Annotated in this window: 205 protein-coding genes and 1 riboswitch (1 of these 206 only partly in view); of the genes, 121 read left to right on the top strand and 84 right to left on the bottom strand. The window is 72.2% G+C overall.

The annotated features are described in order from the left end of the window. Positions 1-111: the end of an alpha/beta fold hydrolase gene (locus ACIPN7_RS07465; protein ID WP_400539588.1), read on the top strand. The gene continues 687 nt to the left of window position 1, outside the view; only the last 111 of its 798 coding nucleotides appear in the window; its start codon lies off the left edge, out of view; it ends in the stop codon at positions 109-111. 42 nt (positions 112-153) lie between these two features. Here ACIPN7_RS07465 and ACIPN7_RS07460 read toward each other — a convergent pair whose 3' ends face one another. From ACIPN7_RS07460 to ACIPN7_RS07425, 8 genes are all read right to left on the bottom strand, one after another. Beyond that, positions 154-675, bottom strand: a complete 522-nt coding sequence (locus tag ACIPN7_RS07460; RefSeq protein WP_400539585.1) for an alpha/beta fold hydrolase — start codon at positions 673-675, stop codon at positions 154-156. Next, on the bottom strand, positions 675-1,697 hold the full coding sequence (locus tag ACIPN7_RS07455) for a GNAT family N-acetyltransferase (protein WP_400539582.1): 1,023 nt from the start codon (positions 1,695-1,697) through the stop codon (positions 675-677). Before ACIPN7_RS07455 ends, ACIPN7_RS07460 begins: the two co-directional genes overlap by 1 nt. Before the next feature lie 106 nt (positions 1,698-1,803). Continuing rightward, entirely contained in the window at positions 1,804-2,292 is a 489-nt protein-coding gene (locus ACIPN7_RS07450; RefSeq protein WP_400539579.1) for a GNAT family N-acetyltransferase, read from the bottom strand. 19 nt (positions 2,293-2,311) lie between these two features. Continuing rightward, complete coding sequence (locus ACIPN7_RS07445; protein ID WP_400539577.1) at positions 2,312-2,794, bottom strand: GNAT family N-acetyltransferase; 483 nt, start codon at positions 2,792-2,794, stop codon at positions 2,312-2,314. A 91-nt stretch (positions 2,795-2,885) separates the two neighbouring features. Next, positions 2,886-3,281 (bottom strand): nitroreductase family deazaflavin-dependent oxidoreductase, encoded by a 396-nt coding sequence (locus ACIPN7_RS07440; RefSeq protein ID WP_400539575.1) that lies wholly within the window; start codon positions 3,279-3,281, stop codon positions 2,886-2,888. A gap of 58 nt (positions 3,282-3,339) precedes the next feature. Then, positions 3,340-4,110, bottom strand: coding sequence for an ATP-binding cassette domain-containing protein (locus tag ACIPN7_RS07435; RefSeq protein ID WP_400540410.1), 771 nt, complete (start codon positions 4,108-4,110; stop codon positions 3,340-3,342). A gap of 80 nt (positions 4,111-4,190) precedes the next feature. Continuing rightward, positions 4,191-5,252 (bottom strand): putative F420-0 ABC transporter permease subunit, encoded by a 1,062-nt coding sequence (locus tag ACIPN7_RS07430; RefSeq protein WP_400539573.1) that lies wholly within the window; start codon positions 5,250-5,252, stop codon positions 4,191-4,193. Further along, complete coding sequence (locus ACIPN7_RS07425; protein ID WP_400539570.1) at positions 5,249-6,304, bottom strand: putative F420-0 ABC transporter substrate-binding protein; 1,056 nt, start codon at positions 6,302-6,304, stop codon at positions 5,249-5,251. Before ACIPN7_RS07425 ends, ACIPN7_RS07430 begins: the two co-directional genes overlap by 4 nt. A gap of 238 nt (positions 6,305-6,542) precedes the next feature. On the opposite strand from ACIPN7_RS07425, the gene ACIPN7_RS07420 reads away from it, so the two are divergent. Together ACIPN7_RS07420 and ACIPN7_RS07415 are read left to right on the top strand one after the other, a co-directional pair. Further along, a complete protein-coding gene (locus ACIPN7_RS07420; RefSeq protein ID WP_400539567.1) occupies positions 6,543-7,346 on the top strand; it encodes an SDR family oxidoreductase in 804 nt (267 codons plus the stop codon). Positions 7,347-7,450: 104 nt separating this feature from the next. Next, positions 7,451-9,052, top strand: a complete 1,602-nt coding sequence (locus ACIPN7_RS07415) for a molybdopterin-dependent oxidoreductase (RefSeq protein WP_400539565.1) — start codon at positions 7,451-7,453, stop codon at positions 9,050-9,052. Between the two features lie 15 nt (positions 9,053-9,067). Here ACIPN7_RS07415 and ACIPN7_RS07410 read toward each other — a convergent pair whose 3' ends face one another. Further along, on the bottom strand, positions 9,068-9,520 hold the full coding sequence (locus ACIPN7_RS07410; RefSeq protein WP_400539562.1) for a MarR family winged helix-turn-helix transcriptional regulator: 453 nt from the start codon (positions 9,518-9,520) through the stop codon (positions 9,068-9,070). 85 nt (positions 9,521-9,605) lie between these two features. After that, on the bottom strand, positions 9,606-10,253 hold the full coding sequence (locus ACIPN7_RS07405; protein WP_400539559.1) for an FMN-dependent NADH-azoreductase: 648 nt from the start codon (positions 10,251-10,253) through the stop codon (positions 9,606-9,608). 225 nt (positions 10,254-10,478) lie between these two features. Here ACIPN7_RS07405 and ACIPN7_RS07400 point away from each other — a divergent pair, with 225 nt between their 5' ends. Continuing rightward, positions 10,479-11,921, top strand: coding sequence for an MFS transporter (locus ACIPN7_RS07400; protein WP_400539556.1), 1,443 nt, complete (start codon positions 10,479-10,481; stop codon positions 11,919-11,921). On the opposite strand, the gene ACIPN7_RS07395 is transcribed toward ACIPN7_RS07400, so the two are convergent. The 3 genes from ACIPN7_RS07395 to ACIPN7_RS07385 form a co-directional block, all read right to left on the bottom strand. Further along, on the bottom strand, positions 11,918-12,979 hold the full coding sequence (locus ACIPN7_RS07395; RefSeq protein WP_400539553.1) for a type IV toxin-antitoxin system AbiEi family antitoxin domain-containing protein: 1,062 nt from the start codon (positions 12,977-12,979) through the stop codon (positions 11,918-11,920). The two genes, ACIPN7_RS07400 and ACIPN7_RS07395, sit on opposite strands and share 4 nt — an antisense overlap. A 132-nt stretch (positions 12,980-13,111) precedes the next feature. Then, positions 13,112-13,876 (bottom strand): hypothetical protein, encoded by a 765-nt coding sequence (locus tag ACIPN7_RS07390; RefSeq protein WP_400539552.1) that lies wholly within the window; start codon positions 13,874-13,876, stop codon positions 13,112-13,114. Next, positions 13,873-14,496, bottom strand: coding sequence for a SigE family RNA polymerase sigma factor (locus ACIPN7_RS07385; protein WP_400539551.1), 624 nt, complete (start codon positions 14,494-14,496; stop codon positions 13,873-13,875). Before ACIPN7_RS07385 ends, ACIPN7_RS07390 begins: the two co-directional genes overlap by 4 nt. A gap of 327 nt (positions 14,497-14,823) precedes the next feature. Between ACIPN7_RS07385 and ileS the strand changes: the two genes are divergently transcribed. Next, complete coding sequence (ileS, locus tag ACIPN7_RS07380) at positions 14,824-18,135, top strand: isoleucine--tRNA ligase (protein ID WP_400539549.1); 3,312 nt, start codon at positions 14,824-14,826, stop codon at positions 18,133-18,135. A 54-nt stretch (positions 18,136-18,189) separates the two neighbouring features. Here ileS and ACIPN7_RS07375 read toward each other — a convergent pair whose 3' ends face one another. From ACIPN7_RS07375 to ACIPN7_RS07365, 3 genes are all read right to left on the bottom strand, one after another. Further along, positions 18,190-19,461: a hypothetical protein gene (locus tag ACIPN7_RS07375; protein WP_400539547.1), complete on the bottom strand. Its 1,272-nt coding sequence runs from the start codon at positions 19,459-19,461 to the stop codon at positions 18,190-18,192. Positions 19,462-19,583: 122 nt separating this feature from the next. Then, complete coding sequence (locus ACIPN7_RS07370; RefSeq protein WP_400539545.1) at positions 19,584-20,858, bottom strand: hypothetical protein; 1,275 nt, start codon at positions 20,856-20,858, stop codon at positions 19,584-19,586. Between the two features lie 4 nt (positions 20,859-20,862). Then, positions 20,863-22,770: a hypothetical protein gene (locus tag ACIPN7_RS07365; protein ID WP_400539543.1), complete on the bottom strand. Its 1,908-nt coding sequence runs from the start codon at positions 22,768-22,770 to the stop codon at positions 20,863-20,865. Between the two features lie 57 nt (positions 22,771-22,827). Here ACIPN7_RS07365 and ACIPN7_RS07360 point away from each other — a divergent pair, with 57 nt between their 5' ends. From ACIPN7_RS07360 to ACIPN7_RS07315, 10 genes are all read left to right on the top strand, one after another. Then, positions 22,828-24,171 carry a bifunctional folylpolyglutamate synthase/dihydrofolate synthase gene (locus ACIPN7_RS07360; protein WP_400539541.1) on the top strand — a complete coding sequence of 448 codons (1,344 nt, stop codon included), beginning with the start codon at positions 22,828-22,830 and terminating at the stop codon, positions 24,169-24,171. 195 nt (positions 24,172-24,366) lie between these two features. After that, complete coding sequence (gene dhaK, locus ACIPN7_RS07355) at positions 24,367-25,362, top strand: dihydroxyacetone kinase subunit DhaK (protein WP_400539538.1); 996 nt, start codon at positions 24,367-24,369, stop codon at positions 25,360-25,362. A gap of 20 nt (positions 25,363-25,382) precedes the next feature. Then, complete coding sequence (dhaL, locus tag ACIPN7_RS07350; RefSeq protein WP_400539535.1) at positions 25,383-26,066, top strand: dihydroxyacetone kinase subunit DhaL; 684 nt, start codon at positions 25,383-25,385, stop codon at positions 26,064-26,066. After that, positions 26,063-26,800 (top strand): HPr family phosphocarrier protein, encoded by a 738-nt coding sequence (locus ACIPN7_RS07345; RefSeq protein ID WP_400539532.1) that lies wholly within the window; start codon positions 26,063-26,065, stop codon positions 26,798-26,800. Before dhaL ends, ACIPN7_RS07345 begins: the two co-directional genes overlap by 4 nt. 58 nt (positions 26,801-26,858) lie before the next feature. Next, positions 26,859-27,557, top strand: coding sequence for a TetR/AcrR family transcriptional regulator (locus tag ACIPN7_RS07340; RefSeq protein WP_400539530.1), 699 nt, complete (start codon positions 26,859-26,861; stop codon positions 27,555-27,557). A gap of 68 nt (positions 27,558-27,625) precedes the next feature. Then, a complete protein-coding gene (locus ACIPN7_RS07335; protein ID WP_400539528.1) occupies positions 27,626-29,323 on the top strand; it encodes an MDR family MFS transporter in 1,698 nt (565 codons plus the stop codon). Next, on the top strand, positions 29,320-29,760 hold the full coding sequence (locus tag ACIPN7_RS07330; RefSeq protein ID WP_400539525.1) for a DUF4233 domain-containing protein: 441 nt from the start codon (positions 29,320-29,322) through the stop codon (positions 29,758-29,760). Before ACIPN7_RS07335 ends, ACIPN7_RS07330 begins: the two co-directional genes overlap by 4 nt. A gap of 87 nt (positions 29,761-29,847) precedes the next feature. Further along, the gene (gene ndk, locus ACIPN7_RS07325) at positions 29,848-30,321 is read left to right on the top strand and encodes a nucleoside-diphosphate kinase (RefSeq protein ID WP_285105149.1); all 474 of its coding nucleotides are present in this window, start codon (positions 29,848-29,850) and stop codon (positions 30,319-30,321) included. Between the two features lie 118 nt (positions 30,322-30,439). Continuing rightward, positions 30,440-34,273: a chromosome segregation protein SMC gene (gene smc / locus ACIPN7_RS07320; RefSeq protein ID WP_400539522.1), complete on the top strand. Its 3,834-nt coding sequence runs from the start codon at positions 30,440-30,442 to the stop codon at positions 34,271-34,273. Positions 34,274-34,479: 206 nt separating this feature from the next. Beyond that, entirely contained in the window at positions 34,480-34,944 is a 465-nt protein-coding gene (locus tag ACIPN7_RS07315; RefSeq protein ID WP_357484270.1) for a hypothetical protein, read from the top strand. A 26-nt stretch (positions 34,945-34,970) separates the two neighbouring features. Here the strand turns inward: ACIPN7_RS07315 and ACIPN7_RS07310 are convergent, their stop codons facing one another. From ACIPN7_RS07310 to ACIPN7_RS07295, 4 genes are read right to left on the bottom strand one after another with little or no spacing between them, the layout of a single operon-like run. Further along, positions 34,971-35,780, bottom strand: a complete 810-nt coding sequence (locus tag ACIPN7_RS07310; protein WP_400539519.1) for an ABC transporter ATP-binding protein — start codon at positions 35,778-35,780, stop codon at positions 34,971-34,973. Beyond that, a complete protein-coding gene (locus ACIPN7_RS07305) occupies positions 35,780-36,844 on the bottom strand; it encodes a FecCD family ABC transporter permease (protein ID WP_400539517.1) in 1,065 nt (354 codons plus the stop codon). Before ACIPN7_RS07305 ends, ACIPN7_RS07310 begins: the two co-directional genes overlap by 1 nt. Next, positions 36,841-37,860 carry a FecCD family ABC transporter permease gene (locus ACIPN7_RS07300; protein WP_400539515.1) on the bottom strand — a complete coding sequence of 340 codons (1,020 nt, stop codon included), beginning with the start codon at positions 37,858-37,860 and terminating at the stop codon, positions 36,841-36,843. Before ACIPN7_RS07300 ends, ACIPN7_RS07305 begins: the two co-directional genes overlap by 4 nt. Beyond that, positions 37,857-38,906 (bottom strand): ABC transporter substrate-binding protein, encoded by a 1,050-nt coding sequence (locus ACIPN7_RS07295; protein WP_400539513.1) that lies wholly within the window; start codon positions 38,904-38,906, stop codon positions 37,857-37,859. The genes ACIPN7_RS07300 and ACIPN7_RS07295 overlap by 4 nt, the downstream gene beginning before the upstream one ends. Positions 38,907-39,099: 193 nt before the next feature. On the opposite strand from ACIPN7_RS07295, the gene ftsY reads away from it, so the two are divergent. The 17 genes from ftsY to dprA all read left to right on the top strand — a co-directional run bounded on the left by ftsY (position 39,100) and on the right by dprA (position 55,220). Further along, a complete protein-coding gene (gene ftsY / locus ACIPN7_RS07290; RefSeq protein ID WP_400539510.1) occupies positions 39,100-40,287 on the top strand; it encodes a signal recognition particle-docking protein FtsY in 1,188 nt (395 codons plus the stop codon). Positions 40,288-40,576: 289 nt separating this feature from the next. Next, a complete protein-coding gene (locus tag ACIPN7_RS07285) occupies positions 40,577-41,875 on the top strand; it encodes an ammonium transporter (RefSeq protein ID WP_400539507.1) in 1,299 nt (432 codons plus the stop codon). Positions 41,876-41,917: 42 nt separating this feature from the next. Continuing rightward, positions 41,918-42,256, top strand: a complete 339-nt coding sequence (locus tag ACIPN7_RS07280; protein WP_357484250.1) for a P-II family nitrogen regulator — start codon at positions 41,918-41,920, stop codon at positions 42,254-42,256. Positions 42,257-42,277: 21 nt separating this feature from the next. After that, positions 42,278-44,083, top strand: a complete 1,806-nt coding sequence (locus tag ACIPN7_RS07275) for an HD domain-containing protein (protein ID WP_400539504.1) — start codon at positions 42,278-42,280, stop codon at positions 44,081-44,083. Between the two features lie 34 nt (positions 44,084-44,117). Beyond that, the gene (gene ffh / locus ACIPN7_RS07270) at positions 44,118-45,758 is read left to right on the top strand and encodes a signal recognition particle protein (protein WP_400539501.1); all 1,641 of its coding nucleotides are present in this window, start codon (positions 44,118-44,120) and stop codon (positions 45,756-45,758) included. A 50-nt stretch (positions 45,759-45,808) separates the two neighbouring features. Further along, a complete protein-coding gene (locus tag ACIPN7_RS07265; RefSeq protein WP_400539499.1) occupies positions 45,809-46,930 on the top strand; it encodes an amidohydrolase family protein in 1,122 nt (373 codons plus the stop codon). 178 nt (positions 46,931-47,108) lie between these two features. Further along, a complete protein-coding gene (rpsP, locus tag ACIPN7_RS07260) occupies positions 47,109-47,534 on the top strand; it encodes a 30S ribosomal protein S16 (protein WP_377231863.1) in 426 nt (141 codons plus the stop codon). Then, positions 47,534-47,773: an RNA-binding protein gene (locus ACIPN7_RS07255; protein WP_020016864.1), complete on the top strand. Its 240-nt coding sequence runs from the start codon at positions 47,534-47,536 to the stop codon at positions 47,771-47,773. The genes rpsP and ACIPN7_RS07255 overlap by 1 nt, the downstream gene beginning before the upstream one ends. A 95-nt stretch (positions 47,774-47,868) precedes the next feature. Then, complete coding sequence (gene rimM / locus ACIPN7_RS07250) at positions 47,869-48,438, top strand: ribosome maturation factor RimM (protein ID WP_400539495.1); 570 nt, start codon at positions 47,869-47,871, stop codon at positions 48,436-48,438. Position 48,439: 1 nt separating this feature from the next. Next, positions 48,440-49,225 carry a tRNA (guanosine(37)-N1)-methyltransferase TrmD gene (gene trmD, locus ACIPN7_RS07245; protein WP_400539492.1) on the top strand — a complete coding sequence of 262 codons (786 nt, stop codon included), beginning with the start codon at positions 48,440-48,442 and terminating at the stop codon, positions 49,223-49,225. 236 nt (positions 49,226-49,461) lie between these two features. Next, complete coding sequence (rplS, locus tag ACIPN7_RS07240; protein ID WP_397393247.1) at positions 49,462-49,809, top strand: 50S ribosomal protein L19; 348 nt, start codon at positions 49,462-49,464, stop codon at positions 49,807-49,809. A 317-nt stretch (positions 49,810-50,126) separates the two neighbouring features. Beyond that, positions 50,127-50,795 carry a signal peptidase I gene (gene lepB / locus ACIPN7_RS07235; protein ID WP_400539490.1) on the top strand — a complete coding sequence of 223 codons (669 nt, stop codon included), beginning with the start codon at positions 50,127-50,129 and terminating at the stop codon, positions 50,793-50,795. A 3-nt stretch (positions 50,796-50,798) separates the two neighbouring features. Next, the gene (locus ACIPN7_RS07230) at positions 50,799-51,488 is read left to right on the top strand and encodes a ribonuclease HII (protein WP_377230671.1); all 690 of its coding nucleotides are present in this window, start codon (positions 50,799-50,801) and stop codon (positions 51,486-51,488) included. A gap of 7 nt (positions 51,489-51,495) precedes the next feature. After that, positions 51,496-51,795, top strand: a complete 300-nt coding sequence (locus ACIPN7_RS07225; RefSeq protein ID WP_020016858.1) for a DUF2469 domain-containing protein — start codon at positions 51,496-51,498, stop codon at positions 51,793-51,795. Between the two features lie 167 nt (positions 51,796-51,962). Then, complete coding sequence (locus ACIPN7_RS07220; protein WP_400539486.1) at positions 51,963-52,394, top strand: YraN family protein; 432 nt, start codon at positions 51,963-51,965, stop codon at positions 52,392-52,394. Next, complete coding sequence (locus tag ACIPN7_RS07215) at positions 52,394-53,941, top strand: YifB family Mg chelatase-like AAA ATPase (RefSeq protein WP_400539484.1); 1,548 nt, start codon at positions 52,394-52,396, stop codon at positions 53,939-53,941. Before ACIPN7_RS07220 ends, ACIPN7_RS07215 begins: the two co-directional genes overlap by 1 nt. Continuing rightward, positions 53,934-55,220, top strand: coding sequence for a DNA-processing protein DprA (gene dprA, locus ACIPN7_RS07210; protein WP_400539481.1), 1,287 nt, complete (start codon positions 53,934-53,936; stop codon positions 55,218-55,220). Before ACIPN7_RS07215 ends, dprA begins: the two co-directional genes overlap by 8 nt. An 87-nt stretch (positions 55,221-55,307) precedes the next feature. Here the strand turns inward: dprA and ACIPN7_RS07205 are convergent, their stop codons facing one another. Beyond that, positions 55,308-56,267 carry a zinc-binding alcohol dehydrogenase family protein gene (locus ACIPN7_RS07205; RefSeq protein WP_400539479.1) on the bottom strand — a complete coding sequence of 320 codons (960 nt, stop codon included), beginning with the start codon at positions 56,265-56,267 and terminating at the stop codon, positions 55,308-55,310. 178 nt (positions 56,268-56,445) lie between these two features. Between ACIPN7_RS07205 and ACIPN7_RS07200 the strand changes: the two genes are divergently transcribed. Continuing rightward, positions 56,446-57,399 (top strand): tyrosine recombinase XerC, encoded by a 954-nt coding sequence (locus ACIPN7_RS07200; RefSeq protein WP_400539476.1) that lies wholly within the window; start codon positions 56,446-56,448, stop codon positions 57,397-57,399. A 269-nt stretch (positions 57,400-57,668) separates the two neighbouring features. On the opposite strand, the gene ACIPN7_RS07195 is transcribed toward ACIPN7_RS07200, so the two are convergent. Continuing rightward, a complete protein-coding gene (locus tag ACIPN7_RS07195; protein ID WP_400539473.1) occupies positions 57,669-58,919 on the bottom strand; it encodes an MFS transporter in 1,251 nt (416 codons plus the stop codon). Positions 58,920-59,087: 168 nt separating this feature from the next. Here ACIPN7_RS07195 and ACIPN7_RS07190 point away from each other — a divergent pair, with 168 nt between their 5' ends. Further along, complete coding sequence (locus ACIPN7_RS07190) at positions 59,088-59,990, top strand: LysR family transcriptional regulator (RefSeq protein ID WP_400539471.1); 903 nt, start codon at positions 59,088-59,090, stop codon at positions 59,988-59,990. A gap of 359 nt (positions 59,991-60,349) precedes the next feature. Next, a complete protein-coding gene (locus tag ACIPN7_RS07185) occupies positions 60,350-61,276 on the top strand; it encodes an aldo/keto reductase (RefSeq protein ID WP_400539468.1) in 927 nt (308 codons plus the stop codon). 156 nt (positions 61,277-61,432) lie between these two features. Here ACIPN7_RS07185 and ACIPN7_RS07180 read toward each other — a convergent pair whose 3' ends face one another. Continuing rightward, positions 61,433-62,080 (bottom strand): M23 family metallopeptidase, encoded by a 648-nt coding sequence (locus tag ACIPN7_RS07180; protein WP_400539466.1) that lies wholly within the window; start codon positions 62,078-62,080, stop codon positions 61,433-61,435. A 586-nt stretch (positions 62,081-62,666) separates the two neighbouring features. Between ACIPN7_RS07180 and rpsB the strand changes: the two genes are divergently transcribed. The 8 genes from rpsB (at position 62,667) to ACIPN7_RS07140 (ending at position 69,952) form a co-directional block, all read left to right on the top strand. Further along, complete coding sequence (gene rpsB, locus ACIPN7_RS07175; RefSeq protein WP_400539463.1) at positions 62,667-63,614, top strand: 30S ribosomal protein S2; 948 nt, start codon at positions 62,667-62,669, stop codon at positions 63,612-63,614. Between the two features lie 105 nt (positions 63,615-63,719). Further along, a complete protein-coding gene (tsf, locus tag ACIPN7_RS07170) occupies positions 63,720-64,559 on the top strand; it encodes a translation elongation factor Ts (protein WP_400539460.1) in 840 nt (279 codons plus the stop codon). Between the two features lie 289 nt (positions 64,560-64,848). Further along, positions 64,849-65,604 (top strand): UMP kinase, encoded by a 756-nt coding sequence (gene pyrH / locus ACIPN7_RS07165; RefSeq protein ID WP_400539457.1) that lies wholly within the window; start codon positions 64,849-64,851, stop codon positions 65,602-65,604. A gap of 107 nt (positions 65,605-65,711) precedes the next feature. After that, on the top strand, positions 65,712-66,269 hold the full coding sequence (gene frr, locus ACIPN7_RS07160; protein WP_285105098.1) for a ribosome recycling factor: 558 nt from the start codon (positions 65,712-65,714) through the stop codon (positions 66,267-66,269). A gap of 50 nt (positions 66,270-66,319) precedes the next feature. Further along, positions 66,320-67,156, top strand: coding sequence for a phosphatidate cytidylyltransferase (locus ACIPN7_RS07155; RefSeq protein ID WP_397393259.1), 837 nt, complete (start codon positions 66,320-66,322; stop codon positions 67,154-67,156). A 65-nt stretch (positions 67,157-67,221) separates the two neighbouring features. Next, the gene (rlmN, locus tag ACIPN7_RS07150; protein WP_397393845.1) at positions 67,222-68,316 is read left to right on the top strand and encodes a 23S rRNA (adenine(2503)-C(2))-methyltransferase RlmN; all 1,095 of its coding nucleotides are present in this window, start codon (positions 67,222-67,224) and stop codon (positions 68,314-68,316) included. A 5-nt stretch (positions 68,317-68,321) separates the two neighbouring features. Then, positions 68,322-68,864: a DivIVA domain-containing protein gene (locus tag ACIPN7_RS07145; RefSeq protein WP_285105094.1), complete on the top strand. Its 543-nt coding sequence runs from the start codon at positions 68,322-68,324 to the stop codon at positions 68,862-68,864. A 233-nt stretch (positions 68,865-69,097) separates the two neighbouring features. Next, a complete protein-coding gene (locus ACIPN7_RS07140; RefSeq protein WP_400539453.1) occupies positions 69,098-69,952 on the top strand; it encodes a class I SAM-dependent methyltransferase in 855 nt (284 codons plus the stop codon). A gap of 9 nt (positions 69,953-69,961) precedes the next feature. On the opposite strand, the gene ACIPN7_RS07135 is transcribed toward ACIPN7_RS07140, so the two are convergent. After that, positions 69,962-70,753, bottom strand: coding sequence for a hypothetical protein (locus ACIPN7_RS07135; protein ID WP_400539450.1), 792 nt, complete (start codon positions 70,751-70,753; stop codon positions 69,962-69,964). A gap of 140 nt (positions 70,754-70,893) precedes the next feature. Then, positions 70,894-71,292 (bottom strand): MerR family transcriptional regulator, encoded by a 399-nt coding sequence (locus ACIPN7_RS07130; protein ID WP_400539448.1) that lies wholly within the window; start codon positions 71,290-71,292, stop codon positions 70,894-70,896. Positions 71,293-71,352: 60 nt separating this feature from the next. On the opposite strand from ACIPN7_RS07130, the gene ACIPN7_RS07125 reads away from it, so the two are divergent. Further along, a complete protein-coding gene (locus tag ACIPN7_RS07125; protein WP_400539445.1) occupies positions 71,353-72,606 on the top strand; it encodes an MFS transporter in 1,254 nt (417 codons plus the stop codon). A gap of 19 nt (positions 72,607-72,625) precedes the next feature. On the opposite strand, the gene ACIPN7_RS07120 is transcribed toward ACIPN7_RS07125, so the two are convergent. Beyond that, entirely contained in the window at positions 72,626-73,936 is a 1,311-nt protein-coding gene (locus tag ACIPN7_RS07120) for a hypothetical protein (protein ID WP_400539442.1), read from the bottom strand. A 198-nt stretch (positions 73,937-74,134) separates the two neighbouring features. On the opposite strand from ACIPN7_RS07120, the gene ACIPN7_RS07115 reads away from it, so the two are divergent. Further along, the gene (locus ACIPN7_RS07115) at positions 74,135-74,407 is read left to right on the top strand and encodes a hypothetical protein (RefSeq protein ID WP_400539439.1); all 273 of its coding nucleotides are present in this window, start codon (positions 74,135-74,137) and stop codon (positions 74,405-74,407) included. Positions 74,408-74,437: 30 nt separating this feature from the next. On the opposite strand, the gene ACIPN7_RS07110 is transcribed toward ACIPN7_RS07115, so the two are convergent. Together ACIPN7_RS07110 and ACIPN7_RS07105 are read right to left on the bottom strand one after the other, a co-directional pair. Beyond that, on the bottom strand, positions 74,438-75,721 hold the full coding sequence (locus tag ACIPN7_RS07110) for a DUF418 domain-containing protein (protein ID WP_400539436.1): 1,284 nt from the start codon (positions 75,719-75,721) through the stop codon (positions 74,438-74,440). A gap of 43 nt (positions 75,722-75,764) precedes the next feature. After that, the gene (locus tag ACIPN7_RS07105; RefSeq protein WP_400539433.1) at positions 75,765-77,930 is read right to left on the bottom strand and encodes a DEAD/DEAH box helicase; all 2,166 of its coding nucleotides are present in this window, start codon (positions 77,928-77,930) and stop codon (positions 75,765-75,767) included. A 127-nt stretch (positions 77,931-78,057) separates the two neighbouring features. On the opposite strand from ACIPN7_RS07105, the gene ACIPN7_RS07100 reads away from it, so the two are divergent. Then, a complete protein-coding gene (locus tag ACIPN7_RS07100; protein ID WP_400539430.1) occupies positions 78,058-78,837 on the top strand; it encodes a hypothetical protein in 780 nt (259 codons plus the stop codon). A gap of 90 nt (positions 78,838-78,927) precedes the next feature. Here ACIPN7_RS07100 and ACIPN7_RS07095 read toward each other — a convergent pair whose 3' ends face one another. Then, entirely contained in the window at positions 78,928-81,960 is a 3,033-nt protein-coding gene (locus tag ACIPN7_RS07095) for a hypothetical protein (RefSeq protein WP_400539428.1), read from the bottom strand. Positions 81,961-82,114: 154 nt separating this feature from the next. Between ACIPN7_RS07095 and ACIPN7_RS07090 the strand changes: the two genes are divergently transcribed. Together ACIPN7_RS07090 and dxr are read left to right on the top strand one after the other, a co-directional pair. Further along, positions 82,115-83,911, top strand: coding sequence for a RyR domain-containing protein (locus ACIPN7_RS07090; protein ID WP_400539425.1), 1,797 nt, complete (start codon positions 82,115-82,117; stop codon positions 83,909-83,911). 37 nt (positions 83,912-83,948) lie between these two features. Next, on the top strand, positions 83,949-85,118 hold the full coding sequence (gene dxr / locus ACIPN7_RS07085) for a 1-deoxy-D-xylulose-5-phosphate reductoisomerase (protein WP_400539423.1): 1,170 nt from the start codon (positions 83,949-83,951) through the stop codon (positions 85,116-85,118). An 87-nt stretch (positions 85,119-85,205) separates the two neighbouring features. Here the strand turns inward: dxr and thiD are convergent, their stop codons facing one another. The 4 genes from thiD to ACIPN7_RS07065 all read right to left on the bottom strand — a co-directional run bounded on the left by thiD (position 85,206) and on the right by ACIPN7_RS07065 (position 88,413). Continuing rightward, positions 85,206-86,069, bottom strand: coding sequence for a bifunctional hydroxymethylpyrimidine kinase/phosphomethylpyrimidine kinase (gene thiD, locus ACIPN7_RS07080; RefSeq protein ID WP_400540408.1), 864 nt, complete (start codon positions 86,067-86,069; stop codon positions 85,206-85,208). Between the two features lie 89 nt (positions 86,070-86,158). Then, positions 86,159-86,863 (bottom strand): thiamine phosphate synthase, encoded by a 705-nt coding sequence (gene thiE, locus ACIPN7_RS07075; RefSeq protein ID WP_400539422.1) that lies wholly within the window; start codon positions 86,861-86,863, stop codon positions 86,159-86,161. After that, positions 86,860-87,693, bottom strand: coding sequence for a hydroxyethylthiazole kinase (gene thiM, locus ACIPN7_RS07070; RefSeq protein ID WP_400539419.1), 834 nt, complete (start codon positions 87,691-87,693; stop codon positions 86,860-86,862). The genes thiE and thiM overlap by 4 nt, the downstream gene beginning before the upstream one ends. Beyond that, positions 87,683-87,780: riboswitch (TPP riboswitch) on the bottom strand. (Overlaps the previous gene by 11 nt.) A 60-nt stretch (positions 87,781-87,840) precedes the next feature. Continuing rightward, positions 87,841-88,413: a TetR/AcrR family transcriptional regulator gene (locus tag ACIPN7_RS07065; RefSeq protein WP_400539417.1), complete on the bottom strand. Its 573-nt coding sequence runs from the start codon at positions 88,411-88,413 to the stop codon at positions 87,841-87,843. Positions 88,414-88,536: 123 nt separating this feature from the next. Between ACIPN7_RS07065 and ACIPN7_RS07060 the strand changes: the two genes are divergently transcribed. Then, positions 88,537-89,568, top strand: coding sequence for an aldo/keto reductase (locus ACIPN7_RS07060; protein WP_400539414.1), 1,032 nt, complete (start codon positions 88,537-88,539; stop codon positions 89,566-89,568). A gap of 215 nt (positions 89,569-89,783) precedes the next feature. Here ACIPN7_RS07060 and ACIPN7_RS07055 read toward each other — a convergent pair whose 3' ends face one another. Together ACIPN7_RS07055 and ACIPN7_RS07050 are read right to left on the bottom strand one after the other, a co-directional pair. Beyond that, the gene (locus ACIPN7_RS07055) at positions 89,784-91,193 is read right to left on the bottom strand and encodes an aspartate aminotransferase family protein (protein WP_400539411.1); all 1,410 of its coding nucleotides are present in this window, start codon (positions 91,191-91,193) and stop codon (positions 89,784-89,786) included. 108 nt (positions 91,194-91,301) lie between these two features. Continuing rightward, positions 91,302-93,608 carry a hypothetical protein gene (locus tag ACIPN7_RS07050; RefSeq protein ID WP_400539408.1) on the bottom strand — a complete coding sequence of 769 codons (2,307 nt, stop codon included), beginning with the start codon at positions 93,606-93,608 and terminating at the stop codon, positions 91,302-91,304. A gap of 139 nt (positions 93,609-93,747) precedes the next feature. Between ACIPN7_RS07050 and ACIPN7_RS07045 the strand changes: the two genes are divergently transcribed. The 3 genes from ACIPN7_RS07045 (at position 93,748) to ACIPN7_RS07035 (ending at position 97,302) form a co-directional block, all read left to right on the top strand. Beyond that, on the top strand, positions 93,748-95,070 hold the full coding sequence (locus ACIPN7_RS07045) for a M50 family metallopeptidase (protein ID WP_400539406.1): 1,323 nt from the start codon (positions 93,748-93,750) through the stop codon (positions 95,068-95,070). Between the two features lie 72 nt (positions 95,071-95,142). Then, positions 95,143-96,285, top strand: a complete 1,143-nt coding sequence (gene ispG, locus ACIPN7_RS07040) for a flavodoxin-dependent (E)-4-hydroxy-3-methylbut-2-enyl-diphosphate synthase (RefSeq protein WP_400540406.1) — start codon at positions 95,143-95,145, stop codon at positions 96,283-96,285. A gap of 54 nt (positions 96,286-96,339) precedes the next feature. Continuing rightward, positions 96,340-97,302 (top strand): GNAT family N-acetyltransferase, encoded by a 963-nt coding sequence (locus tag ACIPN7_RS07035; protein ID WP_400539403.1) that lies wholly within the window; start codon positions 96,340-96,342, stop codon positions 97,300-97,302. A 15-nt stretch (positions 97,303-97,317) separates the two neighbouring features. On the opposite strand, the gene ACIPN7_RS07030 is transcribed toward ACIPN7_RS07035, so the two are convergent. Both ACIPN7_RS07030 and ACIPN7_RS07025 read right to left on the bottom strand, forming a co-directional pair. Next, on the bottom strand, positions 97,318-97,647 hold the full coding sequence (locus tag ACIPN7_RS07030) for a helix-turn-helix domain-containing protein (protein ID WP_400540404.1): 330 nt from the start codon (positions 97,645-97,647) through the stop codon (positions 97,318-97,320). Between the two features lie 226 nt (positions 97,648-97,873). After that, positions 97,874-98,788, bottom strand: coding sequence for an Fpg/Nei family DNA glycosylase (locus ACIPN7_RS07025; RefSeq protein WP_400539400.1), 915 nt, complete (start codon positions 98,786-98,788; stop codon positions 97,874-97,876). Between the two features lie 93 nt (positions 98,789-98,881). Here ACIPN7_RS07025 and ACIPN7_RS07020 point away from each other — a divergent pair, with 93 nt between their 5' ends. Further along, positions 98,882-100,708, top strand: coding sequence for a proline--tRNA ligase (locus tag ACIPN7_RS07020; protein ID WP_400539398.1), 1,827 nt, complete (start codon positions 98,882-98,884; stop codon positions 100,706-100,708). Between the two features lie 15 nt (positions 100,709-100,723). Here the strand turns inward: ACIPN7_RS07020 and ACIPN7_RS07015 are convergent, their stop codons facing one another. After that, positions 100,724-101,785: a DUF4439 domain-containing protein gene (locus ACIPN7_RS07015; protein WP_400539395.1), complete on the bottom strand. Its 1,062-nt coding sequence runs from the start codon at positions 101,783-101,785 to the stop codon at positions 100,724-100,726. 195 nt (positions 101,786-101,980) lie between these two features. Here ACIPN7_RS07015 and rimP point away from each other — a divergent pair, with 195 nt between their 5' ends. The 17 genes from rimP (at position 101,981) to ACIPN7_RS06930 (ending at position 121,910) form a co-directional block, all read left to right on the top strand. Then, complete coding sequence (gene rimP, locus ACIPN7_RS07010) at positions 101,981-102,574, top strand: ribosome maturation factor RimP (RefSeq protein ID WP_400539393.1); 594 nt, start codon at positions 101,981-101,983, stop codon at positions 102,572-102,574. A gap of 1 nt (position 102,575) precedes the next feature. Next, a complete protein-coding gene (gene nusA / locus ACIPN7_RS07005; protein WP_400539391.1) occupies positions 102,576-103,625 on the top strand; it encodes a transcription termination factor NusA in 1,050 nt (349 codons plus the stop codon). A 78-nt stretch (positions 103,626-103,703) separates the two neighbouring features. Next, a complete protein-coding gene (locus tag ACIPN7_RS07000; RefSeq protein WP_182614532.1) occupies positions 103,704-103,979 on the top strand; it encodes a YlxR family protein in 276 nt (91 codons plus the stop codon). A gap of 176 nt (positions 103,980-104,155) precedes the next feature. Next, a complete protein-coding gene (gene infB / locus ACIPN7_RS06995; RefSeq protein ID WP_400539387.1) occupies positions 104,156-107,137 on the top strand; it encodes a translation initiation factor IF-2 in 2,982 nt (993 codons plus the stop codon). 102 nt (positions 107,138-107,239) lie between these two features. Next, complete coding sequence (rbfA, locus tag ACIPN7_RS06990; RefSeq protein ID WP_400539384.1) at positions 107,240-107,680, top strand: 30S ribosome-binding factor RbfA; 441 nt, start codon at positions 107,240-107,242, stop codon at positions 107,678-107,680. Then, positions 107,677-108,225: an orotate phosphoribosyltransferase gene (gene pyrE, locus ACIPN7_RS06985; RefSeq protein ID WP_400539381.1), complete on the top strand. Its 549-nt coding sequence runs from the start codon at positions 107,677-107,679 to the stop codon at positions 108,223-108,225. Before rbfA ends, pyrE begins: the two co-directional genes overlap by 4 nt. Positions 108,226-108,230: 5 nt before the next feature. Beyond that, positions 108,231-109,262, top strand: coding sequence for a tRNA pseudouridine(55) synthase TruB (gene truB, locus ACIPN7_RS06980; protein WP_400539378.1), 1,032 nt, complete (start codon positions 108,231-108,233; stop codon positions 109,260-109,262). 114 nt (positions 109,263-109,376) lie between these two features. Further along, entirely contained in the window at positions 109,377-110,396 is a 1,020-nt protein-coding gene (locus tag ACIPN7_RS06975) for a bifunctional riboflavin kinase/FAD synthetase (protein WP_285105025.1), read from the top strand. Positions 110,397-110,465: 69 nt separating this feature from the next. Next, positions 110,466-111,899, top strand: coding sequence for an ATP-binding protein (locus tag ACIPN7_RS06970; protein WP_400539374.1), 1,434 nt, complete (start codon positions 110,466-110,468; stop codon positions 111,897-111,899). A 44-nt stretch (positions 111,900-111,943) separates the two neighbouring features. Further along, positions 111,944-112,624 carry an ATP-binding cassette domain-containing protein gene (locus ACIPN7_RS06965; RefSeq protein ID WP_400539372.1) on the top strand — a complete coding sequence of 227 codons (681 nt, stop codon included), beginning with the start codon at positions 111,944-111,946 and terminating at the stop codon, positions 112,622-112,624. Further along, complete coding sequence (locus ACIPN7_RS06960; protein ID WP_400539369.1) at positions 112,621-114,171, top strand: DUF6297 family protein; 1,551 nt, start codon at positions 112,621-112,623, stop codon at positions 114,169-114,171. The genes ACIPN7_RS06965 and ACIPN7_RS06960 overlap by 4 nt, the downstream gene beginning before the upstream one ends. Positions 114,172-114,307: 136 nt before the next feature. Further along, a complete protein-coding gene (locus tag ACIPN7_RS06955; RefSeq protein WP_400539366.1) occupies positions 114,308-116,212 on the top strand; it encodes a heme peroxidase family protein in 1,905 nt (634 codons plus the stop codon). A 205-nt stretch (positions 116,213-116,417) separates the two neighbouring features. Then, entirely contained in the window at positions 116,418-116,687 is a 270-nt protein-coding gene (rpsO, locus tag ACIPN7_RS06950; RefSeq protein WP_020016810.1) for a 30S ribosomal protein S15, read from the top strand. 223 nt (positions 116,688-116,910) lie between these two features. Beyond that, on the top strand, positions 116,911-119,157 hold the full coding sequence (locus ACIPN7_RS06945) for a polyribonucleotide nucleotidyltransferase (RefSeq protein WP_400539363.1): 2,247 nt from the start codon (positions 116,911-116,913) through the stop codon (positions 119,155-119,157). 1 nt (position 119,158) lies between these two features. Beyond that, on the top strand, positions 119,159-120,487 hold the full coding sequence (locus tag ACIPN7_RS06940; protein ID WP_400539361.1) for a M16 family metallopeptidase: 1,329 nt from the start codon (positions 119,159-119,161) through the stop codon (positions 120,485-120,487). Positions 120,488-120,576: 89 nt separating this feature from the next. Next, positions 120,577-121,350, top strand: a complete 774-nt coding sequence (dapB, locus tag ACIPN7_RS06935) for a 4-hydroxy-tetrahydrodipicolinate reductase (protein WP_400539359.1) — start codon at positions 120,577-120,579, stop codon at positions 121,348-121,350. A gap of 116 nt (positions 121,351-121,466) precedes the next feature. Then, positions 121,467-121,910 (top strand): hypothetical protein, encoded by a 444-nt coding sequence (locus ACIPN7_RS06930; protein WP_400540402.1) that lies wholly within the window; start codon positions 121,467-121,469, stop codon positions 121,908-121,910. A 9-nt stretch (positions 121,911-121,919) separates the two neighbouring features. On the opposite strand, the gene ACIPN7_RS06925 is transcribed toward ACIPN7_RS06930, so the two are convergent. The 7 genes from ACIPN7_RS06925 to ACIPN7_RS06895 all read right to left on the bottom strand — a co-directional run bounded on the left by ACIPN7_RS06925 (position 121,920) and on the right by ACIPN7_RS06895 (position 127,700). Further along, the gene (locus ACIPN7_RS06925; RefSeq protein ID WP_400539357.1) at positions 121,920-123,218 is read right to left on the bottom strand and encodes an MFS transporter; all 1,299 of its coding nucleotides are present in this window, start codon (positions 123,216-123,218) and stop codon (positions 121,920-121,922) included. Further along, positions 123,215-123,760 (bottom strand): GNAT family N-acetyltransferase, encoded by a 546-nt coding sequence (locus ACIPN7_RS06920; protein ID WP_400539354.1) that lies wholly within the window; start codon positions 123,758-123,760, stop codon positions 123,215-123,217. Before ACIPN7_RS06920 ends, ACIPN7_RS06925 begins: the two co-directional genes overlap by 4 nt. A gap of 34 nt (positions 123,761-123,794) precedes the next feature. Then, positions 123,795-124,262: a hypothetical protein gene (locus tag ACIPN7_RS06915; RefSeq protein ID WP_400539352.1), complete on the bottom strand. Its 468-nt coding sequence runs from the start codon at positions 124,260-124,262 to the stop codon at positions 123,795-123,797. 103 nt (positions 124,263-124,365) lie between these two features. Beyond that, on the bottom strand, positions 124,366-124,869 hold the full coding sequence (locus tag ACIPN7_RS06910; RefSeq protein ID WP_400539349.1) for a GNAT family N-acetyltransferase: 504 nt from the start codon (positions 124,867-124,869) through the stop codon (positions 124,366-124,368). Positions 124,870-125,012: 143 nt separating this feature from the next. Beyond that, positions 125,013-125,333 carry an AzlD domain-containing protein gene (locus ACIPN7_RS06905; RefSeq protein ID WP_400539346.1) on the bottom strand — a complete coding sequence of 107 codons (321 nt, stop codon included), beginning with the start codon at positions 125,331-125,333 and terminating at the stop codon, positions 125,013-125,015. After that, positions 125,330-126,145, bottom strand: coding sequence for an AzlC family ABC transporter permease (locus ACIPN7_RS06900; protein ID WP_400539344.1), 816 nt, complete (start codon positions 126,143-126,145; stop codon positions 125,330-125,332). The genes ACIPN7_RS06905 and ACIPN7_RS06900 overlap by 4 nt, the downstream gene beginning before the upstream one ends. 82 nt (positions 126,146-126,227) lie before the next feature. Beyond that, positions 126,228-127,700, bottom strand: coding sequence for an NAD-dependent succinate-semialdehyde dehydrogenase (locus ACIPN7_RS06895; protein WP_400539343.1), 1,473 nt, complete (start codon positions 127,698-127,700; stop codon positions 126,228-126,230). 81 nt (positions 127,701-127,781) lie between these two features. Here ACIPN7_RS06895 and ACIPN7_RS06890 point away from each other — a divergent pair, with 81 nt between their 5' ends. The 5 genes from ACIPN7_RS06890 to ACIPN7_RS06870 all read left to right on the top strand — a co-directional run bounded on the left by ACIPN7_RS06890 (position 127,782) and on the right by ACIPN7_RS06870 (position 132,411). Beyond that, a complete protein-coding gene (locus ACIPN7_RS06890) occupies positions 127,782-128,303 on the top strand; it encodes an AAA family ATPase (RefSeq protein ID WP_400539340.1) in 522 nt (173 codons plus the stop codon). Between the two features lie 84 nt (positions 128,304-128,387). Then, positions 128,388-129,356: a 4-hydroxy-tetrahydrodipicolinate synthase gene (gene dapA / locus ACIPN7_RS06885; protein ID WP_400539338.1), complete on the top strand. Its 969-nt coding sequence runs from the start codon at positions 128,388-128,390 to the stop codon at positions 129,354-129,356. Between the two features lie 33 nt (positions 129,357-129,389). Further along, positions 129,390-131,075, top strand: coding sequence for a ribonuclease J (locus ACIPN7_RS06880; protein WP_400539335.1), 1,686 nt, complete (start codon positions 129,390-129,392; stop codon positions 131,073-131,075). 298 nt (positions 131,076-131,373) lie between these two features. Further along, positions 131,374-132,087 (top strand): DUF4328 domain-containing protein, encoded by a 714-nt coding sequence (locus ACIPN7_RS06875; protein WP_400539332.1) that lies wholly within the window; start codon positions 131,374-131,376, stop codon positions 132,085-132,087. Positions 132,088-132,219: 132 nt separating this feature from the next. Next, positions 132,220-132,411: a hypothetical protein gene (locus tag ACIPN7_RS06870; protein ID WP_400539330.1), complete on the top strand. Its 192-nt coding sequence runs from the start codon at positions 132,220-132,222 to the stop codon at positions 132,409-132,411. Between the two features lie 139 nt (positions 132,412-132,550). Here the strand turns inward: ACIPN7_RS06870 and ACIPN7_RS06865 are convergent, their stop codons facing one another. The 3 genes from ACIPN7_RS06865 to ACIPN7_RS06855 all read right to left on the bottom strand — a co-directional run bounded on the left by ACIPN7_RS06865 (position 132,551) and on the right by ACIPN7_RS06855 (position 137,434). Beyond that, positions 132,551-134,902: a hypothetical protein gene (locus ACIPN7_RS06865; RefSeq protein ID WP_400539327.1), complete on the bottom strand. Its 2,352-nt coding sequence runs from the start codon at positions 134,900-134,902 to the stop codon at positions 132,551-132,553. Beyond that, the gene (locus ACIPN7_RS06860; RefSeq protein ID WP_400539325.1) at positions 134,899-136,758 is read right to left on the bottom strand and encodes an HSP90 family protein; all 1,860 of its coding nucleotides are present in this window, start codon (positions 136,756-136,758) and stop codon (positions 134,899-134,901) included. The genes ACIPN7_RS06865 and ACIPN7_RS06860 overlap by 4 nt, the downstream gene beginning before the upstream one ends. Before the next feature lie 88 nt (positions 136,759-136,846). Then, entirely contained in the window at positions 136,847-137,434 is a 588-nt protein-coding gene (locus tag ACIPN7_RS06855; RefSeq protein WP_400539322.1) for a TetR/AcrR family transcriptional regulator, read from the bottom strand. Positions 137,435-137,522: 88 nt separating this feature from the next. On the opposite strand from ACIPN7_RS06855, the gene ACIPN7_RS06850 reads away from it, so the two are divergent. Continuing rightward, the gene (locus tag ACIPN7_RS06850; protein ID WP_400539320.1) at positions 137,523-137,933 is read left to right on the top strand and encodes a hypothetical protein; all 411 of its coding nucleotides are present in this window, start codon (positions 137,523-137,525) and stop codon (positions 137,931-137,933) included. A 286-nt stretch (positions 137,934-138,219) separates the two neighbouring features. Beyond that, positions 138,220-140,832, top strand: a complete 2,613-nt coding sequence (locus ACIPN7_RS06845) for a DNA translocase FtsK (RefSeq protein WP_400539317.1) — start codon at positions 138,220-138,222, stop codon at positions 140,830-140,832. Between the two features lie 4 nt (positions 140,833-140,836). Here the strand turns inward: ACIPN7_RS06845 and ACIPN7_RS06840 are convergent, their stop codons facing one another. After that, positions 140,837-142,120 (bottom strand): CapA family protein, encoded by a 1,284-nt coding sequence (locus ACIPN7_RS06840; RefSeq protein WP_400539315.1) that lies wholly within the window; start codon positions 142,118-142,120, stop codon positions 140,837-140,839. A 92-nt stretch (positions 142,121-142,212) separates the two neighbouring features. On the opposite strand from ACIPN7_RS06840, the gene pgsA reads away from it, so the two are divergent. The 3 genes from pgsA to ACIPN7_RS06825 all read left to right on the top strand — a co-directional run bounded on the left by pgsA (position 142,213) and on the right by ACIPN7_RS06825 (position 143,922). After that, entirely contained in the window at positions 142,213-142,803 is a 591-nt protein-coding gene (pgsA, locus tag ACIPN7_RS06835) for a CDP-diacylglycerol--glycerol-3-phosphate 3-phosphatidyltransferase (protein ID WP_400539313.1), read from the top strand. Further along, positions 142,800-143,321, top strand: a complete 522-nt coding sequence (locus ACIPN7_RS06830) for a CinA family protein (protein WP_400539311.1) — start codon at positions 142,800-142,802, stop codon at positions 143,319-143,321. Before pgsA ends, ACIPN7_RS06830 begins: the two co-directional genes overlap by 4 nt. 247 nt (positions 143,322-143,568) lie before the next feature. After that, positions 143,569-143,922 (top strand): helix-turn-helix domain-containing protein, encoded by a 354-nt coding sequence (locus ACIPN7_RS06825; RefSeq protein ID WP_400539309.1) that lies wholly within the window; start codon positions 143,569-143,571, stop codon positions 143,920-143,922. A gap of 88 nt (positions 143,923-144,010) precedes the next feature. On the opposite strand, the gene ACIPN7_RS06820 is transcribed toward ACIPN7_RS06825, so the two are convergent. After that, on the bottom strand, positions 144,011-144,808 hold the full coding sequence (locus ACIPN7_RS06820) for a DNA-formamidopyrimidine glycosylase family protein (protein WP_400539307.1): 798 nt from the start codon (positions 144,806-144,808) through the stop codon (positions 144,011-144,013). A gap of 212 nt (positions 144,809-145,020) precedes the next feature. On the opposite strand from ACIPN7_RS06820, the gene ACIPN7_RS06815 reads away from it, so the two are divergent. Beyond that, positions 145,021-145,797, top strand: a complete 777-nt coding sequence (locus tag ACIPN7_RS06815; RefSeq protein WP_400539305.1) for a DUF998 domain-containing protein — start codon at positions 145,021-145,023, stop codon at positions 145,795-145,797. On the opposite strand, the gene ACIPN7_RS06810 is transcribed toward ACIPN7_RS06815, so the two are convergent. Beyond that, entirely contained in the window at positions 145,763-150,853 is a 5,091-nt protein-coding gene (locus tag ACIPN7_RS06810; RefSeq protein ID WP_400539303.1) for a DEAD/DEAH box helicase, read from the bottom strand. The two genes, ACIPN7_RS06815 and ACIPN7_RS06810, sit on opposite strands and share 35 nt — an antisense overlap. A gap of 58 nt (positions 150,854-150,911) precedes the next feature. Between ACIPN7_RS06810 and ACIPN7_RS06805 the strand changes: the two genes are divergently transcribed. From ACIPN7_RS06805 to ACIPN7_RS06795, 3 genes are all read left to right on the top strand, one after another. Beyond that, positions 150,912-151,148: a DUF3046 domain-containing protein gene (locus tag ACIPN7_RS06805; protein WP_400539301.1), complete on the top strand. Its 237-nt coding sequence runs from the start codon at positions 150,912-150,914 to the stop codon at positions 151,146-151,148. A 261-nt stretch (positions 151,149-151,409) separates the two neighbouring features. Then, the gene (gene recA, locus ACIPN7_RS06800; RefSeq protein WP_400539299.1) at positions 151,410-152,630 is read left to right on the top strand and encodes a recombinase RecA; all 1,221 of its coding nucleotides are present in this window, start codon (positions 151,410-151,412) and stop codon (positions 152,628-152,630) included. Between the two features lie 34 nt (positions 152,631-152,664). Continuing rightward, positions 152,665-153,318, top strand: coding sequence for a regulatory protein RecX (locus ACIPN7_RS06795; RefSeq protein ID WP_400539297.1), 654 nt, complete (start codon positions 152,665-152,667; stop codon positions 153,316-153,318). Positions 153,319-153,398: 80 nt separating this feature from the next. Here ACIPN7_RS06795 and ACIPN7_RS06790 read toward each other — a convergent pair whose 3' ends face one another. The 4 genes from ACIPN7_RS06790 to ACIPN7_RS06775 form a co-directional block, all read right to left on the bottom strand. Next, positions 153,399-154,298, bottom strand: coding sequence for an amino acid ABC transporter permease (locus ACIPN7_RS06790; protein ID WP_400539295.1), 900 nt, complete (start codon positions 154,296-154,298; stop codon positions 153,399-153,401). Further along, positions 154,295-154,984 carry an amino acid ABC transporter permease gene (locus ACIPN7_RS06785; protein ID WP_400540400.1) on the bottom strand — a complete coding sequence of 230 codons (690 nt, stop codon included), beginning with the start codon at positions 154,982-154,984 and terminating at the stop codon, positions 154,295-154,297. The genes ACIPN7_RS06790 and ACIPN7_RS06785 overlap by 4 nt, the downstream gene beginning before the upstream one ends. A 141-nt stretch (positions 154,985-155,125) precedes the next feature. Further along, positions 155,126-155,977 carry a glutamate ABC transporter substrate-binding protein gene (locus ACIPN7_RS06780; protein ID WP_400539293.1) on the bottom strand — a complete coding sequence of 284 codons (852 nt, stop codon included), beginning with the start codon at positions 155,975-155,977 and terminating at the stop codon, positions 155,126-155,128. A gap of 64 nt (positions 155,978-156,041) precedes the next feature. After that, the gene (locus ACIPN7_RS06775) at positions 156,042-156,857 is read right to left on the bottom strand and encodes an amino acid ABC transporter ATP-binding protein (protein ID WP_400539291.1); all 816 of its coding nucleotides are present in this window, start codon (positions 156,855-156,857) and stop codon (positions 156,042-156,044) included. A 137-nt stretch (positions 156,858-156,994) separates the two neighbouring features. Here ACIPN7_RS06775 and miaB point away from each other — a divergent pair, with 137 nt between their 5' ends. Then, positions 156,995-158,656, top strand: coding sequence for a tRNA (N6-isopentenyl adenosine(37)-C2)-methylthiotransferase MiaB (gene miaB, locus ACIPN7_RS06770; RefSeq protein WP_400539289.1), 1,662 nt, complete (start codon positions 156,995-156,997; stop codon positions 158,654-158,656). Positions 158,657-158,709: 53 nt separating this feature from the next. On the opposite strand, the gene ACIPN7_RS06765 is transcribed toward miaB, so the two are convergent. The 5 genes from ACIPN7_RS06765 to ACIPN7_RS06745 form a co-directional block, all read right to left on the bottom strand. Beyond that, a complete protein-coding gene (locus ACIPN7_RS06765) occupies positions 158,710-159,006 on the bottom strand; it encodes a hypothetical protein (protein WP_400539287.1) in 297 nt (98 codons plus the stop codon). Then, positions 159,003-159,653: a hypothetical protein gene (locus ACIPN7_RS06760; RefSeq protein WP_400539283.1), complete on the bottom strand. Its 651-nt coding sequence runs from the start codon at positions 159,651-159,653 to the stop codon at positions 159,003-159,005. The genes ACIPN7_RS06765 and ACIPN7_RS06760 overlap by 4 nt, the downstream gene beginning before the upstream one ends. A gap of 73 nt (positions 159,654-159,726) precedes the next feature. Next, on the bottom strand, positions 159,727-160,680 hold the full coding sequence (locus tag ACIPN7_RS06755) for a WXG100 family type VII secretion target (protein ID WP_400539281.1): 954 nt from the start codon (positions 160,678-160,680) through the stop codon (positions 159,727-159,729). A gap of 119 nt (positions 160,681-160,799) precedes the next feature. After that, positions 160,800-161,390 (bottom strand): YbjN domain-containing protein, encoded by a 591-nt coding sequence (locus ACIPN7_RS06750; protein WP_400539279.1) that lies wholly within the window; start codon positions 161,388-161,390, stop codon positions 160,800-160,802. Then, complete coding sequence (locus ACIPN7_RS06745) at positions 161,387-161,986, bottom strand: YbjN domain-containing protein (RefSeq protein ID WP_285104952.1); 600 nt, start codon at positions 161,984-161,986, stop codon at positions 161,387-161,389. The genes ACIPN7_RS06750 and ACIPN7_RS06745 overlap by 4 nt, the downstream gene beginning before the upstream one ends. 94 nt (positions 161,987-162,080) lie before the next feature. On the opposite strand from ACIPN7_RS06745, the gene ACIPN7_RS06740 reads away from it, so the two are divergent. From ACIPN7_RS06740 to dapF, 3 genes are read left to right on the top strand one after another with little or no spacing between them, the layout of a single operon-like run. Next, a complete protein-coding gene (locus ACIPN7_RS06740; RefSeq protein ID WP_400539277.1) occupies positions 162,081-162,716 on the top strand; it encodes a hypothetical protein in 636 nt (211 codons plus the stop codon). 3 nt (positions 162,717-162,719) lie between these two features. After that, the gene (miaA, locus tag ACIPN7_RS06735) at positions 162,720-163,727 is read left to right on the top strand and encodes a tRNA (adenosine(37)-N6)-dimethylallyltransferase MiaA (protein ID WP_400540398.1); all 1,008 of its coding nucleotides are present in this window, start codon (positions 162,720-162,722) and stop codon (positions 163,725-163,727) included. Next, positions 163,724-164,689: a diaminopimelate epimerase gene (dapF, locus tag ACIPN7_RS06730; protein ID WP_400539275.1), complete on the top strand. Its 966-nt coding sequence runs from the start codon at positions 163,724-163,726 to the stop codon at positions 164,687-164,689. Before miaA ends, dapF begins: the two co-directional genes overlap by 4 nt. 63 nt (positions 164,690-164,752) lie before the next feature. Here dapF and ACIPN7_RS06725 read toward each other — a convergent pair whose 3' ends face one another. Next, positions 164,753-165,352, bottom strand: coding sequence for a class I SAM-dependent methyltransferase (locus tag ACIPN7_RS06725; protein WP_400539274.1), 600 nt, complete (start codon positions 165,350-165,352; stop codon positions 164,753-164,755). Positions 165,353-165,404: 52 nt separating this feature from the next. Between ACIPN7_RS06725 and ACIPN7_RS06720 the strand changes: the two genes are divergently transcribed. Beyond that, positions 165,405-165,989, top strand: a complete 585-nt coding sequence (locus ACIPN7_RS06720) for a GNAT family N-acetyltransferase (RefSeq protein ID WP_400539272.1) — start codon at positions 165,405-165,407, stop codon at positions 165,987-165,989. 22 nt (positions 165,990-166,011) lie between these two features. Here ACIPN7_RS06720 and ACIPN7_RS06715 read toward each other — a convergent pair whose 3' ends face one another. Next, positions 166,012-166,596 carry a hypothetical protein gene (locus ACIPN7_RS06715; protein ID WP_400539270.1) on the bottom strand — a complete coding sequence of 195 codons (585 nt, stop codon included), beginning with the start codon at positions 166,594-166,596 and terminating at the stop codon, positions 166,012-166,014. 186 nt (positions 166,597-166,782) lie between these two features. On the opposite strand from ACIPN7_RS06715, the gene hflX reads away from it, so the two are divergent. From hflX to ACIPN7_RS06675, 8 genes are all read left to right on the top strand, one after another. Next, positions 166,783-168,324, top strand: a complete 1,542-nt coding sequence (hflX, locus tag ACIPN7_RS06710) for a GTPase HflX (protein ID WP_377232169.1) — start codon at positions 166,783-166,785, stop codon at positions 168,322-168,324. Between the two features lie 163 nt (positions 168,325-168,487). Continuing rightward, positions 168,488-169,507, top strand: a complete 1,020-nt coding sequence (locus tag ACIPN7_RS06705; RefSeq protein WP_400539267.1) for a LacI family DNA-binding transcriptional regulator — start codon at positions 168,488-168,490, stop codon at positions 169,505-169,507. 53 nt (positions 169,508-169,560) lie between these two features. After that, a complete protein-coding gene (locus tag ACIPN7_RS06700) occupies positions 169,561-171,219 on the top strand; it encodes a glycoside hydrolase family 13 protein (protein WP_400539265.1) in 1,659 nt (552 codons plus the stop codon). A 72-nt stretch (positions 171,220-171,291) separates the two neighbouring features. Further along, positions 171,292-172,665, top strand: coding sequence for an ABC transporter substrate-binding protein (locus tag ACIPN7_RS06695; protein WP_400539263.1), 1,374 nt, complete (start codon positions 171,292-171,294; stop codon positions 172,663-172,665). Positions 172,666-172,672: 7 nt separating this feature from the next. Then, on the top strand, positions 172,673-173,641 hold the full coding sequence (locus ACIPN7_RS06690) for a carbohydrate ABC transporter permease (RefSeq protein ID WP_400539261.1): 969 nt from the start codon (positions 172,673-172,675) through the stop codon (positions 173,639-173,641). Continuing rightward, positions 173,641-174,552 carry a carbohydrate ABC transporter permease gene (locus tag ACIPN7_RS06685; RefSeq protein WP_400539259.1) on the top strand — a complete coding sequence of 304 codons (912 nt, stop codon included), beginning with the start codon at positions 173,641-173,643 and terminating at the stop codon, positions 174,550-174,552. Before ACIPN7_RS06690 ends, ACIPN7_RS06685 begins: the two co-directional genes overlap by 1 nt. 95 nt (positions 174,553-174,647) lie before the next feature. Next, positions 174,648-176,753, top strand: a complete 2,106-nt coding sequence (locus ACIPN7_RS06680) for an ATP-dependent DNA helicase (RefSeq protein WP_400539257.1) — start codon at positions 174,648-174,650, stop codon at positions 176,751-176,753. A 9-nt stretch (positions 176,754-176,762) separates the two neighbouring features. After that, entirely contained in the window at positions 176,763-177,752 is a 990-nt protein-coding gene (locus ACIPN7_RS06675) for an L-lactate dehydrogenase (RefSeq protein WP_377232290.1), read from the top strand. Between the two features lie 73 nt (positions 177,753-177,825). On the opposite strand, the gene lexA is transcribed toward ACIPN7_RS06675, so the two are convergent. Further along, positions 177,826-178,641, bottom strand: a complete 816-nt coding sequence (gene lexA, locus ACIPN7_RS06670; RefSeq protein WP_400539255.1) for a transcriptional repressor LexA — start codon at positions 178,639-178,641, stop codon at positions 177,826-177,828. A 191-nt stretch (positions 178,642-178,832) separates the two neighbouring features. On the opposite strand from lexA, the gene ACIPN7_RS06665 reads away from it, so the two are divergent. From ACIPN7_RS06665 to ACIPN7_RS06645, 5 genes are all read left to right on the top strand, one after another. Continuing rightward, a complete protein-coding gene (locus tag ACIPN7_RS06665; protein ID WP_400539253.1) occupies positions 178,833-179,327 on the top strand; it encodes a LysM peptidoglycan-binding domain-containing protein in 495 nt (164 codons plus the stop codon). A gap of 162 nt (positions 179,328-179,489) precedes the next feature. After that, positions 179,490-179,972: a transcriptional regulator NrdR gene (gene nrdR / locus ACIPN7_RS06660; RefSeq protein ID WP_285104929.1), complete on the top strand. Its 483-nt coding sequence runs from the start codon at positions 179,490-179,492 to the stop codon at positions 179,970-179,972. A gap of 124 nt (positions 179,973-180,096) precedes the next feature. Further along, complete coding sequence (locus tag ACIPN7_RS06655; protein WP_350224579.1) at positions 180,097-180,324, top strand: DUF5302 domain-containing protein; 228 nt, start codon at positions 180,097-180,099, stop codon at positions 180,322-180,324. A 94-nt stretch (positions 180,325-180,418) separates the two neighbouring features. Then, entirely contained in the window at positions 180,419-180,730 is a 312-nt protein-coding gene (locus tag ACIPN7_RS06650) for a helix-turn-helix transcriptional regulator (RefSeq protein ID WP_400539250.1), read from the top strand. 340 nt (positions 180,731-181,070) lie between these two features. After that, positions 181,071-181,298 carry an N-terminal phage integrase SAM-like domain-containing protein gene (locus ACIPN7_RS06645; protein ID WP_400539248.1) on the top strand — a complete coding sequence of 76 codons (228 nt, stop codon included), beginning with the start codon at positions 181,071-181,073 and terminating at the stop codon, positions 181,296-181,298. On the opposite strand, the gene ACIPN7_RS06640 is transcribed toward ACIPN7_RS06645, so the two are convergent. Next, positions 181,286-181,573 carry a hypothetical protein gene (locus ACIPN7_RS06640; protein ID WP_400539246.1) on the bottom strand — a complete coding sequence of 96 codons (288 nt, stop codon included), beginning with the start codon at positions 181,571-181,573 and terminating at the stop codon, positions 181,286-181,288. The two genes, ACIPN7_RS06645 and ACIPN7_RS06640, sit on opposite strands and share 13 nt — an antisense overlap. Before the next feature lie 175 nt (positions 181,574-181,748). Between ACIPN7_RS06640 and ACIPN7_RS06635 the strand changes: the two genes are divergently transcribed. Beyond that, positions 181,749-186,431, top strand: a complete 4,683-nt coding sequence (locus ACIPN7_RS06635; RefSeq protein ID WP_400539245.1) for a S8 family serine peptidase — start codon at positions 181,749-181,751, stop codon at positions 186,429-186,431. Positions 186,432-186,533: 102 nt separating this feature from the next. Here the strand turns inward: ACIPN7_RS06635 and ACIPN7_RS06630 are convergent, their stop codons facing one another. Continuing rightward, positions 186,534-187,307, bottom strand: coding sequence for an SDR family NAD(P)-dependent oxidoreductase (locus ACIPN7_RS06630; RefSeq protein WP_400539243.1), 774 nt, complete (start codon positions 187,305-187,307; stop codon positions 186,534-186,536). Between the two features lie 67 nt (positions 187,308-187,374). Continuing rightward, complete coding sequence (locus ACIPN7_RS06625; RefSeq protein ID WP_400539241.1) at positions 187,375-187,605, bottom strand: hypothetical protein; 231 nt, start codon at positions 187,603-187,605, stop codon at positions 187,375-187,377. A gap of 691 nt (positions 187,606-188,296) precedes the next feature. On the opposite strand from ACIPN7_RS06625, the gene ACIPN7_RS06620 reads away from it, so the two are divergent. Both ACIPN7_RS06620 and ACIPN7_RS06615 read left to right on the top strand, forming a co-directional pair. Continuing rightward, positions 188,297-189,127, top strand: a complete 831-nt coding sequence (locus tag ACIPN7_RS06620) for an alpha/beta fold hydrolase (RefSeq protein ID WP_400539239.1) — start codon at positions 188,297-188,299, stop codon at positions 189,125-189,127. Between the two features lie 39 nt (positions 189,128-189,166). Continuing rightward, entirely contained in the window at positions 189,167-190,828 is a 1,662-nt protein-coding gene (locus ACIPN7_RS06615) for an FAD-dependent oxidoreductase (RefSeq protein ID WP_400539237.1), read from the top strand. A gap of 15 nt (positions 190,829-190,843) precedes the next feature. Here ACIPN7_RS06615 and ACIPN7_RS06610 read toward each other — a convergent pair whose 3' ends face one another. The 3 genes from ACIPN7_RS06610 to ACIPN7_RS06600 form a co-directional block, all read right to left on the bottom strand. Beyond that, positions 190,844-191,200, bottom strand: coding sequence for a UBP-type zinc finger domain-containing protein (locus ACIPN7_RS06610; RefSeq protein ID WP_400539235.1), 357 nt, complete (start codon positions 191,198-191,200; stop codon positions 190,844-190,846). Positions 191,201-191,249: 49 nt separating this feature from the next. Further along, a complete protein-coding gene (locus ACIPN7_RS06605) occupies positions 191,250-192,680 on the bottom strand; it encodes an amidase (RefSeq protein WP_400539233.1) in 1,431 nt (476 codons plus the stop codon). A gap of 378 nt (positions 192,681-193,058) precedes the next feature. Beyond that, entirely contained in the window at positions 193,059-193,676 is a 618-nt protein-coding gene (locus tag ACIPN7_RS06600; RefSeq protein ID WP_400539231.1) for a TetR/AcrR family transcriptional regulator, read from the bottom strand. A 266-nt stretch (positions 193,677-193,942) separates the two neighbouring features. Here ACIPN7_RS06600 and ACIPN7_RS06595 point away from each other — a divergent pair, with 266 nt between their 5' ends. The 4 genes from ACIPN7_RS06595 (at position 193,943) to ACIPN7_RS06580 (ending at position 200,008) form a co-directional block, all read left to right on the top strand. Next, entirely contained in the window at positions 193,943-197,200 is a 3,258-nt protein-coding gene (locus tag ACIPN7_RS06595) for an ATP-binding protein (RefSeq protein WP_400539229.1), read from the top strand. A 90-nt stretch (positions 197,201-197,290) separates the two neighbouring features. Further along, the gene (locus ACIPN7_RS06590) at positions 197,291-198,082 is read left to right on the top strand and encodes an alpha/beta hydrolase (RefSeq protein WP_400539227.1); all 792 of its coding nucleotides are present in this window, start codon (positions 197,291-197,293) and stop codon (positions 198,080-198,082) included. Between the two features lie 171 nt (positions 198,083-198,253). Then, positions 198,254-199,078 carry an alpha/beta fold hydrolase gene (locus ACIPN7_RS06585; RefSeq protein WP_400539225.1) on the top strand — a complete coding sequence of 275 codons (825 nt, stop codon included), beginning with the start codon at positions 198,254-198,256 and terminating at the stop codon, positions 199,076-199,078. A 69-nt stretch (positions 199,079-199,147) separates the two neighbouring features. Beyond that, positions 199,148-200,008, top strand: coding sequence for an alpha/beta fold hydrolase (locus tag ACIPN7_RS06580; protein ID WP_400539223.1), 861 nt, complete (start codon positions 199,148-199,150; stop codon positions 200,006-200,008). Positions 200,009-200,085: 77 nt separating this feature from the next. Here the strand turns inward: ACIPN7_RS06580 and ACIPN7_RS06575 are convergent, their stop codons facing one another. The 7 genes from ACIPN7_RS06575 to ACIPN7_RS06545 form a co-directional block, all read right to left on the bottom strand. Further along, positions 200,086-200,763: an FMN reductase gene (locus ACIPN7_RS06575; protein WP_400539221.1), complete on the bottom strand. Its 678-nt coding sequence runs from the start codon at positions 200,761-200,763 to the stop codon at positions 200,086-200,088. Continuing rightward, positions 200,763-201,917, bottom strand: coding sequence for an LLM class flavin-dependent oxidoreductase (locus tag ACIPN7_RS06570; protein WP_400539219.1), 1,155 nt, complete (start codon positions 201,915-201,917; stop codon positions 200,763-200,765). Before ACIPN7_RS06570 ends, ACIPN7_RS06575 begins: the two co-directional genes overlap by 1 nt. A 145-nt stretch (positions 201,918-202,062) precedes the next feature. Then, complete coding sequence (locus ACIPN7_RS06565; RefSeq protein WP_400539217.1) at positions 202,063-202,545, bottom strand: MarR family winged helix-turn-helix transcriptional regulator; 483 nt, start codon at positions 202,543-202,545, stop codon at positions 202,063-202,065. Positions 202,546-202,688: 143 nt separating this feature from the next. Further along, on the bottom strand, positions 202,689-203,885 hold the full coding sequence (locus ACIPN7_RS06560; protein WP_400539215.1) for an MFS transporter: 1,197 nt from the start codon (positions 203,883-203,885) through the stop codon (positions 202,689-202,691). A 1-nt stretch (position 203,886) separates the two neighbouring features. Beyond that, positions 203,887-204,396: a DoxX family protein gene (locus tag ACIPN7_RS06555; RefSeq protein WP_400539213.1), complete on the bottom strand. Its 510-nt coding sequence runs from the start codon at positions 204,394-204,396 to the stop codon at positions 203,887-203,889. Positions 204,397-204,434: 38 nt separating this feature from the next. Continuing rightward, positions 204,435-205,103, bottom strand: a complete 669-nt coding sequence (locus tag ACIPN7_RS06550; protein ID WP_400539211.1) for a hydrolase — start codon at positions 205,101-205,103, stop codon at positions 204,435-204,437. 113 nt (positions 205,104-205,216) lie between these two features. Next, on the bottom strand, positions 205,217-207,106 hold the full coding sequence (locus ACIPN7_RS06545) for an amidohydrolase (RefSeq protein WP_400539209.1): 1,890 nt from the start codon (positions 207,104-207,106) through the stop codon (positions 205,217-205,219). A 289-nt stretch (positions 207,107-207,395) separates the two neighbouring features. Here ACIPN7_RS06545 and ACIPN7_RS06540 point away from each other — a divergent pair, with 289 nt between their 5' ends. The 5 genes from ACIPN7_RS06540 (at position 207,396) to ACIPN7_RS06520 (ending at position 212,265) form a co-directional block, all read left to right on the top strand. Beyond that, positions 207,396-208,415 carry an alcohol dehydrogenase catalytic domain-containing protein gene (locus tag ACIPN7_RS06540; protein WP_400539207.1) on the top strand — a complete coding sequence of 340 codons (1,020 nt, stop codon included), beginning with the start codon at positions 207,396-207,398 and terminating at the stop codon, positions 208,413-208,415. Between the two features lie 47 nt (positions 208,416-208,462). Then, a complete protein-coding gene (locus tag ACIPN7_RS06535; protein WP_400539205.1) occupies positions 208,463-209,164 on the top strand; it encodes a type 1 glutamine amidotransferase domain-containing protein in 702 nt (233 codons plus the stop codon). 110 nt (positions 209,165-209,274) lie between these two features. Continuing rightward, positions 209,275-210,348, top strand: a complete 1,074-nt coding sequence (locus tag ACIPN7_RS06530; RefSeq protein WP_400539203.1) for a zinc-binding dehydrogenase — start codon at positions 209,275-209,277, stop codon at positions 210,346-210,348. Positions 210,349-210,358: 10 nt separating this feature from the next. Continuing rightward, entirely contained in the window at positions 210,359-211,735 is a 1,377-nt protein-coding gene (locus ACIPN7_RS06525; RefSeq protein ID WP_400539201.1) for an NADP-dependent succinic semialdehyde dehydrogenase, read from the top strand. Positions 211,736-211,737: 2 nt separating this feature from the next. Beyond that, positions 211,738-212,265, top strand: coding sequence for a YbhB/YbcL family Raf kinase inhibitor-like protein (locus ACIPN7_RS06520; protein WP_400539199.1), 528 nt, complete (start codon positions 211,738-211,740; stop codon positions 212,263-212,265). A gap of 269 nt (positions 212,266-212,534) precedes the next feature. Here ACIPN7_RS06520 and ACIPN7_RS06515 read toward each other — a convergent pair whose 3' ends face one another. From ACIPN7_RS06515 to ACIPN7_RS06495, 5 genes are all read right to left on the bottom strand, one after another. Next, positions 212,535-212,957 carry a hypothetical protein gene (locus ACIPN7_RS06515; protein ID WP_400539197.1) on the bottom strand — a complete coding sequence of 141 codons (423 nt, stop codon included), beginning with the start codon at positions 212,955-212,957 and terminating at the stop codon, positions 212,535-212,537. 136 nt (positions 212,958-213,093) lie between these two features. Continuing rightward, on the bottom strand, positions 213,094-213,966 hold the full coding sequence (locus ACIPN7_RS06510) for a hypothetical protein (protein ID WP_400539195.1): 873 nt from the start codon (positions 213,964-213,966) through the stop codon (positions 213,094-213,096). A 755-nt stretch (positions 213,967-214,721) separates the two neighbouring features. Next, the gene (locus ACIPN7_RS06505; RefSeq protein ID WP_400539193.1) at positions 214,722-216,194 is read right to left on the bottom strand and encodes a hypothetical protein; all 1,473 of its coding nucleotides are present in this window, start codon (positions 216,192-216,194) and stop codon (positions 214,722-214,724) included. 1,468 nt (positions 216,195-217,662) lie between these two features. After that, positions 217,663-218,121 (bottom strand): VOC family protein, encoded by a 459-nt coding sequence (locus tag ACIPN7_RS06500; RefSeq protein WP_400539191.1) that lies wholly within the window; start codon positions 218,119-218,121, stop codon positions 217,663-217,665. A gap of 43 nt (positions 218,122-218,164) precedes the next feature. Next, positions 218,165-218,902, bottom strand: a complete 738-nt coding sequence (locus ACIPN7_RS06495; RefSeq protein ID WP_400539189.1) for an SDR family oxidoreductase — start codon at positions 218,900-218,902, stop codon at positions 218,165-218,167. 100 nt (positions 218,903-219,002) lie between these two features. Between ACIPN7_RS06495 and ACIPN7_RS06490 the strand changes: the two genes are divergently transcribed. After that, the gene (locus ACIPN7_RS06490; RefSeq protein ID WP_400539187.1) at positions 219,003-219,845 is read left to right on the top strand and encodes a helix-turn-helix transcriptional regulator; all 843 of its coding nucleotides are present in this window, start codon (positions 219,003-219,005) and stop codon (positions 219,843-219,845) included. A gap of 84 nt (positions 219,846-219,929) precedes the next feature. Next, positions 219,930-220,232 (top strand): hypothetical protein, encoded by a 303-nt coding sequence (locus ACIPN7_RS06485; protein ID WP_400539185.1) that lies wholly within the window; start codon positions 219,930-219,932, stop codon positions 220,230-220,232. Between the two features lie 16 nt (positions 220,233-220,248). Here ACIPN7_RS06485 and ACIPN7_RS06480 read toward each other — a convergent pair whose 3' ends face one another. After that, entirely contained in the window at positions 220,249-220,656 is a 408-nt protein-coding gene (locus tag ACIPN7_RS06480; RefSeq protein ID WP_400539183.1) for a winged helix-turn-helix transcriptional regulator, read from the bottom strand. A gap of 91 nt (positions 220,657-220,747) precedes the next feature. Here ACIPN7_RS06480 and ACIPN7_RS06475 point away from each other — a divergent pair, with 91 nt between their 5' ends. From ACIPN7_RS06475 to ACIPN7_RS06455, 5 genes are all read left to right on the top strand, one after another. Beyond that, complete coding sequence (locus tag ACIPN7_RS06475; protein WP_400539181.1) at positions 220,748-221,842, top strand: LLM class flavin-dependent oxidoreductase; 1,095 nt, start codon at positions 220,748-220,750, stop codon at positions 221,840-221,842. Beyond that, positions 221,839-222,930, top strand: a complete 1,092-nt coding sequence (locus ACIPN7_RS06470) for an LLM class flavin-dependent oxidoreductase (protein ID WP_400539179.1) — start codon at positions 221,839-221,841, stop codon at positions 222,928-222,930. Before ACIPN7_RS06475 ends, ACIPN7_RS06470 begins: the two co-directional genes overlap by 4 nt. Beyond that, entirely contained in the window at positions 222,923-223,576 is a 654-nt protein-coding gene (locus ACIPN7_RS06465) for an NADPH-dependent F420 reductase (RefSeq protein ID WP_400539177.1), read from the top strand. The genes ACIPN7_RS06470 and ACIPN7_RS06465 overlap by 8 nt, the downstream gene beginning before the upstream one ends. 356 nt (positions 223,577-223,932) lie before the next feature. Next, entirely contained in the window at positions 223,933-225,138 is a 1,206-nt protein-coding gene (locus tag ACIPN7_RS06460; protein WP_400539175.1) for an adenosylhomocysteinase, read from the top strand. Between the two features lie 421 nt (positions 225,139-225,559). Continuing rightward, a complete protein-coding gene (locus ACIPN7_RS06455) occupies positions 225,560-226,408 on the top strand; it encodes an alpha/beta fold hydrolase (protein ID WP_400539173.1) in 849 nt (282 codons plus the stop codon). A 22-nt stretch (positions 226,409-226,430) separates the two neighbouring features. Here ACIPN7_RS06455 and ACIPN7_RS06450 read toward each other — a convergent pair whose 3' ends face one another. Both ACIPN7_RS06450 and ACIPN7_RS06445 read right to left on the bottom strand, forming a co-directional pair. Further along, entirely contained in the window at positions 226,431-226,772 is a 342-nt protein-coding gene (locus ACIPN7_RS06450; protein ID WP_400539171.1) for a LuxR C-terminal-related transcriptional regulator, read from the bottom strand. Positions 226,773-227,019: 247 nt separating this feature from the next. Continuing rightward, positions 227,020-227,916 (bottom strand): SDR family oxidoreductase (locus tag ACIPN7_RS06445; RefSeq protein ID WP_400539169.1); only part of this gene is annotated, 897 nt, incomplete at its 5' end.

The following is a 227,916-nucleotide window of genomic DNA, read 5'->3' as shown; positions in this document are numbered from 1 at the left end:
CAGCTCGCGCCCCGCGGGCGGGCAGCGGTCATCGCGCGGGACGGCCACGCCGCGAACATCGAGCAGCCCGCGGCCTTCGACCGCGGCCTGCTGGGGTTCCTGGCCGGGTAGCCGCTCTGGTCGGTGTCAGGCGCCGCCGGGCCGGTCGCCGCGTCAGGGGATCAGCCGGTCCGCGATCTCCAGGGTGTCCGCGGTGAAGTGCCCGTCGTCGCGCACCACGAGCGTGCCGCCGAGCCGGTCGAACATCGCCCGGCCCTGCTCGGCGTCGCAGCCGAACTCGTCGGTCACGGAGTTGAGGAACACCAGGTCCCGGACGTGCGCGCGAATCGCGTCCCAGTCGTAGGACTCCTGCAGCACCGGCTCGGGGCCGGGGTTCGGGTTGGTCGAGTAGCCGCCCACCAGCACCGCCTGCGCCACCGTCACGTCGAGGTGCTCCAGGAGCGCGAGCAGCAGGGCGGCCCCGCCGGAGTGCCCCACGAGCACGGTGTTCTCGTCGAACGTGTGCGCGGCCAGCACCGTGGGCAGGAACGTCGCCACCGGCTCGACGTTGGTCCCCGGGTGGTGGGGCGTCTCGACGTCGTACCCGCGCTGCCGCAGCTTGTCCGCGAGCCACGGGTACCAGATCCACGCCGGGTCGGCGTTGGTCCCGTGGAAGATGATCGCCCTGCGTCCCATCAGCTCTCCTTCGTCGCGGGAACGGACGGCGGCGTCCGTTCCGGGGCGGTCTCTGGCGTGGTGTCCGGCGTGGCCCCCGGCGCGGACGCTACCGCCTGGCCCGGCCGCACGACCTGGTCGACGGCCAGGTTGACCTGGTCGAGCACCGGCTCGAACCCGATCGCCGCGTACACGCGGTTCGACACCGGGTTGCCCCGGTCGGTGTAGAGACAGACCCGGTCGCCGTCGTCGAGCACGCGCTGCGCGACGTCGGCCACGAGCGCCCGGGCGTAGCCGCGCCCGCGGTGCTCGCGCGGGGTGTAGACGGGGCCGATCCGCACCACGCCGAACGACGGCGGCCGGGCGCCGGTCAGTTGTACCACCTCGCCGTCGACGTCCCAGAGCCAGACGTCGCCGTCCTCGATCCGCTCCCGGGCGCCGCCGATCCGCAGCGGCTCCGCGTCCTCGTCGGGCGCGCGGCCCGCCTGGGCGTCGGCCTCCGTGTGGAACACGTCGAACCACGCGGTGACCACGTCCAGGTCGGCGAGCGTGGCGAGCCGGGCGTGGCCCGACGGCGGCGGGTCGGGCCGCACGATCCGCGTCGCCTCCCACAGCCGCTCCGGCCGGTCCTCGCGCACGGTGCCGCCGGTGGTCCGCAGCACCTCGTCAGTGAACGCGCGGACGGCGGCCACGGGGCCGTTCGCCGAGGTCAGCGGGGCGTCGCCCGCGCGGGCCGTCCGGTCCAGGGCGGCCCGGGCGAGCAGCCGCGCGGCCTCCTCCGGCAGGTCGGGCACCCAGACGGTGTGAGGCGCGTGCGGCATCGTCCGCATCGACACGGCGACTGCGACACCCCGCTCCCGCACGACGGCCCACCACATCGGGTGCTCCGGGCGCGGCCCGCCGGGGGTGAACGACCGGGCGGCCTGGCGCGTCACCGACGCGACGACGCTCCAGACCACGGGCTGGGCGGCCAGCAGGTCGCCCGCGACGTCCAGGACGGCCGCCGGATCATCGAACAGCTCGACGCTGTAGGCGCTGGTCATCCGGGAATCCTGGCACGCGCCCCGCCCCGGATCGACCTCATTCCCGGGCTGGCCCCCGTGCCGACCACCCGCGAACTGCCGACCAGTCCCGGCCGCGGGTCAGCGCTCAGCGGACGAGGCGGACCTCCAGCAGGTCCGTGTCCGGGTCCGTCGCGGTGACGCCGTCGGGCAGGAAGCCGGCCCGCTGCAGGAACTTGCGTGCCCGCGGGTTGGACGCGAACGTCCAGACCTGGGCCGACGTGCCGGGCGGGAGGATGTTCTCCAGCAGCGCGTGGCCCACGTTGGTGCCGTGGAAGGCCGGGTCGACGTACAGCTCGTGCAGCTCGATCGGCTTGGCCGGGGGCTGCCCGAGGTGCGGGCCGGACGGGTTCTTCATCGCGAAGCCGACGATCTTGTCGCCCACCTCGGCGACGAGCGCCTTGTTGCCGGCGGCCAGGATCCGCATCCAGCCCTCGGTGCGGGTGCCGAGGGTCTCGGTGTTCCAGTGCTCGGGCGGCAGGAGGTCCTCGAACATGGCGCGCCGGGTGGTCCAGTGCACGGCGGCGATGCCGACGGCGTCGTCGGGGGTCGAGGCGCGGACGTGGAAGTCTGACATGAGGGGAACGGTAACCCGACTACCTGACCATCCTGACCTCGGCCAGGTCAGCGGTGCTGGTGTCGACCACCCGCGCGCCCTCCAGGACGAAGCCGTTGCGCTCGTAGAAGCGCCGCGCCCGCGGGTTGTCCTCGGCGACCCAGAGCTGGGCCGGGGTACCGGGCGGCACCACGGCGTCCAGCAGCGCCTGCCCGACGCCGGTCCCGTGGTAGGCCGCCAGCACGTAGAGCAGGTAGAGCTGCCGGGCGCGCACGGGCAGCACGTCCTCCTGCTCGACGGCGTCGCCGGCCATCGCGATGCCGACCACCTCGCCGTCGGCGTCGGCGACCACGGGCGCCGCGCCGTTCGACAGCCACCGCTCCCACGTCGTGATGCGGCGCTCGAGCGTGGCCGTGGCCCAGAACTCGGGCGGGAGGATCGCCCCGTAGGTCGTGACCCAGGTGGTGTGGTGCACCTGGGCGACCGCGGCGGCGTCGGACAGCGTGGCTGTGCGCAAGATCACGACGCGAAACATACTCCCGCGCCGGGGTGCCCGGTGACACGCGGCCACCACCCGGCCGCTGTCCGGCCGGAAACCTGGCCTGACCTGGGCGTCAGCCCTTGTGCAGGGTCCCCACCAGGCACTCCTCGATGCCGACCGCCGACAGGAGCCGCGACGGCACCGCCCCGAGCCAGCCGACGGCCTCGTACGCGGGCACGAGCCGCACGTCCTTGACCACGAAGTCGGCCCCGCCGCGCGTCAGGCGCACGGTTCCGGCGCTCATCGTGTTGCGGGCCCAGTCGGTGCCCGAGCCCCACGGCAGCGGCAGCACCGCCAGGACTTCCTCCCCGGGCCGGGCCGCGAACGCGACCAGGGGAGTGCGGTACTCCACCCCGGAGCGGCGGCCCACGTGGTGCAGCACCACCCACGGCGGGATGCGTCCGGCGACGCGGAGCACCCACGGGTTGAGAACCTTGCCTGCCTGGACGACGAACTCTGGTGCGGCCATGGCTCCCATCATGGAACAGGTCCGCGCATCCGTCAGCCCCAGGACGCGGCCGGATGCGTCAGCCGCGCTCGAAGGAGAGCACCGGCCGGCCCGTCCGCGGGTGGCGCAGCACGTCCACCCGGACGCCGTAGACCGGCTCCAGCACCTCCGGGACCAGCACCTCGGCGACGGGGCCCGCCGCGACCACCCGGCCGTGGTCGAGCAGCACCAGGTGGTCGCAGGTCGAGGCGGCGAGGTTGAGGTCGTGCAGGGCGGCGACGACGGTCACGCCGTCCGCCGCGAGGTCGCGCAGCACCCGCATCGCGTCCAGCTGGGCCGAGATGTCCAGGTGGTTGGTCGGCTCGTCGAGCAGCAGCAGGCGGGGCTGCTGCGCCAGGGCCCGGGCCATGTGCACGCGCTGGCGCTCGCCGCCCGACAGCGTGCCGACCTCGCGGTCCGCGAGCTCCTTGGCGCCCGCGGCGTCGAGGGCCGCCCGCGCGGCCGCCCGGTCCGCGTCGGAGTCGCCCGCCAGCAGCGAGCGGTGGGGGATGCGGCCGAGCAGCACGGCGTCGAGCACGGTCAGCGGCAGGTCGGTCGTGGCGTCCTGCTCCACGAGGGCGAGCACACGGGCGCGCTCGCGCCGGGGCAGCGCGGCCAGGTCAGCGCCGTCGAACGTGGTGGCCGGCCCGGCGGACGACGGCGTGCGCCCCGCCTGCTGTACCCCGGCCAGCACGCGCAGCAGGGTCGACTTGCCGGACCCGTTCGGGCCGAGCAGCCCGGTGACGGCGCCGGCCGGGGCGACCACCCCGACGTCGTCCAGGATCGCCCGCGACGAGATCTCCCAGAACACCCCCTCGGCTGCCAGCCCCACCCGTTGGGTGCGGGCCGGCTGCGGGGTCAGGGGGTCCGTGCCCGACAGATACCCAGCACTCACCGCTGGTTTCCCTTCCACAGGAGGAACGCGAAGACCGGGGCGCCGATCGCCGCGGTGACGATGCCGACCGGCAGCTCGCGCGGCTCGAACACCGTGCGGGCCAGCGTGTCGGCCCAGACCAGGAACGACGCGCCGGCCAGCGCGGACAGCGGCAGCAGCAGGCGGTGCCGCGCCCCCGTGAACAGCCGCACCGCGTGCGGCAGGATCAGCCCGACGAACCCGATGGACCCGCTCTGCGACACGAGCGCGCCGGTCAGCAGCGCCACGCCGATCAGCAGGATCCACCGGGCCCGGTTCACGGGCACGCCCAGGGCGGCGGCCGCGGTGTCGCCGAACGTGAACGCGTCCAGCACGGACCCGGTCAGCGCGAGCAGCGTGCCGAGCACCAGGACGGCGCCGCCGGCGATCGCGACCGACGTCCAGGTCGCGGACGCGACCGACCCCATCAGCCACGACAGCACCTCACGGAACGCGTCGCCTTTGGCCGACCAGAAGATCACGAACGACACGGCCGCCGCGCAGAGCTGGCTGATCGCCAGTCCTGCCAGCACGGTGCGCGTGGGCGTGATCGTGCCGAGCGCCCCGGCCAGGGTGAGCGCCAGGGCGAGCGCGCCGACCGCGCCGGCGAACGCCGCGACCGGCAGCAGCAGCGGGACGCCCGCCAGCAGCACCAGGACGGCGCCCAGCGACGCGCCCGAGGACAGCCCCAGCAGGTACGGGTCGGCGAGCGGGTTGCGGGTCAGTGACTGCATCACCGCGCCGCAGACCGCCAGGCCCGCGCCGACGGCCGCAGCCGTCAGGATGCGGGGCATCCGGAGCTGCCACACCATGCCGTCGCGCAGCGCGGACAGCGGCTCCAGCCCGAGCGGCCCGCCGAGCCCGAGATGCGTCGCGAGCGACCGGCCGACCTCGGACAGGGCCAGGTCCGCCGGGCCGATCGTCACCGCCACGCCGACGCTCAGCACGAGGACGAGCGCCGCGGCGGGCAGGGCGAGCCAGCCACCCGGCCGCGGGGACACGACGGGTCGGCTCGGCCCGTCCGGCACGGGACCGCTCACCGGTCGAGGTCCGCCAGCTGGTCCACCACCGAGGCCACGGCGTCGACGTTCCGCACGCCGGCCTCGGTCGCCGGGAAGGGCAGCACGACGTACCGCCCGTCCTTGACCGCGGACATCTCGCGGGTGGCCGGGTTGGACCCCAGCGCCTCGATCTTCGCGTCCGCCGGGTTCCACGCGGCGTCGACCAGGACGATCACGTCGGGGTCGGCCTCGACCACGTTCTCCCAGCCGAGCGACGTCCAGGTGTCGTGGACGTCGGCCGCGACGTTGGTCAGCCCAGCCGCCTCCATGATCATCTGGGGCGCGCCGATGCCCGCGCCGACGTACGGGGTGTCGTCGCCCGAGGACCACCACAGCGCCGTCAGGCCGCGGTCGTCGGGCTCGATCGCGTCCAGGGTCGCCCGCTGCTCCTCGACGAGGGCGGCCGCGGCGTCGTCGGCGTCGAACAGGGAGCCGACCTCCTCGATCTCCGCGAACACCGTGTCGAAGGTGAGCGGGTCCGGCATGTACCCGTCCTCCTTGCAGGCGGCGGGGGAGACGTACGTGGCGACGCCGAGCTTGGCGAGGGTCTCGCGGTCGCCCGCGGTCTCCGCCGTCAGGTTGGACTCCCAGCCGGCGTAGACCAGGTCGGGCTCGAGCTCGAGCGTGGCCTCGGAGCCGGGCGCCTCGTCGGCGAACGGCTCCTCCACGGCGGGGACGGTCTCCAGGGAGTCCGGCACCGGCCCGTCGAGGAACGCCGAGCCGACGATCCGGTCGCCGAGGCCGAGCGCCAGCAGCATCTCCGTGGTGGACGACTTGATGGTCACCACCCGTTCCGGCGGCGCGGTGACCTCGGTCTCGAACCCGCAGTTGTCCAGGGTGACGGGGAATCCGGCCGACGCCGGGGACGCGCCCCCGGCGTCCACCGCAGCGGGCGCGGTGGCCGAGCAGGCGGCGAGGGCGAGGGCCGCCGCGGCGACGACGGCGGGCAGGACGACGGTCCGTGCGGACGGGCGATGCGAACGGGACGCACGGGACGTACGGGACGCACGGGCGGCAGGGCGGGGGTTCACGCGATGGCTCCAAGGGTCGACGAACAGCCCATGGCTGGGGTGCCATGGGTGCACAGCGACGCGCCATCTCGCGTCCGGGCGGGGAAGCGGCTCACGACGAGAGCCGCATCGGCGGGCCAAAGCGTGGCCCGCGACCCGGCCGCCACATTACACCGGCCGACCTGCGCGTTCCGGGCGCTTTCGCTCTCGGCGTCGGACCCGGCCGACGGCGAGCGGCCGCCGACGTTAGGGTGCGGCCATGAGCGACAGCACCGCCCCGCAGACCGGTTCCGAGACCACGCCGACCCGACGCGCCCTGGTGACCGGTGCGTCGTCGGGCATCGGTGCCGCGACCGCCCGCCGGCTGCGCGCCGACGGCTGGGACGTCGTGGCCGCGGCCCGGCGAGTGGACCGCCTGGAGGCGCTCGCGGCCGAGACGGGCTGCGAGGTCTACGCCGTCGACGTGACCGACGACGCAGCCGTCGCCGCGCTCGCGGAGCACCTCGCCGCGACCGGCGGGCTCGACGCCGTGGTGAACAACGCGGGCGGCGCGCTCGGGCTGGACCGCGTGGAGGCCGCCGACGTCGACGGCTGGCGGCAGATGTACGAGATCAACGTGCTCGGCACGCTGCGCGTGACCAAGGCCGTGCTCCCGCTGCTGCGGGCGGCGGGCGCCGCCAAGGGCGTGGCCGACGTGGTGAACGTGACCTCGACGGCCGCCCAGGGCGCCTACGAGGGCGGTGCCGGGTACACGGGTGCCAAGCACGCCGAGCACATGCTGTCCCAGACGCTGCGCTGGGAGATCGCGGGCGAGCCGGTGCGCGTCATCGAGGTGGCCCCCGGCGCGGTGGCGACCGAGGAGTTCTCGCTGGTCCGGTTCGGCGGCGACGCCGCGAAGGCCGCCGCCGTCTACGAGGGCTACACGCCACTGGTGGCCGACGACATCGCCGACACCATCGCCTGGACCCTGTCCCGCCCCGACCACGTCAACATCGACCTCGTCACCGTGCGGCCGCGGGCGCAGGCGCACAACTCGAAGATCGTGCGCGGCACCGGGGTCTGATCGCCGCCCGCACGTCCCAGGGCCGGTCCGGGCGAGTTCTTACAAGATCGTCATGATCCGCGTCCGGGCTCGGTCCGCACAGCAACCCGTGCCAGGCTGAGCTCATGACTCAGGCAACCGAGAGCCCGGTGGCCCCGCAGGCCAACCGCACCCCGGGCGACACGGGCTGGGCCGCGCTGGCGGGCGTGCTCGCCGGAGGCGCGGGCCTCGCCGTCGCGGAGCTCGTCGCCGCCGTCGTCGCACCCGGCGCGAGCACGCTCTTCGCGGGCGGCGCCGCCGTGGTCGACGCGGTGCCCGGCTGGCTCAAGGACTTCGCAGTGCAATGGTTCGGCACCAACGACAAGGCCGTCCTGCTCGGGACGATGGGCGTGGTGCTCGCCCTGGGCGCGGCGCTCGCCGGTTGGCTGGAGCTGCGCCGGCCGCCGTTCGGCGCGCTGCTGATGGGCGCCGTCGGCGTGGTCGGGGCCATGGTCGCGGTGCTGCGCCCGGACGCGACGCCGCTGTGGGCGCTGCCCAGCATCGTCGGGCTGGGCGCCGGGGTGCTCCTGCTGCGGGCGGCCGTGGCGCGGCTGCGCCCGGTACCGGCCCGGCGCACGGCGTCGGGCAGCGGGGGCGCCGGCGGTGCGGCGTCGGGCGGCGAGGTGGACCGCCGCGGGTTCCTGACCGTCTCCGGCATCGCCGTGGGCGTGGCCGCGCTGGCGCTGGTGGGCTCGCGCGTGCTTTCGGCGGGTTCGACGGCGGTGAGCGCCGTGCGGGAGAAGCTCCGCCTGCCCACCGCACGTACGACGGCGCCCGCGGTGCCCGCGGGCGCCGACCTGAAGCTCGACGGCCTCACCCCGTACGTCACGCCGAACCCGGACTTCTACCGCATCGACACCGCGCTGATCGTGCCGCAGGTCGACCCGAAGGACTGGTCGCTGCAGGTCCACGGCCTCGTGGAGGAGCCGTTCACGATCACCTGGGACGAGCTCCTCGCGCTCCCGCTGGAGGAGCACCACGTGACGCTGGCCTGCGTGAGCAACACCGTGGGCGGCGACCTCATCGGCAACGCGCTGTGGCTCGGCTACCCGATCCGCGCGCTGCTGGAGCGCGCCAAGCCGCGCGCCGGCGCCGACATGGTGCTCTCCCGGAGCGACGACGGCTTCACCGCCGGCACGCCGCTGGAGGTGCTGCAGGACCCCGACCGCGACAGCCTGCTCGCGATCGGCATGAACGGCGAGCCGCTGCCCGTGGAGCACGGCTTCCCCGCGCGGCTCGTGGTGCCCGGGCTGTACGGGTACGTGTCGGCCACCAAGTGGGTCACGTCGCTGGAGGTCACCACCTTCGACGCCGACCAGGGCTACTGGACGCCGCGCGGCTGGTCCGCGCTGGGACCGATCAAGATCGAGTCGCGCATCGACGTGCCGCGCGGCTCCGCGCCGGCCGGCGCGGTGACCGTGGCCGGCGTCGCCTGGGCGCAGCACACGGGCATCGGCAAGGTGGAGGTCCGGGCCGACGACGGCGACTGGGTCACCGCCGAGCTCGCCGAGACGGTCGGTCCCGACACGTGGCGCCAGTGGCACACCTCGATCGACCTGGCCGCGGGCAACCACACGCTGGCGGTGCGCGCCACGGACGCCGACGGCCTGGTCCAGACCGAGGCCGAGGCGCCGCCCGCCCCCGACGGCGCGACGGGCTGGCACACCGTGACGGTCTCGGTGGGCTGAGCCCGGCCCGGGCGCTCAGCAGAACGGCGCGGACGCCGACGACGTCGCCGCCACGAGCAGCTCGTGGAGCTGACCGCGCTGCTCGGGCCGCAGGGTCTCGAAGACCTCGTCCTCGACGGCGGCGAGCGCGGCCTCCGCCTGACAGAGCAGCGTGACGCCGTCGTCGGTCAGGGAGACCACGTGCCGGCGCCGGTCCTGCGGTGACCGCCGCCGCTCGACGAGGTGCTTGCCCTCCAGCTCGTTGAGCAGCCCCACGATGTTGGTGCTGTCCAGCACGAGCGCGGCGGCCAGGTCCCGCTGCGTGATGTCCGCCCGGTCGCGGAGCACGGTGAGGGCCACGAGGTGCCGGGTGCGCAGGCCGAGCGGCGCCAGCGCCGACTCGCTGCGCCGGCGCAGGTGGCGGGCCAGGTAGTCGATGAGCGCGCCCGATCGGCGTGCCGACTGCTCCAGCACCGGCGGCTCCTCCACGGTGTCTCCTTCGTCGTCGCGACCCCGTTGCAACCCTACGGGAGCACGGGGTCGCGACGTGCGGAATTCCGCCGTGAGCGGCTGCTCAGGCGGTGGCGACCGCGGGCGCCCACAGGTCGTCGATGGCGGCCTCGGCCTGCCGGCGGCTCTCCTCGGCCAGCGGCACCAGCCCGGCCATCGCGGGGTTGGTCCCCGCGAGCGTCAGCTCGGTGGTGATGAAGCGCGGCTCCAGGCCCACCATCGCCACGCCGTGCGGCAGCCACGCCGTCGCGTGGTCCCAGCCGTGCCGCGGCGCGCCCTCGCCGTACCCGCCGCCGCGGGAGACGACCACCACGAAGTCGCGGCCGCCCAGCAGGCCCTTCCCGGTCTCGGGGTCGATGGACAGCCCGGGCGCCATCAGGTGGTCCACCCAGGACTTCACCGTGCTCGGCGCCCCGTAGTTGTAGATCGGCAGGCCGAGCAGCACCGTGTCGGCGGCCGCGACCTCGCCCACGAGCTCCGAGATCCGGGCCCACGACTCGGCCTGCTCGGGGGTGTGCTGGTCGGTCGGCAGGCCACGGCTGAGGTTCGCCGCCGTGTCGAAGTGCGGCACCGGGTGGGCGCCGAGGTCGCGGTAGGTCACCGTGCCGCCCGGGTGCGCGGCGTGCCAGGCGCTCGCGGCCCGTGCGGTGAGCTGCCTGCTGACCGAGTTGTCGCCCTGGATGCTCGCGTCGATGTGCAGCAGTGTTGCCATGGTCGGGTTCCTCCTGGAGGTGTCGTGTCCGGCCGATGCGGCCTCCAGGGTCAATCATTCGTGAACCACAGAGTATTTCCTCAGACCATGTGATCTGGATCACTCATCGACGTCTCGGGCGCCCCCGCCGATGACTTCCGGTGGCCCGCGCCGTCGACCAGGAGAACGATGAGGTGCGAGCGCAGGCCTTGACCTCAATCCACGTTGAGGTACTGGAGTTGTCCCATGAGCCACGAACCGCAGTCCGCCGACGTCGCCCCGCGCCTTCGCCTGGCCGACCCGACCGTGCGGACCTTCGCCCAGCTGCTGGTGAACGTGCTGCTCGTGGGCGTCATCAACTACACGGTGTGGTTCGCCGTCACGTTCTTCGTGTTCCTGCAGACCCGGTCGGTCTTCGCGACGGGCGTCATCGCCGGCCTGTTCCTGGTCGCGATGGTCGGCACCGGCGTGTGGTTCGGCAGCCTGGTGGACCACCACCGCAAGAAGCTGGTGATGCAGGCCTCGGCCCTGGTGTCGTTCGCGTTCTACGCGGTCTGCCTGGTCATGTACCTGCTCACGCCGGCTGAGGAGTGGACCGACCCGGGCAGCGTCCGCCTCTGGGTGCTGATCGTGCTCCTCATGTGCGGGGTGATCGCGGGCAACCTGCGCTCCATCGCGCTCCCGACCGTGGTCACGGCCCTCTTCGACGACACCCTCCGGGACCGTGCGAACGGCCTGGTCGGCACGGTCCTGGGCATCTCGTTCCTCGTGACGTCGGTGATCAGCGGCCTGCTCGTGGCCTTCGACGGGATGCGGACGTGCCTCGTCCTCGCCCTCGGCGTCCTCCTGGTCGCGCTGGTGCACCTGCACTTCGTCAAGGTCCCCGAGTCGCTGTCGCATGCCGCCGCTGAGGGAGAGCCCCGCAAGGTCGACCTGCGGGGCACCATGCGAGTGGTCGGCAGCATCCCCGGGATGTGGGCGCTCATCGCGTTCACCGCACTGAACAACCTGCTGGGCGGTGCGTTCATGGCGCTCATGGACCCGTACGGGCTGTCGATGATGTCCGTGCAGGCGTGGGGTCTGGTCTGGGGCGGGCTCAGCGCCCTGATGATCGTGGCCGGCCTGCTCATCGCCCGCACAGGCCTCGGGTCCAACCCGGTGCGCACCATCCTGCTGGTCAACCTGGGCCTGTGGGCGGTCACCGTCGTCTTCCCGATGCAGGCCTCGGTGGTGTGGCTCGTGGCCGGGCTCGCCGTCTACATGATGGCGATGCCGTACGTCGAGGCCTCCGAGCAGACAGTGCTGCAGAAGGTCGTGCCCTACGAGCGTCAGGGGCGGGTGTTCGGGTTCGCGCAGTCGGTGGAGCAGGCCGCCTCGCCGCTCACGGCCTTCCTGATCAGCCCGCTCACGCAGTTCTTCTTCATCCCGTTCATGCGCGACGGCGGCACCGGCGCCCGCTGGATCGGCGACTGGTTCGGCACGGGTGACGCCCGGGGCATCGCGCTCGTGTTCGTGCTCGTGGCCGTGCTCGGCCTCGCGCTGACGGGCTACGCGCTGTCGAGCAGGTACTACCGCCTCCTGAGCCGCCGCTACCGCGAGGCTCCGGACCCGGCCGCCGCGGATGCCGCGCCGTCGGCTGACCCCGCCGCCGACGTCGCCACCGATCCAGCCACCCCGCGCGCCATCTAGCCGTTGACCACAGCAGTTCCTGCCAGGTCGTCGACCACAGCAGTTGCTGCCAAGAATGGCGCCGGACCGGCAGGAACTGCTGTGGTCAACGGAGGTGGGAGGGGCCGCCGGGGGCGCCACTTCTCGCGGGTCAGGATCTTGGCGACCCGGTCGACGATGTCGCCCGTGGTCAGATGGGTCGGGAAGAAGCGCAGGATGATGTTCCGGCCCTCGCCGAGAAGCCCGTTCTGGCGCACCGCGTCATGCTCCACCTGCCTGTCCGTGCCGTGGAACTCCTGCGAGTCGATCTCGACGATCAGCCAGCGGCCGCCACCCAGGTGCCAGACCATGTCGGCCCTGCCGAGAAACCGGCCCGCGGAGTCGAAGAAGTCCCGCTGCAGGTCGTCAGGCGCGATCCCGGCGTCGTGCAGCCGCAGGCGGGCGTGGCTCTCGGGCGGTGACTCGGCGCGGCCGTCCACGAGGGCGAGCCAGGGGATCACCTTGAGCGAGTCCCGTCGGCGTCGCAGCCGACGGCGGATCGTCACCAGCTGCGTCGGCTCGATCAGGCCCTGGTGCAGGGCGCTGTCGAGGCTCGCCACGGCGTCGTCCCTGCTCAGTGTCGGCAGCGCCTGGACCAGGGCGAGCTCTGCCTCGACCACCTCGCGACCGTGGATCCGGACCGTCTCGGCCCGGGTCACGTACTGCCGCAGCGTGGCCCCGTCGCGTGCTCGTCCCGCCGCACCGCGCGGAAGAGCCGACTCGGGGTCGAGGCGCCGGGGCAGCCCGCGGACGCCATGCAGCATCAGGGCGCACGTCCCGACGGCGATCGCGCGCCGGTTGGCCAGGAGCGTCGACCAGACCGCGCGCAACCGCGCGGCGTCGTGAGGGTGCACGTCGGCAGGTGTGGCGCCCGTGTCGAAGACTCCGCGGGTCACCCGGTGCCATGCGCCCCGGGCGACGAGATTGCGTCGCCGCGACGGCCCGACGCCGAGGGCCTCGCACTGCTCGGCGGACACGAGCCCACCCTGTCTCTGTGCGAGCCCGAGGAGCTGCGGCGGTACGACTTCCCTGGAGGACACCCCACGATTACACCCGATGATGCCGATTGCCCATCGTTGCTAGCCACAGGCGCTGGCGTTGACCACAGCAGTTGCTGCCAGATCTGGCGTCCCTCTGGCAGCAACCGCTGTGGTCAACACGGGGTGGTTGGGTCAGCCGAGCGACAGGGTTGCCTCGAAGGAGGTGACGAACTGCTCGGCCGATTCGTGGGGCAGGTTGAGGGTGATGAAGTACGCGCCCGGGCCGGTGGCCGGCTCGATGACCAGCATCGTCGGGCCCTTCTGGTCGTCAGGGACCTCGCTGCCGGCGGGCAGCCCGTAGACCTCGGCGGCGACGTCGAACTCGAGGGCGCTCTCGGCCCCCGGCAGGTCGAACGGTTCGCCGCCGGTCCGCTCGGCGATGCCCGGCCAGGCCTCGCCCTCGGAGCCCTCGTCGTAGTACGCCATCCGGAGGAACGGCGGGGCGTCGGGGTCCGTCTCGCTGTGCCACATGTCCGACGTGATTCCGGGCTCGTCCTCGACCGGTCCGCTGGTCACGATGTCGGGCGGCAGCGAGTACGTGAGGCCCGCCAGCTCGTGCGTGTGCCACCCTGCGGGGACCTCCGTGGCGACCGGATCCGCGGCGACCGGATCGGCGGAGGCGGAGGCCGAGGCCGAAGACACCGCCGTCCCCGGGAGCAGCTCCCCGGACGCCGTCGGGCCGCCGAGGGCGAACGCGGCGCCCGCGAAGGCAGCCACCGCCGTCACCCCGCCGCCGGCCACGAGGGCCGCGCGGCGGGTGCGCGTGCGGCGCACCGCGACGCTCGCCAGCGCGTGGGCGTCGGCAGGGGTCGGCGGCACCACGCCGTCGCCCACGTCGCGCAGGTGGGCCACCCAGCCGTCGTCGAGCGGTTCCGGGGTGCGGTCGTTCCTGGTCATGCGTCCTGTCCTTCCGAGAGCAGTGCGCGCAGGCGGGCGAGGCCGCGTGCGCCCTGGGACTTCACGTTTCCGATGCTGACGCCGAGCTCCTCGGCGACGTCGGCCTCCGACCGGTCGAGCAGGTGCCGCAGCACCACGACCCGCCGCTGGCCCGGCCCGAGCTGCCGGAGCGCCCGCACGAGGCGTTCCCGCTCCGCGACCTGCGCACCGCCGTCGCCCCCGTCGCCGACGGCGTCCTGCCGCACCTCTTGCGCGACGGCCACGTCCTCCGGCGGCCGGAGCACCTCGCGGCGGGTGCGCCGCCACCCGTCGATGCGGGCGGTGGCCAGCACCTTCCGGGCGTAGGCGAACGGGTTGCCGTTGATCCGGGACCAGCGGCGGTAGGTGCGTTCGAGCGCGATCTGGGTGAGGTCGTGCGCGCGGTGGTCGTCACCGCACAGGAGGTAGGCGATGCGGTGCAACGCCGCGGTGTGCTCGACGGCGAAGAGCCGGAACTGCTCCTCGGCGGACGTGCCGGTACGGACCACCGAGAACCCGGGCGCGCCGTCCGGGCTCGCCGCCGGCCCGGCCTGCCGAGAGGTGCGGACCGGCGGACCGGTCGCTTCGCTGATTGTGCTCATGACCCATGGACGTGTCCCGGGTCCGATCAGGTTGCACGCAGGATCTTTCCGGTTGCCGCGGTTCGGTACGATTACCCCACAGGCATCGACCCGGCCATCACCGGTGAGCCTCCGGAAGAACAGGTCACCTCACGCCGTCAGGCATCGGGGAGCCCCAGTAGAACCGGACGGGTAGGCCCGTCACAGCCGTCAACGAGCGGCCGACCGCGCATGCGGGCGGCAAGCGGGGTGGTACCGCGGCGCACCCAGGTGCGGCGTCCTCGCAGCAGAGCACCACAGAAGTCCACCTGCTGCCGAACCGCGTACCCGCCAGGAGCCAGAAGAACCATGGCCTATCCGCTGCACCGTCCCAGCGACGCCGAGAGCGCCGTCCCCGCGTCGCCCAGCCTGCCCGACCTCGAACGCGACATCCTCGCGTACTGGGAGCAGGACGACACCTTCCGCGCGTCGGTCGACGCCCGCCCCGCCGGCGAGAACGGCAGCAACGAGTTCGTCTTCTACGACGGCCCGCCGTTCGCCAACGGCCTGCCGCACTACGGCCACCTGCTGACCGGGTACGCGAAGGACGTCGTGCCGCGCTACCGCACCATGCGCGGGCAGCGCGTCGAGCGCCGCTTCGGCTGGGACACGCACGGCCTGCCGGCGGAGCTGGAGGCCATGAGCCAGCTCGGTATCAAGACCAAGGAAGAGATCGTCGAGCTGGGCATCGACAAGTTCAACGAGGCCTGCCGCTCCAGCGTGCTCAAGTACACCGACGAGTGGCGCACGTACGTCACGCGGCAGGCGCGCTGGGTGGACTTCGAGAACGACTACAAGACCCTGAACCCGACGTTCATGGAGAGCGTCATCTGGGCCTTCAAGTCGCTGTTCGACAAGGGCCTGATCTACGAGGGCTTCCGCGTGCTGCCCTACTGCTGGAACGACCAGACGCCGCTGAGCAACCACGAGCTGCGCATGGACGACGACGTCTATCAGCAGCGGCAGGACCCGGCCGTCACGGTCGGCTTCCGTGTGACCGAGGTGCCGTCCGGCGCGGACACGCTGCGCGTGGACGACCACCTGCTCATCTGGACCACCACGCCGTGGACCCTGCCGTCCAACCTGCTCGTCATGGTGGGGCCGGACGTCGACTACGCGATCGTCGAGTCGTCGTTCACCGGCACCCCGCAGCGGTACGTGCTCGCGGAGGCCCGCGTGGCGGCGTACGCCCGCGAGCTCACGGACGAGGGTGCCGAGGAGCCGACCGTCGTCGGCCGGCTCAAGGGGAGCGACCTGCTCGGCGCGACCTACGAGCCGCCGTTCGCCTACTTCGAGGGCCACCCGGGCGCGCACCGCGTGGTCGAGGCCGACTTCGTCACCACGACGGACGGCACCGGCCTGGTGCACAACGCCGGCGCCTTCGGTGAGGAGGACAAGCAGGTCAGCGACCGCGAGGGTGTGGACCCGGTGATCCCCGTGGGGGCCGACGGCGCGTTCACCTTCCCGGTCGAGGAGTACGCGGGCCTGCAGGTCTTCGCGGCGAACGCCCCGATCATCGACCACCTCAAGGCGCGCACGCGCGGCGCGGGCGACGACGAGGCCGGGCGGACGACGCCGGGCACCGTGCTGCTGCGCCGCGAGCAGTACGCGCACTCCTACCCGCACTGCTGGCGCTGCCGCAACCCGCTGATCTACATGGGCGTGTCCTCGTGGTTCGTCGAGGTGACGAAGTTCAAGGACCGCATGGGCGAGCTGAACCAGGAGATCACCTGGGTGCCCGAGCACATCAAGGACGGCCAGTTCGGCAAGTGGCTGGAGAACGCCCGCGACTGGTCGATCACGCGCAACCGGTTCTGGGGCTCGCCCGTGCCGGTCTGGAAGAGCGACAACCCGGCGTACCCGCGGATCGACGTCTACGGGTCGTTCGAGGACCTGGAGCGGGACTTCGGGCGCCTGCCGCTCGACAAGGACGGCAAGCCGAACCTGCACCGGCCGTTCGTCGACGACCTGACCCGGCCGAACCCGGACGACCCGACCGGGCAGTCCACGATGCGCCGCGTCGAGGACGTGCTGGACGTCTGGTTCGACTCCGGCTCCATGCCCTACGGCCAGGTGCACTACCCGTTCGAGAACGCGGACTGGTTCGAGCACCACTTCCCGGGCGACTTCATCGTGGAGTACATCGGCCAGACGCGCGGCTGGTTCTACATGATGCACGTGCTGTCCACGGCGCTGTTCGACCGGCCCGCGTTCAAGACGGCGGTCTCGCACGGCATCGTGCTGGGCTCCGACGGCCGCAAGATGAGCAAGTCGCTGAAGAACTACCCGGACGTCAACGAGGTCTTCGACCGCGACGGCTCCGACGCGATGCGCTGGTTCCTCATGGCGTCGCCGATCCTGCGGGGCGGCAACCTCATCGTCACGGAGGACGGCATCCGCGACGCCGTCCGCCAGGTGCTGCTGCCCCTGTGGAGCACCTACTACTTCTTCACGCTGTACGCCAACGCCGCGAACGACGGCGCCGGCTACGCGGCGCAGCCGCTGACGCCGGAGCGCGTGGCCGGCCTGCCCGTCATGGACCGCTACCTGCTGGCGCGCACGCGCGGCCTGCTCGCGGACGTGACCGAGCAGCTCGACACGTACGACATCGCAGGTGCCTGCGACTCGGTGCGCCAGTACCTGGACGCCCTGACCAACTGGTACGTGCGCACGCAGCGGGACCGCTTCTGGGCCGAGGACGCCGACGCGTTCGACACCCTGTCGACGGCGCTCGAGGTGCTGTGCCGCGTCATGGCGCCGCTCGCGCCGCTGCTCACGGAGGAGGTCTGGCGCGGCCTGACCGGCGAGCGCTCCGTGCACCTGGCGGACTGGCCGTCGCTGGCGCCCGGCTCCCGCGAGGGTGAGGTCCTGGCGGCCGACGACGCGCTCGTGGCCGCCGTCGAGTCCGCGCGGGCCGTGGTGTCGCAGACGCTGGCGCTGCGCAAGGCGAACAAGCTGCGCGTGCGGCAGCCGCTGCGGTCGCTCGTCGTGGCCGTCGCGGACCCGGACGGCGTCGCGCCGTTCACCGGGCTGCTGGAGACGGAGCTGAACGTCAAGGAGGTGCGCCTCGTCGAGTTCTCGCCCGAGGTCGCGGCGTCGTTCGGCGTCACGGAGCGGCTCGCGGTCAACGCCCGCGCGGCGGGCCCGCGCCTGGGCCGCGGCGTGCAGGCCGTGATCAAGGCGGCGAAGGCCGGCGCCTGGTCCGTGTCCGGTGGGGGGGCCGTGGTGGTCGCGACGGCGGACGGCGACGTCGAGCTGCTCGAGAGCGAGTACGAGCTGACCACCGTCGTCGCCGGCGACTCCGCCGGGGCCGACGCCGCAGCGGAGCCCACCACGGCGGCGAGCGTGCTGGCCGGCGGCGGGTTCGTGGTGCTCGACCTCGAGCTCGACGACGTGCTGCTGGCGGAGGGCTACGCCCGCGACGTGGTGCGGGACGTGCAGGACGCGCGCAAGGCCGCGGGCCTGCAGGTCGCCGACCGCATCACACTGGACCTCACGGTCCCCGCCGAGTGGGTCGCCGCCGTCGAGGCGCACCGCGACCTGGTCTCCCGAGAGACGCTGGCGGCGACGCTCACCGTGAGCGCCGGGCCGGAGCGCGCCGTGACGGTCGCCAAGGCCTGAGCCCGTCCGCTGAGATGACCGTCGGCTGACGCCGCCCGCGGAGCGCGGGCGGCGTCAGCTGTCGATGCGGGCGTCCCACGTGGCGAGGATGTCCACCATCGGGATGCCGTAGACATACGAGAAGCACTGCGTGGTCACCGAGGTGCTGCCGCAGCTTCGCCGGTTGGAGCCGCCGTCGATCATGCCGCGGGCGTACGCCTTGCCGTCGATGACGGCGTACATCGGCCCGCCGCTGTCGCCGCCGCCCACGACGACGCCGCCGTCGTCCCGGCTGGCCCGGAAGCCGTGGCAGGTCTTCTTGCCGCAGCTCCACGCGACGTCGACGGCGCGGACCTTGGCCCCGCAGTGCTCGCCCGTGACGGCCCCTGAGGAGCAGATGTTCTGCCCCACGGCGGGCTGCTGCACCCCGACGACCGGGAACTCGTAACGCGAGTTGACGCTCGACGCGTTCCACGGCCCGCCGAACACCGAACCCGACGTCTCGGGCTCGCCGACCGGGTCGATGAGCTCGGCGTCGATCTCGAGGGCGCGATTGGTGACCTTGCCCAGCTGCTGGCCCTCGCCGTCGCGCACCAGGGAGCCGATCCCCGCGTTGCAGTGCGCCGCGCTGACGATCTTGTGGTTGCCGGCGGCCGTGACGATCGAGAAGCCCGTGGTGCAGTAGTCGGAGCCGCTGCTGGTGGCCATCGCGCCGCCGGCGCTCCACGGCGCGGCGTCGTTGCGGCGGCTGACGGCAGTGGGCTGGACGCCGTCGTCGACGAGCTCGACCTGAACCGGGACGCCGGCCGCGGCCGCCAGGTTCTCGGCCAGGTCTGCCGTCCGGGCGGCGGCCGAGTCCCGGCTGACCTCCACGACCAGACCGGCGTAGTCACCGGCCGGCATCGCCGCGACCACGGCGTCCGGACCGTGCGCCGCCCGCTGGCCGTCCAGCAGCCGGGTGCTCGCGCCGTGCAGGTCCGCCTCGCTCAGCGCGGCCCGCGCGACGTCGACGGTCACCCCCGCGGGAACCTGCTCCGCCAGCGCGCCGACCGATGCCGGCACGTCGCCCTTCCACGAGACGGTCACCCGCGCGGCGTCGTAGTCGACGGCGACACCGGCATAGCCGGGATCGCCGGCCAGCGCCGTGGCGGCGTGCGCGGTGTGGTCCACGGCGGACTCCAGGGCGGCACGCCCCGACGCGGTCTCCGCCCGGGTCGGCCCGACCTGGTCCGCCCCCTGGCCGAGACTGCCGGCCGTCGCCGGAACCGAGACCACCGCCGACGCGGCGAGCGCCGCTGCCGCGACCCCGACACCGATCGTGCGGTGCACCGTGTTCTTTCGACCCATGCTGTGGTTCCCCCTCGATGAACCTTGCGCATCACGTCCGACGCCGCGGTGTCATCGTTCTCGACAGGGTGAAATGCCGCAACACAGACGTGTGGTTCGCCAGCGTCCGCAGAATCGGTCGGTCAGGTGCCCCGCGGCTGCGGGCTGTCGAACGCGGTGTCGGTCTCGACGTCCAGCACGTCCAGCGCGATGCCCACGTATGACTGCGTGCCCATCAGCAGGCATCCGCCCCCTGCGGAGCCAGCGATCTCCACGCCCCGCGCTATGGCGATCCGCGCGTCCAGCACTTCGCCGTGCAGGGCCTCGGCCCGGGAGAACTTCAGGTAGTCGTCCGCGCGAGCCGGAATCACGCGGTCGAACCCGCGGAGCTCGGCAAAGCAGGCCTCGACGTCCTTCGTGTCCGGGAAGCTCGCCACGACCGTGTCGAGGTGGCCGTGCCATCGCCGGTAGTCCGCGACCGCTGCCGCGACACCCTCAGGGGAGATCGCGCCGTCGACCATGACGGGCACACCGTCACGCACGTGCCGGCTCAGCCGCCCCGGGACGCGCACGCTCGCGAGGGCGGCCTCGGCCAGGTCGTCGTCCACCGGCCAGCCGAGCGTGGTGGCCATGACGCGCGCGGCGGCTTCCCCGAGAGCGGCGTTCAGCCTCGTGATCGGCGCCAGCCCTGCCGGAGCTGATGTCGGCGATCCCCTCCGCACGGTCACCAGCCCCGTACCGAATCTTGCGGCGGTCTCCTCGACGAGCGGGGTCACCTCGGCGTCCTGTTCCACCGTCACGATCGTGCGCGTCGCCGGTCCGACTACGCCGAGCAGGTCGCGCGCCACGTCACCCAGCGTGGGGCCGAGCAGGTCGCCGTGCTCGTAGAACACCCTGGTCACCGCGACCACGCGCGGCTCGAACAGGCTGATCTCGTCGGACCGTCCGCCCAGCCCTTCCTCAAGGACGAGCACGTCGGAGCCCTGGGCTGCGGCCCACGCGGCTCCTGCGATCGTGAACGCTCCCGTGGGCGACAGGTATCCGCCGTGGCCGGACGGGACCGAGCGCCGGGCGCGGTCCAGAGTCTGCGCGAGATCCTCGTACTCCTCGGGCGAGATGGCCCGACCCTCGACCCGGATGCGTTCCCGGTTCGTTCGCAGACCTGGCGAGGAGATCAGACCCACATGGGCCGGGCGATGCCCCGTGACGAGCGTGGCGGACAGCGCCGCGGCGGCGTGTACCGCCGTCGTGCCCTTGCCCTTGGACCCCACCACCGTGAGCACCGGCGGCGTGCCGTCCCACGTGCCGATAGCCTCCCCGACGGCGAGTGCGCGGTCGAGGGACCGGCGTGTGCCGGGTTGCCTGGCGCTCCACTCCTCGAAGAAGGGGCCGTCTCCGGGAAGATGCTGGGCGGTCACCTGCCTACCTTCTCACCGTCCGATCCGTGCCATGACCGGAGACACTGCTGGAGTCGGCCATCTCCTCCACCCAGCGCTGGTCGACCCGCGCCTCGCTCCGTGGCCGGGGGATGCGTAGGCGGGCAAGTGCGAACACGGACATCAGTGCCGTCCCCAGACCCAGGGTGGGCCAGTGCGGGTCGGGGAGCGCGGCACCCGCCAGCACCAGGCTGGCCAGGGGGACCACCAGGGCGTTGAGATTTCCGACCAGGACCGGCCGCACGCGGCGCCGTACGGTGACTACCGTGGCCACAGGCGCGCCCAGCTCGCCGCGGAGGCGAGCCGACATGCGAACCACGACGTGTGGCGACATCCCCTCGGGCAGGTGGGGCCACAGCCGGTTGACGCGCTGCACTCGCTTGATCGAGTCGGGCGGCGTTCCCGTCTCTGGCGGGTCGTGGTCGGCGACGGCGAGCGCGGCGACCTCCCGACCTCCCCAGCGGACGAGTACCTGCTGACCTGACTCGATGCCGATGCGGTCGAACACCGCCGGATGCAACGTGACGACCGGTGCACCGTCGTCACCCGCGTGCGCCTGGACCACTCGGGCGGAGAACTCCGGTGCGCGGAAGAGCGCACGCCAGAGGTGCTCCATCGTGGTGTCGACCGCTCCACCGAGCCGACGGGACCACGTGCCTCGCGCCCGGTGCCGGATCACTTCGGGGGGCGCGGCCACGAGCGCGACGAGGGCGTCGTCCGCGGCACCGTCCGCGGCGATAAGGAGACGGAGCTGGTAGGCGAGTCGGACGCTGCCCCGCCGCACGTGGCCGCGCGCCACGGCGCGGACCCACGCTGTGACGCCGTTCCGCACCAGAAGGTACGTGCCCGGTACGACGTCGGCAGGATTCACCTGCACCTCGTCAGCGGCCGGCATGTCGCGAGCGAGGGCGGCCCTCGTCTGCAGCGGTACGACCGGCGGCACGCGCACCGACAGCTCGGTGTCGGCGTTCACGGTGTCGTGCGTTCCGCGGCTGACACCGATCTCACCGGGCAGGAGGCCGCGGGCGCCTTCTGGGACCCCGTCCGCTGCCGCGCTCCATGCCCAGGCGACGATCGAGCGGGCGTCAGTGCTGACCGTGACCGGCACCGGTCCGTTGATCCCGGACAGGACACGGGAGTGCAAGACGACGGTCGGAAGCCCCGAGGGGATCTTCACGGGCACGGTCGTGAAGCGGGACGTCGGGGCAGTCTTCGTCCGGTCGATCGCGGTGACCAGGGCGGCGACCAGCCGGGAGAGCTCCTCCGGGCCGCCCGACGGCAACCTCAGGTGGGCACCGATCTCCACCTGGACCGCAGCGATGCCGAGCGCCTGTGCGAAGGATGTGACGGTGGTCGGCCGCATGGCGTCGAACACCTCGTTCGTCGTGACACGGATGTCGCTGTCGTTCAGCGCGGCCACGACCGGTGAGGGGACAAGGCCGGAGCCCGTACCGAGGTCTACGTCGGACTCCGGACGGCTCCGCATGCCGTGCAGGTCGATGACGACAGTCGGGCGCAGCTCGGCCAGCCGCTGCTTGAGCGGGTGCTCCTCGTCGTAGTTCGCGTCCCCGGGGGTACCCAGGGCCACGAGCGCCGTGCAACCGGTCAGCTCGGCAAGCAGGACTGCGAGCCCGCCTGTGCCCCGGTCCGCGACCTTTGTCGCGCCGTCACGCTCGTGGTTGGTCGCGTGCGGAGCGGTGACCACGACATGCGGCCGCAAGGCCCCGGCGACCTCCAGCAGACCCGGTGTCGGTTCCGACACACTCGTCGCGGTCGACGCCGGCGACGGCGGGCCCCCGCCCTCGTACTGGTCGTGGCTGAAGATCCGCTCCAGATCCAGCCACCGGGCCGCGAGATCACCTGTCACGTCCGACGTCTGCTGCTCGTCCGACACCTGCTGAGCCCCCGAACGAGATCGGCAACGTTGATCTCGGAACCCTATCCTCGTCTCGTGGACGAAGCCTTTGAAGCAGTACGTCGCGAGATCGCGGCACGAGCCCCTGAATTCGACATCGACCCCACCATGGCCCGCGTCGAGCGTGTCCTCGAGCTGCTCGGCGACCCGCACCGCGCCTACCGCACAGTCCACATCACGGGGACCAACGGCAAGTCCTCCACGGCCGCCATGGTCGAGCGCCTGGTGCGCGAGCACGGGCTGCGCACCGGCCGGTTCACCTCCCCGCACCTCACGAGCGTCACGGAACGCATCGCCGTGGACGGCGAGCCGCTCACACCCGAGCGGTTCGTCGAGGTGTTCGAGGACGTCGCGCCCTACATCGGCGTCGCCGACCGCGAGTCCCAGGAGAAGGGCGGGCCGCGCCTGAGCTTCTTCGAGGTGCTCACCGTCATGGCCTTCGCCGCGTTCGCGGACGCGCCCGTCGACGTCGCGATCATCGAGGTGGGCATGGGCGGCACCTGGGACTCCACCAACGTGGTCGACGGCGAGGTCGCCGTCATCACGCCCGTCGCCATGGACCATGAGCGGTGGCTCGGCTCCACGATCGAGGAGATCGCCACCGAGAAGTCCGGGATCATCAAGAAGGACGCCGTCGCGGTCATCGCCGAGCAGCCCGACGCCGCCCTCGAACCGATCCTCGACCGCGCCCGGTCCGTCAACGCCCACCTCATCCGCGAGGGCGTCGACCTGGAGGTCGCTGACCGCCGCATCGCCGTCGGCGGGCAGCTCGTCGACCTGCGCACGCCCGCCGGCCTCTACACCGAGATCTTCCTGCCCCTGCACGGCGCCCACCAGGCGCACAACGCGCTGCTGGCGCTCGCTGCCACGGAGGCCCTGATCAGCGGCGGCCGCGCGCTCGGCGCCGAGATCGTCGAGGCGGGCTTCGCCGACGTCCAGGTCCCGGGCCGCCTCGAGCTGGTGCGCTCCAGCCCCACGGTGCTGGTCGACGTCGCCCACAACCCCGCCGGCGCCGAGGCCCTGGTGGACGCGCTCGGGGAGTCGTTCAACCTGGAGCGGGTCGTGGCCGTCGTCGCGGTCATGGCGGACAAGGACTCGGAGGGGTTCCTGTCCGTCCTGGAGCCGTCGATCGCGGAGATCGTGGTCACCCGGAACTCCTCGGACCGGTCCGCCGAGCCCGAGGACCTCGCCGAGGTGGCGCGCGAGGTCTTCGGCGAGGACCGCGTGCACGTGGCCGACCGGCTCGACGAGGCGCTCCAGATCGCGGCGGACCTGGCGGAGGCCGACGAGACGGCGGGCGCCGCCGCCGGCACGGGCGTGCTCGTGACCGGTTCCGTGGTGACGGTCGCGGACGCACGGACCCTGGTCGGCCGCGCCTGAGCCGTCCGCGCCTGAGCACGAGCGCCTGTCGCGCCTGATCCGCGCCCTGGGCGCACACGTCACCCGGGTGACGTGTGCGCCCGGCCCCGCCTCTCCTGTACGCCCCGGCCCGGCGTGGTGTTACATGAACCCCAGGGGACGTGTTCGCGGGCCCGGCGCCGTCGCCGGGCCGCACAGTCCCGCGAGGAGGTCGTCGTGAAGAAGCTGCTGAACGATCCCGCCGACGCCGTCGCCGACTCCCTGGCCGGCTTCGCGCTCGCGCACGCGGACCTGGTGCAGGTCAGTACCTCACCGGTCTTCGTCAGCCGCGCCGGAGGCGCGGTCACCGGAAAAGTCGGACTGGTCAGCGGCGGCGGGTCGGGGCACGAGCCCCTGCACGCGGGTTTCGTGGGTGACGGCATGCTCGACGCCGCCGTCCCGGGCGCCGTGTTCACCTCGCCGACGCCGGACCAGATCCAGCCCGCGATCCAGGCCGCCGACGGCGGTGCGGGCGTGCTCACGATCGTCAAGAACTACACGGGCGACGTGCTCAACTTCGAGACCGCCGTGGAGCTCGCCGAGGCCGAGGGCGTCCAGGTCGCCTCGGTGCTGGTGAACGACGACGTCGCCGTCGAGGACTCCCTGTACACCGCCGGCCGGCGCGGGGTGGCCGGCACCGTGGCCGTCGAGAAGATCGCGGGCGCCGCCGCGGCCCGGGGCGTGGACCTCGCGGGCGTGGCCGCCGTCGCCGAGCGCGTGATCGCGAACGTCCGGACCATGGGCGTGGCGCTGGCCGCGCCCACCGTGCCGCACGTGGGCCGGCCCAGCTTCGACCTGGGCGAGGACGAGATCGAGGTGGGCATCGGCATCCACGGCGAGCCCGGCCGGCACCGCGTGCCCGCGGTCGGCGCCGACCAGGTCACGGAGATGCTCCTGACCCCCGTGGCCGACGACCTCGCCCTGGACGGCGGCGACCGAGTGTTGCTGTTCGTCAACGGTATGGGCGGCACCCCGCTCTCCGAGCTCTACGTGGTCTATGGTCGAGCGCGGCGCCTTCTCGAGGAGCGCGGCGTCACGGTCTCCCGGTCGCTGGTGGGCAACTACGTGACGTCCCTCGAGATGCAGGGGGCATCGGTCACCGTCCTCCGGCTGGACGACGAGCTGGAGGCCCTCTGGGACGCGCCGGTGAACACTGCAGCACTCCGGTGGTGAGACAGGAAGGGTTCCGAGACATGACGCTGGACGCGGACTGGGCGGAGCGATGGGTGCGCCGCACGGCGGCCGCCGTCGCGGACGCGAAGGACGAGCTCACCGAGCTCGACCGGCAGATCGGCGACGGCGACCACGGCGAGAACATGGATCGCGGCTTCCGGGCCGTGGTGGCCCGGCTCGACGACGCGGCCGGCCAGCCGGCTCCCGCGGACGAGCGGACCGTCGGTGACGTGCTCAAGCTCGTGGCGACGACCCTGATGTCCACGGTGGGCGGCGCGTCCGGCCCGCTGTACGGCACGGCGTACCTGCGTGCGGCGAAGGTCTCGGACCGCCCGCAGGTCGACCCGCCGGCCGTCGTCGCCGTGCTGGAGGCCGCGCTCGAGGGCGTGTCCTCGCGCGGCAAGGCGACGGTGGGGGAGAAGACGATGGTCGACGCGTGGCAGGCGGCCGTCGACGCGGCCGAGGCCGCGGCCGGCGACGGCGGCTCCGAGGTGGACGTGCTGCGCGCGGCGGCCGAGGCGGCGGACAAGGCGGCGACGGGCACCATCCCGATGGTCGCGACCAAGGGCCGTGCCTCCTACCTGGGTGAGCGCAGCGCGGGTCATGAGGACCCGGGCGCGCGCTCCACCGCACTGGTCCTGGGCGCGGCGCTGGCCGCCGCCCTCGCCGGTCCGCAGTCGGCCGACCCCCGCGGCGCGGCATGACGGCGCGGGTCGCGCTGGTCCTCGTCTCGCACTCCGCCGAGCTGGCCCGCGGGGCGGCGGAGCTCGCCGGGCAGATGGCGCCCGACGTGCTGGTCCGCGGTGTGGGCGGCGGGCCCGACGGCGGGCTGGGCACCTCGCTCGACGCGATCCAGAAGACCCTGGAGGAGGTCCTCGCCGTCCTGGCCGAGGGCGGTGCAGGTGCCGGTGCCGCCGGCGGCGGCGTCGTCGTGCTCGGGGACCTCGGGTCCTCGGTGCTGACGGTCGAGGCGGCCCTGGAGCTGGACGACACGCTGGCCGAGCACGCGGTGCTGGCGCGCGCGCCGTTCGTCGAGGGCGCTGTCGCCGCGGCCGTGACGGCGCACGGCGGTGCCGACCGCGACGCCGTCCTGGCGTCGGCCAACGCGTCGGTAGGGATGTTCGCGGCGATCGAGGCCGCGCAGTCGCCCACGGCGGGCGAGGCGCCGTCGGCCCCGGCGGCCGAGGGCTCGCGCACCGTGACGGTCCGCAACCCCTTGGGCCTGCACGCCCGCCCGGCGGCGCTGGTGTCGCGCAAGGTGGCCGAGCTGGGCGCGAGCGTGACCATCGACGGCGTGGACGCCTCCAGCGTGCTCCAGCTCATGGCGCTGGGCGCCACGCGGGGGCGCGAGCTGCGCGTGGAGGCCACCGGCGACGGCGCCGCGGAGGCCGTGACGACCGTCGTGGAGATGATCGAGTCCGGGTTCGGCGAGGTGTGAGCGCGGTCTCAACTTTTTGCAGTTGATGAATTTTTGCGCGGGGTGCAAGAATTGAGGCATGGCCCCCACCTCGTCGCGCGAGACCGTCGCGCCCGCTGACTCCGGATCCGTCCCGGACCTGCGCGAGCTCGTGTCCGCGCTGGAGGGCTCGCCCGCCGAGCAGGGCCTGCGCGAGCGCAAGAAGCGCGCGCGGCGCGCGGCCCTGATCGACGCGGCGCAGAACCTCGTCGCCGAGCACGGCCTCGACGCCGTGACCGTCGAGATGATCAGCGCCGAGGCGGGCGTCTCGCCCCGCACGTTCTTCAACTACTTCGAGTCCAAGGACGACGCCGTGCTCGGCGCGGAGGACACCGGGCTGTCCGAGGACGTCATCCGCACCTTCGTCGAGGGCGGCCCGACGGGCCGCCTGCTGTCCGACCTCCAGGTCGTGGTCGCCACGCTGCTCGCGCCGGCGGGCGAGGCCCACGACCGGGTGATGCGGGCGATGGACCTCATGCAGCACGAGCCGGCCCTGTTGCGGCGCCACGTGGTCTGGATGGACCGCCACAAGAGCCGGCTCGGCGAGCTCTTCGAGGCCCGCCGCGCGACCACCCCGTTCGACACCGACACCGAGCTGCTCACGATGCTCGTCCTGCTCATGCTGCGCACCGCCCTCGTCGCCTGGGAGCACGCCGGATACACGGGCAACCCGGCCGACCACCTGCCCGCTGTCGTCGCGCAGCTCGTGGACGTCGTCGCGGCCGACCTCGAGTCCTGAACCTCGTCGCAGACCCCTCCGCAGAACCTCCGTACCTCGCACGACCTGACCCCCAGAAAGGCACCTCCATGAGCCACGCCGTGACCACGGCGCCGGACAAGCCGCTGGTAGTACTGAACCAGCGCACGATCTGGCTGATCTTCGGGGCCCTGATGGCCTCCATGTTCCTGTCCTCCCTGGACCAGACCATCGTCGGCACCGCCATGCCCACCATCGTGGGCGAGCTGAACGGCGTGGAGCACCAGGGCTGGGTCATCACGGCCTACATCCTGGCGATCGCCATCGCGATGCCGCTGTACGGCAAGTTCGGCGACCTCTACGGCCGGCGCTGGCCGTTCCTCGTGGCGGTCGGCCTGTTCGTGGTCGCGTCGCTCGGCGGCGGCATGGCGCAGACGTTCGAGGCCCTCGTGGCCTGGCGTGCCGTGCAGGGCCTCGGCGGCGGTGGCCTGATGATCCTGTCGCAGGCGATCATCGCCGACATCATCCCGGCGTCCGACCGCGGCAAGTACATGGGTCCCATGGGCGCCCTGTTCGGCATCTCCGCCGTCGCGGGCCCGCTGCTCGGCGGCTGGCTCACCGACGGTCCCGGCTGGCGCTGGACCTTCTGGATCAACGTGCCGATCGGCATCGCCGCGTGGTTCATCGCCTACCGCTCGCTGAAGCTGCCCTCCCACCGCTCCACCAGGCCCACCGACTGGGGCGGCATCCTCACGATGGCGCTGGGCACCACCGGCATCGTGCTGCTGACGAGCTGGGAGTCGCTCGGCAACGACGGCTACGACTGGTCCGACCCGATGCTGCTCGGCCTGCTGCTCGGCACCGCGGTGCTGGTCGGCCTGTTCATCTTCATCGAGAACCGGGTGGCGGAGCCGCTCATCCCGCTGCGGCTGTTCAAGAACCGCACGTTCACCATCACCACGCTCATCGGCCTCGTGCTCGGCATGGGCATGTTCTCCGCCATGGCGATGCTCCCGACGTTCCTGCAGATGTCGGCCGGCGCCGGCGTCACGGAGTCCGGCCTGCTGATGCTCCCGATGATGGCCGGCGTGATGCTGACCTCGATCGTCTCCGGCTTCGCGATCTCGAAGACGGGCCGGTACAAGATGTTCCCGGTGGCCGGCCTCGCGATCACGATCCTCGGCATGATCTGGCTGACCCGGCTCGAGGGCGGCATGTCGCTGTGGCTGTTCGGCGCCATGATCTTCGTGCTCGGCGCCGGCATGGGCCTGATCATGCAGACCATCGTGCTCGCGGTGCAGAACTCGGTGGACCCGCACGAGCTGGGCACGGCGACGTCGTCGAACAACTTCTTCCGGGAGATCGGCGCCGCGGTGGGTACCGCGGCGTTCACCACGGTGTTCACCTCGCGCCTGACGGACAACCTGCAGGGCGTCTTCGAGGGCCTGCCGGAGGGCGCCGCCCCCGGGGGCGGTGGCTCCAGCCTGACGCCGCAGATGGTCGAGCAGCTCCCCGAGCCGCTGCGTAGCGGCGTCGTGGACGCGTTCGCCGATGCGCTCGCCCCGGCGTTCTGGTACCTGGTGCCGCTGGTCGTCGTCGGCCTCGTGCTCGCCTTCTTCCTCAAGGAGGTCAAGCTGTCCAACCAGGCCGGCATGGTCGCCCGTGGTGAGGCCGTCATGGAGGGCGCCGCCGAGCCCGTCGCCGTGGGCGGTGGGGTCGGGGTCCTGGACGGCGAGGCCGCGCACGACGGCGGCCGTGACGGCGGCCGGGACGGGGATCGCAAGGAGACGGATATCCTGAACCGGTGAGCAAGGACCGTCCCGCCCCCGGCGACCGCATCAAGGCCAAGAAGTCCGCGCTGGTGCAGTTCACCTCCACCACGCTGCTGCTCGAGGTGTTCCTCGTGCTGTTCGCGACCCTGGTGGTGTGGGCCCTGCGCGACTCGGAGTTCGGGCGCGGCCCGCTGCGCATCGAGTCGAGCGGCGCGATCTGGGCGCTCGGCGGGATCCTGTGCCTGGTGCTCGTGATCCTGTCGCGGGCCCAGGGCACGACGACGGGCCGGGCGGCGGGGACACTCGCGCAGCTCCCGGTGCTCGCCATGGGCCTGCTGCTGCCGATGATGTACTTCGTCGGCGGGATCTTCGTGGTGCTGTGGTTCTACGCGCTGCGGCTCGGTGCGCGCGTGGACCGCGAGCGGGCGGAGTACGACGCCGCCCACCCCGAGACGGCCCCGAACACGCCTTGACGTCGCGTGTCAGACGCTCAGGTCACCCCGGTGACCTGAGCGTCTGACACGTTCGGGGAGGGTGCGCGGTCCCGATATGGTTGGGCCATGACCGACGTCGCAGAGAAGACCCTGCCCACGGAGGCCTCGACGCAGCCCGTGGCCGAGCGCACCCTCGTCCTCGTCAAGCCGGACGGCGTACGCCGCGGCCTGTCCGGCGAGATCCTGCGCCGCATCGAGGCCAAGGGGTACACGCTGCGCGCCGTGCAGCTCAAGGACGCCACGACCGAGCTGCTGGCCGCGCACTACGCCGAGCACGAGGGCAAGCCGTTCTACGCCCCCCTGGTCGAGTTCATGATGTCGGGCCCGGTCCTGGCCGTCGTGGCCGAGGGCCAGGGCGTGATCCCCGGCTTCCGTTCGCTGGCCGGCGCCACCAACCCGACCGACGCCGCCCCCGGCACCATCCGTGGCGACCTGGGCCGTGACTGGGGTACCAAGGTGCAGCAGAACCTCGTGCACGGCTCCGACTCCGCGGAGTCGGCGGCGCGCGAGATCTCCCTCTGGTTCCCCGAGCTGGGCTGACCGGCCCCGCACCGCGCGTCCGTCGAAGCGGCACCCTGCCGAAGCATCCGGGTGCCGCTTCGGCGTATCCCGGCGGTACGTCCGACGTTCAGACCGCGTTCACAGTTAGGCTCACCGAGTGCATCTCAAGACGCTCACGCTCCGGGGCTTCAAGTCCTTCGCGTCGGCGACCACCCTCGAGCTCGAGCCGGGCATCACCTGCGTGGTGGGTCCGAACGGCTCCGGCAAGTCCAACGTGGTCGACGCGCTCTCCTGGGTCATGGGCGAGCAAGGTGCCAAGTCGCTGCGGGGCGGCAAGATGGACGACGTCATCTTCGCCGGCACGTCCGGCCGCGCGCCGCTGGGCCGCGCCGAGGTGGCGCTGACGATCGACAACACCGACGGCGCGCTGCCGATCGACTACACCGAGGTCACGATCTCCCGCACGCTGTTCCGCAGCGGCGGTTCCGAGTACGCGATCAACGGCAACAGCTGCCGCCTGCTGGACATCCAGGAGCTCCTGAGCGACTCCGGCATCGGCCGGGAGATGCACGTCGTGGTGGGGCAGGGGCAGCTCGACGCCGTGCTGCGTGCCACGCCGGAGGAGCGCCGCGGCTTCATCGAGGAGGCCGCGGGTGTCCTCAAGCACCGCAAGCGCAAGGAGAAGGCGCTCCGCAAGCTCGACGCGATGCAGGGCAACCTGGCCCGCCTGGGCGACCTGACTGCCGAGCTGCGCCGCCAGCTCGGCCCGCTGGGCCGGCAGGCCGAGGCGGCCCGGAAGGCGCAGACGGTGCAGCGCGACCTGCGCGACGCGAAGTCGCGCCTGCTGGCCGACGACCTGGCCCAGCTCACCGCGCAGCTCGAGCAGGAGAGCGCTGACGAGCGGTCGCTCAAGCAGCGGCAGGCCGAGACCGAGGCGGCGCTGACCGAGGCGCGCGGCCTGCTGGCCCGCCTGGAGGCCGCGACCTCGGCCGAGTCGCAGCAGGTCAGCGAGGCGGGCGACACCGTGTTCGCGCTGTCCCAGACCAGGGAGCGACTGCGCAGCCTGCAGTCGCTGGCGGGGGAGCGCGCCCGGCTGCTCGGCACCGCCGAGCCCGCGCACCAGGGCCAGGACCCCGACGACCTGGAGGCCCAGGCCGCCCGCTCCCGCGCGAGCGAGGAGGAGCTGGCGACCGAGGTCGCCATCGCGCGCGAGACGGTCGAGTCCGCCGTCGACGTCCGGGCGGAGGCGGAGGCGGCCGCCCAGGCCGCCGAGCGTTCGCACGCCGCGCTGCTGCGCGCCGCCGCGGACCGCCGCGAGGGCCTCGCGCGCCTCGCCGGCCAGGTCGCCGCGCGCCGCAGCCGGGTCGAGGCCGCCCAGTCGGAGCTCGACCGGCTGCGCGACGCGCTGCTGGAGGCCGAGCAGCGCGTGGAGGAGTCCTCGCGCGAGCTCTCGGCGCTGGAGACCGAGGTCGGCGGGGTCGAGGGGGACGGCGAGGGGCTCGACGTCGCGCACGAGGCGGCGTCCGAGGTGCTGGAGCTGGCCAAGGCCGAGGTGCGGCACCTCCAGGAGCAGGTGACGACGGCGCAGCGGGACCGCAGCTCGGCGGCCGCCAAGGTCGAGGCGCTGGAGCTGAGCCTGGACCGCAAGGACGGCGCGGGCACGCTGCTCGCGGCCCACCAGCCGGGCGTCCTCGGTTCGGTGGCCGCACTGCTGGGCATCGAGGCGGGCTTCGAGGACGCGGTCGCCGCCGCGCTCGGCCCGGTGGCGGACGCCGTGGCCGTGGCGGGCGTCGACGAGGCCGTCGACGCGCTGCGCCTGCTGCGCGACGAGGACGCGGGCCGGGCCAGCCTGGTGGTGGGCTCGGACCGGACGGCCTCCGCCGTCGAGCGACCCGCCGTCGACCTGCCCGCCGGCGCCCGCTGGGCCACCGACGTGGTCCAGGTGGCGGGTCCCGCGTCGGCCGCGCTGCGGACGATCCTGCACGACGTCGTGGTGGTGGACGACCTCGCCCGCGCCCGTGCGCTGGTCCGGGACCAGCCGGTGGTCGCCGTGACCCGCGCCGGCGACCTGCTGGGCGCGACGCGCGCCTGGGGCGGTTCGGCCGCCGCGCCGAGCGTGCTGCACCTGCAGTCCGCGCTGGACGAGGCCAAGGCGGCCCGGGACGAGGCCGCCGCGCGCGACACCGACGGGTCGGCGCACCTGGAGCGGGCCCGCGCCGAGCGCACCGCGGCCCAGGAACGCTACGACGAGACGCTCGCCCGGCTCGGGGAGGCCGACGCCGCCCGCGCCGCCGCCGCCGAGCAGCTCGGCTCGCTCGGCGCCGCCGCGCGGGCCGCCCGGGCCGAGGCCGACCGGCACCGGGCCGCGCTGGACCAGGCGCAGTCCCGGCGCGCCGAGGACGAGATGGAGCTCGAGGCGCTCGTCGAGCGCATGACGATCGCCGAGGAGGAGCCCGCCGACGACGCGGGCTCGGTCGACGAGCTGCAGGCGGAACGGGACGAGGCCGCCGCGGCCGCCTCGGCCGCGCGCGCCCGCGAGACCGAGGCGCGGCTGGCGCTGCGCACCGCGGAGGAGCGCGCCCGTGCCGTGTCGGGCCGCGCCCAGGCGCTGGCGGCGGCGGCCGAGCAGGAGCGCGAGGCCCGGGCCCGCGCGGCGGAGCGCGAGGAGCTGCGACGCCGGGACGCGTCGCGCGCGGTGCTGGTGCAGCAGGCCGTCGCCGTGGCGCTGGAGTCCATCGCGCGCTCGCTGGACCGCGCCGCCGCCGACAAGGCGGCCGCCGAGGAGGCCCGCGCCGCCGGGTCGGAGCAGCTCGTCGCCGTGCGGGGGAGCGTGGAGTCGCTGACGGCCGAGCTGCGCGAGCTGACCGACGTCGCCCACCGCGACGAGGTCGCCCGCGCGCAGCAGCTCCTGCGCCTGGAGCAGCTCCAGACGCGCGCCACCGAGGAGCTGGGCACGGACCCCGACGTGCTGGTCGAGGAGTTCGGCCCGCACCAGCCCGTCCCGGTGTTCGACGGCGACGTGGCGGTGCGCGGGCGCACGCGCCGCGCCGTGGTCGAGCGGGACGAGGAGGGCAACCCCATCCGCTACGAGGGGGATCCGGCGCTGCCCCGCGGGGCAGCGGCACGCGAGGACGCCCTCATCGCGCGGACCCGCGCCCTGCACGAGGCCGGGATCCGGCCGGACGACCCCGCGGCCACCGCCGTGATCGTCGCGGCGGCCGGTGCCGAGCCCGAGGAGGCCCCCGTCGAGGGCGAGGTCACGGAGGCCCCGGCCGAGGACGTCCCCGGACCGCCGAAGCCGGACCGGATGGTCCCGTACGTACGCGAGGAGCAGGAGGCGCGGCTGGCGAAGGCCGAGCGGGCGCTCTCGCGCATCGGCGCGGTGAACCCGCTGGCGCTGGAGGAGTTCGCGGCCCTGGAGGAGCGGCACCAGTTCCTCGTGGACCAGCTCGCGGACCTGAAGAAGTCGCGCGAGGACCTGCTGCAGATCGTCGACGACATCGACGAGCGCGTGCAGCAGGTGTTCGCGGAGGCGTTCCAGGACACCGCGGCGAAGTTCCTCGAGATCTTCCCCCGCCTGTTCCCGGGCGGTGAGGGCAAGCTGACGCTCACCGAGCCGGACAACCTGCTGACCACCGGCATCGAGGTCGAGGCGCGCCCGGCGGGCAAGAAGGTCAAGCGGCTGTCGCTGCTCTCCGGCGGCGAGCGGTCGCTGGCGGCCGTCGCGTTCCTCGTCTCGATCTTCAAGGCGCGGCCCAGCCCGTTCTACATCATGGACGAGGTGGAGGCGGCGCTGGACGACGTGAACCTCGGCCGCCTCATCGAGATCTTCAAGGAGCTGCAGAAGGACAGCCAGCTCATCGTGATCACGCACCAGAAGCGCACGATGGAGGTGGCCGACGCCCTCTACGGCGTGACCATGCGGGGCGACGGCGTCACGACGCTGATCAGCCAGCGCATGGGCGACCGCGAGGTGGTCACCTCCTCATAGGGGGTGATTTTTCGCACTCCGGCGCCGGGAACCTCCAGGTGTGAGGGATTTCTCCTGGCGGAACGGCGCGTGTCACACGGCGTGTCGCGGCCTTACGCGCGGCGGGACCGGACAAGACACGACACAATAGGCCCATGTGGTGGTCGGTCATTCTGCTCGTGGTGTGCTTGGTGTTGGCCGTTGGTGTCTTCGTCGTCGCCAGTCAGATGGACGCGCCCTCGAGCAGCAACACCGAGGAGTTCTCGTTCCTTCAATGGTTCCGCTCGGGCCTCGCTCGCCTGCGCGGTGACGCCCAGCGGCGCAAGGACGGCCGCCGTCATGGCGCCTCCGCCGTCGCGACCCATGCCGTGGGCGCCCCGTCCGTGTGGGTCGGCAAGCCGCGCGTGGTCAAGCCGGACACCTCGCCCGTGGACATGGGAATGTCCGAGTTCTTCGCCGCCACGATCGAGTCCAAGCCGGGCTACGTCGACGCCGAGGAGCTCACCGACGTGCTGAACCGGGCACGCGACCAGGCGCAGAAGACGCTGCACGTGCCGCTCGGCACCGTGCCGCTCAAGCCGGCCAACCTCGTCCCCGGCCAGCTCCGGGCGGTGCGGCCGGTCCGGTCCGCGCAGAAGGTCGCGCAGGAGCCGCCGGCCGCCGACCCGGGCCCGGCCCAGGCCGCGAGCTAGCCGCGGCGGGGCCGCGGCCCCGCCGCTCAGCCCTGCACCGTGTGGTGCGGCACGATGACCGGTGTCCCGGTGCGCGGGTCGCTGAGGATCGTCGCCTCGACGGAGAACACCTCGCGCAGCAGCTCCGGTGTCACCACCTCGCCGGGCGAGCCCTGCGCGACGACCTCGCCGTCGCGCATCGCCACGATGTGGTGCGCGTAGCGGCAGGCGAGGTTGAGGTCGTGCAGCACCATGACGACCGTCCTGCGGTGGTCCCGGTTGAGCGCGGCGACCAGCTCCAGGACGTCGAGCTGGTGGGCCATGTCGAGGTACGTTGTCGGCTCGTCCAACAGGAGCAGGTCGGTCTGCTGGGCCACGGCCATCGCGATCCAGGCCCGTTGTCGTTGCCCGCCGGACAGCTCGTCGACGTCGCGCGCGGCCAGCTCGGCGGTGCCCGTGGCGCGCAGCGCGTCCTCGACGGCCTCGGTGTCGCCCTCGCCCCACTGGTGCCACCAGCTCTGGTGCGGGTGACGTCCCCGGGAGACCAGGTCGCGCACGGTGATCCCCTCGGGCGGCACGGGCGACTGGGGCAGCATGCCCAGGACGCGCGCCACCTCGCGGGTGGGGCGCTCGGCGATGGCCGTGCCGTCCAGCAGCACCGCGCCGCCGGCGGGCGACATGAGGCGGGCGAGGCCACGCAGCAGGGTGGACTTGCCGCAGGCGTTGGGGCCCACGATGACGGTCACCTGCTGGTCGGGGACGTCGAGCGACAGCTCCCGCACGACGGTCCGGTCGCCGTAGCCCAGGGTGACGGCGTCCGCCCGCAGGCGGGCCGCGGACGTGGCGGTGGTGGGCATCAGGGAGTCCCTCTCGTCGAGCGGCGGCGCTGCAGCAGGTACAGCAGGTAGGGCGCGCCGACCAGACCGGTCAGGACGCCGACGGGGAGCTGCGCGGGCAGCGCCGTCCGCGCCACGGTGTCCGCGACCAGCACGAGCACGGCGCCGGCCGCGCCGGCCAGGACCGGCGGGATGTCGGGCACACCGGTGACCCGGCGCGCCACCTGCCCGGCGACCAGGGCCACGAACGCGACGGGTCCGGCGGCCGACGTGGCGAGCGCCGCGAGGCACACCGCGATCACCAGCAGGGCGGCGCGGGCCAGGCCCGGGCGCACGCCCCAGCCGGCCACCACCTCGTCCTCGAACAGCAGCGCGCGGTTGGTGCGAGCCAGCACGAGCGCCGCGGGCAGCAGCACGGCCAGCCCCACCAGGACGGGCGTCGCCTCGCCCCAGCCGCGCGCGTTGAGGCTGCCGGTGAGCCAGGCCGCGGAGCGCTGCGCGTCGTAGACGTCGATGCGGGTCAGCAGGAACTGCGTCAGCGCCGTCAGCGCGGCGGACAGGGCGATGCCGACCAGCAGGATGCGGCGGCCCCGCAGGGCGCCGTCGCGGGCGAGCAGCGCGATCAGGCCGGCCGCGGCGAGGCCGCCCACGAGGGCGGCGACCGGGATCGGCACGATGCCCACGGGGCCGCCCAGGGAGCCGACGGCGATGACGCCCACCACCGCGACCGAGGCGCCCGCGCTGATGCCGAGCACGTCGGGGCTGGCCAGCGGGTTGCGCAGCACGCTCTGGCTCAGCCCGCCGGCCACGCCGAAGGCGGCGCCGACGGCCAGCGCAAGGACCACGCGGGGGAGCCGCACCTCGTGCACGGCGTAGACGGTGTTCTCCGGGCCGTGTCCGCGCAGCGCCTGCCACAGGGCGGCGGGCGCCGTGGCCTGGTCGCCCAGGCTCAGGGCGAGCACGGACACGAGCAGCAGGAGCACGAGCGTCCCGAGCACGGCGACGACCACCCGGCCGCGCGGCCGGGGGCGGGGGAGCAAGCGGCGCGCGGTGCCGGTGCGGGTGCCGGTGCGGGTCGCGGTCATCGGGCACGCTCCTTCGCGCGGCGTGTCAGCCAGATGAAGAACGGCGTGCCGAGCAGCGCCGTGACCACGCCCACCTGGACCTCCGCCGGGCGTGCGACGAGCCGGCCCACGACGTCGGCCGTGACCAGCAGCAGCGGTCCCAGCACCGCCGAGAGCGCGAGCACGCGGCGCACGTCGGTGCCGACCAGCGCCCGGGCGACGTGCGGGATGACCAGGCCCACGAAGGCGATCGGGCCGGCCAGCGCCACCGCGGTGCCCGACAGCAGCACCACGGCCACGCCCGCCAGCAGCCGGGTCCGCACGACGGGCACGCCGAGCGCCGCCGCCGTGTCGTCGCCGAGCGCGAGCGCGTTGAGCGACCCGGAGACCACCACCGCCAGGACCGCCCCGACCACGGCCGGCACGAGGGCGGGCAGCAGGACGGCGGGGTCGGGCAGGTTCAGCGACCCCACCACCCAGAACCGGTACTGGTCCATCGTCGAGGCGCTGAGCAGCACGGTCGCCGAGACGGCGGCGCCGAGGAAGGCCGTCATGGCCATCCCGGCCAGGGTCATGTTCACGGGCGTGAGCCCCTCGGGCGACCGGCTGGCGAACAGGTACACGGCGGCCGTCGCCAGCGCCGCGCCCAGCAGGGCGAGCAGCACGCGGGGCGTGCCCGCACCCAGCCCGAGGAGCACGCTGCCCGCGACCACGGCGACGGCACCGCCGGCGGAGATCCCCAGCAGCCCCGGGTCGGCCAGCGGGTTGCGGGTGACGGCCTGCGCGAGCACCCCGGCCACGCCGAGAGCGACGCCGACGAGCAGGCCGAGCAGGGTCCGGGGCAGCCGCAGCTCCCAGATGACGGTCGCGGCGACGCCGTCGTGGCCCAGCAGGCCCGCGACGGTCTCGGCCGGCGAGAGCACGCGGGCACCGACCGTGATGCCGGCCAGCGCCGCGACGACGAGCAGCACGAGCGCGGTCAGCAGGATCGCGGTGACCGCCCTCCCGCTGCGCGCCGTGGTCCGGGACGTGCTCACCGCTGGTCGGCGGCGATGGTCTCCAGGTCGTCGAGCACGAGCTCGGCCCCCGTCACGCCCAGTCCCAGGTACCACGTCTCGTCCGGCACCTCGCGGACGACGCCGCCGTCCGCGACCGCGGGCACCTGGTCCCACAGGGGGCCGTCGACGACCGCCGCCTGCTCGGTGGCGTCGGGCTCCCCGTAGGTGCCCCAGAGCAGCCAGTCGCCCTCGGCGAGGGTGATCTCCTCCGCGGAGATCTCGACGGCGAGATCGGCGATGTCCTCGGTCTCCGGCCGGGGCAGGCCGGCGTCGGCGAGGATGATGCCGACGAACGAGTCGTTGGCGTACAGGCGGATCTGCCCGGCCATGAACCGCAGCATGGAGACGGTCGGGGCCGCGCCGTCGTTCGCCTCCACCACCTCGGCGCCGACCTCGTCGGCGCGCTGCTCGTAGGCGTCCAGCAGCTCCTGGGCGCGCTCCTCCTCGCCCACCGCCGCCGCGTTGAGCAGGAAGTTCTCCTTCCACAGCACGCCGGGCCGCGGCGCCAGCACGGTCGGCGCGATGTCCTGCAGCTTGGCCTTGAGGCCGTCGTCGTCGATCCGCAGCGACGTGCCGAGGATCAGGTCGGGCTCCAGGTTCTTGATCTGCTCCAGGTCCAGGGCGTCGTAGGCGCCGAGGTCGACGGCGTCGCCGACGTCCAGGTAGTCGGGCGCCATCTGGGCGTCCGCGGGGTGGGCGATGCCGACCGGCTCGATGCCCAGGGAGATCATGTTGTCCAGCTCGCCGGTGTCGAGCACGATCACGCGCTCGGGCTTGGCGGGGATCTCGGTCTCGCCCACCTCCTCGTTGGCCACGAGGTTGCGCACGGTGCGCGGGAACTCGCCCGGTGCGGCGTCGGTGCCGAGCCGGCCCGCGAGCTCCCGGACGTCGTCGAACCCCTCCTGGCCCGTGGCGACGTTGGACTTGTTGTCGCCGGTGCCGGACTCGGCGGTCCCACCGCAACCGGTGAGCAGGGCGGCGCCCACCACGAGGGCAGCGACGGAGGCGGAGACTGCGCGGGGCATGGGTGTTCCTCAGGGTTCTCGGACGAAGGATGCTGCACGGCCGCGGGTCTGAGGCGGCGCGGTCGTCGCGCTCGGGCTCTCTCGGCGGGGTCACACTACACGCGGAGATTAGGGGACCCTAACTCCGTCCGCAGAACAGGCCGGGTGCCAGGGGTTCCCACGGTGGCGGCCGCGAGATGAAAGAATCTGGGGCGTGAACGAGCTTCCCTGGATCGAGATCATCTCCGCCCTCGCTGTCCTCGTGGGCGGTGGCGGCCTCACCGGCGTCCTCGTCGCGCGGCATCGCAGGCGCACCCAGGACCAGGACGGCGCCCCCACGACGGCCGAGCCGACGGTGGAGGCGCCCACCGCCACCGCTGAGCCGGCCACGGCCGAACCGGCCACCGCCGAACCTGCCGCGCCCGAGCAGGCCGAGCCCGCCGCGCCCGTCCTGGAGCGGCCCGCCCCGACGGCCGGCCGCCTGGTGCGCCTGCGCGACCGTCTGGCCCGGTCGGGCTCGCCCCTGGGTGCCCGGCTGCTCTCGGTGCTGTCCCGGGACTCGCTCACCGAGAACGACTGGGACGAGATCGAGGAGGAGCTCCTCCTGGCCGACGTCGGCGCCGGCCCCACGACGGAGCTGCTCGACGCGCTGCGCACCAAGGTCCGCGTGCTGGGCGTGCGCGAGCCGGCGGCGGTCCGCGACCTGCTGCGCTCCGAGCTCGTGGCGCTGCTGCAGCCGGAGCTGGACCGCACCCTGCACACCGAGCCGCGCACGGCCGAGGACGGCACCCACCTGCCCGCGGTGACCCTCGTGGTGGGCGTGAACGGCACGGGCAAGACCACCACGGTCGGCAAGCTGGCCCGCGTGCTGGTCGCGGACGGCCGCAGCGTGGTGCTCGGCGCCGCCGACACGTTCCGTGCCGCCGCGGCGGACCAGCTCACCACCTGGGGCAACCGGGTGGGCGTGGAGACGGTGCGCTCGGACCGCGACGGAGCGGACCCGGCGTCGGTGGCCTTCGAGGCGGTCGCGCGCGGGCGCGACGAGAAGACGGACGTCGTGCTCGTGGACACCGCGGGGCGCCTGCAGAACAAGGCCGGCCTCATGGACGAGCTCGGCAAGATCGTGCGCGTGGCCAGCAAGGTCGCCGCGCCGAGCGAGGTGCTGCTGGTGCTCGACGCGACCACCGGGCAGAACGGGCTCTCCCAGGCGCGGGTCTTCGCGGAGGTCGCCGGCGTCACGGGCATCGTCCTGACGAAGCTCGACGGGACCGCCAAGGGCGGGATCGTGGTCCAGGTGCAGCGGGAGCTCGGCGTGCCGGTCAAGCTCATCGGTCTGGGCGAGGGTCCGGACGACCTGGCGCCGTTCGACGTCGAGGAGTTCGTGGACGGGATCCTGGGCTGACCCCGGGTCAGGAATGCCCCTGTGAATGGCACGGCATTGGTCGCCGTCCACCATGTGAGAAGTACATGTAAGCGTCAAGTTACCGGCGGATAGCCACGAAATAACCGGGCGATCACGGTTGGGTCGGAAAATTCGCCCAAGCTGGACTCGAAATGAGACGTTTACATGCTCCCCGCCTGCGTCACGCATCCGTAACCTCGATGCGGGCCACGCGTAACGGGTTCCCGCGACGGTAGTCGCGGTGGGCCGAGTCACCAGGACCGGTCCGGGGAGAGAGGCATTTTCCGCGATGGAATTCGAGCTCGATACGGGCAACACCGCCTGGCTGATCACCGCCTCCTCGCTCGTGCTGCTGATGACGCCGGGCCTGGCGTTCTTCTACGGCGGCATGGTGCGGGGCAAGAGTGTCCTCAACATGATGATGATGAGCTTCGCCTCGATCGGCGTCGCCGGGCTCATCTGGGTCGTCTACGGCTACGGTCTGGCCTTCGGCCCGGACGTCGCCGGCTTCATCGGCAACCCGGCCGGCCTGATCGGCCTCACGATCGACAACGCCGCCAGCCCCACGACGGCCATGGGCATCCCGGGCCTCGTGTTCGCCGGCTTCCAGGCCACGTTCGCCATCATCACGGTGGCCCTCATCTCCGGTGCGATCGCCGACCGCGTCAAGTTCGGCACCTGGATCGTCTTCAGCGCCATCTGGGTCACCGTCGTCTACGCGCCGCTGGCCCACTGGGTCTGGGGTGGCGGCATGTTCGGCGCCGACGGCTGGCTCGCCTCGGCCCTCTCGCTGCCGATCGACTTCGCCGGTGGCACCGTCGTCCACATCAACGCGGGTGCCGCGGCCCTCGCCCTGGCCCTCGTGATCGGCAAGCGCAAGGGCTTCGGCACCGAGGCCATGCGTCCGCACAACCTGCCGTTCGTCATGCTGGGCGCGGCCCTCCTGTGGTTCGGCTGGTTCGGATTCAACGCGGGCTCCGAGCTCGCCGCGGACGGCACCGCCGGTCGTGCCTGGGTCAACACGCTGGTCGCCACGGCCGTCGCGATGCTCGCCTGGATGACCACAGAGAAGTTCCGTGACGGCGCGGCCACCTCGCTGGGTGCCGCCTCCGGCGTCGTCGCCGGTCTGGTCGCGATCACCCCGGCCGCCGGCACGGTGGACTCCTGGGGCGCCATCGTCATCGGCCTCGTTGCCGGCGTCCTGTGCTCGCTCGCCGTGGGCCTCAAGTACAAGTTCGGCTACGACGACTCGCTCGACGTGGTCGGCGTGCACCTCGTCGGTGGCCTGGTCGGCACCATCCTGATCGGGTTCTTCGCCACGAACGGCCGCTACGACTCGTTCTACTTCGAGGGCTCGCTCAACGGCCTCTTCTACGGTGGCGGCGTCACGCAGCTGCTCACCCAGATCGTCGCCGCGCTGGTGGCCGTGGTGTACAGCTTCGTGCTGACGTACATCATCGGGCTGGCGCTCAAGGCGACCCTGGGCTGGCGCGTCTCCGAGGAGGCCGAGGTCAGCGGCATCGACCTGGCGGTCCACGGCGAGACGGCGTACGAGAACTCCGGCTCCACCATCACCGAGGTGCGCTGACCGTACTACGGTCCAGCTACCCGACTGCTTAGGAGGCAGCGCATGAAGCTTGTCACGGGTGTCATCCAGCCCCACCGCCTCGACGACGTGAAGACGGCGTTGGAGGGTGCCGGGGTGCGCGGTATGACCGTGAGCGAGGCCAGCGGCTACGGCCGACAGAAGGGCCACACCGAGGTCTACCGCGGTGCGGAGTACACCGTGGACCTGGTGCCGAAGGTCCGCATCGAGGTGCTCGTCACGGACGAGGACGTCGCGGCGGTGACCGACGCGATCGTCGGCGCGGCGCAGACCGGCAAGATCGGCGACGGCAAGGTGTGGGTCGTGCCGGTCGAGGACGTGGCCCGGGTGCGCACCGGCGAGCACGGCGACGCCGCGCTCTGATCCGGGAGCGCCTGACGACGCATGACAAGTGACCCGGTGCCCGAGGGCACCCGGGAGCAGGCGGAGGCCCCGCACCCCCCGGTCGGGGTGCGGGGCCTCCGCGATGAGCTCCTCTCCATCGCCACGGGCCTCACCGGTCCGGGCCGGTCCGGCCTGGCCCGGCGGTCCGCCGTCGGGCAGCGGGTCACCGAACGCCTCGGCGACCTGTTCGCCGCGGCGACGAACGACGTCGACCCGTCGGGCATCGCCCTGGCGGCCGTCGGCAGCCTGGGCCGGGGCGAGCTCGGCCCGCTCAGCGACCTCGACCTCGTGCTCGTGCACGACGGCCGCACCCATGGCCCCGACGAGCTGCAGCGGGTGGCCGAGAAGCTCTGGTACCCGCTGTGGGACTCGGGCGTGGACATCGACCACGCCGTGCGGTCGCTGAGCCAGTCCCGGCAGGTCGCGGCGAGCGACCTCCCGGCGGTGATCGGCTGGCTGAGCGTGCGCGCGGTGGCCGGCGACGCCGTCGTCGTGCACCGGGCGGCGTCCGCCGTGCTGACCGACTGGCGCGCCGCGGCGCGGCGCCGCCTGCCCGAGCTCATCTCGTCCACGCGCGACCGCGCGCAGCGGGCGGGCGAGCTCGCCTACCTCATCGAGCCGGACCTCAAGGAGGCCCGCGGCGGCATGCGGGACGCCGTGCTGCTCTCCGCGCTGGCTGCCACCTGGCTCACCGACCGCCCCCACGGGGCGGTGGACACCGCCTACACGCACCTGCTCGACGTGCGTGACACGCTCCAGGTGGTCACCCGGCGGCGCAGCAGCCGCCTGCTCCTGGCCGACCTCGAGGACGTCGCCGAACGCACCGGGTACGACGACGGCGACGAGCTGCTGGCCAGCCTCGCCGAGTCGGGCCGCGTGATCTCTTACGCGCTCGACACCACCATCCGCCACGCCCGCCAGGCGCTGTCCCGGCCCGTCGGCGTGGGCAAGCCGATCATGGTGCGCGGACGGCGCACGCCGCCCCGCCTGCGCTCCGTGGGCGACGGCCTGGTCGAGCACGACGGCGAGCTCGTGCTCGGCGTCGGCACCCGGCCGGCGTCGGACCCGCTGCTGCCCCTGCGCGCCGCGGCGACCGCCGCCCGGACCGGGCTGGTGCTGTCCCCGGTGACGATCCGGAGCCTGGAGAAGTCGCCGCCGCTGCCCGAACCCTGGCCGCCGGCCGCACGCGAGAGCCTGCTCGCGCTGCTCGCCGCCGGGCAGGCGCAGGTGCCGGTCTGGGAGGCGCTCGACCTCGCCGGGGTCGTCACCTCCTGGATCCCCGAGTGGGCCGACGTGCGCAACCGGCCTCAGCGCGCCGCGATCCACCGGCACACCGTGGACAGGCACCTCGTCGAGACGGCCGCCGTCGCGGCCCGCCTGCGGCGCCGGCTGCCCGACCCCTCGACCGTCGCGGGGCAGCGTTCCGGCGACCTCCTGCTGCTGGCCGCGCTCCTGCACGACATCGGCAAGGTGCGCGGCGCGGCCGACCACTCCGTGGAGGGCGCGCGGCTGGTCCCGGGCATCCTGACCCGCGCGGGCTTCGCGCCCGACGTGGTCGACGACGTCGCCCGGCTCGTGCGCCACCACCTCACCCTCGCCGACCTGGCCACCCGCGCCGATCCCGACGACCCCGCCACGCTCACGACCCTGCTGGAGGCCGTGGACCACCGGCGCGACCTGCTCGACGTGCTGCGCTCCCTGACCGAGGCGGACACCACGTCGCTGGGGCCGAAGGCGTGGACGGGGTGGCGCTCCCAGCTCGTGGACGGGCTCACCGCGCGGGCCCGGGCCCTGCTCCCCGGATGAACCCCTGACGACAGGACTCCATTAGGCTGTGTCCGTGTTCAACTCCCTGTCCGACCGGCTTACCTCGACGTTCAAGAACCTGCGCACGCGGGGCCGTCTCTCCGAGGCGGACATCGACGCGACCGTGCGGGAGATCCGCCGCGCCCTGCTCGACGCGGACGTCGCGGTGCCCGTGGTGCGCGAGTTCACCGCCGCGGTGCGCGAGCGCGCGCTGTCGTCCGAGGTCTCCGGTGCGCTGAACCCCGCCCAGCAGGTCGTCAAGATCGTCAACGAGGAGCTCGTCGACATCCTCGGCGGGGCCACGCGCCCGCTGACGCTGGCCAAGACGCCGCCCACGGTGATCATGCTCGCGGGTCTGCAGGGTGCCGGTAAGACCACGCTGGCGGGCAAGCTCGCGCACGCGCTCAAGGGCCAGGGCCACACGCCCCTGCTGGTCGCCGCCGACCTCCAGCGCCCCAACGCCGTGACCCAGCTGTCCGTGGTGGCCGAGCGCGCCGGCGTGCCGGTGTTCGCGCCGCACCCGGGCAACACCTCGGAGGCCGACGACCCCGCGGCCGACGCGCCCCTGATCGGCGACCCGGTCGGCGTCGCGCGGGACGGCGTCGCATACGCCAAGGAGCGCCAGCACGACGTCGTGATCGTGGACACCGCGGGCCGCCTCGGCATCGACGAGGTGCTGATGAAGCAGGCCGCGGACATCCGCGCGGCGGTGAACCCGGACGAGGTCCTGTTCGTCATCGACGCGATGATCGGCCAGGACGCGGTGAACACCGCCAAGGCCTTCGCCGACGGCGTGGACTTCACCGGCGTGGTGCTCTCGAAGCTGGACGGTGACGCCCGCGGTGGTGCCGCCCTCTCGGTCGCCAAGGTGACCGGCCGGCCCATCATGTTCGCGTCCACCGGCGAGAAGCTGACGGACTTCGAGGTCTTCCACCCCGACCGCATGGCGAGCCGCATCCTCGACATGGGTGACGTGCTCACCCTGATCGAGCAGGCCGAGAAGACGTTCGACGCCGAGCAGGCCGAGAAGATGGCGGGCAAGCTCGCCAGCGGCCAGGACTTCACGCTCGCGGACTTCCTGGTGCAGATGCAGCAGCTGAAGAACATGGGCTCGATGAAGAAGATGCTCGGCATGCTGCCGGGCATGGCCCAGATGCGCGACCAGCTCGACCAGTTCGACGAGCGCGAGGTGGGCCGGATCGAGGCGATCATCCACTCGATGACGCCGGCCGAGCGCGACAACCCGAAGATCATCAACGGCTCGCGCCGCGCCCGCATCGCCAAGGGTGCCGGCACCACGACCACGGCCATCAACCAGCTCCTGGAGCGGTTCGACAACGCCCAGAAGATGATGAAGCAGATGGCCAAGGGCGGCGGCATGGGCCCCGGCGGGATGCCCGCCATGCCCGGCGGCCCCGGCATGGGCATGGGCAAGAAGTCGCGCGGCAAGACGCCGCCGCCCAAGAAGGGCAAGAAGGGCAAGTCCGGGAACCCGGCCAAGCGCGCCCAGCAGGAGAAGGAAGCCATGCAGCGCGCCCTGGGTGGCGGCCCCGCCGCCACGCCGGCCGCACCCGCCGGGTCGGCCTTCGGGGTGGGCCCGAAGCCGAGCGACCAGGCGCCGGACCTGAAGGACATCGAGCTGCCGCCGGGCCTGGAGAAGTTCCTGGGTCGATGAGTGTGGCGGGGGACAGGTCCACAGGGTGACGGGGAGAGCGAAGGAGCCGCATGTCTGCGCTGGAAGGTCCGACCGCGGCGATCCGTGGGCGCATCCTGCTCGGTGACGACCGTGAGGCCGAGGAGCTGTGGGTCCGCGGCGGCCGCGTCAGCCTCACCCGGCCCTCGGCGCAGGGCACCAACATGCGGGTGCTGGAGGGCTGGGCGCTGCCCGGCCTGGTCGACGTGCACTGCCACATCGGGCTCGCGGCCGAGGGCGCCGTCTCCCCGGAGGAGGCCGAGAAGCAGGCGGTCGCGGACCGCGACTCCGGCGTGCTGCTGATCCGGGACGCCGGCTCGCCGCTGGACACCGCGTGGGTGCACCAGCGCGCCGACCTGCCGCACCTGCTGCGGGCCGGCATGCACCTGGCGCGGCCCAAGCGGTACCTGCGCGACTACGGGCTGGAGCTGGAGTCCCCGGAGCTGCTCCCGGACGAGGTGCGCACGCAGGCCCGGCGCGGCGACGGCTGGGTCAAGCTCGTGGGGGACTGGATCGACCGCACCCTCGGGGCCGACGGTGACCTGCGGCCCCTGTGGCCCGACGACGTGCTGCGCCAGGCGGTCGCCGTGGCGCACGCCGAGGCGGCCCGGGTGACCGTGCACGCCTTCGGGGAGGAGACGATCGACGGGCTGCTCGCGGCCGGGGTGGACTGCATCGAGCACGGCACCGGAATGACGCCCGAGCACATGGAGATCGCCGCCCGGCGGGGGATCGCGGTTACGCCCACGCTGCTGCAGATCGGGCAGTTCGAGAGCATCGCGGGGCAGGCCGACGGCAAGTACCCGGTCTACGCGCAGCGGATGCGGGCCATGTACGCACGCCGGTACCAGCAGGTCCGCGACCTGCACGAGGCCGGCGTGCAGCTCCTGGTCGGCACCGACGCGGGCGGGACCATCTCGCACGGCCGCATCGCCGACGAGTGCGCCGAGCTGGTCGCGGCGGGCATCCCCGCGGCGGAGGTCGTCGCGATGGCGTCCTGGCGCGCCCGTGACTACCTGGGCTTCGGGGCCGTGGTGGAGGGGTCCAGCGCGGACCTCGTGGTCTACCCGGCAGATCCGCGCGAGGACATCGAGGTGCTCCGGCACCCCACCGCCGTCGTGCTGCGGGGCACGGTCTACCCGACCGCCCGCTGACCGCGGCCGTGTGACGCACGCGTGGTTGGTGGGGCCGCGCGCCGTCTGGCACAATATCCACGTACTCGGCGTGCCCGGACCCCTCTCACCTGGTCAGGCCGTGTCCCGGTCCCACACACTGCTTCACCCCACGTCGCGGTGCTCGGACCATCCCATCAGAACCAGGAGAGACCACTTCGTGGCTGTCAAGATTCGTCTCAAGCGCCTCGGCAAGATCCGGGCCCCGTACTACCGTGTCGTCATCGCCGACTCGCGCACCAAGCGCGACGGTCGCGTGATCGAGGAGATCGGCAAGTACCACCCGACCGAGGAGCCGTCGCTCATCGAGATCAAGTCGGAGCGCGCACAGTACTGGCTCGGTGTCGGCGCGCAGCCGACCGAGCAGGTCGCCGCTCTGCTCAAGGTGACCGGTGACTGGCAGAAGTTCAAGGGCCTGCCGGGCGCCGAGGGCACCCTGCGCGTCAAGGGCGAGAAGGCTGACGCCGCCTCCGCCATCGAGGCCGTGAACGCCGACGCCGAGAAGGCCAAGGCCAAGGCTGCCGAGAAGGCTGCTGCTGCCGCCGCCGAGGCTCCGGCTGCGCCGGCCGAGGGCGACGAGGCCTGATGCTCTCGGAGGCCCTCGAGCACCTGGTGCGCGGCATCGTGGACAACCCGGACGACGTCCGCGTGTCCGCGAAGACGCTCCGCCGTGGTGACCTCCTTGAGGTCCGCGTGCACCCTGACGACCTCGGCCGAGTCATCGGTCGTGGTGGTCGCACGGCGCGCGCCCTGCGCACCGTGATCGGTGCGCTCGCCACCGAGGGCCCGGTGCGGGTCGACGTCGTGGACGTCGACCGGCGCTGAACCATCGGCATCCAGCACGACGACGAGGCCCGGTCCGAACGCGGACCGGGCCTCGCTCATTGCTCCATCTTCTTGTTCCATCCTCGAGGAGTGACATGCAGCTGACCGTGGCCCGCGTCGGCAAGGCGCACGGGCTCAAGGGCGAGGTGGCCCTCGACCTGCGCACGGACGATCCGGAGACCCGGCTCGCGATCGGCGAGCGGCTCGAGACCGTCCCGGCCGACGCCGGACCGCTCACGGTGACGCGGGCGCGCGAGCACCAGGGGCGGTGGCTCGTCACGTTCGCCGAGATCACCGGCCGGGACGCGGCCGAGGACCTGCGCGGCACCGAGCTCGTCGTCGAGGCGGACGCCTCCGACGAGGAGGACGCGTGGTACCCCCACGAGCTCGCGGGCCTGCGGGTCGAGCTCGCCGACGGCACCGTGGTGGGCAAGGTGATCACGCTGGAGTACCAGCCGGCCCACGAGGCGCTGCTCATCGAGGAGTCGCTGCCCGACGGCGGGACGGCCCGCACCCTGGTGCCGTTCGTCCTGGCCATCGTGCCGGTGGTCGACGTCCCGGGCGGCCGCGTGGTGCTCACCCCGCCCGGCGGGCTGCTGGCCCGCGACGCGGACGCCGCCGTCGTCGACCGTGCCGATGACGTCGTCGAGGGCGAGGACGACTGACGTGCGCGTCGACGTCGTCTCGATCTTCCCGGACTACCTGTCCGTGCTCGACCTGTCGCTCGTGGGCAAGGCGCGCCAGCGCGGCCTGCTCGACCTCCGCGTGCACGACCTGCGCGATTGGACCACCGACCGGCACCGCACCGTCGACGACACCCCGTTCGGCGGGGGAGCGGGCATGGTCATGCGCCCCGACGTGTGGGGCCAGGCGATCGGCGACGTCCTGGGTACTGCCACCGAGGGCGCCCACCTGATCGTGCCCACGCCGTCGGGCGAGGTGTTCACCCAGCGGCACGCCGAGAGCCTCGCGTCGGCCGAGCAGCTCGTGTTCGCGTGCGGGCGCTACGAGGGCATCGACGCGCGCGTCGCCGAGCACTACCGGTCCGCCGGCGTCACCGTGCACGAGCTGTCGATCGGCGACTACGTGCTCAACGGCGGCGAGGTGGCCTCGCTGGTGATGATCGAGGCCGTGGCCCGGCTGATCCCCGGCATGGTCGGCAACCCGGACTCGCTGGTCGAGGAGTCGCACGGGGCCGCGGGGCTGCTGGAGTACCCCGTGTACACGAAGCCGCCGTCGTGGGCGGACCTCGAGATCCCCGAGGTGCTGCTGTCGGGGCACCACGCGAAGATCGAGCGCTGGCGCCGGGACCAGGCGCTGGAGCGGACGGCGGCGCGGCGGCCGGACATGATCGAGGCCCTGGACGTCGCGGGGCTGGACAAGCACGACCTGAGCCTGCTCGCGGAGCTCGGCTGGGTGCCGGGGCCGGACGGCGGGCTGACGCGGGGCTGATGTCGCGCGGACGTCACACCTGCTCGGGCCGCAGCTCGGCGCGTTCGTGTGGCAGAATGAGCCGTTGGTGCGTCGCCGGTCAGGTCTCTGCCACAGGGGACGACCGGGGCGGGCAACCGCCCCCGACCGGGTCAAGCCGCACCGCCATCCACACCCTTTCGGGACCCTGACGGCCGTCCGGCCGAGGCGGGGCCCACGAGATTCGTGCCTGACCTGTGGCAGGCCCGGAGAGAACGATGCAGAAGCTCGACAACATCGGCGCAGCCTCGCTGCGGTCCGACATCCCGGCCTTCCGTGCCGGTGACACCGTCAAGGTCAACGTCAAGGTCGTCGAGGGCAACCGCTCCCGCGTCCAGGCGTTCCAGGGCGTCGTCATCTCCCGCCACGGCGGCGGGATCGGCGAGACCTTCGCCGTCCGCAAGGTCAGCTTCGGTGTGGGCGTGGAGCGCAAGTTCCCGCTGCACGCGCCGACCATCGAGTCGATCGAGGTCGTCACCCGCGGTGACGTCCGCCGCGCGAAGCTGTACTACCTGCGCGAGCTGCGCGGCAAGAAGGCGAAGATCCGCGAGAAGCGCGAGAACTGAGCGTTCTGAGCGCTCCGGCGCTCCACTGACACCGGCCGCCGTCCTCCGTGAGCGAGGACGGCGGCCGGTGTCGTATCACGTCTGGTCTGTGCGGATATCCGGCAGGCTTGATGTTCGCCCGCCCGACCATTTCGCCGGGGGCGCTCCAAGGTGACAGAGTTAGGCCCGTGACGAGTTTCGACCGGGTGGCACCGCCCACCCCTATCGATGGGACGCCCTTGAGCGCAGAGGATCCGTGGGGAAACAGCGGGGCGCATCGTCAGGGTGGGGCCGCGCACGGTCGTGAGCCGCGTCGGCAGCAGTCGGGCGTCCTCGCGATGCTCAGGGAAGTCGGGATCATCGTCGTCAGCGCGCTGGTCCTGTCGTGGCTGATCAAGACGCTGCTGGTGCAGCCGTTCTACATCCCGAGCGCGTCCATGGAGGACACGCTGACCGAGGGTGACCGGGTCATGGCGTCGCGGCTGACGCCCGGCCCGTTCGACCTGGAGCACGGGGACATCGTCGTCTTCGTGGACCCGGGCGACTGGCTGCCGCCGTACGTGCCGCCGGAGCGCGGCCCCGTCGGTGACGCGGCGGTGTCGTTCCTGACCACGGTCGGCCTGCTGCCGCAGGACACCGGTGACCACCTCATCAAGCGCCTGATCGGCCTGCCCGGTGACAAGGTGGTCTGCTGCGACGCCGAGGGCAGGGTGTCGGTGAACGGCACGCCGATCGACGAGACGTACATCAAGGAGGGGTCGATCCCCAGCCAGGACCCGTTCGAGGTCACCGTGCCCGACGACATGCTCTGGGTCATGGGGGACAACCGGCAGAACTCGCAGGACTCGCGCTACAACCGTGGCAAGCCGGGCGGCGGCTTCGTGCCGATCGACAACGTGGTCGGCACGGCGTTCGCGACTGTCTGGCCGCTGGACCGCCTGAACTGGCACAGCAACCCGAGCGACGTCTTCAGCGGCGTCCCGGACGCGCCTCCCGCGGAGAAGTAGGCGGTGCGCAAGGTGCCCACGCTGCGGCAGGAGAGGGCGCTCCTCGCCTCGGGCGCCCGCCTCGTGGCGGGCATGGACGAGGTGGGGCGCGGCGCGCTCGCGGGGCCTGTCAGCGTGGGCGTCGTCGTGGTCGACGCGGCGACGCGCACGGGTCCCAAGGGGGTCGCAGACTCGAAGCTGCTCACGCCCGGCGCGCGCGAGGCCATCGCGCCGGCCGTGCGGCGCTGGGCGGTGGCGTGGGGCGTGGGGCACGCGGGCCCGGCCGAGATCGACGAGCACGGGATCATCGCCGCGCTCCGGATGGCCGGCCGGCGCGCGCTGGCCCAGGTGCGGCAGGTGTGCGGCGACGTCGACGTCGTCGTGCTGGACGGCAAGCACAACTGGCTCTCCACGCCCGCGCTCGACCTGTTCGCCGCGGCGGACGCCCCGGAGGACGACCTGCCGGAGCCTGCGGTGCGCACTCTGATCAAGGCCGACATGACCTGCACGTCCGTGGCGGCGGCGAGCGTGCTGGCGAAGGTGGAGCGCGACGCGATCCTGGTCGAGCTGGCGCAGCGGCACCCCGAGTACGCGTGGGACCAGAACAAGGGCTACAGCGCGAAGGCCCACATGGACGCCCTCGGGCTGCACGGGCCGACGCCACACCACCGCAGGTCCTGGAACCTGCCCGGAACTGCGGCGTCGGTGGGATGATGTCGTCGTGAGCGCCGAAGACCTCGAGAACTACGAGACGGAGATGGAGCTAGCGCTCTATCGCGAGTACCGCGACGTGGTAGGCCTGTTCGCCTACGTGGTGGAGACCGAACGCCGGTTCTACCTCGCCAACCAGGTGGACCTGCAGGTGCGGTCCGCGGCGGGCGAGGTGTACTTCGAGCTGCGGCTCGGCGACGCCTGGGTGTGGGACGTCTACCGCTCGGCGCGGTTCGTGAAGTCGGTGCGCGTGGTGACGTTCAAGGACGTGAACGTCGAGGAGCTGGCCAAGGCCGAGCTCGCGCTCTGACAGCGCGCACGGAGATTCCCCGTGGGGCGGCACAGACCCTCGTGACGAGGTTCCAGCGGTTCGAGCGCGACGCCGACCCTGTGGATCATCGATCCGTGCACAGGTGACCCCGCGGACGCCGGCGGCCGGCCCCTGCGTGACCAAGGCTGGTCACGGAGGTGGACGCGATGGCGAAGAAGGACGGCGTTGGCCGGTACGGCGAGCGGGTCGCGCTGCGGCACGTGGAGGCGCGCGGCTGGCAGGTGCTCGACACCAACTGGCGCGGCACGGAGGGTGAGCTCGACATCGTCGCGCTCGACGGCGACGTGCTCGTGGTGGTCGAGGTCAAGACCCGGTCGGGACTGGGGTACGGGCATCCGGCGGAGGCGGTGACGCCGCGCAAGCTGACCCGGATCAAGCGGCTGACGGGGCAGTGGCTCACCGTCTTCCGGGAACGGCTCGCCGCGGCGCGGCTGCAGGAGGAGGTGACTCCGGGCAGCCCGGTGCCGGTGCTGCCCGACGTGCGCACCCGCTTCGGTGCCATCCGCATCGATGTGGTCGCGGTGACCCTGCAGCGGCAGGGGCCCGCCGTCGTCGAGCATCTCGAGTCGGTGGCGTGATGGGGATCGCGACCACCCGGGCGGTGTCGCTCGTCGGGATGCAGGGGCACGTGGTGGAGGTGCAGGCGCACCTCGCGGCGTCGGTCCCGGGCTTCACGCTGGTGGGGCTGCCCGACGCCGCGCTGAGCGAGTCGCGCGACCGGGTGCGGGCCGCGGTGACGTCCACGGGGCTGCCCTGGCCGGTCAAGAAGATCACCGTCAACCTGTCGCCCGCGTCGCTGCGCAAGCAGGGCAGCGCGTACGACCTGGCGATCGCGGTGGCGATCCTCGCCGGCACCGACGGGCCGACGTCCCCGGGGATGCGGAGGGCCGGTCTGGACCGGGTGGTGCACCTGGGCGAGCTCGGCCTCGACGGGCGCGTCCAGCCGGTCCGGGGTGTGCTGCCGACCGTGGCGGCCGCCGTGGCCGCGGGCTATCCGGACGTCGTGGTGGCGGCCGGCGACGCCGACGAGGCGCGGCTGGTGCCGGGGGCGCGGGTCGTGGGTGCCGCGAGCCTGGCCGAGGTGGTGGCGCTGCACGGCGGCCCCCCGGAGCTGGTGCGCGAGGTCGTCGCGGTGCGGCCGGTCCGCTCGGCGCTGGCGGCGCGGCTGCCGGGCGACCTGGCCGACGTCGTCGGTCAGGAGCAGCCGCGCAGGGCCCTGGAGGTCGCGGCCGCCGGAGGGCACCACCTGCTGCTCGTCGGGCCGCCGGGCGCGGGCAAGACGATGCTGGCCTCCCGGCTGCCGGGGATCCTGCCCGACCTCACCGACCGCGAGGCCGTCGAGGTCACCGCGGTGCACTCCGTGGCGGGCACGTTCGACCCCGGCGGAGGCCTGATCCGCCGGCCGCCGTATGAGGACCCGCACCACACGGCGACCCAGGCGGCGGTCGTGGGCGGCGGGTCGGGCATCCCGCGGCCGGGGGCGGTGTCGCTGGCGCACCGCGGGATCCTCTTCCTGGACGAGGCTCCCGAGTTCGGCGCCCGGGTGCTGGAGACGCTCCGGCAGCCGCTGGAGCAGGGCGAGCTGGTGATCCACCGGTCGGGCGGCGCGGCGCGCTATCCGGCGCGGTTCCAGCTCGTCCTCGCGGCCAACCCGTGCCCCTGCGGGCTGGCCATCGGCAAGGGCCTGGACTGCTCCTGCTCGCCGACCACCCGGCGCCGGTACTTCGCGCGGCTCTCCGGGCCGCTGCTGGACCGGGTGGACGTGCAGGTCGAGGTGCAGCCGGTGGACCGGGTCGAGCGGCTGGAGGGCGTGTCCGAGCCGACGTCGGTGGTGGCCGCCCGGGTACTGGCAGCGCGGCAGGCCGCCCGCGCCCGGCTGGCCGACACACCCTGGTCCACCAACGCGGAGATGCCCGGGCGGTTCCTGCGTGACCTGCTCCGGCCGCACCCCGGCCTGCTCACGCCGATCGAGCGGGCCATGACCGCCGGGCGGCTGAGCCTGCGCGGCGTGGACCGGGTGCTGCGGATCGCCTGGACCATCGCCGACCTCGCCGGGCGCGACGCGCCGACGGTGTTCGACGTCGGGAACGCGCTGCTGCTGCGCACGGGAGGCGACCATGGCTGAGCCGCTCTTCGAGCCGCCCCGTGCGCGGCTCCGGTTCGACCCCGCCGACCCGGTGCTGGCGCGGGCCGCGTGGAGCCGCATCGCCGAGCCGGGCGACCCGGTGGCGGGCGCCCTGGTGGAGCAGCTCGGTCCTGTGGCCGCGCTCGACTGGCTGCTCGACGCCGCCCGGGCGCCCGACCGGGCCGGCGCCGTCCTCCGGCGGATCGGCGGGATGCCGGCAGCGGTCCAGGGCCGGGGCGTTCGCGCCGACGCCCCCGGCCACGTGGTCGGGGCGGTCGCCGAGGGACCGGACGCGTCCGGGACGCGGGCCGCCGCCCTGGTCGTCGCCGCGGTGCGGCGCTGGGCGCCTCGGCTCGAACGGCTCGATCCCGAGGGTGAGCTCGTCGTGCTCGACCGGTACGGCGGCACCTTCCTGACGCCGGAGCACCCGGGCTGGCCCCTGTCGTTCGCGGGGCTCGGCGCCACCGCACCCCTGGCGCTGTGGGTGCGGGGCGATCCCGACCTGGCCGGGCTGGCGGCACGCTCGGTGTCGCTGGTCGGCTCGCGCGCCTGCACCGGCTACGGCGTCCGCGTGACGCGGGACCTGGCGTGCGGGCTGGCCGACCGCGGGTTCACCGTGGTCTCCGGCGGTGCCCACGGGATCGACGCGGAGGCGCACCGGGGCGCCCTGGCCTCGGGGGCGCGGACGGTCGCGTTCCTCGCGGGCGGGGTCGACCGGCTCTATCCCGCGAGCAACACCGACCTGCTGCGCCGGGCCGCCGCGCAGGGCGCCGTGGTGAGCGAGGTGCCGCCGGGCTCCGTGCCGGGCAAGCAGCGGTTCCTCAAGCGCAACCGCCTGATCGCCGCGTTCACGGCGGGCACGGTGGTGGTCGAGGCCGCGCTGCGCTCCGGAGCGCTGTCCACGGCCAACCACGCGGTGTCGTTGCTGCGTCCGCTGGGGGTGGTGCCGGGGCCGGTCACGTCCATGGCCTCCAGCGGCTGCCACGAGCTGCTGCGGCGCGGCGCCGCCGTCTGCGTGACGGATGCCGCCGAGGCCGCCGAGCTGGTCGGCGACATCGGCGAGACCGCGCCGGGCCGGCAGGGCGAGACGCGGCCGGGCGACGACCTCGACGCGGCGGGCAAGGCGGTGCTCGACGCCCTGCCCGTGCGCAAGGCGGCCCCTGAACGGTCGATCGCCCGCACTGCGGGGATCGCGCTCGCCGACACGACCGGGGCGCTCGGGCTGCTGGAGCTCATGGGGCTGGCCGAGCGGCGGGACGGCGGCTGGCGCAGGCGGTGACCGGGCCGGGCCGGGCCGCCTGCGGGGCGGCCCGGCCTGGCCGCGGGGCCGGCGACGCTGGCGATCCCGTGGACCCCGGGTCGTCGGTCAGGCAGCCGGGTCGAGCAGGAGCTTGCCGACGGTGCCCCGCGAGCGCAGGGCCTCGTGCGCGCCGCGGGCGTCGGACAGCGGGTACTCGCCGCCCGCGACGGCGCGGATCTGGCCGCTGCGGGCGAGGTCGAACAGCTCGGTCAGTGCCCGGGCGTAGAGGTTGCCGGGCAGCCGGAAGACGTGCGGCAGCCACATGCCCGCGACCGTGCTGCTGTGGCCGAGCAGGTTGCGCAGCTCGACGGGCTTGGGCTGCTCGCGCCCCGCCATGCCGTAGAAGACGAGCCGGCCGAAGGGCGCGAGAGCGGCCATGCTCTGGTCGGTCGTGGTGCCGCCGACCATGTCGAGCACGATGTCGACGCGCCCTCCGTTGGCGTCGAGCAGCGCCGTCCTCAGGTCGTCGGTGCGGGAGTCGACGGCGACGTCCGCACCGAGGCCGAGGGTCAGCATGCGCTTGTCGGTCGTGCTCGCCGTGGCGACGACCCGGCCGGCGCCCCACGCCTTGGCGAGCTGCACGGCGATCGTGCCGACGCCGCCCGCGGCCGCGTGCACCACTACGGACTCGCCCGGTTCGAAGTGCGCGTTCTTGCGCAGCAGGATCCAGGCGGTCGTGCCCTGCACCAGCATGGAGAGCGCGGTGAGGTCGTCGACGTCGTCGGGCACGGGGAAGGTCATGGCCGCGTCGGCGACCGCTCGTTCGGCGTACCCGCCCCCGCCGGTCAGCAGCGCGGCGACCCGCCGCCCGTCCGGTGTGCGTCCGACGACCTCGCTCCCGGGGACGAACGGCAGCCGGGTCGGCGTCTGGTAGGAGTTCTCGACCTGGTGCGTGTCGGCGTAGTTCACGCCGATGCGCGACACCTCGATCAGCACCTGCCCCGGCCCTGCGGTCGGCTCCGGCACCTCGAGGGGCTGGAGCACCTCCGGCCCGCCGAACTCGGTCACCTGTACGGCACGCATCATCGCGGTCCTCCTGCACTCGTCCGGCGGCACTGTCCGACGGGCCAGTCTGGCAGAGCGTGCCACGGGGAGGCGGGCAGGCGGGGAGGCGAGGCACGGGACGCCGGACGGAGGGCACCGGGCCGCGCAACGGCGGCGCGCCTGCTTCACCCCGTGGCGGTCCGGCTGCACACTGGCAAACGTGGACCTTACCGACCTGTCCGGCTTGCCTCGGCTGCCCGAGCAGTTGTCCGACGCCGTGTCCCGCTTCGCCAGCTACCTCCACGCGCAGCGCGGGCACTCCGCCCACACGCGGCGTGCCTACGTGGCGGACGTGACCGACCTGCTGCGGTACGCGATGCGGCACGGGAGCACGAGCCTTGACGAGATCGACCTGACGCTCCTGCGCGGGTGGCTCGCGTCGCAGTCCGACCGCGGGCTCGCGCGCTCCACGCTCGCCCGCCGCGGCGCCTCGGCCCGGGCGTTCCTGCGCTGGGCGCACCGCTCCGGGCTCGTGCCCGTGGACCCCTCGGCGCGGCTCGCGAGCCCCAAGGTGCCGCGCACTCTGCCCACGGTGCTCGACGTGGACGCCGCCAGCCGGCTGCTCGACGGCGCACGAGCCGCCGCGGACGAGGCCGACGAGGCGTCCCGGCCCGCGGCCCTGCGCTCCTGGGTCGCCGCGGAGCTGCTGTACGGCGCGGGTATCCGGGTGGGTGAGCTGGTCTCGGTCGACGTCGGGCACGTGGACGCGCGCGACCGGCTCGTGCGGGTGCTCGGCAAGGGGGGCAAGGAGCGGGTCGTCCCGTTCGGTATCCCGGCCGCACGGTCCGTCGACGCGTGGCTGACCGACGGGCGGCCCGCGTTCATGACCGCCGCCACCGGTGACGCCTTCCTCGTCGGGGAGCGCGGCGGACGCTGGGGTCAACGCCAGGTGCGTGAGGCCGTGCACCGGCTCGCGGCCCAGGCCGGCGTCGACGACGTCGCGCCGCACGCGCTGCGGCACTCCGCCGCGACGCACCTGCTGCAGGGCGGTTCCGACCTGCGTGCCGTGCAGGAGGTGCTGGGCCACGCGAACCTCGCGACCACCCAGCGCTACACCCACGTGGACGCCGAGCGGCTGCGCAGCGTCTACGCCCAGGCGTTCCCGCGCGCCTGAGCCTCGGGCCGGCGGACCGCTCCGCCGCCGAACCGCAGGTCATGCGTAGGTTCGGGCGCGATCAAGAAGTTGCGCGCCCGCGTGTGGGCGCCCTACCTCAACCAGGACGGCAAACCGCGCGTTCAACGGAGGCGTTCCTCCGTCGCCTGCGTGGCCGGGCCGTAGGGATCGCCACTTGCTGACTCATGGACCCGAGTGGCGATAGGCGCGCGGGTGTATGGGCTGGGCGCGGCCGGCGTTGGTGTCCTGCGGACCGGATGGCTTCGCGGTCAGTGGCGCAGCGCTGCCGCTTGGAGCCGCGCAGCAATGACGGAGACGACCAGGGTGGCCGCACCGAACACGATCAACGCTGATCGGCTGCTGATCAGGTGTGTGGCCGCGGTCAGCAGAACCGGTGGCAGACCCACTCCGAGGTAGGCGACGACGAAGAACCTGGCGAGAACTCCGGCTGTCGAACTCGGCTCGGCGGTGGTGATTGCCACGCTGATTGCGGCTTTGAACAGCAACCCTGCTCCGGCACCGGCGATCGCCGATCCCAGCAGGTAGAGGGTGAGCGATGGGTTGTAGAGAGCGACGACAACCAGGGCCATGCCGATGGGCACACCGATGAGACCGAGGACGAGCATCCGAACGACGGCCAGCTTCGGGAACAGCGTCTGCGCGAGGGCGGACGCGCCAAGGACGAGGAAGCCGGCCAGTCCCCAGATAAAGGGGGAGCTCTCGTGCAACTCGCTGTGGACGATGAGCGAGCCGACGGAAGAGAACAGGCCGATGATCGCGAATGAGCAGAACGCTACCGCGGCCGCGCCGAGGAACACCCTGCTCTGTGCGTGGCGTAGGACGAACTTGGGGGCGCCGCCGGATGCCGGCAGCGCGCGGTCGACCGTTTCTGGGCTGAGGCTTACCGAGATCGCGCCGATAGCCATCAATGCGATGAACACGAGATAAGAGGTGGTGAAAGGGTGTCCGACCCAGCGCAGTAGAGCGCCGGCCACCAATGGCCCTAGGGACAGCCCGCCGAGGTTGGCCACCGAAGCGACGGTAGCTGGCACGCGGGAGGCCGGCTGTGCTGGGTGTCCTTCGCGATACAGGTCAGTGAGGTAGGTCGTCGCGGTCGAGGCCATCAGCCCGACGGCGACGCCGGTGAGGACGCGCCCGATGAGGAGCCCGGGAAGCGTCGGCCACCACGCCATCACCGCGGCGGCCGCAATGCCGAACATGAGTGCTGGGACGATGATGCGGCGCCGGCCCCACCGGTCGGAGAGATGACCGAACAGGTAGAGGCTGACGCCCGCCCCGACGACCATGCAGCCGAACGCGAGTGTCACCGTGGTGGGACTGAGGTGGTCCCGTACGGCGTACAGCGGCCACATCGGTGTCGGGACGGTGCCGAACGCTTGCAGCGACGCGAAGGCGGCGGCCACCAGCCAGAAGCCGATGTTGTGCGGCACGACGCGACGACCGGAGCTGTTCGATGGCTTGCTCTCCGGTGCCGCAACGCTCATGGAATGGCCTGACATGGTGGATCTCCTGTGCTGACGGGTGTTCCTGAGTGGGTCGTAGGTGTCAACAAGGCCCGTTAGAACTCCGATGCCCGTCCGGAGGCAGCGCACACAGATGCATTCCATCTCGCTGACAGATGACGTCCTCCAGATAGACTGCTGAGCAGGCGTTGAGAGGAGTGGCCGATGGAGCTCAGGCAGTTACGTCACTTCCTGGCGTTGGTCGAGGAACGCAGCGTCACTGGCGCCGCCAAGCGGGAGCTCATCGTGCAGTCCGGACTGTCGAACTCGATCCAGGCTCTCGAACGTGAACTCGGCACGCCCCTCTACGTGCGGGGAACCCGGCCCGTCCGGCTCACCGCGGCTGGCGAGGCTTTGGTGGGTGCTGCTCGCCGGACATTGACCAGCGCCGCGCAGGCGGAACAGGCCGTCCAGCAGACCCGTGACGTGCTCATCGGCACCCTGCGTATCGGCATCTCGCTCTCCGCTCAGCATCTGGTGCCGTTCGCTTCCTATCTTGGGGAGTTCGCTCGTGACCATCCCGGCATCGACCTGCGTCTGCAGTACGCACCCGGGCTGACGATGATCTCGATGCTGGAGAGGGGAGAGCTGGACTGCGTGATCGGACCCGCCGTCAGCCAGGTCCCGGGCGTCCGGATGACTCATCTGGCGCGAGAGCCAATGGGCCTCGTGTGCCGTTCTGATCACCGCCTGGCGCAGCAGGCAGAGGTCAGTCTGGAACAACTCGCCGACGAGCGGTTCGTCGAGGTTCCCCCGGGGTGGACCGGGCGCCTGCTGAGTGACGCCGCGTTTGCTGGCGAGGGCATACCTCGCCGCGTCGTCTGTGAGGTCGGCGACTGGGAGCTGTTCCTCGAGCTGGTCAGCGCAGGCGTCGGCATCGGGTTCGCTCCGGTTGGCCTGCCGTACCGGGTGCTGACCGCACCAGACAGCGTTCTACGGTTCATCTCGGTTGCGGATGTGCGCCTGGAGAGGCACATCTACCTGATGCTTCCTTCGGTGGGCGAGACCAGTCCGGCAGCAGGGCGGTTCGCCGAAGAGCTGCTGAGCATCCGCGCCGCGGGCACCTGACAGGTGCCTTGGAGCCAAGACATCCCTGTCGACCCGGAGGTGGCGCGGCTGCTGGTCGCGGCACGCCATCTGGTCCTCAGATGGAATCCATCTGAGATGGGTGCGGCGCACATGACATCGACGGGAAGAGACGCGCGGTTGTACAGAGCGAACCTCCACGCCGGTCGTGGAGGCCGACCAGAGGCCGCCCAGAGGCCGCCGCGGCCTCGGACCACGGAGGTCTGTCATGACCAGCGAGCCAGTCCTCGAACCGGCCGCCCAGCAGTTCGCAGATGCAACCGCCGACCCACCCTTCCTGTTTGACCACGGCCCCGAGAAGGGTCGCCTCCCACTTCTCAACTCTCCCCTGGAGGACCCCTGTGAATATTCGCGAGCAACCAACAGCCGATGAGACGTCTGTCGGCCGGGACCACCACCGAGTAGCAACCACAGTCACCATCGGCGGCGACCTCACCGTCGGCCGCGTCGGCTACGGCGCCATGCAGCTGACCGGCCCGAAGGTCTGGGGCGACTACCCCGACCACGACAAGGCGATCAACCTGCTGCGCGAGGTGGTCGCCTCCGGCGTCGCCTTCATCGACACCGCCGACGTCTACGGGCCGCACTCCAACGAAGAGCTGATCCGCGAAGCCCTCCACGCCTATCCGGACAACCTGGTCATCGCTACCAAGGGCGGCTTCCTGCGCGGCGGCCCCGAGTACGCCGACATGGGCTCCACCGGCGCCAAGTGGTACCTGCGCCAGGCCGCCTACATGTCCATGCGCCGCCTCGGTCTGGATCGCATCGACCTGTACTACCTCCACACCGGCGCCTTCACCGACACCCCCTTCGAAGAGAGCGTCGAGACGCTCGCGGGGATGAAGGCCGACGGCCTGATCCGCCACATCGGGCTGTCCAATGTCACCGCCGAACAGCTCCGCACCGCGATGAGCATTACCGACATCGCCGCGGTCACCGTCCACTACAACGTCGCCGTACGCCTCGGCGCCGCCGTGCGCCAGATAGCAGAAGATGCGCGCATCGTGTTCTCGCCCTGGCACCCTGCCGCGGTCCCGGGCGGTCCGGAGGGGGAGCCGTTCCACGCTGTGATCGACCCCATCGCCGCCAAGCACGACGTCACGCCGCAGCAGATCGCGCTGGCTTGGCAGCTGCACCGCACCGCCACAGCACTCCCGATCCCCGGCACCACCAGCCTCACACATCTCCACGAGAACCTCGCCGCCGCCAATATCAACCTGACCCAGGACGAGGTCGACGCCATCACCGCCCTCGCATCGGAGGACTGAGATACCGACCTGGCCCTACCCGACAACGAAGAGGGTGCTCCTATGCCGCTCCGCGACGACGGGACCGGTCTGCTCCACAACGGTGACTTCAAGCTCTGCGGTTCGGCGGCTGACGGCGGAGTGGCCGGCCTGATTTAGCCCGCTGGTCGGTCCGGGTCAGTGATCCGGCAGCAGCACGATCGGCGGGCGGTGCAGCAGGGACAGCGGGTCGATGTAGCGCTCGCCCCGTCGTACGCCCCAGTGCACGCAGGACCGAGGCGCGCAGTGGTTTGGCGTCGTGCCGCCGGCTGAATCGTCGGCCCTACCCTCGTCGGCCCCGCCCTCGACGACGCCGATCGCCGAACCCGCGACGACTGCCGTCCCGACCGGCACGGATGCGGCGACCGGCTCCAGGCTCGTGCTCAGCCCGTCGGGATGGGTGACCATAACGACCCCGCGCCACGCGACCTGTCCCGCGAACGTCACGACACCCGGACCGGGTGACAGCACGCGTGAGCCCGCCGGGGCCGTCAGGTCGGCGCCGCGGTGTCCGGCGCCCCATTCCTCCTCTGGCGGGTCGAACAGGTGCTCCACGCCAGACGGTGGGTCCACACCCGGGATCGGCGGCACATAGCCGATCTCCGGACCATCGGTCCACCTGGACCGAGCGTCACCGTCCGAGACGGGCTGGCCGCCGCCGTCCGAGACGGGCAGGACGTCGACACCCGCCCGGAGGGCGACGTCGGGCCCGGAGCGCACCGCGGCGGCGGGCGCGGTCGCCGCAAGGGCGACGAAAGCGACGGTGAGCAGCGCGGTCAGGACCACGGTTGCCGAGACTCGGCCGAGGCGAAGGCCGAGGGCCGGGCGAGCGGCCGGGCTCGAGACTCGACGGGGAGCTCGGCCGGGGGAGCGGTTCGGGAGGGTCGTCATGCCAGGAGCATCGCCCCGAGCACACGTCGCCGGGCGGCGTCGGGAGCCCACCTGTGCACAGATACGCTCAAGTCCCTCCTGTGGTCGCGCTCGCTGCCTGCTGCCACCGTTGCGGGGGTCTCCCGCGTGGCGCGACGAGCTCCAGAATCCGGCCCGGACAGCGGCCTCAGCGGGAGCGTGCGACGTCACAGTCGGGGCGCAGCGCGTGGGTCCTCGCCGCAGGGGCAGGTCGGGTAGACTTCAACCCGCGACCGGCATGCGCTCCTCAGGGAGGCGCCTGGTCGACATCGCGCGTCACATCAAGTCGCGTCCGGCAGTGGTCCGGCCCCAGGGTCGGCGTCGGGCATGGCGTGGCGCCAGGGGCACCTTCACAACGGAGGTGCCGGCAACCGAACCGCGGCCCGGGCTTTGAGCCTTGGCGTCGCCTGAAATGCGTGCGGAGTTCCCGGGTTGATCCCGGACCGCACCGAAAGGACGTGTCATGGCCGTCGTGTCCATGCGCCAGCTCCTCGAGAGCGGTGTCCACTTCGGACACCAGACCCGCCGTTGGAACCCGAAGATGAAGCGCTTCATCTTCACGGAGCGCAACGGCATCTACATCGTCGACCTGCAGCAGTCGCTGCACTTCATCGACAGCGCCTACGACTTCGTCAAGGAGACGGTCGCCCACGGCGGCTCCATCCTCTTCGTCGGCACCAAGAAGCAGGCCCAGGAGCCGGTGGCCGAGCAGGCCGCCCGCGTCGGCATGCCGTACGTGAACCACCGCTGGCTCGGTGGCATGCTCACCAACTTCACCACGGTGCACAAGCGTCTCCAGCGCCTCAAGGAGCTCGAGGAGATCGACTTCGACGACGTGGCCGCCTCGGGCCTCACGAAGAAGGAGCTCCTGGTGCTGCGCCGCGAGAAGGACAAGCTCGCGCGCACCCTCGGCGGTATCCGTGACATGGCCAAGGTTCCCTCGGCCGTCTGGATCGTCGACACCAACAAGGAGCACCTCGCGGTGGACGAGGCCCGCAAGCTGGGCATCCCCGTCGTGGCGATCCTCGACACCAACTGCGACCCCGACATGGTCGACTACGCGATCCCGGGCAACGACGACGCGATCCGCTCCGTCACGCTGCTCACCCGCGTGATCGCGGACGCCGCCGCCGAGGGCCTCATGCAGCGCCACTCGGGTGGCAGCAAGACCGGTGCCGAGACCGAGCCCGCCGCCGAGCCGCTGGCCGAGTGGGAGCGCGAGCTCCTGGCCGGTGACACCACCGAGGGTACGGTCGAGACCCCGGCCGCGACCGCCGAGGGCACTGTCGAGGAGGCGGCCGCCGAGGCTGCTGCCGCCGTCACCCCGGCCACTCCCGCCGAGGTCGTGGAGGCCGCCGAGGCCGCCGAGGCTGCTCCGGCCGCCGCCCCCGAGGCCGACACCGAGAAGTGACGCGCCGCGCTGACCGGGTCGACCTCGTGTCGGCCCGGTCGGCGCACCGTTCCTCGGGTCGAACGACCTCCCACGAACATCACGACTGCACGGAGGACCAGAACAATGGCGAACTACACCGCCGCTGACATCAAGGCGCTGCGTGAGCGGACCGGCGCCGGCATGCTCGACGTCAAGAAGGCCCTGGACGCGGCCGACGGCGACGCCGACAAGGCCATCGAGATCATCCGGACCAAGGGCCTGGCCCGCGCCGCCAAGCGCGAGGGCAACGCCACGTCCGAGGGTCTCGTCGCCGTCAAGGTCGAGGACACCGCGGCCGGCCAGGTCGCCACGATGATCGAGCTGAACGCCGAGACGGACTTCGTCGTCAAGAACGAGAAGTTCATCTCGCTGGCCGAGGCCGTCCTGGAGGCCACCGCGGCCGCCGGTGCCGCCGACGAGGTCGCGGCTGCCGCCGCCCCCGCCGGTGACGGCACCGTCGCCGAGCTCATCGCCGCACAGGGCGCCACGCTGGGCGAGAAGCTCGTCCTGCGCCGCGTCGCGCGCGTCGAGGGCCCGAAGGTCACGACCTACCTGCACAAGACGGCCAAGGACCTGCCGCCGTCGATCGGTGTCCTCGTGGTCACCGACGAGGCCGGCGAGGCCGTCGCCAAGGACATCGCGCAGCACGTCGCCGCGATGGCCCCGAAGTACCTCACGCGTGAGGAGGTCCCGGCGGACGTCGTCGAGAAGGAGCGCGAGATCGCTCTGGAGACCTCGAAGAACGAGGGCAAGCCGGAGGCCGCGCTGCCCAAGATCGTCGAGGGTCGCCTGAACGGCTTCTTCAAGGAGGTCGTCCTGGTGGACCAGCCGCTGGCGAAGGACCCGAAGACCACGGTCGCCAAGCACGTCGCCTCGGTGAACGGTGCCCTGACCGCGTTCGTGCGTTTCCGCGTCGGTTCCTGACGCAGCTCGTTCGGCCCGGTCCGCGCTTCGGCGCGGGCCGGGCCGACGCATACGCGGCCGGCCGTGTCCGAGGGACGACGCCGGCTCGCACGCCACGCTCCACCAGGAGCGCGGCACGGCTTCGATACTTTTGGTGTGGGGTAGAGCGGGGCGGGCTCCACTTCGCACCAGGGGTCTCGAGGTCGGCCCGGAGGCCTCTGTGTGGTGCAGAGGTGCGTCGCCCGCGAGTCGGGCGCAGTATTCCGGGAGGGCGGTGTCCCGGCAGTGACGATCGAAGGGTGACTGACCAGTGAGTGACGAGGCGACCCAGAACCTCGCGGTGGACGAGGAGGGCAAGCCGGCGCGGCGTGTGCTCCTGAAGCTGTCGGGCGAGGCGTTCGGCGGCGGGAGCGTGGGGCTGGACGCCGACGTCGTCCGCCGCATGGCGAAGGAGATCGGCGTGGCCGTGCGCGACGGCGTGCAGGTGGCGATCGTCGTCGGCGGCGGGAACTTCTTCCGCGGCGCCGAGCTGAGCGTGGCCGGCATGGACCGCGCCCGCGCGGACTACATGGGCATGCTCGGCACCGTCATGAACTGCCTCGCCCTGCAAGACTTCCTGGAGCAGGCCGGCGTCAAGACGCGCGTGCAGACCGCCATCACGATGGGCCAGGTCGCCGAGCCGTACATCCCCCTGCGTGCGATCCGGCACCTGGAGAAGGGCCGCGTGGTCATCTTCGGTGCGGGCGCGGGCATGCCGTACTTCTCGACCGACACCGTGGCGGTGCAGCGCGCCCTGGAGACGGGCTGCGAGCAGGTCGTCATGGGCAAGAACGGGGTCGACGGCGTGTACGACTCCGACCCGCGCCGCAACCCGGACGCGAAGAAGCTGGACCACCTGACCTACACCGACGCCCTCGTGAACCGCCTCGGCGTCATGGACGACACGGCGCTGGCCATGTGCCGCGACAACGACGTCCAGATGCGGGTCTTCGGCATGGAGGGCGAGGGCAACGTGACCCGCGCGCTCGCCGGCGAGCCGATCGGCACGCTGATCACGACGCGCTGACCCGTGCGGCCCGGCCAGGCCGGGTAACGCGCGAACCTTTCGGTAGCCGGGCAAAGTGTCCGTAGAGTGGCCCCGGCACCACCCGTAGACCAACGACAGGAGCAGTGGTGATCGACGAGACCCTCCTCGAAGCCGAGGAAAAGATGGAGAAGGCGATCGAGGTCGCCAAGGAGGACTTCGCGGGCATCCGCACCGGCCGCGCCAACGCCGGCATGTTCAGCAAGATCACCGTCGACTACTACGGCGCGCCCACGCCGCTGCAGCAGCTCGCGTCCTTCAACATCCCGGACGCGCGGACCGTGCTGGTCGCGCCGTTCGACAAGAGCTCGGTGCCCGCCGTCGAGAAGGCGCTGCGCGACTCCGACCTGGGTGTGAACCCGGCGACCGACGGCAACGCCATCCGCATCGTGCTGCCCTCCCTGACGGAGGAGCGCCGCCGCGACTACGTGAAGCTCGCCAAGCAGAAGGCCGAGGACTCGCGGGTCTCGGTGCGCAACATCCGCCGCAAGGCCAAGGAGACGCTGGACCGCATCGTCAAGGACGGCGAGGCCGGCGAGGACGAGGTCGTGCGCGCGGAGAAGGAGCTGGACAAGCTGACCAAGAGCCACGTCGAGATCATCGACCAGCTGCTCTCCGGCAAGGAGAGCGAGCTGCTCGAGGTCTGATGCCCGCACCGCCTCGAGACACGACAGAACGAGACAACGCGCGTACCGCCGTGAGCCCGGAACCCGTACCCGCCGCGAAGAAGTCGCGAGCGGGCCGTAACCTGCCCGCCGCCATCCTCGTGGGCGTCGGCCTGCTCGGCATCGTCGGCGCGTCGCTGTACTGGCGACCCGAGCCGTTCGTCGCGTTCGTGGTCGTCCTGCTGTGGGCGGGGCTCTGGGAGCTGCGGCAGGCGTTCGCACGCCGCGACCTGCGGCTGCCGATGGTCCCGCTGTTCGTCGGGACCGCCGGCATGATCGTCTCCGCCTACCGGGGCGGGCCGGAGGCGTTGTTCGTCGCCTTCGTGCTGACCGTGGCCGCGACCGTGGTGTGGCGGGCGCTCGACGGCTCGGGGCTCAGCGCGGTGCGGGACTCGGCGGCCGCCGTCTTCGCCGCGTCCTACCTCCCGTTCCTGGCCGGTTTCGTGGTCCTCATGCTGGCGCAGCCCGACGGTGAGATCCGCGTCGCGCTGTTCATCCTCCTGGCGGTCGCCAACGACACCGGCGGCTACATCGCCGGCGTCATGCTGGGCCGGCACCCGCTGGCGCCGACCGTGAGCCCCAAGAAGTCGTGGGAGGGCCTGGCCGGCTCGATCGTGCTGGCCACGGCGGTGGGCGTGGTCGGGGCGGTGTACGGCCTCGGCGAGAGCCCGATCCTCGGGATCGCGCTCGGCGTCATGACCGCCGTCACTGCCACGGTCGGCGATCTCGCCGAGTCGCTCCTCAAGCGTGACCTAGAATTGAAGGACATGGGCTCATTGCTCCCGGGGCACGGGGGCGTGCTGGACCGCCTCGACTCGCTGGTCATCACAGCGCCCTTCGTCTATCTCGTGCTCTCGGTGGTTGCCTGATGAAAACTCCCCTTGCCCAGCCTGTCGTGCGTCCGTCGGACGAGACCCCTGCGATCCCGCTCCAGATGGCGCCGAAGCGCCGCGGCAAGCCGCCGAGGCACTTCGCCGACCTCACGCCCGAGGAGCGCGTGGCGTCGGTGCTCGAGGCGGGGGAGCCCGCCTTCCGGGCCAAGCAGCTCGCCACGCACTACTTCACGCACTACACGAGCGACGCCGCGCAGATGACGGACCTCCCGGCGAAGTCCCGGGAGGCCCTCGCGGCCACGATGTTCCCCCAGCTCATCCGCCCCACGCGCAAGCTGGAGGCCGACGGGGGCACCACGGTCAAGACGCTGTGGCACCTGTTCGACGACGCCAAGGTCGAGTCGGTCCTCATGCGCTACCCGAACCGCACCACGCTGTGCGTCTCCAGCCAGGCGGGCTGCGGCATGGCGTGCCCGTTCTGCGCGACCGGCCAGCTCGGCCTGACGCGCAACCTGTCCACGGCGGAGATCCTGGAGCAGGTGCGCGCGGCGTTCCGCTCGCTGGCGGACGGCGAGATCCCCGGCGGCGTCACCCGGCTGAACAACCTGGTGTTCATGGGCATGGGCGAGCCGCTGGCCAACTACAAGGCGGTCATCGAGACGGTGCGCACGCTGGTGGCGCCGCAGCCCGAGGGGCTCGGCATGTCGGCCCGCAACATCACCGTCTCCACGGTGGGTCTGGTCCCGGCCATGCAGAAGCTGACCAAGGAGGGCATCCCGGTGACCCTCGCGCTGTCGCTGCACGCGCCCGACGACGACCTGCGCTCCGAGCTCGTGCCGATCAACACGCGCTGGAACGTCGACGAGACGCTGGACGCCGCACGGAACTACTTCGAGGTGACCGGGCGCCGCGTCTCCATCGAGTACGCCCTCATCAAGGACATGAACGACCACGCCTGGCGGGCCGACCTGCTGGGCGAGAAGCTCAACTCGCGGGGCAAGGGCTGGGTGCACGTGAACCCCATCCCGCTCAACCCGACCCCCGGCTCGATCTGGACCGCGAGCGACCGAGATGTCGAGGACGAGTTTGTGGCACGATTGCGCGGGCACGGGATCCCGACCACGATCCGTGACACCCGCGGCAGCGACATCGACGGTGCCTGCGGGCAGCTGGCGGCTGAGGAGGACGACGAGTGAGTGGGATGTTCAACAGCGTTCCCAAGATGCGCACCGGGTACGACAAGGACGAGGTCGACGAGTTCTTCGAGCATGCCCGGCAGGCGTACGAGGGGCGCACGGCCGAACGGCTGACGAGTGCCGACATCCAGGCCTCGACGTTCGACCTGACCCGTGGCGGGTACAACACCCACGAGGTCGACGCGGCGCTCGACCGGCTCGAGGCGGCGTTCATCGCGCGGCAGCGTGCGGAGTACGCGTCGGCACACGGTCAGCAGGCCTGGATGAACGCGCTCGCCGAGCGTGCGCGTTCGCTGTACGGGCGGCTGGGCCGGCCCGACGGTGAGAAGTTCGCGCCCGCCGACCGCGGGTCGCAGGGCTACGACAAGGACGACGTCGACGACCTGTGCGACCGGCTGATCGGCTACTTCGACCGGCAGGAGCCGCTGACGGCCGGCGACATCCGGTCGGCGACGTTCGGCCGGGCCCGTGGGCCGGAGGCCTACGACGAGGCCTCGGTCGACGCGTTCCTGAGCCGTGCGGTGGAGGTGCTGCTCGGGGTCGAGTGACCTCGGCGTCCGTTGGATCAGGCGTGCGGGTCGCTCGGGCGGCCCGCACGCCTTACTCGTTGTCAGGGTGATCTGCGGCTGGCGGGCGCCGGTACGCCGAGATGACGCTAGGCTCGGCCCTGGGCGGGCGTGATCCGTTCGCCCTGGTGACCTCGTCGACGGACGGCAGACCGCACACGCCTGGGTGGAGATGCGACGGAGTGAGTACTGACGTCGAGGCGGGCGCCGCCCCGTTGCCCTCGGAGTTCCTGTACCGGGACGTCATCGCGCGGCAACGCGCCGCGTACAACACGTTCGTGTCGGGCTATGAGCTCGAAGCGGCGCGCAGGGACGAGTGGGTCGGCCGGTGGTTGGAACCCGTCATGCGGTGGGTGGAACTCGCCGGTCGCCCGAAGCCCGAGATGCGGGTGCTCGACGTCGGGTCAGGTATCGGAAGCTTCGCGGGACATCTGGCACGCAAGGGTTTCGACGTGTGGGCGATCGACATCGCCGACGAGATGGTGGAGCGCACCCGGAGTCGCCTGCGCGCGGTCTACGGACCCGAGGCACGGCGCCGTGTCGCCCGGGGAAGCTTCATGGAGCACGACTTCGGGTCTCAGCGGTTCGACCTGGTGCTCGGAGTCGCCTTCGTCCATTGCCTGCCCAAGCCCGTCGACGTGTCCGCGATCCGTAAGATGGCGGAACTGCTGACCCCTGACGGAGTCGCCTACCTGACCACGACGGCCGAACCCGACGGCAGGGCGGCCCTCGCGCTCAAGGACGCGATGCGTGGCGAGCGTCGAAGCACACTCACGCGCCGCTATCGGACGCGGTACACGCCTCTGCAGTTCATCGAGCGAATCCGTGAGGGTGGCCTCACGCCCTGGTCGTGGTCGGACGCCGGAGATCCGATCGAGCTCGATCACACCACGCCGACGGATGCGATGCCGGTCTTCCCGGACACGCACGTTCCCGGCAAGCACTGGGTCGACGTGGTGGCGACGCGCTCGGGTGCCAGGCTTCCCGTGTCCGTCTGCCAGCCCGGTGCCGTGCGATCAGCTTGCCCGGGCGCGAAACAGACCTCCTCTCGGCTGGCTACCGTCGGCTGATCCGTGGCCTCATCCGGGTCGCCCGGCAACGGCCGGAGCGTCCCTGTTGAAGTCGTGTCCGGTGAGCTGCGAGATGGCCGCAACTGCGATCTCGAGGATGGCAGGGTTGCCGTTGTCGGATTCGTAGTGCTTGGCCTCCAGCCAGAACCGGGCCTCCGGTGCACCGCCGAAGTAATGGTGCTCGATGACGCCGACTGCACGGGTCGTGCCCGGGTCGGCGACCGTAAGACTTAGCGGCATGAACATGCGGTGCGTGTGGATGGTGACCGCGCCCTCCCCGAACTCTGCGTTGAGCTCCTTGCCGAGTCTTGCGAGCGCCGCATGGGACTCCTGCACCAGGACATCGAACCGGGTGTGGCCGTAGTAGCCGCCGGTGAGGCGACGACCGGTACGGTCCCAACGGAGCCAACGGGGCTCGGGCATCACGAAGTGGACCTGAACTCCGCGAGCGACTGCCTGCTTCACCACGCCGGGCGAGCGTGAGATCTTGGTCATCCCGACGCCGCAGCAGACGATGGAGCGCTCGGCCATCTGGAAGATGTCGGTGAACTGGTCCGTTCCCTTGCGGGCATGGCCGATCTTGGAGATCCCACGCAGACGCTGAAGCTCCGCGCGCGCGATCCCGTCCCGGAACAGGCGAACGGCGAAGGTGACGCCCAGGACGACGAGCAGCAGCGACATGGTCACGACGAGCGCGGTCGTGATCCTGTCGTCGAGGAGATTCGGCACGAAAGCGAGCAGCAGGTTGGCGACGGAGCCGACCGCGACCAGGAGCAGGCCTCCGCGGGTCAGACGTTCCATGACGACTCACCTCCGAGACGGAGATCCCTGTACGCGGGATCCACCCGTTCTGCGGCGATAATTATCGCCAGAGGTAATGTAGCAGTAAACATCTGACGAAGAACGGTCCGGTTTTCGCCATGTGGAGGGCTGATCGACCGTTAAGAGGCGGCCGTCGCGGGCTCCTGCGCTTCCCGGAGCAGCACCTCGTGCTGGGTCGCCGTCAGGAACCTGCGGATCGAGTCGCGGCTCCGCGTGAGGCAGTCGATGCGCGCCTGGACCCCCACCAGCTCCGTGGCGAGCTGCTGGGCCACCTCTCGCGGGCAGGTCGGGTCCTCGCGTTCCGCGGCGTCCTCGGCGTCGAGCAGGATCTTGACGAGCCGGGTCGGGATGCCCGCCTGGACCAGGCCTGCGACGCGGCTCACCCGCTCGACATGGGCCTCGGTGTAGGTGCGGTAGCCGTTGTCGGCCCGGTCCGCATCGAGCAGGTCCTGCTGCTCGTAGTACCTGATCAGACGGGTCGTGACACCCGTCCGCGTCGCGAGCTCACCGATGCGCATGGTCCACCTCCGGGCAGGGCCTTGACATTGACACCAGTGTCAAACTTTAGCGTGGTCGGCATGGACACGACAGGCACCACACCAGCCGCCCGGACCAGCACTGATGCCGCTCCGGCGACACCCGCCGGCCCTCCCGCACCGCCCACCGACGTCCTGCCCTGGCCGTCGCTGCTCGTGCTCGGCGCGGGCACGCTGTTCATGGTCACCGCCGAGATGCTGCCCACGGCGGTGCTCCAGCAGATGAGCACCGGGCTCGGCGTCGCGGAGTCCAGCACCGGCCTGCTCGTCTCGATGTGGGCGGCGGTCGTCGTGGTGCTGAGCTTTCCGCTGGTGCGGCTGACCCGCCGGTGGGACCGGCGCGCGGTGATCGCCGGGGGACTGGCGGTGCTCGCGCTGTCGTCCGCGCTCACGGCGCTCGCCCCGACGTTCCAGGTGGCGGTCGGCGCGCGGGTGCTCGGTGCGGCCGCCGTCGGCCTGCTGTGGGCGACGACCAACGCGCACGTGGCCGACCTGGTCCCCGACCGCCTGCTCGGCCGGGCCATCGCCGTCGTGCTCGGCGGGGCGACCCTCGGGATGGTGGTGGGCACGCCGCTGGCCCGGCTCGTGGCCGACGCCGCCGGCTGGCGCGCCGCCTTCTGGGCCCTCGCGGTCCTGAGCCTGCTGGCCGCGGCCGCGGTCCGGCTGGTCGTGGCCCGGGCGGCCGTCGCGGACGGCCCGGCCGGGGCCGGGGCCGGCGGCGGTGCGGACGCCGTCGGCGTGCCGCGGCGCGGGACGGCGCGGCTGCTGACCGTGACCGGCCTGGTCGCGCTGGTCCTGGTGGGCCACTACGGCGCGTACACGTACATCACCCGGCTGGCCGAGGCGCCCGCGCAGTCGCTGCCCGGCGGGATGAGCACCCTGCTCCTGGTGTTCGGGCTCGCCTCGGCGATCGGCGTCGCGCTTGCGGGCAGGCTCGGCGACCGCAGCGGCCCGGCGCTGGTGGTCAGCGTGGCCGCGACCGCGCTCACCGTGCTCGGGCTCGGGGCCGCGGACGCCGGCGCTGTGGTCGGGGTCGCCGTCGTCGTGGCGTGGGGCGTCGTGTCGGGCGCCATGCCGCCGTTCGCGCAGACGCTGATCCTGCGGCTGGCCGGGCCCGAGCGTCGCTCGTTCGCGGGCGCGCTGATCCCGGTGCTGTTCAACGGCGGGATCGCCGTCGGGGCGGCGCTCGCCTCGTTCGTGGTGGCGGGGTCCGGGGTGACGGCGGTGCCGTTGCTGGCGGCCGTCGTGGTCGGCGTGGCGGCGGTGGGCCTGGCGGCGGCGGTCCGCCGCGCCTGACGGCCGCCCCGCGTAGGGGTCAGCAGGCGGGGGCCACCGGGCTGCTCGAACCGGTGTTGACGTACGCGTCCGAGATCCAGTTGCCCGGCCCGATCCGGTTCCACACGTTGGAGGTGCCGTAATAGCCGGTCACGGTGGTGCCGGTGGCACTGCACTCGATCACGACGTTCGCGTGGTTCCCGGCCTGCCCGACGGCGGCGTTGCCGGTGCCGGGCCCGGAACGCACCGTGAGCGGTCCGCCGCTGGTGCGCACGATGCCCTTGGGGCCGGAGCCGGTCCACAGGTAGGTGACGGTGGTCCAGGCGTTGTCCGTCAGCCCCAGGCCGTCCCAGAACGTGCCGTCCGCGAGGTCGATCCCGGCCGGGTTGGCCACCCGGCGTCCGAAGCCGTCGAGCCCGCCGTTGTAACCGTCCTGGTAGGCGGCCTGCGCCTGCGGCTTGCCCTGCGGCAGGTCGGCCCAGGACTGGCGCGTTCCGGACGCGTTCCAGTGGTCGTCGGTGGTGTTCCACGGGCCGACGTCCCACACCGGGGCGTACGCGCAGCGCCCGGTGCTCGCGGCGCAGACCCGCACGGAGTAGCTGCCCGAGTTGTTCGACGACAGCCCGCGCCGGGACGGCAGGGCGACGAAGTGGTCGCGCGACGTGATGACGTGCCCGTTGGCGGTGGTGCCGCCCACGAGGCCCTCGCGGGTCGCGTACACGGTGTACGCCCGCTCGCCGGACGTCGGCCGGGCCTCGACCTCCTGGAGGGACCGGGACCGCCGGGTCTCGGGGGTGAGCGTCACCTCCCGCACGACCGGGCTGGTCTCGCCGTCGCCCACGAGCGTGACGCGGGCCTGCACGGTCCGCGCCGCCACCGGCAGCGGCGAGCCGGCCGGGACCCACTCGGTCCAGGAGTCGGGACCCTCGTCGGCGTACCGGCCGCGGACGTCGACCAGCACGGAGGTGCCGGCCGGGGTCGCCGCGTCGACGTCGGCGGCGACGCCGCTCGCGCGGGCGTCGAGCTCCACCGGCTCGGCGACGAGCTGGCCGGACATCTCGCGGCGCTCGGGCGAGGCTGCGCCGGCAGCGGTCCCGTCACCCGCTTGCGTGGACGGCGCGGCCCCGGCCGCCCCGTCGAGCCGCAGCCCGTCGCCGGAGGTGCGCACCCCGGCGTCGTCCGCGCCGACGTCGGCGAGGTCGACGGACCACGCCCGCGCGGCGGCGTCCGTCCCGGACCCGGTGACCGGGGTGACGGCTGCGACGGCCGTGCCCGAGACGACCAGGAGGGCGCAGGTGGTGGCCGCCAGGAGCGCGGCGCGGCGTCGGGGACTGCGTACCTGGATCAGCATGTGCTGAATGTAGGCGACGGACTATTTCACCCGCGAGGGGAAACGGGTGAAATCTCGGTCGATCGGAAACCTGTCCGGCGACGAGGCGTGTGGCACCTCCCAGGGCGCCCGGGGGACCGCCCGCGTGGGGCATGATCGGAGGAGCACCCAGCGGTGGCACCGGAACAGCGGTGACCCCAGACCAGCAAGGAGAACGACGTGTCCGAGTTCCTGGCCGACAAGCCCGGCAAGTACGACCTCGACGGCGACGGCATCCCGGACGTCGAGGTCGCAGACACCGACGGCGACGGCGTGGTGGACGCCCAGTACGAGGACTACGACGGCGACGGCGTGCCCGACGTCGAGCTGTACGACACGGACGGCGACGGCGTGCCCGACGTCGTGGTGGAGACCGCCGGCGGCACGGCGACGATCTCGGTGGACACCGACGGCGACGGCGAGGACGAGCCCGTGGACTCGTTCCCGGCCTGACCCCCGCTGTCGGCCTGGCGTCGCCCGGCGTCAGCCCCGCACCGGGGCTGACACCGGCCGGCCGTAGACCAGCCGGCGCAGCAGCACCTCGGCCGGGCCGCGGCGGCCCGTGCGTTCCTGCCAGACGGCGAACGCGACCGTGAGCCCCCACACGACCACGGCGTACAGCAGCATGCTCCACGAGCTGAGGTACTGGCCCAGCCCGAGGCCCCACGCGGCCAGGACCGGCGCGCACAGCACGGACTGCAGCAGGTAGGACGTCAGCGACCGCTTGCCGACCGCCTGCACGGCGCCCGCGAACGGCCCGTCGGTGAGGAAGAGGTTGCGCGACGGCGCCCCGGTGCGCCGCTGGGCGACGCGGTGCCCGATCAGGCCGAACAGCGCGACGTACCCCAGGCCGCCGAAGAACCCGGTGAGGAACTGGACCGGGTAGAACACCCACGCGGCGTGGTCGGGAACGTCGATCGCGCCGACGTGGTCGAGCGCGGAGGGCAGCGGCCCGAGCCAGCCGATCGTGATGCCCACCACGGCGACCCGCCGCAGCAGGGTCAGGTGCTCGCCCGGGTGCTCCAGGATGCGGCGGCGTCCGGCCCAGAACGCGAGCAGGAGCATCATCGGGACCACCAGGACGAGCAGGCCCTGCAGGAACGTGCCGAGCGTCCAGTAGGTCAGCCGCTCGCCGATCGAGGCGAGGTACGACGTCGTGGCCATCGACTCGCTCGACGGCGCGAGGTCGGCTGCGATGCTGCGGGCCGTGGGGTCGTCCGCGGGGAGCTGCGCCAAGAACCAGGCACCGATCACGGCGAAGGCCGTGCCGATGGTCAGCAGGATGCCGAACACCCACGTCCACACGAGCAGCGTGCGGTCCTTGACCTGGAAGAACAGCCACACCATGAGCAGGCCCGCCAGGCCGTAGGCCCCGAGCACGTCGCCCATCCAGAGCAGCGCCGCATGCACGAACCCGAACGCGAGCAGCAGCCAGTTGCGCCGCTGCAGCAGCCGGCGGGCCGCCCGCTCCGGGGTGCCCGAGGCGACCTGACGGTTGTAGAGCTGCATCATCCCGTAGCCGAACAGGAACGCGAACATGGGGTAGGTCCGCAGGTCCACGAGGACGATGATCAGGAAGTCGGCGACCTTGTCGACCGCCGACCCGTCCACGGGGTGCGACGCCCCCGCGCCCATCTCGCTGCCCCACAGGTAGTACGGCGTGTTCGCGATCGCGATCAGCAAGAGCATGAAGCCCCGAGCCAGATCGGGTGCGGGGGAACGTTCGGCGGCCTGGACTGGTCCTCGGGTGAGGGCGGCGGTCGTCATGGACCCATCTCAACAGCAGGGAGCCCGGTCCGCGAGGAAAGCGCTAGGCCGCGGGCTCGCCCAGGCGGGCCTGCTCCTCCTCGACGATCCGCCGCGCCAGCTCCTTGTCGGTGACGTCGGTGACGTCGGTGACGTCGGGGCCGGACGCCGTGGGCACCGTCGAGCGCCCGGCGTACTCCGCGAACAGCTCGGCCTTGGTGCCGAGGATGTCCAGGAGCCGCTCGTCCACGCTGTCCTCGATGAGCAGCCGGTGCACCTGGACGGTGCGGACCTGGCCCATCCGGTGCGCGCGGGCGATGGCCTGCGCCTCCACGGTCGGCTTGACCTGCGGCTCGCACAGGATCACCACGGAGGCGGCCTGGATGTTGAGCCCCACGCCGCCGGCCTCGATCTGGCTCACCAGCACCCTGGGCTCCGCCGCCTGCGTGAACTCGTCGACCAGCTCCTGGCGACGGGCCGACGGCACGGATCCGGTGATGGGCCCGACGGCGAGCGGGCCCAGCTCGGCGAGCACCCGCTCGATCACGTCGCGGAAGTAGGAGAAGACCACCACCTTGCGGTTGTTCTCCACCGCCTCGTCGACGATCTCGCGCAGCCGGACCAGCTTCGCCGTCGGCTCGGGGGCCTCGACGAATGCGGCCCGGCGCATGTCCGCGAACGACCGCGCCAGTACCGCCTGGCGGTAGGCGGCGCCGTCGTGCTTGCCGAACCGCTCCCACTCGTCGACCTGGACCAGCGCGGGCAGCTCGGTGAGCACGTCCTCCTGGTTGCGCCGCAGGTACACCGTCGCGACCGACCGGCGGAAGGCCGAGGCTCCCGCGAGACCCGCCGCCGGGTCGATGTCGTCGGCGACCTCGGGCTTGAGGTAGCCCACCAGGCTGCGGAACTCGTCCACGGTGTTCTCCATGGGGGTGCCCGACATGAACAGCACGCGCTCGGCCGCGCGGGCCCAGTCCGCCGTCCGCTCGGAACGCTGCGCCTCCGGGTTCTTCACGTAGTGCGCCTCGTCCACCACCAGCAGGGCGGGGCGCGGCAGGTCGCCGGCCCGCAGGTGCCCGAGCTGGGGGAAGGTCGCGACGCCGACGCCGCCGTCGGCCGCCCACTCCTTGATGCCCGCCTCGCGGTCGTCGCCGTGCAGCACGCGGACCGAGAGCTCGGAGTGTGCCGCGACCTCGCGGGCCCAGTTGGCCGCGACGCTCGCGGGGCAGACCACGAGGAAGTGCGTGCTCCCCTGCGCGGCGAGGTGGGCCATCACCGCGATGGCCTGGACGGTCTTGCCCAGGCCCATCTCGTCGCCGAGGATCGTGCGCCGCTGGGCGAGCGCGTACCGGGCGCCGAACGCCTGGTAGCCGCGCAGCGAGACCTTCAGCAGCGAGGTGTTCAGGTCCTGTGCCGCGACCTCGCCCACCACGTCCTCGGGCAGGAAGCCCTCGGCGGCCGCCACGTCGATGCCGAGGTCGACCAGGTCGCCCAGCGCGGTGATGTAGGCGGCGGCCCGTGCCTCGTAGTCGCTCCAGACCTCGGCGTCGGACGTCGCGGTCAGCACCTCGTCCAGGCGGCGCAGGTCGTCGGTGATCCCGACGGCGTCGAGGTCGTCGCAGAGCGTGCGCAGGTCGGTCAGCGCGGCGTCGGCGCGGTCGGTGCGCGTACGGCCGGCGAAGAACCGCCGCACGAACGTGGCGCGCAGCGCACCGGCCTCGGCCAGGCGGGCGAGCTCCCGCACGTCGACGTCGAGCCGGTCCTGCCAGGTCGCGAAGAAGCGCTGGACGTGCAGGTGGTCGTGCAGCGCGCGCACCAGGCGGGTGGCGAGCGGGTCGGCGGGAGCGTGGTCCAGCCGGAAGGCGAGCCCGGCGTCCACGGCGCTGAACACCTGCTGGGCCGCCTCGCGCAGCGCCTCCGCCGTGCGGGCGCCGACGCCCGCGATCGCCGTGAGCTCCTCCGGGGCGGCCGCCCGCACCTGGCCGACGGTGCGGTACCCCGCCTGCTCCACCGGGCCGAGGCGCAGGCGCCCCGTGCCCACCTCGCGGATCCGGTCGAGGGGCACCTCGGACAGCTCGTCCAGCACGCGCGCGTCGCGCGCCGCGCGGTAGGCCGCACGGACGCGTGCGGGGGCGCCGCGGCGCTGGCTGAGGGTACGGGAGCCCAGGTCGTGCCGGGTTCCGGCGTGCTCGAGCAGGTCGCGGGCCTCGCCGCGGGACCAGGTCTTCATGGCCGACGACGGTACTGGGTGCGGGCCGCTCCGAGGGCCTCGACGCGCGTCGTGGACCAACGTTTCTTACATACCGGACCGAATGCTCATTCTGGTAGTTTCGTCGCACCAAAAACAGGAGGAACGAGTGAGCACGGACGCACTGCCGGAGCAGGCAGAGGTGGCGCAGGCCGCCGCGACAGGGGAGCCGGCACCGGGGACGTCGCCGCAGGCGGCGTCGGCCGTCGCGGAGCCCGACGCCGGCCCGCAGCCGGTCGCAGAGGCGGCTCCGGTCGCGGGGGCGGCTCCGGTCGCAGAGGCGGCTCCGGTCGCAGGGGTGGAGCCGGCCGCCGCGCCGGCACCGGCCGCCGCGCCGGCACCGGCCGCCGCGCCGGCACCGGCCGCCGCGCCGGCACCGGCCGCCGCGCCGGAGCAGGACGAGGGTCCGGAGCGCGAGGACAACATCGAGACGCGCACCGCCGCCCGGCTGCACCAGCTGGTGGCCTCGGGCGCGGAGAAGCTGCCCGGCGAGGCCGGCAGCACGGTGTCGCGGCTGGCCGTGGCACTGCTGTCGTTCGGCAGCCAGGCGGCGGCCAAGGACCAGGAGAAGTCGACCTCGGCGCTCGTCGGCGAGGCCGTCGGCCTCTTCAAGAGCCTGGACGACGACCCGGGCAAGCAGCGGGTCGCCCTGGAGCACGCGCTGGAGACGGTGACGACGTCGGCGCTCGGCAGCAAGGAGCGCTCGCAGGTGCTGGAGGTCGCCGAGGAGGCGATGGGCCTGTGGGCCAAGCTGCGCGGGACGTCGTCCGACCTCGCCAAGTCCGACGCCGCCACCTCGATGCGCTCGCTCACGAGCGCGCTGCGCAAGGAGGGCCGCGACGACGAGGCGGACGAGGCCGAGTCGGAGGCCAAGCGCCTGGAGTCCTGACCCGACCCCCACCTCGTTGAGTGCTGGATATTTGTCCCTTTTCGTGTGCCAGTTCGTGTGCCAGGAGGGCGAATATCCAGCACTCGACGCTCAGGGGGTGCAGGCCGGGGTGGCCGTGAGGGTCACGCCCTCCGGCATGTCCGCCGCCGTCGGCTCGCGGCCGGCCATGGCGCAGGCCCGGGCGATCATCTGTTCGTCCGAGAAGGTCCACCCCGTCGTGACGCCGTGGTCCTGGACCACCAGCAGCTGACCGTCGCCGGCGTACACGTCGCTCGGCGCGACGGTGCCGCCCGGCGCGTAGAGCCGGGTCGCGAGCGCGCCGACCTTCTGACCGGTCCCGACATCGAAGAACGCCAGCGCCGAGCCCTGGTTGCGGGCGACGAGGTCGGGCCCGGGCAGCACCGCGAGCACGTCGCCGTAGGTGCCGGTGAGGTCGAGGCTCTCGGGGGCGCCCGGCCCGGAGACCGCGCGCAGGCGCACCTTCGAGTCCAGGCCCAGCGTGACGAGCTGCTCGGGCAGCGCGGTGTCCTCGGGGCTGCTGCGCTCGCCGATCACGTGCACCTGGTCCACGCTGCTGCCGCGCACCGTCCAGACGTCGCTCTCGCCCCGGGCCGCGGCCTCCAGGTCGGCCACCCGCAGCGAGAAGTCACGGGGCGCGACGGCGACGCTGCTCCCGTCGTCGGCGACCGCCACCCGGCCGGGTTCCACCCACTGCGACGCGAGCCGTGGCGTGGTGCCGATCGGCCCTGGTACGTACAGCGCCCGCTGCTGGAGCCCGGCGTCGAGCAGGTGCAGTCCGGAGCACGCGTCGACCAGCACGATGTCGTCGCGCGTGCGCTGGGCGCTCACGATCGTGGCGCAGGCCGGGTCGCCCCGGTCCAGGCCCGGCCCGACGAGGTCGCGGAACCCGGCCTCGTACCCCGCGGTCGTCCCGCCCTGGGTCCGGTAGGCGTCGCCGTCGGGGGTCACGAGCAGGAGCCGGGTCTCGTCGAGCCAGACCGGCAGCAGCGGGCGTCCGGCGTCCGGGCTGCCCGCGGGCAGGTCCACCGTGCCGAGGCCGTGGATCATGACCGTGCCGTCCGACCAGGACGCCGCGGTGCTGGCCGGCTGCGTGGGCCCGGCGCGGTACGTGGCCAGGACGGCGGTCGGCCCGCCGGGATCGGCCCCGCCCGCCGCCGCGCGGGCCGCGGCCGCGCCCGCCGCGCTCGGCAGGGGTACGTCCCCGTGGGTGCCGGCGGTGCTCCACAGTGCGATCCGGCCGTCCGACGCCGCCGCGACCCGGTCGACCCCGACCAGGACCGGCGACTGAGGCCGCCGGATGCCCGACAGGTGCCAGGTGCGGTGCACGTCGGTGCCGGCGCCGATCTCGCACGCGACCAGCCCGTCGTCCGTCGCGACCAGCGCGCGCGTGGTGGCGTCGTCGACCGCCACCACCTCGGGGTTCGACCAGACGCGGGGGACCGGGCAGTCGGCCGACCGCACGGAGCCGTCCGCCCAGTGGTGCAGGGTCACGGTCGTCGCGTCGCCGTCGGAGCTCAGCGTCGCCCAGTCCTGCAGGGACGGCGACGGCACGCCGCCCTCGGGCAGCTCGACGGGCGCGGCCCCGGTCAGCTCCAGGGAGTCGAGGCTGCGGATCTCCAGGGTCCCGGCGGCGGCGTCGGCCACGGCGAGGGTGCGGCTGGAGCCGACGGCGAGCGCGGTGACCGCCAGGTCCGTCTCCGCCTTGGTCCGGAACGCCAGCCGCTGCTCGTGCGGACGCTGCGGGCCGTCGTCGGACTCCAGGACGGCGAGGTCGCGTCCGGCGAGGTTGATGCTGCCGATCCGGTTCCGCCCGGTCTCGGCGTCCCGCCACGCGATGAGCAGGGTGTCGCCGGCGGGCGTGACCGCCACCGCCGTCGTGCCCGGCAGGTCGAGGTGCGTCTGCCGGCTGGTGCTGCCGGCCGGCAGCGGCCCGAACCGGCCCACGGTCACGCCCAGGTCGTCGACCGCGGCGACCACCGAGCCGTCGGCGCTGCCGGCCACGACGGGGCCCGTGCGCCGGGACCCGCTCCCGGGCCCGCTCACCGTGCCGAAGGGGGTGCGGTCACCGCGCAGCACCGTGGGGGCGCCGTCGTCCGGGTTCCAGCGCACCAGGTCACCGGTCTCGGTCCGGCCCACGACGCCGGTGCCGGTCGGCGCGACGTCGGCCAGCCCGGTCTCCTCGGGCACGTCGACGGTGCGCAGCAGGTACGGGTCCGCCGGCTCGTTGGCCGTCACGGCGTTGAACAGCGCCGTCCGGGTCTGCCCGTCCCGCAGCCGGCGGACCGCCTCGACGGCCAGGAGCTGCGCCGTGGCGGGATCGTCCTGGTGCACCACGTGCGACGTCGCGCCCAGGAGGTGGGCGGCGTTGGCGTTCACCGCCTCGTTCGCGCGGTCCGCCTCCCGCTCCGCGAACGCGAACGCGCCGATGGACAGGGCGAGCATGACCCCGAGGGCCATGTTCACCAGCCGGTTGCGCATCCCGGCCGAGCTCTGCCGGGCGATGTGGGCGCTGAGGATCTCCTCGGTGCTGACGTCGGGACCTCGCAGCGGGGCGACCAGCTCCGCGAGCACCCCCGCCAGGTCCTGGTGGTGGCGCCAGCGCCGGCGCTGGCGCAGCCTCGTCAGGTCGGTCCACTTGGGCTCGTGGTCGATCCGCTCCACCAGCGGGGCGGGCAGCGCCGTGGTGCTGATCGCGTCGATCTCGTTCGCCGTCTGGTCCCAGACGATCTTGCCGCTGGTCAGCGCCACCAGCAGGGTCTCGGGGCCGCGGTGGTCGAGCCACCAGGCGACCTCCTTGGCCACGTACTTCGAGCTCGCGGCGCCCTCCGAGGCGAGCAGGATCAGGTAGTCGGACCGCTCGAGCTTGAGCTCGATGGCGTCCCACAGGCTCGGGTTGTTCGCCAGGCCGGTCCGGTCCAGAAAGATGTTCAGGTCCGGCACGTCGTCGCGCTTGTCGAAGTCGAGGAGCTGCGCGTGGAACTCGGGCGCGAACTCGCCGTCGGAGTCCCGGCTGTACGACAGGAAGGCGTCGTACCCGTCGGTCCGCGGCGCCGCGTGCGCGCGGGCGGTCGGGAGCAGGGAGCGGACAATCCGGTCGGTCATCCTGCTCCCGCAGCCTTTCCTCGGCGAATGTTTGCGGACCGGGAGAAACATATCCCTCGGTGTGTAGTGTCGCCGCAGGTCATGACGCTAGTCACCTTCGTGGTGAAATGCACGGTTAGGCATGGATCGTGCGATCCGACGAGGAAGGTCTGAGATGGCACCCGAGCTGGTCGTCCCCCGCGACGGGCCCCGGCGGCTGCGCGTGCGCCGGTCCTGGGTCCGCGCCGGCTTCACGGCGCTCTTCGGCGTCGCGTTCGGCCTGGGGCTGTGGGGCTTCTGGCTCTACCGCACCTCGCCCGACTTCGAGTGGGGCACCACCGGCTGGGACCTCGTCTACTACTCCGTCCAGCTCTTCGTGCTCGGCGCCGAGGCCACGAACCAGGGCGGTGACCTGCCCTGGCAGCTCCAGGCGGCCCGGTTCCTCGCCCCGGTCGCCACCGGCTACGCCGTCTTCGAGGCGGTGCGGTCGCTCTTCGCCGACCAGTTCGTGCTCATGCGCACCCGCCGGATGCGGGGACACGCGATCGTCGTCGGCCGCACGCCCGCGGCGGACCTCATCGCCGAGGCGCTCGCGGCCCGCGGTGCCGTCGTCGCCCGCACCACGACCGGCGACGCCGAGTCCCTGCGCAACGCGGGCGTGTCCGGCGCCGCCGTCCTGTACGCCTGCGCGGCCGAGGACGACGAACCGGGCGTCAACGTGCTCACCGTGGCCGTGGCCAACCGCGCGGACCGGGCCGCCGACCTGCCCGGCCTGCGCCTGAACGCCCACGTCAGCGACCCGGAGCTCGCGCTCGCGCTGCAGGCCCGGCACCTGAGCCACCCGCAGCCGGGCGTGGACTTCTTCACGCTGGGCGAGCTCGTCGCCCGCTCCCTGGTCCGGCGCGACCGGGTCCTCGCGCGCGGCGTCGCGCCGCACATCTCCGTCGTCGGGCACGGCACGTTCGGCCGGGCGCTGGTCGTGGCGTTCGCGCGGCTGCGCAGCGTCGAGATCGCCAACGGCGGCGAACCGCTCACCGTGACCCTGGTCGGGCCCGGCGCGTGGGAGGCCGCCGAGGCGCTGCGCGCCCGCTGGCCCAGCGTGCGCGCGGCATGCCGGCTCGTCCCCGTGGACACGTTCGCCGAGGTCCGCGCGGTCGGCAGCCCCCAGCGCGTCTATGTGTGCCACGACGACGACGGCGACGCGCTCCGGGAGGCGCTGCACGACAGCGACCTCTGGCGCGCGAGCGAGGGCGCCGTCGTGCTCCGCCTGAACCGGCTCGCCGGGCTGGGCGGGCTCTTCGGCGCGCACGACGGCGCCATCCTCGACGACCTGGCCGGCCGTCTCGACATCGTCGAGCCGGGGACGCTCCTGCGCCGCGCCACCGCGCCCGGCGCGCTCGTGCACGACGACGTCTACGACCTGATGGCCGTCTCCGCCCACCTGACCTACCTGCGCAACCAGCGCGCCCGCGGTGTGGCGTGGCAGAGCACGCCGGCGATGGTCTCCTGGTCCGAGCTGTCCGAGGACCTGCGGGCCGCGAACCGGGCGCAGGTCCGGGCGATACCCGACCGCCTGCGGCAGATGGGCTGCACCGTCGTCCCCGCGGGCGACGTCGAGCACGGCCGGATCCCGGAGCCGGTGGTCGACGCGCGGGCCGTGGACGAGCACGACCGCTGGATGGCCGAGAAGGTCGCCGCCGGCTGGACCTACGGGCCCGAGCGCGACGACGTCCGCCGGCTGCACCCCGACCTGCGGCCCTGGGCGGACCTGTCCGAGCCCGACCGGGAGAAGGACCGCGCCGCCATCCGCGGCATCCCGGTGATCCTGGCCGACTTCGGCCTGCGGGTGGTCCCGCTCGACGACGACGCCGGCTGGGAGGCCGCGGACGCCCCCGTACCCGACCCGCGGGGTGTGGTCCGCGGCTGGCGGATGTTCGGCCGGGGCCGGACGGAGCAGCCGGGCGAGTCCTGACGTCGGCCGGGCCGTTCCGGGCTGACAGGATGGGCCCATGCGAAGCGTCACCCTTCTCGGCTCCACCGGTTCCATCGGCACGCAGGCCGTCGACGTCATCGGGCGCAACCCCGACCGGTTCCGCGTGGACGCGCTGTCCGCGGGCGGCTCGGACCTGCCGCTGCTCGCGCGGCAGGCGGCCACGCTCGGCGTCCGCGCCGTCGCGGTGGCCGACGCCGCCGCACGCCCCGTGCTGACCACCCTGCTCAGCGAGGCCGGCGCCGACGGCGTCGAGGTGCTCGCCGGACCCGACGCCGCCACCGAGCTGGCCGGCCGGGGGAGCGACGTGGTGCTCAACGGCATCACCGGCTCCGTCGGGCTGCGCCCCACGCTGGCCGCGCTCGACGCCGGCTCGACGCTGGCGCTCGCGAACAAGGAGTCGCTCGTGGTGGGCGGCGCCCTGGTCAAGGCCGCGGTGCGGCACGAGGGGCAGATCGTGCCCGTGGACTCGGAGCACTCCGCGATCGCGCAGTCGCTGCGGTCGGGCTCCTCGGCCGAGGTGCGCAGGCTCGTGGTGACCGCCAGCGGCGGGCCGTTCCGCGGCCGCTCGCGGGACGACCTGCGCGACGTCACGCCCGCCCAGGCCCTGAAGCACCCCAACTTCGCGATGGGCCGTGTGGTCACCACCAACTCCGCGACGCTGGTCAACAAGGGTCTGGAGGTCATCGAGGCGCACCTGCTGTTCGACCTGCCGTTCACCGCCATCGACGTGGTGGTGCACCCGCAGCAGATGATCCACTCCATGGTCGAGTTCGTCGACGGCTCCACCATCGCGCAGGCCGGGCCGCCGCGGATGCTCGTGCCGATCGCGCTCGGCCTGTCGTGGCCGGACCGGCTGCCCGACGTCGACGTCGGCATCGACTGGACGCAGGCCGCGAGCTGGGAGTTCCTGCCCCTGGACGACGACGCGTTCCCCTCCGTCCGGCTGGCCCGCCAGGTGGGCGAGGCCGGCGGGACCCACCCCGCCGTCTACAACGCCGCGAACGAGGTGTGCGTGGACGCCTTCCACGACGGCACCATCGGGTTCCTCGACATCGTCGACACCGTGGCCGCCGTGGTGGAGGCGCACGGGACGACGGCGGCGGGCGACGCGGGGTCGGTCGAGGGCGTGCTGGAGGCCGACGCCTGGGCCCGGGCGCGCGCCGCGGAGATCCTCAAGTCGGCCTGACCGGCCGACTGACTCGCCGGTTCGGTTCCGCCGAGTCAGCCGGCCGGTCGGACCAGCCGACTGACTCGCCGTCGTCCGGCCGGCGAGTCAGCTGGTCGGTCGGTCGGTGAGCGGGTGGGTGGTGTGGGCGTGGTTTACCGGGCCGTGGCCCTGCCACGGGCCCGGCGCCGTCCCCGTTCCGCCGACGACCAGGGCGTCCGCCGCGCGCAGTGCCCCGGTCAGGTACTCCTTGGCGGCCCGGACCGCGGGTTCCCACCCGTCGTGCGCGGGTCGCAGCACGGCGCACGCCGAGCTGAGCGTGCAGCCCGTGCCGTGGGTGTTCCGCGTGGGGATCCGGGGCGCGACCAGCGCGACGACGCCGTCCGGCCCGAGCCCCGGGCCCGCGAGGTGGTCGACCGATTCCGCCGAGTCGAGGTGCCCGCCCTTGACCAGGGCGAACCCCGTGCCGAGTGCCCGCAGCGCCCGCGCCTGGTCGGCCGCCTCGCCGCCGTCCCGGGCCGGATCGGCGCCCAGCAGCACGGCGGCCTCGGGCAGGTTCGGCGTCACCAGGTCGGCCAGGGGGAGCAGCTCGTCGCGGAGCACCGCCTCGGCGTCGGGCGCCAGCAGCCGGTCGCCCGACGTCGCGACCATCACCGGGTCGAGCACCACGAACGGCGCCCGTCCCGCGGCCCGCAGGTCGCGCAGCGCCGCGGCGACCGCCCGGGCGACGGCGGCGTCCGTCGTCATGCCGATCTTGATCGCGTCCACGGCGACGTCGGCGAACAGCGTGTCGAGCTGTGCGCGCACCATGTCGGCGGGCACCGGGTGCACCCGCGTCACCCCGGTCGTGGACTGAGCCGTCAGCCCCGTGAGTACCGCGCAGCCGTAGCCGCCGAGCGCCGCGAAGGTCTTCAGGTCGGCCTGGATCCCGGCGCCTCCGGACGGGTCCGACCCCGCGATCGTCAGCGCCACGACCGGATGACCGGGCGGGCGGACGCGCGGGGGTGCGTCGACGCGCGCGGCGGCGTCGGCGACCTGGGCCGCGTCCCGTGCGGACGCGCTCACGAGGCGGGTCCCGTCGTGGTGCGCGAGCGCGCGTCCGACCGGTTCTCGGCCCGCGCCGCCGCCCAGGCCAGCGCGATCTCCCGTGCCGCGGCGGCCGGGTCGGGCCGGCCGCAGACGGCGGAGACGACGGCGCTGCCGGCCGCACCGGCGCCGTGCAGCGCGGCGACGTCCGCGGCCCGCAGCCCGCCGATCGCCACGCACGGCAGCGCCGCGGCGGCCGTGACGACGCTCAGCCGGGCGAACCCGATCGCCGGCCGGGCGTCCGACTTGGTCAGGGTGGGTCGCACCGGGCCCACGCCGAGCAGATCGACGGTGCCGGGCGGGAGATCGACCGCGGCTCGCGCCTCCTCGGGCGTGCTGACGCTCAGCCCGAGGTGCCGGTCCGGGCCCAGCAGCCGACGCGCGGAGACGGGGTCGAGGTCGCGCTGGCCCACGTGGGCGCCGTCGGCGTCGATCGCGAGCGCCACGTCCACCCGGTCGTCCACCACGAGCGGCACCCCGAGCGGCCGCAGCAGGGTGACCAGCGCGCGGCCGAGGTCCACCAACTCACGGGTGGTCGCGCCCGGGTCCCGGAGCTGGACGGCGGTCACGCCGCCGTCGACCGCCGCGCCCACCGTGGCGACGACCCCGGCGGGGCCGCCGCACTGCCCGGTGTCGGTGACGAGGTAGACGGACGGGTCGAGGCGGATCCGGGCGCTCACGCCTCGGCCCGTGCGGGCTCGTGCCCGGTGGCGGGCTCGTTCACCAGCCCGGCGCCGAACCCGACGGCCTCGGCGTCGACGTCGAACACGCGGTCGACGAGCTCCACGGCGAAGCTGCCGGGGGTGGTCGACGTGGTGCGGTCGGCGGCGACGCACAGCCAGGCTGTCGCGGTGGTCGCGGCGAGCAGGCGGTCCTCGGTGACGGCACTGCACGCGGCGACCAGCGCGCCGAGCGAGCAGCCGACGCCGGTCACGCGCGTCATCAGGGAGGTGCCCGCCTGGACGCGCACGACGCGCTCGCCGTCGGTGATCAGGTCGGAGGCGCCGCTGACGGCGATCACGGCGCCGGAGGACCGGGCCAGGGAGAGCGCGACGTCCCGCACGCCGTCGGGCGTGTCCAGGGAGTCGACGCCCCGGCCGCCTGCGCCGCCGGCGAGCGCCTGGATCTCGGACGCGTTGCCGCGCACGACGGCGGGGCCGCGCGCGAAGAGCTCGGCCGCGAGGCGGGTGCGCAGTGGCAGCGCGCCGATGGCCACGGGGTCGAGCACCCAGGGCACGCCGGCGGCGGTGGCGCCGTCGACGGCGGCGCGCATGCCGTCGGCCTGGCCGCCCTCGACGGTGCCGAGGTTGATGAGCAGGCCGCCGGCGACACCGGCCAGGACGGGCGCCTCCTCGGGGTCGGCGACCATGGCCGGTGCCGCGCCGGCGGCGAGCAGCACGTTGGCGGTGAAGTTGGTGACCACCACGTTGGTCACGCAGTGCACCAGGGGGGCGGTGTCGCGCACCGCGGTGACGACCGACGCGACGGCGTCGGGCAGGACGGAGCCCATGAGGCGTTCCCTTCGCTAGCACTACCTAGATCAGGTTCCACGGGTGCATCTCAGCCGGACTGGTGCCCGGCGCCCCGCGCCAAGTGGGCCGACCATATACGGCCGGTGCCCGTCTCGGGAACCGTCGGTGCGTGCTGGAAGGAGGGGTCAGGGGCGGTACCGCAGCCCGTCGACGAGCAGGTCGAGCATGCGCCGGCCGTGGTCGGGCTCCTCGTCGCTCATCGGCAGGGACAGCTTGGAGACGGCGTACAGCAAGTCCTTCGGGCTGGCGACGGCGCGGATGGCGCCGGCCTCGGCGGCGGTGTCGAGCAGCGAGCCGACGGCAGGGCCGAGCCGCCCGATGAAGTAGGCGGGCAGCGCGTCGAACGTCGGGTCGCCGGAGTGGAGCGCCGAGGCGAGGCCCCGCTTGGTCGCCAGGAACTGGGTGTACCGGTGGAGCCACTTCTCCAGCGCGGTGACGGGGTCGTGCTCGGCGGCCAGGGCGGGGGCAGCGTCGGCGGTGGCGTCGACCTCGGCCTGGAAGACGGCCTTGACCAGGTCCGAGCGCTTGGGGAAGTGCCGGTAGAGCGTGCCGACCCCGACGCCGGCCAGGTCGGCGATCTCCTTGGCGGGCGCGTCCACGCCCGACGTGCCGAAGACGGTCTTGGCGGCGTCGAGCAGCGCGTCGATGTTGCGCTGCGCGTCGCGGCGCAGGGGCCGCTGCTCTGTGTGCTGGGTCACTTCTCTCCTGGTCTCTTGCTAACCGGAATGGCTTTCCATATAGTTCCGGAAGGGCGTTCCGCTTCGTTCCAGAGTACGGCACCGCGGAGACGCCCACCAGACCTCTCGACCCCAGGAGGGCCCATGCAGTACCGCAGCCTCGGCCGGACCGGCATCAAGGTCAGCCCCTACGCCCTCGGCGCGATGATGTTCGGCGCGATCGGCAACCCCGACCACGACGAGTCCGTCAAGATCATCCACAAGGCCCTCGACGCGGGCATCAACTTCATCGACACCGCCGACGCCTACTCCCGCGGCGAGTCCGAGGAGATCGTGGGCAAGGCGCTCAAGGGGCGGCGCGACGACGTCGTGCTGGCCACCAAGGTGCACCTGCCCATGAGCGACGACCCCAACCACCGCGGCAACTCGCGGCGCTGGATCATCGCCGAGGTGGAGAACTCGCTGCGCCGCCTGGGCACCGACCACATCGACCTGTACCAGATCCACCGGCCCGACCCGGACACGGACGTCGCGGACACGCTGGCCGCGCTGACCTACCTCATCAACTCCGGCAAGGTGCGCGCCATCGGCTCGTCCACGATGCCCGCCGCCGACATGGTCCAGGCGCAGTGGGTGGCCGAGCGGCGCGGCCTGGAGCGGTTCCGCACCGAGCAGCCGCCGTACTCGATCCTGAACCGCGGCATCGAGCGCGACGTCCTGCCCGTGGCCCAGCAGTACGGCATGGGCACCCTCGTGTGGAGCCCGCTCGCCGGCGGGATGCTCACCGGCAGGTACCGCAAGGGGCGTGCCAGCGACGCCCATCGGGCCCAGTTCGGGTTCGCGCACCTGCAGGACGAGCGGCGCCTCGACGTCGTCGAGCAGCTCATCCCCGTCGCCGAGGAGGCCGGGATGCCGCTGAACCACCTCGCGATGGCGTTCGCGATCGCCCACCCGGGCGTCACCTCCGCGATCATCGGCCCGCGCACCATGGAGCACCTCGACAGCGCGCTCGCGGGCGCCGAGGTCAGCCTGAGCGACGAGATCCTCGACCGGATCGACGCCGTCGTGCCGCCCGGCACCGACATCGGCCGCCTCGACGCGGCCTACGACCCGCCGGCCATCCAGCAGGCGACCCTGCGCCGTCGGCCCACGGAACAGCGCGCGGCCGTCGCCTGACCCGCCCGCTGCGCAGGCCGCGCCCGCTGCGTCGGGCCGCGCCCGATAGTGCGCTTCTACCCAGCCATTACGCCCGGAAACACGCCAGTTTCGGGCGCAATGACTGGGCAGAAGCGCACTCTTGCGCCGACTGCCGACCACCGCCGTCCGACCGCCGACCAGAGCCCCGACCGCCGACCAGAGCCCCGACCGCCGACCAGAGCCCCGACCGCCGACTAGAGCCGCGTCCACGCCTCGCTCAGCACGCCCCGCAGGATCTGCTCGATCTCGTCGAACTCCGCCTGCCCCACCGTCAGCGGCGGCGCGAGCTGCACCACCGGGTCGCCGCGGTCGTCGGCGCGGCAGTACAGCCCGGCCTCGAACAGCGCCGGTGTGAGGAACCCGCGCAGCAGGCGCTCGGCCTCGTCGCCGGAGAAGGTCTCCCGCGTGCCCTTGTCCCGCACGAGCTCGATCCCGTAGAAGTACCCGGCGCCGCGCACGTCGCCCACGATCGGCAGGTCGTGCAGCCGCTCCAGGGTGGCCCGGAAGGCGGGTGCGTTCTCCTTGACCCGCCCGGTCAGGTCCTCCTCGTCGAAGAGGTCGAGGTTCGCCATGGCGACCGCCGCCGATACCGGGTGCCCCCCGAACGTGTACCCGTGCGCGAAGGTCGTGGACCCGGTCGCGAACGGTTCGAACACGCGGTCCGAGACGAGGCACGCGCCGATCGGGGAGTAGCCCGACGCCATGCCCTTGGCGCACGTGATCATGTCGGGCACGTAGCCGAAGTCGTCGCACGCGAAGATCGACCCGATCCGGCCGAACGCGCAGATCACCTCGTCCGAGACCAGCAGCACGTCGTGCTTGTCGCAGATCTCGTGCACCCGCTCGAAGTATCCGGGCGGGGGAGGGAAGCAGCCGCCGGCGTTCTGCACGGGTTCGAGGAAGACGGCGGCCACCGAGTCAGGCCCCTCCGCCTCGATGAGCGTCTCGATCTGGTCGGCGGCCCACCGGCCGAACGCCTTCGGGTCGTCGCGCAGGTTCTCCGCGGCCCGGTAGATGTTGGTGTTCGGCACCTTGAAGGCGCCCGGGACGAGGGGCTCGAACGGCTCCTTGAGGCCTGGCAGGCCCGTCACGGACAGCGCACCGTGCGTGGTGCCGTGGTAGGCGATGGTCCGGGAGATCACCTTGTACTTGCCCGGCCTGCCCTGCAGCTTCCAGTACTGCTTGGCCAGCTTGAACGCCGTCTCCACGGCCTCCGAGCCCCCGGTCGTGAAGAAGACACGGTTCAGGTCACCGGGTGCGTGGTGGGCGAGCCGTTCGGCGAGGTCGATGGCCGGCGGGTGCGCGAACGACCACAGCGGGAAGAAGGCGAGCTCGCCCGCCTGCCGGGCGGCGGCCTCGGCGAGCACCCGGCGGCCGTGCCCGGCCTGGACCACGAACAACCCCGAGAGCCCGTCGATGTACCGCCGGCCGGCCGCGTCCCAGACATGATGACCCTCGCCGCGCACCAGCGTGGGCACCCCGGCGTCCCAGGCGGACTGCCGCGTGAAGTGCCCCCAGAGGTGACGCCGGGCGGCGTCGTCCCGGGCCGTTCCGCGCGGCGTGACGTTCGGCCCGCTCGAGGCGGGCGCAGGGACTCCGGTCATCGTCTTCCCCTGTCGTGGGATGGGCGTCGCAGCCGACCCGACCAGGCTATGGCGTGTCAGACGCACAGGTCACCCGAGTGACCTGTACGTCTGACACGTCGGGTTACTTCAGCGGCGGCTCGTCCAGTTGAACACCGCCCAGCCCGTCACCAGCGCCCCCACGGTGACCAGAGCCGTCGCCGTGACCGCCTGGATCGGGCCGATCAGCGACGCGTCCAGCGCCACCTGGACCGTCCCGATCAGGGCGTACACCCCGGCGAACACGGTGATGGCCGACAGCGTGCCGTCCATGAGCCGGCGGCGGGACCGCTCGCGCCTGGCCTCTGCCGCGCGCTCGCGGTCGCCGTGCAGCCGTTCGAGGGCCGCGAGCCGGGCCGCGATGGGCTCCTGGAGCAGCTCGCGCAGCCGTTCGGTGACGACGGCGGCCTGCTGCTCGAACCGCGACGCGTGCAGGAGCTGGTTGAGCATCCGGGACTCCAGTGCGGAGGCGAGGAACGTGGGGGAGGTGATGGTGGTCAGGGTCGTGCGCACCTCCGAGGCGAACTCGTGCAGCCGCAGCTGCTCGCGCGTGAGCCGCTCCTTGCGGTCGGCGAGATCGGCGCCGTTGTTCACGTCGTGGTCGGCGAGCATGGTCGCGACGATCCGCAGGTGGTCCGCCAGGGTGGCGTTCCAGGCGCTGAACAGCCCGTTGAGGCTGGCCACGAACTCGGCGAGCGAGCCGTACTGGGAGATCTTGAAGTGCGCCGTGCCGACCAGCGCGACGGTGGTCGAGTTGGTGGCCACGGCCACGACGTCGCCCAGATGCCGCACCCCCTCCAGGAGCACGGGGTTGCGCTGGCGCAGGGTCCAGTCGCACAGCGTGGCCGTGCCGTAGGACACGGGCTGCAGCAGCACCTGCGAGCCGAACGCGGCGAGCATCTCGTCGCCCATGTTGACCGGCGTCCGGCGCTCCGGGGGTGCGGCCGGGCCGCGGCCCCGGCTCGCCTCGTAGACCGTGGTGACCACGTGGGCCCGCCCCTGGGCGATCTCGGTGCCCTGGCGGACCAGGTCCGCCGTCGCGCGCTGGAGCAGGTCGGCCAGGTCGAAGAGGCGTTCCGGCGGCAGCGCGCCGCCGGGGTCGACGTCGACGGGCGAGCCGTCCAGCGCGATCCACCGCACGCGGATGTCGGCGTGCAGGTTGGACAGCCGGAACCGGGCGTCGCGGACCTGCTGCGGCGACTGGTCGCGCGACGAGTACCGGAACCGCACGTAGTGGTTGCCGAACTCCGTGAACCGCACGTCGCAGGACAGCTCCGCGATGAACGTCCCGTCGGGCTGCTCCAGGCGCACGTTCGGCATCGACAGCGACGCGCCGCCGTACGGGCGGGCGGCCCGGTCGACGCTCGCCCAGACGTCGTCCATCTTGAGGCGGCCGCGCACGGCGAAGGCCTGGACGCCGAGCAGCTCCGGGTGCTCGTCCCGGTGCGCGAGGCGGCGGATGGCGGTGACGGCGGCGGCCGGCCGCACGTCCCGCAGCCCGAACGGGTAGACGTAGACGGTCCGCAGCCGGTCGAGCGTGAGCCAGGTCGAGTCGAGGTTGCGGTACAGCTCGGTCAGGTGCATCCGGCAGGAGCGCAGCTCGCTGGCCAGGATGTAGTTGAGGTGCCGGTCGGTCTCGGCGGCGCGCAGGCCGTCCAGCGCGGGCCCCAGCCGGGCGGGTTCGCCCGCCATCGCGTCGGACGCCGCCCGCGCGGCCTCGGCCAGGGCGCGGAAGTACCGCACGCGGGTCACGGCCTGGGGCACCAGGGCGCGGCGGAACGGCGACGTCGGGTCGGGGATCGCCCGGGCGGCCCGCAGCAGGTCCCCGCACCGTTCCCCGGCCCGGCCGGCGGCGTCGGCCACGCGGAGCAGGTCGCCCGCGCTGCGGGCGGCCGCCGTGTGCATCTGGGTGATCAGCGTGCGGAGCAGCACGGCGACGGCGTCGCCCTCGGCCCGGCAGACGTCGTCCGGCGCGCGGTCGCGGCAGGTCTCCCAGGTCTCGACGAAGGCACGCAGCGGCACGATGATGCGGCCGTGCCGGAAGGTGTACTGCAGGGCGTCGCTCGCCTGCGACCACAGGTACGCGCCGAGCAGTGCGGCGGCGCGCGGCCGGGCGACGACGGCGCGCAGCGCGGCGGCGGTCTCTGGGCCGCGCGGGTCGCCGGGCACGGGGTGACGGCGGTTGGGCGCGTCGCCGTCGTCGCCCATGTTCCAGCGCGAGGCCGCCCAGATCGCGCTGACGTCCACACCGATCTCGCGCAGCTGCCGCGCCACCCGGGAGTCGCCGTCGGCCGCGGACCAGGCCTCGGTCTGGAACATCGAGGTCAGGCTCTCCGCGAGGGAGGACGGGCCGTGCGCGTGCAGCTCCCGAAACCCAGGGACGGACGAAACCGACATGCGCTCAGGTTAATGATCAGTAACCGATGTTTCAACGAATCACCATGTGGGCGGCATGGAGTGAACGTCGGGTGGTTGTCGCGGGGGGAGCCGTGCGGTCCCTGCCGGGCTGTCAGACAGGTGCCGTAGTCTCGGTGCCGTGAGCATCGTTCCGCACGTGGTTGGCTGGCTCGTCCTGCTGCTGGGCATCATCGTCTCCGTCGGTCTGCACGAGGTGGGGCACATGGTCCCCGCCAAGAAGTTCGGCGTGCGCGTCAGCCAGTACATGGTCGGCTTCGGGCCCACCCTCTGGTCACGGACCAAGGGCGAGACGGAGTACGGGATCAAGGCCATCCCCCTCGGCGGGTTCGTGCGGCTCATCGGCATGATGCCGCCGGCGCCGGCAGGGACGCGCCGCCGCAGCGGCTTCTGGGGTGAGCTGGTCGCCGACGCCAGGGACGCGTCGGTCGCCGAGGTGCGCCCCGGCGAGGAGCACCGGGCCTTCTACAACCTCTCGACGCCGAAGAAGCTCATCGTCATGTTCGGCGGGCCGTTCATGAACCTCGTCATCGCGACGGTCCTGCTCGGCGTGATCCTGGTCGGCTACGGCACGATGGTCACCTCCACCACCGTCGCCCAGCTCTCGGAGTGCGTTCCCGCCTCGGTCACCTCCACGGCGACGGGCGACGACTGCGAGGGGCAGCCGGCCGCGCCCGCCGCGGCCGCAGGGCTCCAGCCCGGGGACGAGATCGTCGCGTTCGGCGGCGCCGAGGTGCACACCTGGTCCCAGCTCGTGGGCCTGATCAACGACTCCGCCGGGCAGGCGGCCGAGGTGGAGGTGCTGCGCGACGGCGAGCGGACCACCCTCGAGGTGACCCCGGCCCCGGCTGACCGCCCCGTCGTGGACGAGAACGGCGCGCCCGTGCTGGGCGCGGACGGCGAGCCCGTGGTGCAGGAGGGCGGGTTCGTCGGCTTCTCCCCGCTCCAGGTGCGCGAACCGCAGCCGGTCTCGAGCGTCCTGCCCGCCGTGGCCGACCAGACCTGGCAGACGCTGACGATGGTCGCCACGCTCCCGGTCCGTGTCGCGGACGCGGCGACGCAGGCCTTCACCGCCGAGGAGCGTTCGCAGGACTCCGTCCAGTCGGTGGTGGGGGTCGCGCGGATCAGTGGCGAGATCATGGCACTGGACGAGGCGATCCTCGACCGTGTGATGTTCTTCCTGAGTCTGCTCGCGAGCCTCAACATCGCGCTGTTCGCCTTCAACATGATCCCGCTCCTGCCGCTCGACGGCGGGCACCTGGTCAACGCCCTCTACGAGGGCGGCAAGCGCACGGTCGCCCGGATCCGCGGGGCGGCGGTGCTGCCCGGCCCCGCCGACGTCGCCCGCATGACCCCGGTGGCGTACGTGGTGTTCCTGATCCTGCTCGGCGTGGGCGGCGTCCTCATCGTGGCCGACCTGGTGGATCCCGTGCGGATCACGTGATGCCAGACACCAAGTGCGTTTTGCACCTTCTGAAGCGTGGATACTGATCCTGTGACCGCAATCAGCCTCGGCATGCCAGCAGCACCCCCGCCGGTCCTCGCCCCTCGCCGCAAGACCCGCAAGATCAAGGTCGGCAAGGTGGAGGTGGGCGGTGACGCTCCCATCAGCGTGCAGTCCATGACCACCACGCCCACCACCGACATCAACGCGACCCTCCAGCAGATCGCGGAGCTCACCACGGCAGGCTGCGACATCGTGCGCGTCGCCGTCCCGACGTCCGACGACGCCGAGGCGCTGCCGATCATCGCGAAGAAGTCGCAGATCCCCGTGATCGCGGACATCCACTTCCAGCCCAAGTACGTCTTCCAGGCGATCGACGCGGGCTGCGCGGCCGTCCGCGTGAACCCGGGCAACATCCGCAAGTTCGACGACCAGGTCAAGCAGATCGCCCAGGCCGCGAAGGACGCCGGCATCTCGCTGCGCATCGGCGTCAACGCGGGCTCGCTCGACAAGCGCCTGCTCGCCAAGTACGGCAAGGCCACCCCGGAGGCCCTGGTCGAGTCCGCGGTCTGGGAGGCGAGCCTCTTCGAGGAGCACGACTTCCACGACTTCAAGATCTCGGTCAAGCACAACGACCCGGTCGTGATGGTGCGCGCCTACGAGCTGCTCTCCGAGCGCGGCGACTGGCCCCTGCACCTCGGCGTCACCGAGGCGGGCCCCGCGTTCCAGGGCACCATCAAGTCGGCCACCGCGTTCGGCGCCCTGCTCAGCAAGGGCATCGGCGACACGATCCGCGTCTCCCTCTCGGCCCCGCCGGTCGAGGAGGTCAAGGTCGGCAACCAGATCCTGCAGGCGCTCAACCTGCGCCCGCGCAAGCTCGAGATCGTGTCCTGCCCGTCGTGCGGCCGCGCCCAGGTGGACGTGTACACGCTCGCAGAGAAGGTCACCGCCGGTCTGGAGGGCATGACCGTCCCGCTGCGCGTCGCCGTCATGGGCTGCGTCGTCAACGGCCCGGGCGAGGCCCGCGAGGCCGACCTCGGCGTGGCGTCCGGCAACGGCAAGGGCCAGATCTTCGTCAAGGGCGAGGTCATCAAGACCGTTCCCGAGGCGATGATCGTCGAGACCCTCATCGAAGAGGCGATGCGGATCGCGGACGAGATGCCCACGCCGGAGAATGAGGCGCAGGCCGGTTCGCCGGTCGTCTCGGTCGGCTGAGCAGGACCTCGGACTCGGGCGATACTGAAGGGTCGGACTCGAACGGAGCAAGGCATGGCTCGGTGGCGCACCCCGGTTCCGGCCGGGGCGCGCCCTGACGGGCCGTTCGAACCGGGCGAACAGGACATTCCTTCGCAGCTCGACCGCGGCGAGGTCCTCGCCCGGGCCCTGACGCGCGCGGACCTGGCGGCGGCGCTCGCGGTCTGTGCCGTCGACCCCGTCGCCTCGGTGCTCGCCACGGCGCGCCTGGAGATCGCGGCGCGCTCCGGGTTCGGCGCCGCCGCGGGCCAGGCGTGGGGGTTCCCCGCCGTCGGCCCGCTCGAGGCGGTGTGCTGGTCCGGCGCCAACCTGGTGCCCGTGGTCCCGATCACCGAACCCGCCCGGCGCGCCGAGGCGATCGCCGCCTTCACGGCGGTCGCTCGCGTGTACGGGCGCCGGTCGTCGTCGATCGTGGGGGAGCAGCGGGCCGCGCTCGCGCTCTGGGAGCGGCTGTCTCCGCACTGGCCGCCGGCCCGGGACATCCGGGCCGACCAGCCGTCGATGGCCATCGGGACGGCGCCCTCGGTGCCGCCCGAGCCCACGGTCCGCCGTTCGGTCCCGGCCGAGCTGGACCTCGTGCTCCCCGCCTGCGTGCGCATGTTCACCGAGGAGGTCGGCTACTCGCCGGTCGCCTCCGGCGGCTCCGCCTACGCGGAGCGCGTCAAGTCGCTCATCGCGGAGGGGCGGTCGTTCGTCCGTTTCGTGCCCGACGTCGCCGGGCGGCCCGCCGTGGCCTTCAAGGCAGAGCTCGGCGCGGTGGCCGGCGGGGTCGCCCAGGTCCAGGGCGTCTGGGTGGAACCGGCGTTCCGCGGCCGCGGCTGGTCGGAGTCGGGCATGGCCGCGGTGGTCGACGCGACCCGCGCGTCGGTCGCGCCGGTCGTCTCGCTCTACGTGAACGCCTACAACGAGCGGGCCATGGCCGCCTACCGGCGGGTCGGCTTCGAGCAGGTGGGCACCTTCGCGACCGTCCTGTTCTGACCTGGCTGCCGGTGCTCAGCCCGCGTTGACTACCGGGCCCCGCTCGCCGTCGTCGACCGCGATCCGGAGGTGCATGCCAAGCGCTCGTGCCAGTCGGTCGAGCGTCGGGATCGACGGCACACCGCCACCGTTCTCCAGGCGGGCGATCACGCTCTGGTGGGTGCCCATGCGTCGAGCGAGCTCGGTCTGGGTGACGCCCGCAGCCGTGCGCGCGTCGTAGACGAGGGTTGCCAGCTCGTGAGCGAGCGCGGCCTCGTCATAGGCCTCGCTGTAGGTGCCCTTCTCGGCAGGCGTCATCCGGGCAGTGCGGTTGGCGCGCAGTTCGTTCCACGTGCGATTTGCCATCGTGCTCACCCCTTGGTCCTCGGGTCCGGCAGCCTGTCCCGCCGCTCGCCTCGTGCCTTTCTTGCTCGATCGATCTCACGCTGCTCGTTCTGGCGCTGCTTCCGGAACGTGGTAAGCGTGAAGACCTTTCGTTCCGGTGAACTCGATCTGCCAAGTCATCTAGTCAACATAGCGTTGATGCTATGTTATCGCGCGCGCAGAGGTGCGGCCAGCGGACAGCAGCCGGTCACCGCAGCAGCTTGGACATACGGCGGTCCGCCAGCGGCTTGCCGCCCGTCTGGCACGTGGGGCAGTACTGCATCGACCGGTCGGCGAACGACACCTCGTGCACCGTGTCGCCGCACGGGACGCCGTTCCAGCCCGGGCACGGCTCGCCCGTCCGCCCGTGCACCCGCATCCCGGCCCGCTTGGCGTCCTTGAGCTCCTTGGCCGGCTTGCCCGACGCCGCCTCGATCGCCTCCGTGAGCACGTCGCCGATCGCGGTGTGCAGCCGGGCGGTCTCCTCGGACGTGAACGTCCCGGTCAGCTTGTACGGGCTGAACCGGCCCACGAGCAGGATCTCGTCGCTGTAGGCGTTGCCGATGCCGGCGATGGCCCGCTGGTCGCGTAGCAGGCCCTTGACCTGCTGGTTCTTCGCCGCGAGCAGCTGAGCCAGCACCTCGGTGGTGAACTCGGGCGCCAGCGGCTCCACGCCCAGCGAGGCGATCATCTCGATGTCGGCCGGGTCGCGGACCACGTGTACCGCGAGCCGCTTGCGGGTTCCCGCCTCGGTCAGGTCGAACCCGGAGCCGTCGTCGAGCCGCACGCGCAGGGCGAGGACGGCGCCCCGGCTGGAACCGCCGAGCGACGGCCGGACGGGCTTGGTCGACAGGGCGTCCGACCAGCGCACCCAGCCGCCCCGGGAGAGGTGGAAGACCAGGTGGAGCGGGGCGCCGTCGGCGGAGGCCGGGGAGACCGCCAGGTCCAGCCACTTGCCGTGCCGGGCCACGTCCGTGACCCGGCCCCCGGCGAGCGCCGCGGGCGGCGGGTCGAACGTCTTGAGCGCGGCGATCGAACCGACCTCCACCGCGGCGACCGTGCGCCCCGCCGTCCGCGCGCGCAGGAAGTTGGCGAGCGCGGCGACCTCGGGCAGCTCCGGCATGGCCTCATCCTCCGCAACTTCCCTGAACTCGGCAAGGTAGGTACCACTTATTCCAGGCGAGCCGCGGGCCTCCGCGCGGATAGGCTGTGCCCCATGTCTTCCGCACGCCTCACTCAGGGCGACGTGCTGCGCATGTCGTCCCTCTTCGTCCGTACCCTGCGCGAGGACCCGGCCGAGGCCGAGGTCGCCAGCCACAAGCTCCTCGTGCGGGCCGGGTACATCCGCCGGGCCGCCCCGGGCATCTACTCGTGGCTGCCGCTCGGCCTGCGGGTGCTGGCCAAGATCGAGGCGATCGTCCGCGAGGAGATGGTGGCGATCGGCGGCCAGGAGGTGCACTTCCCGGCGCTGCTGCCGCGGGAGCCCTACGAGGCCACGGGTCGCTGGGAGGAGTACGGCGCCGGCCTGTTCCGGCTCAAGGACCGCAAGGACGCCGACTACCTGCTCGCGCCCACGCACGAGGAGATGTTCGCGCTCCTGGTCAAGGACCTGTACTCGTCGTACAAGGACCTGCCGGTCACCCTCTTCCAGATCCAGACCAAGTACCGCGACGAGGCGCGTCCCCGCGCGGGCCTGATCCGCGGGCGCGAGTTCATCATGAAGGACTCGTACTCCTTCGACGTCAAGGACGAGGGCCTGGACGTCAGCTACCAGAAGCACCGCGAGGCGTACGAGAAGATCTTCACGCGCCTCGGCCTGGACTACGTGATCGTCTCGGCGATGTCGGGCGCCATGGGCGGCTCCCGCTCCGAGGAGTTCCTCTCGCCGTCGCCGATCGGCGAGGACACCTTCGTGCGCTCGCCCGGCGGTTACGCCGCCAACGTGGAGGCTGTGGTCACGCCCGTCCCCGAGGCGATCCCGTACGACGACGCCCCCGCGGCCCACGTCGAGGACACGCCGGACACCCCGACGATCGCCACGCTGGTCGACGTCGCGAACGAGAAGTTCCCGCGCCCCGACCGTGCCTGGACCGCCGCCGACACGCTGAAGAACGTGGTGCTCGCGCTGGTCCAGCCCGACGGCACCCGCGAGCTGGTCGTCGTCGGCCTGCCCGGCGACCGCGAGGTCGACCTCAAGCGCATCGAGGCCGCGCTGACGCCGGCCGAGCCCGAGGCCGCCACCGAGGAGGACTTCAAGAAGTTCCCGCAGCTCGTCAAGGGCTACATCGGCCCGCAGGCGCTCGGCCCCCAGGGCGAGCAGGTCGAGGGCGCCGACGGCGAGAAGGTCCCCGCCATCCGCTACCTGCTGGACCCGCGCGTGGTGCCCGGCACCCGCTGGATCACGGGTGCCAACGAGCCCGGCAAGCACGTCTTCGACCTGGTGGCCGGCCGCGACTTCACCGCCGACGGCGCCGTCGAGGCCGCCGAGGTGCGCGTCGGCGACCCGGCTCCTGACGGCTCCGGCCCGCTGGAGCTCGCGCGCGGCATCGAGATGGGCCACATCTTCCAGCTCGGCCGCAAGTACGCCGAGGCCCTGGGCCTGGTGGTGCTCGACGAGAACGGCAAGCAGGCCGTCGTGACCATGGGCTCGTACGGCGTCGGCGTCACGCGCGCCCTGGCTGCGCTGGCCGAGGCCAACCACGACGAGCGCGGCCTGGCGTGGCCGGCGCACGTCGCCCCCGTGCACGTGCACCTGGTCGCGGCGGGCAAGGACTCCGCGGTGTTCGAGGCGGCCGCGAAGATCGCGGACGAGCTCGCCGCCCGCGGCGTCGAGGTGCTCTACGACGACCGAGCCGGCAAGACGTCGCCGGGCGTGAAGTTCAAGGACGCCGAGCTGCTCGGCGCCCCGCTCGTGGTCACCGTGGGCAAGGGTCTGGCCGACGGCCTGGTCGAGGTCCGCCCGCGTGCGGGCGAGTCGGAGCACTTCCCCGTGGCCGGCATCGTGGACGCCGTGGTCGAGCGGGTCGAGGCCCTGCTCGGCTGAGGCCGAGCCCGACGGTCAGGCGAGCTCCGGCAGTCCCGGGAACGGGACTGCCGGAGCGCCCCAGCGGGCGCCGGCGAGCGTGGAGTCCGTCAGCAGCGCGACCAGCACGGCGCGCGTGCCCGGCTCGGCGAGGCCGACCAGCGAGGCGTAGTTCTGGGCCAGGCCGTTCTCGAGGTCGCGGGCGAGGTCCGTCGTGGTGGTGTCCGGTCCGGGCACCGCGTAGGCGACGCGCCGGGGGTCCTGGTCGGTGCCGGCCGTCCCCGCGAGGACGGCCCAGTCCTGGGCCCGCGTGCGGTGCACGACGGCTCGGTCGAGCGCCTGGGTGCGGATCGGCTCGTCGGCCTGTGCCGCTCGTACCTCGAGCGCGTAGGCCGCGGTGTCCTCGGCCAGGATCAGGGCGCTCAGGTCCTCGGCCGCCAGGCCGGTGGGCGCCACGGGCGCCTCCTCGCTCGTGGCCGACGCCGGCGTCGCCGAGCCCTCGTCGCCCTCGCTGGGCTCCGGGGCGGGATCGCCGGGCTCGGGGATCTCGGTGGAGGGCAGGGCAGGGCCGTCGGCGCCGGTGAGCTGCGCGAGAGTCCTGGCGTGCTGCGTCTGCGACGTGGAGATCGAGGCGAGCAGCCGGCCCAGCGGCCCGGACTGCGCCTGGTCGGCGGCGGCCCGGGTGCGCGTCGCGGCGTCGCGCAGCGACGTGACGACGGCCCGCGGCGTGGGCTCCTCGGCGGTCGCCGAGGGCGAGGAACCGGAGTCCTCGGCCACGATGTCGCCGAGGCCCGAGTCGTACTCGCCGCCGAGCTCCTCCGCCTGCACGGTCGCCGTCTCGGCGATGACGGTGAGCTCGGTCCTGACGTCGGCCCTGATCCCGTCCGACGTCGCGGCGGTCTCGGCCTGGTCGGCCACCAGCAGCGCGTCGGCCACCGCCGTGCGCCGCAGGACCTCCGCCGCGTCCGGCACGGGCTCCGTCGGCGGCGGCGTCTCGAGCCGTAGCCCGCAACCTGAGAGAATGATCGCGCAGGTCAGGGCCAGCGCGGTCAGACCTGACCTGCGTCGGGAGCGGGCCGTGCCGCCGGAGGGGTTCATCGGGGCCGATGATGCCACGTTCTCGAACCCTGTTCGTGCCCGCCCGGTTGCGGTCGGGTCACGGACATCACGTTCTTCGCGAAGTGCCGAGGTCCGACGCTTCGTTAGGCTTGACGCAGACAACAACAGCACATCGGTCGAACCGTTCCGGCTCGAACCGTGCCCCCGCCCGGGGGAGCCGACGGGAGGCAGTCGATGACACAGCAGGCGGATGCGGTCCGCGAGGTGGTGGGACCGGTGGTCGAGGCCGCGGGGCTCTACCTCGAGGAGGTGAGCGCCACCCGGGCGGGCAGCAAGTCCGTGGTCCGGGTCACCGTCGACCTGCCGGACGACGCCGTGGGCAGCCTGGACTCCGACGTCCTCGGCGACGTGTCGCGCGCGATCTCCGCGGCGCTGGACACGGACGACGTCGTCGCCGGTGCCTACACGCTCGAGATCTCGACGCCGGGCACCTCCCGGCCGCTGACCGAGCTGCGGCACTTCAAGCGCGCCCGGACGCGGCTGGTGACGCTCAAGCTCACCGACGGCGGCCGGGTCGAGGGCCGGCTGACCGAGGTGCTCGACGGCGCCGAGGGCGCCGTGCTGGTGCTCGACGACGACCGGCGGGTCCCCGTCGGCGACGTCGCCCGGGGCAAGGTCGAGGTCGAGCTGCGACGGCTCGAGGACGCCCAGGATGCCGAGGATTCGGAACTGGGCGAGAGTGCAGGTGAAGACACCGACGAGGACTCGGACGGTGCCGCTACGGACAACACGACCGAGGGTCACCCCGGCCGCAACGAGGAAGGCTGACATGGACATCGACATGAGCACGCTCCGGATGCTGGAGCGCGAGAGGGACCTCAGCCTGGACGTCCTCGTCGCGGCCATCGAGCAGGCGCTCCTCTCGGCCTACCACCGCACCCCGGACGCCTACAACCGGGCCCGGGTCGAGGTGGACCGCGCGTCAGGCCACGTGACGGTGTGGGCGCGCGAGGAGCTGCCCGTGGACGTGGACCCCGAGGACCCGGACGCGCGTCCCGCCGTGGAGCTCGGACCCGAGTTCGACGACACGCCGCAGGACTTCGGCCGCATCGCGACCGCGACGGCCCGCCAGGTGATCGTCCAGCGCCTGCGCGACGCCGAGGACGACCAGGTGCTCGGCACCTTCCGCGGCAAGGAGGGCGAGGTCCTGGCCGGCGTCATCCAGCAGGGCCGCGACCCGCGCATGGTGCTCGTGGACGTGGGCGGCACCGAGGCCGTGCTGCCGCCGCACGAGCAGGTGCCCACCGAGGAGTACGTGCACGGCGAGCGGCTGCGCGCCTACGTGGTGGAGGTCAGCCGCGGAATGAAGGGCCCCCAGATCACGTTGAGCCGTACACACCCGAACCTGGTGCGCAAGCTCTTCGAGCTCGAGGTCCCGGAGATCGCGGACGGCTCGGTGGAGATCACCGCCATCGCCCGCGAGGCGGGGCACCGCACCAAGATGGCCGTGCGTTCCCGCGTGTCCGGGCTGAACGCCAAGGGTGCGTGCATCGGCCCGATGGGCGCCCGCGTCCGCGCGGTGATGGCCGAGCTGCACGGCGAGAAGATCGACATCGTCGACCACAGCGACGACCCGGCCTCCTTCGTGGCGAGCGCGCTGTCGCCGGCCCGTGTGTCGTCTGTCACAGTGGTCGACGCCGACGCGCGTGCCGCACGGGCGATCGTCCCCGACTACCAGCTGTCCCTCGCGATCGGCAAGGAAGGGCAGAACGCCCGGCTGGCCGCGAAGCTGACGGGGTGGCGGATCGACATCCGCTCGGACGAGGCTGCTGACGCCGACGCAGGTGGCGCCGCCGCCGACGCACAGAGCGGTCGGTAACGCCCGGTGGGTCGGCGCGGTAGACTGTCCGAGTCTGGGCCGCGTGCTCGTCCTTCGACATACCCCGCTCCGCCTGTCATGGGCCCGGTGCGGACGTGTGTCGGATGTCGGGGGCGCGACCAGCGGTCTGCACTCCTGCGTCTGGTGCTGGACACCCCGATGCATGATGTCGACGTGGCAGAGCCACGGCGCATCGTCGTCGACGTCCGTGCCTGTCTGCCGGGTCGCGGCGCCTGGGTCCACCCGGTGCCGCAGTGCCTGGAGCTCGCCGAGCGCCGCAGGGCCGTCCCCCGCGCACTGCGCGCCGACGGGCCCCTCGACCTCGGCGAGGTGCGAGCACACCTCGGCCGGTGAGGTGCCGGCCGCAAGACCGTTCCGACCGGGCGCGACAGAGCGCCCGGCCGAATCATGAAGTTCGTCGACAAGGAAGCGGGTTTGAAGCCGATGGGCACCCGATGAGTCCCCAGCGATGAGTACGCAGTACTAACGGTGGTCCTCCCTGTCCCGGGACGGACCGAGACAGGAGAGATGTGGCGAAGATCCGCGTTCACGAGCTGGCTAAGCAGCTCGGAGTGGAGAGCAAGACCCTGATGGGCGAGCTGAAGGCCGCGGGCGAGTTCGTCCGCTCGGCCTCCTCGACCCTCGAGGCCCCGGTCGAGCGAGCGATGCGCGACAAGTTCCCCGTCGGTGGCGCCGCTGGCGCGTCCGACAAGGGCGCTGCGGCAAAGCCGGCCGCGAAGAGCGCGCCGAAGCCGGCCGCGAAGCCCGCGGCCCGGAAGCCTGCCGAGGCGGCACCCGCCCCGGCTCCCGCACCGGCCCCGGCACCGAAGTCCGAGGCGGCTCCCGCACCTGCGCCCGCCCCGGCACCGACCCCTGCGCCGGCGGCTCCTGCCCCGGCCCCGGCGGCCGAGCAGACCCCTGTGGCGCCCGCGGCATCGGCCACGCCGGCCGCCGCGGCGCCCAAGCCCGGTGCGCCGAAGCCGGCTTCCGCGGCCCCCAAGCCCGGTGCGCCGAAGCCCGCCGCCGCCCCCTCGGGCGCGCGTCCGGGTGGTCGTGACGGCGGCCGTGGTGGCCGTCCGGGCGGCGGTAACCCGCGTCCGGGCAACAACCCCTTCGCGACGAGCCAGGGCATGCCCCGTCCCGGTGGCGGCCGTGGTGGCCGTCCCGCGGCCGGTGGCGGCGAGCGTCCCGGTGGCGGTAACCCGCGTCCGGGCAACAACCCCTTCGCGACCAGCCAGGGCATGCCGCGTCCGGGGCAGCGCCCCGAGCGCAGCGAGTCGGCCGGCGAGCGCCCGGGTGGTCCCCGCCCCGGCGGCCCGCGTCCCTCGGCGCCCCGTCCCGGTGGCACCGGTGGCGGCGGCCCGCGCCCGAACCCCGGCATGATGCCGGGCAAGACCAACATGCCGCGTCCGGGCGACCGCCCGGCACCGGGTGGCGGCCGTGGTCGCCCCGGTGGCGGCGGCGGTGGCCGTCCCGGTCCTGGTGGCGCCGGCGGTGCCGGTGCTCCGGGTCGTCCCGGTGGTGGCGGCGGTGGCGGCTTCGGCGGCCCGCGTCGGGGTGCCGGCGGTCGCGGTGCGACGCAGGGTGCCTTCGGGCGCGCCGGCGGCAAGCCGGTCCGCGGCCGTAAGTCGCGTCGGGCGAAGCGCCAGGAGTTCGAGGCCATGCAGGCCCCGTCGCTCGGCGGCGTGCAGGTTCCCCGCGGCAACGGCACCACCGTCGTGCGTCTGCGTCACGGTGCCTCGCTGAACGATTTCGCGGACAAGATCGACGCGAACCCCGCGGCGCTCGTGACCGTCCTGTTCCACCTGGGCGAGATGGCCACGGCCACGCAGTCGCTCGACGAGGACACGTTCGGCACGCTGGCCACCGAGCTCGGCTACCAGATCGAGATGGTCTCGGCCGAGGAGGAGGACCGCGAGCTGCTCGGGGCCTTCGACATCGACCTGCAGGCCGAGGAGGCAGGCGAGTCCGACGAGGACCTGGCCGCGCGTCCGCCGGTCGTGACCGTCATGGGTCACGTCGACCACGGTAAGACCAAGCTGCTCGACGCCATCCGCAAGTCGGACGTCGTCGCCGGTGAGCACGGTGGCATCACGCAGCACATCGGTGCCTACCAGATCACGCACGAGCACGAGGGCACCGAGCGTGCCATCACGTTCATCGACACCCCGGGCCACGAGGCGTTCACCGCCATGCGTGCCCGTGGTGCCCAGGTCACGGACATCGCGATCCTCGTGGTCGCGGCCGACGACGGCGTGATGCCGCAGACGGTCGAGGCCGTGAACCACGCGCAGGCGGCCGGCGTGCCGATCGTCGTCGCGGTCAACAAGATCGACGTCGAGGGCGCCAACCCGGCGAAGGTGCGTCAGCAGCTCACCGAGTACAACCTGGTGGCCGAGGAGTACGGCGGCGACACGATGTTCGTCGACGTCGCGGCGAAGCCGGGGATCGGCATCGACGACCTCGTCGAGGCCGTCCTGCTGACCGCCGACGCGGCTCTCGACCTGCGCGCCAACCCGACCAAGGACGCGCGCGGCGTCGCGATCGAGGCCAACCTCGACAAGGGCCGTGGCCCCGTGGCCACGGTGCTGGTCCAGTCGGGCACGCTGCACGTCGGTGACTCCATCGTCGCCGGTACGGCTCACGGCCGTGTGCGTGCGATGTTCGACGAGCACGGCAACGCGGTCGACGCGGCTCTGCCCGCCCGCCCGGTGCAGGTGCTCGGTCTGACGAGCGTCCCGAGCGCCGGCGACACGTTCCTCGTGGCGCCGGACGACCGGACCGCGCGGCAGATCGCCGAGAAGCGCGAGGCGGCCGAGCGCGCCGCGACGCTGGCCAAGCGTCGCAAGCGGATCAGCCTCGAGGACTTCGACACCGAGCTCAAGAAGGGCAAGGTCGAGAGCCTCAACCTCATCCTCAAGGGCGACGTGTCCGGTGCCGTCGAGGCACTGGAGGACGCGCTGCTCAAGATCGACGTGGGCGAGGAGGTCGAGCTGCGCGTCATCCACCGTGGTGTGGGTGCGATCACGCAGAACGACGTCAACCTGGCCACCGTCGACAGCGCCGTGATCATCGGCTTCAACGTGAAGTACGGCGAGCGCGTCGAGGAGCTGGCGGATCGCGAGGGCGTCGACGTCAAGTTCTACTCGGTCATCTACCAGGCGATCGAGGACGTCGAGGCGGCCCTCAAGGGCATGCTCAAGCCGGAGTACGAGGAGGTCCAGCTCGGGACCGCGGAGATCCGTCAGGTCTTCCGTTCCTCGAAGTTCGGCAACATCGCCGGTTCGGTGGTCCGCTCGGGCACCATCCGACGCAACTCGAAGGCGCGCGTGCTCCGCAACGGCACCGTGGTGGGGGACAACCTCACGATCGAGTCGCTGCGTCGCGAGAAGGACGACGTCACCGAGGTCCGCGAGGGCTTCGAGTGCGGTATCGGTCTCGGGTCGTTCAACGACGTCACCGAGGGCGACATCATCGAGACCTTCGAGATGCGCGAGAAGCCGCGCGACTGATTTCCGATCGCCGAGTCAGCATGCTGGTCCGCGATCCGTAGGGGTGCTCCCCGCGGGTCGCGGACCAGCATGCTGACTCGGCGCATGTGAAAGGACTGGACCATGGTCGACAATCCGCGGGCTCGTAAGCTCGCCGACCGCATCAAGGTGATCGTCGCGCAGATGATCGACACGCGGATCAAGGATCCGCGGCTCGGCTTCATGACGGTCACGGACGTCCGGGTGACCGGCGACCTGCAGAACGCCTCGGTGTTCTACACGGTCTACGGCTCGGACGAGGAGCGGGAGGGCACCGCCGCGGCGCTGAAGAGCGCCACGGGCCTGATCCGCTCGGAGGTGGGCAAGCAGACGGGCATCCGCCTGACGCCGACCCTCGAGTTCCACCTCGACTCGGTCCCCGACACGGCTGCTCACCTCGACGCCGCGCTGATCGAGGCGCGCAAGCGGGACGCCGAGCTCGAGGCACTGCGTGCCGGGGCCCGGTACGCGGGTGACGAGGACCCGTACAAGAAGCCGCGCGAGGACGACGCCGAGGCCGAGTGACCTCCGACCCCGCGCTCGCGCGTGACATCGACGCCGCCTGCCGCCTGACCGGGACGTTCACGCTCCGGTCGGGCCAGGCGGCGTCGGAGTACTTCGACAAGTACCTGTTCGAGACGGACCCGGCGCTGCTGGCCCGGGTCGCGCGCCAGATGGTGCCGCTGGTCCCTGCGGGCGCCGACCTGCTCGGCGGCCTCGAGCTCGGCGGGGTGCCGATCGTGACCGTGCTCAGCGGCCTGACCGGCACGGGCGCGCTGTACGTGCGCAAGCAGGCCAAGGAGTACGGCACCGCGAAGCTCGCGGAGGGGCCGCCGGTCGAGGGCCGCCGGGTCGTGCTGGTCGAGGACGTGATCACCACCGGCGGCGCCGTCCGCGCCGCGACGTCGGCGCTGCGGGCTGCCGGGGCCGTCGTCGACACGGTGGTCTGCGCGATCGACCGCAGCCCGGCCGGCAGCACGCCCCTGGCCGACGTCGGCGTGGAGGTCCGCGCCGTCCTGACCAAGGCCGACCTCGATGCCGCGCGGCGCGCCGCGGGCGCGGGATACTGATCCCCATGACCTCTCCCACCCCGCAGGCTCCCGCGCGCCGTCCCACGGCCGCCGACGGGTTCGTCGTGGTCGACAAGCCGCAGGGCTGGACCAGCCACGACGTCGTCGGGCGGATGCGGCGCCTGGCCGGGACCCGCAAGGTCGGCCATGCCGGCACGCTCGACCCGATGGCGACCGGCGTGCTCGTGCTCGGGATCGGCCGGGCGACCAAGCTGCTGACCTACGTGGTCGGCGCCGACAAGGACTACGACGCCACGATCCGGCTGGGCGTCGCGACGACCACGGACGACGCCGAGGGGACGGTCGCCGCCGTGGCCGGCCCCGACGCCGTCGGGCGCGTGGACCGGGCTGTGCTGGACGCCGCGGTCGCCGACCTCACGGGCGACATCCTGCAGGTGCCCACGTCCGTGTCCGCGATCAAGGTGGACGGGAAGCGGGCCTACGCGCGCGTCCGGGCGGGGGAGGAGGTCGCGCTGAAGGCGCGGCCCGTCACCGTGTCCCGGTTCGAGGTCCTGGACGTCCGCACGACGACGGCGGTCGTGCCCGACGGCGACCTGACCGACGCCGGCGATCCGGGCGAGGGCCAGGGCGACGGCCCGACCCGCGAGGTGCCCGTCGTCGACGTCGACGTGCGCGTCACCGTCTCGTCGGGCACCTACGTGCGCGCCCTGGCCCGCGACCTCGGCGCGGCTCTCGGCACCGGCGGCCACCTGACCGCGCTGCGCCGCACCCGGGTGGGCGGCTACCCGCTGGACGGCGCCCGCACGCTGGAGGAGCTGGAGGCGCAGGCCGACGCCGACGGCACGCTGGCCACGCTCCCGCTGGCCGACGCCGCGCGTGGCACCTTCCCGGTGCGTGAGCTGGACGAGGCCGAGGTGCGGGCGCTCGGCTACGGTCAGTGGGTCGAGCCGTCGGGTCGCGCCGACGTCGTGGCGGCGCTCTCGCCGTCGGGCACGCTCGTGGCGCTGCTGGAGGACACGCGGCGCCGCGGCGAGAGCCTCGCCAAGCCGGTCCTGGTGCTCGCCCCCGCGCCCTGACCGGACCGGTGAGCGCCGGGCACGGTCCCGGTCGGGCTACGCTTGACGACCGGTGCGGATGTCGCGCGAGCGGCCCTAGCGCCTGCGCCACCCGATTCATGAGGAGCAACCCGCGTGCAGCTGTGGACGGACCTGGAACAGGTTCCCCCGGGATTCGGACCATCAGTGGTGACGATCGGCAACTTCGACGGCGTTCACCGCGGCCACCAGGCGGTGCTCGACCGCATCCTCCGGCTCGCCCGGAGCGACGCGGCCAGCGCCGTCGCCGTGACGTTCCATCCGCACCCTTCCGCGGTGCACCGGCCCGACTCGGCCCCTGAGCTGATCACGGGCCTGGAGGACCGCCTGGCGCTCATGGAGCGCACCGGTCTCGACGCGACCCTGCTGGTCAACTACACCCTCGACTTCGCGGCCCAGACGCCCGAGGAGTTCGTGTCCCGGTATCTGGTCGACGGCCTGCGGGCCCGCACCGTGGTGGTGGGGCACGACGTGCGCTTCGGCAAGCAGAACGCGGGCACGCTCGCCACGATGGTCGAGCTCGGCGGGCAGCACGGGTTCGAGGTCGTGGCCATCGAGGACGTCGGCGACTCGGCCGGTGAGGGCGACGGGCACCAGCGGTGGTCGTCCACGGCCGTGCGCGCGCTGCTCGCGGAGGGCGACGTGGACCAGGCCGCCGACGTGCTCGGCCGCCCGCACCTCGTGCGCGGCACCGTGGTGCACGGCGACGCGCGGGGCCGCGAGATGGGCTTCCCGACCGCCAACCTCGGCGACATCACCGGCCTGGTGCCGGCGGACGGCGTCTACGCGGGCTGGCTGCGCCGCGGCACCGCCGCGACCTGCGCGAGCCTCGCCGGGCCCGAGCACGACCGGGCGACCGCATCCGGCGCCGGCCTGGGGCAGGAGGAGATCCTGCCCGCCGCGATCTCCGTGGGCACCAACCCGACGTTCGACGGCGTGGAGCGCCGCGTCGAGGCCTACGTGCTCGACCGGACCGACCTCGACCTGTACGACCAGACGGTCGTGCTCGAGTTCGTGGCGCACCTGCGCCCCACGCTGCGGTTCGACGGCATGGAGCCGCTGATCGCCCAGATGAACGACGACGTGGCGCGGGCCCGCAAGATCCTGCGGCCGTAGGGCGGGCGCACCCTCCATGAACTAAGATTTAATCTTAGTAAGATCCGATCTTAGTTTACGGAGACGAGCATGGAGTTTCGCGGACGCGACTCGGACCTGCGCCGGCTCGCCGGCCTGCTGGACGGTGTCGACGCAGGAACGGGCACCACGCGAGGCCGGGCACTGATCATGACCGGCCGGCGGCGCGTCGGTAAGTCGCGTCTGGCGCAGGAGTTCTGTGATCGCAGCGGACGTGACTATCTCGTGTTCCAGGCGACGCGGGGACGCAACGCGATGGCCGAGCGGCGAGAGTTCCTTGCCACGCTCACCCAGTCGAGCCTGCGCGCGCCCGAGATCTTCGCGCACCTGAGCCCACCGGACTGGAACGGCACGCTCCGCGCGCTCGCCGAGGTCCTGCCGGGCGACCGGCCGACCGTCGTGGTCCTCGACGAGGTGCCCTGGTTGGTCGAGCAGGACCCCGAGTTCGAAGGGGCGCTCCAGACGGTCTGGGACCAGCACCTTTCGCAGAAGCCCGTGCTGCTGCTGCTCATCGGCAGCGACCTGTCGGTCATGGAGGCCTTGCAGACCTACGGCCGGCCGTTCTTCGGGCGCGCGACCAAGATCGACATCGCGCCACTGAACCCGGCAGACGTCCAGGTCATGGCGGGTCTCAGTGCCGCCGACGCGATCGACGCGCACCTGATCACCGGTGGGTTTCCTGAGATCGTCCAGACCTGGGCATCCGGCCAGCCGCGGGTCGAGTTCCTCCGCGGCGCGCTGAGTGATCCGCTCTCGCCGCTTCTTGTCGCCGGTGAGCTCTCGCTGCTCGGCGAGTTCCCGCAGTCCTCACGGAGCAGGGCGATCCTGGAGGCCGTGGGCGACGGCGAGCGGACGTTCTCGGCCATCGCCGCGGCGGCCGGGAACTCGGGCTCCCTGCCAGCAGGCACGTTGAACCCTCTGCTCAGGACCTTGGAAGCCAAGCGGATCGTCGAGACCGACCTCCCGCTCTCGACGTCGTCGGACACGAAGAACAAGCGTTACCGCCTCGGGGACCCCTACCTGCGTTTCTGGCTCGCCTTTCTGCGACGCGCGATCCCACTCGTCGAGCGCGGGCGCGGAGACCTGGCACTCGACCGCATCGAGCGATCGTGGAGCACATGGCGTGGCAGGGCGGTGGAGCCGTTCGTGCGGGAGTCGTTGACGAGAGTCCTGCTCGGCTCCCGGTGGTCGGACGTCGAGGCGGTCGGCGGATGGTGGAACAGGCAGAACAACCCGGAGGTGGACCTGGTCGGAGCCGACCGCGCCCCGACGGCACGACGGGTCGAGTTCATCGGCTCCGTGAAGTGGTACGAGGCCGACACCTTCGGGCGGCACGAGCTCGACGACCTGGCCCGCGCCCGTGGCGTCGTGCCGGGAACCGACGAGGACACGCCCCTGGTCGCCGTGGCCCGGAGCGGGTTTGACGCCGGTCTTCCGCTGGCGGAGCACTGGGGGCCGGAGGAGATCGTCTCGGCCTGGGGATGAGGCCCGTCGGGAGATCTTCCGGCCGCTCGCGCGTTGGGCTGGTCATGACCTACCTCGAGCTGTCCGACCTGGTGGTCGGGTACGGCGGCAACGCCGTCTGCGCGCCCGTGAGCCTCACGCTGGGGGCCGGCGACATCGTCGCCGTGATCGGCGCCAACGGCACCGGCAAGTCCACCCTGCTGCGGACGGTGCTCGGCCTGCAGGAGCCGCTCTCGGGGACGGCGAGCGCCTTCGGGCACCTCGTGGACGAGCGGGAACGGCGCTTCCGCGCCCGCGTCGCGGGCGTGCTGGACGACGACGCGTTCTTTCCCGGCGTGACCGTCCGCGAGCACCTCGTGCTCACCGCCCGCGCCCACGGCGTGCCGGACGCCGGCGCCGTCACGGACCAGGTGCTCGACCACGTGGGCATCACGGGGCGCGGGAGCGCCATGCCGCACACGCTCTCGTCGGGGCAGCGCCGCCGGTTCCTGCTGGCGAGCGCTCTCGTGCGGCCGCGTGACCTGCTCGTGCTCGACGAACCGGAGCAGCGCCTCGACACCGCGATGCGGGCCCGGCTGGGCGACACGCTGCGCGCCGAGGCGGAGGCCGGCACGGCCGTCCTGTTCGCCACGCATGACGACCGGCTCCTGGCGGCGACCGGCGCGAGCGCGGTGCTCCTGTCCGACGACTCCGCCGTGCTGCTGGAACCCGCCGAGGCGCCCGGCGTGCTGGCGGGCTTCCGGTGACGGGCGAGGCGCCGGGCGCGGGGACCGCTCGGGGGGCCGGCGGCCCAGCCCGCACCCCGGTGCTCCCGCGGCTCGTCGGCCGGGACGAGGAGAGCTTCACCGGCGTCGAGCTGCGCCGGCTGACCGCGCGGGTGCGGGCGCACAACCTCCCGGCCGAACCTGGCCGGGTGGCGCTGGACGTCGCCGAGGTCGTGATCTCGCTCGCCCTGGTCGTTCTGTACCTGTGGGGCTTCGGCGGCCCGGTGCGGGAGCTGCTCGGCTCCGACGCCACGGCGTTCGGGCTCGGCCCGGGCCTCGTCCAGGCCCTCGTGCTGGCGCTCGCGGTGGTCGGGGGAACGTCGGTCGCGCTGCGCCTCGGCCCGGCCGGGCTGCCCGCCGCCGGCGTGCGCTGGTGGGTGCCGACGCCCGCCGACCGGCCCGGGCTCACCTCGCCGTCGGTGGTCCGCGCGGTGCTCAGCGGCATCGGCGCGGGCCTGGTCGTGGGTGGTGCGCCCGCGACGCTCGCCGGCGTCGACCCGGCGGGGATCGTCGTGGACGCGGTGCTCGGCGGCGCCGTCGGGCTGCTGGTCGTCGCGGGCGTGGGTGTGCTGCAGGTGACCGGCGCGGCGTCGGGCAGCGTGCCCGGCCGGGCGCTCGACGTCCTGCTCGCCGCCGTACCGGTGGCCGGTCTCGGCCTGGCGCTCTGGGCCCCCGCGTGGGCTGCCTGGGCCGTGCCGTGGAGCGTGCCCGTGGTACCGGCCGCGATCGGCGTCGTCGCCCTCGTGGCCTGGGTGCGTGGCCTGGACCGGCTCCGGGCGGGGGCGCTGCGCGCCCGCGCATCGGCCGCCATGCAGGCGTCGGCCGCCCTGCTCTCGCTCGACGGCGGCGGCGTCAGCCGGGCCCTGGGCACCGGGCCGACGGCGTCGCGCGCCTTCGCGTGGGTGCCCCGGGCTGCGCGCGGTCCGGTGGGCGCCCTGCTCGCCGCGGACGCCGCCCTCCTGCTGCGCTCGCCGGCGTCCCTCGCGGCGCTGCTCGCGCTGGCGTCCACCGGGGCCGTGGCCGTGCAGGTGCCCGCGCTCGCCGACGGCATCGGCCTCTGGGCGGTCCTGGCCGGGGTGGGGTACGCCGGTGCGCTCGCGGGGGCCGGTGGGCCGCGTGCGGCGGGGGAGAACCCACGGCTCGACGCCCTGGTGCCGCTCGGTGCGCGGACCACCCGCGCCGTCCGCACGGTGTGGCCGGCGCTCGCCGCGGGCGTCGTGCTGCTGCTCGTGGCCGTGGTCAGCGGGGGCGGGCCGTGGCTGGCGGTCGCGGCGCCCGCCGCCGTCGTGCTCGGGGCCGCCGCGATCCGGGCGGCCTACCGAGGACCGGTGCGGTGGGACGTGCCGATGATCGCCACCCCGGCGGGCGCGTTCCCGACCGGGCTGGTGCTGCACCGGCTCAAGGGGCCCGACCTGGCACTGCTCGGCACGATCCCGCTCGCGTGGTCGGTGGTCACCGGCGTGACCCCGGAGCTCGTCGTCGCGCAGGTGGTCGCGGCCGTAGCGGCGGTGTGGCGCGCGGCGCGCTGATCTCCGGCACCGGGCAGGCCGCGCCGTCCGTCCGTCCGCCCTGGCCAGCGGCATTCGGGCTCGGGTGTGTACGTGGCTGTGACCCGCGTCACTCCGTCTGTGGTGGAAGACCTTTACCCCCAGCAAGGAGAGTTCCATGGTCCAGACCACCCAGGCGCCGCCGCAGGGCGACCCGAACCACAGCCCGCACGAGGCGATCGACCTGGCGCAGACGCCGGCCGGCCGCACGGTCCGGCGGATCGGCCACGGCGGTGTGTTCGTGCCCGCAGACCCGGACGCCCCGGAGGACCCGAAGGACAGCACGGCCACGCTCATGCCGCGCACGGAGGCGGCGGTGCGTCGCGACCTGCGCGAGAACCGGTTCGACGCGACGACGTCGTTCGACTACCTGCTGCGCGACCTCGTACCGGAGTTCCCGGCCGCGCACCTACCGGTGGGCGATGACGTGGCCCGCACCCGGGACGCCCTGCTGCGCCTCGGCGCGGGCATGATCGAGGCGCCCGCCGGCACGCCGACGACGCCGCCCGCGCCGCCGCGCGACTCGACGATCCCCAGCATCTACACCTACTGGGGCCAGTTCATCGACCACGACATCACGCTCAACACGAACGGCCCGGACGACGGCAGCGGCCCCGGAGGCGACCAGGCCCTCGGCGACATCGTGAGCGAGCCGTTCCGTGCGTTCGCGCCCCGAGTGGTGCGGCGCAGCCTGCACAACGGGCGCAACCCGCTGCTCGACCTGGACAGCCTGTACGGGTCCGGCCCCCGGTTCGAGGGCGAGAAGGACCGCGGCACCACGCGCAGCGAGGCGGCGTACGTACCGAACTCGGCCAAGCTGCGCCTCGGCCGGATCGGCACCGAGCCGTTCGGACCGTTCTCGCTCGTGGCACCGGGCGACGACCCGCAGCGGGACCTGCCGCGCAGCACCGAGCCGGGCAGCGAGCGCATGCCGCTCGTCCCCGACAGCCGCAACGACGAGAACCTCGTGGTCGCCCAGTTCCACGTGGCGATGATCCGGTTCCACAACGCCGTCGTGGACTGGGTGGCGCGGCACGAACCGTGGAACGCGGTGACCCAGCGCGAGCTGTTCGACCGGGCCCGGGAGCTGGTGCGGTTCCACTACCAGTGGCTGGTCGTGCACGACTACCTGCGCACGCTGACCAAGCCGGGCGTGCTGGACTCCGTCCTGGCCATGGGGCCCACGCTGTTCCGGCCCGCGCGCCGGGTGTCGATGCCGCTCGAGTTCGCAGTGGCGGCGTTCCGGTTCGGCCACTCGATGGTGCGGGGTGCCTACGACTTCAACGTCAACTTCACGGGCAACGGCCCGGGCGGGGTGGCGTCCCTCGACTTCTTGTTCCGGTTCACCGGCAACGGCGGGCTGTCCCCGAACCCGGCGAACCCGTCGCCGGCGCTACCGTCCAACTGGCCGGTCGAGTGGCCGCGGCTCACCGACAAGGGCGACCCCCTGTCGTTCCGCATGGCCCGCAAGATCGACCCGTTCCTTGCGGACGGCCTGGGCCACCTGCTGAACGAGGGCAACGCGGCCGCCGAACCGATCAAGGCGCTGCTCAAGCAGCTCGCGCAGCGCAACCTGCTGCGCGGCTACATGCTCGCGCTGCCGACCGGGGAGGCGGTGGCGCAGGAGCTGCGGGCCCGTCCGCTGACGCCCGCGCAACTGCGGCAGAACGCGGCGCCCGAGGTCGTTGCGGCGCTGGACGACCTGGCCGGCACGCCGCTGTGGTACTACGTGCTCAAGGAGGCCGAGGTCCAGGGCAACGGCAACTTCCTGGGCGAGGTGGGCAGCCGCATCCTGGCGGAGACCTTCGTCTACCTGCTGCGGCTCGACACCGAGTCGTTCATGCGCCACCCCGGCGGCGACTGGACGCCCGCCTACGGGGTCCGGTTCGAGGACGGTCGCCTCGTCACGACGATCTCGGACCTCCTGGCGTTCGCCGGGGTCTTCCCGATCGGGCAGGACGAGTCCGGGATCCCGCTCTTCCGCCGTAACGGCGACGGGTACGCGGGCCACGACGGCGCGTGACCTGTCAGAGCCCCCGCACGTGTCAGACGCTCAGGTCACCCGGGTGACCTGAGCGTCTGACACGTGCGGGAGGGCTCACAGCTCCGGCGGCGGGCGGGGGCGTCAAGCACTGGTAATGTGGTACCGCCGTCAGAACGGCCGCGGATCCAGAGCGCCCCGGTGAATCAAGTCCCGGAGCACCGCGCAACAACACCGAAGGAGAGCCATGCCGCTCGACACTGCCACCAAGCAGCAGATCATTTCCGAGTACGGAACCAAGCCGGGCGACTCGGGTTCGCCGGAGGTGCAGATCGCGCTCCTCACGCAGCGCATCAAGGACCTCACCGAGCACCTGAAGGAGCACAAGCACGACCACCACAGCCGTCGTGGTCTGCTGCTCCTCGTGGGTCAGCGCCGTCGTCTCCAGGGTTACCTCAAGGGGATCGACATCGAGCGCTACCGCGCCCTGGTCGACAAGCTCGGCCTGCGTCGCTGATCATGCTTCCCACCAGCCCGGCCCCCCGTCGCGGGGGCCGGGCTGGTCTGGTGAGATGCTGTAGTACGACAACTGAACACCGCCGCCCGTGACCTCGTCCGGTCCTCGGTAGTGGCTTCCCGAGTCGCTTCCGCTCCACGCGAGCGGCGGCTCGGTGGGCCTCGATCGATGACCGTCGGGCACGGGGGCGTTCCAAGAGAACACCGAGAGAAGGAGGGCACCCGTGGAGGGTCCCGAGATCCAGTTCGCCGAGGCCGTGATCGACAACGGTCGCTTCGGCACCCGTACCGTCCGGTTCGAGACCGGACGCCTTGCCAAGCAGGCCGCCGGCTCCGTCGCCGCGTACCTCGACGGCGAGACCATGCTGCTGTCGACCACCGCGGCCGGCAAGCACCCCAAGGACCAGTTCGACTTCTTCCCGCTGACGGTGGACGTCGAGGAGCGGATGTACGCCGCGGGCCGCATCCCCGGCTCGTTCTTCCGCCGCGAGGGCCGTCCCTCGACCGAGGCCATCCTGGCCTGCCGTCTGATCGACCGCCCGCTGCGCCCCCTGTTCGTCAAGGGCCTGCGCAACGAGGTCCAGGTGGTCATCACCGTCATGGCGATCCACCCGGACGACGCCTACGACACGCTGGCGATCAACGCCGCGTCGGCGTCCACCCAGATCTCCGGCCTGCCGTTCGACGGTCCGGTCGGCGCGGTCCGCATCGCGCTGATCGACGGCCAGTGGGTCGCGTTCCCCAAGTACTCCGACAAGGAGCGCGCGGTCTTCGACATGGTCGTGGCCGGCCGCGCCGTCGGTGACGACGTCGCGATCGCCATGATCGAGGCCGAGGCCACGGACGGTGCGTGGAACCTGATCAAGAACGAGGGCGTCGCCGCGCCGACCGAGGAGGTCGTCGCCGAGGGCATCGAGGCGGCCAAGCCGTTCATCAAGGCCCTGTGCGACGCGCAGGTGGCGCTCGCCGGCCAGTCCGCCAAGGAGACGCAGGAGTTCCCGCTCTTCCCGGACTACCAGCCCGACGCGTACTCCGCCGTCGAGGCGGCCGTGTCCGCGCCGACGCGCGACGCGCTGACCATCGCCGACAAGCAGCAGCGTGAGAACACGCTCGACGAGCTCAAGGCGACCGTCCACGCTACGCTCGACGCCCAGTTCGAGGGCCGCGAGAAGGAGCTGTCGGCCGCGTTCCGCTCGCTCCAGAAGCAGCTCGTGCGCCAGCGCGTGCTGACCGACGGCGTCCGCATCGACGGCCGTGGCCTCGCGGACATCCGCACCCTCTCGGCCGAGGTCGAGGTGCTGCCCCGCGTGCACGGCTCGGCGATCTTCGAGCGCGGCGAGACCCAGATCCTGGGTGTCACCACGCTGAACATGCTCCGCATGGAGCAGCAGATCGACTCGCTCGGTCCGGAGACGCGCAAGCGCTACATGCACAACTACAACTTCCCGCCGTACTCGACCGGTGAGACGGGCCGCGTGGGCAGCCCGAAGCGCCGCGAGATCGGCCACGGTGCGCTCGCCGAGCGTGCCCTGGTGCCGGTCCTGCCGAGCCGCGAGGAGTTCCCCTACGCGATCCGCCAGGTGTCCGAGGCTCTCGGCTCCAACGGTTCGACCTCCATGGGCTCGGTGTGCGCCAGCACGCTGTCCCTGCTGAACGCCGGTGTGCCGCTGCGCGCCCCGGTCGCCGGTATCGCCATGGGCCTCGTGTCCGACACCGTGGACGGCGAGACCCGCTACGCCGCGATGACGGACATCCTGGGCGCCGAGGACGCGTTCGGCGACATGGACTTCAAGGTCGCCGGCACCAAGGAGTTCGTCACCGCCATCCAGCTCGACACCAAGCTCGACGGCATCCCGGCGTCGGTCCTCGCGGCCGCCCTGGGCCAGGCGCGCGACGCGCGCCTGACGATCCTGGAGGTCCTCGCCGAGGCGATCGACGTCCCGGACGAGATGTCCCCGAACGCCCCGCGCGTCATCACGGTGAAGGTCCCCACCGACAAGATCGGCGAGGTCATCGGCCCGAAGGGCAAGATGATCAACCAGATCCAGGAGGAGACGGGCGCGGACATCTCCATCGAGGACGACGGCACCGTGTACATCGGTGCCACCGACGGCCCCTCGGCCGAGGCCGCCCGCGCGGCGATCAACGCGATCGCCAACCCGCACGTCCCCGAGGTGGGCGAGCGGTTCGTCGGCACCGTCGTCAAGACGACGTCGTTCGGCGCCTTCATCTCGCTGTCCCCGGGCAAGGACGGTCTGCTGCACATCAGCCAGATCCGCAAGCTCGTGGGTGGCAAGCGCGTCGAGAACGTCGACGACGTGCTGTCCATCGGCCAGAAGGTCCAGGTCGAGATCGGCGAGATCGACCCGCGCGGCAAGCTCTCGCTGGTCGCCGTCACCGACGAGGAGGAGTCGGCCTCGTCCGACGCCGCCGAGCCGGCCGCCGAGGCCACCGCACCCGCGGAAGCCTGACATGACGTGGCACCTGCCGCTCGTACCCACGGGCGAGCCCGGTGCCGAGCTGACCGCCGGGCAGGACGGCGCGACGATCCGTCGCTCCGTCCTGCCCGGCGGTGTCCGTGTGCTCACCGAGAACATGCCGGGCCAGCGCTCGGCCACGGTGGGCGCCTGGATCGGCGTCGGCTCGCGGGACGAGACCGACGGCCATTTCGGCTCGACGCACTTCCTGGAGCACCTGCTCTTCAAGGGCACCGCGCGGCGCACGGCCATGGACATCGCCGAGGCGTTCGACGCCGTCGGCGGTGAGGCCAACGCCGCCACCGGCAAGGAGCACACCTGCTACTACGCGCGGGTGCTGGACTCCGACCTGCCGATGGCGGTCGATGTCATCTCCGACATGGTCACGTCCGCGCGCCTCGACACCGACGAGCTCGAGACCGAGCGCGGCGTCATCCTCGAAGAGCTCGCGATGAACGACGACGACCCGACCGACGTCGTGCACGAGCAGTTCTCCGCCGTCGTGCTGGGCGACCACGCGCTGGGCCGCCCCATCGGCGGCACGCCGGAGACGATCAACGCCGTCCCGCGCGACGCGGTCTGGGACCACTACCGCTGGAACTACCGTCCGGAGACCCTGGTCGTCACGGCGGCCGGCGGCATCGACCACGACAAGCTCGTGCAGCAGGTGACCCAGGCCCTGACCGACGGCGGCTGGGACCTCGACGCCGCGACGCGGCCGCGGGACCGCCGCTCCTCCACGGAGGACCGGGCCGGCGTGCCCGAGGCGGGCGCCGAGCTGACCGTGAAGCGCGCCGTGGAGCAGGCCAACATCATCGTGGGCTCCACCGGTATCTCGGCCACGGACGACCGGCGCTTCGCGCTGTCCGTGCTGAACGCCGTGCTCGGCGGCGGCATGTCGTCGCGCCTGTTCCAGGAGATCCGCGAGAAGCGGGGCCTGGCGTACTCGACGTACTCGTTCGCCTCGGCGCACGGCGGTCTCGGCACGTTCGGCCTGTACGCGGGCTGCGCGTCCGCCAAGGCGGACCAGGTCACCGAGCTGCTGGTCGAGGAGCTCGAGAAGCTCGCGAACGACGGCATCACGGAGGCCGAGCTCAAGCGGTCCGTGGGGCAGCTCTCCGGCGGCACGGTGCTCGGCCTGGAGGACTCCGGGTCGCGGATGAGCCGCCTGGGCAAGGCCGAGCTCGTGTACGGAGACCTGCTGTCGCTGGCCGAGTCGCTGGAGCGCATCCAGGCGGTCACGGCCGCCGACGTGCGGGACCTGGCGCAGGACCTCGCGGCGCGGCCGCGCTCGGTGGTTCGCGTGGGCCCGTTCGACAACTGAACCGCACCGCCGAGTGCTGGGTATTCGTCCTTCCGGAGGCCTCGGAAGCGCGAATATCCAGCACTCGGCGAGGAACTAGGGTGTAGATCGTGAGTGACATCAAGGTGGCCGTGCTCGGTGCGACCGGGCGCATGGGCACCCAGGCCTGCGCCGCGGTCGAGGCGGCGGACGGGCTCCAGCTCGTCGCCCGGCTCGGGCGCGGCGACACCGTCTCCGCCGAGACCCTCGCCGGGGCCGACGTCGCGGTGGACTTCACCGTCCCGGGCGTGACCGAGGCCAACGTGCACGCGGTGCTCGACGCCGGAGCGCACGCCGTGGTCGGCACCACGGGATGGGACGACGCCGCCCGCGCGCGGGTCGCGGCCCACCTCACGGACCTGTCGCCCGGGGGCCGGGGCAGCACGGGCGCGCTCGGCGTGCTGATCGCCCCGAACTTCGGCCTCTCGGCTGTGCTCGCCATGACGTTCGCCGCGAAGGCGGCGCGCTACTTCGAGTCGGCCGAGGTCGTCGAGCTGCACCACCCGAACAAGGTGGACGCGCCGTCGGGCACCGCCCGGCACACGGCCGCCGCGATCGCCCGGGCGCGCGCCGAGGCCGGCCGTGGCCCGTCGCCGGACGCGACCGAGACGGGCTGGGAGGCCCGCGGCGCCGACGTCGACGGGGTGCGCGTGCACGCCGTGCGGCTGCGCGGGCTCGTGGCGCACGAGGAGATCCTGTTCGGCAACGAGGGGGAGCAGCTCGTGATCCGGCAGGACTCGTTCGACCGGGCCTCGTTCATGCCGGGCGTGCTGCTCGCGATCCGCTCCGTGGTCTCCCGTCCCGGGCTGACCGTGGGCCTCGAGAACGTGCTGGACCTGTCGTGAGCGAGCCCGCGTCGGAGCGTCCGGGCGAGCCGACGCCGCCGTCGTCGCCCACGCCGTCGTCGCCCACGCCGTCGTCGCCCGCGCCGTCCGAGCCCGCGCCGTCGTCGCGCCGCAGGCTGCCGCGCGGGCTGCCGGGGGCCATCGCCGTGACGGCGCTGCTCGCCCTGTACGTGTGGCAGATCGCCGGGCGCGGCGTCTCGATGATGCGCACCGGCGAGCCGGTCCTGATCGCGATCGGCCTGGGCGTGCTGATCATCCCGCTGCTGGTCATCGGGCTGATCGCGCGTGAGTACTGGCTCGCGGCGATCGTGCAGCGCATGGCGGACACGCTGTTCGCCGAGGGCGACCTCCCCGTGGACGACCTCCCGCGCTCGCCCGGCGGACGCATCGATCGGGCGGCCGCGGACGAGGCCTTCGAGCCGTACCGGGCGGCCGTCGAGGCGACGCCCGAGAGCTGGCGCGCCTGGTACCACCTGGCCTTCGCCTACGACGCGTCCGGCGACCGGCGCCGCGCCCGCGAGGCGCTGCGGCGCGCGTCGCGGCTGTTCCGCACCGCCTGACGCCTCGCGTCAGGCGGCCTCGGACGCCGGTACGGCCTCCGTCCCCAGGTGCGTCGGCACCCAGCGCACCGCCACCAGCACGAGCCCGACGACGAGCAGCACCGACGTGAGCACGAACGGGTAGGTGCGGTCCATCCCGGACAGCCAGCCGGAGATCCAGCCGAACGGCGCCGCGGCGAGCATGATGCACGTGCGCTGGAGCGCCATCACGCGCGACCGCTCGGCCTCGTCCACGTGCAGCGCCACGAGGGACTCCGAGAGCATGAAGAGCATGCCCGCGCCGAAGCTGTCCAGCAGCAGGCACAGGCCGAGGAACGCGTACGTGGACGCCGTCGCGGCGCCCGCCGACGCGGGGATCGCGACCAGCACGACCTGCCCGGCGAGGTGCACCCCGAACCCCAGCAGCGTGGCGCGCCGGAGGTTCACGGCGGTGGTCAGCAGCGGGATGAGCGTGAAGAAGAAGACCACCGACAGCACCGAGCGGACCATCGGGAAGAAGGGCAGCAGCGCGTCCGGCACGTGCAGGTGCTGGCTGGCCACCACCTGCCAGAACGTGCCGTTGACGAGCGTGACCGCCGCCGTCAGCGCGGCCACGGCCAGCGCCAGCAGCGACCCGCGGGAGCGCAGCAGGAGCCCGAGCACACCGCGGTATCCGGCCAGGAGGCGCCACACGCTGTGCCCGCGCGTGGCGGCCATGCGGACCTCGCCCTGGCGGGTCTCCTTCGACCACAGGTAGAGCCAGACGATCTTCACCGCCATCACGATCGCGGCGTTGACGTACAGGATGCGGACGGCGGGCTCGAGCCCGAGCTGGGCGACCAGGACGGCGGCCAGCGGCGCGAACAGCGCCGAGCAGTCGGCCGCGACCTTGACCAGCGAGTAGATCCGGGTGATCTGGCCCCGCTCGGCGTCCTCGACCATGAGGCAGTCCCACGAGTTCTGCGTGACCTGCATGGCGCCGTTCACCAGCGATGCCGCGAGGAAGAACCAGAAGTTCTCCGCGAACGCCCACAGCAGGCACGGGATCACCCAGGCGATCACGTCGAACCACGCCGTCGTGGCGCGCCGTCCGAGCCGGTCCGTGATGATGCCGCCGGCCAGCCCGAAGCCGACCTGGGAGATCATGGCGATGGTCGCGAGCAGGCCGATCTGCTCGTCGTGCAGGCCCAGGGCCAGCATGAACACCGAGGCGTACGGCAGCACCAGGGCCATGGACAGCCCCCACAGCGGCTCGGTCCACACACAGGCGCGAGGGTTGCCACGGAGCTCGACGAAGGTCCGCCAGAGCGGGTTGCGGGTGCGGTTCACCGGGAAAGTGAAGCACCTCCGCGGCCCGGGTCGCGCCATGTTTCCACGCTGCGTTCCATGCAGACGAGGTCCGCCCGCTCGTCCCACGGGTCGACGACGCCGAAGCCCAGCCTCTCGTACAGGCCGATGGCACCGACGCGCCAGCTCCAGACCGAGAGCGCGACCGTGCCGAGGCCGGCGTCGGCCACGTGGTCCAGTGCCGCGCCGACGAGCCGCGAGGCCACGCCGCGGCCGCGCAGCGCGGGGTCGGTCCAGAGCCGCTTCAGCTCGGCGCGCCCGCCGGCGGACGTGGTCACCACGAGACAGCCGACGGCGGCGTCGCCGCTGTGCGCCAGCAGCACGACGTCGTCGGCGAACGCGGCGCGGGGGTCGTCGATCTCCGCACGGTAGCGGGCGGGCAGCGCGTCCGCGTCGCCGACCGGTTCGCCCTTCTCCGCCTCGGTCTGCAGGTGGTACGCGGTCAGCAGCGCCGTGAGCCCGTCGCCGGGGGAGCCCGGATCGAAGCGCCGGACGACGACGGGCGGGGCTTCCGTGCTGCTCAAGGTGGTGCTCTTCCGGTCGGTGCTCGGTCGGAGCTCAGTCGGTCAGGCTCGTCCAGCAGTACATCCCGAGCCGCTCGTCGGCCGCGCGGGCGGCGAGCGCCCCCAGGGACAGCAGCGCCGTGACGAGGGCTTGCGGGGAGACGGCGGGCGTCGTCGTGCCGGACCACTCGCGGGCGGCCTGGGCGAGCCGGGTCGGGCCGGCGGAGGCGAGGTCCTCCACGAGGGTCTGGGCGACCGTCACGATCCACGGCCCCTCCTCGCCGCCGCTGCCGACGAGCGCTCCGTGGCGCGGGTGCGCCGTGACCTCGGCGTACGGGCGGCCGGACAGCACGCCGGCCAGCCCGCCGAGCATCACGAACGGGTCCACGGCCGGCACCGCGACGGAGTCGAAGCGTGGCTGGTCGGTGCGCAGGTCGGGCTCGGACGGCCCACCGGGCGCGTGGAGCGCCGTCGCCGCCACCTCGTCGGTGGGTGCTGCGAAGTACTCCGTGCGGATCCCCATGCCGCCGATGGTCGCAAGGCCGTGTCACGGGACTGTCACGCGGGCGTGAAACCTTCAGTTCGCGTGCCGAACACGTCGAGGCCGGCCGTGCGCCCGGACGGCGTCAGATCTGGGCGGACCAGCGGTGCTCGACGACCTCGCGCAGGCCCGTCGCGAGCGTGCGGCTGCGGCCGTCCTCGCCGAGGCCGCTGGCCTTCAGGAAGGAGGCCCGCGCCGTGTCGTCGACCAGGGCCCAGGTCGTGACGGTGTCGGAACCGTCCGCGCGGAGCCGGTCGACGGCGGCCGCCAGCAGCCGCGAGCCGTGTCCGCCGCGCTGTGCCTCGGGCAGCACCTCGAGCGACAGCACCTGGCCGGGGGAGACGGCGGCGAACCCGACGACCTTGGGCCCCGCGAGCGCCACGAGCACGGTGAACCCCGGCCCGGGCGGCGACGTGATCGCCGAGGCCCAGCGCTCGCGCATGGCGGGCACGTCGAGCGCCTCGAGCACCCCCTCGCCCAGCACGCCGGTCGCGCGCCAGGACGCGACCTGCACGTCGGTCACCGCCGACTCGTCACCGGCGACGGCGGGGCGGACGGACACGTCTGCGGTCTCGCGGAACAGGGCCATCACAGAACCCTAGCGCCCGGCGGCCGCCCGCCGTCGGCCGCCCCCGGTGTTGACCACAGCGGTTGCTGCCACGGACGGCTCCTGTCTGGCAGCAACCGCTGTGGTCAACACCGGGGGCGTGAGTCCCAGGGCGAGCCGGAGCGTCAGCCCCAGCCGAGGGCGCGCAGGCCCGCGGCGGTGCCGGCCGCCAGGACCACCACCAGGATGAACGGGGCGCGCAGGGCCAGGGCCAGGGCCGCGACGGCGAGCGCGGGCACCCGGGCGTCGACGACGAGCGTGCGGCCGTCGGCGAAGCCCTGGACCATGACGAGCGAGACCAGCAGCGCCACCGTGACGAGCGTGGTGACGCGGGAGACGCGTTCGGAGGCGAGCCAGGAGCGCGGCACGAGGTGCCCGCCGAGCTTGAGCGCGAAGCAGGCCAGCGAGGCCACGAGCACGGTGGTCCAGAGGGCGGCGGTGGTCATCGGGCGGGCTCCCGGTCGGTCTCGTTCTCGGGGCTGTCGGTGGACGCCTCGCCGTCGGGCACGTCGTCGGCGAACACGTCGCCCGGCACGACGGCGGACGGCCCGCCGTCAGTCTGCGGCGCGTCCGACGCCGGCGCCGTCGGTGCGACCAGCCCCACGACGATCGCGACGGCGGCCGCGGCCAGCACGGGGATGCCGGGCGGCACGAAGGGGATGAGCGACGTGGTGGCCACGACGGCGAGCCCGGCCACGAGCTGGGCGCGGCGCGGGGCCAGCCGGGGCCAGACCAGGGCGAGGAACGCGGCGGCAGCGGCGGCGTCGAGCCCCCAGGCCCGCGGGTCGCCCAGGGCGTCGCCGGCGAGCGCGCCGAGCAGCACGAACGCGTTCCAGAGCACGAAGACGCCGATCCCGGTGACCCAGAACCCGATCCGGGACGCGGCAGGTTCGGGCTGCGCCACGGCGACCGCCGTCGACTCGTCGATGGTGACCTGCGCGGCGGCCAGCCGACGCCAGCCGCGCACCTGGAGCAGCGGCGAGACCACCGCGCCGTACAGGGTGTTGCGCAGGCCGAGCAGCGTGGCGGTGGCGATCGCGGCCACGGGCGTGCCCGCCGCACCGATCACGCCGATGAGGGCGAACTGCGAGCCGCCCGAGAACATCAGCAGGCTCAGGGCCATGGTCGGACCGAGGCCGACGCCTGCCGCGACGGACAGGGCGCCGAACGAGATGCCGTACAGGCCGGTCGCCACGGAGACGCTCACGCCCTGGCGGACGGCGGCCCGGGCCGCCGGGTCGGTGGGGAGGACCTTCACGTGGCGAGGCTACGTGGTCGCCGGCCCGGCCCGGCACGGCGCCCGCGTTCCGGACGCCGCCACCCGGGCCGGCCGCCGCCCGCTACAGCGCCACGTACACCGTCTCCTGGTACTCCTCCATGCCCGCCTCGGCGCCCTCGCGGCCCAGGCCGGAGGCCTTGACGCCGCCGAACGGGGCGCTCGCGTCGGACACCAGGCCGCGGTTGATGCCGATCATCCCGGCCTCGATCTCGTCCATCGCGCGCTGGGCCCGCGCGAGCGACGTCGTGTACGCGTAGGCGGCCAGCCCGAACGGGGTGCCGTTGGCCAGCTCGTACGCCTCGTCGTCCGACCCGAAGGCGACGATCGGGGCCACCGGGCCGAAGATCTCCTCGGTGACGACCCGCGCGTCGGCGCTGACGCCGGTGAGCACCGTGGGCTCGTAGAAGTGGCCTGGGCGGTCGAGGCGCGCGCCCCCGGTGAGCACCTGCGCGCCGTGCGCGCTGGCGTCGTCCACGAGGTCGCCCACCTTCTCGACCGCGGCCTCGTTGATGAGCGGTCCCACCTGGGCGCCCGGCTGCGTGCCCGGGGCGGTGACCAGCGCGCCCACCGCGGTGGCGAACTTCTCCGCGAAGGGGCGCGCGACGGCGTCGTGCACCAGGAAGCGGTTGGCCGCGACGCACGACTGGCCGGAGTTGCGGAGCTTCGCGATCAGGGCGCCCTGCACGGCGGCGTCGAGGTCGGCGTCCTCGAAGACGACGAACGGCGCGTTGCCGCCCAGCTCCATCGAGCTGCGCAGCACGTTCTTCGAGGCCTGGGTCAGCAGGATCTGGCCCACCCGGGTCGAGCCCGTGAACGAGACCTTGCGCAGGCGGGGGTCCTCGAAGAGCGGCTCGGTGACCGGGCCCGCCTGCGTGGTCGGGACCACGTTGACGATGCCCGTGGGCAGGCCGCGGCCCGCGGCCTCGGACCGGATGATCTCCGCGACCAGGAGGGTGGTCATCGGGGTCAGCTCGGCCGGCTTGATCACCACGGTGCAGCCGGCCGCGAGCGCGGGGGCGATCTTGCGGGTCGCCATGGCGATGGGGAAGTTCCAGGGCGTGATGAGCAGCGACGGCCCCACGGGCCGGCGGCTCACGTACTGCTTGTTGCCGCCCGACGGCGCCGTGCGCACCAGGCCGTCGGAGCGCACGGCCTGCTCGGCGAACCAGCGCAGGAACTCGGCGCCGTAGATCACCTCGGCGCGCGCCTCGGCCAGGGGCTTTCCGGCCTCGGCGGTGATGAGCGCGGCGATGTCGTCGGCGCGGGAGATGAGCCGGACGAAGACGGCGCGCAGCAGCTCGGAGCGTTCGCGCGGCGGCACGGCGCGCCAGGCCGGCGCCGCGGCGTGTGCGGCGTCGAGGGCGCGGACGGCGTCCGCGGGGGTGGCGTCGGAGACGTCGAAGATGGGCTGGGCCGTCGCCGGGTCGGTGACCTCGAACGTGGCGCGGCTCGACGCGGGGCCCCAGTGCCCGTCGATGAGCAGTCCGGTGGGCAGGTGCGCCACGAGGGCGGGGGAGAGCGTCGTCGCCGTCATATTCCGAGTATCCACGTCGGCGCAAGCGCCGCGAGGTGCCCGGGTATCGTCGGGCGCACGCCGACGGGACGGGGGACCGCCATGACCGCGACGCCGACCGCGACGCCGTGGCTGGTCCTGCTCAACGGGCTGCCCGGGGTCGGCAAGTCGACCCTCGCCGCCGCGTGGGCGGCCCGGCGGCCGGGCACGCTGAACCTCGACATCGACGTGGTCCGCGGCCTGATCAGCGGTCCGCCGCGGGACACGGCGGCGCCGGCCCGCGCGCTCGGGCTCGCCATGGCCGTCGAGCACCTGCGGGGCGGGCACGACGTCGTCGTCCCGCAGCTCGTCGCCCGGACGGACCAGGTAGGCCGGTTCGCGCGGGCCGCCGAGGCGGCGTCCGCCCGGCTGGTGCACGTGCTGGTGGAGGCGCCGCCGGAAGCGGTCGCGGAGCGCGTCCTGGCCGACGCCGCGCCCCACCGACGCGACCTCGGCCCGGACCTCGTGGCCGCCTACACGGCGGGCCTGGCGGACGTCGCGCGGACCCGTGCGCTGCTGCGTCTCGTCAATGACGACGTCGCCGACGCCGTCGTCCGCCTGGACGCGCTCGTCGGACCGGCGTGAGACCCGCCGTGCCCGCCGCGAGAACGCCCGGCGGGTCGGCGGCCACAAGCCCGGTGACGGGGCGGAGAACGGTACGGTAGGGCCATGGTTCTTCCCACTGATCCCGCGCGCCCGTTCGGCGCGGTCCTGACTGCCATGGTCACCCCGATGACGCCCGACGGCGCCGTGGACCTGAAGGCAGCGGTCAAGCTGGCGAAGAAGCTCGTGGACGACGGCAACGACGGCATCGTCCTGTCCGGCACCACCGGTGAGTCGCCCGTGACGCACACCCCCGAGAAGGAGGAGCTCGTCGCCGCCGTCGTGGAGGCCGTGGGCGACCGTGCCGCGGTCGTGGCGGGCGCCGGCTCGAACGACACCGTGCACGCGATCCGCATGGCCGAGCAGGCCGCGGAGTCGGGTGCGGACGGCCTGCTCGTCGTCTCGCCGTACTACTCGCGGCCCAGCCAGGAGGGCCTGTACCAGCACTTCGTGGCCGTCGCCGACGCGACCGACCTGCCCGTGATGCTGTACGACGTGCCCGGCCGCACCGTGGTGCGCATCGCGCCCGAGACCTACCGGCGTCTTGCCCGGCACCCCCGGATCGTCGCGAACAAGGACGCCACCGGCGACGTCTACTCCGCCGGCAAGCTCATCGGTGAGACCGGTCTGGCGTGGTACTCCGGCGACGACGGCCTGCTGCTGCCGTTCCTGAGCGTCGGCGGTGCGGGTATCGTGTCCGTGTCGGCCCACGTGGTCGGCGCTCACTTCGCGGAGACGGTCCGCCGGTTCGACGCCGGCGACATCGCCGGGGCGATCGAGGTCTTCCGTACCACGACCGGTGTGATCGACGCGCTGAACGGCGCAGGCGCCCAGGCCGTGATGGCCAAGGCCGCGGTCGAGATCCTCGGCGTCACGGACAACCGCTTCCTGCGTCTGCCCAACGTCGCCGCGTCGGACGACGAGGTCGCCGCCCTGCGCGCGGTGCTGGCCGAGGCCGGCCTGCTGCGCGACGGCGTCACCGCACACCAGCCCGAGGTGAACGAGCTCGCTCAGGCGAGCTCCGCCGGGCACTGAAACTTTCTGTTGGAACGAGGCCTTGGAGGCCACGTGAGTCATCCTCACCCCGAACTGTCCCTGCCCCCCGCACTGCCTGACGGCGGTCTGCGCGTGGTCGCCCTTGGCGGCCTGGGCGAGGTGGGACGCAACATGGCGGTCCTGGAGCATGCCGGACGGCTGCTCGTCATCGACTGCGGCGTGTTGTTCCCCGAGGACAACCAGCCCGGCGTGGACCTGATCCTGCCGGACTTCGACTACATCAAGGACCGCCTCGACGACATCGAGGCGATCGTGCTGACGCACGGGCACGAGGACCACATCGGTGCCGTGCCGTACCTGCTGCGCCTGCGCAAGGACATCCCCCTGGTGGGGTCCCGCCTGACGCTCGCGTTCATCGAGGCGAAGCTCAAGGAGCACCGCATCAAGCCCTACACCCTCGAGGTGAAGGAAGGGCAGCGGGAGAAGCTCGGCATCTTCGACTGCGAGTTCGTCGCGGTCAACCACTCCATCCCGGACGCGCTCGCCGTGGCGGTCACCACCGCCGCCGGCACCGTGCTGCACACCGGTGACTTCAAGATGGACCAGCTGCCGCTCGACGGCCGCATCACGGACCTGCGCGCCTTCGCCCGCCTCGGCGAGAAGGGCGTCGACCTCTTCATGGTCGACTCCACCAACGCCGAGGTGCCCGGCTTCGTGACGCCCGAGGCCGAGATCGGCCCCGTGCTGGACAACGTGTTCGCCCACGCGGACAAGCGGATCATCGTCGCGTCGTTCTCCTCCCACGTGCACCGCGTGCAGCAGGTGCTGCGCGCCGCGCACGCCCACGGCCGGCGTGTCGCCCTCGTGGGGCGCTCCATGGTGCGCAACATGGGCATCGCCGCCGACCTCGGCTACCTCGACGTGCCGCCGGGCGTGCTGATCGACCTGAAGAAGGCCGACTCGGTGCCCGACGACCAGATCGTCTACATGTCCACCGGCTCGCAGGGCGAGCCGATGGCGGCGCTCTCGCGCATGGCCAACGGCGACCACAAGGTGCAGGTCGAGTTCGGCGACACCGTGATCCTCGCCTCGTCGCTCATCCCGGGCAACGAGAACGCCGTGTTCCGCATCATCAACGGGCTCACCCGCCTCGGCGCGCGCGTGGTGCACGGCGGCAACGCCAAGGTGCACGTCTCCGGGCACGCCTCGGCCGGCGAGCTCATGTACTGCTACAACATTCTCAAGCCCAAGAACGTCATGCCGGTGCACGGCGAGGTGCGCCACCTCGTGGCCAACGGGGCGCTCGCGGTCCGGACCGGCGTGCCGGCCGACCACGTGGTGCTCGCCGAGGACGGCGTGGTCGTGGACCTCGTGGACGGCAAGGCCTCCGTGGTCGGCGCCGTGCCGTGCGGCTACGTGTATGTTGACGGCTCCTCGGTCGGCGAGATCACTGACGCCGAGCTCAAGGATCGCGTGATCCTGGGTGAGGAGGGTTTCGTCTCCGTCTTCGCCGTGATCGACACGGCGACGGGTAAGGTGCTGGCACCCCCCCAGGTGCTGGCGCGGGGTATGGCCGAGGATGCCTCGGTGTTCGACAAGGTGATGCCGGAGGTCACCGCGGCGCTGGAGAACGCGATCGCGGGCGGGGCCACGGACACGCACCAGCTGCAGCAGATCATGCGGCGGACCATCGGGCGCTACGTGGCGACGCGGTTGCGCCGCAAGCCGATGATCGTCCCGGTCGTCGTCGAGGCGTGATCCGTGCCCGGCCGGCCCTCGGGCCGGCCGGGTGAGCAGCACTCCCCGGGCGGGGTAACGCTGAGCTAGCAGTGACAGCTCGGCGTTACCCCGCCCGTTGTCGTGCGTGCCCGGCGCCGAAGGTTGCCCGAGCGTAAGTTCACCCGGCTCTTGGCCAGGAGGTGTGGCGCGGGATGACTAGCGTTCAGGTGTTCCCCAGAAAGCGCGGAAAGGCACCTTAATGACGCATGACCCGTTTGTCCCGCCTGCCGGCTCGACGCCACCCGTCGGCTCGCCGCCTGCGCACGCTCCCGTGCCGGTGGCCGCTCCTGTGTCCGGTGCCGCCTACGGGCCGCCCCTGCACCAGGCGTACGGAACCCCGCCGCAGCTCCTCCCGCCGTTGCGCAGCACTGCCGGGCTGGGCGTGGCCGCGATCGTGCTGGCCAGTGCCTGGACGGTCATCCGGGTCGTGGTCCTGCTGCTGGCACCCCAGGGCGCGCAGGCGATGGACCGGGCCGCCGAGGCGGGGCTGGCGGCCATCGACAGCGAGTTCACCGCGTACGACGGCGTGGGCGTCCTGTCGGTCGTGGTCCAGATCGGGGCCTTCATCGTCACCTCCCTCTGGCTGTACCAGAGCCGGTCGACCGCTGTGGCCGCCAACCCGACCTTCATCCACAAGCGTGGTCCCGTCTGGGCCTGGCTCGGCTGGTGGGTGCCGGTGGTCTCCTTCTGGTTCCCGTTCCAGGTGGTGCGCGACGTCCGGCGCGCGACGTCGCCGCGACCCGTCTCGGAGATCGGCGCCTGGTGGGGCACGTGGCTCGCCTTTCTCAGCGTCTCGAACCTCGTTGGCCGGCTGACGGCGGCCAGCACCCCGGGATCGGCGCAGTCCGCCGCCGACGTGATGGTTCCCATGGAGGCCGTCGCTACCCTCGTGATGATCGTCAGCCTCTTCCTGTGGATCCGGATCATCCGTGACATCACGCGTGCCCAGCGGGAGCGCATCGCCGCCGCCGGCGGTGGGTACGCGTCGTGATCGACCCCCAGTTCCCGGGGGAGCCGTCGGCGGCGACCCCGCAACCCGTTGGAACGGCCCGGCCGCGAAGGCCCCCGACCGAGCTGGCCGTCGCGGTGCTCGTCCTGGACGGCCGAGGGCTGGCGCGGCGGGGTGCTCGGGGGTGACGTCCTGCAGGACGAGGTGCTGGTGGTCAGCGAGTCGTACGTGGTCGCTGCGGTCCTGGCCGCGATCTCCTGCTGGGCCTGGAGAGTGATCGTGCTGCGCATCCGGCGTGCGCAGCTGGACCTGGCCTCCGCCGAGTTCGCCGCGCCCCTGCCGTCCAACGACGTAGGACGCCGGTAGCAGGCCGGCGAGGCGAGGGCCGGGCCGCCGTGTGGTCGCGGGCGTCGTGGTCCTCGTGGGTCGTGGGCGGCGTCGCCCTGGGTACCGGGGGCGCGTCCGGCCGGCCCGGGCGGGGTCGGCCGGACGTGTCGCGAGTCGGTCAGGCGGTGACCTGGTCGCGGATCCAGCCCGCGTGGCCGCCGAATCCGCGCAGCTCCTCGTCGCCCTCGATCCTCGCCTCCACGGCCGCGACCAGCTCCAGGCCGCTCGCGGTGCTGCCCGACTCGACCGCGAGCTCCGCGGCCAGGAGGGCACCGCGGCACCAGCGGGCGACGTCGTCGGACTCCCGCAGGAGGGTCTCGGCGCGGCTTGCCAGGGCGTACGCCTCCTCCAGGGCGCCGGCGTAGAGCCCGCCGAAGCGGCCGGTCTCCACGTCCTCGTCGGCGATCACCCGGGCGTGCTGCTCGAGCGTCTCGGGCAGCTGGAGCCGCAGCTCGGCGAGCTCGGCGGGGTCGGTCGAGTCGGCGAGCGCGGCCTCGCACACCCGGGTCGCGCCGGTCATGATCCGGCCCGCCTCGGCGACGTCGCGGCCGCGGACGGCCCACGCCCATGCTCGGGTGGTGCGCACCTGGCGGAGCGCGTCGCCGGTCTCGGCCCACAGGTCTGCCGCCCGCTCGTAGGCCAGCTCCGCCGACAGGTTCTCCCCGGCCCGCTCCAGGGCCTCGGCCGCGAGGGTGGCGAGCATCGCGTGGTCGTCCTGCTCCGGCCAGTGCTGCGCCACCTGCGCGGCGGCGAGCCAGTGCTTGGCGGCCTCCGCGGGTTCGTGGCGGTCGGCCGCGCAGTCGCCGAGCCACCAGCGGACCTGCACGAGGGTGCCCTCGCCGTGCACCTCGGGGGAGGGGTCCAGGTCGGTCAGGGCCTGTTCCAGCACCGGTGCCGCCTCGTCGAGCCGGCGGCCCGCCATCAGGTGGGCGCCGAGCCGGGTCCTGGCCACGACCGCGACATCCCGGTCGGCGAGGTCGGCCCAGGCCACGGCCTCGTAGGCGTGGTGCACGGCTCCGGGCAGGTCCTCCTCGGCGGCCAGCACCTCGGAGAGCTGCAGGTGGGCGCCCGCGCGCCAGCCGGGCGCCGCGGCGTCGCCGGCCTGGTCGATCGCCTCCGACATGCCCGCTCGCATACCGGCCAGGTCCTCGTTCTCCCGGGCCTTGTCGTACCGGTCGAGCGCCGCGCGGACGGCGGCGGGCATCTCGTCGGCACCGCCGGCACCCTCGGCATCCGCCACGTCGTCGGTTTCCGCCGGCGCGCCGCCGGCCGCGTCCTCCGGCGTGGCGATCCTGCCCTGTGCGAGGCCGAGCTCCGGCGCCTCGCCGGCCGGGGACGCACCGACCCCGGCCGGCGGCAGCACCGCGCGCAGGCCGAGCGGCAGCCGGTCCAGCAGCGGCCGGGCGTCCAGGCAGGCCCGCACCCGCTCGCTCACCGCCGTCGTGCCGTTGCGCGCGTCGAACCGGCCGGCCAGCGTCAGTGCCTCGGTCCGGGCGTGCCCGGCCAGCTCGGCGGCGGTCCACGGGCGGCCGGCGGGTCCGGTGACCCGCAGGTCGCCGCGGCCGAGGGCGACCAGGCGGTCCATGAGCAGCGCGGTCACGGCGTAGAAGCCCATGCGGGGCTCGGGTTCGCCGTCGGCCTGGAAGTAGCCGGGGGTGTCGGCGAGGAGCTCGAGCGCGCGCGCCTCGTTGCCGGTCAGCGCGCAGAACTCGATGTGCTTGGCCACGGAGTGCATCAGACTCTCCGAGCCCTTGACCATGGGGTAGCCGCGCAGGTGGTTCGTCCGGGCCTCGTCGAGGCGGCCCAGCCGGACCAGCGGCAGCAGCGAGCGCGCCAGGGCGCGGTGCGGCTCCTCGGCGCAGGTCAGCCGGCCGTCGAGCACGGGCGCCCAGTGCCGGACCGCCTTGGCGTCCTCACCCTCGTCGGAGTAGAACTCGCCCTGCCGGGCGGTCTCGCAGGCGAGGCAGTCCGCCATCTCGCCGCGTTCGGCGGCGAGCCAGCCGTCGAACGCCCGCCGCGCCCGCTCCGTGTCGCCCACGTGGTCGGCGATGTAGAACTCCGACATCCGCACGGCCCGGTCGGTGTGGCCGGCGAGCCGGTAGCGGCGGTCCATCTCGGTGAGCCAGTTCTCGATGGCGGCGAGCGGCACCCGGGGCAGGTCGAGCATGCCCGTCGTCACCCACTTGAAGTCCCAGAACAGCGCGTGGGTGCCGGCGTGGTCGAAGGCGCCCGGGTCCTGGTCCCACAACCGCAGGGCGCGGGCGAACGGGACCAGCACCTTGTGCCGGTCCGCGCTGAACTCGTACGCGCTGATCAGGTGGAAGACCGCCTTGATCTCGGCCTCCGGCCCGAGGAGCTCGGCCTGGGTGAGGATGTTCTCCGCCGCCGCGGCCTGCGAGGTGCCGTGGGGACGCTGGTTGTTCTCCCAGATCGCCTCCTGGAGCGTCGCGAGGTCGGTGATCTCGGTCATCGGTCGGTCTCCTGGGTGTCGGGCCGGTCGGCCGGCCGGTCGTCGCGGGCTGGGGGCACGACGGGCGCGGCCCACTCCAGCAGCTCGCCGAACGCGCGGTTCACGAGCGCCTGGTCCACCGGACGCAAGGGGCGGCGGGCCTGGAGCAGCGACTGCCCGTACAGAGCCTCGACGGCCACGCCGGCCAGGTCGGGTTCGGACAGCCCCGCGATGCGGCGCACCAGCGGGTTGAGGTGGTTCAGCACGAGCCGGGCGCGGGGCGCCTCGTCCCGCAGAGAACCGAGGATGCCGGCCCACAGGTCGTCGGCCTGGCTCTCGGCCTCGGCGCGGGCGCGTTCGTGCCGGGCGGACCGGTCATCCAGGTGGATCGCGGCCAGGGACGCCGGGTGGAACGCCCGCACGACGACGTCGCAGTCCAGCGGGTCGAGGCGCACCCGGGCGGTGGTGAGGAACGGGGTCAGCGCGAGCTCGGCCGCCGGGTCCACGTGGTCGAGGTGCGCGGTGACGACCGACGCGTCGAGCTCCTCGACGGTGACGTCGGGCCGGGCCAGGGGGAGCGCCTCGACCAGCGCGGCGTCGTAGGTGTACCCGCCGTTGACCACGGCCATGCCCTGCGCCGCGGCGATGGCCGAGACCTGCCGGAACTCGTCGACCGTGCGCGTGAAGTGCACGGTCCGGTGCCGGCGGGCGAGGTCGTCGAGCGTCAGCTCGCCCTCCGACGTCTCGAAGGGCAGCCAGGGGAGCATGGTGCGCAGCACGTCGTCGTCGTGCAGGGCGAGCGCCTTGACCCCCAGGTGGTGCACGGCCAGGAAGCGCCGCAGGCGCTCCGGCGACGTGGTCGCCAGCTGCGCGAGCCAGCCGCGCACCCGGTCGCCCAGCGCGTCGCGGACGGCGGCCAGCGTCTCGTCCTCGTAGAGCTGCTCACGGCTGGCCGTGGGGCGCAGCGTGTCGGTGTCCAGCACGCACCGCACGAAGAACGCCCAGTCGGGCAGCAGGGTCTCGGCGCGGTCGGTGAGCAGCATGCCCTTGAGGTGCACGCGGTGCCCGCCGCGCTGCGCGGGGCTGACCACGCCCGGCAGCACGTAGGCGACCCCGCGGATGCCGACGAGGGGCAGGTCCAGCTCGACCGAGTCGAGCGGCGCGAAGCCGAACGTGTCCTGGCAGTAGGCGGACAGCGCGGCGGCGCGCGCCGTCGGGCTGGGGTGCTCGGCCTCCCACGGCGGTCGCCGCCCCGTGATCGGCTCGTCGCCCACGCGGACGTCGTACGGCAGGAGCGCGCCGAAGTCGGCGGCGAGGTCGGCCACCCGGTCGGCCTCGAACCACTGCTCGCTCCCGCGGCGGGCCTCGAGATGGACGGTCGTGCCAGGCTCGGGGTGCTCGGCCGGGTCGAGCGTGCGGACCGTGTACGAGCCGTCGCCGCGGGCCACCCACTCGACGGGCAGGGCGTCGGGCGTCCGGGCCGAGCGGCTCACCACGCGGATGGTCTCCGCCACGACGAAGCAGGCCAGCAGGCCGATGCCGAACTGGCCGAGGAACTCCTTGCGGGCCTCCTGGAGGCCGTCGCGCTTGGAGCTGCGCCCGATCGTGGCCAGGAGCTGGTGCACCTCCGGCTCGGTCAGGCCGATCCCGGAGTCGGTGACCCGCAGCGCGGTGCCGGTCGCCCGGATGCGCACCGTGCCGGGAGCGCCGGGGTCCAGGGCGCGCCGCGCGGTGATCGCGTCGACGCCGTTCTGGAGCAGCTCGCGCACGTAGACGCGGGGGCTGGCGTACAGGTGCTGGGACAACAGGTCCACCAACCCACGAAGGTCGACCTGGAACGTGTGCGGTGAATCCGTCGGGGTCTCTTGCGTCGTCATGGTGGGCGCGATGCTAGTAGCGCCCTCTGACACTCCCCACGAAAGTCCGCCGCGTCCACTGCCCGGTGCCCGATGTGCTGCCGTGCGCTCAGCCGCGCAGCAGCGCCGACCCGACCGTCCCGGCGGCCGCGTCGAACGCGGCCGCCCGCGCCGCCTCGTCGCCCGGCAGCAGCCCGGCGAGCTCGAGCGACACCAGCCCGTGCACCAGGCCCCACAGCCCCACGGCGGCGGTCAGCACGTGTTCCGGCGGCGCGCCGCGCAGGACGCGGGCGGCGGCGTCGTGCAGCACCCGGAACGTCGGGCTGTCGACGGCGGCCGCCGGCTCGCGGTCCGCCGGCGCCACCCCGCGGTAGAACATGACGCGGTAGAAGTGCGGGTCCGCCAGCGCGAACCTCCGGTAGGCGCGGCCGAGGTCGCGGAGGTCCACGGCCGGATCCTCGCCCTGCCCGACGGCGGCCAGGTGCTCGGCGAACCGCCGGAAACCCTCCTCGGCGACCGCCCCGACCAGCGCCTCGCGCGAGCCGAGCAGCGCGTAGACCGCCGACGCGCTGGTCCCGGCCTCGGCGGCGACCTTGCGCACGGTGACCGCGCTCTCGCCGTCGGACGAGACCACCTGGGAGGTGACCTCCAGGAGCCGGGTGCGCAGGGCGTCGTCGTGCAGTCGGGGTCGGGCCATGCCGAGAGTCTAGAAGCCTTGACGCGGGTTTGCGAACGATGTTTGATAACACTGTTACAGAACAATTGACCATCCCCAGGAGGACGTCGTGCTCGAGCTCTCGGACCCGGCCCGCATCACCGCGGGCATCGTGCTGCTGACCGTCGTCGGGATCGAGTCCGGCGGCTTCTTCCTGCTCAAGGTCTTCGGCGGCCGGCTCGCCACCACCGACCTGCAGAAGAGCTTCTTCCGGGCCGGCCACGCGCACGCGGGTGTGCTGGTGATCCTCGGTCTGCTCTGCCTGCTGCTGACCGAGGCGACGGACCTGACCGGGTTCGCCCGCTGGCTCGCCGCCACCGGCGTGCTGTGCGCCGCGATCCTCCTGCCCGCGGGGTTCTTCCTCTCCGCGATCGGGCAGGGGCGCACCCGCCCCAACCGCGCCGTCGTGCTGCTGCCGGTAGGCGCAGTGGCCCTGGGTGCGGGCGTGGTGATGCTCGCGATCGGCCTCCTCCTGGCCTGAGCAGCCAGACATACCGGACGACGGCCCGGTCCAGGACACACCGCGAGGGTTCCTGGGCCGGGCCGTCGTCGCCGGTTACGGTGGCGACATCATGGCGACCCGCACGTCGGCCCGGCGAGGTTCCGGGAAGAGCTCCGGGCAGGGCGCGAAGAGCGCCAAGCCCCGGGCCGCAGCGTCGAAGCGATCGACACAGCGCCGGGGGGCTACCCGCCCGGCACCGAAGGCTGCGGCCGCACCGGCCCGCCCGCCGTGGCCGGTCCGGGCGGTCCGCGGGCTCTGGATGGGCATGGCGCACGCGGTCGGTGGCGCAACCCGCGCCGCCGGACCGCGGACCGCGCCCGACGGCTCCGGCGCGGGCGCGCAGAACGCGGAAGGGCAGGGAGGGCAGGAACTGGAACCGGACCACCGGCGCGACGGCGTCGGCTTCGCACTTCTCGCCGTGGCGGTCATCGTCGCGGCCCGTGAGTGGTGGGGGATCGACGGCCCCTTCGGCGACGGCGTGCACGCGGTGGTCGCGGGCACGCTCGGCGTCGCGGGCGTGGCCCTCCCCGTGCTGCTCATGTGGCTCGCCTTCCGCGTGATGCGCCACCCGGAGCGCACCCAGCAGAACGGCCGGGTGGCGATCGGGCTCAGCTTCCTGGTCGTCGCCACGTGCTCGCTGGTGCACATCAGCGCCGGCCTGCCCTCGCCCGCGGACGGCTTCACCCCGGTGCAGGACGCCGGCGGCGTGATCGGTTTCCTCTTCGCCACCCCGGTGGTCACGGGGCTCACGCAGTGGTTCGCCATCCCGCTCTACGTGCTGGCCGGGTTCTTCGGCATCCTCATCGTCACCGCCACACCGGTGCACCGGATCCCCGCCCGCCTGCGTGGCCTCTACGACCGGCTCACGGGAAACCATCGCGAGGGGGCTGAGGTCGGCGAGGACGGGCTGGCCCTGGCCGACGGCGTCTCCGCCCACGACGGCACGCCGGAGCCCAGGCGCCGCAAGCGCCGCACCAAGCAGGAGATCGCCGCCGAGAAGGAGCGCCTGGCCGGGTTCACCGGCGACGAGGCCTTCGAGAAGGCCGCCGAGGTCGAGCAGCGTGCCGGCAAGGCCGGGAAGGCCACGACCCAGCGCATCCCCACCGGCCAGTCCGCCGGCAAGGTGACCGGCGCCCCCGCCATCGGCCCCGGCGTGCTCGGGCCGGACGGTGAGCCGGTGCCGGCGAAGAAGGACGGGCCCAAGCCGCCCCGGGCGGGCGAGCCCATGCCACGGGGCGTGCAGCCCATGCTGGAGGGCGACACCGTCTACCTGCTCCCCGACGAGGAGGTGCTGGTCCAGGGGCCGCCGCACAAGGCGCGGTCGGCCGCGAACGACCGGGTGGTCGAGTCGCTGACCGGTGTGTTCGAGCAGTTCGGCGTCGACGCAAAGGTCACCGGCTTCAGTCGCGGCCCGACGGTCACGCGGTACGAGGTCGAGGTGGGCGCCAAGACCAAGGTCGAGCGCATCACGTCGCTGTCCAACAACATCGCGTACGCGGTGGCGAGCGCGGACGTGCGCATCCTGTCGCCCATCCCGGGCAAGTCCGCGATCGGTATCGAGATCCCGAACTCCGACCGCGAGACCGTGGTGCTGGGCGACGTGCTGCGCTCCGGCGCCGCGCGGCGCACCGAGCACCCGATGGTCATGGGCGTGGGCAAGGACGTCGAGGGCGGCTATGTGGTCGCGAACCTCGCGAAGATGCCGCACATCCTCGTGGCGGGCGCCACCGGCGCCGGCAAGTCGAGCTTCATCAACTCGATGATCACCTCGATCCTGATGCGCTCCACGCCCGAACAGGTACGCCTCATCCTGGTGGACCCCAAGCGCGTCGAGCTCACGATCTACGAGGGCATCCCGCACCTGATCACGCCGATCATCACCAGCCCCAAGAAGGCCGCCGAGGCCCTCGACTGGGTGGTGCGCGAGATGGACGCCCGGTACGACGACCTGGCGACCTTCGGCTACAAGCACGTCGACGACTTCAACGTCGCCGTGCGCGCCGGCAAGGTCAAGCCGCTGCCGGGCTCGGAGCGCAAGATCGCCCCGTACCCGTACCTGCTCGTGGTGGTCGACGAGCTCGCGGACCTCATGATGGTCGCCCCGCGCGACGTCGAGGCCTCCATCCAGCGGATCACGCAGCTCGCCCGCGCCGCGGGCATCCACCTCGTGCTGGCCACGCAGCGCCCGTCCGTCGACGTCGTGACCGGCCTGATCAAGGCGAACGTGCCCTCGCGGCTCGCCTTCGCCACGTCGTCGCTCGCCGACTCGCGCGTGGTCCTGGACCAGCCCGGCGCCGAGAAGCTCATCGGCCAGGGCGACGCCCTGTTCCTGCCGATGGGCGCGGCCAAGCCGATGCGCGTCCAGGGCGCCTGGGTCACCGAGTCCGAGGTGCACCAGGTCGTCGAGCACGTCAAGGGCCAGCTCAAGCCCATCTACCGTCAGGACGTCGCCGCGCCCGCCGCGGCCAAGAAGCAGGTCGACGAGGACATCGGCGACGACCTCGACCTGCTGCTGCAGGCCACCGAGCTCGTGGTCACCACCCAGTTCGGGTCCACGTCCATGTTGCAGCGCAAGCTCCGGGTGGGCTTCGCCAAGGCGGGGCGCCTCATGGACCTGCTGGAGTCGCGGGAGATCGTGGGGCCCTCGGAGGGTTCCAAGGCGCGCGACGTGCTCGTGGCGGCCGACGACCTGCCCTCGGCGCTCGCGCTGATCCGCGGCGAGCAGCCGGCCCAGGTCTTCGACCAGGCCTCGCCCGACGCCGAGCCGGACGACGGCGGGTCCTACGGCTCGGCCGACCAGTACGCCGACGGCACGGACGGGCACATGCCGCCGGTCGCCCGGGACTACCACGACGACGACGCCGAAGCGGTGCGCTGACCTCTCAGCCGGTGCGCTCGACCACCCGCGGCGGCTCGCCCGCGGGTCCCCGGGGCGGGCGGCGCTGCTCGGCCGCCGCGTCCCCGGCGGCGTCCTGGGCGATCCGGAGGCGGTCGGTGAGCTCGCCTGTGCCGAGCTGCCCGCGGTCCGGGTGTGCCAGCGCGTCGCGCGTCCAGTGCAGCCGGTGCCCGGAGGCGCGGTCCACGGTGGTCGCCGCCCAGCGCGCGTCCGTGACCCGGGCGGGCCCGCCGGGGTGCTGCACGACGTCCGCGACGAGCAGCAGGCCGACGGCGGACGCCGCCACGCAGCACTGCGTCCCCTGGTTGGACAGGAGGTTGCCGAGTCCGTAGGCCACCCACATCCCGTCGCCGCCCGGGCCGCCGCGCAGGTGCTTCAGCGGCTGCGGCACGTGGGCGTGGTGCCCGATCACGAGGTCCACCTGGCGCGACCTGGCCAGGGCCTTGGCGGTCTCCTTCTGGTGGTCGGTGGGCTCGGTGACGTACTCGGTGCCGTCGTGCAGGCTGACCACCACCAGGTCCGCGCCCGCGGCGCGCGCCGCCCTGGCCTGCTCGATGATCCGCCCGGCGTCGATGAGATCCACCGACCAGGAGCCGTGGGGCGGCTCCAGCCCGTTCAGCCCGTAGGCCGCCGACAGGTGGGCGACCGTGACGGTCCGGCCCTCCCGCCGCAGCTCGTAGAGCTGGGGGCTGCTCGACTCGCGCTTGTTGCGCGCGGTCCCGGCGTGGCCCATCCCGGCCCGGTCGAGCGCCCCGAGCGTCGCGGCGATGCCGTCGTAGCCGGAGTCGGCCGCGTGGTTGGACGCCGTCGAGCAGCCGTCCCAGCCCTGCTCGCCCAGGTCGCGGACGATCTCCTTCGGCGCGCGGAACACGGGGTAGCCCGACGGCTGGGTGCCCGGCGGCGCGACGGGCACCTCCAGATGGCACAGGGCCAGGTCCGCGCGGGCGACCCAGGGGTCGATGCCCGCCAGCAGCGGCGTGTAGTCGAACCCGTCCGGACCCGTCGCCGAGTCGTTGACCGGTTCGTGGGTCAGGACGTCGCCCGCGGCGAGCAGCGTGAGCTCGACGTCCTGCGGCGTGGGCGACGGGGAGGGTGTGGCGGACGTCGGGGGTGCCTCCGGGGAGGACGTCACGGAGGGCGTCGCGGGGGTGCCGCCGGAGCCGGTGGGCACCGGCGCGCCGGGGGCGGGCGTGCAACCCGCCGGCGTGGCCGCGAGGGCGCAGGTCACCGCGGCGGACGCGAGGAACCGCAGCGGGCGGACATTGACCACTCCCGGATGTTATGGCAGGTCGGCAAGGGGAGCGACCGGGCGCCGCCGGCGGTCGGTCCGGTGCGCGGGTGAACCGCGGCTAGGCTTGAGCAATGGTCAACGACGCTCCGTCGCCCTGGAACATTGCGAACATCGTCACGATGATTCGCATCGCCATGGTCCCGTTCTTCGCCTGGGCACTTCTCGTCGAAGGCGGGGACGACACGACGTGGCGGCTCGTGGCCACGGCGATCTTCGTGGTCGCGGCGGTGTCGGACAAGGTCGACGGCTACCTCGCGCGGTCGCGCGGCCTCATCACCGACCTGGGCAAGCTGCTCGACCCGATCGCGGACAAGCTGCTGGTGGGCGCCGCCCTGATCCTGCTCTGGATCCCGCTCGGCGAGCTGCCCTGGTGGATCCCGGTGGTGATCCTGGTGCGTGAGCTGGGCATCACGTTCATGCGGATGGGCATGCTCAAGTACGAGGTCATGCCCGCGTCGCGCGGCGGCAAGCTCAAGACCGTGCTGCAGACCGTGGCGATCTCGCTGTTCCTGCTCCCGCGCGAGGGTCTCGACTGGCTGACGGTGATCGCCTGGGTCGTGCTCCTGGCGGCGTTCGTCGTGACGGTCGTGACCGGTGTCGAGTACGTCTACCAGGGCTGGAAGATCCGGCGCGACGCCCGGGCCCGGACGCCACAGGCATGACGGCGTCGCGCCTGCTGGAGGCGGCTGCCGCCCGCGGCTGGACCATCGGCGTGGCCGAGTCGCTGACGGGCGGGCTGGTCACGGCCACGCTCGTGTCGGTGCCGGGCGCGTCCAAGGTGCTGCGCGGCGGCGTCGTCGCCTACGCCACCGACCTGAAGGCCGGGCTGCTCGGCGTGGACGCGGACCTGCTGGCCGAGCGCGGGGCCGTGGACGAGGCCGTGGCCGCCCAGATGGCGGACGGCGTGCGCCGGGCGACGGGGGCCGACGTGGGCCTCGCCACGACCGGGGTCGCGGGCCCGGACCCCCAGGACGGCCAGCCGCCGGGTGTGGTCTTCGTCGCAGTGAGCACCCCGGTCGCCTCCGAGGTGCACCGGCTGGACCTGGCGGGCGACCGGCCGCAGATCATCGGCGACGCGGCGCGGGGGGTCATCGAGCTCGCGTCGCTGCTCGTCAGCGAGGTGGCGGGTGAAAAAACCGACTCGTACCCAGATCCGTTCCCTGAAGTTACAGACAAGTGAAACTTCTTGGCTTAATCTTGCACAGGGCTTGACGCGGGAACACTTCGGGAACAAGGCTCATACCAACAGCGTTGGTCCCGGTGTGATCACGAACAGGCCGACCACTCGGGGCCGGCGGAAGAACTCTTCGAGCGCGGGGTACGGTAGAACGACCTCCGCGCACGGAGGCCGTACCACACGCAAGGCGCGTCCGGTCCAGGCAGGACAGGACGTGAGGTCAGGGACAGGCACTGAAAGGGGGCGCGAGATGGTCGTACTACGGCGAGAAATCGGAGACGTGCTGCGAGACACGCGGCAGCGTCAGGGGCGCACCCTCCGTGAGGTGTCGTCGGCGGCGCGGGTGTCGCTGGGTTACCTCAGTGAGGTGGAGCGGGGACAGAAGGAGGCGTCGTCCGAGCTGCTCGGTTCCATCTGCGAGGCACTCGACGTGCCGCTGTCCTTGGTGCTGCGTGAGGTGAGCGACCGCGTCGCGGTGGCCGAAGGATTCCAGATTCCCGACACGATCCCGGCGGACTTCGTCGCCGGGCTGCTGGCCAGGGGAGGCGACCGGACCGCAGCGCGGCGGGAGGTCGAGCCGTCCGACCTGGCACCGGTCGGCTGAGTCGGCAGGCGCGAGGTAGAACTGCAGCGAGACAGTAGGTGGGCGGGACCCTGAGAAATGGGTCCTGCCCACCTGCTGTCTCGCTGTTCTACTTCGCGCCTTGCGCCTGGCACGTAGGGCACCAGAAGACCGGGCGCTCGTAGGGCTTCTCGTTCGCCGTGCCGACGGCGATCGGGGTACCGCACCGGTGGCACGGCCGGCCCGCCCGCCCGTGCGCATGCATCTCGACGGCCCCCAGGCCGCGCGCCCGGCCGACGGTGACGCTGCGCTCCATGAGCCGGCGCGCCGTGCGCAGCAGCACCGCGCGTTCACCCTCGGGCAGCGAGCCGGCCGGCTGCCACGGCCACAGCCGCCGCGCGAAGAGCGACTCGGCCATCCAGATGGTGCCGATGCCCGCGACGGTGCGCTGGTCCAGCAGGGCGGCGCACAGGGGCCGCTCGGGCTCGCGGACGAGGCGCGCCACGCCGTCCGCCAGCCCGGTGCTGGGGAAGTCGGGGCCGAGCACGTCCGGGCCCAGGCCGTTGAGGATGCGGCTCTCGTCGTGCGTGCGCAGCAGGTCGAGCATGCCGAGGTGCCACCCGGTGGCGGTCCAGGCGTCCGTGGCGAGCACGGCGCGGATGGCGGGGTTGCGGGCCGAGGCGTCACGGGAACCGGTCCGGTGCACCTTCCACAGCCCCTCCATGCGCAGGTGCGTGTGCAGGGTGCGGCCGTCGTCGAGCCGGGTGAGCAGGTGCTTGCCGTACGCGCTGGTCTCCAGGGCGGTGACCCCGGTCAGGTTGGCGGCGCCGGCGCTGGGCCAGCGCAGCTCCGCACGGACGAGCGGCAGGCCGCGCAGCGCCGCGGTGAGGCGCTCGGCGGTGAGGCGCAGGACATCCCCCTCGGGCACGGACGCTCCCCTCGTCGTGGGGCTTCAGCGTAGTGCGCGGTCGGCCGAGGAAGGCGGCACAACCGGCATATCACCCATGTGATCTGGGTTGGGGCCGGAACCGCACCACCGGGCCGCCGGTGGCCGGTCAGGGATGGCCCCCAGTGCGGGTCAGGGCGCGACCGGGGGTAAACCCGATGGCTTTCCGGCGCCCGCTCGGCAACTCTTGTCCCATGACCGTTGTAACCGCTGACCTGGGCGAACGCCCGGACCAGTCGATGGCCTCCTCAGACCCCCGCAACACCCGGACCGTGAGCTGGTTCGGCGCGACCGCTCTGCTGCCGATGATCGCCGCGCACGTGCTGGGCGCGTCCGTGGTCGACCCGGTGCTCGACCCGATCAGCTGGTACGCCTTCGTGCCCGGCGGCGGCGAGATGATCCTCGCCGGCGGGGTGATCCTGGCCGTCCTCGGCCTCATCCTCACCGCGCGGATGTACCGCACCGGCCTCGCCGTCGGCCTGGTGCCCGCGGGCGCGATGATCGTCTACGCCATCGCGATGGTCCTGGTCGGAGCGTTCCCCACGGACCCGCCCGGGACGGACGCGTCGCTGTCCGCCGTGATCCACCGGGTCAGCGCCGCCACGGCCTTCTGCGTGCTCCCCGTGGTCGGGCTGAGCCTGCAGCGGTCGATCACGCGGCCGCGCTCGACCTTCCCGCGGACCCTGCGGTCGGCGGCCGGCGCGCTCGGCGTGATGGTCGGGCTGTTCCTGGTGATCCACCTGTCGCTCGTCTTCTTCGCCGACTCGGGCATCGCCGCCTTCGGCCTCATCGAGCGGGTGGGGTTCGTGATCATGATCGGCTACCTGTTCCTGCTCGGCGCGACCATCGACCGCGAGGGCCCGCACACGGCACCGGACGAGACCGGTCCGCTCGACGCCATCGGACCGCTCGACGGCGCGAGCCCCGCCCTGGCGTTCAGCGGACCGAGATCCGTAGACCGCGTGGAGTGACGGCGAAGCCCGCCTCGACGAGCGCCCGCGCCGTCGGGTGGTGCCGGGCGGCCTCCAGCGCGGGCACCCCGTCGACACGCTGGACCACCAACCGTCCGAGCCGGCCCTCCCGGACCGTCCTGGCCAGTGCGGCGGCCGCCGTCGCGAGCCGGGCGGGGTTGTCGGTGAACGACAGCACCGTGCGCCCGCCGCGCTCCACGAACAGGGCCAGGTCGCCGTGGGTGAGCACCACGACGGCACCGGCCTTGCGGCCGGGCCGGTGGGTGGGCCTGCTGCCGGGCGCGCCGTCGGACGCCGGCCCGGCGTCCGCCGCCGGGCCCGTGGGCCAGGCGAGCGCCGCGCCGTACGGGTTGGCGGGGTCCATCGCGGCCAGCACGACGACGCCGCTCGTGCTCGCGGCGCCGGTGGGGGCCGCGACGGCCGCCGTCCGCTCCGCGACCTCCAGCTCCGCCTCGACGGTCCGCGCGCGGTCGGCCGCGTCCACCCGCAGCCGGTCGACGGCGCCGGGCAGGGCGAACTGCGACCCGCCGAGGTGCTCCACGAAGTACCCGCGGCGCACCGCGCCGCGCTCCTCCAGGCCGGACAGCACGCGGTACACGTCGCGGTAGCCCGCCCCGACACCCTCCGCTGCCGCGGCGGACCGGGTCAGCACCCCGTGGCGTTCGAGCAGCACCTGGGTCAGGGCGTGGGCGTGCAGCGTGGGGTCGGCCTCGCGCATCGGCAGGGCGGCCCAGCGGCCGCCGCCACCCACGGTCGAGGCGCCGGACCGGAGGGCCGAGGCGGGACGTCCGGGGGACACGGCGAACCGGGACCGGCGCACCGGACGGGCCCGGGCGGCCGTGCGGGGCGCGCGGTGGGCGCCGCCGCCGCTGACGCGCTCGCGCAGTGCGCCCAGCCCGTCGTTGGTGACCTGGCCGGCCCAGACGAGGTCCCAGAGCACCTCGAGCACGGCGTCCGGCTCTGCGGACGTGAGCTCGGCGACCCGGGGCAGGAAGAACCCGCCCGACCCTGTCAGCAGGTCCAGCACCGCGCGGTGCAGGTCGGAGTCGAGCGGGCTCTCCTCCTCGACCGGTTCGAGCGGGGGCAGGGTGAGCGGGGCGCCGTCCGCCAGGTGGAGCGAGACCAGCCCGTCCCCGCCGCCCGACCCGGGCAGGCGGGAGTGCCCGGCCCACAGCACCTCGCCCGCCACCGTCAGCTCGTCGAGCAGGGCGGGGGAGTAGTCGGTCACGCGGGCGGGCAGCACCAGGGTCTCCAGGGCCGACGCCGGGACCGCCGCCCCCGCGAGCTGCTCGATCGCCTGCACCAGCCCGTCCGCACCGCGCAGCAGGCCTGTGGAGACGTTCTGCCAGCGCGGCAGGAAGGCGCCGAGGGCCTCCTGCTCCACGGGCTCCACCTCGGCGCGCAGCACCGCCAGGGAGCGTCGCCGCAGCAGGCGCAGCACGCCGGGATCGCACCACTCGTCGCCCGTGCCGCCGAGCGCGCCGGGCCGCAGCCGGCCACGGGCGAGCGCGCCGTCCGCCTCTAGCCGGGCCAGGCCCTGGGCGACCACCGCGACGCCCAGCCCGAACCGCTGGGCCGGGGCCTGTGCGCCGAACGGCCCGTGCGTGCGGGCGTGCCGGCGCAGCAGGTCGCCGAGCGGGTCGGGGACCAGCTCGGTGAACGTCTCGGGGATGCCCACCGGGAGCGCCACGCCGAGCGCGTCGCGGAGCCGGCCCGCGTCCTCCGCGACCGCCCACTGCTCCAGGCCGGCGAACCGGACCCGGATCACCCGGCGTGTGGCCTCCAGCTCCTCGAGCCAGTGGCCGACGGCGTGGCGGGCCTCCTCGCGGGTGCGTGCCTCCAGAGCTTCCAGCGGGTGCGGCCCCGTGCGCCGCAGCAGGTCCCACAGGCCCTCGGCGTCGCGGGCCTGCCGGTCCGGGGCGAGCCCGGCGAGCTCGGCCTCGGTGCGTTCCACGGCCCCCGGGTCGAGCAGGTCGGCCAGGTCGGCCGAGCCCTGCTCCCCGAGCAGCTCGGCGAGCAGCTCCGGGTCCAGCGACAGGGCCGCCGCGCGGCGCTCGGCCAGCGGCGCGTCGCCGTCGTACAGGAACTGCGCGGTGTAGCCGAACAGGAGCGACTGGGCGAACGGCGACGGCGTCGGGGTGGTCACCTCGACGACCCGGACCTCGCCCGAACCGATCTCGCGCATGAGGTCGGCGAGGGCCGCCACGTCGAAGTCGTCCTGGAGGCACTCGCGGGCGGCCTCCAGCACGATCGGGAAGTCCGGGAACTGGCTGGCCACCTCCAGGAGCTGGGCCGACCGCTGGCGCTGCTGCCACAGGGGCTGCCGCTTGTCCGGTCGGCGCCGGGGCAGCAGGAGGGCGCGTGCGGCCGCCTCGCGGAACCGCGCGGCGAACATGACCGAGGAACCGAGCTCGTCGCGCACGGCGCCCAGCACCTCGTCCGGGTCCAGCAGCAGGTCCTCGAGGGCGACCCGGCCCGGGACGTGCTGCGGGTGCGCCTCGCCGTCGAGGGCCCCGTAACCGGTCTCGGCGGCCGTCGTCCCGTCGCCGGCCCCGTCGATCTCTGTGCCGGCCCCGTCCGCGCCCCACGGGTCGCCGTCCCAGCCGCCGCCCGAGTCGGGCAGCCGCAGCACGATCCCGTCGTCCGAGTGCATGGCGGCCACGTCCAGGCCGAACCGGGCCCGCAGCCGGGCGCTGATCACGAGGGCCCACGGCGCGTGCACGCGCGCCCCGAGCGGCGAGTGGATCACCACGCGCCAGTCGCCCAGCTCGTCGCGGAACCGCTCGACCACGACCGTCCGGTCGTCCGGCACGCGGCCCGTGCCCAGCCGCTGCTCGGTGAGGTAGGCGGCGAGGTTGTCCGCGGCCCAGTCGTCGAGCCCGGCCTCGCGCAGGTGCTTGCGCCCGGCGTCGACGTCGGCGGCGAGGGCGGTGTCGGCCTCGCGGACGAACGCGCCGACCGCGCGCCCGAGCTCGGCCGGGCGGCCAGGGGCGTCGCCCTTCCAGAAGGGGAGGCGGCCGGGCAGGCCGGGCGCCGGGGTGACCAGCACCCGGTCGGTGGTGATCTCCTCGATGCGCCAGGTGCTCGACCCCAGCGTGAACGTGTCGCCCACCCGGGACTCGTAGACCATCTCCTCGTCGAGCTCGCCCACGCGCCGGCCCCCGCGGGATCTGGTGCCGCTCGTACCGCCCGAGGCGCCGTCGGCGAGCACGCCGCCGTCCGCCGCGTCGGTGGCGAGGAAGACGCCGTACGCGCCCTTGTCGGGGATGGTGCCGCCGCTCGTGGCGGCCAGGCGCAGCGCGCCGGGGCGGCCGCGCAGCAGACCCGTGGCGCGGTCCCAGGTGATGCGTGCCCGCAGCTCGGCGAAGTCCTCGCTGGGGTAGCGCCCGGCGAGCATGTCGAGCACGGCGCGCCAGGTGGCGTCGCCGAGGTGCGCGAACGGCGCGGCCCGGCGGACGAGGGCGAGCAGCTCGGCCTCGTCCCAGTCGTCCACGGCCAGCGCCGCGACCACCTGCTGCGCCAGGACGTCGAGCGGGTTGGCCGGCACGTGCATGTGCTCGATGGCACCCGTGCGCATGCGCTGCGCGATGACGGTCGCCGGCACGAGGTCGCCCCGGAACATCGGGAACACCACGCCCTTGGAGACCGCGCCCACCTGGTGGCCCGCGCGGCCGATGCGCTGCAGCCCGCTCGCGACCGACGGCGGCGCTCCCACCTGCACCACGAGGTCCACCGCGCCCATGTCGATGCCGAGCTCCAGGGACGACGTCGCGACCACCGCGGGCAGCCGGCCCTCCTTGAGCTCCGTCTCGGTGCGGGTGCGCTCCGCGCGGCTCATCGACCCGTGGTGGGCGCGCGCGAGCACGGTCTCGGCCCGGGCGGCCCCGTCCGGGCCCGGCGGCCGCCCGGGGACGGCCTCGGGCATGCCGCGTTCCCCGGGCACGGGCCGGGGGATCCCGGCGGCCGTGCCGGACTGCCCGGGAACGAGTGCGGCCCAGGTGCTGGCCGGGTCGGCGACGTCGAGCCCCTGGCGCTGGGCCCAGACCTCGTTCATGCGCGCGGTCAGCCGCTCGGCGCCCCGCCGGTTGTTGGTGAAGACGATGGTGGAGGTGTGGTCGGCGACGAGGTCGACCACGCGCTCCTCCACGTGCGGCCAGACCGAGGCCTTGCGCAGGGGCTGGGTCGCCTCGCCCGAGAGGTCGATCTCGTCGTCGCCCGTGCCCGGCCCGGTCCCGTCGGGGCGGCCCGGGTCCGGCACGCCGAGGCTGGGCGCGCTGCCCAGGTCCGCGAGGTCCGGGACCGGTACGACGACATCGATGGCCCACTCCTTGTGCGACGGCGGCTGCACGACGACGATCTCGCGCGCCGACTCGTCGGAGCGGCCGCCGCCGAGGAACCGGGAGACGGCCTCGACCGGGCGCACCGTGGCGGACAGGCCGATCCGCTGCGTGGGCCGGTCGAGCAGGGCGTCGAGGCGCTCCAGGCTCAGGGCGAGGTGGGCGCCGCGCTTGGTGCCCGCGACGGCGTGGATCTCGTCGAGCACCACGGTCTCGACGCCCGCGAGCCCGGCGCGGGCCGACGAGGTGAGGATGAGGAAGAGGGACTCCGGCGTGGTGACCAGGATGTCCGGCGGACGCGTGGCGAACGCGCGCCGCTCGCTCGTGGGCGTGTCACCCGTGCGCATACCGACGGTGACGTCCGGTACCTCGATGCCGTCGCGCGCCGCGGCCTGCCGGATGCCTGTCAGCGGGGAGCGCAGGTTGCGCTGCACGTCCGCGGCCAGGGCCTTCAGGGGCGACACGTACAGCACGCGGCAGCGGCGTGCCCGCTCCTGGGGCAGGGGCTCGGACATGATCCGGTCGATCGACCAGAGGAACGCAGCGAGGGTCTTGCCCGACCCGGTCGGTGCCACCACGAGCGCGTGCTGGTCGCGCGCCACGGCGTCCCACGCGCCGGCCTGGGCGGCGGTGGGCTGGGCGAAGGCACCCGTGAACCACGTGCGGGTGGCCGGTCCGAACCGGGAGAGCGGGTCGTCGGGCGTGGGCATGGTCCCCATTCTGTCCCCGACCACTGACACGGGCCGGGGAGGTGCCGGGGCGTCGTAGGGTTGGCGGGTGCGTGAACGGGACTTCTGGCAGCTGGTCGACGAGGTGTTCGGCCCCGCCTACGGGCGTGCGCTGGCACGCGAACAGGTGCTCCCGGCGCTCGACGGGCGCACCCCGGTGGTCGCCCTGGCGGACGGCGACGAGCCGCGCGACGTGTGGCACGCGCTGTGCGACGCGCTGGACGTGCCCGACGCCGACCGGTGGGGCACCGACAAGTACCGGCAGGCCCCGCCGCCGCGTCGCTGAGGGGTGCCCCGACCGGCGCCGGCGGCCGTCTCCGACCGCCGGGCCCGCCCGGTGAGATGTCCTGCGACACACCGGTGTGTCCTGCCTTGCCTCGAACACGCGTTCGGCTAGACTTTGACCACAGGCACGGATTTCGGAACGTCGTCCACAGGCGGCGGCCGGAGCAGGCGTCCGTGTCAGTGGCTCCGCGTACGGTCGGCAACGACGTACCGAGCCATCCATGTCGGCGCACAGAGCGCCCAGAGACCGAAGGTGTTGCACATGCCCGCACCAGCAGACCGCGACAAGGCCCTCGAGGCCGCTCTCGCACAGATCGACCGTAGTTTCGGCAAGGGCTCGGTCATGCGCCTCGGCGACGAGACCCGCGCGCCCATCGAGGTGGTTCCCACCGGTTCGATCGCCCTCGACGTGGCCCTCGGCATCGGCGGCCTCCCGCGCGGCCGCATCGTCGAGGTGTACGGCCCCGAGTCCTCGGGCAAGACGACCATCGCGCTGCACGCCGTGGCCAACGCCCAGCGACTGGGCGGCATCGCGGCGTTCATCGACGCCGAGCACGCGCTCGACCCGGACTACGCCAAGAAGCTCGGTGTCGACACCGACGCCCTCCTGGTCTCGCAGCCGGACACCGGCGAGCAGGCGCTGGAGATCACGGACATGCTGATCCGCTCCGGCGCGCTCGACATCATCGTCATCGACTCCGTCGCGGCCCTGACGCCCAAGGCCGAGATCGAGGGCGAGATGGGCGACAGCCACGTGGGTCTCCAGGCCCGCCTCATGTCGCAGGCCCTGCGCAAGATCACCGGCGCGCTCAGCGCGTCCGGCACCACCGCGATCTTCATCAACCAGCTGCGCGAGAAGATCGGCGTGTTCTTCGGCTCGCCCGAGACCACCACCGGCGGAAAGGCACTGAAGTTCTACGCGTCGGTCCGCCTCGACATCCGCCGCATCGAGACCCTCAAGGAGGGTACGGACGCGGTCGGTAACCGCACCCGCGTCAAGGTCGTCAAGAACAAGATGGCGCCGCCCTTCAAGCAGGCGGAGTTCGACATCCTGTACGGCCACGGCATCTCCCGCGAGGGTGGGCTCATCGACATGGGCGTGGAGCACGGCTTCGTGCGCAAGTCCGGCTCGTGGTTCACCTACGAGGGCGACCAGCTCGGCCAGGGCAAGGAGAACGCGCGGTCCTTCCTGCGCGACAACCCCGACCTCGCCAACGACATCGAGAAGCGGGTCAAGGAGAAGCTGGGCGTCGGACCGAAGGTCGACGCCCCGGCGGACCCGGCCGCGGGTGCTCCTGCACCGTCGGCGACCGAGGCCACCCCGCCCACGGGCACCGTCGCGGCGGCCAGCTCGTCCTCACGGACGACCACCACGGCCAAGGCCACGAAGACGACGGCGACGCGTGCGAAGACCGCCGTGAAGACGACGGCGGCGAAGACCGCGGCCAAGGCGGAGGCGGCCGCCGAGAAGGCTCCGTTCTGACGTGCAGTACGGTGATCCAGCGGATGGTCCCGGCGTGGGGAAGCGTCGGGGCCATCCGGCCTTTTCGGAGGGTGACCAGGAGGACCGCCGGGCAGGCGGTCGCGGGCGCCGCAACGGTCACCGCGGCGGCGAGCGGGCACCCCGCAAGACCGTCGCGGAGCGCCTGGAGGCCGGCGAGATCAGCCGGGACGACGCCGTGGAGAAGGCTCGTGAGGTGGTCCTCCGCATCCTGACGGCGGCGCAGAAGTCCCGCCGTGAGCTCGAGCAGTCCCTGGCCCGCAAGGGGTACCCGGAGGATGTGGTCGTGCAGGTGCTCGACCGGTTCGGCGAGGTCGGCCTGGTGGACGACGCGACCTACGCCGAGACCATCGTCCGCACCCGGCACGCCGAGCGGGGCCTGGCCCGGCGCGGCATCGCCGCGGAGCTGCGCCGGCGCGGCATCGACGAGGACACGGCCGTCGAGGCCCTCGACCAGCTCGACCCGGACGACGAGCGGGCGGCGGGCGCGCGGCTGGCCGGCAAGCTCGTCACCCGTACGCGCGGTCTCGACCGACAGGTGCGCGTGCGCCGCGCCGTCGGCTCGCTCGCGCGCAAGGGCTACGCGCCCGGCCTGGCCTTCGAGCTGGTCAAGGACGCGCTGGCCGCGGAGGGCGAGGAGACGGACGACCTCGGCTACGCCGAGGACTGAGCCCGGGTGCCGGGCCGAGAACGCCCGAGGCGCCCCAGCTGTTGCTGGGGCGCCTCGGGCGTTCTCGACGAGTGCGTGGGCTAGGTGCCCGTGCCCGGACCCGGGCCGCCGCCCACGAACCCGCCGGCCGCGGTCGGGTTGCCGATGCCGGTGCCCTCGATCGTGGCTCCCGCAGTACGGCTGGACAGCAGCCGCGCCAACCGGTGCGCCGCGAAGGTCAGCAGCCAGTTGATGATGATGAACACGATGGCCACCACCACCAGTGCCTGCAACGGGTTCTGCTCCTTGGACGACAGGATCTGGGCCGACCGGAGCAGCTCGGGGTACAGGATGATCTGCCCCAGCGCCGAGTCCTTGAGCACGACCACCAGCTGCGAGACGATCGCGGGCAGCATGGCGACGAGGGCCTGCGGCAGCTGGACCGACCGGAGGGTCTGCGACCGCGTCAGACCGATCGCCAGGCCGGCTTCGCCCTGCCCCTTCGGGAGGTTACCCACCCCGGCCCGGACCAGCTCCGCGATGACCGAGCCGTTGTATAGCACCAGGGCGACGACCACCGCGGCGAACGGACGGTCGGCGATCCACTGCGCCTGCGCCGAGAAGAACATGTAGAAGAAGATCATCATCAGCAGGACCGGCACGGCGCGGAAGAACTCCACGACGACTCCGGACACCCAGCGGACCGCGCTGTTGTGCGAGAGCCGGCCGATGCCGAACACGATGCCGAACACGATGGCACCGACCGTGGCGAAGGCCGCCGAGCGCAGGGTGTTCTGCAGGCCGGGCAGGTAGTAGAACTGCCACGCCTCGGCCGACACCGCGTTCTCCCAGAGCGTGGGCGCGAACTGGCCCTTCTCGTACAGGACGGAGGCGATCCAGGCCAGGCCCGCGAGCACCACCACGGCGGCGACCACGTTGCCGACCGCGGACACGGTCCGGGCGCGCGGCCCCTGGGCATCGAAGAGGACGGAGGCGCTCATCGCTTCACCGCCAGTCGCTGGGACAGCCAGGTGGTGCCCACGCCGATCGGGATCACCAGGATCACGAAGCCGACGGCGAACAGCAGGAAGATCGCGACCATGAGGTCGGGCCGGAATTCGATCATGGTCCTCATCAGTGACGACGTCTCCGTCGCGACCGAGGCCGCCACGGCGACGGTCGAGTTCTTCAGCAGCGCGATGAGCGTGTTGCCCAGCGGCGCGATCGCCCCGCGGAACGCCTGCGGCAGGATCACCAGGCGTGCCGCCGGCAGGAACGAGAGACCGATCGCGCGCGCGGCCTCGGCCTGGCCCACCGGGACGGTGTTGACGCCGGAGCGGATGGCCTCGCAGACGAACGCCGCGTGGTAGACGGCCAGCCCCAGCACCGCGTACCAGAAGAACGTGGTGTTCAGGTTGTCCGTGAGGGCGATCCCGAGCTGCGAGAACAGCACGAGGTAGGTGAACGTGAGGATGATCGTCAGCGGTGTGTTCCGGAAGATCGTCACGTAGGCGGTGCCTGCCCACTGGAGCGACGCGATCGGTGAGATGCGCATCAGAGCGAGCGCGGTACCGAGGAGCAGGGACAGCAGCGCCGCCCAGAACGTGAGCTGGATGTTGACCCAGAACGCGCCCAGGACGTCGTACTGAGCGAAGAGCTCGGCGAACCCGGAGAAGAAGTCGTCCACGGTCACCTTTCAGGGATAGGTCAGGGGCGGCGTGCGACACCTGTCGACGACGCCGGACGTGCCTGACGCCGGACCGACCGCGCCCCGGGGGAGGCAGTCGGTCCGGCGTCAGCCACTGTGGTCAGACGAGGTGCTGCAGGGTCACGCGCAGGCGTCCGGCGTCGGCGGGTTGAGGTCCGGGTTCGGCGTGTAGTCGGCGCCCTCGGTGTTCGCTGTCACCAGCTCCTCCCAGGTGCCGTCCTCGATCATCTCGGTGATCGCCGCGTTGATGTCCTCGCACTGGTCGGAGTCCTTCGGGAGGCCGACGCCGTAGCGCTCCTCGGAGAAGGGCGCGCCCACGACCTTGAACTTGCCGGCGTTCTCCTCGGTCGCGGCCAGGCCGGCGAGGATGATGTCGTCGGTGGTCACGGCGTCGACGGCACCGGACGCGAGAGCGGTGGCGCACTCGGCGTAGCCGCCGCGCTCCACGAGCTGCACACCCTCGGAGTACTGCGTCTTGATGTTCTCGGCGGAGGTCGACCCGGTGACCGAGCAGAGGTTCTTGCCCTCCAGGTCCTCGGGGCCCTTGATGTCGGTGTTGTCGGCCGCGACCAGGAGGTCCTGGCCGGCGACGAAGTACGGGCCGGCGAAGGAGACGAGCTCCTTGCGCTCGTCGTTGATCGAGTACGTCGCGAAGATCATGTCGACGTCGCCGTTCTGCAGCGCCGTCTCGCGGTTGGCCGAGATGGTCTCGACGAACTCGATCTGGTCCTCGGAGTAGCCCAGCTTGTCGGCGACGTAACGGGCGACGTCGGTGTCGAAGCCCGTGAACGTGTCACCTTCCTGCAGGCCGAGTCCCGGCTGGTCGTACTTGATACCGATGCGGATGGTGTCGCCGCCCGCGGCGGTGTCGTCGCCGCCGGTCGGCTCGCCGACCTCGCCGCCGCCACACGCGGAAAGCGCGAGTGTCGAGGCAGCCGCCATCGCCAGGAGGCCCATGGTGTGCTTGCGCATGATTGCCCTTCGGTAGTCCGGGACCCGGTCGGGGTCCCGAGGGGGTGGGATCGGTCGGTGAAGATCAGTGGGTCAGGATCTTGGAGAGGAAGTCCCGTGCGCGCTCGCTCTTGGGTGCCGTGAAGAACTCCTCGGGGGTGGCCTCCTCGACGATCTGGCCGTCCGCCATGAAGACGACGCGGTCGGCGGCCGTGCGGGCGAAGCCCATCTCGTGGGTCACGACGATCATCGTCATGCCGTCCCGGGCGAGCGCCACCATGGCGTCGAGCACCTCGTTGATCATCTCGGGGTCGAGGGCGGAGGTCGGCTCGTCGAACAGCATCACCTTCGGCTGCATCGCCAGGGCCCGCGCGATCGCGACACGCTGCTGCTGGCCGCCCGACAGCTGGGCGGGCATCTTGCCGGCCTGGTTGCCGACGCCCACGCGGTCGAGCAGGGTACGGGCCTGCTCCTCCGCGGCCTTCTTGGACAGCCCCCGGACCTTGCGCGGCCCGAGCGTGACGTTGTCGAGCACGGTCTTGTGCGCGAAGAGGTTGAACGACTGGAAGACCATCCCGACCTCGGCGCGCAGCTGCGCCAGGGCCTTGCCCTCCTCGGGCAGCTCCTTGCCGTCTACGGTGATGGTGCCGTCGTCGATGGTCTCCAGGCGGTTGATCGCCCGGCACAGCGTGGACTTGCCGGAGCCGGACGGGCCGATCACGACGAGGACCTCGCCCTTGCGGACGGTGAGGTTGATGTCCTGCAAGACGTGCAGCGCGCCGAAGTGCTTGTTCACGTGCGTCAGCTCGACGAGGGGCGCCCCGAGGGCGCCGTCCGACGTCGGAGCGTCCACGATCTCGTCGGACACCGGTTGGCCGGTGGGCGAGGTGCTCTGGTCCATCCCTTGAACCTAACGATCCGATGTTTCAAGGGCCAAGTCGACGGGTCATCCCGGCACAACGTTTCGGTAACAGATGCCCGTAATGTGCCTGGATCAACCGTTCGGTACGGCTCGAAAGGGGTCGTAAAATCGAGGCGATGTCCACGACCGCCCTGCCCACAGTCCCGCTCGACGCCGCCGCGACCGACACCGCCGTCGGCGACGCCGCGTCCGAGCAGCCCCGCACCTACCTGGTCCGCACCCTCGGGTGCCAGATGAACGTGCACGACTCCGAGCACATGGCCGGCATGCTCGAACAGGCCGGCTACACGCGCGCGTCCAGCCAGGACGAGGCCGCGAACGCCGCCGACGTCGTGGTGATCAACACCTGCGCCGTGCGCGAGAACGCCGCCAACAAGCTGTACGGGAACCTCGGCCAGCTCGCGGGCATCAAGGCCACCCGGCCGGGCATGCAGATCGCCGTCGGCGGCTGCCTGGCCCAGAAGGACCGCGGTGACATCGTCGCGAAGGCCCCGTGGGTCGACGTCGTCTTCGGCACGCACAACCTCGATGCCCTGCCCGTGCTGCTGGAGCGCGCCCGGCACAATGAGGCGGCGCAGGTCGAGATCGCGGAGTCCCTGCAGGTCTTCCCGTCCACGCTGCCGACCAAGCGCGAGTCCGTCTACGCGGGCTGGGTCAGCATCTCGGTGGGCTGCAACAACACCTGTACCTTCTGCATCGTGCCGCACCTGCGCGGCAAGGAGCGCGACCGCCGTCCGGGGGAGATCCTCGCGGAGGTCGAGGCGCTCGTGGCCGCCGGGGCCATCGAGGTGACCCTGCTGGGCCAGAACGTGAACAGCTACGGTGTCGAGTTCGGCGACCGCGGCGCGTTCGCCAAGCTGCTGCGCGCCTGCGGCCGGATCGAGGGCCTGGAGCGCGTGCGGTTCACGTCCCCGCACCCGGCCGCGTTCACTGACGACGTGATCGCCGCCATGGCCGAGACCCCGAACGTCATGCCGCAGCTCCACATGCCGCTGCAGTCCGGCTCGGACCGGGTCCTGCGCGCGATGCGCCGCTCGTACCGCTCGGAGAAGTTCCTCGGCATCCTCGACCGGGTCCGCACCGTGATGCCCGACGCGTCGATCACCACCGACATCATCGTGGGCTTCCCGGGCGAGACCGAGGAGGACTTCGCCGAGACCATGCGCGTGGTCGAGGCGTCCCGGTTCAGCTCGGCCTTCATCTTCCAGTACTCGCCGCGCCCGGGCACGCCCGCCGCGACCATGGAGGACCAGCTCCCCAAGGCGGTCGTGCAGGAGCGGTTCGAGCGCCTGCTCGCCCTGCAGGAGCGCATCGGGGCCGAGGAGGCCGACCAGCAGGTGGGGCGCACCCTCGAGGTGCTCGTCGCCGAGGGCTCCGGCCGCAAGGACGGCGCCACGCACCGCCTGTCGGGCCGCGCGGCGGACAACCGCCTGGTCCACTTCGACCTCACCACCGTGCCCGACGCCGCGCTCCTGCCCGGCGTGGACCTCACCCGGGCGCCGGCGGACCTTGACGACCCGCGCCTGCTCGACGTCGTCCCCGCGGGCGTGCCGCGCCCGGGCGACACGGTGACCGTGACCGTCACGAAGGCGGCCCCGCACCACCTGATCGCCGAGCCCGCCGACGCCGCGGGCCTCGTGGTGCGCCGCACCCGGTCGGGCGACGCGTGGGCCGCGCGGGAGAAGGCGCGGCTCGGCGGGGGCGAGGACGAGCACTCGCACGGCACGCCGGCGCCGTCGGGCCCCGTCTCGCTGGGCCTGCCCACGCTGCGTCGCTGATACGACGAGGCCGACCCACGTCGCGGTGACGGGGCCGGCCGGGCGCCGCTCGGTCAGCGGTTCTGCTGCAGGTAGTGTGCCCGTGCCCGCTGGGCCCGGGCGATCGGTAGGCACCACACGCCCGCGACGACGCACAGGCCGATGAATACCCAGGGGAAGCCGTCGCCGGCGCTGAAGCCGCGGAAGTTGTTGTCGTAGTTCCCGACCTGGGCGACCCACCACGCGAGCCAGGCGACTCCGCCGAGCACCCAGGCGATGACCGCGAAGGACACCCACATCCGCGCGAGCCGGCGGGCCATGTCGGGGTCGCCCCGGTCGGACCAGCGGTCCTTGGCCGGCGAGCCCCTCATGCGAGCGCCTTGGCCAGGACGCCGAACGTGGGGTCGGCCTCGACGGGCACCGGCCGGGGCAGCCTCTCCACCGGGCCGCTGGAGATCTCCCAGGCCTTGTCCTCGCCGATCCGCACGGCCGCGGCCCGGTCCCCGGCGGGAGCGATGAGCTTGATGCTCCCCGCGAAGGGCAGCGTGTCGACGTCCTGGTACGTGGCTCGGACGTAGCGCGCGGCGACGTCGATCAGCCGGTCGGTCGCGGGCACCGGCAGCGCCTGCCAGATGCCATATGGCTTGGGCTCGATCAGCGCCGCGCCGTCGGGAGACCTCACGAGGAGGGCGACATGGTTGGTCTCGCCGGAGACCCCGGCGGCCTCGATCCACTCGGTGGCGCGGTTGAGCACGGCGGTCAGCGCGAGCACCTTGCCCTGGGGGGCGAGCACCCCGGCGTCGTTCACCGTGGCGAGCTTGCGCACCAGCAGCGAGCTGAGGCCCGCGCCGATCAGGGCGGAGCCCTCGGGGACCTCGGGCAGCCGCAGGGACTCACGGGTGATGCGGGCCGGGTCGCCCTCGCCGAGCGACAGCAGGCTGAGCAGTTCGAAGCCGGTCAGCTCGATCGTCTGGTCGGCACGGCCGCCGGCCGGGCCCGTGGGGTTCTGCTCGGTCATCGGTTCCTCCTCGTCAGGCCGCTCGGCCACGATTCTTCCAGGTCGAGGGAGCCGCGTGGGCTCCGGGTACGGGTCACCACGGCAACAGGTCCTTCGCGCCGTCGATCAGGGCGCCGCCCGCGTCCAGGACGTCGCCCGCCGTGTCGGCTATCGCGTCCCCGGCGTCACTCAGCAGCTCCCCGCCGGTGTCGAGGGCGTCGCCCGCCAGGTCGGCGGCGCCGCTCGCCAGGTCGCCCCCCGTGTCCCACACCCAGCCGGCGGCGTCAGAGGTCCCGTTCCAGAGTGTCTCGGTGACGTTCCCGTCGATGAAGAGGTCGGCGACGGCCCAGGCCGCGCCCGCCCCGAGGATCGCCCACCCGACGGGGTTGGAGACCAGGCCGGCCGCGACGAGGAGCCCGGCGGCGCCGAACCCGGCCGTGATAGCGCCGTCGCCCGCCATCCAGTAGTCGCCGGAGCCGATGCCCTGGCCGAGCTGGAAGGCGCCGAACGCGATGGATGCGCCCGCGAAGAACTTGCCCGCCGCGCCGATGGCGCCGCCCACACCAGGGACGTTGTCCGCGACGCCCCAGACGCCCGTCGCAAACCGGCTCGCCAGGTCGATGCCGAACTGGCCCACGCCGCCGAGGGTGGCCCACCAGCTCGCCTCACCGATGGCACCGGTGAGCGATTCGAGCCAGCCGTCGTCCTCTCCGGACTGCGTCCAGGGCGGGGCGACCCGCTCATCACCGCCAGGCCAGCTGCCGACGCCCGCACCGGAGTAGTCGCCGCTCGTCTCCTCCTGCGCGTCAGCATTGCGCTCCAGGATCCCCCTGACCTCGGCCAGGCTGCCGGAGACGCCGCGGATCGCGGGCGCGTGGTGCCCGTCCCACTCCCCGCGGAACTGGTCACCGCCCGGTCCCAGCCACTCCACGCTCGAGAGCATGGACGTGACCTCGCTGACCGTGGTGTCGAGCGACTGCGCGGCCCCCTCGAACTCTCGTGCCAGGGCGCGCAGCTGTGTGATGTCAGCGCCCCACATCTCACCCATCGGTTCCCCTGCCGCTCGTCCGGTCGTCGTCTGCTCAGGACCGTAACTGACCTGCGACAACAGGGCGAAACAGCTCGACGGGGAGAACTGCCCGTCGGGGGTCGTGCGGGGGAGCGCGCCTACTTCGACGGGCCGTCCGGAGCGTCCGGCTCGGCGCCGTCCGCCTCGGTGTCCGACGGCGGGGCCAGCGACGCCACCGTCGAGAAGAACTGGCTCGCGGTGACCAGCCCGCACGACACGGTCTGAGCGAGCTGCTCCTCGGTGGCGCCGTGCTCGAAGTCCACCGAGACCTCGGCGTACAGGGCGAGCCCCGCGCCCTCCTCCCGGGTGTAGACCTTGGGCCAGATGCGCTCGCGGTTCCAGTCGTTCGCGGCCTGGAGCACGGCCAGCCGGGCCGCCGCGGGCAGCGCACCCGCCCAGCGGCCCCGCACCTGCAGGATCTCGTCGTGCTCGCCGAGCAGCAGGAACCAGAACCGGTTGCCGTCCCAGGTGCCGGTCACGTCGCCGTCGTCGTCGATGCGGAAGCGGTAGCCGCGGCGGGACAGGTCGTCGCCGACCCGCTGCGTGCTCAGCGGCCGTGGCTTCTCCACCTGGGCGTTCGCGAGCGTGCGCACCTGCGCACCCGTGGGGCGCCGGGCGGCCGGGGGACGAGGGTTCAGGAGTCGTGCGAGCCAGCGGCCAGCTCCGCCTCCGTTGCGGGGCGGCGTCATGGCGCGGACCTCAGCGGGTCGGGGAACGTCTCGTCGAGATGCTCGAAGAACATGGAGCCCGTGGTCAGGCCGCACTGCAGCAGCTGGTCGAGCTGGTCCTCGGTCACACCGTGCTCCAGGTCGACCGTCACCTCGGTGTAGACCAGCACTGCCCCGTTGTCACGCACGCGCACGTACGTCTTGGGCCAGATGCGTTCAGCGTTCCACTCGTTGCAGAGCTCGAGGATCTCCTCGAGCCGCTCGATGGTCAGGTCCCGGTGCCACTGCCCGCGCACCTGGAGCACCTCGGAGCTCTCGCCGACCATGAGGAAGTAGAACAGCCAGCCGTGCCACAGCCCGCCGACGTCGCCCTCCGAGTCCACGAAGTAGCTGAACCCGTTCTCGCCCAGCCACTCGACCACGCGGTCGCGCGTCAGCGGCTCGGGAACGGAAGAAGGATCGTCGAGGCCGCCCGTCAGCTCGCGGAGCAGCACACCCTCCACCTGCGCCCGCAGCTCGTCGTCGTCGAGTTCCCTGGGCTCGGGCTGTTGCGGGCCGGTGGCCGCACGGTCGCCGTCGCCCGCCGTGTTCCGGCGTCGTGACCCGAAGAACCTCACCTGACCACAGTACCTGCCAGACCCCCGGTCGCGCTGCGCCCTTCGTCCGGAAAGCCGGGTGGAATCGCCCAGGAACGGCCAGGTGCCGCGCCCGGTGCTACTTTCATCCATCGTGCACGCCGTCATCCTGCCCGCCACCCTGCTGCTCGTCCCGGGGGCGGCCCCTGGCCTGCGGACGGACCCGCTCGCGGACGTCCGCGCCGCCGTTGCCGCCGCGCTGGCGCGGCTCACCGAGGGTGGCCGGGTCCCGCTGGTCCTGGCGCACGGCCCCGCCCTGCGGCACGGCCGGATGCGCCCGTCCCTGGCGGGCTCCGGCATCGGAGACCGCTGGCTGCCCGACCCTCCGCCGGGTGCGGGACGGCGCGTCGGCGTGGCCTGGTCCTGGACGGACGAGATCCGTCCGGTCGCGGGGACCGGCGCCTCGGTGGCGCTGCTGGCGCTCGCGGACGTGCTGGGCGAGCGGGTCGCGGAGGTCGAGGTGCTGGAGGTCCCGGCGTCCTGGCCCGGACCGGTCGCCGGGCCCGACCCCCTGCTGTGCGACGCCGCCGGCCTGGTCGTCGCGGGCGGGGGAGCGCCCGGCGGCCTCGACAGCGACCCCGGGGCGCTGACGGACGGCGTCCGGGCCGCCCTGCGCGCGGCGGGCGCCGACGCCTGGACACCGCAGGTCCAGGTCTTCGAACAGTCGCACGACCACCTGCCGCCCGAGTACCGCGTGACCGTGCTGGCCTAAGGTATCGGGGTGATCGTCGCCGTCGTGGGGCCCACCGCCACCGGGAAGTCGGACCTCGCGCTCGACCTGGCCGAGGCGCTGGGCGGCGCGCCCGGCGCCGTGGCGGACGCCGTGGCGGGCGAGATCGTCAACGCCGACGCCTACCAGCTCTACCGCGGCATGGACGTCGGCACGGCCAAGGTCCCGCCGGCCGAGCGGCGCGGGATCGTGCACCACCAGCTCGACGTGCTGGACCCCACCCAGGACGCGTCCGTGGCGCGCTACCAGGAGGCCGCGCGCGCCGATCTGGACGCGATCTCGGGCCGCGGCGCGCGTGCCGTCGTCGTCGGCGGGTCGGGCCTGTACGTGCGGGCGCTGCTGGACCAGATGGACTTCCCGGGGACGGACCCGGCCGTCCGGGAACGGCTCGAGGCGCGGGCCGAGACCGAGGGCCGGCGCGCCCTGCACGCCGAGCTGGAGCGCCTGGACCCGCAGGCCGCCGAGAGCATCGGGCCGCACAACACCCGTCGCATCGTGCGGGCGCTGGAGGTCATCGAGATCACCGGCCGCCCCTACACGGCCAACCTGCCGCGCCAGGAGTACGTGCGCCCCGCGGTGCAGATCGGGCTGGACTGCTCGCGGGAGGTGCTCGACGCGCGGGTCGGAAACCGCGTGGACCGGATGTGGGACGGCGGCCTTGTCGAGGAGGTGCGCGGCCTGGCGAGCCCCGAGCAGGGTGGCACCGGGAGCGGGCTCGGCGTCACCGCGGCGCGCGCCGTCGGCTACGCCGAGGTGCTCGCCTGGTGGCGCGGCGAGTCCACCGAGGCCGAGGCCAGGGAGGCCGTCACCGCGAACACGCGGCGCCTCGCGCGCAAGCAGATGGGCTGGTTCGGCCGCGACCCGCGCGTGCACTGGCTCGACGCGGCCTCGCCCCACCTGCTGGACGACGCCCTCGCGGTCGTGGCCGCCGCCGACGCCGGGACCTTGGCGGTTGCCGGGACCGAGCCGGTGCGCCGTAGCCTGGGGTCATGACGCAGCCCGCGACCAGCCCCGTGCCCTCCGTCCCGACGCCCGGCACCCTCGCCTTCACCAAGGGCCACGGCACGCAGAACGACTTCGTGCTGATCGCGGATCCTGAGGGGCTGCTCGACCTGACGCCGGCCGACGTGCGCCGGCTCGCCGACCGCCGCGCGGGCATCGGCGGCGACGGCGTGATCCGCCTCGCGCCGACCGCCGCCCTGGCGAGCGCGGGCGAGGAGGCTGCCCAGGCCGCCCTCGCACAGGACCCGACGGCCGAGTGGTTCATGGACTACCGCAACGCCGACGGCTCGGTGGCCGAGATGTGCGGCAACGGCGTGCGCGTCTTCGCCGCGTTCGCCGAGCAGGAGGGCCTCGCCGACCTGTCCGCGGGCCCGCTCAGCCTCGGCACGCGCGCCGGCGTCAAGCGCGTGACCAAGGAGGCCGGCGGCTGGTACGCCGTCGACATGGGCCGCTGGTTCCTGCCCGGCGGCGAGACCGCTGCGGTCGACGGCTACGACGCCGCCGTGGCGGTGCGCGGCTGGACCGCACCGCGGCCCGCCCTGAGCGTCGACCTCGGCAACCCCCACACCGTCGTCGCCCTCGCGAGCGTCGAGGAGCTTGCCGCGCTCGAGCTCTTCCACGCCCCCGAGGTCGCGCCCGTGCCGCCGCACGGCACCAACGTCGAGCTCGTGGTGCCGCTCGGCGAGGAGGAGGGGCCCGACGGCGTCGTCGGGCGCCTGCGCATGCGGGTGCACGAGCGCGGGGTGGGCGAGACGCCGTCCTGCGGCACGGGCGCCTGCGCCGCGGCGCTCGCGGTGCGGACCTGGCAGGGCGGCTCGTCCGGCGCCGGCGCCCCCGACACGTGGATGGTGGAGGTGCCGGGCGGCGAGGTGCGCGTGCGGGTGCTGCCGGGCGGCAACGTCGAGCTCGCGGGCCCGGCGGAGCTGGTCTACTCGGGCCGCGTCTCCCTCTGACGTGTCAGACCCTCAGGTCCCTCGGGGGACCTGTACGTCTGACACGTGCGGGGGGCCGACAGGTCAGCCCGCGACGCGGAGCACGCGGAAGCCCTTGGACGACGTCGTCCGCTCGACCGGGAGCCCCAGCGCCTCGGTGATCCAGCGGGCCAGCGAGTCGGAGCCCAGGTTCTTCTGCACCACGAGCCAGGCCGCCGCGTCCGGCTCCAGCCGGGGCAGCCAGCGGGTCAGCAGGTCGTGCAGCGCCTGCTTGCCCACGCGGATGGGCGGGTTGGACCAGCAGGCGGCGAACCGGACGTCGTCGGGCACGTCGTCGGGCAGGGCTGCGCGCACGTTGTCCAGGCCGAGCCGCTCGGCGTTGCGCCGCACCAGGTCGAGGGCGCGCTCGTTGACGTCGACAGCCCAGACCGTGGCCTCCGGCGCCGCCAGCGCCAGGCTGATCGTGATGGGCCCCCACCCGCAGCCCAGGTCGAGCAGGTCGCCCGTGGCCGGGGGCGCGGGCACATGGTCCAGCAGCACCGCGGTGCCCTTGTCGAGCCCGCCGGGGGAGAAGACGCCGGCCGCCACCTCGACCTCCAGCGTGCGCCCGGCGAGGCGGACGGTCCGGGTGCGGCGCTCGTCGTCCGAGGCGGGCTGTGCGGTGAAGTAGTGGTCGCTGGACACCGGACGATCCTAGGCGGTTGCCGCCGGTGACGACCGGTGCCAGCCTGCGGGCATGGAGATCGCCGAGGCCACCGTCGAGCGGTGGGACGACGTGCAGACCGTGTTCGGCACGCGCGGCGGCGCCCACCACTGCCAGTGCCAGCGCATCCGGCTGGGCGACCGCGCCTGGTGGTACCTGCCCGTCGAGGAGCGGGCCCACGAGCTGCGCGAGCAGCTCGACCCGGCCCCGGACGCCCCGACGTCCGGCGCGCTGCTCGGGTACGTCGACGGCGAGCCGGCCGGCTGGGTCGCGGTGGCGCCCCGCACCGACTTCGTCCGGTACCGCGGCAGCCAGGTCCCGTGGGCGGGCCGGCACGAGGACAAGGACGACGCCGGTGTGTGGGCCGTCACGTGCTTCGCCGTGCGCGTGGGCTACCGCAAGCGGGGCCTGATGTACGAGCTCGCGGCGGCCGCCGTCGAGCACGCGCGGGAGCGGGGCGCGCAGGCGGTCGAGGGCTACCCGATCGTCCCCGACCCGGGGCAGCAGATCACCTGGGGCGAGGTCAACGTCGGCACGCCCGGGCCGTTCGCCGCGGCGGGGCTGGCCGAGGTCAGCCGGCCGACCAAGCGCCGCCGGGTCATGCGGCTCGACTTCTGACCGACCGGCGCCTTGGACGGCGTCACTGCCACGGCGGGTAGTCCGGGAACCGGCTCACGCCGAGACCCACCGCCTCGGACCAGCGGTGGACCCACTCGTCGAGGTCCCGGACACCGAACGGTTCCCGGAGCGTGGTCAGGTAGGTCTCGTGGGAGTCGACGACCTGTCGGCCGAGTCCGCGGTCCCGGACCTCGCCGACGAGGCGCTCGCGCAGGTCGGCGGTGGCCGCGCGGTCGTCGAGCAGCACGCTGTGCGTGATGCCGACGAGGTCGCCGTCCGTCAGGCCGGCCACGCCCGTCCGGACGATGTCGGGGGAGCGGACCACCGGCCGCGGGGGCGGCGTCAGGAGCATCGTCGCCCGCCAGTCGTAGTCCGGGTCGCGCAGGTGGCCGCGCAGGGCGGGAACGACCATGTCGGCGGGGCACGAGCGGTGCTCGAGCGGCAGCATCCGGCGCATCCGGTGCACCACCGAGGTGGTGGAGCGCCTGGCCCGGAGGGTGACGGTGTGCTCGTCCGCGCCGTCGCGCACCAGGGCCACGATCCGCGCGGTCTCCTCGTCGGTCCACGGGCGGCCCGTCCGGTCGGGTCCCTCGGTCTCTTCGGGCATGGTCGTACCGTCCCCTGCGTGCGGTGGTTGTCGTCCTCCAAGTCTTAGCGGCCGCAGTCGGCCCGTGCTGGTTATCCACAGGTGCCCGGGTCCGGGGCGACATCTGGGGAAAGACATAGCCGCGGGACTTTCGGGCGTGGGATCCTTGTTGTACGAAGGCAAGAACCATCGAGAGTTAGGTAGTACATGACCCACACCCCGACAGAGCCCGAGCTCCCCGCAGAGGAGACGCCCGAACTCCGCGCGGCCCAGGCAGACGCCCAGGCGATCGCGAACGATGTCGTGGCACGGGTTCTCGCTCGGGCGGGGACCGCACGTGCCGACGGCGGAACGGTGCACACCGTGGCCGACGGCGACCAGCTGGACCTCGAGGAGCGCACCGCGCTGCGCCGCGTGGCCGGCCTGTCGACCGAGCTCGAGGACGTCACCGAGGTCGAGTACCGGCAGCTGCGCCTGGAGAAGGTGGTGCTCGTCGGCCTGTTCTCGGGCGGCGAGCACGCGGCCCGCGACGCGGAGATCTCGCTGCGCGAGCTCGCCGCACTGGCCGAGACCGCCGGCTCCCAGGTGCTGGACGGCCTGCTGCAGCGGCGGCAGAAGCCCGACCCCGGCACGTACCTCGGTTCCGGCAAGGCGCTGGAGCTGGCCCAGGTGGTCCTGGCGACCGGCGCCGACACCGTGATCGTCGACAGCGAGCTCGCCCCGTCCCAGCGCCGTGCGCTGGAGGACGTGGTGAAGGTCAAGGTCGTCGACCGCACGGCCCTGATCCTGGACATCTTCGCGCAGCACGCGAAGTCCCGTGAGGGCAAGGCCCAGGTCGAGCTCGCCCAGCTCGAGTACCTCCTGCCGCGCCTGCGCGGCTGGGGCGAGTCGATGTCCCGCCAGGCCGGTGGCCAGGTCGGCGGCGCGGGGGCCGGCATGGGCTCGCGCGGCCCCGGTGAGACCAAGATCGAGCTGGACCGGCGGCGCATCCGTGACCGGATGGCCAAGCTGCGGCGCGAGATCGTCGCGATGAAGCCGGCCCGCGAGACCAAGCGGCTCAGCCGCAAGCGCAACGCGATCCCTGCGGTCGCCATCGCGGGCTACACGAACGCGGGCAAGTCCTCGCTGCTCAACGCGCTGACCGGCGCGGGCGTGCTGGTCCAGAACGCGCTGTTCGCCACGCTGGACCCGACCGTCCGTCGCACCAAGACCGAGGACGGCCGCGTCTACACCTTCACGGACACGGTCGGGTTCGTGCGGCACCTGCCGCACCAGCTCGTCGAGGCGTTCCGGTCCACGCTGGAGGAGGTCGGCGACGCCGACATCCTGCTGCACGTGGTCGACGCGTCCCACCCGGACCCGGAGGGGCAGATCGCCGCGGTCCGCGAGGTGCTGTCCGAGATCCCGGCCTTCGAGAACGTCCACGAGATCGTGGTGCTGAACAAGGCCGACGTCGCCGACCCGACGGTCGTCGGGCGGATCCAGCGGCGCGAGCGGCACACCGCCGTCGTCTCCGCGCACTCCGGCGAGGGGATCGCCGAGCTGCGTGCCCGGATCGCGGCCGAGCTGCCGCGGCCCGGCGTCCACGTGGACCTGGTGGTCCCGTACGAGCGGGGCGACCTGGTGCACCGGGTGCACGAGCACGGCGACATCGAGCTCACCGAGCACGTCGCCGCCGGCACGCACCTGCGCGGCAGGGTGGACGAGCAGCTCGCCACCGAGCTGCGTCAGGTGGCCGTGGCGCACTGACCCGTCCCTCCCCACCTGTCAGACGCCCAGGTCCCTCCGGGGATCTGGGCGTCTGACACGTTTCCGGGGCGGTCTCCGGGACCTCGACGGGCTACGCAAGCGGCTTGCAGTGACGCGCAACCACTGCAAGCGATTTGCGTTCTTCGTGGCTAGGATCGATCTCATGTCGAGACGGCTGGCGGATGTTGCGAAGAAGGTAGGCGTGAGCGAGGCGACGGTCAGTCGCGTGCTCAACGGGAAGCCCGGGGTGTCCCAGGGCACGCGGGACGCCGTGCTCACGGCCCTCGACGTGCTGGGCTACGAGCGGCCCACCAAGCTGCGGGGCAGCCGCGGCAAGCTCGTCGGGCTGGTGCTGCCGGAGCTCGTCAACCCGATCTTCCCCGCGTTCGCCGAGGTGATCGGCGGGGCGCTCGCCCAGCAGGGGTACACCCCCGTGCTGTGCACCCGGACGGCCGGCGGCGTGACCGAGGCCGAGTACATCGACCTGCTGCTCCAGCAGCAGGTCTCGGGCGTGATCTTCGCGGGCGGCTTCTACGCCGAGCGGGAGGCCGACCACGCGCACTACCGGCGGCTCGAGGACCTGGGGCTGCCGGTGGTGCTGATGAACGCCTCGATCGAGGACCTGGCGTTCCCCCGCGTGGCTTGCGACGACCTCGTGGCCATGGAGCAGGCGATGGGCCACGTCACCTCGCTGGGGCACCGGCGCGTGGGTCTGCTGCTCGGCCCGGCCGACCACGTGCCGTCGGAGCGCAAGCTCGCCGCCGCCCAGCGGTTCGCGCAGCGCCACGGCCTGGAGCTCGACTCCGGGCTGGTCGTGCACTCGCAGTACTCCCTGGAGAGCGGCCAGGCCGCGGCCAACCGCCTCATCGAGGCCGGTGCCACGGCGATCGTCTGCGCCAGCGACCCGCTGGCTCTCGGCGCGATCCGGGCGGTGCGCCGGGCCGGGCTGTCCTGCCCGGCCGACGTATCGGTCGTGGGCTTCGACGACTCCGCGCTGATGAACTCCACCGACCCGGCGCTGACCACCGTGCGCCAGCCCATCGAGCCGATGGGGCGGGCCGCCGTGGACCTGCTGGCGGGCCTCATCGCCGGCAGCGACGTACCGCGCGACGAGCTGCTGTTCGAGCCGGAGCTCGTGGTGCGCGCCTCCACCGCCGCGACGAAGGTTGTCGCGAAACGATAAACTTCTTGTCGAGTTCTTGCGCGGTCGTTGTCACGTGAATTACGGTTCACGGCATGACGACGACGTCCGACGCGCACCTCGAACCGCGCCCGGCCCCCAGCGACTGGTGGCGCAGCGCAGTGATCTACCAGATCTACCCCCGCAGCTTCGCGGACGGGAACGGCGACGGCACCGGTGACCTCGCCGGTGTCCGCTCCCGGCTCGGGTATCTGCGCGACCTCGGCGTCGACGCGATCTGGTACACGCCCTGGTACGCCTCACCCCTGGCGGACGGCGGCTACGACGTGCGCGACTACCGCACGATCGACCCGGCGTTCGGCACGCTGGCGGACGCCGAGGCGCTGATCGCCGAGGCCCGCGCGGTGGGCATCCGGACGATCGTCGACGTGGTGCCCAACCACATCTCCTCGGAGCACGAGTGGTTCCAGGCCGCGCTGGCGGCCGGGCCGGGCTCGCCCGAGCGGGAGCGGTTCTGGTTCCACGACGGCAAGGGCCCGGACGGCGAGCAGATGCCCACCGGCTGGGTCTCCAGCTTCCAGGGCGAGACCTGGACCCGCACCACCAACCCGGACGGCACGCCCGGCCAGTGGTACCTGCACCTGTTCACGCCCGAGCAGCCGGACGTCAACTGGAACCACCCCGACGTGCGGCAGGAGCACGAGGACGTGCTGCGGTTCTGGTTCGACCGCGGCGCGGCCGGCATCCGGATCGACTCGGCGGCGCTCATCATCAAGGACCCGGAGCTGCGCGAGGTGCCCGCGACCCCCGGCCCGGGGGAGCACCCGCACCTGGACCGCGACGAGATCCACGACGTCTACCGCGGCTGGCGGCGTGTCGCCGACGACTACGCGGAGCCTCGCGTGCTGGTCGGCGAGGTATGGCTCGCGGACCAGGAGCGCTTCGCGCAGTACCTCCGGCCGGACGAGATGCACACGGCGTTCAACTTCGACTTCATGGCGCGCCCCTGGGACGCCAAGGAGCTGCGCGAGTCGATCCGGACCACGCTCGAGGCGCACGCCCCGGTCGGCGCACCGGCCACGTGGGTGCTCTCCAACCATGACGTCACGCGGCCCGTGACCCGGTACGGCCGCGCGGACTCGTCCTTCGACTTCGCCGCCAAGCGGTTCGGCACGCCGTCCGACCTGGACCTCGGCACCCGCCGCGCGCGGGCCGCGTCGCTGCTGGTCGCCGCGCTGCCGGGCGCCCTGTACGTCTACCAGGGCGACGAGCTCGGCCTGCCCGAGGCCGACGTGCCGCGCGAGCTGATCCAGGACCCCATGCACTTCCGTTCCGAGGGGGTGGACCCGGGCCGCGACGGCTGCCGGGTCCCCCTGCCGTGGGCGCGCACGGGCGCAAGCCTGGGCTTCGGGCCCGACGACGGCGCGGCGCCCTGGCTGCCCCAGCCGGCCGGCTGGGCCGACCTCTCGGTCGAGGCCCAGGACGCCGACCCCGGCTCGATGCTGAGCCTGTACCGCCAGGCGCTGCACCTGCGTCGCGGCCTCCCCGCGCTGCACGCCGAGGAGTTCGCGTGGCTCGACCTCGGCGGGGACGACGTCCTCGCCTTCACCCGCGGCGCGGGCTTCGCCTGCGTCGCCAACCTCGGGACGAACCCCGTCCCCCTGCCCGCCGGGGCCACGGTGCTCCTGGCGAGCGGCCCCGTCGACGGCGTCGTCGGACCGGACATCGCTGTCTGGCTCGGCCTGCCGTCCTGATCCTCGGCGCCCGGCCGAGAACCACCTTCCCCCAGACGTGCCGACCCAGCGGCACACGACCAAGGAGTGACAATGAAGTCAGCAAACAAGCGCGCGGCGTTCGCCCTGGTGGGTGTCCTGTCGCTCGCGGGAACACTCACGGCCTGCGGTTCGTCCTCGGACGCCGCGGACGAGCCGGAGGGCCCCGTGACCATCGAGGTCTCCATCGACGCCGGCCTCGAGCAGGCCGCGATCGACGCGTTCGACGAGCGCATCGCGCAGTTCGAGGAGGCCAACCCGGACATCCAGGTGGAGACAAAGGAGTTCACCTGGTCCGGCACCACGTTCGCCGCCGAGCTCGCGGGCGGCACGCTGCCCGACGTCTTCCCGATCCCGTTCACCGACGGGCGCGCCCTCATCGAGCGCGGGCAGATCGCCGACGTCAGCGAGCTCGTCGCCGAGCTGCCGTACGCGGACCAGTTCAACCCCACCATCGCCGCCGCGGGCCAGGACGCCGAGGGCAACATGTGGGCCGTGCCGATCGCCGCCTACAACCAGGGCCTGCACTACAACCGGGCGCTCTTCGAGGAGGCCGGCCTCGACCCGGACAACCCCCCGACCACCTGGGACGAGGTGCGCGAGGCCGCGAAGGCGATCTCGGACAAGACCGGCCAGGCCGGCTACGCCCACATGACGCAGAGCAACACCGGCGGCTGGATCCTCACCACGGAGACCTACGCGCTGGGCGGCCGCATGACCGAGGGCGAGGGCGAGGAGACCACCGCGACCGTCGACAACGACGCCACGGTCGCGGCGCTGGAGATGCTCCACGAGATGCGCTGGGAGGACAACTCCATGGGCTCCAGCTTCCTGTACGACTGGGGCACCATCAACCAGGACTTCGCCGCCGGCAAGATCGGCATGTACGTCTCGGGCGGCGCCAACTACCCCAACCTGTTCACGCAGAACCAGATGAACCCGGACGAGTACGGCGTCACGGTGCTGCCCCTGGAGGGCGACGACGCCGGCACGCTCGGCGGCGGCACGCTCGCCGCGGTGAGCTCCGCGGCGTCCGAGGCCGAGCAGGCCGCGGCCGTGAAGTGGATCGACTTCTACTACATCTCCAAGCTGACCGACCAGGAGCAGGCGGTCGCCGAGGCGGAGGTCGCCGCGGAGACCGACCAGCCCGTGGGCGCGCCGGCACTGCCGATCTTCGACCGCGAGACCTACGAGCAGCAGCAGGCGTGGATCAAGGACCTGGTCAACGTCCCGCTGGAGAACTTCGCCCCCATGACGGACCAGATGTTCGACCAGCCCGTCATCCCCGAGCCCGCCGTCGCCACGCAGGACGTGTACGCGGCACTCGACCCCGTGGTCCAGGCGGTGCTCACGGACGAGAACGCGGACGTCGACGCGCTCCTCGCCGACGCCCAGACCCAGGTCCAGGGACTGCTCGACCGCAGCTGACCCTGGGATGACGACTCTCTCCAGCCCGCTCCGGACGACGACGGCCCCGCAGCCGTCGTCGTCCGGACCCCGGCCGCGTGCCCGCCGCACGCCCCGGGACTGGCTGCGCGACGGCGGCCTGAGCACCCTGATCATCGCGCTGCCGATGATCCTGGTCTTCGGGGTGTTCTCCTGGTTCCCGATCGGCCGGGCGCTCGTCATGAGCCTCCAGCAGACCAACCTCATCTCGACCCCCGAGTTCGTGGGGCTCGACAACTTCGTGTTCGTGCTGCAGGACCCGCTCCTGGGCAAGGCCGTGGCGAACACCCTGTGGTTCGCGCTGCTCGCGCTCGTGTTCGGCTACCCGCTGCCGCTGGCCGCCGCCGTGCTGATGAGCGAGGTGCGGCGCATGCGGGGCCTGTTCTCGGCGCTCGCGTACCTGCCCGTCGTCGTACCGCCCGTCGTGGCCGTGCTGCTGTGGAAGTTCTTCTACGACGCCTCGCCGACCGGCGTGTTCAACACCATCGCCGGCTGGGTGGGCCTCGGGCCGTTCCCCTGGCTGCAGGACGCGTCCAGCGCCATGCCGTCCCTGGTGCTGGAGGCCACCTGGGCCGCGGCCGGAGGGACCGTCATCATCTACCTCGCCGCACTGGTCGGGGTACGCACCGAGCTCTACGAGGCGGCCGAGGTGGACGGCGCGGGCGTGTGGCGCAAGATCTGGCACGTGACCCTGCCGCAGCTCCGCGGCGTCCTGTTCATCACGCTGATCCTGCAGGTCATCGGCACCTCCCAGGTGTTCCTGGAGCCGTTCCTGTTCACCGGCGGTGGCCCCAACAACGCGACCCTCACCGTTCTCATGCTGATCTACGACTACGCGTTCGGCAGCAGCCTCGGCGGCAACTACGGGGCCGCGACCGCCCTGAGCCTCATGCTCGCCGGCGTCCTCGCCGTCCTGTCCGCGATCTACTTCCGCGTGACCCGACCCTGGAGCAGCTGATGGCAGTCAAGAACCGGCCGGCCGCCGTCGCGGTCGCCGAGCGGGGCATCGTCTCGGCCCACGACCGCCGGCGGGCGAGCGTACGGGGCTCGCTCGGCGTGCTCCAGGGCGGCCTCCTGGTCACCCTGGTCCTCGCCGGGCTCGGGCCGATCCTCTGGCTCGCCAAGGCCGCCGTCACCCCGACGCAGGACACCCTGCGCCAGCCGCTCGGCCTCTTCCCGAACGGGATCGACTGGGCCAACCTCACCACCGCGTGGGGCCGCGCCGAGATCGACCACTACTTCGTCAACACGCTGATCCTCGCGGTGGGTGCCTGGTTCTTCCAGCTCCTCGTCGCGACCACGGGCGGCTACGTGCTGTCCGTGCTGCGACCCCGGTACGGCAACCTGATCTTCGGCCTCGTGCTCGCCACGCTCTTCGTGCCGGCGGTCGTGCTGCTCGTCCCGCTCTACCTCACGATCCTCGACGTGCCGCTGCTGCACATCAGCCTGCTCAACACCTTCTGGGCGGTCTGGCTGCCGATGGGCGCCAGCGCGTTCAACGTGCTGCTCGTCAAGCGGTTCTTCGACGGCCTGCCGCGTGAGATCTTCGAGGCCGCGCGGGTCGACGGCGCCGGACCCTTCCGGCTGCTGTGGTCCATCGTGCTGCCCATGTCCAAGCCCATCCTCGGCGTCGTCTCGGTGTTCGCCGTGATCGCCGCCTGGAAGGACTACCTCTGGCCGCTGCTGGTGCTGCCCGACCCGGACAACCAGCCGCTGTCCGTCCGCCTGCCCGCCATCGCGCCCTACCTGGAGCTCGACGTGTTCCTCGCGGCGCTCGCGATCTCGACCGTGCTGCCCATCGCGCTGTTCCTGGCGTTCCAGCGCCTGTTCCTCAGTGGCGCGGGCCTGGGCGGGGCCGTGAAGGGGTAGCCGGCGGCCCCGGCCGGGGTCCGTCCCAGAGATGCGCGGACCGGGGTCCGGGCCGGGTTCGGGGCTCGGCCGGACCTGTGGACGAGGCACGGTGGATGTCGGTGGTCCGGCCTAGGATCGAGCGTGTGACCAGCCTTCCCGACGCACCCGCCGCAAGCTCCGACTCCGCCGATATTCCCGAGGTGGAGGAGCTCCTCGACCTCGCCGTCGGACAGCTCGGTGGCGGGCGCAGAGAGGGCCAGCACCGCATGGCCGTCGCGGTCGGCGAGGCGATCGACAAGGGCGAGCACCTGCTGGTGCAGGCGGGCACGGGTACGGGCAAGTCGCTCGGGTACCTGGTGCCCGCCGTCCGGCATGCCGTGGCCGCGCAGAGCAAGGTCATCATCTCCACCGCCACGCTCGCCCTGCAGCGACAGGTCATCACGCGCGACCTCCCGCTCGTGGCCAAGGCCGTCGCGCCGGCGCTGCCGCGCGAGCCGCGCATCGCGCTGCTCAAGGGCTGGCACAACTACCTGTGCGTGCACAAGGTGGGCGGCGGCTACCCGGAGGACGAGACCACCCTCTTCGACCTGCCCGGCGGCGAGGACCACCCCAGGACCGAGGAGGCCGCCGGGGGCGCCGCCCGCAGCCGCCGCCGGGACGACGGCGCCTCGCTCGCCGACCACGTCCGCCGCCTGCACGAGTGGGCGGGCGAGACCGACACGGGTGACCGCGACGACCTGGTGCCCGGCGTGCCCGAGCGGGCCTGGCGCCAGGTGTCCGTCACGGCGATGGAGTGCCTGGGCGGCAGGTGCCCCATGCTCGCCGAGTGCTTCCCGGACAAGGCGCGGGCCGCCGCCCGCGAGGCGGACGTGGTGGTCACCAACCACGCGATGCTCGGCATCGCGGCCACGGGCAGCCCGGGCGTGCTCCCGGAGCACGACGTCGTGGTGGTCGACGAGGCGCACGAGCTCACCGACCGTGTGACGTCGTCGGCCACCGTGGACCTGTCCATGGCGTCGGTGGAGAGCGCGGCGCGGCTGGCCCGGCGCCACGCGGGCACCAACACCGACACCCTGGACGCGGCGGCGCAGAGCCTCGGCACCCTGCTGGTCACCGCGCCGGCTGAGCGGTTCCCGAGCGGCCTGCCGGACGCGCTGCGCACGGCGGTCGGCGCGGTGCGCGACGCCGCGCGCGAGGTGCTGAGCACCCTCAAGCCCGAGGGCGGCAAGGGCGCCCAGGGCAAGGACGCGGGCCAGCCCGACCCGGGGCTCAAGATGGCGCAGGGCGCCATGCTCCAGCTCTTCGAGACGGCGGAGCGCATGGCGGCGCAGGACACGACCGCCGACGTGCTGTGGTGCTCGCGCCCGGACAACGGCTGGGGCGGGTTCGGCGACAACGTGACGCGGCTGCACGCGGCCCCGCTGCACGTGGCCGGGTTGATCCGCACGCACCTGCTGGGCGAGTCGACGGGCGTGTTCACCTCGGCGACGCTGGCGCTGGGCGGCACGTTCGACGCCGTCGCCGGAACACTCGGCCTCAACGGCGCCGACGCCCCGCCGTGGCAGGGTCTCGACGCGGGCAGCCCGTTCGACTACCCGAAGCAGGGCATCCTCTACATCGCGCGGCACCTGCCCGCCCCCGGTCGCGAGCCGACCACCGAGGCGCAGCTCGACGAGATCGCGGAGCTCATCACGGCCGCGGGCGGTCGCACGCTCGGGCTGTTCTCGTCCCGGCGCGCCGCGAACGCCGCAGCCGAGGCGATGCGGGAGCGGCTCGACTTCCCGATCCTGGCCCAGGGCGACGACCAGCTCCCCACCCTCGTGCGCGAGTTCGCCGAGGATCCGGCCACGTGCCTGTTCGGCACGCTGTCCCTGTGGCAGGGCGTCGACGTGCCGGGACCGTCCAACCAGCTCGTGCTCATCGACCGCATCCCGTTCCCGCGCCCGGACGACCCGGTCAAGGCCGCGCGCGCTCGCGCCGTCGAGCAGGCGGGCGGCAACGGGTTCATGGCAGTGTCCGCGCAGCACGCCGCGCTGCTGCTCGCGCAGGGCGCGGGACGCCTGGTGCGCAGCATGGACGACCGGGGCGTCGTCGCGGTCCTCGACCCACGGCTCGCGACGGCACGGTACGCGTCGTTCCTGACCCGGTCGATGCCCGGGTTCTGGCCCACCACCGACCCGAAGCTGGTCCGCGCCGCGCTCGCCAGGCTCGACACATAGCCTGAGGGCATGGCAGCCCCCTCGGACGTCCCCGCCGCCCAGCCCGCCGGATCCCGCACCACCAAGATCGCCGTGGTGGGTGCGGGGGCCGTGGGGTCGACGCTCGCCTTCGCGGCGCTGACCCGCGGCTCCGCCCGCACCATCGCCCTGCTCGACATCGACCGGCAGAAGGTCGACGCCGAGGTGCTGGACCTGCAGCACGGGCTGATGTTCACGTCCCAGGCGCACGTGATCGGCTCGGACGATCCGGCGGTGTGCGAGGGGGCCGACGTCGTGGTGGTCACGGCGGGCGCCAAGCAGAAGCCCGGCCAGAGCCGCGTCGACCTCGCCGAGGCGACGATCGGTCTGATGCGCACCATCCTGCCGGGCCTGGTCGAGGTCGCACCCGACGCGACCTACCTCATGGTGACCAACCCCGTGGACGTGGTGACCTACGCGGCCCTCAAGATCTCGGGGCTGCCCCGCGAGCGGCTCTTCGGCAGCGGCACCGTGCTCGACTCGTCGCGGCTCCGCGTGGTGCTCGCGGAACGGTGCGGGGTGGCCGTCGGGAACGTGCACGCCTACATCGCCGGGGAGCACGGCGACTCGGAGATCGCGCTCTGGAGCTCCGCCTCGATCGGCGGCGTGCCGTTGCTCGACTGGGTGCCGGTCGGTGGCGCCGCGCCCCTGGACGCCGCGGTGCGCGCGGAGGTGCACCACGAGGTGGTCGACTCGGCCTACCGGATCATCGCGGGCAAGGGCGCCACCAACTACGCCGTGGGCCTGGCCGCGACCCGCATCATCGAGGCGGTGCTCAAGGACGAGCGCCGGATCATGCCGGTGTCCTCGCTGCTCGATGACTACCACGGCATCAGCGACGTCTGCCTGTCGGTGCCGTCCCTCGTGGACCGGCGAGGCGTCACGAGCACCGTGCAGGTACCCATGTCGGACGACGAGCTGGCCGGGCTGCGCGCATCGGCCGACAGCGTGCGTGCGGTGCAGCGGCGTTTCGGGTTCTAGGGGGTAGGCAACGCGACAGGCCCGACCACCGTGAGCCGGTGATCGGGCCTGTCGGGAACCCTGGTGCCTCGGGTCAGAGGCTGCGCAGCACCGCGACGACGCGGCCCAGGATCTGCGCCTCGTCACCCGGGATGGGCTCGTAGGCCGGGTTCTGCGGCAGCAGCAGCACGTGCCCGTCGGTCTGCTTGAACGTCTTGACCGTGGCCTCGCCGTCGATCATGGCGGCGACGATCTCGCCCTGCTCGGCCACGTTCTGGCGGCGCACCACGACCCAGTCCCCGTCGCAGATCGCGGCGTCGACCATCGAGTCGCCCGCGACCTTGAGGAGGAACAGCTCGCCGTCACCCACGAGCTGGCGGGGGAGCGGGAAGACGTCCTCGACGACCTGCTCGGCGAGGATCGGCCCACCGGCCGCGATGCGGCCGACGAGCGGCACGTACGACGGCGGCGGGGTGCTCGCGTCGTCCGGCACCGAACCGCCCCAGTGGACCTGGCCGCTACGCCGCGGCTCGGGCCAGTGGATCTCACCGCGCGTCGGCTTCTCGACCTGCTCGGCCAGGGGCTCGACGAGCTCCATGGCACGCGGCCGGTTGGGGTCGCGGCGCAGGAAGCCCTTCTTCTCCAGCATCTGGAGCTGGTGCTTGACGCTCGACGGGCTGGCCAGCCCGACGGCCTCGCCGATCTCGCGCATCGACGGCGGGTATCCGCGCGTCTCGAACGACTGCCGAATCGTGTCCAGCACAAGGCGCTGCCGCTCGGTGAGGCGGTCTGCCGGCGAGATCGCGTGCACGCCGGCGACCGCCCCGTCGCCCGGCGCGTCCAACGTGGCGACGCCCGAGAGTGCCGTGTCGACGGCTCTCGTGTCGCTGGTCCCGTCCCGTCCCGTCATGCCCGTGCCCCTCCCGTTCCGACAAATGTTCTCCTGTGCGCTGCCCACTCTAGATCACAAATGTGCTCGGCTCAAACGAATGTTCGAGCGTGTCTCGACTTCTACGGTGTCCCGTGCTACACAATGGTACGAGCGTTCGACGAACGTGTGTATGACGGACAAGAGTTCGAGTCACCTTTCGAGGAGGGGCCATGGGGGACGTGATCCCGCTGCGGCAGTACACCCCGGTGTACGGGCCGGCGTATGCGACGGTGCCCGGATCGAGCGCGGTCCGGGCGTATCGGCCGGGCCCGGCGCACACCCCGAGCCGGGCGTCGGCACCGCCCCGGCCGCGTCCGACCGCCTCCTCGTACGCGCCGCGCGGGCCGCGCACGTTCGCCGACCGGCTCGGGCTCGCGGGGCTGCGGCTCACCCGGCGCGGCCGGGTCGTGCTGGTGCTGCTGGCGATGCTCGTGGTCGCGCCGATGGCGACGTGGGGAGCGACCGCCGTGGCCAGCTCGCCGGGTGAGCCGACGGAGGTCCGCGTGCACGCGGTGCAGCCGGGGGAGACGCTCTGGGGCTTCGCCGAGCAGATCGCGGAGCCCGGGGAGGACGTCCGGCAGGCGGTCGCACGGCTGCAGGACCTCAACGAGATGACGTCGGGCACCGTGCGGGTCGGCGAGCTCCTCCTGCTCCCGAAGGAGTGACCGGAGGGCCCCCGAAAAGTGGCCGAACGCCCCGACGAAGTGGACGGAGGCCACGATTCGCCGTCAAATGTTGCGGCGATGTTGCATGGGGGTGGTTTGCCCGCTTACGGTCGGGGCGCGACCGGATGTCTCCGGTCCGTGGCCGACCACGCAGGAGTCAGCATGCACTGCCCGTTCTGTCGCCACGCCGACTCGCGCGTGGTGGACTCGCGGACCGCCGACGACGGCCTGTCGATCCGGCGCAGGCGGCAGTGCCCGAACTGCAACCGGCGGTTCACCACCGTCGAGACGGCCAGCCTGTCGGTGGTCAAGCGTTCCGGCGCCACCGAGCCGTTCAGCCGCGACAAGGTCGCCGCGGGCGTGCGCAAGGCCTGCCAGGGCCGCCCCGTCAGTGACGACGACCTGGCCATTCTGGCGCAGCGGGTCGAGGAGACCCTGCGGAGCAACGGCAGCGCCGAGATCGACGCGTACGAGGTGGGCCTCGCGATCCTCGGCCCCCTGCGCGAGCTCGACGAGGTGGCCTATCTCCGGTTCGCGAGCGTCTACCAGTCGTTCGACTCGCTCGAGGACTTCGAGAGCGCCATCACGTCCCTGCGCGCGGAGCGCGCCGAGCGCGCGGCGGAGCGCGCTGCGGCGCAGGCGTAGCGGCCGGACGGGCCGCGCGCCGGCGGGGACGAAAAGCGATTGGCACCCTGGCGCGCGGTGGTGCAGGCTGGGGCCGACGACGGACCCGATCGAGGGACCCCCGAAACAGGAGGAGGTGATCGGTGTGACGGACGAGAAGCCTGGTGCCGAGGAGGCAGTGGCTCAGGACGCTGAGGCGCCCAAGGCCGCGACCGCGCCGAGCGTGGACGCGAAGGCGCGGTTCAAGGAAGCGCTGGACCGGAAGAACGCCGCACGCGGCCGTTCCGCCGCAGGCGACGTGAACACGGGCTCGGTGCACGGTTCGGAGACGACCGGCCCCGTGCAGAAGATGTTCCGCCGCAAGTCCGGCTGAGCCTGCTCGACCGAGGCCGCCGACCGGGTATCTGACCTGGTCGGCGGCTTTCGTCGTTTCGCGGGGCGCCCGACGAAGGGACACCTGACCCGCGATGACACGGTTCATGACACAGTTCGAACGCCCACCGGTGATCGTCAGTGCCTACGGACACCCGACCTTGCTGGTACGGCCAGCACACCTCCGATACATGAGCGCCAGCCATGACCACCCGATGGACCGCACTCCCATGTGGACACTCGACGAGTTGTGCGCCTTGCTTCGTACGACACCCGCGACTGTCCATACCTGGCGGAAGCACGGCTATGGGCCCCGGGCTTACAAGATCGGCCGGCACCTGTTGTTCGCTGACGCGGACGTGCGTGCCTGGCTTGAGTCGCGCGTCGCGGGCCCCCGAACGTGGTGACGACGGAGCAACCGCCGACAACCGCACCACCGGATCGGGGTGGTAGACGATGGGCAGAACGGAGCTCAAGCCGGGGGAACACGGCAGTACCACCAAGCAAAGCGGCCCGGAGACGTGGCGTGCGCGAACCTGGCTCAAACTTATGACGGAGAACTCGTGCCTGTCTCTCGAAACGGGTCCCGAGAGGATGAGGCTCGCCTGAAGGTTCAGGCGGCTGTTGCGGAGCTCCTCAAGGCAGCACGTGGTTCGGACGAGCTGAAGCCGAACTCGAAGGTCGGACTCGCATGTCGTCAGTGGGTCACAGAAATGCGGGTCCGGTCCACCTTGGCCGCGCCCGCCCATGAAGCCACAGACGATTGACAAGTACGAGTACCAACTCGACCGATACGTGGCGCCGTTCTTGGGCGACAAGCGTCTGGACGAGCTCACGCCGGCATTGTGTCAGCGCCTCATCAACTCGGTGGTGGCGAGTGGCACTCGGGGCGACAGCGACATGGCGACCACGGCGGTTCGAGTCCGCAGCATCCTCAATATCGTGCTGGACCGTGCCGTCATTCACACGCAATGAGAGACAACCCGATGCGTCGAACGATCGCCCCCCAACTGAGGAAACCAGTGCCAAGAGCACTCACGGTGACGGACGTGCATCGTCTGCGTGAGGTGCAGGTCGACGCCAGAGACCTGGTGGTGGGCCTCCAGGGCGAGACGGTCCATCACCATGGCGGCCTGCCCGGCCAGGTCCGTGCCGGGATGCAGCTTGCCCATGACGAGGTCCGGGGCCAGATCTGCCCCGCCCTCGGCGGCATGGGGCAGACCTTCCTCGAAACTGACCTGAGCGCTCATCGTCAGGGTAGGAGGTGACCCCTACATAGCCCCGCGTGACATTCAGGGCAATTCACCCGGCCCCTGCAGTGCTGCGTGTCGGCCGTGTAAACACTTGCGGCCGGTACCGGCCAGTGGCCGGATGCGGCCATCGCGGCCATTGCCCCCACGTATGAGCAGTCACTAGACAACCCCCATGCAACCTTTGTCCTCCGGCCGCCGCTGGGGTGCTCTCGTCACGGGCACCCTCGTCTCGGCCTCTGTGATCATGTGTCCGGGTGCCGCCGTCGCGTCGCCGGATGCCACACCTGATGCTGCTCCTGTACGGGTCATCATCGAGCTCGACGCTCCCACTGCTGCCGAGGTCGTCGGTACCGAGGAGGTCGCCGCAGCCCGCGCACGGCAGGCTACCGCGCGGAGCGCGTTCACTGCCGACTACCGTGCCGCTGTCGACACCGTCACTGAGGCGCAGCAGGGCGTCACGTCGTGGCTTGAGCGCCACGATGTCGAGCTCGACGATCCGAAGTCGGTTACCGGCGTGCTCGACGCGATGGTCGCCACCGTCGACCCGGCCGATCTGGCCGAGCTGCGCTCTGCCCCCGGCGTCGCGCGCGTGACCAAGGACGCCCCGGTGAGGATCCTCGGCGACGAGGTGAACATCCCCGCCACCGGCGCCCCGCAGGTCTGGGACCGCACCGACGCGGACGGCGCATCCGTCACGGGCGAGGGCCGCACCGTGGCGATCATCGACACGGGCATCGACTACACGCTGGCCGACCTCGGCGGCGGGTTCGGCCCCGGCCACCGCGTGGCCGACGGGTACGACTTCGCCAATGATGACGACGACCCGATGGACGACCACATGCACGGCACGCACGTGGCCGGCATCGTCGGCGCCGGCGGGGACAACCTGACCGGCATGGCGCCCGACGTGACGTTCACGGCGTGGAAGGCCATGGACGCCAACGGCGGCGGCACCACCGAGGACCTGCTGCTCGCGCTGGAGGCCGCGACGGACCCGCTGGGCGACTACCCGGCCGACGTCGTGAACATGAGCCTCGGCACGCCCGGCGACGGCACCGACCCGCTGGGCCGCGCCTCGACCGCCGCCGTGCGGCAGGGCGTCGTGGTCGTGGCCGCGGCCGGCAACGCCGGGCCGTACGACCAGAGCGTCAGCTCGCCGGCCGCCGCCGAGGGTGTCATCGCCGTCGGCGCGAGCGTGACCGGTGTCGCCGACCCGACCCTGACCCTCGACGGCGCCCGGCAGGGCGACGCACCCCGCCCGCTGGTGGTCACCCGCTTCCCGATGTCGGCCAACCCGCCGGCCGAGGGCATCACGGGCCGGCTGGTCGACGTCGGCGACGGCCTCGACGAGGAGGACTACGCGCAGGCCGGTGACGTGCGCGGCGCGATCGTGGTCATGCAGAGCGTCACCACGACCTCCCTGGGCGAGATGCAGGTGCCGCACCTGACGCAGGCCCTCCTCGCCGAGGAGCACGGGGCCGTGGGCGCGCTGCTCTACGCGCCCAGCGCGACCGACCCGGCCGGCGACCACGGCTCCGGCCCCCAGGGGTCCGCGAACGTCCTGGCCGGCAGCGGCTTCGACCTGCGTCGCGAGTCCCTGGTCATGATGAACATCAGCTCGGCCCACCACCAGACCTTCAAGTCCGAGGTCGCGGCCGGAACCGTCTCGGGCACCATCGGCTCGGTCGACCAGACCGACACGATCACCGACTTCAGCTCCCGCGGCCCGAGCGACGCCATGACGCTCAAGCCCGAGATCGTGGCGCCAGGCTTCGAGATCATGTCCGACATCCCGGCCATGTACGGGGTGCCCGGCGACCAGTACCGGATGTCCGGCACCTCGATGGCCGCGCCGCACGTCGCCGGGGCCGCGGCCCTGCTGGCCCAGGCACGTCCCGAGCAGACCGCCGAGCAGCTCCGCGCGACCCTCATCGGCAGCGCACAGGAACTCGAGTCCGACGACGCCGAGGTGTCGCCGTCCGCCCAGGGCGCCGGCAAGCTCGACGTCGCCGCCGCCGTCGACCAGAAGGTCACGGCCACGCCCGACGCCCTCTCCCTGGGGCTGGCCGACATGGGTCCGAACCCGACCCGCACCAGCACCGTCGTGCTGCGCAACTCCGGCGACCGCGCGGTGACCGTCCGGCTCTCCGCGGAGGCGTCGAAGAACAGCACCGGCAAGGTCGAGCTGTCCACCCGGAAGCTGCGGATCGCGGCGGGCCAACAGGCCTCGGTCGACCTCGCGGTCACCCCGAAGGCCGGCGAGATCGACGGCGAGACCTCCGGCGTCGTGGTCGGCTCCGTCTCGGACGGCACGACCGTGCGCGTCCCGTACGCGTCCTACGTGCGCCCGCTGTACGTGCAGTCCTCGCCGTCGCTGGCCACCGGCAGCTCCGACGTGTTCGTCCACACGCCGATGGCGCCCGAGACGGCGCCCACGCTGCGGGCGACCGCCCCGTCCGGCGAGGAGTACGCCGCGACGCTCACCGCCGTCGGCACCAGCCCTGGCTGGTACCGCGGCACCGTGCCGCTCGACGAGCCGGGTACCTACAAGATCACTGCCCGCGCGACGGTGACCGGCCGCACCCTGACCGGTACCGGTGGCGTGCAGTCCGAGGGCGTCGACCAGCCCGGGCAGTGGGAGCAGGTCGGACGCACCGGTGTGGCCAGGGCCCTGGCCACGTCGCCGACCGCTCCGGGAACCGGCCTGGCGATGGCGTCCACGGGTGTGCACCCGTTCGTCACCACCGACTACGGCGCGACCTGGCGGCGGGTGCGCAGCATGCCCGTCGCCGACGGCTGGGGCATCCCCGTGGCCGACACGACCAGGCCTGCCGGTTTCTACGTCGCCCTGAACGGCTCCTCCGGCAGGGCGGTCATGGACCCGAGCTACGCCGGCCGCATCGTGCACACCCCGGACGCGGGTGCCACCTGGACGGTGCTGCCGTTCCCGGACGTCGCGATCGCAGAGCTCGTCGCCCAGGGCGACGCGCTGGCCGCGGTCACCGACGACGGCGTCTACCTCAGCAAGGACGGCGGGCAGAACTGGCGCCGGGTCGCCCCTGCCTGGAACGGTGCGGTGTCCAATGCCGCCTTCGCCGGCGACGACCTGCTGATCACCACCTATCACGGCATCTATCGCGTCGCGGACATCCTGGCGGGCGGCAGCGAGGTCACGCAGACCTACACGACCACTGCCGCGGACCCCTTCCCCCAGGGTGTCGTCGGTGACGGGGCCGCCGCGGTCGCCATCCAGGGGGACGGCCTCGCGCTGATCTCCTCCGACGGCGGTGCCACCTGGACCAAGGGCCCGGACACCGGCCAGTCCTACGTCACCCAGGCCTCGCTGGTCGAGGGCACCGTGTACGCCGCAGGCCTGTCGAGCTACAGCACCAGCAACGACGGTGGCGCGACCTGGGTCACGCACCCGCTACCCGTCGACGGCTCGCTCGCGACCGACATCGACCACTGGCCCGGCAAGCCCGCCGGAAGCATCGTCCTCGCGATGGAGGCAGCCGGCTACTACGCGACCGACGACGGAGAGCACTGGGACCGCACCGGCGTGCCGGGCACCGACGTCTACGACGTCGAGGTCGGCACGGACGCCGAGGGTGAGGCCGTGCTGCGTGCCGTGGACGACTACGGTCTGCACACACGGCCGCTCGCCGACGTCTCTGCGGACACGCCGGACTGGGGACCTTCCGGTCACGAGGGTTGGATCGGGTTCCAGCTCGACGAGGTGGTTCAGTCACCGGTGGGCGACCGGGCCGTCTGGGCCATCGGCGCGGACGCGCTCGGACTGGGCAAGATCCGGACCGGCACGTCCGGCGCCGGCGACGGCGACCTGACCGACGTCGGGCCGTACGGCGGGTTCAAGGCCCTGAGCCTCGCCGTCTCGCCGCACGAGACGACGGGCGAAGGTGGGGACACCGTCGCCGTGTCCTTCGTGACCCAGCACGAGGCGGGAGTCATGGTCTCCCAGGACGGGTTCGCCCACTGGACGACCTATCCCCACCAGCTGCGGATCAACCAGGTCTCCTTCGATCCCGAGAACCCGGAACGACTCTGGCTAGCCACGACGGCCGGCCTGTACCGGTCGGACGACCTCGGCAGCACGGTCGCCCGGCTGACGGAGGGGGATACGCGGTCCGTCTGGGTCGACCCCGCCGACACCGACCACGTGGTGATCGGCAAGACGCCGGGGATCCAGGTCAGCACGGACGGCGGCGAGACCTTCGCTGACGCCGAGGTGCCGAACACGTCCGCCGCGGTGGGCACGTTCGTGGCCGTCGAGGTGCCGGACGGTCCGGCCGCGGGTACGGAGCTCCTGGTCGCGGGCGCGGCCCGCTGGCGCCCGTACGGCCTGGCGGCCAACGGCGCCGGCGTGCTCGTCTCGGCCGACGGCGGCGCCACGTGGGCGTCGGCGTCCAAGGACCTCACGGCGATGTCGGTGCGGTCCCTGACCGTGAGCCCGGACGGCGCCTGGGTCTACGCGGGCACCGACGAGGGCGGCGTGCACCGCACCACGGTCAGCGCGCTCGTGCCCGCCGACCTGCTGCGCGCGGCGACCAGCACGCAGATCAAGGCCCCGGCCTCGGTCCGTCCGCTGGAGCCGTTCCTGGTCAAGGTCACCGTCTCCGCCGATGACGTCACGCCGCCGGGCAGGGTGACCGTGACGGTTGGGCGGGAGGGCGACCGGCACTCTTACGAGCGCACGGTGCGACTGCACAACGGTCGCGCCGAGGTGCTCGTGCCCCCGCTACTGCGGTCCGGGGTGTACACCGTGACGGCGCAGTACGGCGGGACGGACGACCTCGCGGCTTCGGAAACGAGCACGGACGTGGAGGTTCGGCGGTGAGCCTGAGACCCTGACCCCGGTCGAAGGGCGGTCAGGAGGTCGGCTATGTCCGGCCGGCCTCCTGACCTTGTCTGCGCCGAGAGTCGGCACGGTGGTGCCGTGCTACGGCAGGATCGTCGGCACCAGGCCTCCGTCCACGCCGAGCGCTCGCCCGGTGGTGGCCGAGGAGTAGTCCGAGGCGAGGTAGGTCACGAGGTGTGCGACCTCTTCGGGCCGGATCAACCGCCCGATGAGTGATCCGGCTACCCGGCCGTCCGCGATGAACTGGCCTTCCTGCTCCTCGCGGGACAGGCCCGGGTAGATGTCGTCCCACATGGCCAGGACGCCGTCGCTCATCGTCGGGCCGGCGAGCACGCTGTTGACGGTGACGCCCGTGCCGGCGAGGGCTTGCGCGTAGCCGCGCGCCACCGTGAGCTGCGCGGTCTTCGTGGTGCCGTAGTGCACCATGTTGGTCGGCGGCTGGACACCTGCCTCGCTGGAGATGAACACGACCCTTCCGTGTCCGCGCGTCGCCATCCCCTGGGCGTAGTGCCTGGTGAGCCGGATCCCGGAGAGCACGTTGATCTCGAAGATCTCTCGCCACTCGGCGTCGTCGATCTCGAACACCGGGCGTGCCGGGAAGGCGCCTGTGTTGTTGACGAGGATGTCGACCTCGGGCAGCTCCGTGACAAGATGGTCTGCGCCCTCAGTGGTGGCGACGTCGGCGACGATCCCGAGTCCGCCGAGTTCCTCCGCGACGGATCTCACCCGCCCCGCGTCGCGGCCGTTGACCACGACGTCCGCTCCCGCGCGGGAGAGCGAGGTGGCGATCGCCCGGCCGATGCCGGCACTGGAACCGGTGACGAGCGCTACCCGTCCGGTCAGATCGATCTGCATCCGCGTATCCCTTCTGTTTGCGTGAGAGTTGAGGACGGCGGTCGCCGCGGGACCGCCGGCAAGGCCCTCACGACGAAGACCATGAGGTGTTTTCATGCCGTTGCGCACTGATCGCCCGGACGGCCCGATCTCTGCGCCGGCCGACCGTGGTGACGTACAGCAGGAGTCCTGCAGTGGTCAGGGCGGCGCCGGCCCATACGGTGGACAGGGCTCCCCAGCCGGCGTCGAGCGTGATCGCGCCGCCGACGGCGCCGAGGGAGTTGGCGAGGTTGAGCGCGGCAAGGTTGAGGGCGCCCATGAGGGTAGGCGCGTCGGGGGCGAAGCTGGTCCGTAGACGTAGGCTGCGACGACTGCCCCGGCGCCGAAGAATGCCCCTTGCACGCTGCCCGCGACGAACCGGAACACGACCAGCAGTGCGAGGTTCGGGGCGACAGCGGACAGACCGTTGCCGATCAGGAAGAGCGCGACCAGGCCGAGCAGCAGGGTGCGGCGGTTGACACTCGCGGCGAGCAGTGTGATCGCGGGCGAGCCGATCATGACGCCGAAGGCGTAGGCGGTGATCGCGTAGGTGGCTGCGGAGATGGACAGGGTCTAGGTCGGCCGCGAAGAGCTGGATGATGCCGTTGCTGCCGAATACGCCGGTCCCGATCGCGAAGGTGCCCAGTGCCAGGGCGAAAAGGGCCAGTCGCGGGTTCCGGATCGTGGAGGTCGCCGACTCGTGCCGCCTCTCCTCGGCGGTGCACGGGGCTTCGTAGGCCTGCTCGTGCATGGTGGCGTCCCTGCTCGTCCAACAGTCTCTCAGGAATAGGTTGGTCGGCTCGTGTGGACGGCTAGTTGATTGGTGCGTCGGCGCCGATCCAGTGCGGCTCCACCGGGAGCGCCGACGGCGCCACGCCCGTCTACGGCCCGTCCACCGGTGGCTCCTAGCGTCGTGAGCGGTGGGCCCGCTCGGGGCCCGCCGGACGCACTGGATAACAGGGAGCGGGACCATGATCAGGAAGAGACTCAAGGGCCTTGTCGCCGCCGCAGCGGCTTTCGTCGTCGCGAGCATCAGCTTGTTCGCCGTGACGACGGCGGACGCCCACCCGGGCGGACACGACCACGCTCCGGCCGACAAGCCGACGATCGTCCTCGTACATGGTGCGTTCGCCGACGGCAGCGGCTTCAACGCGGTCAGCAGTCGGCTCACTGCCGACGGTTACCCGGTCGTCGCAGCGGCCAACCCGCTCCGATCGGTCAGCTCCGACGCCGAGCAGCTCGCCGCCCTGCTCGACAGTATCGAGGGCCCGATCGTGCTGGTCGGGCACTCGTACGGCGGGTCGGTCATCTCCACGGCCGCCACCGGGAACGAGAACGTGAAGGCGCTGGTCTACGTGGCGGCGTACATCCCGGAGACCGGTGAGACCGCGGAACAGCTGACGGGCATGTTCCCCGGAAGCACCGTGGGTGACTCCCTCAAGGCCGTGCCGCTGTCGGACGGGGTGGTCGATCTCTACATCGATCCCGAGGTGTTCCATCCGCGGTTCGCTGGGGATCTGCCTGCCAAGGACGCCGCGCTCTACGCGATCACCCAGCGCCCCGCCACCAACGTGGCACTCGCGGAGCCGGCCGCGGGCGAGCAGGCGTGGCACACGATCCCGAGCTACGCCCTGGTCAGCGGCGCCGACAAGATCATCCCGCCGGCCGCCCAGAGGTACATGGCCCAGCGGGCGGGAGCGACGGTACAGACAGTCAGAGGAGCCTCGCACATGGTGTTCGCATCCCGCCCGGACACAACCGCGTCCTTCATCGAGCGGGCGGCCCGAGAAACTGCCCGCTGACACGTCGATCAACACACCTGCACGAAAGGAGGCTGGGCCATGTCCGGTGCCGGTCCCGAGGCCGGCGCCGGCGCCGTGGCGCCGGCGCTGAGCCCCGAGCAGTTCCAGCGCCTCGCCGCGTACGGCGAACGCGAGCTTGTCGCCGCGGGCGATGTCCTGTACGCCACCGGCGACCGGCGGTACGACCTGTTCCTGATCGAGTCCGCGATCGTCGACGTCGTGCGTGACGCCACGGCCACCGAACCCGAGCACGTGGTGTACTCGCGGTGCCCGGGTGACTTCACCGGGGAACTGAGCATGCTCACCGGGCAGTCGGTGTTCCTCACGGCACGGGTCAGACGTCCTGGCACCGTCGTGCGGGTCCGGGCGGAGCGGTTTCGCGCGGTGCTCGGTGAACAGGTCGACATCGCGGACGTGATCGTCGAGGCGTTCAGCGTCCGCCGCCGCCTCATCCAACACGCGGCGGGGAGCGTCCTGGAGATCATCGGTGCGCCCAACTCGGACCGGACCCGTGCGCTGGTGGCGTTCGCGGCCCGCCTGCTGCTGCCGCACCTGGTGCTGGAGGCCGACTCGATCCCCGCGCAGGCGCTCCTCGCCGCGCACAGCTTGACCGAGGCGGACTTTCCCGCCGCGATCGTCTCGGACCGGGTCCTGCGCAGGGCGACGCCTCATGACGTCGCGGAGGCGATAGGGCTCGCCTACGACGACTCGCGGCACGACGTGGACCTGGTGGTGGTCGGCGCCGGTCCCGCGGGACTGGCGGCCGCGGTCTACGGGGCGTCGGAGGGCCTCGTCACGGTGGTGCTCGACTCCGGCGCCGCGGGCGGGCAGGCGGCGACAAGCTCGCGGATCGAGAACTACCTGGGGTTCCCCAGCGGCATCAGCGGCGAGGAGCTGACGCGCCTCGCGCTCGTGCAGGCGCTGAAGTTCGGCGCGCAGCTGTACGCACCGTGCGACGTCATGGCGCTGGACGCGACCGACCCGGCCGGACCCGTCCTGAGCGCGGCCGACGGCACGCATCTGCGAGCCCGGGCGGCGATCATCGCCACCGGCGCCCGCTACCGCCGTCTCCCGGTGCCACGTCTGGGGGAGTTCGAGCAGCTCGGGCAGGTTCGTTACTCGGCCACGGACCTCGATGCCAGGGACTGCGTCACCCAGCCCGTGACGGTGGTCGGAGGCGCGAACTCAGCGGGACAGGCGGCTCTCTTCCTGGCGTCACGCGGGTCGCTGGTCGACCTGGTGGTCCGTGGCGACAGCATCCGGCAGAGCATGTCCACGTACCTGGCCAGGCGGCTCCAGGCCCACCCCATGGTGCAGGTCAGGACCCGGACGCAGGTCGTGGGACTGACCGGCGACGACGAGCTCCACGGCGTCGTCCTGCGCACGACGGGCGCCGCCGACCGCGAGGTGCAAAGCCATACCCTGTTCTGTTTCATCGGCGCGGACCCGGACACCGACTGGCTTCCCGGCCTGCAACGAGACTCCCACGGGTTCCTGCTCACCGGCACCCGCGTGGACCCAGGCGACCCTGCCGCACAGACGCCGGTGCTGCCGTTCCAAACCAGCCTCCCGCGCGTCTTCGCCGCCGGCGACGTGCGGGCCGGATCCGTCAAGCGCGTCGCCTCGGCCGTTGGGGAGGGAGCCGGCGCCGTCGCCTCCGTCCACCTGATGCTCGCGCAGCAACGAGGCGCAACGGCGTGAGACGCGGTCGTCGGTTCAGCGCAGTCGGTCGAGCCAGTCGGACGGTAGGCGGTCGAGGGGCGCCGGGCTCGGCTGCTCGAGGGGGCGGCTGTCCGGAGGGGCGAGCCGTGGCCCGGGGACCGATCGGTCGGTGCGGAAGTCGTAGAACCAGTCCTCACCCGGCTCGAAGCTCTGGATGATCGCATGGCCGCTCTCACGCGCGTGCCGCGACGCGTGGCCGGACGGCGAGCTGTCGCAGCACCCGACAGTGCCACACGTGGCGCACCTCCTGAGATGCAGCCACCAACCAGTTCCGGTCGACAGGCACTCTCCGCAGCCCAGACCACTCGGCGGCACACCGACGACGATCAGCGGGTCGTAGTTCTCTGTCATGGTGTCGTCTCCTTCGTCAGGTCCGTGACCGAGCCTCGGCGCACCCTGGTCACGTGTGCATGATGTACTCGAGGGCGCTCGCGATCCCGAGCAGCCCGGCCTCACCCCATCGAGGCCCGACGAGCTGCACACCCACGGGGAGCCCAGCCGAGTCTGTACCTGCCGGCAACGAGATGGCCGGTAGGCCCGCCATCGAGACGCAGTAGGTGTACCGCACGAACGTCTCGAACGTGCCGACGTTCCGTCCGTTGTGCCGCATGGTCTCGTCCTGGGTGATCGGGGAGGCGGTCGCGGGTGTGGTTGCGGTGAGCAGCACGTCCACGTCGGCGAAGACGTCGGCGAACGCCTGCCGCAGCGCGGGGAGCGTGGTGCTCAGGGTCTCGGCGTACCGGAAGGCGGGGACCGGATCCGGGTCCGGACCTACCTGAGCGCCCAAGGCCGTACGGACGTCTGCGCCGAAGCGGTCGAGACCGGCGGGCACCCCGCCATCGACCCCTGCCGTGCTCAGGGCTCTCTCGGTGAGGACCACCGCCTCCGGGATGACGGTCACGAAACCCTGTGCTGTGGCCGCCTCGGCCCCCGCGACCGTTACCGGCACGAGTATCGCCCCGGCTTGTTCGAGCGCCCGATGGGTCTGTGCCAGCACGCGGTCGACGTCCGGCGCGTTGTCCGCGGCGAGGAACCCGTCGGGGATCCCGATCCGTGCGCCCCGGAGGCGCTGTGCTCCCGCCCCGGGCCCGTCGGGAAGTCCCGCTCCGGGGGGCTCGTGTGCCGCGTCCGGGTCGAGCGGGTCCGGGCCCGAGGTCATGACGCGCAGGAGCGTGGCGGCGTCCGCGACCGTGCGGGCGATGGGCCCCACGACGTCGCAGGTCCAGGACAGGCCGAACATCCCCCCGCGGCTCACCCGTCCGAGGGTGGGCTTGAGGCCGACGACGCCGCACAGGGCCGCGGGGATGCGCACGGACCCGCCGGTGTCGGTACCGACAGCCGCCGAGCACAAGCGCGCGGCGACCGCCGCGCCCGACCCACCGCTGGAGCCGCCGGGGATGCGCAGGGGGTCGTAGGGGTTGTGCACCGCACCGTAGTGCGGGTTGTTGCTCGTGATGCCGAAGGAGCACTCGTGGAGGTTGGTCTTGCCGAGCACGAGCGCACCGGCCGACCGGAGCAGCCGGACGACGGTGGCGTCGTGCTCCGGGACGAACTTTCCCAGTAGCGCGGTGCCGTTCGACGTGACCGTTCCCGCCGTGAAGAGGTTGTCCTTCACGGCCAGCGGGACGCCATGGAGGGGTCCTAGGGGCCGCCCCGCCGCGCGCAGACCATCGAGCCGGGTCGCGTCAGCCAGGGCGTCCTGTCCACGCGAGAGGATGTAGGCGTTCAGGGTGTCGTGCCGGTCCAGCGCGTCGATCCGTTCCAGGTACATCCGGGTCAGTTCGACGCTGGACAGGTCGCCGCGACGTATCGCCGCCGTCTGCTCGAGCATCGTCGCTGACACCTCGGCGACGTACGGACCCGACTGGGCGACAGGAGGTGGCGGCACAGGACCGCGGCTGCCGGCTGCCGAAGATGCTCCGAGCATCGGGTCAACCCCCTGGGTTCCGCACGAGCGCGATCAGTTCGATCGCTGCCAGCCCGGAGGAGGCCCGGTTCTGGCCGGTAGGAGGCCTGGAACTGCGGCTCGTTGCTCTTCGGGCCCGGCAGTGGGCGCCCAGCTCGTCGTGGGATGTCAACACGATCAGGACTCTCATGCGGGAGACGCTATGGCGGCGAACTGGACGGGCCGTTGACCGGCCGTGTACGGCCAGTGGACCGGAGCGTGACGTCGGCGCACCGGCGAGTGGCGTGGTCGTGAGCCGGCTGCTCAGTCCCGGAGGATCGCCGACTCGAGGCGGTCGGTGATCCAGCGCCGGGTCCGGTCCACGCCCCAGCCGAAGGTGTCGGCGGCAAGAGCGAACTGGTCGTACCTGAAGTGGAAGAAGATGATTCTGACCGCGTCCTCCACGGAGACGCCGTCGGCGAGGTCGCCGATGTCCTGGATCCGAGCGACGATCTGGCGCACAGCCTGCAGGTGTCGTTCGTCGGCCGTCTTGAGGAAGTCCTCGGCCACGGGCACGCTCGAAGCAGCGCGTTCCACGATGCGAATGATGTCGCCGGACTCCTCGTAGATGGCGACGTATCCCTCGGCGAGCACCTCAAGCTTCGCTCGGCCCGTGTCGACGGCCTCGCATGCGGCGATGATGTCACGCACGAGCTGCGCGGCGGTCCACATGTCGATGAGAGTGCCCAGCAGGCCTTCCTTGCCGCCGCATTGTGCGTACACCGTGGCCGGCGAGACGCGGGCGGCCCGGGAGATCTGTTCGACCGTGGTGCGCGCGTAGCCCTGCACCGCGAACAACTGCCGGGCTGCCGTGACGATCTCTCGTCGCGTCATCTCGGCGTACCGATCGCGCCGGGTCGGGAGCTGTGCGTGGTCGGTCACTGCGACTTCATCCTCGGCTCGACGATTATTGCTCGAGCCTATACAGGTCTCACCGTCAATCTCCAGAGCGTCACCTGCCCGCGGTGCGCGGCGCTCACCAGGTGGTTTGAACCGTGCCCGGATCCACTGCTCGCTGAGCGGGTGAAAGTCTCGCTGGAGATAAACTCCAGGAACTAGAGTCTCGCTATGGCCGCGTGGTGCGTGCGCGTCGGTTGAACGTGCGTCGCGGTCGTGCAGGCCATCTGTCCGCTCGATCGAGGATGTTGATGGACGTGGGCGTCTCCACGATGCAGACCGCCGCTCCAGCGGAAGCGGACCCGGGAAGTGAGTCCGCGCTGCGAATGCAGATCCTCGGCCCGCTGCGTCTGTGGCGCGGCGGGGTCGAGCTGGACATTGGTCCACGACAGCAGGCCTACCTCCTTGCACTGCTGCTCGCTCATGAGGGAAAGCCGGTCAGCAAGCCCGAGCTCGTGGACCTCATCTGGGGTGACCACGCGCCGGACAGCGCGGTCAATGTGATTCACAAGTACGTCGGCGCACTTCGTCGGTTGCTGGAGCCGGCTCTGCCCAATCGAGGGACGAGCTCGTACCTCGTGCGCAGGGCAGACAGCTACCTGTGCACGGCAGGTGCCGGAATACTGGACCTGGCGACCTTCAGGGGCCTCGTGGGATCCGCGCAGAGCGCGCTGAGCGGCGAGCAGCACGAGGAAGCGCTGGACCGCTACGAGCGCGCACTTCGGCTCTGGCAGGGATGCGCGGGTGATGGGCTGTCCCACGGGCCTGAGGCGCTGCCGGTCTTCACGGGCCTGAACGACGAGTTCTTCCGCGCTTGCACGGCCACGGCCGAGCTTGCGGTCCGGGTGGGTCGGCCGGAGCCCGTGCTCCCCTCCCTGCACCTTGCCGCATCGATGGGTCCGTTGCACGAACCGATACAGGCCAGCCTGATCACCACCTTGGGAGCCGTGGGCCAACAAGCTGAGGCCCTGTCCTTGTACCACGCGGTCCGTGCACGACTCGCGGACGAGCTCGGCATCGATCCGGGCTCCGCGCTCGAGCTGGCGCACGAGCGGGTCCTGCGGCAGGACCTCGCACCAAAGATCGGCCGTCGGGTGACAATCTCGGGCGCGCACGCTCCGGCCGCGGCCGAAGCCGTGCCCCAGAGGCCGCAAGCGCCCGAGGCCTTGGTCGGTCGGTCCGCAGAGCTTGCGGTACTGCGGGACGCGGTGGACCGGGTGGCAGGTGGTGCCGCCGGTCTGGTCGTCATCGAGGGCGAGCCAGGTGCAGGCAAGACCCGGCTTCTGGAAGAGGTGGCTGGCGAAGCGGGCGACCGGGACTGCCTCGTGGCGTGGGGCCGCTGCATGGATGGTGGGGGTGCTCCGTCGATGTGGCCCTGGTTGCAGATCGTCCGGACGGTCCTGGACGACCTGACCGGTCCGGACCAGGAGTCGTGGCGCGCTGGTGGGCTCGGTCAGCTCCTGGAACCGCACGACGACGTGCTGACCGGCCAGGTACTCCCGGGCGGCAGCAACGAGTTCCAGCTGTACGAGGACGTCGTCGCACTGATCTCCCACGTCTCGGTACAGCGACCGGTCGTGATCGTGATCGACGATCTCCAGTGGGCGGACGTCGCCTCCCTGCACCTGTTCGCACACCTGGCTTCTCGCCTGCCGTGCGGCGCCGGAATCCTAGGAGCACTCCGTGACGGCGAACCGGGGTCGGGCTCGCATCTTGGACGGACGCTCGCTGCGGTGAGCCGGTCATCAGTACATCGCCGCCTCCACCTCGGTCCACTCGGTTCCGGCGAGGTGGTGGAGCTCGTCCGCCGCGAGACGGGGCGGACCCCGGATCTGGAGGTCGCCCGGACCATTCACTCGCGCACTGACGGCAATCCGTTCTTCGTCCGGGAGCTGGCCCGGCTACTTGCCGGTGGAGACCAGCTCACCGGAGCCACGGCCTGGCGTGACGGGGTGCCCACCTCCGTGCGGGACGTCGTCCGCGACCGGATGGGCGCACTGGACGACGGCACCAAGGCGCTTCTCGAGAGTGCCGCCCTGATCGGGCGAGACGTGGATCTCAACCTGCTCGCCCACGTCGCCGACCTCGACGTCGCGACCTGTCTCGAGAAGCTGGAGCCCGTCCAGGCGCTGGGACTCCTGACCCCGACTCCCGGCGATCCCTGTTCGGTGCGCTTCGTGCACGACCTGGTGCGCGAATCCATCTCCGAGACGACCGCGCCACGGCACGCCACCAGGCTGCACCTGCGGGTCGCAGACGCGCTGGAACAGATGGTCCCTGACGGAGAGTCCGTCCCGGAACGTGTCGCCCACCACCTGTGGGCCGCCGGCCCACTGGCCGTGCCAGCACGGACGGCCGCCGCACTCGTGCGATCCGGCCGGCGAGCAGCGGCCAAGTCCGCTCTGGAGACGGCCGAGCAACAGCTGCGACTTGCCGCACAGGTGTCCCGGACCGGAGGCCTGGCTGACGCAGAGCTGGCCGCCCTGTACGAGCTCACCGCCGTCATCGGGATGCGCTCGATGTACGCGGGCGCGGAACTGGGGCTGCTTGAGCGTGCCGAGCACCTGGCCCGCAAGCTGGGCCGAGAGGTGGAAGCTGCTGGAATCCTCTACTCGCGCTGGGCAGCGTACGCGCAGGGCATTCACCTCGACCAAACCGGCGTGTTGGCGCAACAGCTGCTCAAGCTAGGGGAGTCGTCCCCTCACCCGATCGTGCGTACCTACGGGCTGCACGCGTGGGGGATCCACCAGTGGGACGTCGGAAACATCGGCGAAGCCTTCCGGTACCTGAGCCGGTCCGAGCAAACCCTCCTGGCCGACTGGGCCAGCAGGGACGAGAACCCTGTCCAGTACGACCTCCAGCTGCTCATGACCGGGTTGCAGGCCGAGGTCACAGCCCTGCACGGCCGGGTGGCCGAAGGACTCGCGGTCCTGGACCGGATAGAGGCCGCCGGCGACGACCGCTACACCGTCACGGTGTGGGCCACGATGTCAGCGAGGATCGCGGTGCTGGCGGGGGACCCGACCAGGGCACTGGACGCGGCCGACCGCGGCATCGCCGTCGACCCCGACCTCTCCTACGTGTTCCTGGGCACCTACCAGCGGCTGGCCCGGTGCTGGGGCCGAGCGGTCACAGGTACCGATCCGACCGGCGCCGCCGAAGAGGCCGAGCAGATCATCGAAGCCAATCTTCTCGACCCTGTGCGCTCGTGCATCTCCACCTGGTACGCGCTTCTCGGTGAGATGCTGCTCGCCGCCGGAGACCTGAGGTCGGCAGCGGCCGCCCTGAACCGCGCAGACCACTATCTGCACACGTACGGTCAGCGCTACGCGGAGGGACTGCTCCTGCTCCTGCGAGCGCGCCTGCTCCAGGCGCAGGGACACCCCGACGCGACCGTGCGCGCCGCAGTCCGTAAGGCTCGACAGGTGTCGACCGAGCAGGAAGCACATCTGATCGTCCAGCGCGCCGACACGTTTCTCGCGCAGCTGGACAGGCGGTCTGGGCGCTGACCAGATCCACTTGCGTTCCACTGGTCGTCAAGAGCTGACGCCTAGCGTAGTGAGGGTCGGAATGTCCCTTCTGCGCGGATGAGGTCAGTGATGAAACGCCCCGTCGTGTTCATTCACGGTCTGTGGATCCACTCCACGTCCTGGGCACCATGGCAAGAGCACTTCAGCAGGGAGGGCTACGACGGCCTCGCACCCGGCTGGCCCGGCGACGCGCCAACCCCCGCCGCCACACGCTCCGACCCGGCCAGGATGGCCGATGTCGGCGTCGACCGGATCACCGACGCCTACACCGAGGCGTTCGCCGGCCTGGGAGTCCCGCCCATCGTCATCGGCCACTCCTTCGGAGGGCTCATTGCCCAGAAGCTCTTGGAACGCGGCCAGGCCGCCGCAGCCGTCGCGATCTCGCCCGCACCGATCAAAGGTGTGCGGGTCGTGCCGTGGAGCCAGCTGCGTTCCAGCTTCCCGGCTCTGTCCAACCCGCTGAACAAGCGTCGAACGGTCACCCTCACCGAGCGGCAGTTCTTCTATGGTTTCGGCAACGCACTGCTCCGTGCCGAGTCCGACCAGCTCTACCAGCGGGTCGCTATCCCGGGGCCGGCTCGGCCGCTGTTCGAGGTGTCGTCGGCCAATCTCACACCGAATGCGCCGTCGACGGTGGACACGCGCCGCTCGGATCGGGGGCCTTTGCTGCTGGTGGCCGCAGGTAAGGACCACACCGTGCCCGCGGTCGTGGTCAAGGCCGCCCACAGGCTCTACTCCGCGTCCAGTGCGGACACCGAACTGGTTGAGTTCCCCGAACGCGGGCACAGCGCGGCCTTCGACAAGGGTTGGCGCGCGCTCGCCGATGCCGCTCTCGACTGGCTCGCCCGGCGCGGTCTGTAGTGCCGACGGTGGGCTTCCAGGACAAGAGCCGGTCCCTGGCTCCACTGGGGGTTCAGCGGCCGTCCACAGCGGTCTCGTAGGTTCGGCGGGCAATCACGAGCTGATGCCATGGCGCTGAGCCCGGCACCGGTGATCACGCGGACGAACCACTGATGCAGGAGAGGCGCGACCATGAGCACGTTCACGACCCCGGACGGCACCGAGATCTTCTACAAGGACTGGGGCTCCGGACAGCCGATCATCTTCAGCCACGGCTGGCCGTTGTCAGCCGACGACTGGGACAACCAGATGCTGTTCTTCAAGGATCACGGATTCCGTGTGATCGCCCACGACCGGCGGGGGCACGGCCGCTCCGCCCAGCCCGCCGGCGGGCACGACATGGACCACTACGCCGACGACCTGGCGGCACTCGCCGAGCACCTCGACGTCACCGACGCGATCCACGTCGGACACTCCGCCGGCGGTGGCGAGGTAGCCCGCTACATCGGGCGCCATGGCGAGAGCCGGGTGGCGAAGGTGGTGCTGATCAGCGCCGTCACCCCCTCGACCGCGCTGTCCGACGCCAACCCGGACGGTCTGCCGCAGTCTGCGTTCGAGGGGCTCCAGGCCCAGCTCGCCGCCAGCAGGACCACATTTTTCCGAGAGCTGCCTGCTGGCCCGTTCTACGGCTTCAACCGCCCGGGCGTTGAGACCGTCGACGCGATCGTGGACAACTGGTGGCGCCAGGCCATGATGGGTGCCGCCAACGCCCAGTACGACTGCGTGTTCGCCTTCGCGCGCGAGGACTACACCGAGGACCTGGCCCGGATCAACGTGCCCGTCCTGGTGATGCACGGCGAGGACGACCAGATCGTGTCGTACGCGGACACGGCGCCCCGCGCCGTGAAGCTGGTGCGCAACGGCACGCTGAAGTCCTACCCCGGGTTCCCGCACGGCATGCCGACCACCCAGGCGGAGACGATCAACGCGGACCTGCTGGCGTTCATCCGGTCGTGACGGCGGGATCGCGTGCCGGTCAACCATTCATGCACCGTCCGTCCAGAGCGGCTCCGTAGCGTGCAGGACATGAGCACACATCACCGATATGCCGTCGTGGGCGGTCAGCGGCTGTTCTACCGCGAGGCGGGGCCGCCCGACGCCCCGGCGCTCGTGCTGCTGCACGGCTTCCCGAGCAGCTCGTTCATGTTCCGTGGACTGATCCCTCGCCTGGCCGACCGGTGGCATCTCGTGGCGCCCGACCTGCTGGGCTTCGGGCTGTCCGACGCCCCGCCGGTCAGCGAGTTCACCTACACGTTCGACACGCTCGCCGACCTGACGGCCCGCCTGCTCGATCAGCTGGGCATCCACAGCTACGCCGTGTACGTCCAGGACTACGGCGCTCCGATCGGATGGCGGCTGGCGATCCGTGATCCCTCGGCGATCACCGCGGTGATCAGCCAGAACGGCAACGCCTACGTGGAGGGCCTTCAGACCGAGTTCATCTCGACGGCACAGGCCTACTGGTACGAGCAGACACCGGAGAACGAAGCGGGGGCCCGGCAGGCCCTCACCCTGGACCTGACCCGCTGGCAGTACCTGACCGGAGTGGCCGACGAGACTCTCGTCGACCCCACGACGTGGACCTACGACTTCGCGCTGCTCTCCCGGCCGGGCAACGACCTGGTACAGCTCGCCCTGTTCCAGGACTACGGCACCAACCCCAGGCTCTACCCGGAGGTCCAGCGCTGGTTCCGGGAGAGCCAGGTGCCCCTGCTGGCGGTCTGGGGACGCGACGACCCGATCTTCGGTCCCGACGGCGCCCGGGCTTTCACGACCGATCTGCCGGCGGCGCACGTGCACCTCCTGGATGGCGGTCACTTTCTTCTGGAGAGCGCTCTGGACGAGACCGTGCCGCTCATCCGTTCGTTCCTGTCCACCTCGCTGTGAGAGCCGGGCGACTCGCAGCGGACCGCCCGCGACGAAACAGACCGGCCGGCCATGGAGAGCATGGCCGGCCGGTCTGGTCACACGGCGCTCAGCATCCGTTCGAAGCTGGGCGTGCTGGCGAAGGGGTCGTCGGGCTTGGCGTGCTCGCCGCGTGCGGAGACGATCGCGGCCAGCGACCGGCCCGCCCGTTCGATGCGCTCCGGGAGGGAGCTGGCGCCGTCGTCGTGCCGGGTGTGGTCGCCGGCCTGGGCCCAGTCGTCCGTGGCCGCGAAGACCGACGTGGTGACGACGTCGGCCCGTAGGTAGGTCAGCAGGGGGCGCATCGAGTACTCCAGGGCGAGCGAGTGGCGGGGTGTGCCGCCGGTCGCGCCGAGCAGGACGGGCATGCCCGTCAGGGCGTCCTTGTCGAGGATGTCGACGAACGACTTGAACAGCCCGGAGTAGGTGGTGGTGAACAGCGGGGTGACGGCGATGACGCCGTCGGCCGCGGTGATGGTCTCGATGTCCCGGGCCAGGTCACCGGTGGGGAACCCGGTGAGCATCGCGTCGATGATCGCGTGACCGTGGTCGCGCAGCTCGACGACCTGCACGGTCACCTCGTGGCCGAGGGCCTGCAGCTCGCGCACCGTGGCGTCGGCCAGGCGGTCGGCCAGCAGGCGCGTGGAGGAGGGCTGGCCCAGCCCCGCGTGCACGACGGCGATCGTGCGGCGCGGCTTGTCCTCGACGGGGACGATGTCCGTCATGGGGTCTGTCATCAGAGTGCCTCTTCTGCCAGCGTGCCGGTGTACTCGTCGCCGCCGTCACCCACGTGCGTGGCGCCGGCCTCGCCCTTGGCGCGGGCCGCGGCGACGCGCTCGGCGTGGGTGGGCGGGTTGGCGGGCACGTCGTTGGGGAGCTTGGCGTCGGCGATCTTGCGCAGCTGCGGCACGACGTCGGAGGCGAGGATGTCGATCTGTTCCAGGACGGTCTTCAGGGGCAGCCCGGCGTGGTCCATGAGGAACATCTGGCGCTGGTAGTAGCCGACCTCGTCGATGAACGAGCCGTACCGGTCGACGACCTCCTGCGGGGAGCCGACGGTCAGCGGGGTGTCGCGCGTGAAGTCCTCCATGGTGGGGCCGTGCCCGTAGACGGGCGCGTTGTCGAAGTACGGCCGGAACTCGGTGATCGCGTCCTGGCTGTTCTTGCGCATGTAGACCTGGCCGCCGAGGCCCACGATCGCCTGGTCGGCGCGGCCGTGGCCGTAGTGCTCGAACCTTTGGCGGTAGAACGCCACCATCTGCTTGGTGTGGCTCATGGGCCAGAAGATGTTGTTGTGCAGGAACCCGTCACCGTAGTAGGCGGCCTGCTCGGCGATCTCGGGGCTGCGGATCGAGCCGTGCCACACGAACGGCGGCACGCCGTCCAGCGGGCGCGGCGTGGCGGTGAAGCCCTGCAGCGGGGTGCGGAACTTGCCCTCCCAGTCCACGACGTCCTCGGTCCACAGGCGCCGCACGAGCGCGTAGTTCTCGATGGCCAGCGGGATGCCCTGGCGGATGTCCTGCCCGAACCACGGGTAGACGGGACCGGTGTTGCCGCGGCCCATCATCAGGTCCATGCGACCGTTGCTGATGACCTGGAGCATCGCGTACTCCTCGGCGATGCGGACCGGGTCGTTGGTGGTGATCAGGGTGGTGGCCGTGGACAGGGTGATGTCCTTGGTCACACCCGCGAGGTAGCCGAGCATCGTCGTCGGGCTCGAGGCCACGAACGGCGGGTTGTGGTGCTCACCGGTGGCGAAGACGTCCAGGCCCGCCTCGTCCGCGTGCTTCGCGATGGTCAGCATCGCCCGCACCCGCTCGGTGTCGTCCGGGGTATGCCCCGTCGTCGGGTCCGTCGTCACGTCACTGACACTGAAGATCCCGAACTGCATGATGCTGCGCTCCTCGCTTGATGTCTGACTCGATGCAACTGCATCGACTAATGGGCTCAACGTGATGGTCGGCGGATCTATTCCGCGCAAGCAATTAGCGTGGAAGGTATATGGCCAAGCGTCCCGAGCGCACTCCCGCGTGCCCTTACTTCTTGGGGTCCCTGTTGGCTCGGTACAGCTCTGTCATCGCCTCCGCGACCATGCGCGCGCGCTCGGGTCCCAGGACTCCCACGAACTGGTCCCGGTTGACGTCGCTCACCAGGCGGGCGAGGTCGGTGGCGACCTCGGTGCCGTCGGCGGTCAGCTCGAGGTAGGTGATGCGGCGGTCGTCGACACAGGGCACTCGCGCGACCAGGCCGCGGTGGACGAGCTTGTCCGCGATCTTGGTGTAGCCACCGCTGGTGAAGGCGGCCGCGCGGGCGAGGGTCGCCATCGGTGCACGGTGCTCGGGGTCGCGGTGCAGGTTGAGCAGTGTCTCGGCCTCCGCCTCGCTGAGCTCGAAGGCGGACTTGATGGCGGCGTGGAGCTTGCGGTTGGTGACCGCGAAGCCCTTGATGACGCGGCCCCAGAGCTGAATGGCCTCGGCATCCTGGACGTCGATCGATGTGCTTGCCGCGGTGCTGGTCATGAGGTCTACCTCCGTTGTCCCTGCCGCCCATATTAGTTTGCGCGAAAGGTGATTGCTAGGCCTCCCGTCCGTGACGGCCCTCACGACACCACACCTGCGGCGCCGACATGGTGGGCGTGCGGCCGGCCCCGGGGCCGGCGTCGTCAGTCGGCGCCGGCCGTCCGTGCGGGGCGAGCGTTGATCACCAGGGCGGCTGCGGCCAGGACGAGCACGACGCCGATGACCGCGGTGGTGGCGCCCGTCAGCCCCAACGGGCCGCTCAGCGCCCCGATGGTCAGGACGGGCACGGCCAGGCCGCTCTGGGCGGCGATGAAGTAGGCGGCGACGGACTTGGCGTGGCTCTTGTGCGGCACTGCTCTGCTGAGCTGACCGAGGCCACCCAGGAAGCTGAGCCCTGCGCCCACGCCACCGATGACCGTGCCGAGCCCGAAGAGCGCGAGGTTCGCCAGCAGGAACCCGGTCAGGACCAGGCCCAGGGAAAGGATGAGCAGTGGCAGGCCCCGCAGGATCGACCAGCGTGGCGCCCGGCCGCGGAACACGAGCTGGGCGGTGACGCCGACCTCGAACAGGATGAACGTGGCAAGACCGGCGACCAGGAGGTTGTCCACGCCCAAGGTCTCGCGGATGAAGCGGGGAGTCAGGCTGGAGAACAGCCCGAGCAGGGTGAACGTGGGGAAGACCGCGACAGCCGAGCGCAGGTAGATGGACCGGGCCGCGCGGGGCACCCCGACCCGGGGCGCCCAGTTGATCTTGGCCACCCGCCGGGGGTTGGTCTCCGGGACGAACAGCGTCAGCAGCGTGACGGCCGTCACCAGGGTGATGAAGACGGCGAAGATCAGGGTGCTGGGCGCCGGCAGGTACTCGGCAAAGAAACCGGCGACCAGGGGACCCAGGCCCAGGCCGCCCATGTTGGCCGCTGTGGAGACCACGGCCGGGATGGCCTTGTTCGGCCCGGGGTAGACCTCGGCCAGCGCGGCGGTCGCCGCGGAGGTGATCAGGCCGACGCCGACGCCGCTGAAGAACCGCCCGGCCAGGAGCATCGGCACGTTGGCGGCGAAGAGGAAGAACAGGGTGGACGCGATGGTGATGCCCAGGGCCGCGAAGGCGAGAGGGCGGCGTCCGACCTGGTCGGACAGGCCGCCGAAGAAGATCAGGGCGAGCAGTGTGCCCAGGACGTAGATCGCGAAGATCCACGTCGTGGTCGCGGCCCCGAAACCCAGGTCGGCGCCCCAGAGGGTGTACAGCGGGATGGGGATGGTGCCGCCGGTGGTGAGCAGGGCAAAGGTCGCCGCGATGATGGCGAAGGACGTCCCGCGGCCGATGCGGTCGGTGGGGGCCATGTCAGGACTCCGTTCGAGAAGGGTTCGGGGTGTGCAGGACCAGACGCGCGGTCAGTCCCGCCCCGACCCCGAGGGTGACGGCGCCCAGGCCGAACCAGGGCACCAGGTGGTCGAGCCCGAGGAGGGCGTCGACCGAGTAGGCGCCGGCGCCGGTGAAGGCCAGCGCCGAGGCGATGGTGATCAGCACGAGGGGGAACTCGTAGCCGTCGTGCTGGACCCACAGGCCGTTCCTGGCCTTGACGGTCGCGGCGACCGTCATGACCCCGATCGCCGCCATGGCGGCCGCGGGGGTGGCCAGCCCGGCGGCGAGGAAGAGACCGGACCCGAGCTGGCCCAGGCCCGCGGCCAGCGCCGTGATGGCGCCGCCGCGGAACCCGTCGGACCGGAACTCCTCGATCCCGCCCCGCAGGCCGTGCCCGCCGAAGCGGTAGGAGATCTTCTGCATCCCGTGACCGGCCAGCAGCACGCCGGTGATCACGCGAAGCAGCAGCAGTCCGATGTCGATGCTCATGGTCCGGTCTCTTCACTCGTCTCGGGCAGTGGTGGGCGTCAGCCTGCGGCGTTGGCGCCGGTCATGTCGCCGACGTAGTACATGCCCAGGCCGTACGAGCCGCCGTGGGCCTTGACGACCTCCGAGACGCCCGCGTAGGTCTCCCCGCGGGCCCAGTCGCGCTGCAGCTCGAGGAGCACCTGGACCCAGGTGACCGTGGTGGCGCCGGCCTTCTCCATCCGGGTCAGGGCGTGCTCGTGCGCCGCGGCGCTCACACCACCGGAGGCGTCGGCCACGACGTAGACCTCGTAGCCCTGGGCCAGGGCTGACAGGGCCGGGAGCACCAGGCACACCTCGGTCCACAGGCCCGACAGGATGATCTTCTTGCGGCCGGTGGCCTTGATCGCGTCCACGACGGCCTGGTCCTCCCAGGCGTTCATCGTGGTGCGGTCGATGATCTCCTGGCCGGGGAAGACCTCGGCGAGCTGGGGCATCAGGTTGCCGGAGAACGACTGGGCCGCGACCGTGGTCAGCACGGTGGGCACGTCGAACACCTTGGCGGTCTTGGCCAGGCCGACGGTCGAGTTGATGATCGCCGTGCGGTCGGCGCTGCCGACACCGAAGAACATCTGCGGCTGGTGGTCGACGAAGAGGAACACGCTGTTGTCGGGCGTGATCAGGTCGTCGCTGGGGCCTGCGGTGACGGTGTCGAGGTTGAGCTGGGTCACTTCTGTATCTCCTTCGGTGTTCGGCCGGACGGACTGTTCGACCGAAGTGGTGGGGGTGACGTCCCCGAGATGGCGGGGGCGCCTGCGGGGAAAGATGCGGAACATGGTCTGCCTCAGTGGTTGTGGGTCTCGAAGGCGCCGGCGCCGACCTGCGGGGCGGTACCGCCGCGGGCAATGTGCCACTGCCGCTGCAGCTCGGAGTCGGCCGCGGCCTCCACGATCTGTCGGGCCTGCTGGGCGCCGGATCGCGAGGGTGCCGAGGTCGCCTGGTAGCCGCCGAAGTGCGCTACCGGGCTCCACAGCGGGCTGATGGTCGGCAGCGGCTCGTCCAGCCCCTCGAACTCGGCGGCGGCGTAGACGACGCGGCCACCGGTGAGGGTCAGGACGGACTCGATGTGCGGGATGTCGGCCTCGTCGACGGTGAGGTAGTCGTCGGAGAGGATCGCGAGGTCGCCGTAGTGGCCCTCGCGCAGCATGCCCTTGACCCCCTGCTCGGCAGTCAGCGTGGCGCCGGCCTGGGTGTACATCTGCAGCGCCTGCTCGCGGCTGACCCGGTTCTCCGGCGGGTAGATCAGCGTGTTGCCCAGCGTGCGCCCCGTGACCAGCCAGTGCAGCGCGACCCACGGGTTGTAGGACGAGACGCGGGTGGCGTCCGTGCCAGCCCCGACCACGAGGCCGCGGTCGAGCATCTTGCGGATCGGCGGAGCCTGCGCGGCCGCCCCGGCCCCGTACCGGGCCAGGAACGCCTCGCCCTGGAAGGACATGCGGTTCTGGATGGAGATCGCACCGCCCAGGGCGGCGACCCGGTCCAGGCTCTCGCCGCTGATCGTCTCCGCGTGGTCGAACAGCCAGCGGCTGTTGCCGGGGAACAGTCCTTCGCCCGCGAGCCGCTCGAAGACCTCCAGGTCGCGACGGATCGTCTCGTCGTAGGTGGCGTGCAGGCGGAAGCCCCAGTCGTACTCCATCAGCAGTCGGACTGCCTTCTCGAACTCCACCTCGTAGCCGGGTGCCAGCTCGGGCCGCGGCTCCGTGAAGTTCTCGAAGTCGGCCGCCGCCCAGGTCAGGTTCTCGCCCGCCCCGTTCAGGCGGAGGAACTCGTCACCGTCGCCGGGCTTGACCGTCTGCGTCCAGCGCGTGAGGTCGTCCAGCTCCTGGCCGACCGTCTGCGGGAACAGGTGGTAGGCGATGCGGACCGAGAGGTTGCCCTCCTCGGCCAGCTCCATGACGGTGGCGTAGTTGTCCGGGAAGTTCTGGAACCCGCCGGCCGCGTCGATCGCGGAGGTGAGCCCGAAGCGGTTCAGCTCGCGCAGGTACTGCCGGGTCGAGCTCTTCTTGTCCTCGGGGGCGAGGAGCGGCGCCTTGGCCAGCGTCGAGTAAAGGATCAGCGCGCTCGGGGCTGCCAGCAGCATCCCGGTCGGCTCACCGCCGCGGCCACGGACGATCTGTCCCCCCTTGGGGTCGGGGGTGTCCTTGGTGAACCCGGCCGCCTGGAGCGCCGCACGGTTCATCAGCGCGGACTGGTAGAGGTTCAGGATGAATACGGGGGTGTCAGGGGCGGCTGCGTTCAGCTCGGCGACGGTCGGAAGCCGCTTCTCGGCGAACTGCTCCTTGGTGAAGCCGCCGACCACGCGGACCCACTGCCCCTTCGGCGTGCGGGCCACCTGCTCGCGCAGCATCGCCAGGGCCTGCCGCAGGGTGGGCACGCCGTCCCAGCGCAGCTCGAGCACGTAGTTCAGCCCGCCGCGGATGACGTGCAGGTGCGAGTCGTTCAGGCCCGGGATCACGCGGCGGTTCTGCCCGTCGATGACCTGGGTGGCGGGGCCCACGACGCCGAGGATGTCGGCGTCGTCCCCGACGACGGTGACCTTGCCGCCCGAGATCGCCACTGCGCTCGCCTGGGGCCGGTCCGGGTCGCCGGTGTAGATCTTGGCGTTGCGTACGACGACGTCCGCCGGGTGCTCGACCTCGGCGGGAGTGATGCCGCCGACAGGCATGGTGGCCATGTCGATCGACCTCCAATCTTTCTCTGTCACGGCGGGCCGTCCGGTCCGCCGTTAGCTTGCACGAAAGATACTTGCGGAGAAATAGTCAGCGCGCAAGGGAGTGGGCGGGTGACGAAGGACATACCGGCATGACGGTTCATCCACTCGGGTGCGCCAGCCGGTTGGTCCGTCCACCAGCGATCAACACTTCCTCCACCGGGCCGACCTACCTTCGAACGGGTACCGGCGCAGGCCGGGCATGGCCGTCGCCCTGACCTGGGCCGGCGGAACCAGAGGCCAGGAGCGAGCGATGACAACGATGAAGGCGGCGGTCATACCGGCGGCAAATGCCCACTGGGCGCTGGAGGACGTCCCCAAGCCCGAGGCAGGACCGCACCAGGTACTCGTGAAGATCCATGCCTGCGGTCTCTGTTACACCGACGCGCTCCTGGCGCGGAACGTGCTGTCGTTCCGGCCGTTCCCCCTGGTCCTCGGGCACGAGGGTGTCGGCGAGGTCGTGGCGGTCGGTGAGGGCGTATCGACCAGGCAGGTGGGCGACCGGGTCGGCCTGCCCATCACGCAGAAGCCCTGCGGACGGTGCGAGTTCTGCCGGGGTCGGCACCCCTACAGCTTCGTCACCGCGAACAACTGCGTCGCGCCGATCCTGACCGGTGTCAACGTGGACGGAGGTCAGGCGGAGTACATCGCGGCCGACGCCAACGGCACCATCCTGCTGCCCGACGGGCTCTCGTACGAGCTGGCCGCGCCCACCGTGTGCGCCGGCTACACCGTCTGGGCCGCCCTGCGCCGCGCCAACGCCAAGCCCGGCGCGCGCGTGGCCATCCTCGGCGTCGGCGGTGTCGGGCACCTGGGCGTCCAGTTCGCCAAGGCCGCCGGCTACCACGTCATCGCGATCACCCACTCGCCGGACAAGCACGACCTCGCGCGAGAGCTGGGGGCCGACGACGTCGTGGCCAACGGCGACGAGCTGCGTGCCGCCGGCGGCGCCGACGTGCTCCTGCACACGGCCCCGACCCACGCGCCCGCGATCGATGCCCTGAAAGGGCTGAAGCCCTGGGCGAAGATCATCCTGATGGGCATCTCGGCGGACGACATGTTCTCGTTCCCCGCGCTGTCCCTGACCGGCCACAGCTTCGAGATCATCGGCTCGGCGCACAACGGCCCGGAGTACCTCGCCGAAGCGCTGGAGATAGTGGCCCGTGGCGACGTGAAGCCCATGATCGAGGTCTTCCCCAAGGAGCGCGTGGACGAGGCGTACCAGCGCCTGATCAACGGGCAGCTGCGGTTCAAGGCCGTCGTGACCTACTGAGGCCCGTGCCGGTGCCTGGTCCAGCGCGCCGCCGTAACGTGATGGAGATGAAGACCCAGATGAAGACACTGATGGTGCTGACCTCGCACGACGAGCTGGGCGACACCGGGCGCAAGACCGGATTCTGGCTCGAGGAGCTCGCTGCGCCCTACTACCACTTCCGGGACGCCGGCTGGGACGTCACACTGGCCTCACCGAAGGGTGGGCGTCCACCGCTCGACCCGAAGAGTGACGAGCCCGCGTTCCAGACCGACCAGACCCGGCGGTTCGAGGCGGACGCCCAGGCAGAGGCTCAGCTCGACTCGACCGCCCGGTTGGACGCCGTGTCCGCGGACGACTTCGACGCCGTGTTCTACCCCGGCGGCCACGGTCCGCTGTGGGACCTGGCCGAGGACCCGTACTCGATCGCGCTGATCGAGCGGATGGTGACGGAGAGCCGCCCGCTCGCGCTGGTCTGCCACGCTCCGGGTGCCATGCGGCACGCCACCACGGCCGACGGCTCCCCGCTCGTGGGTGGCCGGCAGGTCACCGGGTTCACGAACAGCGAGGAGGAGGCGATGGGCCTGACGAAGGTCGTGCCGTTCCTGGTCGAGGACGAACTGGTCGCCGGCGGTGCGGTCTTCTCCCGGGTTCGTGACTTCGCATCGCACGTCGTCGTCGACGGGATGCTGGTCACGGGCCAGAACCCGGCTTCTTCCGGACCAGCCGCCCTGGAGCTGATCTCGCTCGTCCGGAACACGGGGGCTTGATCCCACGGTGGGCGCAGCCGCGACGGCGCACGTTCTCTTGGTTCACTGCTTGTCAACTGCCCGCTCCTACGTTGCTTCCTGACAGCGAAATACCGACGAGGGAGAACGTCATGGCACAGATGAAGGCGGCAGTGATCTGGAAGTTCGGGGAGCCGCTCCGGTTCGTAGAGATGGACGTTCCCACGCCCATGGCCGACGAGGTGCTGGTCAAGGTCGGCGCCTGCGGGATGTGCCGCAGCGACTACCAGCAGATGCACGGGTACTTCGAGGCGGCCCTGCCGACCGAGCTGCCGATCGTCCCGGGCCACGAGATCGCCGGCCACATCGCGGGCAAGGGCTCGCTCGTCCCCGACGGGGTGCTTGAGGAGGGAGACCTCATCGCGGTCGACCCCGGTTGGGGTGACGGCACGTGTCAGCAGTGCCTCAAAGGCAACACGCAGCTGTGCACCGGTAGCGGACGCTGGGTGGGGTTCGGCCCGCCCGGAGGCTACGCGGAGTACGTGGCCGTGCCCTACCAGCACGCCATCAAGGTGAACCCTGGCGAGGGCCAGGGCCCGGAGTTCTTCGCGCCGTTGACCGATGCGGGGGCCACGCCGTACCGGGGCATCAAGAAGCTGGTCGAGCGGGGCAACTTCACCGCAGGCCACACGGTGGTCGTCACGGGCATCGGCGGCCTCGGCAGCTACGCCGTGCAGTACGCGAAGCTGTTCAGCGGCGGCGCGGACATCGTGGCCTTCTCCCGGGCACAGGACAAGCTCGACCTCGCCCTCCGGTACGGGGCCGACTACGCGATCAACACCCGGGACGCCACGGTCGAACAGGTGCAGGACCAGCTCGAGAAGTTCACCGGCCGACGCCGCGTCGACGCCATCCTCGACTGTGCCGGCGCCCAGGAGTCGCTCGACATCGACTTCCGGATCCTGAACTCGGGCTCCGACGTAGCGCAGGTCGGGCTGATGTCCACCGAGGCCAAGCTCCCGGTGAACCTCGTGGTCGGCACCGAGCAGACCTGGCACGGGTCGTTCTGGAGCAACCACCAGGACATCTCCGAGGTCCTGGCGCTGGCCGCGGCGGGCAAGATCCACAACACCATCACCCCGGTGAAGTTCGAGGACATCAACGAGAACCTCGAGAAGGTCGCCCGCGGAGACGTCATCGGCCGCCAGGTCATCATCTTCGACTGAGGAGGCCTTCGTGCCCATCGCAACGATCAATCCCACCACCGGTGAGACGGTCGAGCAGTTCGAGCCGCACGACGCGGCCGAGGTCGAACGCCGGTTGACCCAGGCCGCCACAGCGGCGGCCGCCCTGAAGCACACCACCTACGCCCAGCGGGCGGCGTGGATGAGATCCGCGGCCGACGTGCTCGAGGGGGAGGCCCACCAGGCCGCAGCGATGCTGACCCTCGAGATGGGCAAGACGCTGGTCGCGGCGAGAGGTGAGGTGGACAAGTGCGTCCACGCCATGCGGTTCTACGCCGACAACGCGCAGAAGTTCCTGGCTGACAGCCCGGTGGACGATCCGTCGGCCATCGGGGCGAGCAGTGCCCGCCTGGTATGGCAGCCCATCGGCGTCGTGCTGGCCGTGATGCCGTGGAACTTCCCGCTCTGGCAGGTGATGCGCTTCGCGGCGCCTGCCCTCACGGCCGGCAACTCCGGGGTGCTCAAGCACGCGTCGAACGTGCCCCGGGCCGCCCTCTACCTGGACACGCTCTTCGAACGGGGTGGTTTCCCGGTCGGCTCGTTCCGTGCCTTGCTGATCCCCTCGGCCGATGTCGAGAACGTCATCAAGGACCCGCGCATCCGGGCGGTGACGCTCACCGGCTCTGAACCGGCCGGTCGTTCGGTGGCGGGCACGGCGGGTCAGCAGGTGAAGAAGACGGTGCTGGAGCTCGGCGGCTCCGACCCGTTCATCGTGATGCCGAGTGCCGACCTGGACGCTGCGTCCACGACCGCCGTGCGTGCGCGGATGCAGAACAACGGCCAGTCGTGCGTCGCGGCCAAGCGCTTCATCGTGCACACGGACGTCTACGACGACTTCGTGCAACGGTTCGTCGCCAAGGTCGGCAAGCTGGTGGTCGGTGACCCGATGCAGGACTCGACCGATGTCGGACCGCTCGCGACCGAGGGTGGCCGGCGCGACATCGAGGTACTGGTCGACGACGCCCGCGACAAGGGTGCGCAGGTGCTGGCCGGCGGTTCCGCCCCGGACGGGCCGGGGTGGTTCTACACCCCGACCGTGCTGGCCGGGCTCACCGACGACATGCGCATCGTGCAGGAGGAGGCGTTCGGGCCGGTGGCCTCGGTCTACCGGGTCGCCGACCGGGAGGAGGCCGCCCGGGTGGCCAACCAGACCACCTTCGGCCTCAGCTCGGCCGTCTGGTCCGAGGACGACGAGGACCAGGAGTACTTCGTGCAGGAGCTGCAGGCCGGCGGGGTCTTCCTCAACGGCATGACCGTCTCCTCTCCCGAGCTCGCCTTCGGCGGCGTGAAGAACTCCGGGTACGGGAGGGAGCTGACCTTCGCGGGCATCCGCGAGTTCTGCAACCTCAAATCAGTGTGGAAGGCCTGATCATGGCGATTCCCTACAACCCGTACGACCGCCTGCCCCCGCTGCCGAGCTTCACGCTCACCTCGGCCTCGTTCGAGGACGGGCAGCAGCTCCCGCTGGACCAGGTGGGTGGTGTGCTGGGCGGCGACGGCAAGGACATCTCGCCACAGCTGAGCTGGTCGGGTTTCCCGGCGGAGACCCGCAGCTTCACCGTCACGGTCTTCGACCCCGACGTACCGACCGTCTCCGGCTTCTGGCACTGGGCGGTGGCCGACCTACCGGTCACGGTGACCGAGCTGCCCGCGGACGCCGGAGACGGCTCGGCTCTACCTGGCGGCGCTCGTACGCTCGCCAACGACGCCGGCTACAAGCGTTACCTCGGCTCGGCGCCGCCGCCGGGCAACGGTCCCGATCGCTACTTCTTCGCCGTGCACGCGGTCGACGTCGAGCAGATCGATCTCCTGGAGCCGGCCACGCCGGCGTACCTCAGTTTCCAGCTGTTCACCCATGCGATCGCCCGGGCCACCATCGTCGGCACCTACGAACGCTGATCAACGAGAACTTGTCTGACCTGGTCGGACGACCGACGCCCCGGAGTCACACGGAGAAGTACTCGCCTCCGGGCGGTAGAACACAAACGCATCTGTCCACTTCTCTGGATGTAACTGATCGGAGGACGTCACCACAACCCGCTCCGGCCGCAGAAGCTCCACGCCCTTGCGTCGGGCCTTAATCGCGGGGGCAGCGCCACACGCCCGAACGAGAGCTGCGCCCCGTCTTACTGGGCTTGAGGACCGTCCGACCCGGCAGGATCAGTTCGTCAACTCAGTTCGTCCAGTGGGGGCAGTTCCTCGCCGGCGCTGCGCGACAAGTAGTAGGTGCGTTTGTGGACGGGCTCGGAGAGTGAGACGGCGGAGAACCCTGGTGCCATTCGAAACGCGTCCGACTCGTCGAGCACAGGTTCGAGAGGCGAACCGGACACTTCGAACGTCCAGGTATCACCGGCTCCAGCGTCGTTCGTGTCGAAGTAGCGAGCCGAGAACCCGGACCACCACGATTTCCCGCCGAAGTTGCTGCGATCAATGCCGTCTACCCAGTCCCTCACAGACCGCCATATCTCGAACCTGATCGTTTCGCTCTGGTCTGGTGCGAGTCTGATCGGCTCCTCATGAGGCCCTGCACCACCGAGCATGTACGTCGGATGGATCGTGACATGCTGATTGCTGTCGTTCGTGATCACCACGACAAACATGATGCATAGGTAGTTCCGCCGTCCTTCGGCAAGCGAAAGACCATGCCCTGCGGGATAGGCTGGCGCGATTTCGTCAGTGGCGACCTCGTCGTGCGCCTGGACGATCAGGTCTCCGAGCCGGCGTCCCCTACCTGTCGCGAGCGGGCGTGAGCCGTTCGAGGACGGCGTGTGCGACGGGCTTGTACTGGGCGTAGCGGTCGGGGTACGCCGAGACCTCGACGGCCTGGGCGGCCACCCCCGGGCGCAGGTCCTTCCACCCGTCGATGTCGAGCAGGCCTCGCGGCGAACCGCCGTTCGGTCCGTCCGGGCCACCGAAGAAAGCGGCTGCCTGGTACTGCGGTCGCATGAGCTGTTTGACGCTGCCCCAGTCGGCGGCTGGGCGCATCTGGAACAGTCCGAGGCTGTCGAAGTCCTGGCCGACGCCGTCGTGGGGGTGCTTGACCGAGGCCGGGTAGGCACCGGGGTTGGCCAGCATCTGCAGGTGTGACTCGGTCAGGGCGGCCATGAGTGCGACGAGGATCCCGTCACGCCCGACCCCCTTGGTGCGAGAGCCCACGGAGATGATGGTGGCGGCGTGGCGCAACTGGCTCCGGTCCAAGGACACCGGGATGCCGTCGACGGTCTTCGCGGTGAGCCCGGTGGGCAGGCGCCGCACCGTCGGTCGGTTGCCGCTGCGGTCGGCCCGGTCGGCCCGGTCGGCCCGGTCGGCCCGGTCGGCCCGGTCGGCGCGGTCGGCCCGGTCAACCCGGTCGGCGTGGTCGCGGCCACCGCCGTCGCGGCCGTCCCGGTCGCTGTCGCCGGCACGGTTGTGACCGCTGGCGGGACCCTCGACTGCTCCGGCGGCGCCACCGGTGGAGGATGCGGAGAGGGCGTAGGTGATCGGGGCGGTAGCTGGTCCGAACACCAGCACCGCGAGGAGGAAGGTTGCGACGACGCGTGTCAGGGAGATCGGGCCGGGAGCGGGGAATCGCAGGGGGTTGAGCTGCTGGCGGGTAGGCATGGCGAAGAGCACCGGCCAACGATGCCCCGACAGGTGGAAGAAACGTGTGAGGCGAACGTGTGAGTAGGTGGCTGCTGTGGTGCGATCGCGGCAGCCCGCCCGAAGCCATACCGACCGGGGCGGCGTCGGGCGGGAGCGGGCTCCCGCCGGGCCCGCAGATCGGAGGTGAAGTCGCAGGTGAGTCCGCGTCGGACAGCCACGGAGACGACGCCGGATCTTGGGGGAGTGTGGTCCACGCCACGGGGGGAGCAGGTGAAGTTCGGACTCCATAAAGGCTTGATGAGCCCACGAACGTGATATTCGGTCGCGTTCTCGGGACCGGCGACGCACTGCGGAGAGCGTGACTCGGCCGTCTGGCGTGAAGGTCGCGCGTAGTGCTGGGACACGTATCGCTCGCACCCGCCAGCATCACGGCGCTCTCGGTACTCGCGACATCTGGCGGCGAGAAGTTGTCTGGTCGATCAGCTGGTGTCGTTGTGTGGATAGCGGGTGTAAGCGTGGGCAGCGCGGTCTCGGCGACCTCTTTGGGCGCCGCGTGTGGGTGGTGGGTTGTCCAATGGTGCGGGTGGCGCGCGAGCAGACGTTGACGGCGGGACAGCAGAAGGTTCTTGAGTGGATCGCGGCCGGGTGTCCGGCCGGCGTGTATGACGATGATGGGTACGCCCATCTGGACCGCTCGCCGACCGTCGTTCTAGTTCCCGGTCCAGGTCGTCGCTGATCGGGATCGTCAGGAACGACGCTCCAACAGGCTGGTGTCACAGGCTTGCCCGGGCAAGGAGCCAGTGCATGTATGCGGGTGGCAGGTTGGGGTTGCTGGCCGCGGCGGTCGCAACTGTTTCCGACGGATCGGCCAGCAGTTGTTTTAGGTCGTGGATCGGAAGCTGGGGATGGGTCGCTATCGCGCGGCGTACCGTGTGATCGGGATCGGAGGCCAGGCGGCGGACGAGTTCGACCGGCAGGTCGGGGTCGCGTGGGGCGAGCTGGCGCATCCTTGGTTCGGGATCGGTGGCTAAACGCTGAAGAACGTGCGCAGGGAGGGGGAGGTCATCGGCTGGGCGCCGCCGGGTCTTCTTTTCCGGGCGGTAGCTGCGGTCGATGCGTTCGGCGGTGACGGGATCGATTCTGTGACGGGCGTGCAGGGCCATCGTCGTGCGGACGCTGCTCTCCTCATCGTCAAGTAGTTGGGCCACGGCCGGCGCCGGGAGGCAGTCGGACATCGCGGCGGAGGCGCGGAAGCAGGCGTAGGGCGAGTCGACGTACGGCAAGGGGTCAGCAGTTACCCACGGCAGACGCAGTCTCCGAAGCTCCAGACGCGTTATTTCGCTCATGAGTCGCTCTTCAAGCGCGTCGTCGTCCAGGACCGGGTGGTCGAGAGGCCAGCCCTTCGGGGGCACGTCGGACAAGATCCGGGAGTGGATTGCTGCGCGGGTTGACTCGGGGGTGTCCTGACGGGCAAAGATGTGGAGCGCGACCAACGGGCTGGGATCCTCGGCAAGAGTGTCGCGTATCGGGGGCGGCAGGTCGCGGTGCTTCGCGAGTTCCTTGCGCACATCCTCGTCCGGGTCGCCGGCAAGCCAACGGGTCGTGTCGGCGTCCAGTGTGCAGTGGCGTACGGCCCCGGCGCGGGTGACCGGGTCGGTCAGCAGCGCCGGGAGCAGGTCGGCAGGTGGGACTGGGTGGGGAAGCCGCCGATAGTAGGTCGCGCAGGCTCCCGCGCGCACCGCGTCATTGGGATCCGTCAGCAGGAGCCGACGCATCGGTTCCGGGGCCTGCGTCCACCATTGGGCAAGCGACGCCCGGACCTTCGGGTCGGGGTCGGCAGCCAGCCGGGCGCGGAGATCCGCCGGAACATGATCGTTTTCAGCCAGGCATTGGCGCACCTGCGGGTCAGCGTCGCCGAGTAGCCGTTCGAACAACTCTCGCGGTGCGTTGTGCGCGCCGACCACTATGGCCGCGCGTATCGCCGGATCCGGGTGCTCGGTGAGCGTCATTCGGAAGGCATGGGGGAGGCTGTGATTGAGTGAGAGTGAGTGCATGAGCCAGTGGTCGTCGACGGCGATGATGTCGGCGATCATGCCGTCGGTCAGGTCCGGGCGCTTGGCAACGTTGCCAAAGCCCTTGCGGTAGGCGAAGAAGCGGCGGACGAGCGCAGGCGGTAGCGCGGGATTCTCGGAGAGTCCCAACATCACCTTGTCGAGGTGAATCGGCGGCGGTAGGGCGTCCGACACGACAAGCGACCCTTCTGGCGCGGCAAGCTGACCGCCGAGTCTCTCATGCGTGGTCGTCCGCGGTGGATGTTGTCGAGCGAGGGTTGGACGGCGCCACTAGGTTCGGCGCGTGACGACTCCTGCAGGTGCTGAGCCCGTACGGCCACCGCCCGTCGGCGCAGAGGGCGTGTTGGTCATTCGCCCGCCCGTTGCCTGCCCGGCTGCGAACCGTTCCTGGCCACCTTGGTCAGGCCCTCGCGCAGGTGAGGCCCGTCGAGGTCCCTGACCAGACAGGCATAGCCGCGATCTTCACACCGATGAACGCGCGCCGCTGCCCAAAGTAAGAGCTCTACCAATACTGGCCGGCTCTCCACGCTTAGGGGCGCGCTACGAAACGCGGCCAGGATCTGCTTCTTGGTTCCCCCATGGCGACCAGAGCGAGAGCTGATGCCAGTCCTCGGGTCGCTCCGCCTCCCAGCGCAAGAACAGCAACGCGCAGGCCTCTGATCGCGCAGTGCGCGCCGACGGCGTGTACAAGTCTGTCGCCGCACCCTGGAGCGTCTCCCTTTCTGCCTTCGCCATCGCCGCCACGGCGCTACGCCATTCACGCTCCAGATGTCGGTCCGCGAAGGCGCCGGAACCATCCCGGCCAGCGAGCCATAGTCCTCGTTGCCGGTCGGTAAGAAGCCGGACCCTGTCGATCGTGTCCCGCTGGCGGGCCCGCGCCCATGAGCGTACTTCGCTGTCTGGATCCAGAAGGGCCGAGAACGCCCGCGGCACCGCGTCGATTCGGGTGGGCTCGGGCACTGGCCGAACCTACATGCGCCACCCGCCGCCCGGGCAAGTTAAACGACGCATCACAGATGAGGTGCTCGGGAATTGGGACTGCCGCACGGGCGGGCGACACCGGACGTTGGGGGACTGCTGCACGGATAGGTGACACCTGACCTGTGGTGCCGACGAACTGTCGAGCACTCTGGAGAACGCCACGGCCGACTTGAGAGGCCTGGCTGAGCAGTATGGGACCGCGCGGTTGAGCCGCGAGGAGCTGTTTGAAGCGCGGGCTGTGCCAATGGGCAGGATCGAGTGTTGCGTTGAGGAGCTGGTGCGTCATCGCCGTGCTCGGATACTTCGGTCCGCTCCCGAGGCCCTGCTCGTGGCTGGGCAGGTACAGCAGTGTCGGCGACGGGCGTTCGTCGATGCGATCTTTGGTGAGCTGCTCGTGCATGCACACAGTTCCGGCGCGTGAGCGCGGTTCCAGGTTGTGTTGAGGGTCTGGCCTGCGGACTTGTCCGGTGGGCGAGCCAGGGTAGTGCTGTCACATCCGACAGGTGGTAAATGCCGCAGTCCCGGGACATCTCCGTAACGGCGGCGTAGGCGTTATGACGACTGCGCCGCCGCTTGTTGCGCCAGGCGGTCTTCTCTCGCGGTTGCGGCCCCTTCGTGAGGGCGATCGTGGATCGTCGTGGTCGAGCACGACATTTCCGCTCTATCGACTGGTGCGCTCCGAGAGCTCGAACAAGTTGCCCCAGGGGTCGCTGAAGAACGCGAGTCTGGCGCTGATGTCGTCCATGTCGAACGGTGGGTTGACGATCTCCACGCCTCGTTCGCGGAGAGCGGCGAGGGTGTCGTCCATGCTGTCGACGGAGAGGCAGACGTGGTTCAAGCCGTTCACCACAAGGCTGGCGTCGACGTCCGGGTAGATCGTCTGTGTCTTGGCGCCGGGTCCGGCGAGGATCTCGAGGTGAAAGTCGTCCTGGTTGGGCGGCATCACGTACGCCAGGGTGAGCGGGCCGTAGGGCCAGGTGTGCAGTACTCGCCAGTCCATGGTGTCGACCCAGAACGACCGGGCCGCGTCGAAGTCGGGATAGCGGATCGCGACGTGGTGCCCGTGCATGGACGAGAACGGGGAGTCGGTGACCTTGGCAGGGGTGGCGGGCAACGGCATGGCGTGCTCCAATCGTGGGGCTCTGAAAATCAGCATGCGCTCGTCAGCGCTGTTTGGCTGGGCGCACGATGATCTCGTTGACATCGACGTCGGTCGGCTGACCGATCGCGTACGCGATGGCGTCGGCGACCGAGGACGCCGGGATAGCCAGCTCTTCAGCGGCGGCGCGAGCCGCCGCCCGCGCCTCCGTTGCGCCTCCGTGGTCCGTCAGCTCGCTGCGTGTGAAGCCAGGGCTGACGACGGTGACACGGATGTCCTGGCTCTCCTGCCGCAAGCCTTCGGAGAGCGCGGCGACGGCGAACTTCGTCGCGCTGTAGACGGCGGCAGTCGGATCGACGCGGTGGCCCGAGACCGAGGAGAGGTTCACGATGTGCCCGCCGCCCTGCTCCCGCATCTGCGGCAGCACGGCCGCGATCCCGTAGAGCACACCGCGCAGGTTGACGTCGATCATCTGTTCCCACTCGGCGATGCGCAGGTCGGCGATCGGGGCGAGGGGCATGACGCCGGCGTTGTTGACCAGCACGTCGATGCGGCCGTGCTCGGCGAGAGCGGCCTCGGTGAAGGAGCGCATCGACTCGATGCTGGTCACGTCGAGCTCGACCGGTGTGACCGTCGCCCCGTCGCTGCGTAGCTCGTCGGCAAGGGCGGTGAGCCGGTCGGTGCGCCGGGCGCCGATGACGACGTGGTGCCCGAGGGTGGCCATCCGTCGGGCGGTGGCCGCGCCGATGCCGCTGCTGGCTCCGGTGATGAGGACGGTCTTCGATTCGGTGGTGCCGGTCATGGTGCTACCTCAGCGGTCGGCGGGCCGAGGAGGAAGGCCGTGTGAACCTGGGTGCACCACACCAAGGTTCGCGTACCCGGTCCCGGGTAGCCTCGTGCTCATGCCCGTCTCTGACAGCGAGCTCGGCGCGTTCCTGCGCGCGAGCCGGGCGCGTCTGGATCCCGCGGACGTCGGCCTGCCTCGTGGCGCGTCAGGTCGACGTGTCGCGGGTCTGCGGCGCGAGGAGGTCGCGGTGCTCGCGGGGGTGAGCGCCGACTACTACGCTCGGCTTGAGCAGGGGCGTGAGCGCAACCCGTCGCCGCAGGTCATGGCCGCACTCGGTGGCGCACTGCGCCTCGCGCCGGACGCTCGCGGTCACCTGTACCGCCTGGCCGGCCTGAACCCGAGCATGACTCCTGAGACGGCGCACGACCTGGTGCACCCGGACCTGCTCGATCTGCTCGACGCCTTCCCGCGCGCGGCAGCCTACGTCCTGGGGCCGGCTTTCGACGTGCTGGCGGTCAACCCGGTCGCGAACGCGCTGCTCGCGCCTTTCGCACCCGAGCGGAACATGCCACGCATCCTGTTCACGCACCCGGCGGCGAAGACCGTCTTTGCCGAGTGGCCGGTCGTGACCCGTGCGACGGTGCACGCGTTGCGGCTCAACGACGGTCTCTACCCGAACGACCGCGCCATCACCGACCTCGTGGCCGAGCTGGCGGAGAGCTCCGCAGAGTTCCGCGCGCTGTGGGCCGACCAGTCGGTGGGTGGGCTCACTCGCGCGTACAAGGTGTTCGTGCTCCCAGAGGCCGGCCGAATCGAGCTGACCTACCAGACCTTCGACGTGCACGACGCGCCCGGTCAGCAGTTGCTCGTCGGCACCCCCGCGTCCGGCAGCCGCAGCGAGCAGGCCATCGCGTACCTTGCCTCCATGGCCACGCCTGCGGGGGTGCCGCGCACCTAGGTTGCCGCGGCCTTCCTCGTCCGCGGAGCCCCGGGCACGCTGGGCGTGCCGTCCGACGAGGCGGCATCCAGCGAGAGGGATGACATGACCGAAGTGCTCGAGATCACCACGCTGCGTCCGGCGCCAGGCCTCACCGCCACCGACTTCGTGGCAGCGAACACCGACATCGACGACTATCTGAAGCGGCAGCCAGGGTTCCGGTGGCGGCGGATCGTGCAGCGCGACGACGGCACGGTCGTCGACATCGTCGCCTACGACGGCCGGGCGCACGCCCAGAGCGGCGCCTCGGGGATCATGAGCGAGATGGCCGACTCACCTGTGCACGGGACGATCGATCACGGCACGGTCGACTGGCAGCTGACCACGGTGCTGCGGCACGTCGAGTAGCGCTCGACGAGGTCGTTTACGCCTCGGTGCTCTCGGCGTCGAAGGCGCCTCGATTGGCCAGGATTGCGTCCTGGTTGTCGGCGGCCCAGGTGGCCAGAGCGAGGACCGGCTGCCCGAGGGTGCGCCCCAGGTCGGTGACCGCGTACTCCACGCGCGGCGGCACTTCGGCGTAGATCGTCCGGGTGACGAGCCCGTCGCGTTCGAGGGCCCGGAGGGTGATGGTCAGCATCCGTCGAGAGATTCCGGGAACGGTGCGGAGCAGTTCGGTGAATCGACGGGGTCCCTCTTCAAGGATGCCGATGAGCAGCAGGCTCCACTTGTCGCCGATGCGCTCCAGGACGGAGCGGAACACCTCGGGGTCGTGGTTGATGCAGAGCTTGCCCATCGAACGCAGCGTCTCGTCGACCACTGTGCCTTGACTCATGGCGCTCTCCTGTCGTTCTCCGGGGTAGGTCACTGCTCGGTGACCGAGGCTCGCTTGAAGTGACCGGTTACCGAACTGTACACCAGTAACCATGAGTAACTCAGGTGGCTCCAGCAGCCCCAGCACACCTATCAGTCCTGACGAGTTCGAGTTCGGGCTGGACACTCCCGCCTACGTCAGCCTCGACGAGAACGGTCGGAAGCTCGACGGCAACGTCGTCATCCGCAACACGATCGAGGAGGCGGTGCTGGCCGACCAGGTGGGCGTCGACTCGTTCAACATCAGCGAGCACTACCGCACCGACTTCATGGACTCGGCCGGGGCGGTGATGCTGGCGGCGATCGCGAGCCGAACCGAGCGAATCAGACTCGGCACAGCTGTGACCGTGCTGAGCACGCAGGACCCGGTGCGGGTCTACACGGAGTTCGCGACCCTCGACGCGATCTCGAACGGCCGGGCCCAGATCGCGGTCGGTCGTGGTTCGCTCACCGACTCGTTCCCGCTGTTCGGGTATGACCTGGCCGACTACGAGGACCTGTTCGAGGAGAAGCTTGACCTGTTCACGCGGCTGATCCGCGACCAGCCGGTGACCTGGTCCGGCAGCGTCCGCAGCCCGCTGACCGACCAGCACGTGATGCCGCCGCTACCCGCGGGGCATCTCCCGACCTGGGTGGCCGTGGGCGGCAGCCCACAGTCCGTGATCAGGGCCGCCCGCTATGGGCTGCCCCTGATCCTCGCCATCATCGGTGGCAACCCCTCCCGCTACGCGCCATACGTGGAGCTCTACCGGAGTGCACTCGAACAGTTCGGTCAGCCGCGGCTACCGGTCGGGATGCACTCGCACGGCTATGTCGCTAGCACCGACCAGGAGGCACGGGACATTCAGTTCCCGCACATCGCGGCCATGTGGGGCACGGACGACCGCCGGGGGAACCTGCGACCGTCGACGAGCCATTTCGAGAACGAGGTCGCGCACGGTTCGCTCTACGTCGGTTCGCCGCAGACCGTGGCGGCCAAGCTCGTGAAGAGCATCCGGCTGCTCGGGCTCTCGCGTTTCGACCTCGCCTACGCGCTCGGCCCGGTCCCGCACGAGCAGCGGATGGCGACCATCGAGCTCTACGGGCGCGAGGTCATACCGAGAGTCCGCGAGCTGCTTCGGACCGAGCCTGCGGCGGTGCCGGCATGACAACCGCGGCCATCGGATCGGCCCAGGGGGAGATCGAGTTCGGGCTCAACTCGTTCGGGGAGATCGCCACCGACCCCTCGGGGCGCGTGCTGAGCGACGCCGAGACGGTAAGGCTGATCATCGAGGAGGCCGAGCTCGCGGAGCCGGTCGGCGTCGACTCCTTCAGCATCGGCGAGCACTACCGCACCGAGATGATGGACTCCGCCAATCAGGTGATCCTCGCGGCGATCGCCGGCCGTACCGAACGGATCCGGCTCGGTACGTCCGTCACGGTGCTCAGCACTCAGGACCCGGTGCGGCTGTACGCAGAGGCGGCGACGCTCGACGCGGCGTCGAACGGCCGGGCCCAGCTCATCCTCGGCCGCGCTTCCTCGCCGGAGTCCTTCCCGCTGTTCGGCTTCGACATGGCCGACTACGAGACGCTCTTCGAGGAGAAGCTCGACCTGTTTGTCAAGCTCCTGCGCGACCAGCCCGTTTCCTGGTCGGGCACGGTCCGCTCGGCGCTCACCGAGCAGTACGTCAAGCCCGCGATCGAGCCCGGCGCGATCCCGACCTGGGTTGGCGTCGGCGGTAGCCCGCAGTCTGTCGTTCGCGCAGCCCGCTACGGCCTGCCCCTCATGCTTGCCATCATCGGCGGCAGACCGAGCCGATTCGCCCCTCTGGTTGACCTCTATCGCCGTGCCCTGGGGGAACTGGGCCATCCGGCCCTTCCTGTGGGAGAGCATTCGCTCGGGCTGCTCGCGGCGACGGACGACGAGGCCCGGGAGACGCACTGGCCGTACTGGAGAAGGACGATGGAGAAGATCGGAAGAGAGCGAGGATTCCACCCGCCGACACGCAGCAGCTACGACGCCGACGTGCGCACGGGTGCGCTGTTCGTCGGTTCGCCGCAGTCCGTGGCTCCACGTATAGCCGACGCGATCCGAGACCTCGGCCTCAGCAGGTTCGACCTCAAGTACGACATCCTCCACCTGCCTGCCGACCTGCGGGCTAGAAGTATCGAGCTGTACGGGCGTGAGGTCATCCCCCGCGTCAGAGAGCTGCTCGCCGTCCAGCCCGAGCCGGGCGAGGTGATCGGCCATGTCTGAGAACCCGAGGCGCCTGGGCATCGTCGGTGCTGGAAAGGTCGGCACCACCATCGCTCGGGCGGCGATCGCCGCCGGTTACGACGTCGCGATGTCTGGATCCGGGTCTGCCGCACGCATCGCGCTCACCGTGGACATCCTCGCTCCCGGGGCAGGGGCGACCACCACCGCCGAGGTCGTCAGGCATGCCGACGTCATCGTTCTGGCCGTGCCCGCTCACCGTTTCCGTGGCCTGCCGCGGGACTTGTTCACTGGCAAGGTCCTGATCGACGCGATGAACTACTGGGAGCCCATCGACGGCGACGACGCCGAGCTCGCCGCCGCACCCGGCGGTACGAGCGTCATCGTGCAGGCGTTCTTCCCCTCGGCCCGGGTCGTCAAGAGCCTCAACCAGCTCGGATACCACGAGTTCGAAGAGAGCCGCAAGCCTCACGGCGCCCCGGACCGGGTCGGCATCGCGGCGGCTGGCGACGACCGGAACGCAGTTGCCCGGGTGCTCCGCCTCATCGACGACCTCAGGTTTGACCCGGTAGATGCCGGACCTCTGTCCGCAGGGATGGCACTCGGACCAGACGGACCGGCATTCGGCGCTGCATTCACAGCACAGGAGCTGTCTGGCCACCTGCGCACCGACCAACGGATCGCTTGACCCTCGTGCGCGATCGACCACGTGGTCCGTCTGAGGGGCCGTCGGGCAAGCGAGTGCCAGTCCGACGGCCAGCGCGCGAGATGACGCGCGCAACGGAGACCGTGCGCGGAGCGGGCGCGCGAGTGGTCTCATGACCGCTGTGGACCGATGAAAGGCCCTGCTAGGTTCATCTGGTGACTTCGACCGCAGCCGAGAGCGACCGCATGGAAGCGACCTGTTCGCTCCGCCGTGCCCCGCTGTACGGCGCGGACGAGGACCGCCGCGAGCTGCATCCCTGAGTGATCGAACACCCGCGCCGGCACACCGATATGCCGGCGCACAGCCGTCCGTTCGTCACGACCCCAAGGGAAACCACCATGTCTTCTTCCTCCATCGAGCCTGCACCTGTCCCGCCGATGCCACCAACGGGCCACCCGGCGATCGACTGGGCCGCCCGGCACATGCCTTTGCTGGACTCCAGCTTCGCCGAGATCGGGCCGGTCTTCGACGGTCTCCACGTCGGCGTCTCGATCCACGTGGAGCCCAAGACCGCCGTGCTGTGCCAGCGGCTGCTCGCCGCCGGCGCCCGCATCACGATCACGGGCAACATCGGCACCACCCAGCCGGGCACGGTCGACGCGCTCCGGGGCATCGGCGCCACCGTCCTGGGCAGCCGGGACGACACCCCGGCTGAGCGAGCCGGGCACCTCGAGCGGATCCTCGCGGCCGAGCCCGACCTGATCCTCGACAACGGCGGCGACCTCATCACCCGGCTGACCCAGGGCGCACCGCGCTCGCCACGTTTCCTCGGGGCCACGGAGGAGACGACGACGGGCGGCAACCGCCTGCGACAGCTCGCCTCGCCGCCCGACTTCCCGGTCGTAGTCATCAACGACAGCAGGCTCAAGCTGCTGGTCGAGAACGAGCTCGGCGTCGGCCAGAGCATCGTCCAGGGATTCATGAACGCCACCAACCTCATGCTGCCCGGCGCCCGAACCGGTGTCGTCGGCTACGGTCCGTGCGGCAAGGGCGTCGCCGACACGCTCCGGAGCCTCGGCGCACGCGTCACCGTCGCCGAGCTCGACCCGTTCCGGGCGCTCGACGCCGTCATGCGCGGCCACCAGGTCGCCGGCCTGCCCGACCTGCTCGCTACCTCCGACGTCGTCTTCCTCGCTACCGGCGCTCGGAACGTCATCGCCGCCGGGCAGCTCTCGTTCCTGCGCGACGGTGCGGTCCTGGCCGGCGTCGGCCACGAGGGCATGGAGATCGACCGGGACGCGCTGGCTGCCGCGACGGCGGAGATCGTCCAGCTCTCGGCCGCCGGTGACGATCGGGATGCCCGCGTCGTGTACCGCCTCCGGGACGGGCGCGAGATCGTGCTGCTGCACGACACGCACATGCTCAACCTCACGGCCGCCTCCGGCAACCCGATCCAGGCGATGGACCTCGGGTTCTCGCTCCAGGCCCGCAGCCTCGCCATGATCGCGGCGGGAGCAGTCGGGCCGGGCGTGTCCGCCGTGCCCGAGCCGGTCGACCGAGTGCTCGCCACCTCGCTCGTCCGAGTACTGTCCGAACGGTCGTAGCATCGCCGGCCGAAATTGTCAGGCTTGGCCGGATCGTTGTTGCGAACGAGTTCGTGCCACGGATGTGCCACGCATGAGCCCTGTGCCACGCGCCGAGTGAGCCTCGGCGGGCCGGGTGAGCTCTAGTGCGCACCGGTGCCAAACTCGGCGGCAGGCCCCGCAGCCTGCAAGATTCCAACCAAACCCGGGCTTGACAGCCACGCCGGTTCCCGTCGGGGTCCACGACGCAGTGGAGACGATCCGCCTGCTCAGCGATCTGGTGCGGACGGCGTGCTGGTGTGGCTGCCGGCGTGACGCGCCAGAAGGCAGAGGCTCGGTGCCGATGTCACGTTCGGCCGGCAGGCGCGGTCGATCAGAGCGACGGCATCCGCCGTCCCGCGCGGGTGACAACTCGGCGGTCCCGCGAACCAGGAGACCCACCATGAACGTGACCAAGCGTGCCCACCGGCGCCGAGCAGGACGCCGCGCCGGCTCAGCCCTGCTGCTGGGCCTGCTCGTCCTCGCCTCCGCCGTCTCCGCCCCGGCGGCGACGGGCGCCCCCGCCACGCACCCCGGGCCGCAGCCCACGATCGTGCTGGTGCACGGCGCCTGGGCCGACGCCTCGAGCTGGTCCGGCGTGGTCCGCCAGCTCCAGGCCGACGGTCAGCACGTCGTCGCCACCGCCAACCCGCTGCGCTCGCTCGCCGGTGACACCGACTATCTCAAGACGTTCCTCGACACCATCGACGGCCCCGTCGTTCTCGTCGGCCACTCCTACGGGGCCGCCGTGATCACCAACGCGGCCACCGGTGACCCCGACGTCAAGGCGCTGGTCTTCGTGAACGGGTCGGTTCCCGCCGAAGGAGAGACCGTCGCGGCGCTCGCAGGCCCGGACTCGGCGCTCGCGGCCGACCCCACCACGATCTTCGACTTCGCGCCCGCGTCGCTGCCGCCCACGCCGGAGACCGACGTCTACCTGAAGTCCTCGACGTTCCTGGAGTCGTTCGCCACGGGGCTCAGCCGGGACCGCGCGCTCACCCTGTGGGCGACCCAGCGCCCGATCACCTTCGGGGCCCTGAACGAGCCGTCGGGCGAGCCCGCCTGGGAGTCCATCCCGAGCTGGTACCTCATCGGCACCAAGGACCTGGTCATTCCGGCCAGCGCCCAGCAAGGGATGGCTGAGAAGGCCGGTTCGACCGTCGTCCGGTTCCGTGGCGGCCACCTCGGCCTCCTGACCGATCCGACGCCGGTCACGCGGACCATCACCACCGCCGTCCGCGCGACACGCTGACCTGGGTCCGGCGGGTGAGGACTCACCCGCCGGACCGCAGCGCCGCACCCAGCTGCCTCCTCGAGGAGACACCGGTCTTCGTGAAGACCTTCCTGAGATGCCATTCGACGGTGTGCGGGCTGAGGAACAGCTGCGCGCCGATGTCACGGTTGGTGAGTCCGTCGCCCGCGAGGTGAGCAATCCTGCTCTCCTGAGCCGTGAGCCCGTTGTCTGTCGGCGAGGGTCTCCTCGGTGCCTTCTCGCCGGTCGCCTGGAGCTCCCGCCGGGCCCGGTCGGCGAAGGCCTGGGCCCCCATCCGGGTGAATCTGTCGTACGCGCCCCTGAGCTGGTCCCGGGCCTGGGTGCGACGGTTCTCGCGGCGCAACCACTCCCCGTAGGTCAGGTGTGCCCGTGCGAGCTGGACGGCCGCCCGGCTACGGCTCAAATGCTCGATCGACTCCCGGTAGAGACGATCGGCGTCCCGTCCCTCGCTGAGCAGAGCCTGTGAGCGGGCCAGGACACCCTGGGCCCAGCCGGTGCCGGACGACCGTGCTCGCTCGTCCAGACGGCGGAGCGCCGTCTCGGCCTCGCCCCGGGCACCGCTGTCGGCACGGACAGGGTGGCAGTGGTCGTTAGCCGTTGTTTCGGACCGTGAGCAGGTCGGCGAGGCCGACCCGGTCGAGGAACTCGCGGCGGGTCCGGTCGGCGAGGTCCGAGACGGCCTCGGAGCCGTCGTCGGCCGGGTCGATGTGCACCCGGTACGGCCGCTGCCCGGCGGGCAGGGCCACGATCCGGGCGATCTCGTCGGCGACCAGCGACACGTCGGCGTCCGGCGCCAGGGCCGCGAGCTTCTCCGCGACCTGGCCCATGAGCCCGGCGTACCGGGCCTCGTAGTCGGCCTCCACCGCGGTGTCGGCCGGGTGGCCCGCGTGCGCGAAGTGGTTGGTGCCGCTCGTGAACGAGCCGGGCACCACGATCGACGTCTCCACGCCCCAGCGGGCCAGCTCCGCGGCGTACGACACCGCGAGGGAGTCCATGCCCGCCTTGGCCGCGAAGTACGGCGCCAGGTATGGCGGGGTGCCGCCCTTGACGCTGGAGCTGGACACCCAGATCACCAGCCCCGCGCCGCGCCGGCGCATGCCGGGCAGGACCGCCCGGTTCACGCGCTGGGTGGACAGCACGTTGACGTCGTAGAGCTGCGCGAGCTGCTCCGGGGTGAACGCCTCGGCCGGTCCGACGACCATGTGCCCGGCGTTGTGGATCAGCACGTCCACTTTCCCGTGCTCGGCCTCGATCTGCCCGACGGCGCGGTCGACCGACTCCTGTGAGCTCACGTCGAGCTCGACGGCGCGCAGGTCGGCGTCGTGCTCGGCCGCCCAGGCCGCGGCGGCGTCGACCTGTGGCGCGTTACGTCCCTCGGTCTGCCGCATGCCCGCGTAGACGGTGTGGCCCGCGGCGGCCAGGGCCCGCGCCGTGAGGGCTCCGAACCCGCTCGACGCTCCGGTGATGACGACGACGGCGCTCATGCC

The sequence above is a fragment of the Promicromonospora sp. NPDC090134 genome, assembly GCF_044746965.1.
In the GTDB taxonomy this organism is placed as follows: Bacteria; Actinomycetota; Actinomycetes; order Actinomycetales; family Cellulomonadaceae; genus Promicromonospora.
The sequence above is the reverse complement of the archived record's forward strand: the minus strand, read 5'-3'. Positions and strand labels throughout refer to the sequence as shown.

Coding starts and splice junctions, on each gene's coding strand:
- ACIPN7_RS07460 (WP_400539585.1), bottom strand. CDS start 675: ATGGGACGCAGGGCGATCATCTTCCACGGGACCAACGCCGACCCGGCG.
- ACIPN7_RS07455 (WP_400539582.1), bottom strand. CDS start 1,697: ATGACCAGCGCCTACAGCGTCGAGCTGTTCGATGATCCGGCGGCCGTC.
- ACIPN7_RS07450 (WP_400539579.1), bottom strand. CDS start 2,292: ATGTCAGACTTCCACGTCCGCGCCTCGACCCCCGACGACGCCGTCGGC.
- ACIPN7_RS07440 (WP_400539575.1), bottom strand. CDS start 3,281: ATGGCCGCACCAGAGTTCGTCGTCCAGGCAGGCAAGGTTCTCAACCCG.
- ACIPN7_RS07420 (WP_400539567.1), top strand. CDS start 6,543: ATGAGCGACAGCACCGCCCCGCAGACCGGTTCCGAGACCACGCCGACC.
- ACIPN7_RS07415 (WP_400539565.1), top strand. CDS start 7,451: ATGACTCAGGCAACCGAGAGCCCGGTGGCCCCGCAGGCCAACCGCACC.
- ACIPN7_RS07405 (WP_400539559.1), bottom strand. CDS start 10,253: ATGGCAACACTGCTGCACATCGACGCGAGCATCCAGGGCGACAACTCG.
- ACIPN7_RS07400 (WP_400539556.1), top strand. CDS start 10,479: ATGAGCCACGAACCGCAGTCCGCCGACGTCGCCCCGCGCCTTCGCCTG.
- ACIPN7_RS07390 (WP_400539552.1), bottom strand. CDS start 13,876: ATGACCAGGAACGACCGCACCCCGGAACCGCTCGACGACGGCTGGGTG.
- ACIPN7_RS07385 (WP_400539551.1), bottom strand. CDS start 14,496: ATGAGCACAATCAGCGAAGCGACCGGTCCGCCGGTCCGCACCTCTCGG.
- ileS (WP_400539549.1), top strand. CDS start 14,824: ATGGCCTATCCGCTGCACCGTCCCAGCGACGCCGAGAGCGCCGTCCCC.
- ACIPN7_RS07375 (WP_400539547.1), bottom strand. CDS start 19,461: ATGGGTCGAAAGAACACGGTGCACCGCACGATCGGTGTCGGGGTCGCG.
- dhaL (WP_400539535.1), top strand. CDS start 25,383: ATGACGCTGGACGCGGACTGGGCGGAGCGATGGGTGCGCCGCACGGCG.
- ACIPN7_RS07345 (WP_400539532.1), top strand. CDS start 26,063: ATGACGGCGCGGGTCGCGCTGGTCCTCGTCTCGCACTCCGCCGAGCTG.
- ACIPN7_RS07340 (WP_400539530.1), top strand. CDS start 26,859: ATGGCCCCCACCTCGTCGCGCGAGACCGTCGCGCCCGCTGACTCCGGA.
- ACIPN7_RS07335 (WP_400539528.1), top strand. CDS start 27,626: ATGAGCCACGCCGTGACCACGGCGCCGGACAAGCCGCTGGTAGTACTG.
- ndk (WP_285105149.1), top strand. CDS start 29,848: ATGACCGACGTCGCAGAGAAGACCCTGCCCACGGAGGCCTCGACGCAG.
- ACIPN7_RS07315 (WP_357484270.1), top strand. CDS start 34,480: ATGGACGCGCCCTCGAGCAGCAACACCGAGGAGTTCTCGTTCCTTCAA.
- ACIPN7_RS07310 (WP_400539519.1), bottom strand. CDS start 35,780: ATGCCCACCACCGCCACGTCCGCGGCCCGCCTGCGGGCGGACGCCGTC.
- ACIPN7_RS07305 (WP_400539517.1), bottom strand. CDS start 36,844: ATGACCGCGACCCGCACCGGCACCCGCACCGGCACCGCGCGCCGCTTG.
- ACIPN7_RS07295 (WP_400539513.1), bottom strand. CDS start 38,906: ATGCCCCGCGCAGTCTCCGCCTCCGTCGCTGCCCTCGTGGTGGGCGCC.
- ACIPN7_RS07285 (WP_400539507.1), top strand. CDS start 40,577: ATGGAATTCGAGCTCGATACGGGCAACACCGCCTGGCTGATCACCGCC.
- ACIPN7_RS07280 (WP_357484250.1), top strand. CDS start 41,918: ATGAAGCTTGTCACGGGTGTCATCCAGCCCCACCGCCTCGACGACGTG.
- ACIPN7_RS07275 (WP_400539504.1), top strand. CDS start 42,278: ATGACAAGTGACCCGGTGCCCGAGGGCACCCGGGAGCAGGCGGAGGCC.
- ACIPN7_RS07265 (WP_400539499.1), top strand. CDS start 45,809: ATGTCTGCGCTGGAAGGTCCGACCGCGGCGATCCGTGGGCGCATCCTG.
- ACIPN7_RS07255 (WP_020016864.1), top strand. CDS start 47,534: ATGCTCTCGGAGGCCCTCGAGCACCTGGTGCGCGGCATCGTGGACAAC.
- rimM (WP_400539495.1), top strand. CDS start 47,869: ATGCAGCTGACCGTGGCCCGCGTCGGCAAGGCGCACGGGCTCAAGGGC.
- rplS (WP_397393247.1), top strand. CDS start 49,462: ATGCAGAAGCTCGACAACATCGGCGCAGCCTCGCTGCGGTCCGACATC.
- lepB (WP_400539490.1), top strand. CDS start 50,127: ATGCTCAGGGAAGTCGGGATCATCGTCGTCAGCGCGCTGGTCCTGTCG.
- ACIPN7_RS07220 (WP_400539486.1), top strand. CDS start 51,963: ATGGCGAAGAAGGACGGCGTTGGCCGGTACGGCGAGCGGGTCGCGCTG.
- ACIPN7_RS07215 (WP_400539484.1), top strand. CDS start 52,394: ATGGGGATCGCGACCACCCGGGCGGTGTCGCTCGTCGGGATGCAGGGG.
- dprA (WP_400539481.1), top strand. CDS start 53,934: ATGGCTGAGCCGCTCTTCGAGCCGCCCCGTGCGCGGCTCCGGTTCGAC.
- ACIPN7_RS07205 (WP_400539479.1), bottom strand. CDS start 56,267: ATGATGCGTGCCGTACAGGTGACCGAGTTCGGCGGGCCGGAGGTGCTC.
- ACIPN7_RS07195 (WP_400539473.1), bottom strand. CDS start 58,919: ATGTCAGGCCATTCCATGAGCGTTGCGGCACCGGAGAGCAAGCCATCG.
- ACIPN7_RS07190 (WP_400539471.1), top strand. CDS start 59,088: ATGGAGCTCAGGCAGTTACGTCACTTCCTGGCGTTGGTCGAGGAACGC.
- rpsB (WP_400539463.1), top strand. CDS start 62,667: ATGGCCGTCGTGTCCATGCGCCAGCTCCTCGAGAGCGGTGTCCACTTC.
- tsf (WP_400539460.1), top strand. CDS start 63,720: ATGGCGAACTACACCGCCGCTGACATCAAGGCGCTGCGTGAGCGGACC.
- rlmN (WP_397393845.1), top strand. CDS start 67,222: ATGGCGCCGAAGCGCCGCGGCAAGCCGCCGAGGCACTTCGCCGACCTC.
- ACIPN7_RS07145 (WP_285105094.1), top strand. CDS start 68,322: ATGTTCAACAGCGTTCCCAAGATGCGCACCGGGTACGACAAGGACGAG.
- ACIPN7_RS07135 (WP_400539450.1), bottom strand. CDS start 70,753: ATGGAACGTCTGACCCGCGGAGGCCTGCTCCTGGTCGCGGTCGGCTCC.
- ACIPN7_RS07130 (WP_400539448.1), bottom strand. CDS start 71,292: ATGCGCATCGGTGAGCTCGCGACGCGGACGGGTGTCACGACCCGTCTG.
- ACIPN7_RS07125 (WP_400539445.1), top strand. CDS start 71,353: ATGGACACGACAGGCACCACACCAGCCGCCCGGACCAGCACTGATGCC.
- ACIPN7_RS07120 (WP_400539442.1), bottom strand. CDS start 73,936: ATGCTGATCCAGGTACGCAGTCCCCGACGCCGCGCCGCGCTCCTGGCG.
- ACIPN7_RS07110 (WP_400539436.1), bottom strand. CDS start 75,721: ATGACGACCGCCGCCCTCACCCGAGGACCAGTCCAGGCCGCCGAACGT.
- ACIPN7_RS07105 (WP_400539433.1), bottom strand. CDS start 77,930: ATGAAGACCTGGTCCCGCGGCGAGGCCCGCGACCTGCTCGAGCACGCC.
- ACIPN7_RS07095 (WP_400539428.1), bottom strand. CDS start 81,960: ATGACCGACCGGATTGTCCGCTCCCTGCTCCCGACCGCCCGCGCGCAC.
- ACIPN7_RS07090 (WP_400539425.1), top strand. CDS start 82,115: ATGGCACCCGAGCTGGTCGTCCCCCGCGACGGGCCCCGGCGGCTGCGC.
- dxr (WP_400539423.1), top strand. CDS start 83,949: ATGCGAAGCGTCACCCTTCTCGGCTCCACCGGTTCCATCGGCACGCAG.
- thiM (WP_400539419.1), bottom strand. CDS start 87,693: ATGGGCTCCGTCCTGCCCGACGCCGTCGCGTCGGTCGTCACCGCGGTG.
- ACIPN7_RS07060 (WP_400539414.1), top strand. CDS start 88,537: ATGCAGTACCGCAGCCTCGGCCGGACCGGCATCAAGGTCAGCCCCTAC.
- ACIPN7_RS07055 (WP_400539411.1), bottom strand. CDS start 91,193: ATGACCGGAGTCCCTGCGCCCGCCTCGAGCGGGCCGAACGTCACGCCG.
- ACIPN7_RS07050 (WP_400539408.1), bottom strand. CDS start 93,608: ATGTCGGTTTCGTCCGTCCCTGGGTTTCGGGAGCTGCACGCGCACGGC.
- ispG (WP_400540406.1), top strand. CDS start 95,143: ATGCCAGCAGCACCCCCGCCGGTCCTCGCCCCTCGCCGCAAGACCCGC.
- ACIPN7_RS07035 (WP_400539403.1), top strand. CDS start 96,340: ATGGCTCGGTGGCGCACCCCGGTTCCGGCCGGGGCGCGCCCTGACGGG.
- ACIPN7_RS07030 (WP_400540404.1), bottom strand. CDS start 97,647: ATGGCAAATCGCACGTGGAACGAACTGCGCGCCAACCGCACTGCCCGG.
- ACIPN7_RS07025 (WP_400539400.1), bottom strand. CDS start 98,788: ATGCCGGAGCTGCCCGAGGTCGCCGCGCTCGCCAACTTCCTGCGCGCG.
- ACIPN7_RS07020 (WP_400539398.1), top strand. CDS start 98,882: ATGTCTTCCGCACGCCTCACTCAGGGCGACGTGCTGCGCATGTCGTCC.
- ACIPN7_RS07015 (WP_400539395.1), bottom strand. CDS start 101,785: ATGAACCCCTCCGGCGGCACGGCCCGCTCCCGACGCAGGTCAGGTCTG.
- rimP (WP_400539393.1), top strand. CDS start 101,981: ATGACACAGCAGGCGGATGCGGTCCGCGAGGTGGTGGGACCGGTGGTC.
- nusA (WP_400539391.1), top strand. CDS start 102,576: ATGGACATCGACATGAGCACGCTCCGGATGCTGGAGCGCGAGAGGGAC.
- ACIPN7_RS07000 (WP_182614532.1), top strand. CDS start 103,704: ATGGGCCCGGTGCGGACGTGTGTCGGATGTCGGGGGCGCGACCAGCGG.
- rbfA (WP_400539384.1), top strand. CDS start 107,240: ATGGTCGACAATCCGCGGGCTCGTAAGCTCGCCGACCGCATCAAGGTG.
- truB (WP_400539378.1), top strand. CDS start 108,231: ATGACCTCTCCCACCCCGCAGGCTCCCGCGCGCCGTCCCACGGCCGCC.
- ACIPN7_RS06970 (WP_400539374.1), top strand. CDS start 110,466: ATGGAGTTTCGCGGACGCGACTCGGACCTGCGCCGGCTCGCCGGCCTG.
- ACIPN7_RS06965 (WP_400539372.1), top strand. CDS start 111,944: ATGACCTACCTCGAGCTGTCCGACCTGGTGGTCGGGTACGGCGGCAAC.
- ACIPN7_RS06955 (WP_400539366.1), top strand. CDS start 114,308: ATGGTCCAGACCACCCAGGCGCCGCCGCAGGGCGACCCGAACCACAGC.
- rpsO (WP_020016810.1), top strand. CDS start 116,418: ATGCCGCTCGACACTGCCACCAAGCAGCAGATCATTTCCGAGTACGGA.
- ACIPN7_RS06940 (WP_400539361.1), top strand. CDS start 119,159: ATGACGTGGCACCTGCCGCTCGTACCCACGGGCGAGCCCGGTGCCGAG.
- ACIPN7_RS06915 (WP_400539352.1), bottom strand. CDS start 124,262: ATGGGGATCCGCACGGAGTACTTCGCAGCACCCACCGACGAGGTGGCG.
- ACIPN7_RS06910 (WP_400539349.1), bottom strand. CDS start 124,869: ATGGCCCTGTTCCGCGAGACCGCAGACGTGTCCGTCCGCCCCGCCGTC.
- ACIPN7_RS06905 (WP_400539346.1), bottom strand. CDS start 125,333: ATGACCACCGCCGCCCTCTGGACCACCGTGCTCGTGGCCTCGCTGGCC.
- ACIPN7_RS06895 (WP_400539343.1), bottom strand. CDS start 127,700: ATGACGGCGACGACGCTCTCCCCCGCCCTCGTGGCGCACCTGCCCACC.
- ACIPN7_RS06890 (WP_400539340.1), top strand. CDS start 127,782: ATGACCGCGACGCCGACCGCGACGCCGTGGCTGGTCCTGCTCAACGGG.
- dapA (WP_400539338.1), top strand. CDS start 128,388: ATGGTTCTTCCCACTGATCCCGCGCGCCCGTTCGGCGCGGTCCTGACT.
- ACIPN7_RS06865 (WP_400539327.1), bottom strand. CDS start 134,902: ATGACCGAGATCACCGACCTCGCGACGCTCCAGGAGGCGATCTGGGAG.
- ACIPN7_RS06860 (WP_400539325.1), bottom strand. CDS start 136,758: ATGACGACGCAAGAGACCCCGACGGATTCACCGCACACGTTCCAGGTC.
- ACIPN7_RS06855 (WP_400539322.1), bottom strand. CDS start 137,434: ATGGCCCGACCCCGACTGCACGACGACGCCCTGCGCACCCGGCTCCTG.
- ACIPN7_RS06845 (WP_400539317.1), top strand. CDS start 138,220: ATGGCGCACGCGGTCGGTGGCGCAACCCGCGCCGCCGGACCGCGGACC.
- pgsA (WP_400539313.1), top strand. CDS start 142,213: ATGGTCAACGACGCTCCGTCGCCCTGGAACATTGCGAACATCGTCACG.
- ACIPN7_RS06830 (WP_400539311.1), top strand. CDS start 142,800: ATGACGGCGTCGCGCCTGCTGGAGGCGGCTGCCGCCCGCGGCTGGACC.
- ACIPN7_RS06825 (WP_400539309.1), top strand. CDS start 143,569: ATGGTCGTACTACGGCGAGAAATCGGAGACGTGCTGCGAGACACGCGG.
- ACIPN7_RS06815 (WP_400539305.1), top strand. CDS start 145,021: ATGACCGTTGTAACCGCTGACCTGGGCGAACGCCCGGACCAGTCGATG.
- ACIPN7_RS06810 (WP_400539303.1), bottom strand. CDS start 150,853: ATGGGGACCATGCCCACGCCCGACGACCCGCTCTCCCGGTTCGGACCG.
- recA (WP_400539299.1), top strand. CDS start 151,410: ATGCCCGCACCAGCAGACCGCGACAAGGCCCTCGAGGCCGCTCTCGCA.
- ACIPN7_RS06790 (WP_400539295.1), bottom strand. CDS start 154,298: ATGAGCGCCTCCGTCCTCTTCGATGCCCAGGGGCCGCGCGCCCGGACC.
- ACIPN7_RS06780 (WP_400539293.1), bottom strand. CDS start 155,977: ATGCGCAAGCACACCATGGGCCTCCTGGCGATGGCGGCTGCCTCGACA.
- ACIPN7_RS06775 (WP_400539291.1), bottom strand. CDS start 156,857: ATGGACCAGAGCACCTCGCCCACCGGCCAACCGGTGTCCGACGAGATC.
- miaB (WP_400539289.1), top strand. CDS start 156,995: ATGTCCACGACCGCCCTGCCCACAGTCCCGCTCGACGCCGCCGCGACC.
- ACIPN7_RS06765 (WP_400539287.1), bottom strand. CDS start 159,006: ATGAGGGGCTCGCCGGCCAAGGACCGCTGGTCCGACCGGGGCGACCCC.
- ACIPN7_RS06760 (WP_400539283.1), bottom strand. CDS start 159,653: ATGACCGAGCAGAACCCCACGGGCCCGGCCGGCGGCCGTGCCGACCAG.
- ACIPN7_RS06755 (WP_400539281.1), bottom strand. CDS start 160,680: ATGGGTGAGATGTGGGGCGCTGACATCACACAGCTGCGCGCCCTGGCA.
- ACIPN7_RS06750 (WP_400539279.1), bottom strand. CDS start 161,390: ATGACGCCGCCCCGCAACGGAGGCGGAGCTGGCCGCTGGCTCGCACGA.
- dapF (WP_400539275.1), top strand. CDS start 163,724: ATGACGCAGCCCGCGACCAGCCCCGTGCCCTCCGTCCCGACGCCCGGC.
- ACIPN7_RS06720 (WP_400539272.1), top strand. CDS start 165,405: ATGGAGATCGCCGAGGCCACCGTCGAGCGGTGGGACGACGTGCAGACC.
- ACIPN7_RS06715 (WP_400539270.1), bottom strand. CDS start 166,596: ATGCCCGAAGAGACCGAGGGACCCGACCGGACGGGCCGCCCGTGGACC.
- hflX (WP_377232169.1), top strand. CDS start 166,783: ATGACCCACACCCCGACAGAGCCCGAGCTCCCCGCAGAGGAGACGCCC.
- ACIPN7_RS06705 (WP_400539267.1), top strand. CDS start 168,488: ATGTCGAGACGGCTGGCGGATGTTGCGAAGAAGGTAGGCGTGAGCGAG.
- ACIPN7_RS06700 (WP_400539265.1), top strand. CDS start 169,561: ATGACGACGACGTCCGACGCGCACCTCGAACCGCGCCCGGCCCCCAGC.
- ACIPN7_RS06695 (WP_400539263.1), top strand. CDS start 171,292: ATGAAGTCAGCAAACAAGCGCGCGGCGTTCGCCCTGGTGGGTGTCCTG.
- ACIPN7_RS06690 (WP_400539261.1), top strand. CDS start 172,673: ATGACGACTCTCTCCAGCCCGCTCCGGACGACGACGGCCCCGCAGCCG.
- ACIPN7_RS06685 (WP_400539259.1), top strand. CDS start 173,641: ATGGCAGTCAAGAACCGGCCGGCCGCCGTCGCGGTCGCCGAGCGGGGC.
- ACIPN7_RS06680 (WP_400539257.1), top strand. CDS start 174,648: ATGTCGGTGGTCCGGCCTAGGATCGAGCGTGTGACCAGCCTTCCCGAC.
- ACIPN7_RS06675 (WP_377232290.1), top strand. CDS start 176,763: ATGGCAGCCCCCTCGGACGTCCCCGCCGCCCAGCCCGCCGGATCCCGC.
- lexA (WP_400539255.1), bottom strand. CDS start 178,641: ATGACGGGACGGGACGGGACCAGCGACACGAGAGCCGTCGACACGGCA.
- ACIPN7_RS06665 (WP_400539253.1), top strand. CDS start 178,833: ATGGGGGACGTGATCCCGCTGCGGCAGTACACCCCGGTGTACGGGCCG.
- nrdR (WP_285104929.1), top strand. CDS start 179,490: ATGCACTGCCCGTTCTGTCGCCACGCCGACTCGCGCGTGGTGGACTCG.
- ACIPN7_RS06650 (WP_400539250.1), top strand. CDS start 180,419: ATGACACGGTTCATGACACAGTTCGAACGCCCACCGGTGATCGTCAGT.
- ACIPN7_RS06645 (WP_400539248.1), top strand. CDS start 181,071: ATGAAGCCACAGACGATTGACAAGTACGAGTACCAACTCGACCGATAC.
- ACIPN7_RS06640 (WP_400539246.1), bottom strand. CDS start 181,573: ATGAGCGCTCAGGTCAGTTTCGAGGAAGGTCTGCCCCATGCCGCCGAG.
- ACIPN7_RS06635 (WP_400539245.1), top strand. CDS start 181,749: ATGCAACCTTTGTCCTCCGGCCGCCGCTGGGGTGCTCTCGTCACGGGC.
- ACIPN7_RS06630 (WP_400539243.1), bottom strand. CDS start 187,307: ATGCAGATCGATCTGACCGGACGGGTAGCGCTCGTCACCGGTTCCAGT.
- ACIPN7_RS06625 (WP_400539241.1), bottom strand. CDS start 187,605: ATGGGCGCCCTCAACCTTGCCGCGCTCAACCTCGCCAACTCCCTCGGC.
- ACIPN7_RS06620 (WP_400539239.1), top strand. CDS start 188,297: ATGATCAGGAAGAGACTCAAGGGCCTTGTCGCCGCCGCAGCGGCTTTC.
- ACIPN7_RS06615 (WP_400539237.1), top strand. CDS start 189,167: ATGTCCGGTGCCGGTCCCGAGGCCGGCGCCGGCGCCGTGGCGCCGGCG.
- ACIPN7_RS06610 (WP_400539235.1), bottom strand. CDS start 191,200: ATGACAGAGAACTACGACCCGCTGATCGTCGTCGGTGTGCCGCCGAGT.
- ACIPN7_RS06605 (WP_400539233.1), bottom strand. CDS start 192,680: ATGCTCGAGCAGACGGCGGCGATACGTCGCGGCGACCTGTCCAGCGTC.
- ACIPN7_RS06595 (WP_400539229.1), top strand. CDS start 193,943: ATGGACGTGGGCGTCTCCACGATGCAGACCGCCGCTCCAGCGGAAGCG.
- ACIPN7_RS06590 (WP_400539227.1), top strand. CDS start 197,291: ATGAAACGCCCCGTCGTGTTCATTCACGGTCTGTGGATCCACTCCACG.
- ACIPN7_RS06585 (WP_400539225.1), top strand. CDS start 198,254: ATGAGCACGTTCACGACCCCGGACGGCACCGAGATCTTCTACAAGGAC.
- ACIPN7_RS06580 (WP_400539223.1), top strand. CDS start 199,148: ATGAGCACACATCACCGATATGCCGTCGTGGGCGGTCAGCGGCTGTTC.
- ACIPN7_RS06575 (WP_400539221.1), bottom strand. CDS start 200,763: ATGACAGACCCCATGACGGACATCGTCCCCGTCGAGGACAAGCCGCGC.
- ACIPN7_RS06570 (WP_400539219.1), bottom strand. CDS start 201,917: ATGCAGTTCGGGATCTTCAGTGTCAGTGACGTGACGACGGACCCGACG.
- ACIPN7_RS06565 (WP_400539217.1), bottom strand. CDS start 202,545: ATGACCAGCACCGCGGCAAGCACATCGATCGACGTCCAGGATGCCGAG.
- ACIPN7_RS06560 (WP_400539215.1), bottom strand. CDS start 203,885: ATGGCCCCCACCGACCGCATCGGCCGCGGGACGTCCTTCGCCATCATC.
- ACIPN7_RS06555 (WP_400539213.1), bottom strand. CDS start 204,396: ATGAGCATCGACATCGGACTGCTGCTGCTTCGCGTGATCACCGGCGTG.
- ACIPN7_RS06545 (WP_400539209.1), bottom strand. CDS start 207,106: ATGGCCACCATGCCTGTCGGCGGCATCACTCCCGCCGAGGTCGAGCAC.
- ACIPN7_RS06540 (WP_400539207.1), top strand. CDS start 207,396: ATGACAACGATGAAGGCGGCGGTCATACCGGCGGCAAATGCCCACTGG.
- ACIPN7_RS06535 (WP_400539205.1), top strand. CDS start 208,463: ATGAAGACCCAGATGAAGACACTGATGGTGCTGACCTCGCACGACGAG.
- ACIPN7_RS06530 (WP_400539203.1), top strand. CDS start 209,275: ATGGCACAGATGAAGGCGGCAGTGATCTGGAAGTTCGGGGAGCCGCTC.
- ACIPN7_RS06520 (WP_400539199.1), top strand. CDS start 211,738: ATGGCGATTCCCTACAACCCGTACGACCGCCTGCCCCCGCTGCCGAGC.
- ACIPN7_RS06510 (WP_400539195.1), bottom strand. CDS start 213,966: ATGCCTACCCGCCAGCAGCTCAACCCCCTGCGATTCCCCGCTCCCGGC.
- ACIPN7_RS06500 (WP_400539191.1), bottom strand. CDS start 218,121: ATGCCGTTGCCCGCCACCCCTGCCAAGGTCACCGACTCCCCGTTCTCG.
- ACIPN7_RS06495 (WP_400539189.1), bottom strand. CDS start 218,902: ATGACCGGCACCACCGAATCGAAGACCGTCCTCATCACCGGAGCCAGC.
- ACIPN7_RS06490 (WP_400539187.1), top strand. CDS start 219,003: ATGCCCGTCTCTGACAGCGAGCTCGGCGCGTTCCTGCGCGCGAGCCGG.
- ACIPN7_RS06485 (WP_400539185.1), top strand. CDS start 219,930: ATGACCGAAGTGCTCGAGATCACCACGCTGCGTCCGGCGCCAGGCCTC.
- ACIPN7_RS06480 (WP_400539183.1), bottom strand. CDS start 220,656: ATGAGTCAAGGCACAGTGGTCGACGAGACGCTGCGTTCGATGGGCAAG.
- ACIPN7_RS06475 (WP_400539181.1), top strand. CDS start 220,748: ATGAGTAACTCAGGTGGCTCCAGCAGCCCCAGCACACCTATCAGTCCT.
- ACIPN7_RS06470 (WP_400539179.1), top strand. CDS start 221,839: ATGACAACCGCGGCCATCGGATCGGCCCAGGGGGAGATCGAGTTCGGG.
- ACIPN7_RS06465 (WP_400539177.1), top strand. CDS start 222,923: ATGTCTGAGAACCCGAGGCGCCTGGGCATCGTCGGTGCTGGAAAGGTC.
- ACIPN7_RS06460 (WP_400539175.1), top strand. CDS start 223,933: ATGTCTTCTTCCTCCATCGAGCCTGCACCTGTCCCGCCGATGCCACCA.
- ACIPN7_RS06455 (WP_400539173.1), top strand. CDS start 225,560: ATGAACGTGACCAAGCGTGCCCACCGGCGCCGAGCAGGACGCCGCGCC.